This is a genomic window from Lelliottia sp. JS-SCA-14 (assembly GCF_035593345.1).
In the GTDB taxonomy this organism is placed as follows: Bacteria; Pseudomonadota; Gammaproteobacteria; order Enterobacterales; family Enterobacteriaceae; genus Enterobacter; species Enterobacter wanjuensis.
The window spans coordinates 4,195,113-4,421,284 of sequence record NZ_CP141606.1; the positions used below are offsets into that span (position 1 = coordinate 4,195,113).

Annotated in this window: 224 protein-coding genes, 4 tRNA genes, 4 rRNA genes, 1 other RNA gene and 1 pseudogene (2 of these 234 cut by a window edge); 93 read left to right on the top strand and 141 right to left on the bottom strand. The window is 54.6% G+C overall.

Annotation, left to right across the window (positions count from 1 at the left end; all coding sequences use genetic code 11):
• The 5 genes from U9O48_RS19540 to U9O48_RS19560 form a co-directional block, all read left to right on the top strand.
• On the top strand, positions 1–624 hold the 3' portion of the coding sequence (locus tag U9O48_RS19540; protein WP_324723043.1) for a helix-turn-helix transcriptional regulator. It extends 279 nt beyond the left edge of the window; only the last 624 of its 903 coding nucleotides appear in the window; its start codon lies beyond the left edge, outside the window; its stop codon occupies positions 622–624.
• A gap of 212 nt (positions 625–836) precedes the next feature.
• A complete protein-coding gene (locus U9O48_RS19545; RefSeq protein WP_095280643.1) occupies positions 837–2,990 on the top strand; it encodes a carbon starvation CstA family protein in 2,154 nt (717 codons plus the stop codon).
• 96 nt (positions 2,991–3,086) lie between these two features.
• Entirely contained in the window at positions 3,087–3,290 is a 204-nt protein-coding gene (locus U9O48_RS19550; protein WP_282493440.1) for a YbdD/YjiX family protein, read from the top strand.
• A gap of 10 nt (positions 3,291–3,300) precedes the next feature.
• Entirely contained in the window at positions 3,301–4,254 is a 954-nt protein-coding gene (gene yjiA / locus U9O48_RS19555; protein ID WP_324723045.1) for a GTPase, read from the top strand.
• 358 nt (positions 4,255–4,612) lie between these two features.
• Positions 4,613–5,158: a YfaZ family outer membrane protein gene (locus U9O48_RS19560; RefSeq protein ID WP_282493438.1), complete on the top strand. Its 546-nt coding sequence runs from the start codon at positions 4,613–4,615 to the stop codon at positions 5,156–5,158.
• Between the two features lie 131 nt (positions 5,159–5,289).
• Here U9O48_RS19560 and U9O48_RS19565 read toward each other — a convergent pair whose 3' ends face one another.
• Positions 5,290–7,851: a penicillin acylase family protein gene (locus U9O48_RS19565; protein ID WP_324723046.1), complete on the bottom strand. Its 2,562-nt coding sequence runs from the start codon at positions 7,849–7,851 to the stop codon at positions 5,290–5,292.
• Between the two features lie 218 nt (positions 7,852–8,069).
• Positions 8,070–9,440, bottom strand: a complete 1,371-nt coding sequence (locus U9O48_RS19570) for an NAD-dependent succinate-semialdehyde dehydrogenase (protein WP_285153705.1) — start codon at positions 9,438–9,440, stop codon at positions 8,070–8,072.
• A 150-nt stretch (positions 9,441–9,590) separates the two neighbouring features.
• Between U9O48_RS19570 and U9O48_RS19575 the strand changes: the two genes are divergently transcribed.
• The 5 genes from U9O48_RS19575 to U9O48_RS19595 all read left to right on the top strand — a co-directional run bounded on the left by U9O48_RS19575 (position 9,591) and on the right by U9O48_RS19595 (position 15,070).
• The gene (locus U9O48_RS19575) at positions 9,591–10,376 is read left to right on the top strand and encodes a hypothetical protein (protein ID WP_285145781.1); all 786 of its coding nucleotides are present in this window, start codon (positions 9,591–9,593) and stop codon (positions 10,374–10,376) included.
• A 344-nt stretch (positions 10,377–10,720) separates the two neighbouring features.
• Entirely contained in the window at positions 10,721–11,554 is an 834-nt protein-coding gene (gene xapA / locus U9O48_RS19580) for a xanthosine phosphorylase (protein ID WP_324723047.1), read from the top strand.
• 44 nt (positions 11,555–11,598) lie between these two features.
• On the top strand, positions 11,599–12,798 hold the full coding sequence (gene tsgA, locus U9O48_RS19585) for an MFS transporter TsgA (RefSeq protein WP_324723048.1): 1,200 nt from the start codon (positions 11,599–11,601) through the stop codon (positions 12,796–12,798).
• Between the two features lie 20 nt (positions 12,799–12,818).
• Positions 12,819–13,754, top strand: coding sequence for a LysR family transcriptional regulator (locus U9O48_RS19590; RefSeq protein WP_324723049.1), 936 nt, complete (start codon positions 12,819–12,821; stop codon positions 13,752–13,754).
• Between the two features lie 47 nt (positions 13,755–13,801).
• Positions 13,802–15,070, top strand: a complete 1,269-nt coding sequence (locus U9O48_RS19595; protein WP_324723050.1) for a DUF445 domain-containing protein — start codon at positions 13,802–13,804, stop codon at positions 15,068–15,070.
• Positions 15,071–15,426: 356 nt separating this feature from the next.
• Here the strand turns inward: U9O48_RS19595 and U9O48_RS19600 are convergent, their stop codons facing one another.
• The 7 genes from U9O48_RS19600 to U9O48_RS19630 form a co-directional block, all read right to left on the bottom strand.
• On the bottom strand, positions 15,427–16,500 hold the full coding sequence (locus tag U9O48_RS19600; RefSeq protein ID WP_324723052.1) for a glycoside hydrolase family 88/105 protein: 1,074 nt from the start codon (positions 16,498–16,500) through the stop codon (positions 15,427–15,429).
• Entirely contained in the window at positions 16,497–17,471 is a 975-nt protein-coding gene (locus U9O48_RS19605; protein ID WP_324723053.1) for a hypothetical protein, read from the bottom strand. Before U9O48_RS19605 ends, U9O48_RS19600 begins: the two co-directional genes overlap by 4 nt.
• A 226-nt stretch (positions 17,472–17,697) precedes the next feature.
• On the bottom strand, positions 17,698–19,371 hold the full coding sequence (locus U9O48_RS19610; RefSeq protein ID WP_324723055.1) for a hypothetical protein: 1,674 nt from the start codon (positions 19,369–19,371) through the stop codon (positions 17,698–17,700).
• Between the two features lie 69 nt (positions 19,372–19,440).
• Positions 19,441–20,508, bottom strand: a complete 1,068-nt coding sequence (locus U9O48_RS19615; RefSeq protein WP_285145788.1) for a DUF2955 domain-containing protein — start codon at positions 20,506–20,508, stop codon at positions 19,441–19,443.
• Entirely contained in the window at positions 20,498–21,565 is a 1,068-nt protein-coding gene (locus U9O48_RS19620; protein ID WP_324724418.1) for an HlyD family secretion protein, read from the bottom strand. Before U9O48_RS19620 ends, U9O48_RS19615 begins: the two co-directional genes overlap by 11 nt.
• Positions 21,565–22,032 carry a MarR family winged helix-turn-helix transcriptional regulator gene (locus tag U9O48_RS19625; RefSeq protein WP_282493425.1) on the bottom strand — a complete coding sequence of 156 codons (468 nt, stop codon included), beginning with the start codon at positions 22,030–22,032 and terminating at the stop codon, positions 21,565–21,567. Before U9O48_RS19625 ends, U9O48_RS19620 begins: the two co-directional genes overlap by 1 nt.
• 180 nt (positions 22,033–22,212) lie before the next feature.
• Complete coding sequence (locus tag U9O48_RS19630) at positions 22,213–23,112, bottom strand: LysR family transcriptional regulator (RefSeq protein ID WP_282491757.1); 900 nt, start codon at positions 23,110–23,112, stop codon at positions 22,213–22,215.
• 104 nt (positions 23,113–23,216) lie between these two features.
• On the opposite strand from U9O48_RS19630, the gene U9O48_RS19635 reads away from it, so the two are divergent.
• Positions 23,217–23,918: a pirin family protein gene (locus tag U9O48_RS19635; RefSeq protein WP_285145789.1), complete on the top strand. Its 702-nt coding sequence runs from the start codon at positions 23,217–23,219 to the stop codon at positions 23,916–23,918.
• Between the two features lie 77 nt (positions 23,919–23,995).
• Here the strand turns inward: U9O48_RS19635 and U9O48_RS19640 are convergent, their stop codons facing one another.
• The 14 genes from U9O48_RS19640 to U9O48_RS19705 form a co-directional block, all read right to left on the bottom strand.
• Positions 23,996–24,496, bottom strand: a complete 501-nt coding sequence (locus U9O48_RS19640; protein ID WP_285145790.1) for a TIR domain-containing protein — start codon at positions 24,494–24,496, stop codon at positions 23,996–23,998.
• The gene (locus U9O48_RS19645; protein ID WP_324723056.1) at positions 24,489–25,937 is read right to left on the bottom strand and encodes an SIR2 family protein; all 1,449 of its coding nucleotides are present in this window, start codon (positions 25,935–25,937) and stop codon (positions 24,489–24,491) included. Before U9O48_RS19645 ends, U9O48_RS19640 begins: the two co-directional genes overlap by 8 nt.
• 331 nt (positions 25,938–26,268) lie before the next feature.
• Positions 26,269–26,679 carry a Spy/CpxP family protein refolding chaperone gene (locus U9O48_RS19650; protein WP_282491765.1) on the bottom strand — a complete coding sequence of 137 codons (411 nt, stop codon included), beginning with the start codon at positions 26,677–26,679 and terminating at the stop codon, positions 26,269–26,271.
• Positions 26,680–26,831: 152 nt separating this feature from the next.
• The gene (pflB, locus tag U9O48_RS19655; RefSeq protein WP_285145792.1) at positions 26,832–29,126 is read right to left on the bottom strand and encodes a formate C-acetyltransferase; all 2,295 of its coding nucleotides are present in this window, start codon (positions 29,124–29,126) and stop codon (positions 26,832–26,834) included.
• Positions 29,127–29,141: 15 nt separating this feature from the next.
• Complete coding sequence (gene tdcD / locus U9O48_RS19660) at positions 29,142–30,350, bottom strand: propionate kinase (RefSeq protein WP_285145793.1); 1,209 nt, start codon at positions 30,348–30,350, stop codon at positions 29,142–29,144.
• 30 nt (positions 30,351–30,380) lie between these two features.
• Positions 30,381–31,712 carry a threonine/serine transporter TdcC gene (tdcC, locus tag U9O48_RS19665; protein WP_282491768.1) on the bottom strand — a complete coding sequence of 444 codons (1,332 nt, stop codon included), beginning with the start codon at positions 31,710–31,712 and terminating at the stop codon, positions 30,381–30,383.
• Between the two features lie 13 nt (positions 31,713–31,725).
• A complete protein-coding gene (tdcB, locus tag U9O48_RS19670) occupies positions 31,726–32,715 on the bottom strand; it encodes a bifunctional threonine ammonia-lyase/L-serine ammonia-lyase TdcB (RefSeq protein WP_282491769.1) in 990 nt (329 codons plus the stop codon).
• A 100-nt stretch (positions 32,716–32,815) separates the two neighbouring features.
• Entirely contained in the window at positions 32,816–33,757 is a 942-nt protein-coding gene (tdcA, locus tag U9O48_RS19675) for a transcriptional regulator TdcA (RefSeq protein WP_282491770.1), read from the bottom strand.
• A 702-nt stretch (positions 33,758–34,459) separates the two neighbouring features.
• On the bottom strand, positions 34,460–36,295 hold the full coding sequence (locus tag U9O48_RS19680; RefSeq protein ID WP_324723057.1) for a methyl-accepting chemotaxis protein: 1,836 nt from the start codon (positions 36,293–36,295) through the stop codon (positions 34,460–34,462).
• A gap of 901 nt (positions 36,296–37,196) precedes the next feature.
• Positions 37,197–37,573: RNase P RNA component class A (gene rnpB, locus U9O48_RS19685), an RNA gene on the bottom strand.
• Positions 37,574–37,605: 32 nt separating this feature from the next.
• The gene (gene garK, locus U9O48_RS19690) at positions 37,606–38,751 is read right to left on the bottom strand and encodes a glycerate 2-kinase (protein WP_324723058.1); all 1,146 of its coding nucleotides are present in this window, start codon (positions 38,749–38,751) and stop codon (positions 37,606–37,608) included.
• A 96-nt stretch (positions 38,752–38,847) separates the two neighbouring features.
• Complete coding sequence (gene garR, locus U9O48_RS19695) at positions 38,848–39,738, bottom strand: 2-hydroxy-3-oxopropionate reductase (RefSeq protein ID WP_324723059.1); 891 nt, start codon at positions 39,736–39,738, stop codon at positions 38,848–38,850.
• A gap of 24 nt (positions 39,739–39,762) precedes the next feature.
• Complete coding sequence (garL, locus tag U9O48_RS19700) at positions 39,763–40,533, bottom strand: 2-dehydro-3-deoxyglucarate aldolase (protein WP_285145797.1); 771 nt, start codon at positions 40,531–40,533, stop codon at positions 39,763–39,765.
• A 26-nt stretch (positions 40,534–40,559) separates the two neighbouring features.
• Positions 40,560–41,894 (bottom strand): MFS transporter, encoded by a 1,335-nt coding sequence (locus U9O48_RS19705; RefSeq protein WP_285148167.1) that lies wholly within the window; start codon positions 41,892–41,894, stop codon positions 40,560–40,562.
• Between the two features lie 412 nt (positions 41,895–42,306).
• Here U9O48_RS19705 and garD point away from each other — a divergent pair, with 412 nt between their 5' ends.
• Positions 42,307–43,878, top strand: a complete 1,572-nt coding sequence (garD, locus tag U9O48_RS19710) for a galactarate dehydratase (protein WP_285148166.1) — start codon at positions 42,307–42,309, stop codon at positions 43,876–43,878.
• Positions 43,879–44,005: 127 nt separating this feature from the next.
• Here garD and U9O48_RS19715 read toward each other — a convergent pair whose 3' ends face one another.
• Positions 44,006–44,815 carry a DeoR family transcriptional regulator gene (locus tag U9O48_RS19715; RefSeq protein ID WP_285148163.1) on the bottom strand — a complete coding sequence of 270 codons (810 nt, stop codon included), beginning with the start codon at positions 44,813–44,815 and terminating at the stop codon, positions 44,006–44,008.
• Positions 44,816–45,065: 250 nt separating this feature from the next.
• Between U9O48_RS19715 and kbaZ the strand changes: the two genes are divergently transcribed.
• The 10 genes from kbaZ (at position 45,066) to agaD (ending at position 53,479) form a co-directional block, all read left to right on the top strand.
• Positions 45,066–46,361 (top strand): tagatose-bisphosphate aldolase subunit KbaZ, encoded by a 1,296-nt coding sequence (gene kbaZ, locus U9O48_RS19720; protein WP_285145799.1) that lies wholly within the window; start codon positions 45,066–45,068, stop codon positions 46,359–46,361.
• A gap of 19 nt (positions 46,362–46,380) precedes the next feature.
• Positions 46,381–46,854 (top strand): PTS N-acetylgalactosamine transporter subunit IIB, encoded by a 474-nt coding sequence (gene agaV / locus U9O48_RS19725; protein WP_285145800.1) that lies wholly within the window; start codon positions 46,381–46,383, stop codon positions 46,852–46,854.
• A gap of 10 nt (positions 46,855–46,864) precedes the next feature.
• Positions 46,865–47,644, top strand: coding sequence for a PTS N-acetylgalactosamine transporter subunit IIC (gene agaW, locus U9O48_RS19730; RefSeq protein ID WP_282491780.1), 780 nt, complete (start codon positions 46,865–46,867; stop codon positions 47,642–47,644).
• Positions 47,634–48,512, top strand: coding sequence for a PTS N-acetylgalactosamine transporter subunit IID (agaE, locus tag U9O48_RS19735; RefSeq protein WP_285153857.1), 879 nt, complete (start codon positions 47,634–47,636; stop codon positions 48,510–48,512). Before agaW ends, agaE begins: the two co-directional genes overlap by 11 nt.
• Before the next feature lie 17 nt (positions 48,513–48,529).
• Positions 48,530–48,964: a PTS galactosamine/N-acetylgalactosamine transporter subunit IIA gene (agaF, locus tag U9O48_RS19740; protein WP_285145803.1), complete on the top strand. Its 435-nt coding sequence runs from the start codon at positions 48,530–48,532 to the stop codon at positions 48,962–48,964.
• Between the two features lie 326 nt (positions 48,965–49,290).
• On the top strand, positions 49,291–50,448 hold the full coding sequence (locus U9O48_RS19745) for an AgaS family sugar isomerase (protein WP_324723062.1): 1,158 nt from the start codon (positions 49,291–49,293) through the stop codon (positions 50,446–50,448).
• A complete protein-coding gene (gene kbaY / locus U9O48_RS19750) occupies positions 50,445–51,320 on the top strand; it encodes a tagatose-bisphosphate aldolase subunit KbaY (protein ID WP_282491784.1) in 876 nt (291 codons plus the stop codon). The genes U9O48_RS19745 and kbaY overlap by 4 nt, the downstream gene beginning before the upstream one ends.
• 45 nt (positions 51,321–51,365) lie before the next feature.
• On the top strand, positions 51,366–51,842 hold the full coding sequence (gene agaB / locus U9O48_RS19755) for a PTS galactosamine transporter subunit IIB (RefSeq protein WP_285145805.1): 477 nt from the start codon (positions 51,366–51,368) through the stop codon (positions 51,840–51,842).
• A gap of 52 nt (positions 51,843–51,894) precedes the next feature.
• Complete coding sequence (gene agaC / locus U9O48_RS19760; RefSeq protein WP_282491786.1) at positions 51,895–52,698, top strand: PTS galactosamine transporter subunit IIC; 804 nt, start codon at positions 51,895–51,897, stop codon at positions 52,696–52,698.
• On the top strand, positions 52,688–53,479 hold the full coding sequence (agaD, locus tag U9O48_RS19765; RefSeq protein WP_282491787.1) for a PTS galactosamine transporter subunit IID: 792 nt from the start codon (positions 52,688–52,690) through the stop codon (positions 53,477–53,479). The genes agaC and agaD overlap by 11 nt, the downstream gene beginning before the upstream one ends.
• A 36-nt stretch (positions 53,480–53,515) precedes the next feature.
• On the opposite strand, the gene U9O48_RS19770 is transcribed toward agaD, so the two are convergent.
• Complete coding sequence (locus tag U9O48_RS19770; protein ID WP_285148158.1) at positions 53,516–54,526, bottom strand: Fic family protein; 1,011 nt, start codon at positions 54,524–54,526, stop codon at positions 53,516–53,518.
• A 3-nt stretch (positions 54,527–54,529) separates the two neighbouring features.
• A complete protein-coding gene (gene rsmI, locus U9O48_RS19775) occupies positions 54,530–55,393 on the bottom strand; it encodes a 16S rRNA (cytidine(1402)-2'-O)-methyltransferase (RefSeq protein WP_103947034.1) in 864 nt (287 codons plus the stop codon).
• Between the two features lie 62 nt (positions 55,394–55,455).
• Here rsmI and U9O48_RS19780 point away from each other — a divergent pair, with 62 nt between their 5' ends.
• The 4 genes from U9O48_RS19780 to dolP are packed head-to-tail and all read left to right on the top strand — an operon-like array spanning position 55,456 to position 59,169.
• Positions 55,456–57,618, top strand: a complete 2,163-nt coding sequence (locus U9O48_RS19780) for a penicillin-binding protein activator (RefSeq protein ID WP_324723063.1) — start codon at positions 55,456–55,458, stop codon at positions 57,616–57,618.
• Positions 57,576–57,971: a YraN family protein gene (locus U9O48_RS19785; RefSeq protein WP_282491789.1), complete on the top strand. Its 396-nt coding sequence runs from the start codon at positions 57,576–57,578 to the stop codon at positions 57,969–57,971. Before U9O48_RS19780 ends, U9O48_RS19785 begins: the two co-directional genes overlap by 43 nt.
• Positions 57,972–57,993: 22 nt before the next feature.
• Positions 57,994–58,584 (top strand): DnaA initiator-associating protein DiaA, encoded by a 591-nt coding sequence (gene diaA, locus U9O48_RS19790; protein WP_003861754.1) that lies wholly within the window; start codon positions 57,994–57,996, stop codon positions 58,582–58,584.
• A 9-nt stretch (positions 58,585–58,593) separates the two neighbouring features.
• Positions 58,594–59,169 carry a division/outer membrane stress-associated lipid-binding lipoprotein gene (gene dolP, locus U9O48_RS19795; protein WP_100778770.1) on the top strand — a complete coding sequence of 192 codons (576 nt, stop codon included), beginning with the start codon at positions 58,594–58,596 and terminating at the stop codon, positions 59,167–59,169.
• Positions 59,170–59,204: 35 nt separating this feature from the next.
• Here the strand turns inward: dolP and U9O48_RS19800 are convergent, their stop codons facing one another.
• Together U9O48_RS19800 and U9O48_RS19805 are read right to left on the bottom strand one after the other, a co-directional pair.
• On the bottom strand, positions 59,205–60,242 hold the full coding sequence (locus U9O48_RS19800) for a permease (protein ID WP_324723064.1): 1,038 nt from the start codon (positions 60,240–60,242) through the stop codon (positions 59,205–59,207).
• Positions 60,243–60,281: 39 nt separating this feature from the next.
• Positions 60,282–60,926, bottom strand: coding sequence for an NAD(P)H-binding protein (locus tag U9O48_RS19805; protein ID WP_285148150.1), 645 nt, complete (start codon positions 60,924–60,926; stop codon positions 60,282–60,284).
• A gap of 128 nt (positions 60,927–61,054) precedes the next feature.
• On the opposite strand from U9O48_RS19805, the gene U9O48_RS19810 reads away from it, so the two are divergent.
• Entirely contained in the window at positions 61,055–61,573 is a 519-nt protein-coding gene (locus tag U9O48_RS19810) for a type 1 glutamine amidotransferase domain-containing protein (protein ID WP_324723067.1), read from the top strand.
• Here the strand turns inward: U9O48_RS19810 and U9O48_RS19815 are convergent.
• Complete coding sequence (locus U9O48_RS19815) at positions 61,553–61,987, bottom strand: YhbP family protein (protein WP_324723068.1); 435 nt, start codon at positions 61,985–61,987, stop codon at positions 61,553–61,555. The two genes, U9O48_RS19810 and U9O48_RS19815, sit on opposite strands and share 21 nt — an antisense overlap.
• Before the next feature lie 56 nt (positions 61,988–62,043).
• On the opposite strand from U9O48_RS19815, the gene U9O48_RS19820 reads away from it, so the two are divergent.
• Complete coding sequence (locus tag U9O48_RS19820) at positions 62,044–62,343, top strand: GIY-YIG nuclease family protein (protein WP_285145811.1); 300 nt, start codon at positions 62,044–62,046, stop codon at positions 62,341–62,343.
• On the opposite strand, the gene U9O48_RS19825 is transcribed toward U9O48_RS19820, so the two are convergent.
• Entirely contained in the window at positions 62,330–62,833 is a 504-nt protein-coding gene (locus tag U9O48_RS19825) for a GNAT family N-acetyltransferase (RefSeq protein ID WP_282491795.1), read from the bottom strand. The genes U9O48_RS19820 and U9O48_RS19825 overlap by 14 nt on opposite strands.
• Complete coding sequence (gene ubiT, locus U9O48_RS19830) at positions 62,827–63,351, bottom strand: ubiquinone anaerobic biosynthesis accessory factor UbiT (RefSeq protein ID WP_282491797.1); 525 nt, start codon at positions 63,349–63,351, stop codon at positions 62,827–62,829. The genes U9O48_RS19825 and ubiT overlap by 7 nt, the downstream gene beginning before the upstream one ends.
• 220 nt (positions 63,352–63,571) lie before the next feature.
• Here ubiT and ubiU point away from each other — a divergent pair, with 220 nt between their 5' ends.
• From ubiU to U9O48_RS19845, 3 genes are all read left to right on the top strand, one after another.
• On the top strand, positions 63,572–64,567 hold the full coding sequence (gene ubiU, locus U9O48_RS19835; RefSeq protein WP_282491798.1) for a ubiquinone anaerobic biosynthesis protein UbiU: 996 nt from the start codon (positions 63,572–63,574) through the stop codon (positions 64,565–64,567).
• A gap of 8 nt (positions 64,568–64,575) precedes the next feature.
• Positions 64,576–65,454 (top strand): U32 family peptidase, encoded by an 879-nt coding sequence (locus U9O48_RS19840; protein WP_324723069.1) that lies wholly within the window; start codon positions 64,576–64,578, stop codon positions 65,452–65,454.
• A gap of 79 nt (positions 65,455–65,533) precedes the next feature.
• A complete protein-coding gene (locus U9O48_RS19845) occupies positions 65,534–66,541 on the top strand; it encodes a luciferase-like monooxygenase (protein ID WP_324723070.1) in 1,008 nt (335 codons plus the stop codon).
• Positions 66,542–66,609: 68 nt separating this feature from the next.
• Here the strand turns inward: U9O48_RS19845 and mtr are convergent, their stop codons facing one another.
• From mtr to U9O48_RS19905, 12 genes are all read right to left on the bottom strand, one after another.
• Positions 66,610–67,854: a tryptophan permease gene (mtr, locus tag U9O48_RS19850; RefSeq protein WP_285148143.1), complete on the bottom strand. Its 1,245-nt coding sequence runs from the start codon at positions 67,852–67,854 to the stop codon at positions 66,610–66,612.
• 144 nt (positions 67,855–67,998) lie between these two features.
• Positions 67,999–69,930, bottom strand: a complete 1,932-nt coding sequence (locus U9O48_RS19855) for a DEAD/DEAH family ATP-dependent RNA helicase (RefSeq protein ID WP_285145815.1) — start codon at positions 69,928–69,930, stop codon at positions 67,999–68,001.
• Positions 69,923–70,003: a protein YrbN gene (gene yrbN, locus U9O48_RS19860; protein WP_097919743.1), complete on the bottom strand. Its 81-nt coding sequence runs from the start codon at positions 70,001–70,003 to the stop codon at positions 69,923–69,925. The genes U9O48_RS19855 and yrbN overlap by 8 nt, the downstream gene beginning before the upstream one ends.
• A gap of 109 nt (positions 70,004–70,112) precedes the next feature.
• Positions 70,113–70,997: a lipoprotein NlpI gene (gene nlpI / locus U9O48_RS19865; RefSeq protein ID WP_282491803.1), complete on the bottom strand. Its 885-nt coding sequence runs from the start codon at positions 70,995–70,997 to the stop codon at positions 70,113–70,115.
• A 108-nt stretch (positions 70,998–71,105) separates the two neighbouring features.
• Positions 71,106–73,241 carry a polyribonucleotide nucleotidyltransferase gene (pnp, locus tag U9O48_RS19870; RefSeq protein ID WP_095283551.1) on the bottom strand — a complete coding sequence of 712 codons (2,136 nt, stop codon included), beginning with the start codon at positions 73,239–73,241 and terminating at the stop codon, positions 71,106–71,108.
• Between the two features lie 241 nt (positions 73,242–73,482).
• Positions 73,483–73,752, bottom strand: coding sequence for a 30S ribosomal protein S15 (rpsO, locus tag U9O48_RS19875; protein ID WP_003861789.1), 270 nt, complete (start codon positions 73,750–73,752; stop codon positions 73,483–73,485).
• Between the two features lie 150 nt (positions 73,753–73,902).
• Positions 73,903–74,847, bottom strand: a complete 945-nt coding sequence (gene truB / locus U9O48_RS19880) for a tRNA pseudouridine(55) synthase TruB (RefSeq protein WP_285145816.1) — start codon at positions 74,845–74,847, stop codon at positions 73,903–73,905.
• Positions 74,847–75,248, bottom strand: coding sequence for a 30S ribosome-binding factor RbfA (gene rbfA / locus U9O48_RS19885; RefSeq protein ID WP_100778756.1), 402 nt, complete (start codon positions 75,246–75,248; stop codon positions 74,847–74,849). The genes truB and rbfA overlap by 1 nt, the downstream gene beginning before the upstream one ends.
• Positions 75,249–75,352: 104 nt before the next feature.
• Positions 75,353–78,046: a translation initiation factor IF-2 gene (infB, locus tag U9O48_RS19890; RefSeq protein WP_282491806.1), complete on the bottom strand. Its 2,694-nt coding sequence runs from the start codon at positions 78,044–78,046 to the stop codon at positions 75,353–75,355.
• Between the two features lie 24 nt (positions 78,047–78,070).
• The gene (nusA, locus tag U9O48_RS19895) at positions 78,071–79,558 is read right to left on the bottom strand and encodes a transcription termination factor NusA (protein ID WP_100778754.1); all 1,488 of its coding nucleotides are present in this window, start codon (positions 79,556–79,558) and stop codon (positions 78,071–78,073) included.
• A gap of 28 nt (positions 79,559–79,586) precedes the next feature.
• Positions 79,587–80,039 (bottom strand): ribosome maturation factor RimP, encoded by a 453-nt coding sequence (gene rimP, locus U9O48_RS19900; protein WP_282491807.1) that lies wholly within the window; start codon positions 80,037–80,039, stop codon positions 79,587–79,589.
• 207 nt (positions 80,040–80,246) lie between these two features.
• Positions 80,247–80,323, bottom strand: a tRNA-Met gene (locus tag U9O48_RS19905).
• Between the two features lie 341 nt (positions 80,324–80,664).
• Between U9O48_RS19905 and argG the strand changes: the two genes are divergently transcribed.
• Positions 80,665–82,011, top strand: coding sequence for an argininosuccinate synthase (gene argG / locus U9O48_RS19910; protein ID WP_324723075.1), 1,347 nt, complete (start codon positions 80,665–80,667; stop codon positions 82,009–82,011).
• Positions 82,012–82,213: 202 nt separating this feature from the next.
• Here the strand turns inward: argG and U9O48_RS19915 are convergent.
• The 6 genes from U9O48_RS19915 to rlmE form a co-directional block, all read right to left on the bottom strand.
• Positions 82,214–82,300 (bottom strand) — tRNA-Leu (locus tag U9O48_RS19915).
• A gap of 12 nt (positions 82,301–82,312) precedes the next feature.
• Positions 82,313–82,645, bottom strand: a complete 333-nt coding sequence (gene secG, locus U9O48_RS19920) for a preprotein translocase subunit SecG (RefSeq protein WP_100778751.1) — start codon at positions 82,643–82,645, stop codon at positions 82,313–82,315.
• Between the two features lie 224 nt (positions 82,646–82,869).
• Positions 82,870–84,207 carry a phosphoglucosamine mutase gene (gene glmM / locus U9O48_RS19925; RefSeq protein WP_285145817.1) on the bottom strand — a complete coding sequence of 446 codons (1,338 nt, stop codon included), beginning with the start codon at positions 84,205–84,207 and terminating at the stop codon, positions 82,870–82,872.
• The gene (folP, locus tag U9O48_RS19930) at positions 84,200–85,048 is read right to left on the bottom strand and encodes a dihydropteroate synthase (RefSeq protein ID WP_324723076.1); all 849 of its coding nucleotides are present in this window, start codon (positions 85,046–85,048) and stop codon (positions 84,200–84,202) included. The genes glmM and folP overlap by 8 nt, the downstream gene beginning before the upstream one ends.
• A gap of 96 nt (positions 85,049–85,144) precedes the next feature.
• A complete protein-coding gene (gene ftsH, locus U9O48_RS19935; RefSeq protein WP_100778748.1) occupies positions 85,145–87,079 on the bottom strand; it encodes an ATP-dependent zinc metalloprotease FtsH in 1,935 nt (644 codons plus the stop codon).
• A gap of 102 nt (positions 87,080–87,181) precedes the next feature.
• Entirely contained in the window at positions 87,182–87,808 is a 627-nt protein-coding gene (gene rlmE, locus U9O48_RS19940; RefSeq protein WP_095283562.1) for a 23S rRNA (uridine(2552)-2'-O)-methyltransferase RlmE, read from the bottom strand.
• Between the two features lie 126 nt (positions 87,809–87,934).
• Between rlmE and yhbY the strand changes: the two genes are divergently transcribed.
• Positions 87,935–88,228 (top strand): ribosome assembly RNA-binding protein YhbY, encoded by a 294-nt coding sequence (yhbY, locus tag U9O48_RS19945; RefSeq protein ID WP_282491811.1) that lies wholly within the window; start codon positions 87,935–87,937, stop codon positions 88,226–88,228.
• Positions 88,229–88,379: 151 nt separating this feature from the next.
• On the opposite strand, the gene greA is transcribed toward yhbY, so the two are convergent.
• Positions 88,380–88,856 carry a transcription elongation factor GreA gene (gene greA / locus U9O48_RS19950; protein WP_282491812.1) on the bottom strand — a complete coding sequence of 159 codons (477 nt, stop codon included), beginning with the start codon at positions 88,854–88,856 and terminating at the stop codon, positions 88,380–88,382.
• A 247-nt stretch (positions 88,857–89,103) separates the two neighbouring features.
• Between greA and dacB the strand changes: the two genes are divergently transcribed.
• The 3 genes from dacB to pmrB are packed head-to-tail and all read left to right on the top strand — an operon-like array spanning position 89,104 to position 92,242.
• Positions 89,104–90,537, top strand: a complete 1,434-nt coding sequence (gene dacB / locus U9O48_RS19955; RefSeq protein WP_324723077.1) for a serine-type D-Ala-D-Ala carboxypeptidase — start codon at positions 89,104–89,106, stop codon at positions 90,535–90,537.
• Positions 90,538–90,539: 2 nt separating this feature from the next.
• A complete protein-coding gene (gene pmrA / locus U9O48_RS19960; RefSeq protein WP_285148140.1) occupies positions 90,540–91,202 on the top strand; it encodes a two-component system response regulator PmrA in 663 nt (220 codons plus the stop codon).
• Positions 91,199–92,242: a two-component system sensor histidine kinase PmrB gene (pmrB, locus tag U9O48_RS19965; RefSeq protein ID WP_324723078.1), complete on the top strand. Its 1,044-nt coding sequence runs from the start codon at positions 91,199–91,201 to the stop codon at positions 92,240–92,242. Before pmrA ends, pmrB begins: the two co-directional genes overlap by 4 nt.
• 33 nt (positions 92,243–92,275) lie before the next feature.
• Here pmrB and cgtA read toward each other — a convergent pair whose 3' ends face one another.
• The 4 genes from cgtA to rplU form a co-directional block, all read right to left on the bottom strand.
• Positions 92,276–93,454 carry an Obg family GTPase CgtA gene (gene cgtA / locus U9O48_RS19970; RefSeq protein ID WP_285148136.1) on the bottom strand — a complete coding sequence of 393 codons (1,179 nt, stop codon included), beginning with the start codon at positions 93,452–93,454 and terminating at the stop codon, positions 92,276–92,278.
• A 15-nt stretch (positions 93,455–93,469) separates the two neighbouring features.
• Complete coding sequence (locus U9O48_RS19975; RefSeq protein ID WP_285145822.1) at positions 93,470–94,435, bottom strand: DMT family transporter; 966 nt, start codon at positions 94,433–94,435, stop codon at positions 93,470–93,472.
• Between the two features lie 95 nt (positions 94,436–94,530).
• Complete coding sequence (rpmA, locus tag U9O48_RS19980) at positions 94,531–94,788, bottom strand: 50S ribosomal protein L27 (protein ID WP_004385076.1); 258 nt, start codon at positions 94,786–94,788, stop codon at positions 94,531–94,533.
• Positions 94,789–94,807: 19 nt separating this feature from the next.
• Positions 94,808–95,119 (bottom strand): 50S ribosomal protein L21, encoded by a 312-nt coding sequence (rplU, locus tag U9O48_RS19985; RefSeq protein ID WP_095284390.1) that lies wholly within the window; start codon positions 95,117–95,119, stop codon positions 94,808–94,810.
• A 257-nt stretch (positions 95,120–95,376) separates the two neighbouring features.
• On the opposite strand from rplU, the gene ispB reads away from it, so the two are divergent.
• Together ispB and sfsB are read left to right on the top strand one after the other, a co-directional pair.
• Entirely contained in the window at positions 95,377–96,348 is a 972-nt protein-coding gene (gene ispB, locus U9O48_RS19990; protein ID WP_282491818.1) for an octaprenyl diphosphate synthase, read from the top strand.
• A 229-nt stretch (positions 96,349–96,577) separates the two neighbouring features.
• On the top strand, positions 96,578–96,865 hold the full coding sequence (gene sfsB, locus U9O48_RS19995) for a DNA-binding transcriptional regulator SfsB (RefSeq protein ID WP_282491819.1): 288 nt from the start codon (positions 96,578–96,580) through the stop codon (positions 96,863–96,865).
• A 61-nt stretch (positions 96,866–96,926) separates the two neighbouring features.
• On the opposite strand, the gene murA is transcribed toward sfsB, so the two are convergent.
• From murA to mlaF, 7 genes are all read right to left on the bottom strand, one after another.
• A complete protein-coding gene (murA, locus tag U9O48_RS20000) occupies positions 96,927–98,186 on the bottom strand; it encodes a UDP-N-acetylglucosamine 1-carboxyvinyltransferase (protein ID WP_282491820.1) in 1,260 nt (419 codons plus the stop codon).
• A gap of 51 nt (positions 98,187–98,237) precedes the next feature.
• The gene (ibaG, locus tag U9O48_RS20005) at positions 98,238–98,492 is read right to left on the bottom strand and encodes a BolA family iron metabolism protein IbaG (protein WP_282491821.1); all 255 of its coding nucleotides are present in this window, start codon (positions 98,490–98,492) and stop codon (positions 98,238–98,240) included.
• Positions 98,493–98,617: 125 nt separating this feature from the next.
• A complete protein-coding gene (mlaB, locus tag U9O48_RS20010; RefSeq protein WP_324723079.1) occupies positions 98,618–98,911 on the bottom strand; it encodes a lipid asymmetry maintenance protein MlaB in 294 nt (97 codons plus the stop codon).
• Positions 98,911–99,546 carry a phospholipid-binding protein MlaC gene (mlaC, locus tag U9O48_RS20015; protein ID WP_282491823.1) on the bottom strand — a complete coding sequence of 212 codons (636 nt, stop codon included), beginning with the start codon at positions 99,544–99,546 and terminating at the stop codon, positions 98,911–98,913. Before mlaC ends, mlaB begins: the two co-directional genes overlap by 1 nt.
• Positions 99,547–99,549: 3 nt before the next feature.
• On the bottom strand, positions 99,550–100,113 hold the full coding sequence (mlaD, locus tag U9O48_RS20020; RefSeq protein WP_282491824.1) for an outer membrane lipid asymmetry maintenance protein MlaD: 564 nt from the start codon (positions 100,111–100,113) through the stop codon (positions 99,550–99,552).
• A gap of 4 nt (positions 100,114–100,117) precedes the next feature.
• Positions 100,118–100,900, bottom strand: a complete 783-nt coding sequence (gene mlaE, locus U9O48_RS20025) for a lipid asymmetry maintenance ABC transporter permease subunit MlaE (protein ID WP_282491825.1) — start codon at positions 100,898–100,900, stop codon at positions 100,118–100,120.
• Between the two features lie 7 nt (positions 100,901–100,907).
• Positions 100,908–101,720: a phospholipid ABC transporter ATP-binding protein MlaF gene (gene mlaF, locus U9O48_RS20030; protein WP_282491826.1), complete on the bottom strand. Its 813-nt coding sequence runs from the start codon at positions 101,718–101,720 to the stop codon at positions 100,908–100,910.
• A gap of 228 nt (positions 101,721–101,948) precedes the next feature.
• On the opposite strand from mlaF, the gene U9O48_RS20035 reads away from it, so the two are divergent.
• The 11 genes from U9O48_RS20035 (at position 101,949) to npr (ending at position 109,868) form a co-directional block, all read left to right on the top strand.
• The gene (locus tag U9O48_RS20035; RefSeq protein ID WP_282491827.1) at positions 101,949–102,926 is read left to right on the top strand and encodes a calcium/sodium antiporter; all 978 of its coding nucleotides are present in this window, start codon (positions 101,949–101,951) and stop codon (positions 102,924–102,926) included.
• A gap of 13 nt (positions 102,927–102,939) precedes the next feature.
• Entirely contained in the window at positions 102,940–103,926 is a 987-nt protein-coding gene (gene kdsD / locus U9O48_RS20040) for an arabinose-5-phosphate isomerase KdsD (protein ID WP_282491828.1), read from the top strand.
• Between the two features lie 14 nt (positions 103,927–103,940).
• Positions 103,941–104,507, top strand: coding sequence for a 3-deoxy-manno-octulosonate-8-phosphatase KdsC (kdsC, locus tag U9O48_RS20045; RefSeq protein ID WP_095283580.1), 567 nt, complete (start codon positions 103,941–103,943; stop codon positions 104,505–104,507).
• Positions 104,504–105,079, top strand: a complete 576-nt coding sequence (gene lptC / locus U9O48_RS20050; RefSeq protein ID WP_285145827.1) for an LPS export ABC transporter periplasmic protein LptC — start codon at positions 104,504–104,506, stop codon at positions 105,077–105,079. Before kdsC ends, lptC begins: the two co-directional genes overlap by 4 nt.
• Positions 105,048–105,602, top strand: coding sequence for a lipopolysaccharide ABC transporter substrate-binding protein LptA (gene lptA, locus U9O48_RS20055; protein WP_282491830.1), 555 nt, complete (start codon positions 105,048–105,050; stop codon positions 105,600–105,602). The genes lptC and lptA overlap by 32 nt, the downstream gene beginning before the upstream one ends.
• Positions 105,603–105,608: 6 nt before the next feature.
• Entirely contained in the window at positions 105,609–106,334 is a 726-nt protein-coding gene (lptB, locus tag U9O48_RS20060) for an LPS export ABC transporter ATP-binding protein (RefSeq protein ID WP_059177326.1), read from the top strand.
• Positions 106,335–106,381: 47 nt separating this feature from the next.
• Positions 106,382–107,815 (top strand): RNA polymerase factor sigma-54, encoded by a 1,434-nt coding sequence (gene rpoN, locus U9O48_RS20065; protein WP_285148132.1) that lies wholly within the window; start codon positions 106,382–106,384, stop codon positions 107,813–107,815.
• Positions 107,816–107,837: 22 nt separating this feature from the next.
• Entirely contained in the window at positions 107,838–108,125 is a 288-nt protein-coding gene (gene hpf / locus U9O48_RS20070) for a ribosome hibernation promoting factor (protein WP_095283584.1), read from the top strand.
• Between the two features lie 82 nt (positions 108,126–108,207).
• Positions 108,208–108,699 (top strand): PTS IIA-like nitrogen regulatory protein PtsN, encoded by a 492-nt coding sequence (ptsN, locus tag U9O48_RS20075; protein ID WP_282491832.1) that lies wholly within the window; start codon positions 108,208–108,210, stop codon positions 108,697–108,699.
• Positions 108,700–108,744: 45 nt separating this feature from the next.
• Positions 108,745–109,599: an RNase adapter RapZ gene (gene rapZ, locus U9O48_RS20080; RefSeq protein ID WP_095283586.1), complete on the top strand. Its 855-nt coding sequence runs from the start codon at positions 108,745–108,747 to the stop codon at positions 109,597–109,599.
• Positions 109,596–109,868, top strand: a complete 273-nt coding sequence (npr, locus tag U9O48_RS20085; RefSeq protein WP_095283587.1) for a PTS phosphocarrier protein NPr — start codon at positions 109,596–109,598, stop codon at positions 109,866–109,868. Before rapZ ends, npr begins: the two co-directional genes overlap by 4 nt.
• 8 nt (positions 109,869–109,876) lie before the next feature.
• Here the strand turns inward: npr and mtgA are convergent, their stop codons facing one another.
• The 5 genes and pseudogenes from mtgA to lptF all read right to left on the bottom strand — a co-directional run bounded on the left by mtgA (position 109,877) and on the right by lptF (position 116,139).
• Entirely contained in the window at positions 109,877–110,602 is a 726-nt protein-coding gene (gene mtgA, locus U9O48_RS20090; RefSeq protein WP_324723080.1) for a monofunctional biosynthetic peptidoglycan transglycosylase, read from the bottom strand.
• Positions 110,599–111,253 (bottom strand): annotated as a pseudogene (gene elbB / locus U9O48_RS20095) (isoprenoid biosynthesis glyoxalase ElbB). The gene mtgA and the pseudogene elbB overlap by 4 nt, the downstream one beginning before the upstream one ends.
• 232 nt (positions 111,254–111,485) lie before the next feature.
• Positions 111,486–113,819 (bottom strand): aerobic respiration two-component sensor histidine kinase ArcB, encoded by a 2,334-nt coding sequence (arcB, locus tag U9O48_RS20100; protein WP_324723081.1) that lies wholly within the window; start codon positions 113,817–113,819, stop codon positions 111,486–111,488.
• Positions 113,820–113,956: 137 nt separating this feature from the next.
• Entirely contained in the window at positions 113,957–115,039 is a 1,083-nt protein-coding gene (gene lptG, locus U9O48_RS20105; protein ID WP_324723082.1) for an LPS export ABC transporter permease LptG, read from the bottom strand.
• Positions 115,039–116,139, bottom strand: a complete 1,101-nt coding sequence (gene lptF / locus U9O48_RS20110) for an LPS export ABC transporter permease LptF (protein WP_282491837.1) — start codon at positions 116,137–116,139, stop codon at positions 115,039–115,041. The genes lptG and lptF overlap by 1 nt, the downstream gene beginning before the upstream one ends.
• Before the next feature lie 266 nt (positions 116,140–116,405).
• On the opposite strand from lptF, the gene pepA reads away from it, so the two are divergent.
• The 3 genes from pepA (at position 116,406) to U9O48_RS20125 (ending at position 121,335) form a co-directional block, all read left to right on the top strand.
• Complete coding sequence (pepA, locus tag U9O48_RS20115) at positions 116,406–117,917, top strand: leucyl aminopeptidase (protein WP_282491838.1); 1,512 nt, start codon at positions 116,406–116,408, stop codon at positions 117,915–117,917.
• Positions 117,918–118,036: 119 nt separating this feature from the next.
• Positions 118,037–118,480: a DNA polymerase III subunit chi gene (holC, locus tag U9O48_RS20120; protein WP_282491839.1), complete on the top strand. Its 444-nt coding sequence runs from the start codon at positions 118,037–118,039 to the stop codon at positions 118,478–118,480.
• Positions 118,480–121,335, top strand: a complete 2,856-nt coding sequence (locus U9O48_RS20125; RefSeq protein WP_285148129.1) for a valine--tRNA ligase — start codon at positions 118,480–118,482, stop codon at positions 121,333–121,335. Before holC ends, U9O48_RS20125 begins: the two co-directional genes overlap by 1 nt.
• 41 nt (positions 121,336–121,376) lie before the next feature.
• Here U9O48_RS20125 and U9O48_RS20130 read toward each other — a convergent pair whose 3' ends face one another.
• Entirely contained in the window at positions 121,377–121,907 is a 531-nt protein-coding gene (locus U9O48_RS20130; protein WP_324723083.1) for a DUF943 family protein, read from the bottom strand.
• A gap of 329 nt (positions 121,908–122,236) precedes the next feature.
• Between U9O48_RS20130 and U9O48_RS20135 the strand changes: the two genes are divergently transcribed.
• Together U9O48_RS20135 and ahr are read left to right on the top strand one after the other, a co-directional pair.
• Positions 122,237–122,740 carry a GNAT family N-acetyltransferase gene (locus U9O48_RS20135; protein ID WP_285148125.1) on the top strand — a complete coding sequence of 168 codons (504 nt, stop codon included), beginning with the start codon at positions 122,237–122,239 and terminating at the stop codon, positions 122,738–122,740.
• 83 nt (positions 122,741–122,823) lie between these two features.
• Positions 122,824–123,843: an NADPH-dependent aldehyde reductase Ahr gene (ahr, locus tag U9O48_RS20140; RefSeq protein WP_282491844.1), complete on the top strand. Its 1,020-nt coding sequence runs from the start codon at positions 122,824–122,826 to the stop codon at positions 123,841–123,843.
• Positions 123,844–123,933: 90 nt separating this feature from the next.
• Here the strand turns inward: ahr and U9O48_RS20145 are convergent, their stop codons facing one another.
• The gene (locus U9O48_RS20145; RefSeq protein WP_324723084.1) at positions 123,934–125,571 is read right to left on the bottom strand and encodes a dihydroxyacetone kinase subunit DhaK; all 1,638 of its coding nucleotides are present in this window, start codon (positions 125,569–125,571) and stop codon (positions 123,934–123,936) included.
• Between the two features lie 137 nt (positions 125,572–125,708).
• Between U9O48_RS20145 and U9O48_RS20150 the strand changes: the two genes are divergently transcribed.
• A complete protein-coding gene (locus U9O48_RS20150; RefSeq protein ID WP_324723085.1) occupies positions 125,709–127,211 on the top strand; it encodes a DUF853 domain-containing protein in 1,503 nt (500 codons plus the stop codon).
• Here U9O48_RS20150 and U9O48_RS20155 read toward each other — a convergent pair.
• A complete protein-coding gene (locus U9O48_RS20155; protein ID WP_285148384.1) occupies positions 127,188–128,132 on the bottom strand; it encodes a TIGR01212 family radical SAM protein in 945 nt (314 codons plus the stop codon). The genes U9O48_RS20150 and U9O48_RS20155 overlap by 24 nt on opposite strands.
• Before the next feature lie 684 nt (positions 128,133–128,816).
• On the opposite strand from U9O48_RS20155, the gene gltB reads away from it, so the two are divergent.
• Positions 128,817–133,277 carry a glutamate synthase large subunit gene (gene gltB, locus U9O48_RS20160; RefSeq protein ID WP_285148118.1) on the top strand — a complete coding sequence of 1,487 codons (4,461 nt, stop codon included), beginning with the start codon at positions 128,817–128,819 and terminating at the stop codon, positions 133,275–133,277.
• Positions 133,278–133,286: 9 nt separating this feature from the next.
• Positions 133,287–134,705 (top strand): glutamate synthase small subunit, encoded by a 1,419-nt coding sequence (locus U9O48_RS20165; protein ID WP_282491848.1) that lies wholly within the window; start codon positions 133,287–133,289, stop codon positions 134,703–134,705.
• Positions 134,706–134,738: 33 nt separating this feature from the next.
• Here U9O48_RS20165 and nanQ read toward each other — a convergent pair whose 3' ends face one another.
• The 10 genes from nanQ to zapE form a co-directional block, all read right to left on the bottom strand.
• Entirely contained in the window at positions 134,739–135,200 is a 462-nt protein-coding gene (gene nanQ / locus U9O48_RS20170; protein WP_285148117.1) for an N-acetylneuraminate anomerase, read from the bottom strand.
• Complete coding sequence (nanK, locus tag U9O48_RS20175) at positions 135,197–136,072, bottom strand: N-acetylmannosamine kinase (protein ID WP_285148116.1); 876 nt, start codon at positions 136,070–136,072, stop codon at positions 135,197–135,199. Before nanK ends, nanQ begins: the two co-directional genes overlap by 4 nt.
• Positions 136,069–137,556 carry an MFS transporter gene (locus U9O48_RS20180; RefSeq protein WP_285157620.1) on the bottom strand — a complete coding sequence of 496 codons (1,488 nt, stop codon included), beginning with the start codon at positions 137,554–137,556 and terminating at the stop codon, positions 136,069–136,071. The genes nanK and U9O48_RS20180 overlap by 4 nt, the downstream gene beginning before the upstream one ends.
• 171 nt (positions 137,557–137,727) lie before the next feature.
• Positions 137,728–138,621 carry an N-acetylneuraminate lyase gene (nanA, locus tag U9O48_RS20185; RefSeq protein ID WP_324723086.1) on the bottom strand — a complete coding sequence of 298 codons (894 nt, stop codon included), beginning with the start codon at positions 138,619–138,621 and terminating at the stop codon, positions 137,728–137,730.
• A 120-nt stretch (positions 138,622–138,741) separates the two neighbouring features.
• Complete coding sequence (gene nanR, locus U9O48_RS20190; RefSeq protein ID WP_282491854.1) at positions 138,742–139,524, bottom strand: transcriptional regulator NanR; 783 nt, start codon at positions 139,522–139,524, stop codon at positions 138,742–138,744.
• A 112-nt stretch (positions 139,525–139,636) separates the two neighbouring features.
• Positions 139,637–140,134, bottom strand: coding sequence for a ClpXP protease specificity-enhancing factor (gene sspB, locus U9O48_RS20195; protein ID WP_285145641.1), 498 nt, complete (start codon positions 140,132–140,134; stop codon positions 139,637–139,639).
• Positions 140,135–140,139: 5 nt separating this feature from the next.
• Positions 140,140–140,778, bottom strand: coding sequence for a stringent starvation protein SspA (sspA, locus tag U9O48_RS20200; RefSeq protein WP_100778703.1), 639 nt, complete (start codon positions 140,776–140,778; stop codon positions 140,140–140,142).
• A 308-nt stretch (positions 140,779–141,086) separates the two neighbouring features.
• Entirely contained in the window at positions 141,087–141,479 is a 393-nt protein-coding gene (gene rpsI, locus U9O48_RS20205; protein WP_064543072.1) for a 30S ribosomal protein S9, read from the bottom strand.
• Between the two features lie 15 nt (positions 141,480–141,494).
• Positions 141,495–141,923: a 50S ribosomal protein L13 gene (gene rplM, locus U9O48_RS20210; RefSeq protein ID WP_095283609.1), complete on the bottom strand. Its 429-nt coding sequence runs from the start codon at positions 141,921–141,923 to the stop codon at positions 141,495–141,497.
• A gap of 291 nt (positions 141,924–142,214) precedes the next feature.
• Positions 142,215–143,339, bottom strand: a complete 1,125-nt coding sequence (gene zapE, locus U9O48_RS20215) for a cell division protein ZapE (RefSeq protein WP_324723087.1) — start codon at positions 143,337–143,339, stop codon at positions 142,215–142,217.
• A 189-nt stretch (positions 143,340–143,528) separates the two neighbouring features.
• On the opposite strand from zapE, the gene zapG reads away from it, so the two are divergent.
• The 3 genes from zapG to degS all read left to right on the top strand — a co-directional run bounded on the left by zapG (position 143,529) and on the right by degS (position 146,620).
• Positions 143,529–143,927 carry a Z-ring associated protein ZapG gene (gene zapG, locus U9O48_RS20220; protein ID WP_095283611.1) on the top strand — a complete coding sequence of 133 codons (399 nt, stop codon included), beginning with the start codon at positions 143,529–143,531 and terminating at the stop codon, positions 143,925–143,927.
• 169 nt (positions 143,928–144,096) lie between these two features.
• Positions 144,097–145,464: a serine endoprotease DegQ gene (gene degQ, locus U9O48_RS20225; RefSeq protein WP_285145643.1), complete on the top strand. Its 1,368-nt coding sequence runs from the start codon at positions 144,097–144,099 to the stop codon at positions 145,462–145,464.
• An 88-nt stretch (positions 145,465–145,552) separates the two neighbouring features.
• Entirely contained in the window at positions 145,553–146,620 is a 1,068-nt protein-coding gene (gene degS, locus U9O48_RS20230; RefSeq protein WP_285145660.1) for an outer membrane-stress sensor serine endopeptidase DegS, read from the top strand.
• A 57-nt stretch (positions 146,621–146,677) separates the two neighbouring features.
• Here degS and mdh read toward each other — a convergent pair whose 3' ends face one another.
• Positions 146,678–147,616, bottom strand: a complete 939-nt coding sequence (mdh, locus tag U9O48_RS20235) for a malate dehydrogenase (protein WP_095283614.1) — start codon at positions 147,614–147,616, stop codon at positions 146,678–146,680.
• A gap of 405 nt (positions 147,617–148,021) precedes the next feature.
• On the opposite strand from mdh, the gene argR reads away from it, so the two are divergent.
• The 3 genes from argR to yhcN (U9O48_RS20250) all read left to right on the top strand — a co-directional run bounded on the left by argR (position 148,022) and on the right by yhcN (U9O48_RS20250) (position 149,503).
• Positions 148,022–148,492 carry a transcriptional regulator ArgR gene (argR, locus tag U9O48_RS20240; RefSeq protein ID WP_100778698.1) on the top strand — a complete coding sequence of 157 codons (471 nt, stop codon included), beginning with the start codon at positions 148,022–148,024 and terminating at the stop codon, positions 148,490–148,492.
• Positions 148,493–148,866: 374 nt separating this feature from the next.
• Positions 148,867–149,130, top strand: a complete 264-nt coding sequence (yhcN, locus tag U9O48_RS20245; RefSeq protein ID WP_282491868.1) for a peroxide/acid stress response protein YhcN — start codon at positions 148,867–148,869, stop codon at positions 149,128–149,130.
• 106 nt (positions 149,131–149,236) lie between these two features.
• Entirely contained in the window at positions 149,237–149,503 is a 267-nt protein-coding gene (yhcN, locus tag U9O48_RS20250) for a peroxide/acid stress response protein YhcN (RefSeq protein ID WP_102105510.1), read from the top strand.
• A gap of 68 nt (positions 149,504–149,571) precedes the next feature.
• On the opposite strand, the gene U9O48_RS20255 is transcribed toward yhcN (U9O48_RS20250), so the two are convergent.
• The 5 genes from U9O48_RS20255 to aaeX form a co-directional block, all read right to left on the bottom strand.
• Complete coding sequence (locus tag U9O48_RS20255) at positions 149,572–149,844, bottom strand: barstar family protein (protein WP_282491872.1); 273 nt, start codon at positions 149,842–149,844, stop codon at positions 149,572–149,574.
• Positions 149,845–149,892: 48 nt separating this feature from the next.
• Positions 149,893–151,347 (bottom strand): NAD-dependent succinate-semialdehyde dehydrogenase, encoded by a 1,455-nt coding sequence (locus tag U9O48_RS20260; protein ID WP_324723088.1) that lies wholly within the window; start codon positions 151,345–151,347, stop codon positions 149,893–149,895.
• Between the two features lie 137 nt (positions 151,348–151,484).
• The gene (gene aaeB, locus U9O48_RS20265) at positions 151,485–153,452 is read right to left on the bottom strand and encodes a p-hydroxybenzoic acid efflux pump subunit AaeB (protein WP_324723089.1); all 1,968 of its coding nucleotides are present in this window, start codon (positions 153,450–153,452) and stop codon (positions 151,485–151,487) included.
• A gap of 5 nt (positions 153,453–153,457) precedes the next feature.
• Positions 153,458–154,390 (bottom strand): p-hydroxybenzoic acid efflux pump subunit AaeA, encoded by a 933-nt coding sequence (aaeA, locus tag U9O48_RS20270; RefSeq protein WP_285148106.1) that lies wholly within the window; start codon positions 154,388–154,390, stop codon positions 153,458–153,460.
• Between the two features lie 7 nt (positions 154,391–154,397).
• A complete protein-coding gene (gene aaeX / locus U9O48_RS20275) occupies positions 154,398–154,601 on the bottom strand; it encodes a p-hydroxybenzoic acid efflux pump operon protein AaeX (RefSeq protein ID WP_003860416.1) in 204 nt (67 codons plus the stop codon).
• A 181-nt stretch (positions 154,602–154,782) separates the two neighbouring features.
• Between aaeX and aaeR the strand changes: the two genes are divergently transcribed.
• Together aaeR and U9O48_RS20285 are read left to right on the top strand one after the other, a co-directional pair.
• The gene (gene aaeR, locus U9O48_RS20280) at positions 154,783–155,709 is read left to right on the top strand and encodes an HTH-type transcriptional activator AaeR (RefSeq protein ID WP_324723090.1); all 927 of its coding nucleotides are present in this window, start codon (positions 154,783–154,785) and stop codon (positions 155,707–155,709) included.
• Between the two features lie 183 nt (positions 155,710–155,892).
• On the top strand, positions 155,893–156,507 hold the full coding sequence (locus U9O48_RS20285; protein WP_324723091.1) for a YagU family protein: 615 nt from the start codon (positions 155,893–155,895) through the stop codon (positions 156,505–156,507).
• Positions 156,508–156,568: 61 nt separating this feature from the next.
• Here the strand turns inward: U9O48_RS20285 and tldD are convergent, their stop codons facing one another.
• From tldD to csrD, 8 genes are all read right to left on the bottom strand, one after another.
• Positions 156,569–158,014 (bottom strand): metalloprotease TldD, encoded by a 1,446-nt coding sequence (gene tldD, locus U9O48_RS20290; RefSeq protein WP_282491878.1) that lies wholly within the window; start codon positions 158,012–158,014, stop codon positions 156,569–156,571.
• Between the two features lie 87 nt (positions 158,015–158,101).
• On the bottom strand, positions 158,102–161,899 hold the full coding sequence (gene yhdP, locus U9O48_RS20295; protein WP_324723092.1) for an AsmA2 domain-containing protein YhdP: 3,798 nt from the start codon (positions 161,897–161,899) through the stop codon (positions 158,102–158,104).
• A gap of 43 nt (positions 161,900–161,942) precedes the next feature.
• The gene (gene rng / locus U9O48_RS20300; RefSeq protein WP_282491880.1) at positions 161,943–163,412 is read right to left on the bottom strand and encodes a ribonuclease G; all 1,470 of its coding nucleotides are present in this window, start codon (positions 163,410–163,412) and stop codon (positions 161,943–161,945) included.
• The gene (locus tag U9O48_RS20305) at positions 163,402–163,995 is read right to left on the bottom strand and encodes a Maf family protein (protein ID WP_282491881.1); all 594 of its coding nucleotides are present in this window, start codon (positions 163,993–163,995) and stop codon (positions 163,402–163,404) included. Before U9O48_RS20305 ends, rng begins: the two co-directional genes overlap by 11 nt.
• Before the next feature lie 11 nt (positions 163,996–164,006).
• Entirely contained in the window at positions 164,007–164,495 is a 489-nt protein-coding gene (mreD, locus tag U9O48_RS20310; protein ID WP_282491882.1) for a rod shape-determining protein MreD, read from the bottom strand.
• Positions 164,495–165,511: a rod shape-determining protein MreC gene (mreC, locus tag U9O48_RS20315; protein ID WP_282491883.1), complete on the bottom strand. Its 1,017-nt coding sequence runs from the start codon at positions 165,509–165,511 to the stop codon at positions 164,495–164,497. Before mreC ends, mreD begins: the two co-directional genes overlap by 1 nt.
• Before the next feature lie 60 nt (positions 165,512–165,571).
• Positions 165,572–166,615 (bottom strand): rod shape-determining protein MreB, encoded by a 1,044-nt coding sequence (gene mreB / locus U9O48_RS20320; protein ID WP_000913396.1) that lies wholly within the window; start codon positions 166,613–166,615, stop codon positions 165,572–165,574.
• 283 nt (positions 166,616–166,898) lie between these two features.
• Positions 166,899–168,839, bottom strand: a complete 1,941-nt coding sequence (csrD, locus tag U9O48_RS20325; protein WP_324723093.1) for an RNase E specificity factor CsrD — start codon at positions 168,837–168,839, stop codon at positions 166,899–166,901.
• Between the two features lie 194 nt (positions 168,840–169,033).
• Here csrD and U9O48_RS20330 point away from each other — a divergent pair, with 194 nt between their 5' ends.
• The 14 genes from U9O48_RS20330 (at position 169,034) to U9O48_RS20395 (ending at position 181,986) form a co-directional block, all read left to right on the top strand.
• On the top strand, positions 169,034–170,008 hold the full coding sequence (locus U9O48_RS20330) for an MDR family oxidoreductase (protein ID WP_285148097.1): 975 nt from the start codon (positions 169,034–169,036) through the stop codon (positions 170,006–170,008).
• A 77-nt stretch (positions 170,009–170,085) separates the two neighbouring features.
• On the top strand, positions 170,086–171,087 hold the full coding sequence (gene msrP, locus U9O48_RS20335) for a protein-methionine-sulfoxide reductase catalytic subunit MsrP (RefSeq protein WP_324723094.1): 1,002 nt from the start codon (positions 170,086–170,088) through the stop codon (positions 171,085–171,087).
• A complete protein-coding gene (gene msrQ, locus U9O48_RS20340) occupies positions 171,087–171,686 on the top strand; it encodes a protein-methionine-sulfoxide reductase heme-binding subunit MsrQ (RefSeq protein ID WP_282491889.1) in 600 nt (199 codons plus the stop codon). The genes msrP and msrQ overlap by 1 nt, the downstream gene beginning before the upstream one ends.
• Before the next feature lie 234 nt (positions 171,687–171,920).
• Positions 171,921–172,373, top strand: a complete 453-nt coding sequence (gene aroQ / locus U9O48_RS20345; protein ID WP_282491891.1) for a type II 3-dehydroquinate dehydratase — start codon at positions 171,921–171,923, stop codon at positions 172,371–172,373.
• A 21-nt stretch (positions 172,374–172,394) separates the two neighbouring features.
• Entirely contained in the window at positions 172,395–172,862 is a 468-nt protein-coding gene (gene accB / locus U9O48_RS20350) for an acetyl-CoA carboxylase biotin carboxyl carrier protein (protein ID WP_095283635.1), read from the top strand.
• A 10-nt stretch (positions 172,863–172,872) separates the two neighbouring features.
• Entirely contained in the window at positions 172,873–174,222 is a 1,350-nt protein-coding gene (accC, locus tag U9O48_RS20355; protein ID WP_095283636.1) for an acetyl-CoA carboxylase biotin carboxylase subunit, read from the top strand.
• A gap of 108 nt (positions 174,223–174,330) precedes the next feature.
• Entirely contained in the window at positions 174,331–174,573 is a 243-nt protein-coding gene (locus U9O48_RS20360) for a YhdT family protein (RefSeq protein WP_282491893.1), read from the top strand.
• Complete coding sequence (gene panF / locus U9O48_RS20365; RefSeq protein ID WP_324723095.1) at positions 174,563–176,014, top strand: sodium/pantothenate symporter; 1,452 nt, start codon at positions 174,563–174,565, stop codon at positions 176,012–176,014. The genes U9O48_RS20360 and panF overlap by 11 nt, the downstream gene beginning before the upstream one ends.
• Before the next feature lie 11 nt (positions 176,015–176,025).
• Entirely contained in the window at positions 176,026–176,907 is an 882-nt protein-coding gene (gene prmA / locus U9O48_RS20370) for a 50S ribosomal protein L11 methyltransferase (protein WP_324723096.1), read from the top strand.
• Between the two features lie 144 nt (positions 176,908–177,051).
• Positions 177,052–177,792 (top strand): carbonic anhydrase, encoded by a 741-nt coding sequence (locus tag U9O48_RS20375; protein ID WP_282491896.1) that lies wholly within the window; start codon positions 177,052–177,054, stop codon positions 177,790–177,792.
• A 330-nt stretch (positions 177,793–178,122) separates the two neighbouring features.
• Positions 178,123–179,088: a tRNA dihydrouridine synthase DusB gene (gene dusB, locus U9O48_RS20380; RefSeq protein ID WP_282491897.1), complete on the top strand. Its 966-nt coding sequence runs from the start codon at positions 178,123–178,125 to the stop codon at positions 179,086–179,088.
• Between the two features lie 25 nt (positions 179,089–179,113).
• Positions 179,114–179,410, top strand: a complete 297-nt coding sequence (gene fis, locus U9O48_RS20385) for a DNA-binding transcriptional regulator Fis (RefSeq protein ID WP_003855228.1) — start codon at positions 179,114–179,116, stop codon at positions 179,408–179,410.
• Between the two features lie 182 nt (positions 179,411–179,592).
• Positions 179,593–179,757, top strand: a complete 165-nt coding sequence (locus tag U9O48_RS20390) for a DUF2556 family protein (protein WP_282491898.1) — start codon at positions 179,593–179,595, stop codon at positions 179,755–179,757.
• Between the two features lie 144 nt (positions 179,758–179,901).
• Positions 179,902–181,986, top strand: a complete 2,085-nt coding sequence (locus U9O48_RS20395; protein WP_324723097.1) for a putative bifunctional diguanylate cyclase/phosphodiesterase — start codon at positions 179,902–179,904, stop codon at positions 181,984–181,986.
• On the opposite strand, the gene envR is transcribed toward U9O48_RS20395, so the two are convergent.
• Positions 181,981–182,628 (bottom strand): acrEF/envCD operon transcriptional regulator, encoded by a 648-nt coding sequence (gene envR, locus U9O48_RS20400; protein ID WP_285148091.1) that lies wholly within the window; start codon positions 182,626–182,628, stop codon positions 181,981–181,983. The genes U9O48_RS20395 and envR overlap by 6 nt on opposite strands.
• Positions 182,629–183,018: 390 nt before the next feature.
• Here envR and U9O48_RS20405 point away from each other — a divergent pair, with 390 nt between their 5' ends.
• The 7 genes from U9O48_RS20405 to U9O48_RS20435 all read left to right on the top strand — a co-directional run bounded on the left by U9O48_RS20405 (position 183,019) and on the right by U9O48_RS20435 (position 192,450).
• Positions 183,019–184,158, top strand: coding sequence for an efflux RND transporter periplasmic adaptor subunit (locus tag U9O48_RS20405; RefSeq protein WP_282491901.1), 1,140 nt, complete (start codon positions 183,019–183,021; stop codon positions 184,156–184,158).
• A gap of 11 nt (positions 184,159–184,169) precedes the next feature.
• Complete coding sequence (locus U9O48_RS20410) at positions 184,170–187,280, top strand: efflux RND transporter permease subunit (RefSeq protein WP_324723098.1); 3,111 nt, start codon at positions 184,170–184,172, stop codon at positions 187,278–187,280.
• A 315-nt stretch (positions 187,281–187,595) separates the two neighbouring features.
• On the top strand, positions 187,596–187,817 hold the full coding sequence (locus U9O48_RS20415; protein WP_015960684.1) for a lipoprotein: 222 nt from the start codon (positions 187,596–187,598) through the stop codon (positions 187,815–187,817).
• A 478-nt stretch (positions 187,818–188,295) separates the two neighbouring features.
• On the top strand, positions 188,296–189,321 hold the full coding sequence (locus tag U9O48_RS20420) for an amino acid ABC transporter substrate-binding protein (RefSeq protein ID WP_282491903.1): 1,026 nt from the start codon (positions 188,296–188,298) through the stop codon (positions 189,319–189,321).
• A gap of 68 nt (positions 189,322–189,389) precedes the next feature.
• Complete coding sequence (locus U9O48_RS20425) at positions 189,390–190,571, top strand: amino acid ABC transporter permease (protein ID WP_324723099.1); 1,182 nt, start codon at positions 189,390–189,392, stop codon at positions 190,569–190,571.
• 9 nt (positions 190,572–190,580) lie between these two features.
• Positions 190,581–191,684: an amino acid ABC transporter permease gene (locus U9O48_RS20430; protein WP_282491905.1), complete on the top strand. Its 1,104-nt coding sequence runs from the start codon at positions 190,581–190,583 to the stop codon at positions 191,682–191,684.
• Positions 191,685–191,691: 7 nt separating this feature from the next.
• The gene (locus tag U9O48_RS20435) at positions 191,692–192,450 is read left to right on the top strand and encodes an amino acid ABC transporter ATP-binding protein (protein ID WP_324723100.1); all 759 of its coding nucleotides are present in this window, start codon (positions 191,692–191,694) and stop codon (positions 192,448–192,450) included.
• Positions 192,451–192,555: 105 nt separating this feature from the next.
• Here the strand turns inward: U9O48_RS20435 and rrf (U9O48_RS20440) are convergent.
• The 6 genes from rrf (U9O48_RS20440) to U9O48_RS20465 all read right to left on the bottom strand — a co-directional run bounded on the left by rrf (U9O48_RS20440) (position 192,556) and on the right by U9O48_RS20465 (position 197,842).
• Positions 192,556–192,671 (bottom strand): 5S ribosomal RNA (gene rrf / locus U9O48_RS20440).
• A 43-nt stretch (positions 192,672–192,714) separates the two neighbouring features.
• Positions 192,715–192,790: transfer RNA gene (locus U9O48_RS20445), tRNA-Thr, on the bottom strand.
• 14 nt (positions 192,791–192,804) lie between these two features.
• Positions 192,805–192,920, bottom strand: a 5S ribosomal RNA gene (rrf, locus tag U9O48_RS20450).
• 99 nt (positions 192,921–193,019) lie between these two features.
• Positions 193,020–195,925: ribosomal RNA gene (locus U9O48_RS20455) — 23S ribosomal RNA — on the bottom strand.
• Between the two features lie 216 nt (positions 195,926–196,141).
• A tRNA-Glu gene (locus U9O48_RS20460) sits at positions 196,142–196,217 on the bottom strand.
• An 85-nt stretch (positions 196,218–196,302) separates the two neighbouring features.
• Positions 196,303–197,842, bottom strand: a 16S ribosomal RNA gene (locus U9O48_RS20465).
• Together the 16S, 23S and 5S rRNA genes with 2 tRNA genes alongside form the textbook arrangement of a ribosomal RNA operon.
• 474 nt (positions 197,843–198,316) lie before the next feature.
• Between U9O48_RS20465 and U9O48_RS20470 the strand changes: the two genes are divergently transcribed.
• Entirely contained in the window at positions 198,317–198,871 is a 555-nt protein-coding gene (locus U9O48_RS20470) for a gamma carbonic anhydrase family protein (RefSeq protein WP_324723101.1), read from the top strand.
• Here U9O48_RS20470 and U9O48_RS20475 read toward each other — a convergent pair.
• Genes U9O48_RS20475 through dprA form a run of 6 tightly spaced genes read right to left on the bottom strand, consistent with a single transcriptional unit; the run spans position 198,847 to position 202,631 of the window.
• Positions 198,847–199,095 carry a DUF1488 domain-containing protein gene (locus U9O48_RS20475; protein ID WP_324723102.1) on the bottom strand — a complete coding sequence of 83 codons (249 nt, stop codon included), beginning with the start codon at positions 199,093–199,095 and terminating at the stop codon, positions 198,847–198,849. The two genes, U9O48_RS20470 and U9O48_RS20475, sit on opposite strands and share 25 nt — an antisense overlap.
• Positions 199,092–199,910 (bottom strand): shikimate dehydrogenase, encoded by an 819-nt coding sequence (gene aroE, locus U9O48_RS20480; RefSeq protein WP_324724420.1) that lies wholly within the window; start codon positions 199,908–199,910, stop codon positions 199,092–199,094. The genes U9O48_RS20475 and aroE overlap by 4 nt, the downstream gene beginning before the upstream one ends.
• A gap of 4 nt (positions 199,911–199,914) precedes the next feature.
• On the bottom strand, positions 199,915–200,460 hold the full coding sequence (gene tsaC / locus U9O48_RS20485) for an L-threonylcarbamoyladenylate synthase type 1 TsaC (RefSeq protein ID WP_285148695.1): 546 nt from the start codon (positions 200,458–200,460) through the stop codon (positions 199,915–199,917).
• 31 nt (positions 200,461–200,491) lie between these two features.
• Positions 200,492–201,034, bottom strand: coding sequence for a type I DNA topoisomerase (locus U9O48_RS20490; RefSeq protein ID WP_324723103.1), 543 nt, complete (start codon positions 201,032–201,034; stop codon positions 200,492–200,494).
• 27 nt (positions 201,035–201,061) lie between these two features.
• The gene (gene smg, locus U9O48_RS20495; protein ID WP_095283654.1) at positions 201,062–201,535 is read right to left on the bottom strand and encodes a DUF494 family protein Smg; all 474 of its coding nucleotides are present in this window, start codon (positions 201,533–201,535) and stop codon (positions 201,062–201,064) included.
• Entirely contained in the window at positions 201,507–202,631 is a 1,125-nt protein-coding gene (gene dprA / locus U9O48_RS20500; protein WP_324723104.1) for a DNA-protecting protein DprA, read from the bottom strand. Before dprA ends, smg begins: the two co-directional genes overlap by 29 nt.
• Before the next feature lie 128 nt (positions 202,632–202,759).
• On the opposite strand from dprA, the gene def reads away from it, so the two are divergent.
• The 5 genes from def (at position 202,760) to mscL (ending at position 207,539) form a co-directional block, all read left to right on the top strand.
• Positions 202,760–203,269, top strand: coding sequence for a peptide deformylase (def, locus tag U9O48_RS20505; protein ID WP_282491547.1), 510 nt, complete (start codon positions 202,760–202,762; stop codon positions 203,267–203,269).
• 24 nt (positions 203,270–203,293) lie between these two features.
• Positions 203,294–204,241 carry a methionyl-tRNA formyltransferase gene (gene fmt / locus U9O48_RS20510; protein ID WP_285148656.1) on the top strand — a complete coding sequence of 316 codons (948 nt, stop codon included), beginning with the start codon at positions 203,294–203,296 and terminating at the stop codon, positions 204,239–204,241.
• 52 nt (positions 204,242–204,293) lie between these two features.
• Positions 204,294–205,580 (top strand): 16S rRNA (cytosine(967)-C(5))-methyltransferase RsmB, encoded by a 1,287-nt coding sequence (gene rsmB, locus U9O48_RS20515; protein ID WP_324723105.1) that lies wholly within the window; start codon positions 204,294–204,296, stop codon positions 205,578–205,580.
• 22 nt (positions 205,581–205,602) lie between these two features.
• On the top strand, positions 205,603–206,979 hold the full coding sequence (gene trkA, locus U9O48_RS20520; protein WP_095283659.1) for a Trk system potassium transporter TrkA: 1,377 nt from the start codon (positions 205,603–205,605) through the stop codon (positions 206,977–206,979).
• Positions 206,980–207,125: 146 nt separating this feature from the next.
• Positions 207,126–207,539 carry a large-conductance mechanosensitive channel protein MscL gene (mscL, locus tag U9O48_RS20525; protein ID WP_282491544.1) on the top strand — a complete coding sequence of 138 codons (414 nt, stop codon included), beginning with the start codon at positions 207,126–207,128 and terminating at the stop codon, positions 207,537–207,539.
• Here the strand turns inward: mscL and arfA are convergent, their stop codons facing one another.
• From arfA to rpsJ, 31 genes are all read right to left on the bottom strand, one after another.
• Entirely contained in the window at positions 207,540–207,755 is a 216-nt protein-coding gene (arfA, locus tag U9O48_RS20530; protein ID WP_282491543.1) for an alternative ribosome-rescue factor ArfA, read from the bottom strand.
• 57 nt (positions 207,756–207,812) lie between these two features.
• Positions 207,813–208,238, bottom strand: coding sequence for a Zn(2+)-responsive transcriptional regulator (gene zntR / locus U9O48_RS20535; protein WP_282491542.1), 426 nt, complete (start codon positions 208,236–208,238; stop codon positions 207,813–207,815).
• 3 nt (positions 208,239–208,241) lie between these two features.
• Positions 208,242–208,610 (bottom strand): DUF1992 domain-containing protein, encoded by a 369-nt coding sequence (locus U9O48_RS20540; protein WP_324723106.1) that lies wholly within the window; start codon positions 208,608–208,610, stop codon positions 208,242–208,244.
• Positions 208,611–208,717: 107 nt separating this feature from the next.
• Positions 208,718–209,104 (bottom strand): 50S ribosomal protein L17, encoded by a 387-nt coding sequence (gene rplQ / locus U9O48_RS20545; protein ID WP_001216372.1) that lies wholly within the window; start codon positions 209,102–209,104, stop codon positions 208,718–208,720.
• Between the two features lie 40 nt (positions 209,105–209,144).
• Positions 209,145–210,134, bottom strand: coding sequence for a DNA-directed RNA polymerase subunit alpha (locus tag U9O48_RS20550; protein WP_002919219.1), 990 nt, complete (start codon positions 210,132–210,134; stop codon positions 209,145–209,147).
• Positions 210,135–210,159: 25 nt separating this feature from the next.
• Positions 210,160–210,780 carry a 30S ribosomal protein S4 gene (gene rpsD / locus U9O48_RS20555; RefSeq protein ID WP_100778652.1) on the bottom strand — a complete coding sequence of 207 codons (621 nt, stop codon included), beginning with the start codon at positions 210,778–210,780 and terminating at the stop codon, positions 210,160–210,162.
• Between the two features lie 34 nt (positions 210,781–210,814).
• Positions 210,815–211,204 (bottom strand): 30S ribosomal protein S11, encoded by a 390-nt coding sequence (rpsK, locus tag U9O48_RS20560; RefSeq protein ID WP_003031137.1) that lies wholly within the window; start codon positions 211,202–211,204, stop codon positions 210,815–210,817.
• A gap of 16 nt (positions 211,205–211,220) precedes the next feature.
• Positions 211,221–211,577, bottom strand: coding sequence for a 30S ribosomal protein S13 (gene rpsM / locus U9O48_RS20565; RefSeq protein WP_003031135.1), 357 nt, complete (start codon positions 211,575–211,577; stop codon positions 211,221–211,223).
• Between the two features lie 146 nt (positions 211,578–211,723).
• Entirely contained in the window at positions 211,724–211,840 is a 117-nt protein-coding gene (gene rpmJ, locus U9O48_RS20570) for a 50S ribosomal protein L36 (protein WP_000868187.1), read from the bottom strand.
• A gap of 31 nt (positions 211,841–211,871) precedes the next feature.
• The gene (gene secY / locus U9O48_RS20575) at positions 211,872–213,203 is read right to left on the bottom strand and encodes a preprotein translocase subunit SecY (RefSeq protein ID WP_095283665.1); all 1,332 of its coding nucleotides are present in this window, start codon (positions 213,201–213,203) and stop codon (positions 211,872–211,874) included.
• 7 nt (positions 213,204–213,210) lie between these two features.
• Complete coding sequence (rplO, locus tag U9O48_RS20580) at positions 213,211–213,645, bottom strand: 50S ribosomal protein L15 (protein ID WP_095283666.1); 435 nt, start codon at positions 213,643–213,645, stop codon at positions 213,211–213,213.
• Positions 213,646–213,648: 3 nt separating this feature from the next.
• Positions 213,649–213,828, bottom strand: a complete 180-nt coding sequence (rpmD, locus tag U9O48_RS20585) for a 50S ribosomal protein L30 (protein WP_003863301.1) — start codon at positions 213,826–213,828, stop codon at positions 213,649–213,651.
• Between the two features lie 6 nt (positions 213,829–213,834).
• Positions 213,835–214,335 carry a 30S ribosomal protein S5 gene (gene rpsE, locus U9O48_RS20590; RefSeq protein ID WP_002438697.1) on the bottom strand — a complete coding sequence of 167 codons (501 nt, stop codon included), beginning with the start codon at positions 214,333–214,335 and terminating at the stop codon, positions 213,835–213,837.
• 14 nt (positions 214,336–214,349) lie between these two features.
• Complete coding sequence (gene rplR, locus U9O48_RS20595) at positions 214,350–214,703, bottom strand: 50S ribosomal protein L18 (protein WP_015960708.1); 354 nt, start codon at positions 214,701–214,703, stop codon at positions 214,350–214,352.
• 9 nt (positions 214,704–214,712) lie between these two features.
• Positions 214,713–215,246, bottom strand: coding sequence for a 50S ribosomal protein L6 (gene rplF, locus U9O48_RS20600; protein WP_100778650.1), 534 nt, complete (start codon positions 215,244–215,246; stop codon positions 214,713–214,715).
• A gap of 12 nt (positions 215,247–215,258) precedes the next feature.
• Entirely contained in the window at positions 215,259–215,651 is a 393-nt protein-coding gene (gene rpsH, locus U9O48_RS20605; protein WP_006178918.1) for a 30S ribosomal protein S8, read from the bottom strand.
• A 33-nt stretch (positions 215,652–215,684) separates the two neighbouring features.
• A complete protein-coding gene (rpsN, locus tag U9O48_RS20610; RefSeq protein WP_015960709.1) occupies positions 215,685–215,990 on the bottom strand; it encodes a 30S ribosomal protein S14 in 306 nt (101 codons plus the stop codon).
• A 14-nt stretch (positions 215,991–216,004) separates the two neighbouring features.
• A complete protein-coding gene (rplE, locus tag U9O48_RS20615; RefSeq protein ID WP_015960710.1) occupies positions 216,005–216,544 on the bottom strand; it encodes a 50S ribosomal protein L5 in 540 nt (179 codons plus the stop codon).
• A gap of 14 nt (positions 216,545–216,558) precedes the next feature.
• Positions 216,559–216,873 (bottom strand): 50S ribosomal protein L24, encoded by a 315-nt coding sequence (rplX, locus tag U9O48_RS20620; protein ID WP_016538464.1) that lies wholly within the window; start codon positions 216,871–216,873, stop codon positions 216,559–216,561.
• 10 nt (positions 216,874–216,883) lie between these two features.
• Positions 216,884–217,255, bottom strand: coding sequence for a 50S ribosomal protein L14 (rplN, locus tag U9O48_RS20625; RefSeq protein WP_015960712.1), 372 nt, complete (start codon positions 217,253–217,255; stop codon positions 216,884–216,886).
• A gap of 166 nt (positions 217,256–217,421) precedes the next feature.
• Entirely contained in the window at positions 217,422–217,676 is a 255-nt protein-coding gene (gene rpsQ, locus U9O48_RS20630) for a 30S ribosomal protein S17 (RefSeq protein ID WP_006817275.1), read from the bottom strand.
• A complete protein-coding gene (gene rpmC, locus U9O48_RS20635; RefSeq protein WP_032614707.1) occupies positions 217,676–217,867 on the bottom strand; it encodes a 50S ribosomal protein L29 in 192 nt (63 codons plus the stop codon). The genes rpsQ and rpmC overlap by 1 nt, the downstream gene beginning before the upstream one ends.
• The gene (gene rplP, locus U9O48_RS20640) at positions 217,867–218,277 is read right to left on the bottom strand and encodes a 50S ribosomal protein L16 (protein WP_002919759.1); all 411 of its coding nucleotides are present in this window, start codon (positions 218,275–218,277) and stop codon (positions 217,867–217,869) included. Before rplP ends, rpmC begins: the two co-directional genes overlap by 1 nt.
• Positions 218,278–218,289: 12 nt before the next feature.
• On the bottom strand, positions 218,290–218,991 hold the full coding sequence (rpsC, locus tag U9O48_RS20645; RefSeq protein ID WP_000529945.1) for a 30S ribosomal protein S3: 702 nt from the start codon (positions 218,989–218,991) through the stop codon (positions 218,290–218,292).
• 17 nt (positions 218,992–219,008) lie between these two features.
• Positions 219,009–219,341, bottom strand: coding sequence for a 50S ribosomal protein L22 (rplV, locus tag U9O48_RS20650; protein ID WP_002919773.1), 333 nt, complete (start codon positions 219,339–219,341; stop codon positions 219,009–219,011).
• A 14-nt stretch (positions 219,342–219,355) separates the two neighbouring features.
• Complete coding sequence (gene rpsS, locus U9O48_RS20655) at positions 219,356–219,634, bottom strand: 30S ribosomal protein S19 (RefSeq protein WP_001138115.1); 279 nt, start codon at positions 219,632–219,634, stop codon at positions 219,356–219,358.
• 16 nt (positions 219,635–219,650) lie between these two features.
• Positions 219,651–220,472, bottom strand: a complete 822-nt coding sequence (gene rplB, locus U9O48_RS20660) for a 50S ribosomal protein L2 (protein ID WP_000301869.1) — start codon at positions 220,470–220,472, stop codon at positions 219,651–219,653.
• A gap of 17 nt (positions 220,473–220,489) precedes the next feature.
• Positions 220,490–220,792: a 50S ribosomal protein L23 gene (gene rplW / locus U9O48_RS20665; RefSeq protein ID WP_004868363.1), complete on the bottom strand. Its 303-nt coding sequence runs from the start codon at positions 220,790–220,792 to the stop codon at positions 220,490–220,492.
• Positions 220,789–221,394, bottom strand: coding sequence for a 50S ribosomal protein L4 (gene rplD, locus U9O48_RS20670; protein WP_003031119.1), 606 nt, complete (start codon positions 221,392–221,394; stop codon positions 220,789–220,791). The genes rplW and rplD overlap by 4 nt, the downstream gene beginning before the upstream one ends.
• A gap of 10 nt (positions 221,395–221,404) precedes the next feature.
• Entirely contained in the window at positions 221,405–222,034 is a 630-nt protein-coding gene (gene rplC, locus U9O48_RS20675) for a 50S ribosomal protein L3 (RefSeq protein WP_016538466.1), read from the bottom strand.
• Between the two features lie 32 nt (positions 222,035–222,066).
• Entirely contained in the window at positions 222,067–222,378 is a 312-nt protein-coding gene (rpsJ, locus tag U9O48_RS20680) for a 30S ribosomal protein S10 (RefSeq protein ID WP_001181005.1), read from the bottom strand.
• A gap of 386 nt (positions 222,379–222,764) precedes the next feature.
• Here rpsJ and U9O48_RS20685 point away from each other — a divergent pair, with 386 nt between their 5' ends.
• The gene (locus U9O48_RS20685) at positions 222,765–223,238 is read left to right on the top strand and encodes an A24 family peptidase (RefSeq protein WP_324723109.1); all 474 of its coding nucleotides are present in this window, start codon (positions 222,765–222,767) and stop codon (positions 223,236–223,238) included.
• Here U9O48_RS20685 and bfr read toward each other — a convergent pair.
• The 4 genes from bfr to fusA all read right to left on the bottom strand — a co-directional run.
• Positions 223,222–223,698 carry a bacterioferritin gene (gene bfr, locus U9O48_RS20690; RefSeq protein ID WP_095283671.1) on the bottom strand — a complete coding sequence of 159 codons (477 nt, stop codon included), beginning with the start codon at positions 223,696–223,698 and terminating at the stop codon, positions 223,222–223,224. The two genes, U9O48_RS20685 and bfr, sit on opposite strands and share 17 nt — an antisense overlap.
• A 72-nt stretch (positions 223,699–223,770) precedes the next feature.
• Positions 223,771–223,965 carry a bacterioferritin-associated ferredoxin gene (gene bfd, locus U9O48_RS20695; RefSeq protein ID WP_059180778.1) on the bottom strand — a complete coding sequence of 65 codons (195 nt, stop codon included), beginning with the start codon at positions 223,963–223,965 and terminating at the stop codon, positions 223,771–223,773.
• Between the two features lie 183 nt (positions 223,966–224,148).
• Positions 224,149–225,333, bottom strand: a complete 1,185-nt coding sequence (gene tuf / locus U9O48_RS20700) for an elongation factor Tu (protein ID WP_324723110.1) — start codon at positions 225,331–225,333, stop codon at positions 224,149–224,151.
• Between the two features lie 68 nt (positions 225,334–225,401).
• A protein-coding gene (fusA, locus tag U9O48_RS20705) for an elongation factor G (protein ID WP_282493482.1) crosses the window boundary here: on the bottom strand, positions 225,402–226,172 show its end. 1,344 nt of this gene lie beyond the right edge of the window; 771 of the gene's 2,115 nt are visible here — the last part of the coding sequence; its start codon lies beyond the right edge, outside the window; it ends in the stop codon at positions 225,402–225,404.

Sequence of the window (226,172 nt, forward strand, 5' to 3'; positions counted from 1 at the left end):
ACCGCGTTCTGGCAGAGTCTGGAGGCGCGCGTCGAAGAGAACCATATTCTGATCCTCAGCAACGACGCCGAACACACGGTTCAGAATGATATTCGTCGACATCTGACGGCGATTGAGAAATCGATAAAAGAGCGGCACGTCTGCCAGATGGTTTATAAAGACAAAACGCGACTGATTAATCCGTACAAATTAATTAACAAAAAAAATATATGGTATTTACAAGCTACGGAAAATGGCAGGCTGAAATCGTTTTCATTAAGTCAGATAAACTGGCTGGATATTCAAAAAGAGACCTTCACGCCGGATGCCGATACGGCAGAATTACTTGAGAAGAATCTCGACCCCTGGGTGAGCGAAGATACTTTCGAAGTGAAAATATTTACCAACAATATTATTTCGCACTACTTCACCCGCCGCGACCTGCTCCCGGACCAGGAGGTGATTGCGGAAAGCGATGACGGCGTGACGATCCGCTGCCAGGCGGCGCACGAGAATCAGATCCTGCCGCTGATTTTCTACTGGCTGCCGAATATTCAGGTGCTGGAACCACAGTGGCTGCGGGACAAACTCTTCGAGACCCTCGAAGGCTACATGACCAGCGCGCCTGCCGAGGTGCTCGAATAATCAGTGTGATCTCAATCACATAAACCAGCCCGCTGGCGGCGAGCCTGAACCACTCGCCCCAGCCTTTGACCGCTTACCCACCGCAATCAACCACTCACCCATTTACCGTCCTTTACACGCGCGACGATCTGGCAAGATCGCCACAGCATTAATCAATACCTCCTCAAAACGAACTCAGGCCCTTTTTCCAGTTAAAAAAACCAGGTCTAACTATGGATACGAAAAAACTACTTAAGCACGTACCCTGGGCGCTCCTCGGGATCCTCGGTGCTTTCTGTCTGGCGGTTGTCGCATTACGCCGGGGCGAACACGTTAGCGCCCTGTGGATCGTGGTCGCGTCGGTTTCCGTCTATCTGGTAGCGTACCGCTACTACAGTCTTTACATCGCGCAGAAGGTCATGAAACTCGACCCGACGCGTTCCACTCCGGCGGTCATCAACAATGACGGCCTGAACTACGTGCCCACCAACCGCTACGTGCTGTTTGGTCACCACTTTGCCGCGATCGCCGGTGCAGGTCCGCTGGTTGGGCCGGTGCTTGCCGCGCAGATGGGCTATCTGCCTGGCACTCTGTGGCTGCTCGCGGGCGTGGTGCTGGCGGGTGCGGTGCAGGACTTCATGGTGCTGTTCATCTCGACCCGTCGTAACGGCGCTTCTCTGGGTGAGATGATCAAAGAAGAGATGGGCCGCGTGCCGGGCACCATTGCCCTGTTCGGCTGCTTCCTGATCATGATCATCATCCTCGCGGTGCTGGCGCTGATCGTGGTGAAAGCTCTGGCCGAAAGCCCGTGGGGTGTGTTCACCGTCTGCTCGACCGTACCGATTGCGCTGTTCATGGGTATCTACATGCGCTTTATCCGTCCGGGCCGCGTCGGTGAAGTGTCGGTGATTGGTATCGTGCTGTTGGTCGCTTCCATTTACTTCGGCGGCATCATTGCCCACGACCCGTACTGGGGCCCGGCGCTGACCTTCAAAGACACCACCATTACCTTCGCCCTGATTGGCTACGCGTTTATCTCTGCGCTGCTGCCGGTGTGGCTGATTCTGGCCCCGCGTGACTACCTGGCGACGTTCCTGAAAATCGGTGTGATTGTCGGTCTGGCGATCGGCATCGTGATCATCAACCCGGAACTGAAAATGCCAGCCGTGACCCAGTACATTGACGGTACCGGTCCACTGTGGAAAGGCGCGCTGTTCCCGTTCCTGTTTATCACCATCGCCTGTGGTGCCGTCTCTGGTTTCCACGCCTTAATCGCTTCCGGCACCACGCCGAAGCTGATGGCGAACGAAACCGACGCGCGCTTTATCGGTTACGGCGCAATGCTGATGGAGTCCTTCGTGGCGATCATGGCCCTGGTGGCCGCGTCCATCATCGAGCCAGGTCTGTACTTCGCGATGAACACCCCGCCAGCGGGCCTTGGCATCACCATGCCAAACCTGCATGAGATGGGTGGCGACAACGCGGCGCTGATCATGGCCCAGCTGAAAGACGCCAGCGCTCATGCGGCGGCGACCGTCAGCTCCTGGGGCTTCGTGATCTCGCCTGAGCAGATCATGCAGACCGCGAAAGACATCGGCGAGCCGTCGATTCTGAACCGTGCGGGTGGCGCACCAACCCTGGCCGTCGGTATCGCACACGTGTTCCACAAAGTGCTGCCGTGGGCGGACATGGGCTTCTGGTACCACTTCGGTATTCTGTTCGAAGCGCTGTTCATCCTGACCGCGCTGGACGCTGGTACCCGTGCGGGCCGCTTCATGCTGCAAGATTTGCTTGGTAACTTCGTGCCGTTCCTGAAGAAAACCGACTCTCTGGTGGCGGGCGTGCTGGGCACCGCAGGCTGTGTCGGTCTGTGGGGCTACCTGCTGTATCAGGGCGTCGTCGACCCACTCGGCGGCGTGAAGAGCCTGTGGCCGCTGTTCGGTATCTCTAACCAGATGCTCGCAGCCGTGGCGCTGGTGCTCGGTACCGTGGTGCTGGTGAAGATGAAACGCACCAAATACATCTGGGTGACGGTGGTTCCTGCGCTGTGGCTGCTGCTGTGCACCACCTGGGCGCTGGGCCTGAAACTGTTCAGCACCAACCCGCAGCTGGAAGGCTTCCTGTTTATGGCTAACCAGTACAAGGCGAAAATCGCCGCGGGCGGCGGTGACCTGACCGCACAGCAGATTGCCAACATGAACCATATCGTGGTGAACAACTACACCAACGCCGGTTTGAGTATTCTGTTCCTGGTCGTGGTCTACAGCATCATCTTCTACGGCATCAAAACCTGGATGAATGTGCGTAACGCCGAAGGCCGTACGGATAAAGAAACCCCGTATGTGCCGGTCCCGGAAGGCGGCGTGAAGACTTCTTCGCACCACTAAAACCCTGGCGGGTGGCGCTACGCTAACCCGCCCTACACAGAACCTGTAGGCCCGGATCGCTGCGCGCCACCGGGCTTTTTCTATCTGGATGGCACAATGTTTGGTAACTTAGGCGAAGCAAAAAAATACCTCGGTCAGGCGGCGAAAATGCTGATTGGTATTCCGGACTATGACAACTACGTTGAACATATGCAGACCAACCATCCGGATAAACCGTACATGACCTACAAAGAATTCTTCCGCGAGCGCCAGCAAGCGCGCTACGGCGGCGATGGCAAAAGCGGCGTACGCTGTTGCTAAAGGAGAGAACATGACCCCTATTGCAGTCACCCTGTTAACCGGCTTTCTCGGCGCGGGTAAAACCACCCTGCTGCGCCACATCCTCAACGAACAGCACGGCTTTAAAATCGCCGTCATCGAAAACGAATTCGGCGAAGTCTCCGTCGACGATCAGTTGATTGGCGATCGCGCCACCCAGATTAAAACCCTGACCAACGGCTGCATCTGCTGCACCCGCTCCAGCGAGCTGGAAGATGCCCTGCTGGATCTGCTCGACAGCCGCGACCGCGGTGACATCGAATTTGACCGTCTGGTGATCGAATGCACCGGCATGGCCGACCCCGGCCCGATCATCCAGACCTTTTTCTCCCACGACATTCTCTGCCAGCGCTACCTGCTGGACGGCGTGATTGCCCTGGTCGATGCGGTCCACGCCGACGAGCAGATGAACCAGTTCACCATCGCCCAGTCGCAGATTGGCTACGCGGACCGCATTCTGCTGACCAAAACCGATGTGGCCGGGGACTGCGAAAAACTGCGTGAGCGCCTGACGCGCATCAACGCCCGCGCGCCGATCTACACGGTCATCCACGGTGATATCGATCTCGCGCAGCTGTTCAACACCAACGGCTTTATGCTGGAAGAGAACATCACCGCGAAGCCGCGCTTCCATTTCATCGGCGACAAACAAAACGACGTCACCTCGATCGTGGTCGAGCTGGATTACCCGGTGGATATCAGCGATGTCTCCCGCGTGATGGAAAACCTGCTGCTGTCGTTTGCCGACAAACTGCTGCGCTACAAAGGGATGCTGTGGATTGACGGCGAGCCGAACCGCCTGCTGTTCCAGGGCGTGCAACGCCTGTACAGCGCCGACTGGGATCGTCCGTGGGGCGAGGAAACACCGCACAGCACCATGGTCTTTATCGGGATTCAGCTCCCGGAAGAAGAGATCCGCGCGGCCTTTGCCGAACTGAAACGCTGATCCCCGCACCAAACCGCCCTTTTATCCGGGCGGTTCCTGCAAAACCTGCGTAATAACGATTCGAGAAATGTAATTTTTCGTCATTTTCAGAACTTTTTTGAAATAATGAAAATCCTTATTAATTCACTCCTCATCATTATTTTGGCGATATTCAGGCTTCGTTTAGCTGATAAACAAAACGAAGTCTAAACGTGAAATGATTAATGATTGACGCGAGGGCAAACCAACCTTCTCTCAACAACAGCCGCATCAAAAATTAACAAAACCAGCATAAAACTGCGAGTAACGTCACATTTGCAGTCGTAAACATCGCTTGTTAAGGTGTCCTCAGATTAATTTGATGACGAGGAAATACACCATGAAAAAGATTAACTTCATTCTGCTTTCTGTTCTGACCGTAACTTCTGGCTCCGCTCTGGCGATGGGCGCTTCTATTGAACAGGGTAAGAACTTCACCAATTTAAATATCGAAATGGGTAAATCCACCTCCGGTGTTTATGCCGAAAGTAACTGGCTGAAAAATACCGACGACGGCACCCAGACCGGTGGTGTTGGCGCAGGTTACAACCTGGAAGTGGGCCCGGCGATGCTGAATGCCGGTGCGAAAGCCATCTACCTCGGCCCGAAAAAAGGCGATAACGGCGTCGCATTCCCGGTCGGCGGCGGTGTGAACGTTGCCCTGACTGACAGCATCAACGTCTTCGGCGAAGGTTACGTGGCTCCTAACGGCCTGAACAACAGCGTGAAAAACTACGTTGAAGCCAACGGCGGCGTAAGCTGGACTCCAGTCAAACCGGTGACGCTGAAAGTCGGCTACCGCCACGTGAGCGTTGACGGCAAAGACGGTCGTCCAAACCACACCCTGATTGACGGCGCCTACTTCGGCGGCGGCGTGAGCTTCTAAGGTCAGCTATTGCCGGGTGGCGCTACGCTTACCCGGCCTACAATATCCAGATATATCAATGGCTTTGTCGTTGTGTAGGTCGGGTAAGCGCAGCGCCACCCGACAGCAAACGCGCTCGGGCCATATCAGCTTCACCTGACATAATGCGGGTCACTTACGGTGACCTGCAAAATCTCCTGCGATTCCTGATTCGCACTCACCTCCTGCGGCGTTAACCACAGCGGCTTCCGGCCAAAGGTTTCGTACATTTTCAGCTGATCGTCATAGTGCTTATCCGGCGTTCCGTCCGGTGCCACAAATCCGCTTTGACCGGGCGCGACCACATCCCAGGCCAGCACCGGGCTTTTACCGGATGTCGGCGAGAAGACAATCATGTCATTTTCCGTACCCCGGTTCTGATACTCGGCCTGATGCCGCGCCTCTTTCGCCGCCGCCTGCGGTACGCCGAAGAAGTTATTCGCGCGGAACGTCAGCGCCATCGCAGGCGTATTCCAGGTGTTGATATCCGTGCCGTAGCGCGTCGAGAGCGTCTGCCAGGCATCCTGCAAAGCATCAAGGACCACCGCCTGCTGCGACTGCCCGGCAAACAGATCGACTTCCTGCGGGATCGCCGATTTTTCCCCCTCCAGCGCTTCAAACAGGATCTTGGCCCCGACGCTGATATTCAGCGAGCCGGTCGGTCCGTCCTGTGTCGTTTCATATCCGCTGGCGCTGTACCAGGTGTTAAACGGCGCCGGTACGGCAGCCACCACCGTGCGTTTCAGCATGCTGGTCAGCCAGGCGTTCAGAATGGCTGACCCCGGTTGCTGGTACGTTTTCCCGTCCTCACTCATCACGTTTTGCCCGTCCCAGCTCGCCAGTGATCTCACCAGTTGCAGCCGAGGATCGCTCTCTGGCAAGCTCGCCGTCGCTTTTTGCAGGGTCGGCAGGAACAGACGCAGGTTCAGATCCTGACGGCTGGTTTTCTGGATCAGATCCCAGGCCTGCTCGTGGGTCAGCGTCGGCTGTTTGTCGATGAGCTGCGTGATCTCCGTGACGCGATCCGCCCCGCCCCATAAGAAGGCGAACAGATCCGAGGCCGGATAATCTTTCTGCGGCGAGTTGTTCCAGTTGGCGATATACCCCGACTGCGGGTTATAGACTTTCGGATTCAGGTCAAACGACAACAGCCCCTGCCAGTCCCACTTTCCGGTGCCCGGCACCGGCAGACGCGGATCGTGCCCCGGCTGGCGTTTCGGATACGCGCCCCCGTGAACGTAGCCGATGTTGCCGTCGACATCCGCGTAATACCAGTTGATCGTCAGCGCCTGCTTCGCCGCCTGCGCCGTCCAGCTCGGCCAGTCTTTGGCCTTCATCTGATGCGTCCATGCCAGCAGAGATGCGACCTCCTTCCCATCCCAGGCACGCGCTTTAGCATAGGCGGTGTGGGTGGCCGGATCGGTTTTGATCACGTTCCCGTGCAGGGTTCGCCAGACGGTAAAGGTCTCCGGCTGGCCGTCTTTCACGGCGATGGTCTCTTCGCGACTGAGCATTTTGACCCACTCGCCGTTATGCAGATACTCGCCCGGTTTTTGATCCGAGATTTGTTCGGCAAAGATATCCACATCGTCGCCGAACCCCGCCGTCGCGCCCCAGGAGATCTTCCCGTTATGACCAAACACCAGCCCCGGATAGGCGAACGGCGTGTTGCCGGTGACGTCATAGCCCGCGCCGTGCAGTCCGATGCCATAGGTATACGCCGGGGCGTACCAGCCAAACTGCGGGCCGTTGACCATGATGGCTTTCGCGTCCTGCGCCTTTTTCTTGCCAATCACCCACATGTTGCTGGTCGTCGGATACCCGGCCAGGCCGTTGGCACCGCTGCGGGCAAACTGTTCAGCGATCGCTTCCCGATTCTGCCCGGCGGTGAGTGCCAGCAGTGCGCCGTCGTTGCCTTTGGCTGGGCGATCCAGCATCGGCGCGGGGAGATCGTAGCGCGGAAGCAGCGCGGCGGTTTGGGTGTTTTTGAGATCAAAGCTCAGCGGGTAGTGACTTTCCCCGGCGGCGATCGTAGTCGGTGCCGCCGGATTCACCAGCCATTTCAGCTGGTTAAACACCCCTATCCCTTTCTGCGCGCCATATTTATCTTTCAGCGCCGTCAGCAGCGCCAGGTTGTCGATTTCGCTGGTGCTGTCAGAAAAGCGGTTTGCCATGGTACCGACAAAAACCATCGCCACATCAAAGGGCTGCCAGTGTCCGGGCTTAAAACCAAACCCGGCAAACTGCGCGGGCATTAGCTTGCCAGGGTCGGCGTTCACTTTATCGATCCAGGCGTTCATTCCGTCGGCGTAGCCCTGCAGGATCGCTTTGTCATCGGCAGACAGCGCGGCGATCTGCGCATGAATGGAGTCCGGCCAGTAGTTCTGGCGGATATCTTTATCAAAACTCACAAAGGATTTTCCGAGCACCTCGGACACCGTGCCCTGGGTGCTACGCCGCGCCATCTCCATCTGGAACAGGCGATCCTGCGCCACCACGTAACCGTAGCCGTAAAAAAGACGATACGTATCGTCGGCGTAAATATGCGGCATGCCGTAGTTATCGCGAACGATCTTGACCTCTGTCGGGGCGGTATTTGCCAGCGCCGCGATGCTCCAGCTCAGCGTCAGGGAAGCCACAACACAGTTCACGATCATACGATTTGTATTTTTCATTGTATCCTCTTGCAGGTGTATGATTTTCGATTTGATACTAGCAAGAGGCTAAATCTTATCCAGAACAGTCAGTTTGTTTCACTGCGAACTGTGAGTCTGGTAACTAATTCATGATACAAATATATCCGTTATGTGACTTAATACGAATCACAAAACTTTATCCATTGCAAAAAAAAGGGCGGCTCGAAAGCCACCCATTTTACCGCTGTTAAATCAGCTTACCGGCGAACCACCACCAGCTTCTGGTTCACGAACTCTTTGATACCGAGATCCGACAGCTCGCGACCATAGCCCGAGCGCTTCACGCCGCCGAACGGCAGTTCCGCCGCGGTGTCGGTCAGCCAGTTGATGTAGACCATCCCGGTTTCAATTCGCGACGCCATTTTCTTCGCACGATCAATATCCTGGCTGAACACCGCCCCGCCGAGGCCGTAATTTGAGTCGTTCGCCAGGCTCACCGCTTCGTCGTCGCTTTTCACAACATAGAACTGCGCCACCGGCCCGAAGAACTCTTCGAAGTAAGCCGGGTTGTCGCGGGAGATATGGGTCAGGATCGTCGGCTCGAAGAAGTTCCCTTCGCGCTCAACCGGCTTCCCGCCGAAATGCACTTTCGCACCATTTTTCACCGCCTCGTTAACCTGTTTGGTCAGGGTCTCCAGCGCGTCTTTCGACGACAGCGGCCCCAGCGTGGTTTTCTCATCCAGCGGATCGCCGATCTTCACCTCGCGGAACGCCTCGGTGAAAGCGGTCAGAAACTGATCCGCGACTTTCTCATGGACGATAAACCGCTTCGCGGCGGTACAGACCTGCCCGGCGTTGTTGAGTCGGGCATTGACGCCGATCTTGACCGCTTTCTTGAGATCCGCATCGTCGAGGACGATAAACACATCGTTACCGCCCAGTTCAAGGGTCGATTTTTTAATGTGCTTCGCCGCCTGCGCCGCCACGACGCTCCCGGCCTTTTCAGACCCAGTCAGAGCTGCGCCCTGCACGCGCGGATCGGCAATGATCTTCGCGACCTGGTCCGAAGAGATAAAGAGATTCGTCCAGGCCCCGTCCGGCGCACCGGCTTCCCGCACCAGATGGGCGAACGCTTCCGCGCAGTGCGGCACGATACTGGCATGTTTCGCCACCACCGGGTTCCCCGCCGCCAGGTTCGGTGCCAGGACGCGCATCAGCTGATAGAACGGGAAATTCCACGGCTCAACGGCCATCACCACGCCAATCGGATGGTGTTCTACCCAGGCGTCGCCGAGCTCCGACTTGTACTTCACGGGCGCAAGAAACTGCTTCGCGTTATCCGCGTAATAGCGGGCTATCTGCGCGCAGAGCTTCACCTCCCCGCGGCTTTGCTCGATGAGTTTCCCCATCTCCTGGCTCGCAATTTTCGCCAGCTCTTCGCTCCGGCTGTCGATCAGATCCGCCAGCTTATGCAGCACCGGCAGACGCTGTTCGATAGCCCCTTTCGCCCACTCGGAATGATAAAGCGCATCCGCCGTTTTCAGCGCCGCCTCGACCTCCGCATCGGTGTGGGATTTGTACTCTTTGATGAGCTTGTTGTTAGCAGGATTCACTGTCTGGTAAGCCATATAGGTCTCCTTAATTACCGCTTAGGGTATTAAGGGTAGTCAAGATGGCTGGGGGCGGAGGTAAAGTTGGGTATATGCGGATGTTTCTGATGTAAATATGATAGTGTCTGAAGGAAAGGTTGATTCACTCAAATACTCTATGAGGGTGTTATGACATCCATAAATGAAGTTATCAAACATGCACTTAATGTTATACCTGGCGTAAAATTCTACAATGACATGATAACATTTATCAGACACCCTGAAATATATGATGGCATAGAAGAGTATACTCCACTCAAAAATGCACTTGGTAATCTATTAAAATCAACACTCGCTATCAGTGTAGTAATCACGTTGATAAAATGGAGCATGTTAAACAATTCGCTAATCGCAAACTTAGAATTAATTATTAATCCGTTGGTTTTATATATATCGTTATTCTCACGCGCAATAGTAATTTCATTAATCTTTTGGTCTTCTGTTTCAATATTATCATTTGCAACAAGCAGAAAAATATCGATTCTATATTTCCTGCAAACACTCCAAGTTTGGTCCGTTTTAAATCCATTAGGTATCATACTGTTTTGGGTGGCATTAAATAGAGTCATGGAAAATGGAAAGAGCGAAGAAGCTGTAAATAATTTTGATTTTTTATTTGGTATTGGAGTATCGACCTGTAGCTTTATACTTATTTACAAATTATTATTAAGGCCTGTTTACATACACCTTAAATATGTTTTAAAAATAAAGAGCCCGCTCATCACCACATTAACAGGAATATCCATTGCCTTTACTTCAAATATATACCTACCAAATTTTTTCTCAAAAGCAATGATTAATGAAAAAAGCATGTGCAGCCTCCTTTATCAAAAGCAGAAAGAAAAACTCTTAAACCATAGTATTACTGAAGATAAATTTATGTTTGACTGTTTAAGGAGCAGTAACAGTCAATAATGAAAATTATTACCACTTTGACATTAGGATAGTCACCTATAAAATCCCCCGGTGGCGCTGCGCTTACCGGGGCTACAATCCGTGCAACGATAAGCCTTTGTAGGCCGGGCAAACGCAGTGCCGCCCGGCAAAACACCGAGGCTGCAAAACTCAAACCCCATCACACTTCCCTCATGTCATTCCCAACACAAACCACCGGGCGTTATTCCTAACCCCTTGAATATCCGTACACCCACACCCTATCCATTCACTAAAAGCTATCAATAACATCCTTTATCCAATTGGATTCCCAATCACTCCCTCCACAAAATGCAGATATACACCACAAGCATTCAGGAGTTCCCATGTCTCATTCCATCATCAATGACACCCCATACGAAGCCGTTGAAATCCTGCGTAAAGCCAAACCCGGCTTTAAACCGCGCATCGCGTTTATCCTCGGCTCCGGCCTCGGCGTGCTGGCGGATAAGCTCGACAACAAAACCGTCATCTCTTACGAAAAACTGCCGGGTTTCCCGGTCAGCACCGTGATTGGGCATGCGGGCGAAGTGGTGATGGGCTCCCTGCACGGCGTGGACCTCATCTGCATGAAGGGGCGCGGGCATTTCTACGAGGGCGTCGGGATGGGCATCATGACCCACGCGGTGCGCACCTTTAAGCTGCTCGGCTGCGAATTTATGTTCTGCACCAACGCCGCCGGTTCGCTCAACCCGAACATCCCGGCGGGCAGCCTGGTGGCGCTGAATGATCACATCAACACCATGCCGTCCACGCCGCTGGTCGGACCGAACGACGACCGTTTTGGCCCGCGCTTCTTTAGCCTTGCCAATGCCTACGACAAAGAGCTGCGCGAAAAACTGCACCACACCGCGGGCGATCTGAACATCACTCTGCACGAAGGCGTATTCGTCTCCTACCCTGGCCCGAACTTCGAAACGGCGGCGGAAATCCGCATGATGCAGAACATGGGCGGCGACGTGGTCGGCATGTCGGTGGTGCCGGAAGTGATCGTCGCGCGCCACTGCGGCCTGAAAGTGCTGGCGGTCTCGGCTATCACCAACATGGCGGAAGGCCTGAGCGACGTGGAGCTCTCCCACGAACAAACCCTGAAATGCGCGGCGATGGTCACCGACGATTTTATTCGCCTGATTAGCCAGTTCGTGAAGAACTGCCGCTAACTTCCCGTCCAGCGGCGGGCACGCGCCCGCCAGGAGAAATGCAGATGTCAGAAAACTACTCTCGCGGCAGTCTGAATGCGATTTCCTATCTGAGCTATTACTTCGTCGGCGCGCTGGTCTCGACGCTGGGGATTGTCCTCGGCCCGCTGTGCGCCGCGTTCAATAAGGATCCGAGCTTTATCGGCCAGGTGTTTACCCTGATGAACATCGGCATGTTCGTGCCGATCATGCTCGGTGGGATCCTGATGAAAAAATGGGGTCTGCAAAAGCCGCTGGTGATCGCCGCCGCGCTGACGATCCTCATCAGCGCCCTGCTGTTCGCCACCCCGACGCTGACCATGTTCAGCGTAGCGGTCGCCATCATCGGCGCCTGCGGCGGGATTTTTATGACCATCGGCAGCTACCTGGTGGTGCGTATTAATCCGGACGAAAAGAGCCGCTCATCGAGCCTGATTTTCACCGATTTCTTCTTCAGCCTGGCGGGCGCGACGCTCTCCTTCCTGCTGGCGTGGCTATTCAAAATGGGCGCGAGCTGGATTGCCATGTACGGCATCATGGGCGGGCTGGGCGTGCTGATGCTGATCCTCACATTGCGCAGCCGTTACCCATCCACCGTGGCGGCAGAGCCTGAACATCAGGAAGCTTCCAGCAACGAGCCATGGGGCCGTTCCGTATGGCTGCTGTGCGGCGCGCTGTTCCTGTTCCTGCTGGCAGAGCCGATCTTCACCATGTGGACGCCGGGCTATCTGCAGTGGCGTTTCCAGATGCTGCCAGAACAGGCGGCGCTGTACACCACCGTCTACTGGGTGGCGAAGGCGACCGGGCTGTTCCTCAACCAGTTCACCGTCAAATGGATGAAACTGCGCACCTTCCTGCTGATCTGCACCGCCGTTGGTCTGGTCGCCATCGCACTTATCAGCAACAGCGCCAACACCACGCTGATCCTGATTGCCTGCGGCGCGTTCGGCTTCTTTAACTCCGGTCTGTTCTCCGGCCTGATGAGCTACGGGTCATTGCAGGTGAGCCGCAGTTCACCGACGCTGATCTCCGCCCTGCTCACCTGCGGCACCGTCGGCACGCTGCTGTTCGCGACGGTCTCCTCGCTGGTCAATAGCCGCTACGGCCTGCACGGGGCGGTGAATGCCTCGACCTGCGCCTACGCGCTGCTGATGGTGACATTGCTGGCGGCCATCGCCTGCAGCCGAGCCGAACGCCTGCATCATGGCGAGGCGGTCGCGGTTTGACAGGCTCCAGGGAGGGTTGCATGATATCGCCACCCTCCTTTTTCTCGGTGCCCGGCATGCTCGATTCACAGGCCAACAGCCGCATTCGCTTCCGGATGCTGCGCTATTTCCAGACCCTCGCCGATGAGCTGCATTTTGGCCGCGCCGCCGCAAAACTGAATATCTCCCAGCCGCCGCTGAGCATGCAGATCAAAGAGCTGGAAGAGCTGCTAGGCGTGGAGTTGTTTGAGCGCACCAGCCGCAAAGTGGTGCTGACGCACGCCGGAAAAGTGCTGAAAGCGGAAGTGGATCGGCTGCTCAGCGCCACCGAACAGTCCCTGAACTACGTGCGTCAGATTGGCCGCAGCGAGAAACAGCACATCAACATTGGCATTATCGGCAGCGCGATGTGGGGCCCGCTGCTGACGCGCATGAAAGCCTTTCGCGAGGCCAATCCGGACGTTAACTGGACGCTGCACGAGCTCGGCCAGCAGGAGCAAACCGAGGCCCTGCGCGCCCGCACCATTGATATCGCCATCAACCGCAACGTCATTCCGCACGTCGAAGCCAAAATTCGCTGCCAGCTGATTGCCCGTGAAGCGGTGTGCGTCGCGGTACATGAGAGCGATCCCCTGTGCCGTCACGCCACGGTCTCCCTGAAAGATCTGGCCGACCGCGCCTTTATCTCCCTCTCCTTTACCCACAGCGATTTCGCCCGTCAGGTGTACGACAACTGTCTTTCCCTGGGCGTGTCACCCCTGGTGACGCACCAGGTATTTGAGCCGCAAACCGCGCTGGCGCTGGTCAGCACCGGAAATGGCGTGTCGCTGTTGCCCGAATCCTGCGCGCTGATCCACTGGCCGGGCGTGGTGTTCCTGAAACTTGCCGAAACCATCCCCGCCGATCTTTACGCTCTGTGGTACGACGAACCGCTCCCGGATCTGTTCACCCGTTTTCTGCACGCTCTGCGCGACTGATCGCTCTTTTTTGCACTCCTCCCGCGTTCCGCTCTATCCTTAACCCTATGGAAAAATTAGCTGAACTCAAACGCGCCAAGCTGTTGGCGCTGTCGCTGCTGTTGATTGCCGCAGCGATATTCGTGACCACACTGTTCCTGCCGCAGACTTTCTGGGTGCGCGGCGTGAAGGCTATTGCCGAGGCGGCGATGGTCGGCGCGCTGGCGGACTGGTTTGCCGTTGTCGCCCTGTTCCGTCGGGTGCCGATCCCGTTTATCTCGCGCCATACGGCGATTATCCCGCGCAACAAAGACCGGATCGCCGATAATCTCGGCCTGTTCGTGCAGGATAAGTTTCTTGATACCCAGTCGTTAGTGGCGCTGATCCGCCGCTACGAACCGGCGCAGATGATCGGCACCTGGTTCAGCCAGCCGGATAACGCCCAGCGCGTCGGGCAGCATCTGATTCAGGTGATGGGCGGGTTCCTGGAACTGACGGACGACGGGCGCATTCAGCGCTTACTGAAACGCGCGGTGCATAAGGCCATCGATAAAGTCGATTTCACCGAGACCAGCGCCGCGATGCTGGAGAGCATGACCAAAAACAATCGCCATCAGGTGCTGCTCGACGCGGTGATTCGTCGTCTGATCGACCTGATTCAGCGCGACACCACGCGGGAGTTTATCGCCACGCAGATCGTTCACTGGCTCAAGACCGAACATCCGCGTAAGGCGATGGTGCTGCCGACCGAATGGCTGGGCGATCAAAGCGCCGAGCTGGTGTCCGATGCGGTGAATGCGATCCTCGACGATATCAGCCACGACCGCACGCACCAGATCCGCCAGGCGTTCGATCGTGCCACGCTGAAGCTGATCGACAACCTGAAAACCGATCCGGAGATGGCGGCGAAAGCCGAAAACATCAAAGATTATCTGAAGAATGACGAGGCGTTTAACCGCTATCTCGGCGAGATGTGGGCCGACCTGCGCGCGTGGCTGAAAGCGGATATGCAGAGCGACGACTCGCGGGTGAAGCAGCGCATCGCCAGGGCGGGCCAGTGGTTCGGTGAAACCCTGGTGGCCGACGCCAGCCTGCGCGCTTCGCTGAACGAGCATCTGGAGCAGGCGGCGCACCGCGTGGCACCGGATTTCGCCGCGTTCCTGACGCGCCATATTAGCGATACGGTGAAGGGCTGGGATGCGAAAGATATGTCGCGCCAGATCGAGCTTAATATCGGCAAAGATCTGCAGTTTATCCGCGTCAACGGCACGCTGGTCGGCGGGACGATTGGGTTGATTTTGTTTTTGCTGTCGCAGATACCTGTGCTGCTGCCGTAGTCGCTTTTTGCCGGGTGGCGGCTGCGCCTTACCCGGCCTACGGGTTTGGTGCGGTCTTTTTGCCGGGTGGCGGCTTCGCCTTACCTGGCCTACGGGTTTGGTGCGGTCTTTTGCCGGGTGGCGGCTGCGCCTTACCCGGCCTACGGGATTGGTGCGGTCTTTTGCCGGGTGGCGGCTGCGCCTTACCCGGCCTACGGGGTTGGTGCGGTCTTTTTGCCGGGTGGCGGCTTCGCCTTACCCGGCCTACGGGTTGGTGCGGTCTTTTTGCCGGGTGGCGGCTGCGCCTTACCCGGCCTACGATATTTTTTCGGCTGACGGTTTTCGTAGGCCCGTGCAAGCGCAGCGCCGCCGGGCGATTACGCCTGCCAGCTCCCCTGTTCCACTTCAAGCAATAACAACATCGTCAGCGCCTGGGCGTAAGGCACCGGGGCCATCGCGATATCGCAGTAATACTGAATGTCCCAGCCCAGCATGGTGCCGCGCGAGGCTTCAAGCACAATGCCGCCCTCGTCAATCCGCGCCATCACAGCATCAAACGCCCGCAAAGCGTGAACGCTGACGGAATCATCCAGAATCCCCATTCGCACGCCGCGCAGCATGCCGTAGGCGATCCCCGCCGTGGCGGAAGATTCCTGCGGCGAGAGCGGATCGTCAAGCACCGTATGCCACATTCCGTTATCCGCCTGCAGGTCACACAGCGAACGCACCTGACGCGCCACCACCTGCGACAAATACCGGCGCATGCCTGTGTCGAGATGTTCTCCCATGAGCTCAATAAATTCCGGAATGGCCACAGTGATCCACGCGTTGCCCCGCGCCCAAAACGCCCCGGCAAAATGGTGCTTATCGACAAACGTCCAGCCGTGATACCACAGCCCGCTGACCGGATCGCTGAGATAGCGCGTGTGCAGCAGAAACTGATACCCCGCCTCGTCGATCAGATCGCGGCGCTTGAGCACGATCCCCGCCACGCCGAGGAACAGACAAGTCATAAACAGCGTGTCGTCCCAGAGCTGCCCGGTGTTGGGCTGCTCTTTCACCACGTGCTGAAACCCGCCCTCTTCGGTTTTCGGCAGATCGCGCAGCAGGGCGTCGGCCCAGTCATTCACCGTCGCCAGCAGATCCTCACGCTGATGCTCCCCCGCCACCAGCGCCAGCACGATCATCGGTGCGGTGGTGTTGATCTGCATCTCCGGCAGCCCTTTAGCGATCTGCTGTTCGTACCACGCGAGGATCGACCGTTGCAGCGCCGCATCCTGCTGATGCGCGGCATAGCGCCAGAAGCCGTACAGCCCGACGCCGATCTCCCATTCCCACTCTTCGAAGCGGATCGCAAAACCCTCCTCAACGCCCACTTCATCGAGATTTTTTAAGCGGCAGAAGCCGCGCACCACGCGATCCAGCGTGCCCATCAGGGGTTCTTTGTTCATGCCTGAGCTCCTTTAATGCGCATTGCTGCCAGCGCGTGTTGTTGATGGCCGTACCGTGAAGAGGCGATAAACCGCGCGTCGGGGAAGAGTTGTCCCGCAAGAGACTGAGCGGCATGAAAGGCGCTGGAATGATTCGAAAAATCCATCACATCGCAGCCGCGTTCGTCTGGCCCGTAGCGATACCCCAGAATGGTCGATTTGACTCTGCGCCACAGGGGTTCCGGGAAATACGTATTGCGATGGTTTTGCCAGAGCCGCAGCAGCGCGAGCAGGCAATAGACCGACCCCTCTTCGCGCGCGCTCACCCGTTTAAGCACATACAAGAGCAGCGCATCCGCCTCTGGGCCATACTCCTTCTGCGCCATTAACGTCAGCAGACGCTCGGGATCGGGCTCGGGGAGCGCGGGGATGCTTTGCTGCTGAGGCCCTTCGCAGGCAACCATCCCCAGCGGTAGTTCGTCGATGTACACCATTTTCAGGCCGCATAAGGTGTCGCGCTCGAACAGCTCGTCGAGATGGATCAGGACGCGGTTTTCCCCCTGACGCAGGGCGAGCCGGACGTCCTGAAACTGCATCGCGTTGCGGGTAAACGGCGTAAAGCAGGCCATCAGTCTCTCGGAACACCAAACTCGCACGCCGCCGCAGGTGCCCAGTCGAAACGCATATTCACCCTCGCGCGGCGCAATCAGATCCACCGTCAGCCAGCGCTGAATGTGAAACGGCAACGCGCGATGACCGGAAAAATCCAACCAGCCATGTTCATCGGCGACCGCGACCTCATCGCAGGGCAGCGCCAGCGCCGGATCGATCGCGCGCCCGGCGTGGCTGCGGCGAAACACCTGACGGCAAAAGGATTCGCGGCTCGCGGGATCGGCCCCTTCACCGGTGTAAAACTCCGCAAAACGCTCCGCTTTGGCCGCTGAAACCTGAAAACGCCCCAGCGCCTCGCCCTGCGTGAATGGTCGTGACATATCGCCCTCATTGCTTCTGTGTTCGTGGCGGCTATTTTCAGGGGATGTGGGGGTTTCAACGAGAAGCGGATCGGGCGGATTTATGGGATATGCCTGACCCCTCACAAAGCGGGCCAGAGGGAGAAGAGCGGCGTGATGAGGATCACGCCTTAGGCGAAAGTGAGAAACTGAAGGTGATGGCGATCACAGGAATACGCCCTGGAACCGCCAAAATATGTGAACTGCGTCACCCCTTCAGCGCTTTCAGCTCGTCCCCCAGACTGTCCGCCAGCGCCCGCACGCGTGAGGCGTCAAACAGGACGTGCAATCCCGGCGAGGCATCGGCGTGTTTGGTGCAATAGTCTTCCATCTCGGACGCGCTGCGATAAAGCTCCTGAATGTTGATCTGGCAGATCTCGCGCATGCTCCAGCTGTTTTCCACCTCTCGGGCAAAGCGCAGGGTGAAGAAGGCTTTTTGCGCGTGCAGGAACAGATGACAGTAGAGCGCAAAACCTTGCCACTCCTCCAGCCAGCGGTTTTTCAGCGCATACGGGAACGCAGCGGTTTCAGCAAAACGCAGCGCCTGTTCACGTAAGCTCAGGGAGGCGTCACGGGCGTCATCTTTCTCTTTGGCGATGCGGGACAGGCAGGCGGCGGAGGTCTCCACGTCGCTGGCGTTAAAGGAGATATCGCGCTCCGAGCCCGGCAGCCAGTGGTTGCGGTTGAGCTGCCCGTACAGGCTCCATACCGCCTGGCCGTAGCTTTCCGGCACCTGGCTGTGGCGATGAAACACGTGGTCGCGGACGTAAATCGCGCTGTAAAGCACCTGCCCGGCCTGCTCCAGCAGAGCGGTGAATTCTTCGAACACTGGCGGTTCGGGCCGCCAGCCGTAGCTTTCGTCGAGCCAGTAGGTCAGGAGCTGATCGCGCGACAGATGCGCCCCATCGTTCGCCAGCATCCGGCTGCACGCCACCAGGTTGCACTCGCTCAGGGTGCCCATGACCCAGTGGTTATCAACCCCTTCCCAGCTGGTTTTGCACACCGCGCCGCGGATCGCCGGATTGCTGCGACACCACAGCAGGCGGCCCTGCAGCTCGTCGATACGCGGGAACGGGAAAATGCCCCAGCCCACCTCTTCGCCCACCAGATCGATATCCGCCCACACTTCGCGCTCGCGCACCGCCAGCAGCGCCGGATTGTTGGGGAATGACGGCCAGAAACGCTCGGGCGTCATCTTGATAGAAACGCTGACGCTCTCGGGCAACGGGCGGATCGCCTCCAGCACGTTGCCGAGATCGTGATTGCCCGCCGGAAACACGCGCAGCACCAGATGTTTGTTCTCTTTCTGCATCGCGCGGGAAAGGGTGTTAAAGCAGCGGCTGTAGAGGGCAAAACTGCGCTCATCGCGCTCAGGGATCCGGGCGTTGTCGTCCGCCTGCAGCTCCCAGTTCGGGCGCGAGATGGGCAGCAGACCGTCGGTATTGGAAATTGCGATAAGCAGGCCGCTCAGCGCCGGAATGCGCTGGCAAATCAGCGACACTTTCTCGCTCAGATACGCACACCAGAAATCGACGTCAAAGCGCACGCCGTGGCCCGGCTCGAACAGATGCGGGTGCGCCAGCAGCAGATCCGTCGGGAAGTTGAACTCTTTGGCCTGGAGATAAAAACGCAGCCCTTTTTGCTGACACAATTTTCCAAGGCGATTGAGATAGACGCAGCGGGCGCGCTGCTGGCTGGAGAGGCGATCGTTGTACTGAAGGGGGGTGTAACCCTTTGGCGAAACCAGCATGTCGAACAGATCCACCTGCCCGACAATCACCGTATTAAAATCATGCGCGACGGCGTATTCCACCAGCTCGCAGGCCTTCTCCCAGTTCCAGTACGCCTGATTATTGAGCTCCAGTGCCCTCGTCTCCCACATCTCTCTGCTCCTTTTGTCGCCCCATTGACCGGCCGACAGTGATAGCACAGAACGCAGAAAAAGGGTGTGTCAGGGCTCGCGAATGACGTAGCGCGTGGGCTCAAAAAGGTTCAGGAACAGATGCACCAGGAACACCAGGGTCAGGGTGGAGACCAGCGCCACCGTCACAGAGACGATGCGATACAGATCGCTGAACACCAGGTCGCCGTCGGGATGCATATTCTGGCCAAACATGATGCCGATGGTGGTGATACTGGCAAAACCCACGCCCGCGCCGACCTTCTCCATCACGTGCAACCGCGCGCCAAACGCCAGCCCGAGGCCAATCAGCGGCATCATCAGCAGCATGTGGCTGCTGTGATCGTAGAGCACCAGCTGCATCACCAGAATGTACAGACAGCCGAGGATCACCCCGACCACGCGCCACAGGGAGCTCATCACCGCGCCGCGATAGTGCATCGGGAAGAGGATCAGCACGCCCGCCATTAGCGCCGAGAGGGAATCGCTGAGATCGCTTATCTGGAAGACGACAAAAATCATTGTCGCCACGGTGCCGGAAAGTAAGGACTCGTGGCGCACGCGGGCGGCGTTTTTCTCAATCAGCGGCGGCGGCTTGCGCGGTTCGACGTCCGGAAGCAGGTAGTTCATCAGCGCGCTTAAACAGACCGCCATAATGCTGGCCTCGACGTTCGAAAACAGCAGCGTGTGCCAGTTGGTCGTCGGGTAGCTCATAAAATTGAGCATCACGCTCTGGCACACCACGCCCATCGAGCCAAACAGGAACAGCGGCCCCTGGCTCATAAAGCGAAAACGCATCACGTAGAGGGCGAACACTACCAGCGTCATGATCAGCGGCCATTGCGAGAGATAGCCGATGATAATCACCATTTCGATGCAGTTCAGCGACGCGCTGAACACGAACTGCTTCGCCACGTGGCGGTTAAACACCGGCACCAGCGACAGGAGCATGATCGGATAGACAACGTAAAACACGCCGTAGCTGGTGTTGTAAAACGTCGAAATGCTCAGGGCAATCATCCCGGCAAAGACGATGCGCAGGGTCTGGCGAAAGTCGTTGGCCGTGTAGACGATGTTGCCGTGCGGGGTGAAGACCCGCGCAAGCGTATTAATAGACATAATGCAGCAAACTGACGAGGTGGATTTGCAGCCCGGAGAAGAAGCGCGCGAATGGCCCTTCGCTGTTATACAGCTGCACTGTGGCGCGTGCGCCGGTCGGTAAATGTTTCGGCAGATCTTCGTCCAGCGCGATGTGAATGCGCATGCGCTGCGCGTCGCGCACCCAGCGGTTTGACGTTTCAGGCGCAGAGAGCTCGCCGTTAACCGCTTCCTGTCCGGCCAAAATACCCGCATCGCTGCTGGTCACATGGGCGCGGAAAACGCGGCCCGGGAAGGCGTCAAACACCACCGCGGCGTCGGTGCCCTGATGGGTATGGCGCAGGCTTTTCTCACGAAAATCGGCGACGATATCGGTCTGGTTATTCACCAGCGCCAGCGCGGCAGAGCCCGACGAGGCGTAAAAACCGGGGCTGAGCTGGACGTTACTCACGGTGCCGTCGGCCAGGGCGTAGACCTTCGTCCAGCTCAGGTTCAGCTCCGCCTCTTCCAGCGCATTGCGGTATTTTTTCAGCGTCACGTTGCGATGTTCATCCTGCTCCCCGCGTTGGATACGCAGGTTATGGATGCTGGCGTTCAGATTCGCCACCGACTGTTCACTGCTCTGCCAGGTGGTGCGGACTTTATCCAGATCCGCCTGCGAGACATTCTGCAGGGTGCTCAGGTGCTGGTAGCGATCAAAGGTCACTTTATCGTTGCGGGCGGTGAGCTGCGCCGTTTTCAGACTGGCCTGCGCGGCGACGATCTGGGCGTCCAGCTGCTGATTAGAGAGCCGGGCCTGTTCCAGCGCGATCTGGGCGGCGTCGACTTTATTGCGAAACGGCGTCGGGTCGAGTTCAAACAGCACATCGCCCTTTTTCACCTGGCTGTTGTTGTGGACGTACACCGCCGCGACATTGCCGGAGACGCGCGCCGACACCGGCGTCACCACGCGCATCACGGTGGAGTCCGGCGTCAGCGGGATCCAGATATCCGCGACGATAAAATAGACAAACATCAGCAGGAAAGAGGCAATACTCACCCTTACCCAGCGGGCAAACTTTTGTTCAGGAGTCATTATTATTGGGTCTTGTTGTCTTCTTCGCGGATTGACCGCAAATTGCAGGCGATTTGATTTAATGTTGCGCTGAAAATCTCCAGATGTTCCGGCGCGATATTGTGCGACACGCGTTCCTGAAAATTCTCAATCACGCGGGTGAGCGTGTCCAGGATTGCGTTGCCTTCAGGGGTGAGAGTGAGCAGCCGGATGCGCTTGTCGTAAGGTGACACGGCGCGCAGCAGATAGCCCTGTTTTTCCAGCTGAGTCAGGGTGCGCATCAGCGGCGGCAGTTCGATACCCTGCACTTCCGCCAGTTCGCTGACCGAGACGTTATCCCCCAGTGATTTGAGCTGCATCATCACCGTCCAGCTCGACTGCGTCAGGCCAGTGTCAAGAATGGCGTCATCAATCACCGCGCGCCACTGACGCACGATCATCGCCATCCGCATCCCCATCGGCCTGCGGCAAAACAGATCTTCTTCGCTCACGGGAACTCCTCTCATCACACGCAAGCAAGATAATAGTTATCAGGGTAAGTATCAAGAAACGAGCGGGGAAAGAGCAGGAATTGCGAATTGGTTTACGGTGCCCGCTATTATTCTCTCCCGCAGGGAGAGGGGGAAAAATCGCCATTGTAGGCCCGGTAAGAACCACCGGGCCTACAAAAGCTACTTATTGTGTGCGAAGAGTTTTGGGATTTCGCGCAGACACCAGGATTTGGCCTCACCCATGCTGTCGCGACGCCACGCCATGATGATATCCACCTCGTTGGTGTATTCCGGGCTGACTACGCGCAGCCGCCCTTCGGCGATATCTTTTTCCACAAACGGATAAGGCATTGTCGCCACGCCCAGGCCCGCTAACAGCGCCTGACGCTTGTCTTCGAGGGAGGTCACCGTCAGTCGCGGCTGTTTATCCAGCAGCTGTACGGTGAGCACCGGGCGCTCACGGGCAGTATCCGCCACCGCCACGCCGCGATATTTCACGCGAGTCACTTCGGATAACGGCTCCGGCTCCTGATGGATCGGGTGATCCGGCGCGGCGACGTAGACGTTCATGACGCTGTACAGTTTGCGCGAGTTGATTTCGGACGAGGAGCGGAAGTGCATGTCAGGGGCGATCACGATGTCCGCCCTGCCCGTCTCAAGGCGTTCCCACGCGCCCGCCAGCACTTCAGTGATGACGGAGAGCTGGGTGTTCGCTTTCGCGGCCAGACGATCCACCAGCGGGAACAGCGCCGATGTCGGCACCAGCGCTTCGGTGACCAGCGTCAGATGAGTTTCCCAGCCGCGCGCCAGGGCTTCGGCGTCGGTGGTCAGCTTATCGGCCGCCTCCAGCAGAACGCGGCCGCGCTCCAGCAGCATGCGCCCGACATTAGTGAATTTTGTTCGGTGACCAGAACGGTCGAAAAGCACCACATCCAGCTCTTCTTCCAGTTTCTGCATGGTGTAGCTCAGGGCAGACGGAACGCGCCCCAGCTCGTCAGCCGCAGCGGCAAAGCTGCCACGCCGGTCTATCGCGTCCATGACGCGCAGCGCCTCAAGCGTCAATGCTCTCTCTTTTGCCATCTGGTTCTCATTCAGGAAATTTGAACATACCGGGCAGAATATCTGGCTAACAATGAAGCGTCCATACCTTTACCATTGTTTTAGTGTAAAGAGAGGTCAGTTTTATGATTACGACAAGAACAGCAAAACAGTGCGGACAAGCCGATTTCGGTTGGCTGCAGGCCCGCTACACCTTTTCCTTTGGACACTACTTTGACCCAAAACTGCTCGGTTACGCCTCACTGCGCGTGCTGAACCAGGAAGTGCTCGCACCGGGTGCCTCCTTCCAGCCCCGCACGTATCCGAAAGTGGATATCCTGAATCTGATACTGGAAGGTGAAGCAGAATATCGCGATAGCGAGGGCAATCATGTCCAGGCGAAGGCGGGCGAAGCGCTGCTGATTTCAACGCAGCCCGGCATTAGCTATAGCGAACATAACCTCAGCAAAGATAAGACGCTGACCCGCATGCAGCTGTGGCTGGATGCCTGCCCGGAGCGGGAAAATCCGCTGGTGCAGAAGATCAATCTGAGCGGCGATAAGCAGCAGCTGATTGCAACGCCGGATGGCAGCAACGGCAGCCTGCAGTTGCGCCAGCAGGTGTGGCTGCACCATATCGAGCTGAAAAAAGGTGAACAGGCGAGCTTCCAGCTCCACGGGCCGCGAGCCTACCTGCAATCTATCCACGGCACGGTGCATGCTCTGACGCACGCGGAAGAGAAAGAAGCGCTCACCTGCGGCGACGGCGCGTTTATCCGCGATGAAGCGAACATTACGCTGGTCGCCGATACCCCGCTGCGCGCGCTGCTGATTGATTTGCCGGTGTGATTTTTATCCGGGCCAACTACTGTCGGCCCGGATTATTGCTTAAATATAAAAAATTTTATTTATCTTGATTACTTAACTCAGTCATTATCTTTGCGAATCTTAATTGCTTCATCGATCCAGTCTTCAATATTCTCTGCAATATAATTATACACATTTGTGCTAACAGAATATGGCGGATCATATGCCTTCGCAATAGTTGATAATTTTTTTCCTGTGGAACCATGAGTAATAAAGTCCAGTGGATTCTTACCTTTAGATGATTGCTCTTCCGAAGCATTTTTCAAATTATGAATATAGATAACTAAAATACCTAACCCATTGTTCCATGATTCAATTATTTCATGATTGATCCACTTCCTATTAGCTGTGTTTTCCCCTGCGAGAATGACTGTACAGGTTCTTCCAGACATTTGATTAGAGATCCACTCTTTAATCGCCTTATCTCCTCCCCCGACAACTTCTTCCCAATCATTATCTTTCGCCGGTTTATTTCCTTCGATCGCACCAATGTTTCTGACTTGTGAAACACGCCAGTTATCAGGTTGATAATGAAAACTAAAAAAACACTTTCTAGCCATGTAAGTCACCTTTTTCAATGCAATATTTTATAATTCGCAATGTATTTGATAAAATTTCATCAGGGGATGATTTTTCATCCCCTAACTTAATAAATAAATCATAAAAGATATCATCTTTCACATTTTCCTCTTTGAAAATTGAAACCTCCTTTTCCCAAATATCTCTAGCTACGTATCCAGTAGCCCCTACAGGAATAACGATGTTATTTTTTGATTTTGATATTTCGTACTCTTCCCACATACCCTTGGACGGTAATAAGCTTTGATCACTTATTTTATTTCCAAACAAAAAAACAGAAAATCCTGCATGTGCAATCATATCGTCGCGATATTGCGTCCACAGTGCAGAAAAATTTTGTGTTTTAGACGGCTGTGGAAATGGTCTTAAAAGAAGTTGCTCCTGAATTTGTCGCCCCTGTTTCATATATACTTCTTCTAATGCTCCACATATAACAGAACTTCCAACTCCGAGCCCAAAACCAGATACAATTTTGCAGCCATTTTTTATTAAACCAGCGCTCAATTGGGCAATGAATTTATGTGACTGCTCTTCTCCCCAGGGGCCAAATTCATGCGCTGCACCAGATACAAATAGTGTTTTCTTTTTATAATTTGATTCAATGAGAAGCAGTAACTCTTCGATTTCACTAAACTCATCAACCAATATCGTTTTGATATTAAACCGGCTTAAATCTGAAATGAAAAGTTCTTGCTTTCTACAGTTATATTTAAAATCCGCCGCAGGTTCATCTTTCTTTTGTTTTATGGAGCGAATAAAACAATAATGTCTTCGCTGATTATCTTCGTATGCTACACGCACTCGACTAAGAATATAATCAAGATTCGGATCTGTAAAACTAAATCCAATAAATATAAATGTTTTAGAAATCAAATCACCTTTCAAAGCCGAAAGATATTGGTTCATTTTAATATGATATCTTTCATAATCATCTTTTGTTAATACAGCGTCATTTGGGTGTGCTTTATCGCCATGCATTTTATAAACAATAGCATTACGTCTGAATATAGTAACTGCTAATTGTTCTTTGGTGTATTTGACATCAGGTACTTTCCCTGACTTTACTAAAGTATTCTCAATCAATGAATCATAATTTGTCGTCCAATATATACTAATTGGTAATCTTGCCAACACTCTATGCGATTCAGTTTCCACAGCATCCCTGGCAAACTCCTCTATGAGTCGTTGGTTCAATTGACTTCTATTATTACCATTTGAATTACAATGGAACTGTGCCAAAGTCACAAGATCATGTTCTTTATCAACATCTAGCCCCAGTTTTTCAGCTATCGGTCTTAATAATTCAGGCCAACTTACAAAACCTCCGCCAGCAGATAGACCGGCCCCTGCGAATATTGCTAAATTTTCTTCTTGAAGTTCTTTTACCACATGTTTAATAAATGCTTCTCTATCTCTATTCACAAAAAACCTCTGAACTATCAATTTATATTTTGATAAATATCTGGAGATTAATCTCGAAAGCAAGATAGCGTACTTGCACTTCTCATTACTGTAAAGCTGATAAGTTAATGGGGAGATGTATTTTTTTAGGAAAAAGTGCTATTCACAATAATATTGGAAACATTAACACACTAAAGCATCACAATATTTCCAATTAACCCGCTATTAATTCCATTATTCAGATAACGTAATCAGCGTAAATTTAAATTGATAATATTAATAACGAAAAAACAGAGAGTTTAATATAACAATTAGACATAACAAAACGCCCGCGACAAGCGCGGGCATCGGATCACTCGCTCAGCGCATTCGCCATATCGGTTTTGATCTGCTTACGCTGCTCCGGCGTGAGCACCTGGCTGACATCGAAGTAGTATTTCACACGGTAATAACGCGCCTGCTCTTCCACTTTGCTGAAAGCCGCGAGCTGGTTTTTCACCACACTTTCGTTCCATTTTCCGGACTGGAACATATCAATCAGCGCGCCATCTTTCACGCCGGTCATCGGGATCTTGCTGACGCTGTCTTCCAGTTTCTGGTGCAGATCTTCAATTTTCTTCACCTGATCGTTGCTGAGCTTAAGATGTTGAACCAGCGGATCTTGCGAAGGGGACGGTGCAGCCTCAACGTTTGCAGCCTGAGCCGCAAAACTAAAACCCGCGAGGGTGGCGGCGAGCAGGGCAATTCGGGTCATTTTCATCATCTTACTGTCCTTAAATGGTGGTAGGGAAAAGCAGGGGCATTGTTTTTCAAGACCGGATGAAGATGTGTGATCAATTATATAAACAAATTTGTATGTTCAGCGGGCAAAAAAAAGCCCCCTTCTAAGAAGGGGGCCTGTTCACAGGTGTTGGCTTAAATCGCCTGGGTAAAGGTTCGTGAAATCACGTCCTGCTGCTGCTCGCGCGTCAGGGCGTTAAAGCGGACCGCATAGCCTGATACGCGGATCGTCAGGTTCGGATAATTCTCTGGATGTTCAATGGCATCCATCAGCATTTCCCGGTTCATGACGTTGACGTTCAGGTGCTGCCCGCCCTCGATGGCCGCCTCGTGGTGGAAGTACCCGTCCAGCAGGCCGACGAGGTTGGTTTTGCGGACCCCTTCGTCCTTGCCCAGCGCCTGCGGCACAATCGAGAAGGTGTACGAAATCCCGTCTTTGGCGTAGGTGAACGGCAATTTCGCCACCGAGGTTAACGACGCCACCGCCCCTTTGCGATCGCGCCCGTGCATCGGGTTCGCACCCGGCGCAAACGGTGTGCCACCGCGGCGGCCGTCCGGGGTATTCCCCGTTTTCTGACCGTACACCACGTTCGAGGTGATGGTCAGAATCGACTGGGTCGGCACGGCGTTGCGATAGGTTGGCAGCGCCTGAATTTTCTTCATAAAGCGCTCAACCAAATCGCAGGCGATGCTGTCCACGCGGTCGTCGTTGTTACCGTACTGCGGATACTCCCCTTCAATCACGAAGTCGACGGCCAGGCCCGTGTGGTCGCGCACCGGTTTCACCGTGGCGTACTTGATCGCCGCCAGAGAATCCGCCGCCACCGACAGGCCCGCGATACCGCAGGCCATGGTGCGATGGACGTCGCGATCGTGCAGCGCCATCAGCGACGCTTCATAGCTGTATTTGTCGTGCATGTAGTGGATCAGGTTCAGGGCGCTGATGTACTGCACCGCCAGCCAGTCCATAAAGTGATCGAGGCTCGCCATCACGGTGTCGTAATCCAGCACGTCATCCAGCAGCGGCGCGGTTTTCGGGCCGACCTGGATTTTCAGCTTCTCATCCACCCCGCCGTTGATTGCGTACAGCAGCGTTTTGGCGAGGTTGGCGCGCGCCCCGAAGAACTGCATCTGCTTGCCGATCACCATCGGGCTGACGCAGCAGGCGATGGCGTAATCATCGCTGTCGAAATCAGCGCGCATCAGATCGTCATTCTCGTACTGCAGCGAGGAGGTCGCGATCGACATCTGCGCGGCATATTTTTTGAAGGCAATCGGCAGCTGTTCCGACCAGAGGATCGTCAGGTTCGGCTCCGGCGCTGGCCCCATGGTGTTGAGCGTGTGCAGATAGCGGAACGAGGATTTGCTGACCAGCGTGCGGCCATCCAGCCCCATCCCGCCGATCACTTCCGTAGCCCAGATCGGATCGCCCGAGAACAGGGTGTCGAACTCCGGGGTACGCAGGAAGCGCACCATGCGGATCTTCATGATGAAGTGATCGATCAGCTCCTGCGCCTGCTGCTCGTTCAGGCGTCCGGCCTTCATGTCGCGTTCGATGTAAATATCGAGGAAGGTCGCCGTGCGGCCCAGGGACATCGCCCCGCCGTTCTGGGATTTCACCGCCGCCAGATAGGCAAAGTACAACCACTGCACCGCTTCCTGGGCGTTCATCGCCGGACGAGAAATATCACACCCGTATTTGGCCGCCATCTCCTGGATTTGCAGCAGCGCGCGGCGGTGCTCGGACAGCTCTTCGCGCAGGCGAATGGTCGCCTCGAGATCTTCTCCGCGCTCCATTCTCGGCTGCAGATCGGCAAACTGCAGCTCACGTTCGCGTACCAGATAACTGATGCCGTACAGTGCCACGCGGCGGTAGTCGCCGATAATGCGTCCACGTCCGTATCCGTCCGGCAGACCGGTGAGCACGCCGGATTTACGACAGCGCATCATCTCCGGAGAGTAGACGTCGAATACGCCCTGGTTGTGGGTCTTGCGCAGATGGGTGAAGAGGTATTCGAACTGCGGATCCATCTCGCGTCCATAGGCTTCAAAGGAGCTGCGGATCATGTTGATCCCGCCGTACGGATGCAGGGCGCGCTTCAGCGGGCTGTCCGTTTGCAGGCCGACAATGGTTTCCAGCTCTTTCTCAATGTAGCCCGGCCCGTGGGCAGTGATAGTGGTGGCGACGTTCGTGTCGAAATCGACCGGGGCATGGGTGGCGTTCTCCTGACGAATGCCCTCCATCACCTTCTGCCACAGCGCCGTGGTGGCAGGCGTCGCGGGCGCTAAAAAGTGCTCGTCACCCTCGTACGGCGTGTAGTTATGCTGGATAAAATCCCGCACGTTAATGCTCTCTTGCCAGTCGTTACCGCAAAAGCCGGCCCACGCGTCGCTGTAGGGAGCGACACGAATATCGATATTTACCTTCATGAGTTTCTCTCTGTGTCAGGCGATTTCCGCAGCCAGATGGACCTTTCCAAGACGGAGGGCATCCAGTGCGATCATTTTTTCTTCGTTGGTTGGGATCACGGCGCAGGGCACGCGGGACGTGTCTGCGGAGATGACGCGCTCACCGGCGCTGCCGGGCTGGGCGTTTTTCTCTTCATCAAGCTGGATGCCGAGCACCCGCAGGCGATCCGTCACCAGCTGGCGAATCAGCCGGGAGTTTTCACCGATGCCGCCCGTAAAGATCACCCCGTCCAGACGATGCAGGGACGCGGCATGACCGGCGATATGGCGGGCGATGCGGTGGACGAAGGTCTCAATGGCCAGGCGGGCGCGCTCGTGTCCGTCGTGCCAGGCTTTCTCCAGGGTGCGCAAATCAGACGAGAGGCCGGAAAGCCCGAGCAGGCCTGACTCTTTGTTGACGACACGCTCGAGATCTTCGAACGTCTGCCCAGTCTGCTGGGAAATCCACGCCATGGCGCCAAAATCGACGTCGCCGCAGCGCGTGCCCATCATCAGTCCTTCCAGCGGCGTCATGCCCATGGAGGTGTCCACGCTGTGCCCGTTGCGAACCGCGCAAATCGACGCCCCGTTGCCGAGGTGCGCAATCACCAGCCCGCTATCCGCTTCGGGAATATTCAGCACCCCATAAGCCTGCTGAGAAACATAGCGGTGAGAGGTGCCGTGGAAGCCGTAGCGGCGCACGCCGAGCTCTTCGAAGAAGCGATACGGCAGACCGTAGAGATAGGCCTGTGGCGCGAGCGTCTGGTGGAAACTGGTATCAAACACCGCGACCTGCTGCATGCCCGGGAACAACTGCTGCGCGGCTTCCACGCCGCTGAGGTTGGCGTAGTTGTGCAGCGGGGCCAGAGGCGACACCTGACGGATCTGGTCGATAACCTCATCAGTGATCAGGGTGGACTCGCTGAACAGGCTGCCACCGTGAGCGATACGGTGGCCAATTAAGGCCACGCTGCTCATCAAGTCGCGCTTGTCCAGCTCCAGGGCGATGGCAGCCAACGCCCCTTCGTAGTCCTTGCGAGCCAGTGCGACTGGCTCGCTCCCGTTCACGGATATAAAGGCATTGTCGGTGTTCACGCCGTCGGCGATGCCGGTCATCAGTGCTTCGCAGCTTGCCGCATCCAGCACCGAAAACTTCACAGAAGACGATCCACAGTTAATGACCAATACAACCGGAAATTCATTCATGTCTTTACTCCGCTCATCCTGAGCTTTGAATCAGAAAAGTTTGTAAACGATATTCAGAATGGTCAGCAGGCCAATCGCGGTCACAAAGATGTTCTCGGTTCTGCCTTTGAATTTCGCCAGCGCTGGCGTTTTGCGGATGGCGTACATCGGCAGCAGGCACAGCAGAGAGGCGATAATCGGTGCGCCCATCGCTTCAATCAGGTCCAGAATGTTCGGGTTGGCGTAGGCCACGACCCAGGTGGAGCCCATGATGAAGATCATGCTGATGGTGTTGAGTTTGCCGACAGACACTTTCTTCTTATCGCCTTTGTAGCCAAACTTCAGCACCAGGCCGTTCAGCCCTTCCAGCGTGCCCAGGTAGTGGCCGAAGAAGGATTTGAAGATGGCGACCAGAGCGATGATCGACGCGCCGTATTCCAGCACGGTGGCGAAGGTCGATTTGGTGCCCGAGAGCGACGCGAAGTGGTTAGCCAGGTAAGAGAGCACCGGAATGTTCTGCGCTTTGGCTTCGGCCATGTTCTGCGGAGAGAGCGTAAACAGGCAGCTAAAGGCGAAGAACATCACCACCGCCACCATCAGCATGCTCGCGCGGCCGATGATTTTGGAACATTTCTGCTCGGTGAACTCTTTGCCGAACTCGCCTTCGTACTCTTCACGTTTCGACACCACGAACGAGGAGACGATTGGGGAGAAGTTGAAGGAGAAGACCATGATGGAAATCCCCAGCCAGACGGTGACCAGAATGCCGTCGTGTCCGGTGAAGGAGATGTCACTCAGGTTGACCTGGTCGATCACCGCCGAGTTCCAGTAAGGGATCAGCGACAGGGAGATCAACACCAGGCTGGCGATGAACGGGAACACCAGGAAGCTCATCACTTTCACCATCAGGTCTTTACCAAACCAGATAACGAAGGCCATCAGCAGGAGCAGGAACAGGGCTACAAAGCCGCGGTTCAGCGCAGGCAGCTGGAGCTGGTTTTCCCAGAAGGTCATGAAGGTGTTAGTAATGGTGACGCCGTAAATCCACAGCAGAGGGCAAATCGCAAAGAAGTAGAGGAAGGTAATAACCACGCCGCCGGTCTTACCAAAATGCTCTTCCACCGTCTCGGTGATGTTACCGGACGGATTGCTGCCGGAGAGGCACAGACGCGCCAGCGCACGGTGGCAGTAGAAGGCGATCGGATACGCCAGCAGCAGCATCAGCAGAATCGGGATCAGCCCGCCAAAACCCGCGCGGATGGGGAAGAACAGCACGCCCGCGCCGATTGCCGTACCGAACAGCCCCAGTGTCCAGGTGGTATCTGATTTTCGCCAGGAAGACGTTTTTGTCTGACTGGCAATGATAGTTTCAGAGTTGCTCATAATTTATCCTTATTTATGCATCAACGAGGCCGGTAATTTGGGAAACGCGGGAAAGGTCGATATTGCCGCCGGAAATAATACTAACCGTTTTGCGCCCCTGAATATAATGATCCAGTTTTCCGCTTAATAATGCAGCCGTTGCCAGCGCGCCAGCCCCTTCTGTCACCACTTTATTGCGCTGGATCAGCGCGACCATGCTGTTGCGAATATCGTCTTCGCTCACCAGCACGATGTCGTCGACTAATTCACGGACAATCTCGAAGGTTAAATTACCTGGACGAGAAACATCGCAACCGTCGGCTAATGTCCCGGTGGTGCGGTGATTCATAATTTCCCCGGCGTAGTACGACGCCGCCATACCGTGAACGTTTTCGGACTGCACGCCGATAATATTAATGGTTGGGTTAATGGATTTAATCGCCGTAGCAATACCGGCAATTAATCCGCCGCCGCCGATCGGGACAATGACGTTATCGACATCATATAAGTCTTCGAGAATTTCCAGACCAATGGTGCCCTGCCCGGCAATCACTTTCACGTCGTCATACGGTGGAATAAAGATGCGGCCTTCCAGCTCGACGATTTCGCTGACTTTGGCGATGGTGTCGTTAAAGTTTTCGCCGTGGAGTATCACTTCCGCGGAGTAATCGCGGGTGGCGGCCACTTTCGATTTCGGCGCGCCCATCGGCATCACCACTTTGCCGTCGATGCCGAGCATCGCGCAGGAGAGCGACACGCCCTGCGCGTGGTTACCCGCCGAGCACGCCACCACGCCTTTGCGGCGTTCGGCTTCGGTTAACGAGCTTAATTTGTTGAAGGCACCGCGAATTTTAAACGAGCCGGTGCGCTGCATATTTTCAAACTTCAGGAAAATTTCACCTTTGCAGCGCTCGCTCAGATAATTCGAACGCGGCATACCGGTTTTATAAATTTTACCCGCCAGACGTTTGCGAGCATCTTGTATTTCTTCAATCGTTACCGGAAGATCGTAAGTAATGTGCATATAATCCTCTTTATAATAATTCATTTTCTGTAAACAAAATCTGGGTGTCAGCGAGGAATATTCCTCACCGGGTGTTTTAAAATGGATGCTGCTAAAAATATTATTCAGTTAATGTCAGCTGTTTTCGCCTTTCGCTGTTTTGCGCGGAATATTGCTTCGCCAACTCCACTAATACCGAAGCGGATTTTTTAATACGATAATTTTTTGACCAGACGGCGGCATAGCGTGCCACGGGTAATTCATCTTCCACCGGCAGCACCACAAACTGGTCTGAACCGAATGGCGTAATCATATCTCTCGGGATCACCGTGAGATAATCGGCATTGAGAACCAGGTTATAGATGGTGACGACGGAATCGGTCTGGACGATGTTTTCGATGCTGATGTGGTTATTCTGAAGGGTGGTTAATAATTCTTTGTAGTAGCCCATATCGGTTTGCGGCATCACCCACTGCTCATGCGTGAGCGATGCCAGTGTCGTCGTTGTGGTGCACGTTCGTGTTTTACTCGCCACCAGCACAAACTCGGACTCAAACAGCGGCTCGACGTGCAGGTCCTGCAGCAGCATCTCATCGCTCAGGGTGCCGATGGCGAAATCCAGCCGACCGTCGCGGATGGCCGGGAGGAACGAAGAGAGCTGCGCTTCAAACATGGAGACACGCGCTTTCGGGAACACTTCCTTGAACTTTTTGATCATGCTGGAGAGGAACGTAAAGCCAATCAGCGACGGGTAGCCGAACGAAACGTCGATGACGGTGCTGAAGCTCAGGCTGTTCATCTCACTGACCATGTTCTTCATTTCACGGGTGATGGATTCGGAGTACGCGAGAAGCGTTTGCCCCGCGCTGGTCAGCTTCACGCCGGTGTTTTTGCGCACAATCAGCTCAACGCCAAAGTAGGATTCGATATCGTTGATGATTTTGCTGACGGCCGGCTGAGTCAGGCCAAGTTGTCGGGCGGCAGAACCGATAGATCCACTTTTAATGACTTCCTGAAATACAACCAGATGTTGCGTTTTCGGTAGAATAATAGTGTTCGTCATATTCTGCTCTTATTTCCTTATGCCGTGGCAGAATTCTACTCATTATTGATGACGAGGGTATGTGCTGTTACTCACAGATTACTTTTTCATATTACATGGAGACTCATCAAACACCCAATTAATAGCTATAAATCATGCACTTACCATTAACACAATCAATGAAACGCCTGATATTGATCAACAAAAGTCACGCAGATAAATTAAATTTATGGCGATAACCATGATCTATTTATGGCGATAAACCAGAATGAATAAAGGTGATATTTCAGGCAATTAAAGGTGAATAAATAGACGTTATTTGCCTTAAACATTTTTGTATATTATCAAATAAGTTAATAAATACGTGTCAGCATCGGGAAAAGCGTCGAGGGCATCACACATTCACAAGGCAAATGTATTGAACGGAAAGATTTCGTTAATCTATGAGCCATAAATGAGTTACAAACCGACAGCATTCATAACATCCATTCAACACTGAAAAATGGCGGGTTTTCAGCGCGTAATTTTGTGAATGGGATCGCGTGGATTGGTAAAAAATCACCATTGCGACCATAAACAGTGAAATGTGCTATTAGTCGCAAAAATGAGAATTGGTTTGATTTGGCGAGTCAGGTTTCGCGGGCACTCAGTCTCTTTTCCCACATCTTAGGATCTTACGTCAGGCAGTTTGCTGCCTGACGTGAGGAAGTGACATGGCCAGATTCAGAACTGAACCCAGTCGTTTTGTGGCTGCGCGGCTTCTTTAACCAGCACAGGCTTGACTGTCCGCTCTTCGCTCGCCCGCTGGGTAGCTGCAGCAGAGACTTTGAACACGGAGACCACTTTTTCCAGCTGGACGGCCTGCCCTTCCAGCGAACTGGCGGCGGCAGAGGACTCCTCCACCAGCGCCGCATTTTGCTGAGTGGTGGTGTCCATCTCGGCCATCGCCTGGGCAATTTGTGAAATACCGCGGCTTTGTTCGTCCGTAGCGGAAGCAATCTCGCTCATGATGTTGCGCACCTGTGCCACGGAACTCTCAATACGCGTCATCGCTTCCCCCGCCCCTTCGACAAGGTTAAAGCCAGTGTCGACAAACACCGCCGATTCGTTGATCAGGTTTTCAATTTCTTTCGCCGACTGGGCGCTGCGTTGAGCAAGGCTGCGCACTTCCGCCGCGACCACTGCAAATCCTTTCCCCTGATCGCCCGCGCGTGCAGCCTCAACGGCGGCATTCAGCGCCAGGATATTCGTCTGGAAGGCGATGCTGTTAATGACCGTGGTGATCTCTGAAATGCGGCGCGAGCTGATACGCACATTCTTCATGGTGTCGATCACTTTCTGCGAGATTTGGCTCCCTTCGCTGGCATTTACTGAGGCTTCCTGGGCCAGTACGCGGGCGTGATTGGCATTTTCTGCGTTCAGGGCCACGGTGGAGGTTAGCTCTTCCATACTGGCTGCCGTTTGAACCACGGCGGCAGACTGCTGCTCGGTACGCGACGACAGATCTAAATTGCCAGCGGCAATTTCCGACGCTGAACGCGCCACGCTGTCCACCCCTTCCCGCACATCACGAATGATGCTTTTCAGGCTTTCATTCATGGTGGCAACCGCCTGCATCAGGAGACCTAATTCATCCTGGCGGGTATGGGTGAGGTTTCCAGTGAGATCGCCTTTGGCAATCTGTTCGGCCACCCGTAAGGTTTCATTGAGCGGGCGGGTGATCGACCGGGTGATCGCCATCGCCAGCAGTACGGCTAGCACGATACCCGCGGCGGCTACGGTAGCCATTTGCCATTGCACGCTAATGACGGCATCAACCATTTTTTGCTGCTGCAGATTAGAGAGCGCCTGGATGTCCTCCGTCAGGATCTCCGCTTTATCAGTTAAATTATCGGAAAGTGAAGTTTGCACGCCCCAGACGTTACGGTAATTTCTCAGCTCCTGACTAATGCGATTGATGCTGTCGATGTTGGTCTGCATCATCGCCCGTCGCGCGTCGGGCAGCATCGTTAAAAGCTGTTCAGAGATGGTTTTACCGTTCTGCAGGAACGTCGTGACGACTTTCTGTTGCTCCAGCGTCGGATGCTGTTTATAGAGCGTCAATTGTGAATCAATGTCACTCATCGTGAAGGCCGCTTGGGCGCTCAGTAATGCTTCTGCAGGCGAGAGCGACGGGTCCCGGCTCTGCTGGATAATGAGAGCGGCATTGCTGGAAAGTATCTGAGAAGAGAGCTGTTCTTCACTCTGCTTTTTTTCCGCAATGGCTTTGTTAAAGGGGGTCAGCGCGGCAATGTAGTCATTCACGGCATCAGTGGTCGTGTTCAGTGCGGCTTTACCATCCACCGACCAGCTAAAGCGGTGCAGCAGGTTAAGGGTCTCCAGTAACTCTCCCGTCCCATCGTTAATGTTATCCAGATATTTTTGATCCATGGTGTACTGGAAATTCGTACGCGCAACACGAATTGACGAAAGGGATTTGTAGAGATTCGTGGCTAAATTGCTTTTGGTCGCTTTATCCTGAATCGCGTTAAGTCCCAGTAAACCCGATGAAAGTATCATGAGGGTAACCAGCAGGATCACCGAAAACCCCAAGAATAGTTTTCGGCTAACTTTTAAATTCATAAAGTGATTTGTTAAGCTCATATATGCTCCTACAATATCGGCTCTTGCCGATGAGAAATACTCTTATTATCTTCCATCATTGATGGAATGGATATTCCCAGACATTAGCTATCAAAATGAAAAAACCTTCACCGAGAGGATCTTCGTTAACACATTGATAATTAACCCCGTAACGGTAATGTTTGAGGTTGTCATTAAAGCCAGTAAATATAGTTATTATTAATAATATATAAAATATTTATAATTATAAGAGCATTAGATAAATAGCTGAAAAATCAAATCTTTAAACAATGATAAGAAACACTGCATAAAGAGATCGGGAAATATCCAGAGAAAATTTAATTTAAATGCTTTTTTTGTGCGCCACATATTTTTAATACTATTAACGATGCGGATTGTATGGCTGCCATGTAATACAGTCAAGTATTCCGCGAGCCTTCCAAATCGTTTATTCGAACATCTAAAATGATTAAAGCTAAATTAAATCACTCATTAAAAAGGCTGCCACACTAATACCATAGTGGTATCTCCAGTTAAAAAAACCTGTATTTTCAATTAATATTTAGGTCAATTTTTCATACCACACCCTCGGTCATCGAGCGGTAAGTTTTCAGGATTTGAACGCGTGAGTGCAAAAAAAAATAGTGTGGAAACGGGTTAAGCTGAAGAAAGGCAGCTTTCTCGCCCCCAGAAAGCAAAAACCCCGCCGAAGCGGGGTTTTCTTAATGGTTGAAGCTGACCGATAAGCCGCGTTCTTTTGAGAATAGTGTCGTGGACAGTCATTCATCTTTCACGCCGTCCAGAAGCAAAAACCCCGCCGAAGCGGGGTTTTCTTAATGGTTGAAGCTGACCGATAAGCCGGGTTCTGTCGTGGACAGTCATTCATCTAGGCCAGCAATCGCTCACTGGCTCAAGCAGCCTACCCGGGTTCAGTACGGGCCGTACCTAGTGAACCCCTATTTGGCCTTGCTCCGGGTGGAGTTTACCGTGCCACGGACTGTTGCCAGCCGCGCGGTGCGCTCTTACCGCACCCTTTCACCCTTACCTGATCCCGCTTGCGCGGGCCATCGGCGGTTTGCTCTCTGTTGCACTGGTCGTGGGTTTCCCCCCCAGGCGTTACCTGGCACCCTGCCCTATGGAGCCCGGACTTTCCTCCCCTCCGCCCGTCTCCCCCGAGAGGGACGACGACGAAGCGGCGACTGTCTGGTCAGCTTCGGCGCGAAGTATAGAGGGTTTGAGGGCCGCTGTCACCCTTGCGTGCGCATCCCCACCTGCAAAGTCGCCGCGATGTTGCGTGACGAGCGATAAATGTTGTCAAACGCACCGCGGAAAGCCTCTTCCAGCGTGCCAATACTGTTGAGCACGCTGAAGACCGCGTCGATGCCGTACTGATGCACCACACCGACGTCGCTGGTCAAACTGCCGGCAATGCCGATCACCGGTTTGTGATACTTTTTAGCAACGTTCGCCACGCCCACCGGCACTTTGCCGTGAATACTCTGGCTGTCGATTCGCCCTTCACCGGTGAGTACCAGGGTGCAGTCGTGGATATGCTCCTCGAGGTTTAGCGCCTGAGTGACAATCTCAATCCCGCTGCGCAGCTCTGCGCCGAGAAACGCCATCAGCGCCGCGCCCATGCCGCCCGCCGCACCGGAACCCGGTACATTTTTCACGTCGATCGACAGGGATTTTTTAATCACGTCCGCGAAGTGGCTGAGATTGCGATCGAGCTCGACGATCTTCGCCTCGTCGGCCCCTTTCTGCGGCCCAAAAATGCGCGACGCCCCTTTCTCGCCGATCAGCGGATTGGTGACATCGCAGGCCACGCGAATGGTGCAGCCTTTCAGTCGCGGGTCCAGCCCGGAAATATCGATGTGGTTCAGCGCCATCAGGCTGCCGCCGCCGTCGCCAATCTCCGTGCCGTTGGCGTCGCACAGCTTCGCGCCGAGCGCCTGCACCATCCCGGCCCCGCCGTCATTGGTGGCGCTGCCGCCAATGCCGATAATAATGTTGCGCGCGCCGTTATCCAGCGCCTGCAGAATCAGTTCGCCTGTGCCACGAGAAGTGGTGATCAGCGGATTACGCTTTGCCGACGGCACCAGCGCCAGTCCGCTGGCGGCGGCCATTTCGATAATCGCGGTTGTGCCATCGCCGGACATTCCCCAGCAGGCCTTCACTTTTTCGCCCAGTGGGCCGGTGACCACGGCGTGGTGCTCAGTTCCCTGGGTGGCGGCAATCATCGCGTCGACCGTGCCTTCTCCGCCATCGGCGACAGGCACAGAGACATACTGAGCATCAGGAAAGATTTCCCGAAATCCTTTTTCTATCGCCTGTGCCACCTCTAAGGCGGACAGGCTTTCTTTATAAGAGTCAGGGGCGATTACGATTTTCATAGTGGTAGCCTGTTACTGCACAACGCCGGATGACGTTTCACTTATCCGGCCTACAGGGTAGGCCCGGTAAGCGCAGCGCCACCGGGCAGAACGTCATTAGCGAGTGACTTCCACTTTCGCCAGTTTTTCGTAGTAGCACGCGATGGCACTGTGATCCGCATTTCCCAGACCATCGGCACGCAGGGCCTGCATCATCTCCATCACCGCAGCGGTCAGCGGCAGCTGTGCGCCTACGCCGTGCGAGGTATCCAGCGCGTTCGCCAGATCTTTGATGTGTAGATCGATACGGAAGCCCGGTTTGAAGTTACGATCCATCACCATCGGCGCTTTGGCGTCCAGCACGGTACTGCCCGCCAGTCCGCCGCGAATCGCCTGATACACCAGATCCGGGTTCACGCCCGCTTTGGTCGCCAGGGTCAGGGCTTCAGACATCGCGGCAATGTTCAGCGCCACAATCACCTGGTTCGCCAGCTTGGTGACGTTGCCCGCCCCGATTTCACCGGTGTGCACCACAGAACCGGCCATCGCTTTCAGCAGATCGTAATATTTATCGAAAATCGCTTTGTCGCCGCCGACCATCACCGACAGGGTTCCGTCGATGGCTTTTGGTTCGCCGCCGCTGACCGGCGCATCCAGCATCTGCACGCCTTTCGCTTTCAGCGCTTCGTTGATTTCGCGGCTCGCCAGCGGGGCGATAGAGCTCATGTCGATCAGCACCAGGCCCGGCTTCGCGCCTTCGATCAGGCCGTTTTCACCCAGCGCCACTTCCTGCACGTGCGGGGAGTTGGGCAGCATGGTGATGACCACGTCGCACTGCTCGGCAATCGCTTTGGCCGTGAGGGCCGTTTCGGCCCCGGCGGCAATCAGCTCGGCGATCACTTCCGGATTACGGTCGGACACCACCAGTGAGTAACCTGCTTTAATCAGGTTTTTACTCATTGGTTTACCCATGATCCCCAGGCCAATAAAACCAACTTTCATCGTCATAACGTTCTCTCTTCTCAGTGGTGATTATTTTTTAAAGGAATCGGCTAATTTCTGCGTGGCAGAACGGAAGACGCCGAGATCGCTGCCAACGGCCACAAAGGTCGCGCCCCACTCCAGGTAACGGCGGGCGTCAGCGTCGACCGGTGCCAGGATGCCGCACGGTTTCCCGAAGGCTTTGGCACGGGCGAAAATGTGCTGAATAGCGCGCTGCACGTCCGGATGGTTGGCGTTGCCGAGGTGACCCAATGCCGCCGCCAGATCGCTTGGACCGACGAAGATCCCGTCCACACCGTCGGTGGCGGCGATGGCATCGACGTTGTCCACGCCCTGCTGGCTCTCAATCTGAACCAGAATGGTGATGTTCTTGTTGGACTGGGCAAAGTAGTCCGGCACGGTGCCAAACATGTTGGCGCGATGGGAAACCGATACCCCGCGAATGCCTTCCGGCGGATAGCGAGTCGAGGCCACGGCCTGCACCGCCTCTTCTACCGTCTCCACAAAGGGGATCAGGAAGTTATAGAAGCCGATATCCAGCAGGCGTTTGATAATCACCGGCTCGTTGGTCGGGACACGCACCACCGGCGCGCTGTGGCTGCCTTTCAGCGCCATCAGCTGCGGAATAAAGGTGCTGATATCGTTTGGCGCGTGTTCACCGTCGAGCACCAGCCAGTCAAAACCGGCCAGCCCCAGAACTTCGGTGCTGATCGGGCTTGCCAGCGCAGACCAGCAGCCAATCTGAATCTCTTTTGCCGCCAGGGCCGCTTTAAACTTGTTCGGGAAAATATCGTTACTCATCGCTTTTACCTTCAATGAATCGTGATTTATTTCTGCAATTCCATACGCTTGATATCGCCGACTACGAACAGGTAGCAGAACATCGCCCCTAGCGCAGAACAGCCAACGAAGACCAGCGCCGCATTGAATGAATGCAGTTCACTCACCAGATAACCAATCACCAGCGGGGTGACAATCGACGCCACGTTACCGAAAACGTTAAACACGCCACCGCACAGGCCCACAATCTCTTTTGGCGCGGTGTCGGAAATGACCGGCCAGCCCAGGGCACCAAAACCTTTACCGAAGAACGCCAGCGCCATCAGGGCGACAACCAGCGCCGTGTTGTTGGTGTAGTTGCACAGAATAATGGAGGACGCCAACAGCATGCCGAGCACAATCGGCAGCTTACGCGCCAGAGTGATCGACTTACCGGATTTAATCAGATGGTCCGAGAACACCCCGCCCAGCACGCCACCGGCAAAACCGCACAGCGCCGGGATGGACGCCACCATGCCGACTTTCAGAATCGACATGCCCTTCTCCTGAACCAGGTAAATCGGGAACCAGGTGAGGAAGAACCAGGTGATAGTGTTGATAAAGTATTGACCAAAAAATACGCCCAGCATCATGCGGTTGGTCAATAACTGTTTGATGTAATGCAGCTTTGGACCGCTCGCCGCTTTGTCGCCCGGCTTCTTATGATCCATGTCGACCACCGCGCCGCCGTCAGAGATAAACTTTAGCTCTTCGGCAGACATTCGTGGGTGATCGGTCGGGTTATGGATGAACTTCACCCACATCGCAGTGAGGATGAAGCCAATCACCCCCATCACGGTGAAGACATGTTCCCAGCCCCACGCGAAGGTCAGCCAGCCGAGGAGCGGCGAGAAGAGTGCCAGCGAAAAATATTGCGCGGAGTTAAAAATCGCCGAGGCGGTACCGCGCTCTTTGGTCGGGAACCAGGCCGCCACAATACGGGCGTTGGCCGGGAATGACGGCGCCTCCGAGAAACCGAGCATAAAACGCATACAGAACATGGAGATACCGGCCCATGCCAGCGGGAAGAAATCGACAAAGCCCTGCAGGAAGGTAAACAGCGACCAGAAGAACAGGCTGTAGGTATAGACCTTTTTCGAACCAAATTTATCGAGCAGCCAGCCGCCGGGGATCTGCATCAGCAGGTAAGCCCAGCCAAATGCGGAGAAGATATAGCCCATCGATACGGCGCTGAGCTGCAGCTCTTTCGCCACTTCTGTCCCGGCAATCGACAGCGTCGCGCGGTCAGCGTAGTTTACCGCCGTGACGATAAAAATAATCAGTAATATTAAATGACGGGTATGAATACCCTTTTTCGTTTCTACAGCTGTTTCCAGTGACATGTTTATTTCCTCAGGCACATCGATCCAGGTATTTTTATTATTCTTGGAAAAGTCTTTACTGATTATTTATCGATAGCAGGCAATATCCGTTAATTAACCAGATGCATTGAAACCGTGATTCAGTATAAACATCGCCCCGTCCCTGCACATTGTCGCATCGCTCAATTTTAAACGTCCGTATCAACGTTATTTTGAGCATATGCACAAGAGCATGGGCGCTGATGCACAGATTTACGCATTGCCTGCCAGGCGGCGCGGATGCAGGCTTAGCGGAGTGACCTTCGTCACATTTTTATCTTTCGACTCCTGACATTCTTTATTCAAGAAGGCAGCGTTTTTATTTCTGACAATAAGAAAATAAATACTCTCATACCGCATTAATATCGAAAGATTTACTGGAGAATAATGAGCAATGGCCGACATCGAAATTCGACAACAGTCGCCGACGGCGTTTTATATAAAGGTACACGACACGGATAACGTGGCGATTATTGTTAACGACAATGGTCTGAAAGCAGGAACACGTTTCCCCGATGGCCTGACGCTTATCGAGCATATTCCCCAGGGCCATAAAGTCGCGCTGGTTGATATTCCTGCCCAGGGTGAAATCGTCCGTTACGGAGAGGTCATCGGCTACGCCGTGCGGGCGATCCCGCAGGGGAGCTGGATTGACGAGTCACTGGTTGAGCTGCCGAAAGCGCCGCCGCTGAACACCCTGCCGCTGGCGACCCGCGTGCCAGAACCACTGCCGCCGCTGGAAGGCTATACCTTCGAGGGCTATCGCAATAAAGATGGCAGCGTCGGCACCAAAAATCTGCTCGGCATCACCACCAGCGTGCACTGCGTGGCGGGCGTGGTGGATTACGTGGTGAAAATCATCGAACGCGATCTGCTGCCGAAATACCCGAACGTCGACGGCGTGGTGGGTCTGAACCACCTCTACGGCTGCGGCGTGGCGATCAACGCCCCCGCTGCCGTGGTGCCGATTCGTACCATTCACAACATTTCGCTCAACCCGAATTTCGGCGGGGAAGTGATGGTGATTGGCCTGGGCTGTGAAAAACTCCAGCCGGAGCGCCTGCTGCAGGGCACCGACGATGTGCAGGCGATCGCGGTGGATGACGCCAGCATTGTGCGTCTGCAGGACGAGCATCACGTCGGCTTCAAATCGATGGTGGACGATATTCTGCAGGTTGCCGTGCGCCACCTGGAAAAACTGAACAAACGCCGGCGCGAAACCTGCCCGGCCTCTGAGCTGGTCGTGGGTACACAGTGCGGCGGCAGCGATGCGTTCTCCGGCGTCACCGCTAACCCGGCTGTCGGCTATGCCTCCGACCTGTTTGTGCGCTGCGGTGCGACGGTGATGTTCTCGGAAGTGACCGAAGTGCGCGATGCGATCCACCTCCTGACTCCGCGCGCCATCAACGAAGAGGTGGGCAAGCGCCTGCTGGAAGAGATGGCCTGGTATGACAATTATCTCGACATGGGGCAAACCGACCGCAGCGCGAACCCGTCTCCGGGCAACAAAAAAGGCGGGCTGGCGAACGTGGTGGAAAAAGCGCTTGGCTCGATTGCCAAATCCGGCCAGAGCGCGATCTCGGAAGTGCTTTCGCCGGGCCAGCGCCCGACCAAACGCGGCCTGATTTATGCCGCGACACCGGCCAGCGATTTTGTCTGCGGCACGCAGCAGGTGGCGTCAGGCATTACGGTGCAGGTGTTTACCACCGGGCGCGGCACGCCGTACGGGCTGATGGCGGTTCCGGTGATTAAGATGGCGACACGCACTGAGCTTGCAAACCGCTGGTATGACTTAATGGATATCAACGCGGGGACGATTGCGACGGGTGAAGAGACCATTGAGGACGTGGGCTGGAAGCTGTTCCACTTTATTCTGGATGTCGCGAGCGGGCGCAAGAAAACCTTCTCGGATCAATGGGGGTTGCATAACCAGCTGGCGGTGTTTAATCCGGCTCCGGTGACGTGATGCCTTTTGCTGCCTGAAGCCCTCACCCCGACCCTCTCCCGCAGGGAGAGGGAGAACACACCAAAACGGCAACCCAAGGGTTGCCGTTTGCTTTTACCTTGCAGCCGCCACCCGGCTCTGTTGACACTTACTGTTTCACCCGCACCACTTCAATCCCCGACCGCTGAAGCTCCTGTAAGCTCTCCGCCGGAATGCCTTCGTCGGTGATGACCATATCGATACGCGGGGTATCGATGATTTTATGCAGGCTTGAGCGATTGAACTTGCTGGAGTCGGTGACCACGATAATGCGCTCCGCCACTTCACACATCTTCCGATTCAGCCGGGCTTCATCCTCATTATGCGTACTGACGCCACGGTCCGTATCGATGGCATCCACACCCAAAAACAGCAGATCGAAATGATAGTTTTGCAGCGACTGCTCGGCCTGGTCGCCGTAAAACGACTGGGACTGACGACGCAGGTGCCCGCCGGTCATCAGCAGCTCAACCCCTTCCGCCTCCAGCAGTGCATTCGCCACGTTCATGCCGTTGGTCATGGCGATGACGTCCGTGTGCTGGCGCAGCATGCGCGCTATTTCGTAGGTGGTGGTACCGGAGTCAAGAATGATGCGGTGGCCCGGTTTAATCAGGTCCGCTGCCGCCTGCGCAATACTGCGTTTCACCGCCGTATTCAGGGAGCTTTTGTCTTCGACGGAAGGCTCAAGGCCCGGCGTGTTACCGTCGCAGATCAGCGCGCCACCGTAGGCGCGAACGGCGATGCCCTGTTTTTCGAGGAACGCCAGATCGTTACGGATCGTCACCGTAGACACGCCATATAGCGCTGAAAGATCGTTCACCTGGACGCTTCCCTGCTGTCGCAACCGCTGGATAATTTGTTCACGCCTTTCGCTGGTGCCGGTCACGCGTTTCTCCGCGGAGGATTCGGTGCTGCTCATGCAAGCTCCTTTAAGAAAATCTTTCGTTTCATTTCGTTTGGCCTATTAACGCCTTTCCTTTAGTGGAATGCAAGCCCCATCCGCCTTCCGACACCCTGCTATCCCCTTGCTGAAACCTTTCATTATGTTTCTTTTGTGAAACAGATCGGAAAACTATTATCTTTCGTTTTATTTTTATAAGACCATCACGCAGTATAAAGTGAAATAAAACGAAAGATTAGCACTCAAACCATCCAACGTGGAGAGGAAAGTGAAACATCTTATTGAAATGGTGGAATTGCATAAAGCAGGCGCAGGCAACGGTATCTACGCCGTCTGCTCCGCACATCCGCTGGTCCTTGAAGCCGCCATTCGCTTCGCTCGCGATCATCACACCGCCCTGCTGGTTGAGGCGACGTCCAACCAGGTGGATCAGTTCGGCGGCTATACGGGTATGACACCCGCCGATTTTCACGGCTTTGTTAGCCAGCTTGCCAACAAACTGGATTTCCCGCTCTCGCAGCTGATTTTAGGCGGCGATCATCTCGGCCCGAATCGCTGGCAAAACCTCACCGCCAGTGAAGCAATGGCCAACGCCGAAGATCTGATCAAAAGCTACGTGGCCGCCGGTTTTCAAAAGATCCACCTCGACTGCAGCATGTCCTGCGAGGACGATCCGGTTCCACTGACGGATGAGATCGTCGCCGAACGCGCCGCGCGGCTGGCGAAGATTGCCGAACAGACCAGCCGCGAGCACTTTGGTGAGCCGGATCTGGTGTACGTGATTGGCACAGAAGTGCCGGTTCCCGGCGGGGCTCACGAAGCGCTGACCGAGCTGGAAGTCACCACGCCGGAAGCGGCACGCGCCACGCTGGAAGCCCATCGCCTCGCCTTCGAAAAACAGGGGCTGGCAGATATCTGGCCGCGCATCATCGGGCTGGTAGTGCAGCCTGGCGTCGAATTCGATCACACCCATGTGATTGACTATCGCCCGGAGAAAGCCGTTGCCCTGAGTGAAATGGTGCAAGGCTATGATTCGCTGGTCTTTGAGGCGCACTCCACCGACTACCAGACGCCGCAGGCCCTGCGCCAGCTGGTGAAAGATCACTTCGCGATTTTGAAAGTCGGCCCGGCGCTGACCTTCGCCCTGCGCGAAGCCCTGTTCTCACTGGCCGCCATTGAAGAAGAACTGCTGCCTGCCAAAGCCAGTTCTGGCCTGCGCCAGGTGCTGGAGAGCGTGATGCTCGACCGTCCGGAATACTGGCAAAGCCACTACCACGGTGACGGCCACGCCCGTCGACTGGCGCGCGGCTACAGCTATTCGGACCGCGTTCGCTACTACTGGCCGGACAGCCAAATCGACGACGCCTTCGAGCGGCTGGTGCGCAACCTGGCCGATGAGCCGATTCCGCTCCCACTCGTCAGCCAGTACTTACCGCTGCAGTATCGAAAAGTTCGCGAGGAGGCTCTCAAGGCTGCGCCGCGGGAACTCATCATCGACCACATTCAGGACATACTGCGCCAGTATCACGCAGCCTGTCAGGGCGCGTCGTCCCATAACGCATAACAACGAAGAGGATAATGCTATGCCAAACATTGTCTTATGCCGCATCGATGAACGTCTGATCCACGGCCAGGTCGGCGTTCAGTGGGTCGGATTCGCTGGCGCGAATCTGGTGCTGGTTGCCAACGATGAGGTCGCTGAGGATTCGGTCCAGCAAAACCTGATGGAAATGGTGCTGGCAGAGGGAATTGCCGTTCGCTTCTGGTCCCTGCAAAAGGTGATCGACAACATTCACCGTGCCGCCGACCGGCAGAAAATCCTGCTGGTCTGCAAGTCGCCCGCCGATTTCCTGACCCTCGTCGAGGGCGGCGTGCCGGTGACACGTATCAATGTCGGAAATATGCACTACGCCAATGGCAAACAACAAATTGCCAAAACGGTCTCTGTCGATGCCGGTGATATCGCGGCATTTAGCGGTTTGAAAGCCGCCGGGGTGGAATGCTTTGTTCAGGGCGTTCCGACAGAACCCGCTTTGGATCTCTTTAAACTACTCTGAGGGATTCACAATGGAAATCAGTCTGTTGCAGGCATTTGCGTTGGGCATTCTCGCCTTTATCGCGGGCCTGGATATGTTCAACGGGTTAACGCACATGCACCGCCCGGTGGTGCTTGGGCCACTGGTGGGCCTGATTCTTGGCGATCTGCATACGGGGATTTTGACCGGCGGGACGCTGGAGCTGGTATGGATGGGGCTGGCACCGCTAGCCGGTGCGCAGCCGCCAAACGTCATTATCGGCACCATCGTCGGGACGACATTCGCCATTACCACGGGCGTGAAACCCGAGGTGGCCGTCGGCGTAGCGGTTCCGTTCGCCGTGGCGGTGCAGATGGGGATCACCTTCCTGTTCTCGGTGATGTCCGGCGTGATGGCGCGCTGCGACAAAATGGCGGCGAACGCCGATACCAACGGAATCGAGCGGGTGAACTATCTGGCGCTGTTGGCACTGGGGATCTTCTATTTTCTCTGCGCTTTCCTGCCGATTTACTTTGGCGCCGAACATGCCAAAACCGCCATCGACGTGCTGCCTGCCCGTTTGATTGACGGTCTGGGCGTAGCGGGCGGCATCATGCCAGCGATCGGCTTTGCCGTGCTGCTGAAAATCATGATGAAAAATGTCTACATCCCCTATTTCATTCTCGGGTTTGTCGCTGCCGCCTGGCTGAAACTGCCGGTGCTGGCAATTGCCGCCGCGGCGCTGGCGATGGCCCTGATCGATTTTGTGCGCAAAGCTCCAGAACCCGCGGCTCCCGCAGCTCAGAAAGAGGAATTCGAAGATGGCATCTAATCACACCACCCTGCCGGCCGTCTCCGATACCGACGAGACGCTTCTGTCCGGCGTGAACGAAAATATCTATGAAGATCAGACGATCGGCGCGGAGCTGACGAAAAAGGACATCAACCGCGTGGCCTGGCGTTCGATGCTCCTGCAGGCGTCGTTCAACTACGAACGTATGCAGGCCTCGGGCTGGCTGTACGGCCTGCTGCCAGCGCTGAAAAAAATCCACACCAACAAACGCGATCTGGCCCGCGCCATGAAAGGTCACATGGGCTTCTTCAACACTCACCCGTTCCTGGTGACCTTTGTGATCGGCATTATTCTGGCGATGGAGCGTTCCAAGCAGGACGTGAACAGCATTCAGAGCACCAAGATTGCGGTGGGTGCGCCCCTCGGCGGGATTGGCGATGCCATGTTCTGGCTGACGCTGTTGCCGATCTGCGGCGGTATCGGTGCCAGTCTGGCGCTGCAAGGCTCAATTCTTGGCGCAGTCGTGTTTATTGTGATGTTCAACGTGGTACATCTGGGGCTGCGTTTTGGCCTCGCGCACTATGCTTATCGGATGGGCGTCGCCGCCATTCCGCTGATTAAGGCCAACACCAAAAAAGTGGGCCACGCGGCCTCTATCGTCGGGATGACGGTGATCGGCGCGCTGGTCGCCACCTATGTGCGGCTGAATACCACGCTTGAGATCACCGCGGGCGATGCGGTGGTGAAACTGCAAACCGATGTGATCGACAAGCTGATGCCCGCGTTTCTGCCGCTGGTCTACACCCTGACCATGTTCTGGCTGGTACGCCGTGGCTGGAGCCCGTTACGCCTGATCGGCATTACGGTGGTGCTTGGCGTGGTTGGTAAATTCTGTCACTTCCTGTGAATACAAAGAGGTCTTAGATGTTAAGCATTATTTTGACGGGCCACGGTGGGTTTGCCAGCGGGCTGGAAAAAGCGATGAAGCAGATCCTCGGTGAACAGGAGCAATTTGTGGCCATCGACTTTCCCGAAACCTCCACTACCGCGCTACTGACGTCGCAGCTGGAGCAGGCGATTGTCGAACTGGGTGACGCGGAAGATATCGTCTTTCTGACCGATCTGCTGGGCGGCACACCGTTTCGCGTGGCCTCGACCATGGCGATGGAAAAGCCGGGCTGGGAAGTGATCACCGGCACCAACCTCCAGCTGCTGCTGGAGATGGTGATGGAGCGCGACGGGCTGAGCAGCGAAGCATTTCGTTTGCAGGCGCTGGAGTGCGGGCATCGCGGGCTGACGAGTCTGGTGGATGAGCTGGGGCGCTGCCGGGAAGAAAAGCCCGTTGAGGAAGGCATTTAACCACTGATTTCATTCCGGGCAGGCTCTCCCCCTTAGCCCTTTCATTGTGCATCACCTTGGCCTTCGGGAAATCCCGCAGGCCTTTCTTTTCCTTTCTTAATCCAGACACCTTTACCAGCCTGATTTTAAAAAAAGATTATTTATCAAGTGAATAGATAAACCGCTGTGTTTCATCGATCACAATTTTCGTTTTATTTCTTTTTGCATGTTGATCTTTCGTTTTCCTTTCGATAGATTTTAATCAATCGAACAAGTGAAACGAAACGAAAGACAAAGGTCACTTAGCCGAAGTCTGACGTGGGATTCACCTTACTAAGGACTGCGTTATGCCAGAAACCCAAACTGCCACCGGCACCTGGACGGAAAAAGAGATCCGTCAGCAACCCGACTGCTGGAGCCGTTCCCTCAAAAATATCGACAATATTCGACAGACGCTCGATCGCTTTCTCTCGCCGCTGCTGCAAAAAGACGATCTGCGGATCGTTCTGACGGGCGCCGGAACCTCGGCATTTATCGGCGACATTATCGCCCCGTGGCTTGCGCGCCACACCGGGAAAAACTTTGCGGCGATTCCGACCACCGATCTGGTGACGAATCCCATGGACTATCTGAACCCGGCGCATCCCCTGCTGCTGGTCTCTTTCGCCCGATCCGGCAACAGCCCGGAAAGCGTGGCCGCCGTTGAGCTGGCAAACCAGTTCGTTCCTGAGTGTTATCACCTGTCGATCACCTGCAACGAGGCCGGTAGCCTCTACAAAAACGCCGTCGACAGTGACAACGCCTTTGCCCTGCTGATGCCTGCCGAAACCCACGATCGCGGGTTCGCGATGACCAGCAGCATCACCACCATGATGGCGAGCTGTCTGGCGGTGTTCGCGCCGGACAGGATCAACAGCAACACCTTCCAGGATGTGGCGGATCGCTGCCAGTCGATCCTCGCCTCGCTCGGCGATTTCAGCCGCGGCGTGTTCGGTGATAAACCCTGGAAGCGGATCGTCTATCTCGGCAGCGGGGGTTTGCAGGCGGCGGCCCGAGAATCGGCGCTCAAAGTGCTGGAGCTGACCGCCGGGAAAGTGGTTGCGTTTTATGACTCACCAACCGGGTTCCGTCACGGCCCTAAGTCTCTGGTGGATAGCGAAACGCTGGTGGTGGTATTTGTCTCCAGCCATCCCTATACGCGTCAGTACGATCTCGACCTGCTGGCGGAGCTGCGCCGCGACGGGCAGGCGATGGAAGTGATCGCGATTACCGCTGAGCGCGATCCGGTGACTGATGCGGGCCCTCATATTCTGCTGCCTGCTTCGCGTGAATTCGTCGACGTGGAACTGGCCTTCTGCTTCCTGATCTACGCTCAGGTCTTTGCCCTGACCCAGTCGTTAAGCGTCGGAAATACCCCGGACACCCCTTCCGCCAGCGGCACCGTGAACCGCGTGGTGCAGGGCGTCATCATTCACCCATGGCAGACATCAGGGAGCGCATCATGAGCATTATCTCCACCAAATATCTTCTGCAGGATGCGCAGGCAAAAGGGTACGCCGTGCCTGCGTTTAACATCCATAACGCCGAGACGATCCAGGCGATCCTTGAAGTGTGCAGCGAAATGCGATCGCCGGTGATCCTCGCCGGAACGCCGGGCACCTTTAAGCATATCGCGCTGGAAGAGATCTACGCCCTGTGCAGCGCCTACTCCCTCACCTACGACATGCCGCTGGCGCTGCACCTCGATCACCATGAATCGCTGGACGACATTCGTCGCAAGGTCAACGCGGGCGTACGCAGCGCGATGATCGACGGCAGCCATTTCCCGTTTGAGCAGAACGTGAAGCTGGTGAAATCGGTGGTGGATTTCTGCCATCTCCATGATTGCAGCGTCGAGGCGGAGCTGGGTCGGCTGGGCGGCGTGGAGGACGACATGAGCGTGGACGCCGAGAGCGCCTTCCTGACCGATCCGCAGGAGGCGAAACGCTTTGTCGAACTGACGGGCGTCGACAGTCTGGCGGTAGCCATCGGCACGGCGCATGGGCTGTACACCAAAACGCCGAAAATTGATTTCAAGCGTCTGGGAGAGATCCGCGATGTGGTGGATATCCCGCTGGTGCTGCACGGCGCGAGTGATGTGCCCGATGAGTACGTGCGTCGCACCATCGAACTGGGCGTGTGCAAAGTGAACGTCGCGACCGAGCTGAAAATCGCGTTTTCCGATGCGGTTAAAGCGTGGTTCCGCGAAAACCCGCAGGGTAACGACCCGCGTTACTACATGCGAGTGGGTATGGACGCCATGAAAGAGGTGGTTAAAAACAAAATTAACGTCTGCGGATCGGCCAACAAACTGGTGCTCGATTCAGCAACCGTTTGATAAAACAACAACACTCACAACCCAACATCGGCAGGAATGAAGACTATGAGTAGCCCCAATATCTTATTGACCCGTATCGATAATCGTCTGGTGCATGGCCAGGTGGGTGTGACATGGACGTCGACCATTGGTGCCAATCTGCTGATCGTCGTTGACGACGAGGTCGCCAAAGACGAGATCCAGCAAAAGCTGATGGGGATCACCGCGGACACTTACGGATTTGGTATCCGCTTTTTCTCCATCGAAAAGACCATCGCCATTATCGAGAAGGCCGCGCCGCACCAGAAAATTTTCCTGATTTGTCGCACGCCGGACATCGTCAGGAAACTGATTGAGGGCGGCGTGCCGCTGAAGGACGTCAACGTCGGGAATATGCACTTCTCGGAAGGCAAAAAACAGATCAGCAGCAAGGTATACGTGGACGAGAGCGATCTCGACGATCTGCGTTTCATCAAGCGCAGCGGCGTGAATCTCTTTATCCAGGATGTTCCGGGGGACGCAAAAGAAGGTATCCCCGATTAGTGGCAGTGTCTCGACATTCAAATAGCTGAAGTCATCATTACGAGGCAAAAAAATGCACGAAATAACATTGATTCAGGGAATATCCCTGGCGGCTTTAGTTTTCTTTCTAGGGATAGATTTCTGGCTGGAAGCGCTGTTTCTGTTTCGTCCTATTATCGTCTGTACCCTCACCGGGGCGATTCTGGGCGATATCCATATTGGCCTCATCACCGGCGGTTTAACGGAGCTGGCTTTCGCCGGTTTAACGCCTGCCGGGGGCGTGCAGCCGCCGAACCCGATCATGGCCGGGGTGATGACCACCGTCATTGCCTTTTCGACCGGCGTCGACGCCAAAACCGCCATCGGCCTCGGGCTGCCATTTAGCCTGCTGATGCAGTACGTAATTCTGTTCTTCTATTCGGCATTCTCTCTGTTTATGTCGAAGGCCGATAAGTATGCGAAAGAGACCAACACCGCCGCTTTCGCGCGCCTTAACTGGACGACGACGCTGATCGTCGCCTGCACCTACGCGATTATCACTTTCCTTTGCACCTACCTCGCACAGGGAGCGATGCAGGCACTGGTCAAAGCGATGCCCGCCTGGCTGACCCACGGCTTCGAAGTGGCGGGCGGTATTCTGCCTGCGGTAGGTTTTGGCCTGCTGCTGCGTGTGATGTTCAAGGCGCAGTACATCCCTTACCTCATCGCTGGGTTCTTGTTTGTCTGTTACATCCAGGTGAGCAACCTGCTGCCGGTGGCCGTGTTAGGCGCCGGATTTGCGGTGTATGAGTTCTTTAACGCCAAAGCCAAAAACGCCGCCCAGCCAGCCGCAGCGGCTGCGAAAAAAGATGAAGAGGATTACAGCAATGGGATCTGAAATCAGTAAAAAAGACATTACGCGCCTGGGGTTCCGATCCTCTCTGTTGCAGGCGAGCTTTAACTACGAACGCATGCAGGCGGGCGGTTTTACCTGGGCGATGTTGCCGATCCTGAAAAAGATCTACAAAGGCGACAAAGAAGGGTTAAGCGCGGCGATGAAGGATCATCTGGAATTTATCAACACCCACCCAAACCTGGTCGGGTTCCTGATGGGGTTGCTGATCTCCATGGAGGAGAAAGGCGAAAACCGCAGCACCATCAAGGGGCTGAAGGTGGCGCTGTTTGGCCCAATAGCAGGGATTGGCGACGCGATTTTCTGGTTTACGCTGCTGCCGATCATGGCCGGTATTTGCTCCTCCTTTGCCAGCCAGGGCAACCTGCTGGGGCCGATTTTGTTCTTCGGCGTTTATCTGGCGATCTTCTTCCTGCGCGTGGGCTGGACGCATGTAGGGTACACGGTGGGGATCAAGGCGATCGATAAGGTGCGAGAGAACTCGCAGATGATCGCCCGCTCGGCAACGATTCTTGGGATCACGGTGATCGGCGGGCTGATTGCCTCATACGTGCATATCAACGTCGTCACCAGCTTCGCCATCGACGCCACTCACAGCGTGGCGCTGCAAAAGGACTTCTTCGATAAGGTGTTCCCGAACATTTTGCCGATGGGCTATACCTTGCTGATGTACTACCTGCTGCGGGTGAAGAAAGCCCATCCGGTGCTGCTGATTGCCGTCACTTTTGTGCTGGCGATTGTCGGGTCGGCATTGGGGATTTTGTAACGAAGGGCGTGCCGGGCGGCGCTGCGCTTGCCCGGCCTACAACGACTGCTTCACGCGCCAAAAGCCGCCTTTTTTCGGGCCGATACGCTGCAGCAGGGATTTGTCCTGTAGCTGTTTGAGGTAGCGTTCAATTGTGCGCGATGTGGTTCCGGTTTGTTCCGCCAACGCTGCTGCCGACAACTTCGGGTTATCCTGCAGAATCTGAAGAATGTCGCGTTCTGCTGCGGTCAGATAGGCCGCACTTTCTTCCGACATTTTATCCGACATTTCTTCCGACATGGAAAGGGATTGGGATATGCCTTCCCGAAGTGCATCGGCCATATTTTTTAGCATAAACTCGATGAACGCTGTGCAGTCGCTGACTTTATCGCACTGACCCAGTATCTTGTAATAATGAGCCTGTTGATAGTGGATCAGGGTCTCAACCGGCAGCCACGCCAGCTCATTTCGCCAGTGACTCAAAATCAGCGTTTGCCATAAACGGCCCATGCGGCCATTTCCGTCGGCAAACGGATGAATAAATTCAAATTCGTAATGAAAGACCGAGCTGGCAATCAGGGGATGAAGGTCCGTCTTTTTGAGCCAGTCCAGCAGGTCATCAACAAGGCGCGGCATCTGCGATGCGGGTGGTGCCATATGCACCAGCGTATTGCCGCGGTAAATGCCGACATCGCCAGTCCGTAGTTTCCCCGGATTATCGACGAGCCCAGTCATGAGTAAACGGTGTGCGCTCAGAAGATCGCTGAGATTCGAGGCTTTCCAGTCAGGCATTTTCTCATATGCGAGAATGGCATTTCGCACCTCCTGAATATCCTTTTCAGGCGCCAGCACTCTCTTGCCTTCCATGATCGCCGTTACCTGGCCTGTCGTCAGCGAGTTATGCTCTATCGCCAGGGACGCCTGAATGGTACGAATTCGGTTTTCTTTGCGAAGCAGCGGTGAAGCGCGCCCTGACTGAGCCGCCCAATGCCCCAGCAGTTCGCCAATCTCCACAACCTGATTGAGGATGGATGGCGTGATGGTGAAAGGTGGCTGGTAGCGGCTCACGGATTATTCCCCCTGCTGCTCCAGCGCATGCTTGTACAGCGCATTCTTTTTCACGCCGTGGATTTCGGCGGCAAGCGCGGCGGCTTTTTTCAGCGGCAGTTCAGCTTGCAGGAGTGCCAGGGTGCGCAGCGCTTCGGCGGGCAGTGCGTCTTCCTGCGCTTTATGGCCTTCAACAATCAGGACCATCTCACCCTTACGGCGGTTTTCGTCCTCTTTCACCCACGCCAGCAGTTCACCGACCGGCGCGCCGTGGATGTTTTCCCAGGTTTTGGTCAGCTCGCGGGCCAGCACCACGTAACGGGATTCGCCCCAGACGGCGACCATGTCTTCTAAACTGTCCAGCAGACGGTGGGTTGATTCGTAGAAAATCAGGGTGCGCGGCTCGGCTTCGAGATCTTTCAGTACGTCACGACGGCCTTTGGATTTAGCCGGTAAGAAACCTTCGTAGCAGAAACGGTCGGATGGCAAACCCGCGGCGCTCAGGGCGGCAATCGCGGCGCACGGACCCGGCAGCGGCACCACGCGGATACCGGCTTCGCGGCAGGTACGCACCAGGTGATAGCCGGGGTCGTTAATCAGCGGTGTCCCGGCATCGGACACCAGCGCGATGTTCGTCCCTTCTTTCAGTTTCGCCACCAGCGATTCAGCTTTTTGTTGCTCATTGTGATCGTGCAAGGCGAACATTTTGGCGCTAATGGCGAAATGTTGCAGCAGCAGGCCGGTGTGGCGAGTGTCTTCGGCGGCAATTAAATCAACAGCTTGTAAAACGGTGAGCGCACGTTGGGTAATATCAGACAAATTCCCGATAGGAGTAGGTACAATATAAAGCTGGCCTTGAGAATTATCTGCCGTTTCGTGTTGTTTCATTGTTTAGTCCGTATTGCCGATTTAATATTGAGCATTGCCTAAAAAATATCACTGGATACAGTATGGTACCCTTAACGTTTCTTCGAACAAAAGCTTCGCGCAGCCTGCCCATTGTGCTGGCAGCCTTGATTTTCGCAGGCTGTGGCACTCAGGCGCCCGATCAGACTGCTGCCCATATGGAGGGTACTGCGCAGGCTGATTCCGGCTATTATCTGCAACAGATGTCGCAAAGCTCAGATGATACCAAGACCAACTGGCAATTACTTGCCATTCGTTCACTGCTGAAAGAGGGCAAAACCCAGCAGGCGGTCGATCTGTACAACCAGCTGCCGCAGGAATTGAACGATACCCAGCGTCGCGAACAGACTCTGCTGTCGGCGGAAGTGAAAACCGCACAGAAAGATTTCGCGTCCGCGAAAAAAATCCTCGCCGACATCGACGTGAAAGCGCTGGATAACAACCAGCAGGCGCGCTACTGGCAGGCAACCATTGCCGCCGAACAGGGCCGCCCTTCCCTGCCCCTGCTTCGCGCTCTGATTGCGCAGGAGCCGCTGCTGAGCGGCGATGCTAAGCAGAAGAATATCGACGCCACCTGGCAAGCGCTGTCGGCCATGACGCCAGAGCAGGCGCAAACGCTGGTGATCAACGCCGACGAAAACGTGCTGCAGGGCTGGCTGGATCTGCAGCAGATGTGGTTCACCAACCGCAGCGATCCGAAGATGCTGAAAGCCGGGATCACCGACTGGCAGACCCGCTATCCGCAAAACCCAGGCGCGAAAATGCTGCCCACGCAGCTGGTGAACGTGCAGAACTTCAAACCCGCATCGGTGAATAAAATCGCCCTGTTACTTCCCCTGAACGGTCAGGCGGCGGTGTTTGGTCGCACCATTCAGCAGGGCTTTGAAGCGGCGAAAAATGGCACCACCGCGGTGGCGGGCAGTGCGGTTCCGGCACAGGCGGCGCAGGCCGCGAACGTCAATGACGTCATCAGCCCATCGGCGGCGGAAACTACGGATTTAACCACCACGCAGGCACCTGCTCAGGGCACCATGCAAAACCCGGTTACTGCGCCAACGACGCCTCCGGCAACGGCTCCGGCGCAACAAACCCCAGCTCCGGCGGCACAGCCAGCGCCAGCTGAAACGCCAGCCGCGCCGACAACGGATGCTGCCGCCACTCAGCCGCAAACCGCAGCCCCAGAACAACAGCCCGCCGCACAGCCGCAGGCCGTTGTTGCCGCCACCGCAAACCCAGGCGCTGAGCTGAAGATTTACGACACCAGCTCGCAGCCGCTCGATCAGGTTCTGGCGCAGGTTCAGCAGGACGGGGCCAGCATCGTCGTCGGCCCGCTGCTGAAAAACAACGTTGAAGAGCTGATGAAGAGCAACACTACCCTGAACGTGCTGGCGCTTAACCAGCCTGAACAGGTACAGAATCGCGCGAACATCTGCTACTTCGCCCTTTCTCCGGAAGATGAGGCCCGCGACGCGGCGCGTCATATCCACGAGCAGGGAAAACAGGCTCCACTGCTGCTGACGCCGCGTAGCGCACTCGGCGATCGCGTGGCGAATGCCTTTGCTCAGGAGTGGCAACAGCTGGGCGGCGGCGTTGTACTGCAGCAGAAATTTGGCTCAACTTCAGAACTGCGTGCGGGCGTTAACAGCGGCTCGGGTATCTCGCTCACCGGCAGCCCGGTGACCGCCAGCCTGCCTCAGCAGCAGGGTGTCACCATCGGCGGCCTGACCATTCCGGCTCCACCGACTGACGCGCAAATCAGCGGCGGCGGTAAAGTGGACGCGGCCTATATCGTCGCTACGCCAGAAGAGATCGCCTTTATCAAGCCGATGATCGCCATGCGTAACGGCAGCCAGAGCGGTGCAACCTTGTACGCCAGCTCGCGCAGCGCGCAAGGCACCGCGGGCCCGGATTTCCGTCTGGAGATGGATGGCCTGCAATACAGCGAAATCCCGATGCTGGCTGGCAGCAACCCGGCGCTGATGCAGCAGGCGCTGAGCAGCGTGCGTAACGACTACTCCCTCGCCCGTCTTTACGCCATGGGCGTGGATGCGTGGGCGCTGGCGAATCACTTTACCCAGATGCGCCAGGTGCCGGGCTTTGAGCTTAACGGCAACACCGGCGATCTGACCGCCACTCAGGATTGCGTGATTAACAGGAAGTTATCATGGCTCAAATACCAGCAGGGGCAGATCGTCCCGGCCAGTTAAGCCGCAAACAGACCGGCGACGCGTGGGAACTCAAAGCGCGTCGCTGGCTGGAAGGCAAAGGATTGCGTTTTATCGCCGCCAACGTTCGTGAACGGGGCGGCGAAATTGATCTGATCATGAAAGAGGGTCAGGTCACCGTGTTTATTGAGGTCCGTTTCCGACAGTCGTCCCGCTTTGGGGGCGCTGCCGCCAGCGTGACGCTCGCCAAACAACGAAAATTATTACAGACTGCGCTCTTGTGGCTCGCCCGCCATAATGGGAGTTTTGATACTGTGGATTGCCGGTTCGATGTGGTAGCCTTCACCGGAAACGACGTAGAATGGCTGAAAAACGCCTTTGGCGAAGACGTCTAAAACAAAGTTTTAAAGGGATAACGTGCTCGAAAGAATTAAGGTTTGTTTCACAGAAAGCATTCAAACTCAGATTGCAGCGGCGGAAGCCCTCCCGGATGCTATTTCTCGTGCCGCGATGACGCTGGTACAGTCCCTGCTGAATGGCAACAAAATCCTCTGTTGTGGCAATGGCACATCGGCCGCCAACGCACAGCATTTTGCTGCCAGCATGATCAATCGTTTTGAAACAGAACGCCCAAGTTTACCCGCCATTGCACTTAATACCGATAATGTGGTCTTAACGGCGATCGCCAACGATCGTCTGCATGACGAAATATACGCAAAACAGGTGCGCGCCCTTGGGCATGCCGGGGATGTTCTGCTGGCGATTTCCACGCGCGGTAACAGCCGCGATATCGTCAAAGCCGTGGAAGCGGCCGTGACGCGCGATATGACTATCGTCGCGCTGACGGGCTACGACGGCGGCGAACTGGCGGGTCTGTTAGGGCCGCAGGATGTGGAAATCCGCATTCCTTCTCATCGCAGCGCGCGCATTCAGGAAATGCACATGCTGACGGTGAACTGCTTATGCGATCTGATCGATAACACGCTTTTCCCTCACCAGGATGATTAAGGAGTACTAATGAAGGCATTAACGCCCCTCGCAGTCCTTATTTCTGCGCTGCTGCTTCAGGGATGCATCGCGGCGGCCGTCGTCGGTACGGCGGCTGTTGGCACCAAAGCCGCAACCGACCCGCGCTCTGTGGGAACCCAGGTGGACGACGGTACGCTGGAACTTCGCGTGAACAGCGCCCTGTCGAAAGACGAACAAATTAAGAAAGAAGCGCGCATTAACGTGACCGCTTATCAGGGCAAAGTGCTGCTGGCAGGCCAGGCGCCGAATCTGGATCTCGCCTCCCGCGCGAAACAGATCGCCATGGGCGTCGAAGGGACCACCGAGGTGTTTAACGAAGTGCGTCAGGGCCAGCCGATTGGCCTGGGTACCGCGTCGTCTGACACCTGGATTACCACCAAGGTGCGCTCCCAGCTGTTGGGCAGCGATCAGGTGAAATCCTCTAACGTGAAAGTCACCACCGAGAATGGCGAAGTGTTCCTGCTCGGCCTGGTCACCGACCGGGAAGGCAAAGCGGCAGCGGATATTGCCAGCCGCGTGAGCGGCGTAAAGAAAGTCACCACCGCCTTTACCTTCATCAAATAAGAAAATCCCCGGCACTGGCCGGGGATTTTTTTGTCCTACAGTAGCGCAATACTGCCGGTTATCACCCCACTCAGTGCCACCAGCCCGCCCGTCAGCCACAGGGCTTTTGCCGGGAATGACTTACGCAGCATGATCAGCGACGGCAAACTGACCGCAGGCAGCGTCATCAGCAGCGCCAGCGCTGGTGCCGCGCCCATTCCGGCGAGCATCATGGTTTGCACGATCGGGATCTCCGCCGCCGTCGGAATGACGAACAGACACCCGGCGACCGCCATCGCAATCACCCACAGCAGGGAATTATCGATTGCCCCGTCCGCGTGCGGGAACAACCAGACCCGCGCCGCGCCCAGAACCAGCACCGCCAGAATATAGACCGGGATGGTGCTCCAGAAGAGTTGCCATAGCGCTTTGCCCCAGCGGGAGAAAAACGCGCCCTGGGGTTCAGACATATCAACCTCAACTGACGCGGGCTGGACGTTCTGATCTTTCACCAGACGCTGCACCAGCGAAGCCACCACCAGCACCATGATTAGCCCCGCCACCAGCCGGATCAGCGCAAAATGCCAGCCGAGCACAAAGCCCATAAATACCAGCGTGGCCGGATTAAGGACCGGATTGCCCATCCAGAATGCCAGCGCGCCGCCCATGGATACATTCTGACGTCGCATGCCTGCCGTGACGGGCGCGGCGCAGCAGGAGCACATCATCCCCGGCAGCGAGAAGATCGTGCCGAGCAGCGTTCCCTGAAAGCGCGGTTGCCCGAGGGTTCGCAGTAACCACTGGCGCGGAATGAGAACCTGAATCAGCGACCCCAGCAGCACGCCCAGCACGGCGGCTTTCCAGACGGCGAGGAAGTAGACCATGGCGTAATCCCACGCCGCCTGGAGCGGGCTGGCGTCGGCCTGGGCGAGGATCGATTTGCCGATGGTATGGGTTTCAGCTGCGGTGAAGGCTTTGCCGTAATAGGGCTGCCACTTCACATACCAGAGACCGATAATAACAACGAGAAAAAAGAGTGCGGGCTTCCACCACTGAAATGGCGTTGCCGCCTGAGATGAAGACTGACCAGTCATAGCATTCCCCGGGAGTGAGATTCATTTAGCCCGGGGAGTTTACGCCTCGCCTTTTGCGATTTCACGCAGTTTAGCCGACGGGATGATATTGACGCCCTCCTTTGAGGGGGAGCGAGCTTCGTGGAGCATGGCGCTGGCCACATCACGCGCCTGAATGGATTTCCAGTTGCCGGGAAAAAGCTGGAACAGCGGCGCAAAAATCGACTCATTAAAACGCTGCTTTTCACGATCGCCCAGCAGCATCGACGGGCGCACAATCGTGAGCCGCTCCCAGTTCTGCGCGATCAGGGCGTCTTCCATTTTGCCTTTCACTTTGTTGTAGAAAAACGGCGAATTCGCGTTCGCGCCCATCGAGCTGACCACTAAGAAGTGCTTCGCCCCCAGCCGCTTCGCAGTGAGCGCCGTGTCCACCACCAGCGTGTAGTCGGCGTGGATAAAGGCCTCTTTGCTGCCGGCTTCACGGCGGGTAGTCCCCAGACAGCAAAAGGCGATATCAATTGGATCCTGCACCTGGGCGAGGGCATCCGTCAGCTGCGGATCGTGAGGATTGTATACGCCCGAGATGTCCGCTAACGGGCGTCGGGTGGGCGCGGCGATGTAATTGATCCTCGGCTCACGGATCAGCATTCTCAGAAGGTGATCGCCCACCAGCCCGGTGGATCCTGTGATTAATACCTGGCTCATTTTCTCTCCTTTGCAGATTAGTCCGTTTGCGATTTCAGCCTGCTTAGCCACACTTAAAAGTCTGTTACGGGTAAGTATTTACCACAAACGGAAAAAAATCTGTCTGAAGCCAAAACAACGGAGGAAACATGGGCAAGAAAATAGCCGTCTTGATCACCGACGAGTTTGAAGATTCAGAGTTCACCTCACCCGCCGAGGCATTTCGCAAAGCCGGGCACGAGGTGGTAACGATCGATAAGCAGGCTGGAAAAACGGTAAAAGGCCATAAGGGCGAGGCCAGTGCGACCATCGACAAAGCCATTGATGAAGTGCGCCCGGCAGACTTTGACGCCCTGCTGTTACCTGGCGGCCACTCCCCGGATACGCTGCGCGGCGACGAGCGCTTTGTGACGTTCACACGTGATTTCGTCTCCAGCGGCAAACCTGTTTTCGCCATCTGCCACGGGCCGCAGCTGTTGATCAGCGCCGAGGTGGTGCGGGGGCGCAAACTGACCGCGGTTAAACCGATCGTTATCGATCTGAAAAATGCGGGAGCGGATTTCTACGATCAGGAAGTGGTCGTCGATAACAATCAGCTGGTCACGAGCCGGACGCCGGACGATCTGCCGGCCTTTAACCGCGAAGCATTACGCCTGCTCGGATCGTAGCCAGTGAAGCTTCTTACCGAAGCCCAGCGTGTTGTCGGTAAATTTCAGCTCATCGAGGCGAATTTCCCAGACCGGCGCTGACATGGCAAGAGCCATCGGGAAGCGGCGCGTGTAGCGCTTGCGCATTGCGTCGCTCTCCTCCCCTTCCAGACGACGAATCTCACCTTTAAACTGCACGCCGCGGATCAGCGCGACATTTTTCGGCTGACCGTTGATCGTCCCTGCGACCGGCGCGATGGGCCCGGACATCTTCGCATGACGGGTTTTGTCTTCGCTCAGGACGTAAAACGCCACGTGCTCGGGATCGTAATAATAAAACGCATTCGCGCACCACAGGTCGCCCTCACGGTGGACACACCAGGTGACGACGTGCTGCTTTGCCAGCCAGCGGCTGATGGCGGCCAGAGTTTCCATTATTGTTCCCTCTCATGCTATGGTGCGTTCACCTTAACATACTGAATCTATGAACCGTGTGCTGGTTTCTTTATCTTGTCCGAACGGCCAACAATGCGCTCTACACCGGGATTACCACGGATGTGCCGCGGCGCTTCCTTGAACATCAAACGGGAAAAGGCGCCAAAGCGCTGCGGGGGAAAGGTGAGCTGACGCTGGCCTTTTCGGCGCACGTGGGTGAGCGCTCGCTGGCGCTGAAGATGGAGTACCGCATTAAACAGCTGACGAAGCGCCAGAAAGAGCGCCTCGTCGCCGGAGATGGGTCGTTTGAGGCCCTACGCGAGAGCCTGCAAACGGCGCCGGTTAAAAGCGATTGAAGTGATCGTGATACTCAACCAGACCGCTGACGCCGTTGAGGGCGTCATCCGCCAGGCGATGCACCTGGAAGGCGGTTTCGGTGCCCGGCCAGCGACAGTGCAGATCGTAAGGCGCGGCAGGCTCAAACCCTAAGCGACCGTAGAACGCCGGATCGCCGAGCGTCACCACCGCGGCGTAGCCAAATTCATTCAGCGAATCGAGCCCTTCATACACCAGCTGGCGCGCCAGCCCCTGACCGCGATAGTTTTCATCCACGGCCAGCGGGGCCATTCCGACCCACTGCAGATCTTCACCCTGAACGGCGACCGGGCTGAACGCCACATAACCCACGACCTGTCCTTCGTCGTCTGTCGCGACCAGACCGAGCGTCACCAGCCCGTCTTCGCGCAGATCGTGGACCAGTCGGGCCTCGCCGTCTTCCGGGAACGACCGACGTAATAATGCATCAATACCTGGGGCATCAATCCCAATTTCAACTCGAATCAGCATGGCTCACCTACTGAAGTGTGTTTACTTTCAGGCGGGTTTTTCAGACCAGCCTCAACGAAATCGGCCATTTGCATCAGCACCGTGCGCAGCGCCTTCGGCATCTGATCCAGTTCAATGGCATCCATTAAATTTTTGACGTACAGGCCAAGCTCGGTATCGCCTTCAATCACCAGACGACGCTGGAAGAAGAGGGTATCCGGGTCCTGCTTACGGGCGGCAATCATCAGCAGATCGCTGGCGTTCGCACTGAAACTGACATCCGCTGGGGCGGAATCACTGACCAGCAGCTTGCCGTTCTCAACGGAGGTAAACCAGCGCAGTCCAATGTCACGCACCTCGATACTCAGCCAGCGGCCCTCCAGAAACTCCAGCTCGCCCTCTTCCAGCGCCTGGCGGAACTGCCAGCTTAGCACCTGTTGAAGCACCTGACGCTTAAGGGCGAACGGTGTCAGTTTGACCGGCACGCTCAGCATTGATGGACCAAATTGTACGAGGCGTGAACGCAGTTTTTCCAGCACGAGCTTTACTCCCTGATGTCGATAATCCCGTTATTTTGCCATATCCGGCAGCCATCGTAGCGGCGTAAATCAACAAACCGTATTGCGACGTCATTGATTATTGGTGTCATCAATACGCCATTAACTGCCTTAAATCAAAAATTGTCGCGTGGAGGTTAATTAAACTCCCCGTTCGTTAACAATTTTGTGCCCTCTGGGGCAGCGAACGTCAGGATAAATTATGGAGCTGCTCTGTCCAGCCGGAAACCTTCCGGCACTTAAGGCGGCCATCGAAAATGGCGCCGACGCGGTCTATATCGGTCTGAAAGATGACACCAACGCCCGCCATTTTGCTGGTCTGAACTTCACGGAGAAAAAGCTTCAGGAAGCGGTTAACTTCGTCCATCAGCACCGCCGCAAATTACATATCGCCATCAACACCTTCGCCCATCCCGATGGCTATGCGCGCTGGCAGCGCGCGGTGGATATGGCAGCCCAGCTTGGGGCAGACGCCTTGATTCTGGCCGACCTCGCTATGCTGGAGTATGCCGCAGAACGCTATCCGCATATTGAGCGCCATGTCTCTGTTCAGGCTTCGGCCACCAATGAAGAGGCCGTGCGTTTCTATCACCGCCACTTCGACGTCGCCCGCGTGGTGTTGCCGCGCGTGCTCTCTATTCATCAGGTTAAGCAACTGGCGCGGGTCTCGCCAGTTCCCCTGGAAGTTTTTGCGTTTGGCAGTCTATGCATCATGGCGGAAGGCCGCTGCTATCTGTCGTCCTATCTGACAGGCGAATCGCCGAATACCGTCGGGGCCTGCTCCCCTGCCCGCTTTGTGCGCTGGCAGCAGACGCCGCAAGGGCTGGAGTCGCGCCTGAACGACGTGCTGATCGATCGCTATCAGGACGGGGAAAATGCCGGTTATCCGACGCTGTGCAAAGGCCGCTATCTGGTCGACGGTGAGCGGTATCACGCTCTCGAAGAGCCGACCAGCCTGAACACCCTGGAGCTGCTGCCAGAACTGCTGGCGGCGAATATCGCCTCGGTGAAAATCGAAGGCCGCCAGCGCAGCCCGGCGTACGTCAGCCAGGTCGCCAAAGTGTGGCGTCAGGCGATTGACCGCTGCATGGCCGATCCGCAGAACTATGCGCCACAACCGGCCTGGATGGACACTCTGGGCGCAATGTCCGAAGGCACGCAAACCACGCTTGGCGCATATCACCGTAAATGGCAGTGAGATAACTCATGAAATATTCATTAGGACCGGTGCTCTACTACTGGTCAAAAGAGACGCTGGAAGATTTTTACCAGCAGGCGGCGGGCAGCAGCGCCGATACGATTTATCTCGGCGAATCCGTGTGCAGCAAGCGTCGTGCAACCAAAGTGGGCGACTGGCTGGATATGGCGAAAACCCTTGCGGGCAGCGGCAAGCAGGTGGTGCTGTCGACGCTGGCGCTGGTGCAGGCGTCGTCTGAGCTGGGCGAGATTAAGCGCTACGTCGATAACGGCGATTTTCTGCTGGAAGCGAGCGATCTTGGCGTGGTGAATATGTGCGCCGAACGTAAGCTGCCGTTTGTCGCCGGGCACGCGCTCAACTGCTACAACGCCGTGACGCTGCGCCTGCTGTTGAAACAGGGGATGACGCGCTGGTGTATGCCGGTGGAACTGTCCCGCGACTGGCTGGTCAATCTGCTGAATCAGTGCCAAGAGCTGGGCATCCGCGACCAGTTTGAAGTAGAAGTCCTGAGCTACGGGCATCTGCCGCTGGCCTACTCCGCGCGCTGCTTTACCGCCCGCTCGGAAGATCGCCCGAAAGACGAGTGCGAAACCTGCTGCATCAAGTATCCCAACGGCCGCAATATGCTGTCGCAGGAGAACCAACAGGTGTTTGTGCTGAACGGCATTCAGACCATGAGCGGATATGTTTACAACCTCGGCAACGAGCTGACGTCGATGCAGGGCGTGGTGGATATGGTGCGTCTGTCGCCATTAGACACTGACGTCTTTGCGATGCTGGATGCGTTTCGCGCCAACGAAAATGGCACCGCGCCATTGCCGCTGAAGGCCAACAGTGACTGCAACGGTTACTGGAGACGCGTGGCAGGGCTGGAGCTGCAGGCCTAAAAAAAGCTCACTTTGTTAACAACAAGGGTTAATTTTTAATGCACTATTAAAAGATATGCCGTCGACAAAGTGAGCTGTTATGACTGATAAATCCATTCTCTTTTCGGTGCTCGATCTGGCGCCGATCCCAGAAGGCTCCTCTGCGCGAGAAGCCTTTTCTCACTCTCTGGATCTCGCCCGTCTCGCGGAACAGCGCGGATATCATCGCTACTGGCTGGCGGAGCATCACAACATGGTTGGCATCGCCAGCGCCGCGACCTCGGTTCTGATTGGCTATCTGGCCGCGAATACTACCACCCTTCATCTCGGCTCGGGCGGCGTGATGCTGCCGAACCACTCCCCGCTGGTGATTGCCGAGCAGTTTGGCACGCTGAATACCCTTTATCCGGGGCGTATTGATTTAGGGCTTGGCCGTGCGCCGGGCAGCGATCAGCCGACCATGCGCGCGCTGCGTCGCCATATGAGCGGCGATATTGATAACTTCCCACGCGATGTGGCGGAGCTGGTGGACTGGTTCGATGCGCGCGATCCAAATCCACAGGTGCGTCCGGTTCCTGGCTATGGTGAGAAGATACCGGTGTGGCTGTTAGGTTCAAGCCTCTACAGCGCACAGCTGGCGGCGCAGCTCGGCCTGCCGTTTGCGTTCGCCTCCCACTTCGCCCCGGATATGTTGCATCAGGCGCTGCATCTTTATCGCACTAACTTCAAGCCGTCAGAGCGGCTGGAGAAACCGCACGCGATGGTGTGCATCAATATCATTGCCGCCGACAGCAACCGCGATGCGGAATTCCTGTTCACCTCGATGCAGCAGGCCTTCGCCAAACTGCGTCGGGGCGAAAGCGGGCAGTTGCCGCCACCGGTGGAGAATATGCATCAGCTGTGGTCAGCGTCGGAACAGTACGGCGTTCAGCAGGCGCTGAGCATGTCTCTGGTGGGCGATAAAGCGAAAGTGCGTCACGGTCTGGAGGCAGTGCTGCGTGAAACGCAGGCCGATGAGATTATGGTTAACGGGCAGATTTTCGATCACCAGGCGCGTTTGCATTCGTTTGATCTGGCGATGCAGGTGAAAGAGGAGTTGTTAGGGTAATTTTGTGCCCGGTGGCGCTGCGCTCACCGGGCCTACAAATTTATGCTGCCGCCATCCGGCAAAGCGTTTTACTGATACACCGGCAACAAATCAAAGCTCGACAGAATATGCACCAGCGCGTTGCCCACGCCGAACACCAGAATCAGCGCAATCATCGGCTTGCCGCCCCAGACGCGGAATTTTGGGCTGCCGAAGCGTTTACGTGATTTGCGCGCCAGCAGCGCCGGAACAATCGCCGCCCAGATGGTCGCCGCCAGACCCGCATACCCGATGGCATACAGGAAACCGTTAGGCCACAGCAGGCCACCAATAATCGGCGGCAGGAAGGTCAGCAGCGCGGTTTTCAGACGGCCCATCGCGGAATCATCAAAGCCAAACAGATCCGCCAGGTAGTCGAACAGGCCCAACGTCACGCCGAGGAACGAACTCGCCACCGCAAAATTTGAGAACACCACCAGGAGCAGATCCAGACTGCGGCTGTTCAGCACGCCACTCAGCGCCTGCACCAGCACATCAATGTTTCCGCCCTTCTGAGCAATGCCGATAAATTCCGGACGCGGGATGTTGCCCATCGTCCCCAGCAGCCAAATCACATACAGGCCCAGCGCCAGCAGCGTACCGTAAACCAGGCAGCGAATGATGGTGCGCGGATCTTTGCCGTAATACTTCATCAGGCTCGGGACGTTGCCGTGATAGCCAAACGACGCCAGACAGAATGGCAGCGTCATCAGGAGATATGGCGAGTACGACGCGTGAGTTTCCGTAACGTTAAACAGGGTCGCGGGCGTGACGTGCCCCAGCAGGCTGCCGAAAGTGAGGAAGAAAGTAATCACCTTTGCGCCGAGCACGATAGCCGTCATGCGACTCACCGCTTTGGTGCTCATCCAGACGATAAAGGCTACTGCCAGGGCGAAGACTAAACCGGCCATCCGTGCCGGAACGTTTAGCGACATTTCGGCAAACGTATGGTGCAGGATCGAACCGCTCGCCGAAATGTAGGCGTAGGTCAGGATGTAGAGCACGAAGGCAATCGAGATGCCATTCACCACGTTCCAGCCTTTACCCAGCAGATCTTTGGTGATGGTGTCGAAGCTCGACCCGATACGGTAGTTCAGGTTGGCTTCGAGGATCATCAGCCCGGAGTGCAGCATGCAGAACCAGGTAAAGACCAGCGCCGCCAGCGACCAGAAGAACCACGCACCGGACATCACCACCGGCAGGGAAAACATCCCTGCGCCAATTATCGTCCCGCCGATGATCACCACGCCGCCGAGCAGCGACGGTGAAGTTTGTGTGGTGGTTAGTGTCGCCATACAGCCCTTTCTCCAGTTAAACATTTTGCTACTGCATTTTAATGTGTCGCACTGTACCAGTACGATAGTACAAATGGAATAAAAAAAGCCCCGATAAAAAATATCGGGGCTGTAATGATTACTTTACGCTATCAGGCGTGGCTATTACGCGTCGCGACGACGGGTAGTGCCTTCTTCGCGACGTGGGCCGCGATTTTCGCGACGCTCACCGCTGAAGCGGCCTGCACCGGCTGGTGCTGCGCCATCACGACGAGGGCCACGACCGCCTTCACGACGCTCACCGCCACCGAAACGACGCTCGCCCGCAGGACGATCGCCTTCACGACGAGGACCACGGTCCGGACGCGGCTGGGCATCGCCCATCAGCTGCATGTTCATCGGCTTGTTCAGGATGCGAGTGCGAGTAAAGTGCTGCAGAACTTCGCCCGGCATGCCTTTTGGCAGTTCGATAGTAGAGTGAGTACCGAACAGCTTGATGTTACCGATGTAACGGCTGCTGATGTCGCCTTCGTTAGCGATAGCGCCAACGATATGACGAACTTCAACACCGTCATCACGGCCAACTTCAATGCGGTACAGTTCCATATCGCCTGCGTCACGACGCTCACGACGTGGACGGTCTTCACCGCTACGCTCTGGACGGTCGCCACGTGGGCCACGGTCATTGCGGTCGCCGCGTGGAGCACGATCGTTGCGATCGAAACGATCGTCACGGTCGCGGAATTCACGCTTAGGACGCATCGGTGCATCAGGTGGCACGATCAGAGCACGTTCGCCCTGGGCCATTTTCAGCAGCGCTGCAGCCAGAGTTTCGATGTCCAGCGCTTCGCCTTCCACGGTCGGCTGGATTTGCGCCAGCAGAGCACGGTACTGATCCAGATCGCTGCTTTCCAGCTGCTGCTGAACTTTCGCGGCGAATTTTTCCAGACGGCGTTTGCCCAGCAGGTCTGCGTTTGGCAGGTCTGCTTCTGGAATGGTCAGCTTCATGGTGCGTTCAATGTTACGCAGCAGACGACGCTCACGGTTCTCAACGAACAGCAGAGCACGGCCAGCACGACCCGCACGACCGGTACGACCGATACGGTGAACGTAAGACTCGGAATCCATAGGGATATCGTAGTTCACAACCAGGCTGATACGTTCCACGTCCAGACCACGTGCTGCCACGTCGGTTGCAATCAGGATGTCCAGACGACCGTCTTTCAGACGCTCCAGAGTCTGCTCACGCAGGGACTGGTTCATGTCGCCGTTCAGCGCTGCGCTGTTGTAGCCGCTACGTTCCAGAGCTTCAGCCACTTCCAGGGTCGCGTTTTTGGTACGTACGAAGATAATCGCCGCATCAAAATCTTCTGCTTCCAGGAAACGCACCAGCGCTTCGTTTTTACGCATTCCATGTACAGACCAGAATGTCTGGCTGATGTCCGGGCGAGTGGTCACGCTGGACTGGATGCGCACTTCCTGCGGATCCTTCATGAAACGACGGGTGATACGACGGATCGCTTCTGGCATGGTTGCAGAGAACAGAGCGGTCTGATGACCTTCTGGGATCTGAGCCATGATGGTTTCTACGTCTTCGATGAAGCCCATGCGCAGCATTTCGTCAGCTTCATCCAGAACCAGACCGCTCAGTTTAGAGAGATCCAGAGTACCGCGTTTCAGGTGATCCAGCAGACGGCCAGGTGTACCGACAACAATCTGTGGACCCTGACGCAGGGCGCGTAACTGCACGTCATAACGCTGGCCGCCGTAAAGGGCTACCACGTTCACGCCGCGCATATGTTTAGAGAATTCAGTCATCGCTTCCGCAACCTGAACAGCCAGTTCACGGGTCGGAGCGAGCACGAGGATCTGCGGAGCACGCAGTTCCGGATCAATGTTGTGCAGCAGTGGCAGCGAGAACGCTGCGGTCTTACCGCTACCAGTCTGGGCCATGCCCAGCACGTCACGACCAGAGAGCAGATGCGGGATGCATTCAGCCTGGATCGGAGATGGTTTTTCGTAACCCAGATCGTTAAGGGCTTCAAGGATAGTGGCCTTCAGGCCCAGATCTGCAAAAGTGGTTTCGAATTCAGCCATGTAGTACAAGTGCCTCGATATTAATGGCGGCCAGTCTACATAACTCGTCGTGAAAATGATTAGCAATTTTCATTGAAAAGTGTGAACCGGCTCAAAGTAGGTGTATTGACGAACAACAACGCCCTCACCAGTTAAGGTGATGGCAATCAAAAAATGATTACGGGCTGAAGTGGTGACGTCAGCTATTGCTGGTCCGATTCTGCCAGGTCGTCTTGCTCCTGGCCCAAGAGCGATAATTCCAACAATGCATAACGGTGCTCAACGAAGTTGTGGACGTTGTTAGCAACCGCTAATTTGAACAGTGCCGTGGCGCTGTCCTTATCCCCCAGACTTAGGTAGTACTTACCTAAATAGAAGTTGGTTTCACTGAGATGCTCAGCGAGCGAGGTGTTATCCGTTGCGTCCGCCTTGAGCCTATCCATCAGCGTTGCTTCGCTAATGTTGCCCAGGTAGAACTCGACAATGTTCCATCCCCATTGTTCCTTGTCCGATTTCTCGAAACGTTGCTTTAACGTCTCTTTCGCCTGCTTCTCATCGAGCTTCTGCTCAACGATGTAAAGCCACAGGACGCGGAAAGGATCATTAGGATCGTCTTGATAAAACGCCAGCAGATCATCTTGCGCTAACTTGTCACGACCGCCGTAATACAGGGCGATACCGCGATTCAAGTGCGCGTAGTTGTAAGTTGGATCAAGCTCAAGTACAGAATCAAACGCTTCATAGGCAGCATCAAAATTGCCTGCCTGCGTTAAATATATGCCTAAGTAATTGAATACTTCAGGCATATCAGGTCGGATTGCCAGCGCTTGTGAAAAATCATTTCGCGCTAGTGCCCTCAGACCGAGACTATCATACAACACTCCGCGCTCATATAAAAGCTGTGCGCGTTCATCATCGGTTAAAGCCCGACTGGCAAGAATTTGTTCCATGCGTGCCAGAATCACTTCCTGCTGCAAAGTCGGTTGCAATGGCACTGCGAGGACTTCGCTCTTACGCCAGGCAGAGTTGCTGCATCCTGCCAGCGTTAAAGCTGTCGCAACGAAACACCAGCGCAAAAAAGGCTTCATTTCCCACTCCCGAAGACAACTATTGGATGAACGTCCTGTCCCCCGGCTGCTAACAAGGCGTCCTGCCTGATAATACGCCCTCCGCCAAAGCGGAGGGCAAATGCAACCTTACTCGCCTTGTTCTGCGGCCGGGGCTTCCGGCGCGGCAGCAGGCTGAGACTGCTCGGTTGCTTCTTTAATGCTCAGACGGATACGGCCCTGGCGGTCAACTTCCAGAACTTTAACCGGTACTTCCTGGTTCATCTGCAGGTAATCGGTCACTTTCTCAACGCGCTTGTCAGCGATCTGAGAGATGTGAACCAGACCTTCTTTACCGCCACCGATGGCAACGAACGCGCCAAAGTCAACGATACGGGTCACTTTACCATTGTAGATGCGACCCACTTCGATTTCTGCAGTGATCTCTTCGATACGACGAATCGCGAATTTCGCTTTTTCGCCGTCGGTCGCTGCGATCTTCACGGTACCGTCATCTTCGATTTCGATGGTGGTGCCGGTCTCTTCAGTCAGAGCACGGATCACAGAACCGCCTTTACCGATCACGTCTTTGATCTTGTCTGGGCTGATCTTGATCGTGTGGATACGCGGTGCGAACTGAGAGATGTCGCCGCGCGGCGCGTTGATCGCCTGTTCCATCACGCCCAGGATGTGCAGACGCGCACCTTTAGCCTGGTTCAGAGCAACCTGCATGATCTCTTTGGTGATACCTTCAATTTTGATATCCATCTGCAGCGCAGAGATACCTTCGCGGGAACCCGCTACTTTGAAGTCCATATCGCCCAGGTGATCTTCGTCGCCCAGAATGTCAGACAGAACAACAAAGTTGTCGCCTTCTTTCACCAGGCCCATTGCGATACCCGCAACAGCGGCTTTGATTGGCACGCCTGCATCCATCAGAGCCAGGGAAGCGCCACACACGGAAGCCATGGAAGAAGAACCGTTAGATTCGGTGATTTCAGAAACCACACGAACGGTGTACGGGAATTTGTCAGCTTCCGGCATAACCGCCAGCACGCCGCGCTTCGCCAGACGACCGTGACCAATTTCACGACGCTTAGGCGAGCCAACCATACCGGTTTCGCCTACGGAGTACGGAGGGAAGTTGTAGTGGAACAGGAAGCTGTCAGTGCGCTCGCCCATCAGTTCGTCAATGTTCTGCGCGTCACGTGCGGTACCCAGAGTGGCTGTTACCAGCGCCTGAGTTTCGCCACGGGTGAACAGTGCGGAACCGTGAGTACGTGGCAGAACGCCGGTACGCACATCCAGACCACGGATCATGTCTTTTTCGCGGCCATCGATACGCGGTTCGCCAGCCAGAACGCGGCTACGTACAGCATTTTTCTCGATAGCGTGCAGGATTTCGCTCAGCTCGTTCGCGTCCAGAGATTCATCTTCAGCAACCAGCGTAGCGATGGTTTCGGATTTGATGACGTCAATCTGAGCGTAACGCTCTTGTTTGTCAGTGATGCGGTATGCATCACTCAGACGAGCTTCTGCCAGTGCAGCAACGCGCGCGTTCAGCGCTTCGTTCACGGCTTCTGGCTGCCAGTCCCAACGTGGTTTACCGGCTTCTTTCACCAGATCGTTGATGTTCTGGATAACAATCTGCTGCTGCTCGTGGCCAAACACCACCGCGCCCAGCATCTGGTCTTCGCTCAGCAGTTCTGCTTCGGATTCAACCATCAGTACCGCAGCTTCGGTACCGGCAACAACCAGGTCCAGCTTACTTTCTTTCAGCTCATCCTGAGTCGGGTTCAGTACGTACTGGTCGTTGATGTAACCGACGCGAGCAGAACCGATAGGACCGTTGAATGGAATACCTGACAGGGACAGTGCAGCGGATGCACCGATCATCGCTACGATGTCCGGGTTAACCTGTGGGTTAACGGAAACAACGGTCGCAATAACCTGAACTTCGTTAACGAAGCCTTCCGGGAACAGCGGACGAACAGGGCGGTCAATCAGACGCGCAATCAGGGTTTCGCCTTCGCTTGGACGGCCTTCACGACGGAAGAAGCCACCCGGGATTTTACCAGCAGCGTAAGTACGCTCCTGATAGTTAACGGTCAGCGGGAAAAAGTCCTGACCTGGTTTAGCTTTTTTCTGGCCAACAACGGTCACGAATACCGCAGTGTCATCCATGCTTACCATAACGGCAGCAGTAGCCTGACGTGCCATCATGCCGGTTTCCAGAGTGACGGTATGCTGACCATACTGGAATTTACGAACGATCGGATTCAGCAAAATTCTGTCCTTTCTTAATGAATGACAGCACACCTTCGGTGTGCTGTCGATTTAACCCGACCTTCTTCGCATCCTCGCGACTAATGACAACCGACACCCCCATGGGTGAAGCCTCTCATTAGCCGCGCGAACCTCTGCAATGAAGATCATTTATAGCAACAATACAATAGTTTCCAGTGAATTGCTGCCGTCTGGTTGAAAAAAGGGGCCATTAGGCCCCTTTTTCTGAAACTCGCAAGACTTAGCGACGCAGACCCAGACGCTCGATCAGCGCGGTGTAGCGTGCAACATCTTTACGTTTCAGGTAGTCGAGCAGTTTACGACGCTGAGAAACCATACGCAGCAGACCACGACGGCTGTGGTGATCTTTTTTGTGCTCTGCAAAGTGACCCTGCAGGTGGTTAATCTGTGCAGTCAGCAGGGCTACCTGAACTTCGGTAGAACCGCTGTCGTTAGTACCACGACCGAACTCGGAAACGATTTTAGCTTTAGCTTCAACGCTTAGAGACATGATGAACTCCAAAAAATAAAGAATGAAAGGGTGCCGATCTCTAATTCAGCAACCCCAGTTTACGCCCCGCAGATTGTTAAACAATTTACCAGGCGTTAAGCGGCGATATTCTACCCGTCTCCCCTGCTTATCGCAAGGCAAGTAAATATCTTAAAGGGGATATTCAACCACCAGGCGACGCGGTGCGACACGGCCTTCGTCGTCGATTTCACCCATTCCGATGAACTTGTTTTCTTCGCCTTCCGTCACGCGAACCAGCCCGGTATGCGGGGTATCTGTCGTGCGAACCGGATTGCCGTTTTTAAAGTAAACGGATGACGTTAATGGCAAATTCACGATCGGGAAATCAGCGGCCGGGCTGTCCATTGGCATCAGCAGCGGATCGAGCAGATCGGCCGGGGAGATCCCCTGCTCTTCTGCCTGTTTGACCAACGCACGCAGTTGCTCAAGCGTCACCATGCGTTCGACCGGATATTTGCTGACAGCCAGACGACGCAAGTAGATGACATGCGCGCCACAACCCAGCTTTTCACCCAGATCGTCAATGATGGTACGAATATAGGTCCCTTTCGAACAGTGAACTTCCAGCTCCAGTTCATCGCCTTCGTGACGAATGAACAGCAGCTCATAGACCGTGATCGGGCGCGCTTCACGCGGGACATCAATACCCTGACGCGCGTACTCGTAGAGCTTTTTACCCTGATACTTCAGCGCCGAATACATGGACGGCACCTGTAAGGTATCGCCACGGAAGCTTTCAAGCGCCGCCTGAAGCTGTTCGTCACTGAAGGTCACCGGACGCTCTTCGACAACCTGACCATCCGCATCGGAGGTATCCGTGCGCTGACCCAGTTTTGCGATCACGCGATAACGCTTATCGGAATCGAGCAGGTACTGGGAAAACTTGGTTGCTTCGCCCAGACACACCGGCAGCATGCCGGTCGCCAGCGGATCCAGCGCGCCGGTATGTCCGGCGCGGTTGGCGTTATAAAGACGCTTCACTTTTTGCAGCACGTCGTTACTGGATGCACCCTGAGGTTTATCCAGCAACAGCACGCCGTGCACGTCGCGACCGCGACGACGAGGACGACTCATCAGTCCTCCTTGCTGTCGTCCGGGTTCACACGACGTTCATCGTCATGTTTAACCACGCTGGTCACCAGGTTGGACATGCGCATACCTTCTACCAGGGAGTTATCGTAGAAGAAGGTCAGCTCAGGCACGATACGCAGGCGCATCGCTTTGCCGAGCAGAGAGCGGATAAAACCAGAGGCTTCCTGCAGGGCTTTAATGCCGTTTTTAACAGCTGCTTCGTCTTTGTCGTTCAGGAAGGTGACGAACACTTTGGCATACGCCAGGTCACGGGACATTTCAACGCCCGAAACGGTGGTCATCATTCCCACGCGTGGGTCTTTGATTTCGCGCTGCAGGATGAGAGCGATCTCTTTCTGCATCTCCTGAGCAACGCGCTGTGGGCGACCAAATTCTTTCGCCATAATAAATTCTCCAGACAAAAAAGGGGCCATAAGCCCCTTTTGATATTTCATGCCGGATGGCGCTTCGCTTACCCGGCTTACAATTTTCTTAACCCTTTCAGGGATTAAGCGATGCTACGCTGGATTTCGATGATTTCGAACACTTCGATCATATCGCCAACGCGAACGTCGTTGTAGTTCTTAACGCCGATACCACATTCCATGCCGTTACGGACTTCGTTAACGTCATCTTTGAAGCGGCGCAGGGATTCCAGCTCGCCTTCGTAGATAACCACGTTGTCACGCAGAACGCGGATTGGGTTGTGACGTTTGATGGTACCTTCGGTAACCATACAACCCGCAATCGCACCGAATTTCGGTGATTTGAACACGTCACGAACTTCAGCCAGACCGATGATCTGCTGTTTCAGTTCCGGAGACAGCATGCCGCTCATCGCTGCTTTCACTTCGTCGATCAGATGGTAGATGACGGAGTAGTAGCGCAGATCCAGGCTTTCTGAATCGATAACTTTACGCGCAGAAGCATCAGCACGAACGTTGAAGCCAACCAGAATCGCGTTGGACGCCGCAGCCAGGGTTGCGTCGGTTTCGGTGATACCACCGACACCAGAACCGATGATCTTCACTTTCACTTCGTCGGTAGACAGTTTCAGTAAAGAGTCGGAGATCGCTTCCACAGACCCCTGAACGTCCGCTTTCAGTACGACGTTCACTTCGTGAACTTCGCCTTCGGTCATGTTAGCGAACATGTTCTCGAGCTTAGATTTCTGCTGACGAGCCAGTTTAACTTCGCGGAATTTGCCCTGACGGTACAGCGCAACTTCACGCGCTTTCTTCTCGTCACGAACAACGGTCACTTCATCACCGGCAGCCGGAACACCGGACAGACCCAGGATTTCCACAGGAATGGATGGACCTGCTTCCAGAACTTCCTGACCCAGTTCGTTACGCATCGCACGAACACGACCGTATTCGAAGCCGCACAGCACGATGTCGCCTTTGTTCAGGGTACCTTCACGGACCAGAACAGTGGCTACCGGACCACGACCTTTATCGAGGAAGGATTCGATAACTGCACCGCTTGCCATGCCTTTACGAACGGCTTTCAGTTCCAGAACTTCAGCCTGCAGCAGGATGGCGTTCAGCAGGTCATCAATACCGGTACCTGCTTTCGCAGAAACTGGGATGAACTGAGACTCACCGCCCCACTCTTCCGGCATAACACCGTACTGGGACAGTTCGTTTTTAACGCGATCCATATCCGCTTCTGGCTTATCGATCTTGTTCACAGCAACAACCACTGGCACCTGCGCCGCTTTCGCGTGCTGGATAGCTTCGATTGTCTGTGGCATCACGCCATCGTCTGCTGCAACAACCAGAACAACGATATCCGTTGCCTGAGCACCACGAGCACGCATGGAGGTAAACGCGGCGTGACCCGGGGTATCCAGGAAGGTGATCATACCGTTGTCCGTTTCAACGTGGTATGCACCGATATGCTGGGTGATGCCGCCCGCTTCGCCAGAGGCCACTTTCGTTGAACGAATGTAGTCCAGCAGAGAGGTTTTACCGTGGTCAACGTGACCCATGATGGTCACAACCGGTGCGCGGGATTCTGCCGCAGCGCCAGTGTCACGGTCGCTCATTACCGCTTCTTCCAGCTCGTTTTCACGACGCAGGATAACTTTGTGGCCCATCTCTTCAGCAACCAGCTGTGCGGTTTCCTGATCGATAACCTGGTTAATGGTTGCCATTGCGCCCAGTTTCATCATCGCTTTGATGACCTGAGAGCCTTTCACAGCCATTTTGTTTGCCAGGTCGCCCACGGTGATGGTTTCGCCGATCACAACGTCGCGGTTAACGGCCTGAGCAGGTTTCTGGAAGCCCTGCTGTAAAGAGGAACCTTTACGCTTGCCACCTTTACCACCACGAACAGCGGCGCGCGCTTCTTCACGGTCAGCTTTAGATTCAGAGTGCTTGTTGCCTTTCTTCTGAGGACGTGCCGCTTTGGTCGTACGAGTACGGCCACGGCCGCCTTCGACTTCACGATCGTTCTCATCTTCGGCCTGGCGAGCATGCTGAGACGTGGTGACGTGATAATCGCTCTTATCCTCTTCACCTTTCTCTTTCTCTTGCTCAGCCCAAACACCCGCATTTTCTTCCGCCATACGACGTGCTTCTTCAGCGACGCGACGCGCATCTTCTTCGAGCTTGCGACGCGCTTCTTCTTCCGCTTTACGCTTCAGATCGGCTGCTTCATTTTCACGACGGGCTTTTTCTGCCTGGGCGGTTTTGGTCATATCGTCAGTCTGTTGATTGCTCACTTTGTCTTTTTCCGCAGCTTCACGCTTTGCTTTTTCACTGGCATCGCGTTTCGCTTTTTCAGCGGCCTCACGTTCAGCTTTTAATACTGCCTCACGCTTGGCTGTTTCTTCTGCCTCACGATGGGCTTGCTCTTCCGCTTCACGCTGCGCCTGCTCTTCCGCTGCAAGGCGCTCGGCCTCTTGCGGATCACGTTTTACAAAGGTGCGTGTCTTGCGGACTTCGATTTGTACCGATTTACTTTTCCCACCGGTACCGGGAACGTTTAACGTGCTACGCGTTTTGCGCTGCAGCGTCAGTTTGTCAGGCGTAGAACCGTGTTCACGGTTCAGGTGCGCTAACAATGTTTGTTTTTCTTGCGCAGTCACTGAGTCATCAGCCGCCTTTGGGATCCCTGCATCAGCAAATTGCTGTACCAGGCGGTCCACAGGGGTTTGAATCTCAGCAGCCAGCGATTTTACAGTTACATCAGTCATGCTGTTCCTTCCTGCTACAGTTTATTACGCTTCGTCGCCGAACCAGCAAATATTACGTGCGGCCATGATGAGCTCGCCGGCTTTCTCGTCGGTTAAACCTTCGATATCAGCCAGGTCATCAACGCCTTGCTCAGCGAGATCTTCCAGCGTACAAACACCACGGGCAGCCAGCTTGAACGCAATCGCACGATCAAGACCTTCCAGATTCAGCAGGTCATCAGCCGGCTTGTTATCGCCAAGGCTTTCTTCCTGAGCCAGCGCCAGGGTGGTCAGTGCGTTTTTAGCGCGTTCACGCAGGGCTTCAACGGTTGCTTCATCCAGGCCGTCAATTTCCAGCAGTTCTTTAATTGGCACATAGGCCAGTTCTTCAAGCGAAGAGAAACCTTCTTCAACCAGGACGGTGGCGAAATCTTCGTCGATGTCCAGGTACTTCGTAAAGTTATCGATCGCTGCATGGGCTTCAGCCTGATGCTTAGCCTGCAGGTCATCAACCGTCATGACGTTCAGATCCCAGCCGCTCAGCTGAGAAGCCAGACGTACGTTCTGACCGTTACGACCGATAGCCTGTGCCAGGTTACCTGCTTCAACGGCGATATCCATGGTGTGCTTGTCTTCGTCGACAACGATAGAAGACACGTCAGCCGGAGCCATCGCGTTAATCACGAATTGTGCCGGGTTGTCGTCCCACAGAACGATATCAATGCGCTCGCCACCCAGTTCAGTAGAGACTGCCTGGACACGTGCGCCACGCATACCGACGCAAGCACCGACCGGGTCGATACGCTTGTCGTTGGTTTTTACCGCGATCTTAGCGCGAGAACCCGGATCGCGGGCCGCTGCTTTGATCTCGATAACTTCTTCACCGATTTCTGGCACCTCAATGCGGAACAGTTCGATCAGCATTTCTGGCTTAGAGCGCGTGACGAAGAGCTGCGCACCACGTGCTTCTGGACGCACTGCGTACAGAACACCGCGGATACGGTCACCTGGACGGAAGTTCTCGCGCGGCAACATGTCTTCACGCAGGATCACGGCTTCAGCGTTGCTGCCCAGATCCAGAGAGATGTTGTCACGGTTCACTTTCTTCACCACACCGGTGATGATTTCACCTTCGTGTTCGCGGAACTGATCAACCACCATCGCGCGCTCAGCTTCACGTACTTTCTGTACGATAACCTGCTTAGCGGTCTGGGTGGTGATACGGTCGAAGGTGACAGATTCGATCTGATCTTCAACATATTCGCCAACGTTGAAGCTTTCGTCTTCGTAACGAGCCGCTTCAAGCGTGATTTCTTTGGTTGGTTGGGTCACTTCTTCAACGATCACCCAACGGCGGAAGGTATCGAAGTCACCACTTTTACGATCGATTTCTACGCGAACATCGATCTCTTGTTCGTATTTTTTCTTGGTTGCTGTAGCCAGGGCACTTTCCAGCGCTTCGAAAATCTTCTCACGCGGCAGTGATTTCTCGTTAGAGACGGCTTCAACAACAGCCAAAATTTCTTTGTTCATCGCGGGCTTTTCACCTCAATCCAGACTGTTAAAAGTGGGGAACCAGGTTCGCCTTCTGGATATTACTCAGCGCGAACACTTCATCTTTGCCTTCGACTGTTACCGTGATCATCTCACCATCAACGGCCTTAATAATGCCCTGCCATTTACGGCGGTTCTGCACAGCCATACGCAGGACAACAGTCACTTCTTCACCGAGATACTTCGTGTAATGCTCAGCGGTGAACATTGGACGATGGAGACCAGGCGAGGAAACTTCCAGGTTGTAGGCAACAGTAATAGGATCTTCAACGTCAAGAACCGCACTGACCTGGTGGCTGACATCAGCACAATCATCAACATTGATGCCATCTTCACTATCAATATAGATGCGCAGCGTGGATGTGCGGCTGCGAATAAATTCGATGCCGACCAGTTCGTAGCCCAGTGCTTCGACTGGTGCCTTAATCATCTCTGTTAATTTTTGCTCTAATGTGGACAAGCCCACCCCCAAGACATAAAAAAAGGGCCTAAAGCCCAGTTATTCTGTAGTCAGATAACAAAAAACCCCGATAAATCGGGGCTTTAGATAACTGAACCCTATAGCCGCAACTGCGGCCTGGAGCACTTTCTGAAAGAATTTTTTCAAATCCAGCTACGAAGGCTCTGAGTCTTCACAGTATATTTGAAAAAGAACTTTATAGGAAAGTGGTTGCGGGGGCCGGATTTGAACCGACGACCTTCGGGTTATGAGCCCGACGAGCTACCAGGCTGCTCCACCCCGCGCCTGAAACGTGGCAAATTTTACTCGTTTTGGGTAAAAAATGCAAATAATGCTGGGATTTGGTACCGAGGACGGGACGTAAAATCTGCATGCATTATATTGGTTAGAGCATTCGGCTGTCAACTCTGGTTTCCATGCGCTACGCTGAATAGCGTTAAATGTTTGTGTGTGTTTGTCGAATCATCCCGCAACGGGCAGCACCAAAGGAATTTTTACAAAAAACGCACGAATCTCTTCCGGTCATCGACAAAAGATGATTAAATGAAAACTCACTTATTTTGCATAAACATGCAATAAGAGCGAAAGCGGTCTCTTATCAGTCAATCAAGCAGGGTTTTATTTTATGACGACGATTCTCAAGCATCTTCCGGTAGGACAACGTATTGGCATCGCTTTTTCTGGCGGCCTGGATACCAGCGCTGCACTGCTGTGGATGCGCCAAAAGGGAGCGGTTCCGTATGCTTATACTGCGAACCTGGGTCAGCCGGATGAGGAAGATTATGATGCGATCCCTCGCCGTGCCATGGAATATGGCGCAGAGAACGCACGTCTGATTGACTGCCGTAAGCAGCTGGTTGCGGAAGGTATCGCAGCAATTCAGTGCGGCGCATTCCATAATACCACGGGCGGTCTGACCTATTTCAACACCACGCCGCTGGGCCGTGCGGTCACCGGCACCATGCTGGTCGCGGCCATGAAAGACGACGGCGTGAACATCTGGGGCGATGGCAGTACCTATAAAGGCAACGACATTGAGCGTTTCTATCGCTATGGCCTGCTGACCAACGCCGAGCTGCAGATCTACAAACCCTGGCTGGACACCGACTTTATCGACGAGCTCGGCGGTCGTCATGAAATGTCCGAGTTTATGATTGCCTGCGGCTTCGACTACAAGATGTCAGTTGAGAAAGCCTACTCCACCGACTCCAACATGCTGGGTGCGACGCACGAAGCGAAAGACCTGGAATTCCTGAACTCCAGCGTGAAGATCGTTAACCCGATCATGGGCGTGAAGTTCTGGGACGAAAACGTCAAAATCCAGGCCGAAGAGGTGACTGTACGCTTTGAGCGCGGCCATCCGGTTGCCCTAAACGGCCAGAAGTTCGCTGATGACGTCGAGCTGATGCTCGAAGCCAACCGCATCGGCGGTCGTCACGGTTTAGGCATGAGCGATCAGATTGAAAACCGTATCATCGAAGCGAAGAGCCGCGGCATCTATGAAGCGCCGGGTATGGCCCTGCTGCACATCGCTTACGAGCGTCTGCTGACCGGTATTCACAACGAAGACACCATCGAGCAGTATCATTCCCATGGCCGTCAACTGGGTAAACTGCTGTATCAGGGTCGCTGGTTTGATCCGCAGGCGCTGATGCTGCGTGACGCGCTGCAGCGTTGGGTGGCGAGCGCCATCACCGGTGAAGTGACGCTGGAACTGCGTCGTGGTAACGACTATTTAATCCTGAACACCGTGTCTGACAACCTGACCTATAAAGCAGAGCGTCTGACCATGGAGAAAGGTGATTCGGTCTTCTCTCCGGACGATCGTATCGGTCAGTTGACCATGCGTAACCTGGATATCACCGACACCCGTGAGAAACTGTTCAACTACATCGAAACCGGTCTGCTCTCTGCCTCTTCCGGCAATGGTCTGCCGCAGGTTGAGAATCTGGAACACAACGATAAGAAGTAATCGTTCAGATGAAATGCAAAAGGCGCCTGATGGCGCCTTTTTTGTTGTCGGTTGCGGTGTTCGTAGGGCGGGTAAGCGCAGCGCCACCCGCCAGTTTTGCCCGGTGGCGCTGCGCTTACCGGGCCTACGAAAACTACAAAAGACAAAGCAAAAGATACAGACGAAAAAAAAGACGTCTTTCGACGTCTTTCTTCTGGAATATTGGTACCGAGGATGGGACTCGAACCCACAAGCCCGTTAGGGCACTACCACCTCAAGGTAGCGTGTCTACCAATTCCACCACCTCGGTACTGAATACTGCTTAGTGCGGGATATCGCTGGTCGGCTTAGCCGGTTCAGCTGGCTGAGTCTGCTCAGTTTTAGACGGAGCACTCAGATTGTCCCACTCGCTTCCTTTCGTGGTCTTGTTGCTGTTGATATTGCCAAGCGCCAGACTGATGATGAAGAACAGCGTAGCCAGAATCGCCGTCGTGCGGGTCATGAAGTTCGCAGAACCACTTGAACCGAACAGCGTACCGGAAGCGCCTGCTCCGAAGGAGGCTCCCATATCAGCGCCTTTACCTTGCTGCAGCATGATCAGCGCTACAAGAGCGATGGCTACAATAAGGAAAACAACTAAAAGAGCTTCGTACATAATCAACCTGTTCCTTGCGGATTTGCCGCATACCAATGCTTCGACCAATTTAGCGGGAATTATGTTTCCCACTGAAGCGGGTGTGAATACTAACCAAAGCGAATGACCTTCGCAAGGGCAATTTCAGCGCATTGTATCAACTGCGGAAAAAAACAGCAAAAGCGCTTTTATCGGATAAGTTTAAGGCGGCAAACGCCGCCTTTTTAAACACTTACTGCGAGAATTTATGCAGCTTTCACTGCATCAGCAATTCGGTGAGCAAACTCTGTCACCTGTTTCTCGTCTTCACCTTCCACCATCACGCGGATTAACGGCTCAGTGCCGGATTTGCGCAGCAGCACACGGCCACGATTGCCGAGGGCAGCTTCGACTTCAGCCATCACCGTTTTCACGTTCTCATTTTCCAGCGGATCGCCTTTGCCTGCGGTAAAGCGCACGTTAACCAGAATCTGCGGGAACATTTTCATGCCGGTGCAGAGATCGTGCAGGCTCATATGGTTACGCACCATCGCCGCCACAACCTGCAGACTGGCCACGATGCCGTCACCCGTGGTGGTTTTGTCGAGCAGGATCACGTGACCGGAGTTTTCAGCCCCGATGCGCCAGCCTTTTTCCTGCAGTTTCTCCAGCACGTAGCGGTCGCCCACTTTCGCACGGACAAACGGAATACCCAGTTGTTTCAGCGCCAGCTCAAGACCCATATTGCTCATCAGCGTGCCAACCGCACCGCCGCGCAACTGCCCCTGACGCAGCCCTTCACGAGCGATGATATACAGGATCTGATCGCCATCGACCTTGTTGCCTTCGTGATCGACCATGATCACGCGATCGCCATCGCCGTCGTACGCGATACCCAGATCGGCTTTTTCTGCCAGCACGCGCGCCTGCAGCGCACGCACATCAGTCGCACCCACTTCTTCGTTGATATTGACGCCGTCCGGCTCACAGCCGATGGCAATGACTTTAGCACCCAGCTCGCGGAAGACATTCGGCGCGATGTGGTAGGTGGCACCATTGGCACAATCGACCACGATTTTCAGGTGGCTCAGGCTCAGTTCGTTCGGGAAGGTGCCTTTGCAGAATTCGATGTAACGGCCCGCGGCATCCACGATACGGCTGGCTTTACCCAGCTCTGAAGAGTCAACGCAGGTCAGCTCTTTTTCCATTTCCGCTTCGATCGCTTCTTCCACTTCGTCCGGCAGTTTGGTGCCATCGATGGAGAAGAATTTGATGCCGTTATCGTAGAACGGGTTATGGGAAGCCGAAATCACGATACCCGCTTCCGCGCGGAAAGTACGCGTGAGGTACGCGACCGCAGGCGTTGGCATTGGGCCCGTAAAGGAAGCGGAAAGCCCGGCGGCGGAAAGACCCGCTTCTAACGCGGACTCCAGCATATAGCCAGAAATACGGGTGTCTTTACCGATGATGATTTTACGCGAGCCATGACGAGCCAGCACCTTACCTGCCGCCCAACCCAGTTTGAGCACAAATTCAGGAGTAATAGGTGCATCACCCACGCGCCCACGGATACCATCGGTGCCAAAATATTTACGATTACTCATAGCGTTTGTTTTCCTTCGCTGACAATGTGGCTTCAACCACACGCATAGCTTCTACAGTCTCTTTGACGTCATGGACGCGAATAATGTGAGCCCCTTGCATGGCCGCGATCACCGCGCAGGCAAGACTGCCGCTCAGACGTTCGCTCGGGCCAACATTCAGCAATTGCCCGACCATCGTTTTTCGCGACATCCCGACCAGCAACGGCAGGCCAAAATGGTGAAACTCAGATAAGCGCGCCAGCAGCTCATAGTTATGTGACAGATTTTTACCGAAACCGAATCCCGGGTCGAGCAGCAATTTCTCTTTTGCGATACCGGCACGCTCACAGCGCGCGATTTGCTCAATAAAGTAGCGATTCACATCCGCGTAGACATCAGAATACTTTGGCGCTTCCTGCATCGTCTTCGGCTGGCCCTGCATGTGCATCAGACAAACGGGCAGACCCGTTTCGGCTGCCGCTTCCAGCGCACCCGATTCAGACAGCGAACGAATATCATTGATAATGTGAGCGCCCACTCGCGCCGCCTCACGAATCACTTCCGGCTTGGAGGTGTCGACAGAGATCCACACTTCAAAACGTTGAGCAATCGCCTCAACAACCGGGATTACGCGGGATAACTCTTCTTCCACACTCACATCCGCCGCACCGGGGCGCGTCGATTCGCCGCCGATATCCACAATCGTTGCGCCTGCATTGATCATCAGATTGGCATGCTTCACCGCGTCAATCAGCGTGTTATGCGTGCCACCGTCGGAGAAGGAGTCAGGGGTAACGTTCAGGATACCCATCACATGAGGATGTGAGAGATCGAGAGTCGTGTCCTGGGCGAAAAGTTTCATGGCTAAATCCCTGGTATTTTGAGTTATGCAGATAAGAAAAACCCCGGAGCAAGCTCCAGGGTTTCAAGTGAAGATAATCACATCTCCAGCGGTGACTTATTTGTCGCCAAGCTGTTCTGACATGGTATTGCCCGGATTCGGCGTACGCGGTTCATCGACCGGACGCGGTGCACGCGGGGTGCCATTGTTGTCAGAGTTGTTGGAAGCGCCTGGATCTTCCCAGCCTGCTGGCGGACGCACTTCGCGGCGGGCCATCAGGTCGTCAATCTGCGGAGCATCGATGGTCTCATATTTCATGAGTGCATCTTTCATCGAGTGCAGAATGTCCAGGTTGTCATTCAGAATTTCACGCGCACGGCCATAGTTACGTTCAACCAGCGCTTTCACTTCCTGATCGATGATACGAGCCGTTTCATCGGACATGTGTTTCGCTTTCGCCACGGAGCGGCCCAGGAACACTTCGCCTTCCTCTTCCGCGTACAGCAGCGGACCGAGTTTGTCGGAGAAGCCCCACTGAGTGACCATGTTACGCGCCAGGTTCGTCGCGACTTTGATGTCGTTCGACGCACCGGTAGAAACATGTTCCACACCGTAGATGATCTCTTCAGCCAGACGGCCGCCGTACAGGGTCGAAATCTGACTTTCCAGCTTCTGACGGCTGGCGCTAATCGCATCGCCTTCCGGCAGGAAGAAGGTCACACCCAGTGCACGGCCGCGTGGAATAATGGTCACTTTATGGACCGGATCGTGTTCCGGTACCAGACGACCAATAATCGCATGGCCTGCTTCGTGGTATGCCGTGGACTCTTTCTGCGCTTCGGTCATCACCATGGAGCGACGTTCCGCACCCATCATGATTTTGTCTTTCGCTTTCTCGAATTCCACCATCGACACAACGCGTTTGTTACCGCGAGCAGCAAACAGCGCCGCTTCGTTCACCAGGTTCGCCAGGTCAGCACCGGAGAAGCCAGGTGTACCACGTGCGATGATTGCCGCATCGATGTCCGGAGACAGCGGTACGCGACGCATGTGGACTTTAAGGATCTGTTCACGACCACGCACATCCGGCAGACCGACCACAACCTGACGGTCGAAACGGCCTGGACGCAGCAGCGCAGGGTCAAGTACGTCTGGACGGTTAGTTGCCGCGATAACGATGATACCTTCGTTACCTTCGAAGCCATCCATCTCAACCAGCATCTGGTTCAGAGTCTGTTCACGTTCATCGTGACCGCCGCCCAGACCCGCGCCACGCTGGCGGCCTACGGCATCGATTTCATCGATGAAGATAATGCACGGTGCTGCCTTCTTGGCCTGTTCGAACATGTCACGCACACGAGATGCACCGACACCCACGAACATTTCAACGAAGTCAGAACCTGAAATGGTAAAGAACGGGACTTTCGCTTCACCCGCGATGGCTTTCGCCAGCAGGGTTTTACCGGTACCCGGAGGACCTACCATCAGAACGCCTTTCGGGATCTTACCGCCCAGTTTCTGGAAACGGCTCGGCTCACGCAGGTATTCAACCAGTTCAGCCACTTCTTCTTTTGCTTCGTCACAACCTGCGACGTCGGCAAACGTGGTCTTGATCTGATCTTCCGTCAGCATGCGCGCTTTGCTCTTACCGAACGACATGGCGCCTTTGCCACCGCCGCCCTGCATTTGGCGCATGAAGAAGATCCAGACACCGATAAGCAGCAGCATCGGGAACCAGGAGATGAAGATAGAAGCCAGCAGGCTCGGCTCTTCTGGCGGCTCACCTACCACCTTGACGTTTTTAGTCAGAAGGTTATCAAGCAGCTTAGGATCGTTCACCGGGATGTAAGTCGTGTAACGGTTACTATCTTTCTTGGTAACGTTGATCTCACGTCCGTTGATACGCGCTTCGCGAACCTGGTCCTGATTGACCTCTTGCAGGAAGGTAGAGTAATCCACCTTACGGCCATTCGACTCGCTGGGCCCAAAGCTCTGGAACACTGACATCAGCACAACGGCAATGACCAGCCAGAGTATTAGGTTTTTCGCCATGTCACTCAAGGGATTAACCTCATATTACAACTGTGTTAAAAACAGCGTCAGGAGACTCTCTATCCAGTGTCTTTCGAACGTTCGTCCGAAGTCAGCCGGTTATCATTTCCGCCCGGTCGCTACAATATACACTTCACGTGAACGAGCACGGGAAGAGTCCGGCTTACGAACTTTCACCTTCGCAAACAGGGAGCGAATTTCCTTAAGATACTCCTCGAAACCTTCGCCCTGGAACACCTTCACTACAAAACTACCACCAGGCGCTAGAACATCACGACACATTTCTAACGCAAGTTCAACCAGATACATGGAACGGGGAATATCCACCGCCGGTGTTCCGCACATATTTGGCGCCATATCGGACATGACAACCTGAACTTTACTGTCACCTACACGTTCGAGTAATGCTTTCAGAACTAATTCATCACGAAAATCGCCCTGAAGGAAGTCCACACCGACTATCGGATCCATTGGCAAAAGATCAAGTGCGATGATTCGCCCCTGTCCGCCAATTTGCGTAACAGCATACTGGGACCATCCGCCAGGTGCAGCACCGAGATCAACAATCGTCATTCCCGGCTTAAAGAGTTTGTCACTTTGCTGTATTTCATCAAGTTTAAACCAGGCACGGGAACGTAACCCCTTTTTCTGTGCCTGAAGAACATATTTATCGCTAAAGTGTTCCTGGAGCCAGCGGCTGGAGCTGGCAGAACGCTTTTTACCTGTCATTTAACTTTCCGTCCTGGTTCATCGTAACCTGCCTTTGACGTAAATTTCTACGCAGCTATTTGGCGATATAAGGGAGATGGCGGTAGAATGAACCGTTTTCAATCCCAACGTAAGCAAAAATATACGATGAATCTGAGTACTAAACAAAAACAGCACCTTAAAGGTCTGGCACATCCACTCAAGCCTGTAGTCATGCTTGGCAATAATGGTTTGACCGAAGGGGTGCTTGCCGAGATCGAACAAGCGCTGGAGCACCACGAGCTGATTAAGGTAAAAATTGCCTCTGAAGACAGAGACACCAAAACCCTGATCGTGGAAGCTATCGTGCGCAATACCGGTGCCTGTAATGTACAGGTTATCGGTAAAACGCTGGTGCTCTACCGCCCGACTAAAGAGCGCAAAATCTCGCTGCCACGCTAAGAATATCCCGAATCGAACACTTTTTCAGTGTAAAACGAGGGATTTCCACAAGCAGGTGAGCAAAATGCCACGCTCCTTGAGTTGATAAAAGGCCGCTATGCGGCCTTTTTCCTATCTTTACAATGTATCAACAACTGCGGGGAGATGCGAATTACAGGTACTCGACCTTAATCACTTCGTATTCCACTTCGCCGCCTGGCGTGCGGATCACCACTACATCGTCCTGCTCTTTGCCGATCAGACCACGCGCAATCGGTGAGTTCACGGAGATGAGGTTCTGTTTAAAGTCTGCCTCGTCATCGCCCACAATGCGGTAAGTCTGCTCTTCGTCATTATCCAGGTTCAGCACCGTCACGGTAGAACCAAAAATCACGCGGCCATTGTTCGGGATTTTGCTGATATCGATAACCTGTGCATTCGACAGTTTCGCTTCAATATCTTTGATACGACCTTCGCAGAAGCCTTGCTGTTCGCGCGCGGCGTGATACTCCGCGTTCTCTTTCAGGTCGCCATGCTCACGCGCATCCGCGATAGCGGCGATGATTTCAGGACGGCGAACAGATTTCAGGAAATCCAGTTCTTCGCGCAGTTTTTCGGCACCACGTAAGGTCATCGGAATAGCTTGCATTTGTTATACCTCTTAAACATTCCTGTTGGGAGCGACGGACTCACTCCGACTTCCGGCCTCGCAGGCGTCACAGCCTGTCACAGGTCGGGAGCAAAAGAAAACTGACCCGGAAGCAAAGTTCCAGGTCAGCAGCAATTTTTCAATTTGATGCGTATTTTACCGCGAAGTTCACTATGGGTCATCGTTTACTTTACAGGGCGTTGCACCGTAGTATGACGGTTTGTTTACGGGTTGTTAGCGCGAGATTATGCGATTTTCCAGATTTATCATCGGATTGACTACCAGTGTGGCGTTCACTGTCCAGGCAGCGAATGTTGATGAGTATATTAATCAACTCCCTGCTGGCGCTAACCTTGCGCTGATGGTGCAAAAAGTGGGTGCCCAGGCGCCGGAGATTGATTATCACAGCCAGCAGATGGCACTCCCCGCCAGTACACAGAAAGTGATAACGGCTCTGGCTGCGCTATTGCAGCTGGGACCAGACTTCCGCTTCACCACGACGCTGGAGAGTAAAGGCAGCGTGGATGGTGGCGTCCTGAAAGGGGATTTAATCGCCCGTTTTGGCGGCGATCCAACCTTTAAGCGCCAGGATATCCGCAACATGGTCGCGGTGCTGAAAAAATCCGGCGTGCAGAGAATCGACGGCAACGTGCTGATCGATACCTCCATTTTTGCCAGCCACGATAAAGCGCCAGGCTGGCCGTGGAACGACATGACCCAGTGCTTCAGCGCCCCGCCCGCTGCCGCGATTGTCGACCGCAACTGCTTCTCTGTCTCGCTCTACAGCGCGCCGAAGGCCGATGATTTAGCCTTTATCCGCGTGGCGTCCTATTACCCGGTGACGATGTTCAGCCAGGTCCGCACGCTGGCGAAAGGTTCGCCCGATGCGCAATATTGTGAGCTGGACGTGGTGCCAGGCGATCTGAACCACTTCACCCTGACCGGATGTCTGACCCAGCGCGCCGATCCGCTGCCGCTGGCGTTTGCCATCCAGGACGGGGCAAGCTACGCCGGTGCCATCCTGAAAGATGAGTTAAAACAAGCCAATATCAGCTATTCTGGTACGCTGCTGCGCCAGACGCAGGCCAATGAGCCCGGAACGGTGATTGCCAGCAAACAGTCTGCGCCCCTGCACGATCTGCTTAAGATTATGCTGAAAAAGTCCGACAACATGATTGCCGATACGGTGTTCCGCATGATTGGTCATGCCCGTTTTGGTGTGCCTGGTACCTGGCGCGCTGGCTCTGATGCCGTCCGCCAGATCCTGCGCCAGCAGGCGGGGATCGACCTTGGTAACACTATTGCGGTCGATGGTTCCGGCCTTTCGCGCCATAATTTGATCTCGCCTGCAACAATGATGCAGGTTCTTCAGTACATTGCGCAGCACGACACTGAGCTAAACTTCATCTCAATGCTCCCGCTGGCGGGTTACGATGGCTCTCTGCAGTATCGCGCTGGCCTTCACGCCGCGGGCGTAGACGGCAAGGTTTCCGCCAAAACAGGTTCACTGCAGGGCGTATACAACCTTGCGGGCTTTATTACGACGGCCAGCGGTCAACGCATGGCATTTGTGCAGTATCTCTCCGGCTATGCCGTCGAACCGAGCGACCAGCGCAATCGCCGTATCCCTCTGGTGCGTTTCGAAAGCAGGCTCTACAAGGACATCTACCAGAATAACTAGCGATGAAATTACTCATTGTGGAAGACGACCTGTTATTACAGGAAGGGCTGGCGCTGGCGCTAGCCAACGAAGGATACGCGCTAGATTGTGCCGCCACCGCGGCAGAGGCTGACTCGCTGATTCAAAGCGGCGAGTACAGTCTGGTGATCCTGGATTTAGGGCTGCCCGATAAAGACGGCGCGACCCTGCTCACCCAGTGGCGCCGCCGTGGCGTCGAGAACCCGGTGCTGATCCTGACGGCGCGAGACGCTCTGGAAGACAGAATTAATGGTCTGGACTCCGGTGCCGATGACTATCTGGTCAAACCCTTTGCCCTGGCGGAGCTCCAGGCTCGCGTTCGTGCGTTGATTCGCCGCTATCAGGGCCACAGCGACAATCTGGTCACGGATGGCGATCTGACGCTGAATCTGCAAACGCAGCAGGTGTTGCGAAATGCCGAGCCCGTGGAAGTCACGCCGAAAGAGTTTGCCCTGCTGACGCGCCTGATTATGCGTACCGGGCAGACGGTTCACCGCGAAACACTCCAGCAGGATATCTACTCCTGGCAGGATGATCCGGGCTCAAACACCCTTGAAGTACATATTCACAATCTGCGGCGCAAGCTTGGCAAAGACCGTATCAAAACCGTTCGCGGCGTAGGCTATCGCCTGGAGAGTCAAAAATGAACAGCATGCGTCGGCGATTAATGGTTTTGCTGGCGGTCATTCTGTTATTTTTCCAGCTGATTAGCGTGGTCTGGCTGTGGCATGAAAGCCGCGAGCAGATCGGCTTTCTGGTGAGCGAGACGTTATCCGCCAAAGCGCGTAACCAGCACGTAGAGAAAGAGATCCGCGAAGCTATCGCCTCGCTGCTGGTGCCTTCCCTGGTGATGGTCGGTTTTACCCTGCTCTTCTCCTTCTGGGCCATCACCTGGATTACACGCCCGCTCAACAAACTTCGCGACAGCCTTGCCAATCGCTCGGCGGATAATCTCACCCCTCTGCCTGTTTATTCCGATATGGAAGAGATCGGCGCGGTCACGACCTCTCTGAACCAGCTTCTTGCCCGTCTGGACCACACCATCCAGCAGGAGCGATTATTCACCGCTGACGCGGCCCATGAGCTGCGTACACCGCTGGCCGGTATTCGACTCCATCTGGAACTGATGGTCCAGTCAGGCTCACCGCAGGCTGCGACGTTGATTAATCGTATCGATCAGCTGATGCACACGGTTGAACAGCTGCTGATGCTGGCGCGAGCGGGCCAGGCACTGGCGAGCGGCCATTATGATACGGTCAACTGGACAGATCATATTATCGCGCCGCTGGCACTGGAGCATGAGGCGAAAGATCACCGCATCATCTGGCCCGAGCATAGCTCGCTGACCGTTCAGGGAGACTCGGTTCTGTTGCGTCTGATGCTGCGTAATTTACTGGAGAATGCGGCGCGCTATAGCCCGGCAGGAACGACCATCGAAGTGGCGTTAACCGAGCACGAAGAAGGAAGCCAGGTCAGTGTCATCGATCAGGGACCGGGCATTGATGAAGCGCATCGGCATTCGATTACCGAGCCGTTCCGTCGTCTCGACCAGCGCTATGGCGGGAGTGGTTTAGGGCTGAGTATCGTTCAGCGCATCGTGCAACTGCATCGTGGCAACCTGACGCTGGATAATGCGCCTGAGGGCGGGTTAATCGCCAGCTGTTGGCTGCCGTCAAAATTGAGTTAAAAAAAAGCCCCCTATCGGGGGCTTCTAAGCGGATTAGTGCTTGTAGATGAATTCGACACCTTCTTCGTCGTCTTCGTCCCAGTCATCATCCCAGTCTTCGTCATCTTCGACGTCAACTTCTTGTTCTTCGAGCTGCTGGCGATGATAGTCATCCCACATGAACTCAACTTTCTCAGGCCCTTTCACTTCTTCTGCCTGAGCAATTGGGTTCTCAATGATAAACGTCATCACATCCCAGCAGAGATCTTTCACGCCCATCTGGCTTGCCGCAGAGATCAGGTAGTATTTCTCTTCCCAACCCATCGCTTCAGCAATGGCTTTCGCCCTGGCTTCTGCTTCGGCTTTGTCCATCAGGTCGATCTTGTTGAAGACCAGCCAGCGTGGCTTAGCGGCCAGCTTATCGCTGTATTTTTCCAGCTCGCCGATGATGACGCGCGCATTCTCAACCGGATCAGAGCCGTCGATCGGATCGATGTCGATGAGATGCAGCAGGACGCGGCAGCGCTCGAGGTGTTTCAGGAAGCGAATACCCAGACCCGCACCTTCAGCTGCACCCGCAATCAGACCCGGGATGTCAGCGACCACAAAGCTCTTTTCGTTATCCATACGGACAACGCCGAGGCTTGGCACCAGCGTGGTGAACGGATAATCCGCCACTTTTGGTTTCGCCGCAGAAACGGCACGGATGAAGGTAGATTTACCGGCGTTTGGCATACCCAGCATACCCACGTCCGCCAGCAGCATCAGTTCCAGCTGCAGATCGCGTTTATCGCCCGGCGTACCCATCGTTTTCTGACGCGGAGTGCGGTTCACGGAAGATTTGAAACGGCTGTTACCCAGACCGTGCCAACCGCCTTTAGCCACCATCAGACGCTGACCGTGTTTGGTCATGTCACCCATGGTTTCGCCCGTACCCTGATCGATAACGCGCGTACCGACTGGCACTTTAATCGTGACATCTTTACCGCGTTTACCGGTACAGTCGCGGCTCTGACCATTCTGACCACGCTCAGCGCGGAAAGATTTTTCGAAACGGTAGTCGATCAGCGTGTTGAGGTTTTCATCCGCCTCTAACCACACGTCACCACCATCTCCACCGTCGCCGCCGTCTGGGCCGCCACGAGGAATGTATTTTTCACGGCGGAAGCTCACGCAACCATTACCGCCATCACCTGCAACAACCAGGATCGTTGCTTCATCAACAAACTTCATCTTACTCTCCGTAAATCATTCGCCTGAGCGGGGGACAACTACAACCGCTTCACTTTTGCGCCAACGTCCCCAAAGACGATGACCAATGGCGGAATACATCGCGCCCGCAACCACGACAAACGCACCGAGATAACCCAACAGGTTTAACATCGGTTTGACGAAGAAATCGGGCCAGGCCATTGATAACAAATCTGAAAATAACAGCGTAAACAGCGGCGTAAGCGTAATCAATGCGCTCACTTGTGCTGCCTGCCAACGCGCCATCGCTTCGGCCAGCGCGCCATAACCGACCAGCGTGTTAAGCCCACAAAAAATGAGGCACGCCAGTTGCCAGTCGCTCAGTTGGGTGATCACACCCGGTTTCGCTAACGGCAGTAGTGCTATCGTACACAAAGTGTACAGCAAAAAGAGGATCTGCTGTGAGGCAAGTCTGCGCAATAACACCTTTTGCGCGACGCCGTAGCTCACCCAGACCGTTGCTGCCCCGACGCCAAAAATCACACCCCAGGTGTAATCCGTCAGTCGGGTAAAGATCTCAATCAGGCTGGTGTTAAAGAACATCACCAGACCACACAGCAACATGATTGCCCCGATGACCTGCGTGCCCCGCATCTTTTCCTTAAGGATAAAGACGCTGGCCACCATCATGCCAACCGGTGAAAGCTGGCCAATCACCTGGGACGCGGTAGGACTCAAATATTGCAAGGAAGAGCTGAACAGAATGAAGTTACCGAACAGACCGCCCGTCGCAATAGCCAGAAGCACCAGCCATCGTGGCTTACGGAAAATCCGCAGCGGCGGCAGTTTGCCTTTTATCGCCAGAATCGCGCCAAGGCCGATACTGGCCATCAGAAAGCGATAAAACACCACCGTAGGCGGTTCCATCACTTCCAGGACCTGCTTCATTGCAATTGGCAACGCCCCCCAGCACACCGCTGTCGTGAGTGCCAAAAGAATGCCGATGCCAGCCTGCTGTTTCATGCCCGTTTTCCCTGCAGAAAATTTTCCGGGTTTTCAATGTAAAAAGCCCCGCAACACGTTGCGGGGCTTTAATCCGTTACCGGACCACGAAAAACTTACTCAGCAACGATGCTGATGTATTTACGGTTGTTCGGGCCTTTAACTTCAAATTTCACTTTACCGTCTGCTTTAGCAAACAGAGTGTGGTCACGACCGCAACCTACGTTGTTGCCAGCGTGGAATTTGGTACCACGTTGACGAACGATGATGCTACCCGCCAGAACAGATTCGCCACCGAAACGCTTAACGCCAAGACGTTTAGCTTCTGAGTCGCGACCGTTACGAGTTGAGCCGCCAGCCTTTTTATGTGCCATTTAAATCTCTCCTCAGGTCTTAGGCGCTGATGCCAGTAATTTTCACATCAGTGAACCACTGACGGTGGCCCTGCTGCTTACGGTAGTGTTTACGACGACGAAACTTAACGATTTTAACTTTCTCGCCACGACCATGAGCAACAACTTCAGCTTTAATCACGCCGCCATCAACGAAAGGAACGCCGATTTTGACTTCTTCACCGTTTGCGATCATCAGAACTTCAGCGAACTCAACAGCTTCGCCAGTTGCGATGTCCAGCTTTTCCAGGCGAATGGTCTGACCTTCGCTTACTCGGTGTTGTTTACCACCACTTTGGAAAACCGCGTACATATAGAACTCCGCTTCCGCGCACATCCTCGTGTGATTCAGAGTGCGCTATAAATATTCACAATAGGGCGCGAATATTACGCAAAACGCGAGCCTTTGACAAGTGCTACCATCAATACATGAAGAAAAAAAACACAACGCGTACGCTAACGTTTATCTGAGCCGTTTTTTCAGTACAATCAGCAATACTATTGATAAACCGAAACCTTCATTAGCCCAGTTGTCATGCGCTAAACAGAATAAGAAGCCCGGCTTTTGCGATGAATTTAGAAAAAATCAACGAGTTAACCGCGCAAGATATGGCGGGTGTGAATGCAGCAATCCTGGAGCAACTCAACTCTGATGTTCAACTCATCAATCAGTTGGGTTATTACATTGTCAGTGGCGGCGGGAAACGCATCCGCCCGATGATCGCCATCCTGGCGGCGAGAGCCGTTGGCTATCAGGGAAATGATCACGTCAATATTGCGGCCCTGATTGAGTTTATCCACACAGCCACGCTGCTTCATGACGACGTGGTGGATGAATCCGATATGCGTCGCGGTAAAGCCACCGCGAACGCGGCCTTTGGCAACGCGGCAAGCGTCCTGGTGGGCGATTTTATCTATACCCGCGCCTTCCAGATGATGACTCGCCTCGGCTCGCTCAAAGTGCTGGAAGTGATGTCAGAGGCGGTCAACGTGATTGCTGAAGGCGAAGTCCTGCAGTTGATGAACGTCAACGACCCGGACATCACTGAAGAAAACTACATGCGTGTCATCTACAGCAAGACCGCGCGCCTGTTTGAAGCCGCGGCTCAGTGCTCCGGAATTCTCGCGGGCTGTACTGAGGCGCAAGAGCGTGGTCTGCAGGATTATGGCCGCTACCTTGGCACTGCGTTCCAGCTGATCGACGATCTGCTCGACTACAGCGCCGATGGCGAAACGCTGGGCAAAAACGTCGGTGACGACCTGAACGAAGGCAAACCGACCCTGCCGCTGCTGCACGCAATGCGTAACGGCACACCGGACCAGGCGAAGCTGATCCGCGAAGCCATCGAACAAGGAAACGGTCGACACCTTCTGGAACCCGTACTGGAAACAATGGCAATCTGTGGATCCCTCGACTGGACGCGTCAGCGTGCGGAAGAAGAAGCGGATAAAGCGATTGCCGCCATTCAGGTTATCCCAGACAGCCCATGGCGTGACGCGCTTATCGGGCTCGCCCACATCGCCGTTCAGCGCGATCGTTAAGCCTCACACGCTCTCCCCGTGGCCTCACGGGGAGATTCCAAAAAGCTCCAATAAAGCATCTATTCCTGTTAGATAATCGGCTTACAGGCCGCGTGAATAAAGCCCTGTTATATTCTGAATATTGCATCCTGTTATTCGAACTTTTTAGAACCGATGTTCGAAGAAGGTATAATCGCCACCGTCAGTTCCGCCGACATGACGTGGACGCATTTAAACCAAAGGACAGCATATGGATAAGCAGTTTATCGACTGGCATTCGGCCGACATTATTGCGGCATTGCGTAAAAGAGGGACATCGCTGGCAGCCGAATCACGGCGCAGTGGATTAAGTTCATCAACGCTGGCAAACGCGTTAACCCGCCCCTGGCCGAAAGGTGAATTAATCATCGCCAACGCGCTGGAAACACAGCCCTGGATAATCTGGCCCTCGCGTTACCACGATCCCATTACGCACGAATTTATCGACAGAACGCGCATGATGCGCCAGAAAGTGCAGGAAAAAGAGCGCCAGAACTGACGCTTTTTACAGACAGGAACAGCAACCCCCCGGTCAAACTGGCAGGGGGCTGCCGGAACGATTACTCGCCCTTCACGCGCTCGATATTGGCACCCAGCGCACGCAGTTTGTCTTCAATACGTTCGTAGCCACGATCGATGTGGTAGATACGATCCACAATCGTTGTGCCTTCCGCGATACAACCCGCCAGCACCAGGCTCGCAGACGCACGCAGATCCGTCGCCATCACCTGCGCACCAGACAGTGTTTCCACGCCGTGGCAAATGACCGTGTTGCTTTCGATTTCCGCATGCGCGCCCATACGGATCAGTTCCGGGACGTGCATAAAGCGGTTTTCGAAGATGGTTTCAGTGATAAAGCCTGTCCCTTCCGCTACCAGGTTCAGCAGCGTGAATTGCGCCTGCATATCCGTCGGGAAAGCCGGGTGTGGTGCGGTACGCACGTTCACCGCTTTCGGACGCTTACCGTGCATATCGAGGCTAATCCAGTCTTCACCGACTTCGATGTCGGCACCTGCATCACGCAGTTTCGCCAGAACCGCATCCAGCGTATCCGGCTGGGCGTTACGGCACATGATTTTGCCGCCAGAAATAGCTGCCGCCACCAGGAAAGTACCGGTTTCGATACGGTCTGGCAGAACGCGGTAGACACCGCCACCCAGGCGCTCAACGCCTTCGATGGTAATACGATCGGTGCCCTGGCCGGTGATTTTCGCACCCAGCGCAACGAGGAAGTTCGCGGTATCGACGATTTCCGGCTCACGCGCGGCGTTTTCGATAACGGTGGTGCCTTCTGCCAGCGTTGCCGCTGACATGATGGTCACGGTCGCGCCTACGCTCACTTTGTCCATCACAATGTGCGCGCCTTTCAGGCGGCCATTGACGGAGGCTTTCACGTAACCTTCTTCCAGCTTAATGTCCGCGCCCAGCTTTTCGAGGCCGAAGATGTGCAGGTCAACCGGACGCGCACCGATGGCGCAGCCACCCGGCAGAGAAACCTGACCCTGACCAAAACGCGCCACCAGCGGGCCAAGCGCCCAGATGGAGGCACGCATGGTTTTCACCAGGTCATAGGGTGCGGAGAAGTTGTTTACCTTGCTGGCATCGATCCATACGGAACCGTTACGTTCCACTTTGGTGCCCAGTTGAGTGAGCAACTTCATGGTGGTGTCGATATCTTTCAGTTTCGGTACGTTCTGGATTTCTACCGGCTCTTCCGCCAGCAGTGCGGCGAAGAGGATCGGCAGCGCGGCGTTTTTCGCGCCGGAAATTGTGACTTCGCCCTGGAGACGCGTAGGCCCCTGTACACGAAATTTGTCCATGAATATGCTCTCTTATGAATTCAACCGTGCTGCGGGCTAAACACCCTCAGCTCAAAAACCGTTTAACTTGCGATCGCGTTCCCACTCTTGCGGGGTATAGGCTTTGATCGACAGAGCATGGATGCGGTTATCCGCAATGTATTCCATCAGCGGCGCGTAGACAGCCTGCTGTTTCTTCACACGGCTCATGCCGTCGAAAAATTCACCCACAGCAATAACCTGAAAGTGACTGCCATCGCCAGTGACGTGGACTTCCTGAAGGGAGAGTGCGTTCATCAGCACTGTCTGGATTTCATGATTTTCCATGGGTTCTACATCATCGGGTAGTGAAACAAGCCCAACATCTTAGAGCAAAGTGGCGCAGGCTTAAACAGGCAAAAAGCCCCGACGTTGAAACAGTCGAGGCTTTCAGAAGTAACGCACTGAAAATATTAGCGAGGCAATACGTCTTCAGGCAGATTATAGAGCTGCACCAGCGTAAGCACCTTTTCGCTGACGCCGCTTAGCGCGACCGCAGCTCCCTGCTTTTTGCCTTCCGCCACCAGATGAACCAGCAGGGCCACGCCTGCCGTATCCACTCGCGTGACGTTGCTTAAATCGATCAGCGCCACGCCCTGCATAGCTTCATGACGCGCATCCCAGAGCGGATTCAGCAGATCCTGGTCGAGCTCACCTGACAACATTAGCTTGTCGCCTTCACGCGCCCAGTTGAATTGCTGTGTCATTACTTTTTCTCGTCCAGAGAAATTTTCTGGCTGGAGATCGATTTCAGCTGTGCGGTCAGGCCATCAATGCCTTTGGTGCGCAGCAGGTCGCTCCACTCGTTCTGCTTGGTGGTGATCATGCTCACCCCTTCGGCGATCATGTCATACGCCTGCCAGTGGCCGGTCTGGGTGTTTTTACGCCACTGGAAATCCAGACGAACCGGAGGACGGCCGTTCGGATCGAGAATCGTCACGCGGATTGGCACGATAGTCGCGTCGCCCAGCGGCTGTTCCGGGGCAATCTGATAGGTCTGGCCGTGGTACATCGCCAGCGCCTGGCCGTAAGCCTGTTTCAGGTATTCACGGAAAGCGGCGAAGTAAGCATCACGCTGCGCAGGAGTCGCGTCTTTGTAGTAACGACCCAGCACCAGTGCACCCGCGTATTTCACCTGCACATACGGCAGCAGTTCCTGATCGACCACGTCACGCAGGTAATCCGGATTGGCACGAATTTTAGGCTGCTCATTTTTCAGGCGGTCAAAAGTCTTCTGCGCCGCTTCGTCCATCAGTTTGTAGGGGTTGCTCTGATCCGCAGCGACAGCTGAGGTCAACGGGGCAATCACCAGCATGGCAACCATTAACAGTCGTTTAATCATGAATTACTTCTCCTGAGATGAATTCGTCGCACCAGGGGCCGGTGCGGCGTCAGTTGGGCCTTCACTCTGTGCAGAGGACTCGTCAGATTTCTTGTCATCCCCTTTACCGCTGTAAAGGAACTGACCAATCATATCTTCCAGCACCATGGCTGACTTCGTATCCTGAATCACGCCGCCGTCTTTAAGAATAGACGTTCCCAGTTCCGGGTCTTCAAAGCCGACGTTCAGCGCCAGATATTGCTCACCCAGCAGACCTGAGGTGCGGATAGACAGCGAACTGGTGTCCGGGATGTGGTTGTAACGCTCTTCGATATCCATCTCCACGCGCGGCAGATAGGTTTTTTCATCGAGTGTAATGTCCGAGACGCGGCCAATCACCACGCCGCCGATGCGCACCGGAGAACGCGCCTTCAGACCACCGATATTATCGAAGGTCGCATAGAGACGATAAGTGGGTTCAGTCCGAATGGAGGTGATATCCGCCGCCCGGAGGCAGATAAACAGCGCCGCCAGCAGCGCCAGCAACAGGAACACACCTACCCAAATTTCACTTTTTCTTGTTTGCATGAACTCAATTCCCAAACATCAGTGCGGTGAGCACAAAATCCAGGCCAAGGACGGCCAGCGACGAATGAACCACAGTGCGCGTAGTCGCGCGACTGATGCCCTCAGAAGTCGGTATCGCGTCATACCCATTGAACAACGCAATCCAGGTCACAGTGATAGCAAATGCCACGCTCTTAATCAGGCAGTTCACCAGGTCCATTCGCAGATCGACAGCATCCTGCATCGCGGACCAGAAGAAACCTCCATCAATGCCCTTCCACTGAACGCCCACCAACGAACCGCCCCAGATGCCTACCGCCACAAAGAGGATGGTCAGCAGCGGCAGAGAGATAACTCCCGCCCAGAAGCGCGGCGCGATAACGCGACGCAGCGGATCGACGGCCATCATCTCCATACTGGAGAGCTGCTCCGTCGCGCGCATCAGGCCAATTTCGGCGGTCAACGCAGATCCCGCGCGCCCGGCAAACAGCAACGCCGCCACCACCGGACCCAGCTCGCGCAACAGCGAAAGCGCCACCAGCATTCCGAGACTGGTCTCCGCACTGTAGGTGGTCAGTACAAGATAGCCCTGCAGACCCAGCACCATGCCGATAAACAGACCCGACACGATGATAATCAGCATCGACAACACGCCGACATTATAGAGCTGACGTACCAGCAGCGGGGAGTGCTTGCGAAATTCCGGCTTACCCACCAGCGCATTGAATAACATCAACCCGGCACGCCCGAACGTCCTGATGGTTTTTATGCCACGGTGTCCAAGGGCGGCCAACGCATTTAACAGCATCAGCGGCTTAACTCCCTATTCCCAGTAAATCGTGATGATAGTCACCCGCCGGATAGCGGAACGGTACAGGACCATCCGCAATACCGTCGAGGAACTGGCGAACGCGCGGGTCGCTGTTGTTCTGCAACGCCTGTGCACCACCGTGGGCGACGATTTTTTTGTCCGCCACAATGTAGGCGTAATCCGCGATACTCAGTACTTCCGGCACATCGTGGGAGACCACAATACATGTGACACCCAGCGTGCTGTTCAGTTCTGAAATGAGCTTCACCAGCACGCCCATAGTAATAGGATCCTGGCCGACGAAGGGTTCGTCGAACATGATTAAGTCCGGTTCCAGAGCAATGGCGCGCGCCAGCGCAGCACGACGCGCCATGCCGCCGGAAAGTTCTGACGGCATCAGTTTGGCGGCACCGCGCAGGCCCACCGCTTCGAGCTTCATCATCACCGTCGTTTTCAGGAGTTCCGGGGGTAAACGGGTATGCTCGCGCAGCGGATAAGCCACGTTGTCAAAGACATTCATGTCGGTGAATAACGCGCCCGACTGAAACAGCATGCTCATGCGTTTGCGAACGGTATACAGGCGTGAGCGCGACATCTCCGGCACGTTTTCACCGTCGAAGAGAATCTCGCCGCGGTCCGGCGGGATCTGTCCGCCGATCAGACGCAACAGCGTGGTTTTGCCGATGCCGGAGGGCCCCATGATCGCCGTGATCTTGCCCCGCGGCACCGTCAATGTGATGTCTTCAAATATCAATCGGTTTCCGCGCGAGAAGCTGACGTCGCGGACATCGACTAAATTCGCCGTCGTTTGGCTCATTGAACGTTCCTTTCTTTCCCCATCAAGGTTAAGCATGGCGCTTAATTCAGCCTTAAACCCGACATTTTTACAGATAATTATCCGCGCAGGTTAGCGAAAGCTGGCATTTGTTTTACTTTTCCGGCGCATAAAGTCAAAATTAGGAATTCGTTACGTCTACAGACTGCATGCGGCGCCAGAGATTCTTTCTCAGTGGACCGGCGAGTATACCTGAATAAAGGATTTTTGATGCTTTTAGCAACGGCACTGTTAATAATTGGTTTACTGTTGGTGGTCTACAGTGCTGACCGTTTGGTTTTTGCCGCATCCATCCTTTGCAGACTCTTCGGCATACCACCGCTGATTATTGGCATGACGGTCGTCAGCGTCGGGACATCGCTCCCGGAAATTATTGTCTCTGTGTCCGCATCGCTCCATGGTCAGGTTGATCTCGCCATCGGCACGGCGATCGGCTCGAATATCGTCAACATTTTATTGATCCTCGGCCTTGCCGCGCTGCTGCATCCATTTCGCGTGGATTCTGATGTTCTGCGCCGCGAATTGCCGCTAATGTTAATTGTCAGCCTGCTGGCGGGCTATGTGCTTTATGATGGTCAGCTCACCTTCGACGACGGTATTTTACTGCTGGCGCTGGCGATCATCTGGCTGCTCTATATTGTTAAAATCGCCCGACTGGCGGAAAAACAGGGTAACGACAGCCTGACGCGGGAACAGGTGGCCGAACTGCCGCGCGAAGGCACCCTGCCCGTTGCGCTACTGTGGCTCGGGGTGGCGCTGATTATTATGCCGATGGCCACCCGAATGGTGGTCGATAACGCCACGGTGCTGGCCAACTACTTCGCCATCAGTGAACTGACCATTGGCCTGACCGTGATTGCGATAGGCACCAGTTTGCCAGAACTGGCGACGGCGATTGCGGGCGCACGTAAAGGCGAAGGTGATATTGCGATTGGCAATATCATTGGCTCGAATATCTTCAACATCGCTATCGTCATGGGTTTACCCGCACTGATTGCGCCAGGGGCATTTAATCCGCTGGCCTTCTCCCGCGATTACGGAGTGATGCTGTTAGTCAGCGTGATTTTCGCCCTGCTCTGCTGGCGGCGAAAACAGCAGATAGGCAAAGGGGCTGGCGCCTTGCTGACGGGTGGTTTTATCGTATGGATGGCGATGCTGTACTGGCTGTCGCCTCTTCTCTCTGGGTAAACGGAAACGCATTATGTCGCACATAGAATTGCAGCCGGGTTTTGACTTTCAGAAAGCAGGCAAACAAGTTCTGGAGATAGAACGTGAAGGTCTGGCGCAGTTAGATCAATATATTAATCAGGATTTTACCCATGCGTGCGAGAGAATAGCCTCCTGCGCCGGTAAAGTCGTGGTGATGGGGATGGGCAAATCGGGCCACATTGGCCGTAAAATGGCCGCGACCTTCGCCAGCACCGGAACATCGTCATTCTTCGTGCATCCGGGTGAAGCCGCCCACGGTGACCTCGGGATGGTCACACCGCAGGACGTGGTTATTGCCCTGTCCAACTCCGGTGAATCGAACGAAATTCTGGCACTGATCCCGGTGTTGAAGCGTCTGCACGTTCCCCTGATTTGCATGACCAGCCGCCCGGAGAGCAGCATGGCGCGCGCGGCGGACATTCACCTGTGCGTGAAAGTCCCGAAAGAGGCCTGCCCACTCGGCCTGGCGCCCACCTCCAGCACCACTGCGGCGCTGGTGATGGGCGATGCCCTCGCCGTCGCACTGCTCGAAGCGCGCGGGTTTACCCCGGAAGATTTCGCCCTCTCTCACCCGGGCGGCGCGCTGGGACGTAAACTTCTGCTGCGCGTGAATGATATTATGCACACGGGCGATGAAATTCCCCACGTCAGTAAAGATGCCTCGCTGCGCGATGCGCTGCTGGAAATCACCCGGAAAAATCTTGGCATGACCGTCATCTGTGATGACCTGATGAAGATCGAAGGGATCTTCACCGACGGGGATTTACGTCGCGTGTTTGATATGGGCGTCGACGTACGCACGCTGGGCATCAAAGATGTGATGACACCGGGCGGAATTCGGGTGCGTCCGGGTACGCTGGCGGTCGAAGTGTTGAACCTGATGCAGTCCCGTCATATTACCTCAGCCATGGTTGCCGATGGCGACCAACTGCTGGGTGTGGTACATATGCATGATCTTCTGCGCGCAGGCGTAGTGTAATGAAGGATAAGACAATGAGTAATGCGGGTGCATCCCTTGCAACCTGTTATGGCCCGGTCAGTACCCAAATGATGGCGCAGGCGGAGAAAATCCGTCTGCTGATTCTGGACGTCGATGGCGTGCTGTCCGATGGCTTGATTTTTATGGGCAATAACGGCGAAGAGCTGAAGGCCTTTAACGTCCGCGACGGCTATGGAATTCGCTGCGCGATCACATCCGGCATCGAAGTTGCTATCATCACCGGACGTAAGGCTAAACTGGTAGAAGATCGCTGCGAAACATTAGGCATTACCCATTTGTATCAGGGACAATCCGACAAGATGGTCGCGTTCCGGGATTTGCTGGCGAAACTGGCCATTGCCCCTGAAAACGTCGCCTATGTGGGAGATGATCTGATCGACTGGCCGGTGATGGCGGAAGTGGGATTGAGTATCGCCGTGGCGGATGCGCATCCTCTGCTAATCCCGCGCGCGGATTATGTCACCCGGATCAACGGCGGCCGTGGTGCCGTTCGTGAAGTCTGCGATCTGTTATTGCTGGCACAGGGCAAGCTTGATGAGGCCAAAGGGCAATCGATATGAGTAAAACCAGACGTTGGGTTATCATTCTGCTTTCACTGGCCGTGCTGGTTCTGATTGGCGTGAATCTCGCTGATAAAGACGATACGCCGAATGAAGTGGTCAATACCAGCGAACCAACCTACAAAAGCGATCACAGCGACACGGTGGTTTATAGCCCTGAAGGGGCGCTCAACTATCGCCTGATTGCGCAGCATGTAGAGTATTTTTCCGATGATGGCATCTCGTGGTTTACCCAACCGGTGATGACCACATTTGATACCAACAAAATTCCGACGTGGTCGATTAAATCTGACAGAGCAAAATTGACGAATGACCGTATGCTTTATCTGTATGGTCATGTTGAAGTCAACGCCCTGACGCCAGATTCTCAACTGCGCAAAATTACTACGGATAATGCCCAGATCAACCTGGTCACCCAGGATGTCACGTCGCAGGATCTGGTGACGTTATACGGCACAACATTTAATTCCAGCGGTCTGAGAATGCGCGGGAACTTACGCAGCAAAAACGCCGAGCTGATTGAAAAGGTTAGAACCTCCTATGAAATTCAAAACAAACAAACTCAGCCTTAAAGTTATCATTGCCAGCGCGCTGCTGGCCGCCAGCCTCCCCGCGCTTGCTGTAACGGGCGACACCGAGCAGCCGATTCATATCGAATCTGACACTCAGTCGCTTGATATGCAGGGTAACGTCGTGACCTTCACCGGCAACGTGGTCATGACCCAGGGCACGATCAAAATCAACGCCGATAAAGTGGTTGTCACCCGTCCGGGCGGCGAACAGGGCAAAGAGATTATTGATGGCTACGGCAATCCGGCCACCTTCTACCAGATGCAGGATAACGGCAAGCCGGTAAAAGGCCGCGCGTCTCATATGCATTATGAGCTGGCGAAAGATCTCGTCATCCTGACCGGCAATGCCTATCTGGAACAGCTGGATAGCAACATCACCGGCGATAAGATCACTTACCTCGTGAAAGAGCAGAAAATGCAAGCTTTCAGCGAAAAAGGTAAGCGCGTCACCACCGTTCTGGTTCCTTCTCAGCTGCAGGACAAGAACAAAGCTCAGGCCCCGGCACAGAAAAAGAGTAACTAATTCGTTATGGCAACATTAACTGCAAAGAACCTCGCCAAAGCCTATAAAGGCCGCCGCGTCGTGGAAGATGTCAGTCTGACCGTGAACTCCGGTGAAATCGTGGGCCTGCTCGGCCCAAACGGTGCGGGCAAAACCACCACTTTTTACATGGTCGTCGGCATTGTTCCGCGCGATGCGGGCAACATCATCATTGATGATGAAGACATCAGCCTGCTGCCGCTGCATGCCCGCGCGCGCCGTGGGATTGGCTATCTGCCGCAGGAAGCGTCGATTTTCCGCCGCCTGAGCGTCTTCGACAACCTGATGGCGGTCCTGCAAATCCGTGATGATTTGACCTCCGAACAGCGTCAGGATCGCGCCAACGAGCTGATGGAAGAGTTCCACATCGAACATCTGCGCGACAGTCTGGGTCAGGCCCTCTCCGGTGGTGAACGCCGCCGCGTGGAAATCGCCCGCGCCCTTGCAGCGAATCCGAAATTTATCCTGCTGGATGAACCTTTTGCGGGCGTTGACCCGATCTCCGTCATCGACATCAAGCGAATTATCGAACATCTGCGCGACAGCGGCCTCGGTGTGCTCATTACTGACCACAACGTACGTGAAACGCTGGCGGTTTGTGAACGCGCTTATATCGTCAGCCAGGGCCATTTAATCGCCCACGGCACGCCACTTGAGATCCTCGAAGACGAGCATGTGAAGCGCGTGTACCTTGGGGAAGACTTCAGACTCTGATAGGGTAGAGGTTAAGTCACGCCAAAGCGGGGAAAAACGCTCTGAACATGAAGCAAGGTTTGCAATTAAGGCTCAGCCAGCAACTGGCGATGACGCCACAGCTACAACAGGCGATCCGTCTGTTGCAGCTGTCCACGTTAGAACTTCAGCAGGAACTCCAGCAAGCGCTGGATAGCAATCCACTGCTGGAGCAAACCGATCTTCATGACGAGGTAGATACCCAGGAAAAGCAGGACACCGAATCCCTTGATACGGCAGACGCACTCGAACAAAAAGAGATGCCCGACGAGCTCCCGCTCGATGCCAGTTGGGATGAGATCTACACCGCCGGAACGCCTTCCGGCACGCGTGCAGACTACCAGGACGACGAGTTACCCGTCTATCAGGGTGAAACCACCCAGTCGCTGCAGGATTATCTGATGTGGCAGGTGGAGCTCACGCCGTTCACCGAAACCGATCGCGCGATTGCCACCTCCATTGTCGATGCCGTGGATGACACCGGCTATTTGACCGTCTCGCTGGAAGATATTCTGGAGAGCGTCGGCAACGGCGATATCGATCTCGATGAGATCGAAGCGGTGCTCAAGCGCATCCAGCGCTTTGATCCGGTCGGTGTCGCAGCGAAAGATCTGCGCGATTGTCTGTTGATCCAGCTCTCCCAGTTCGCCAAAGAGACGCCGTGGATCGACGAAGCGCGGCTGATCATCAGCGAGCATTTAGATCTGCTGGCGAATCACGACTTCCGCTCCCTGATGCGCATCACGCGTCTGAAAGAAGATGTGCTGAAAGAGGCGGTGAATCTGATTCAGTCCCTCGATCCGCGCCCCGGACAGTCGATCCAGACCGGCGAACCCGAGTATGTGATCCCTGACGTGCTGGTGCGCAAACACAATGGCCGCTGGACCGTTGAACTCAATTCCGACAGCATTCCTCGCCTGCAGATCAACCAGCAATACGCCTCCATGTGCACCAGCGTGCGCAACGATTCCGACAATCAATACATCCGCAGCAATCTTCAGGAAGCGCGATGGCTGATCAAAAGCCTCGAGAGCCGAAATGATACCTTGCTCCGGGTCAGTCGCTGTATTGTCGAGCAGCAGCAGGCGTTTTTCGATCAGGGCGAAGAGTTTATGAAACCGATGGTGCTGGCGGATATCGCCCAGGCCGTCGAGATGCACGAATCGACCATTTCGCGCGTGACTACGCAGAAGTATCTGCACAGCCCGCGCGGTATTTTTGAGCTTAAGTATTTCTTCTCCAGCCATGTGAATACCGAGGGCGGCGGCGAAGCCTCGTCGACGGCCATTCGTGCTCTGGTGAAGAAGTTGATCGCCGCGGAAAACCCCGCGAAGCCACTGAGTGACAGTAAGTTAACCACCATGCTGTCCGATCAGGGTATTATGGTGGCACGTCGTACTGTTGCGAAGTATCGAGAGTCTTTATCCATTCCGCCGTCTAACCAGCGTAAACAACTGGTTTGACACAACCGATAAGGAAGACACTATGCAGCTCAACATCACAGGACACAACGTCGAGATCACTGAAGCCCTGCGCGATTTTGTGAATACCAAATTCGCCAAGCTGGAGCAGTATTTCGAGAGGATCAACCAGGTCTACATTGTGTTAAAAGTGGAGAAAGTGACTCATATCTCGGACGCAACCCTGCATATCAACGGGGGCGAAATCCATGCCAGTGCGGAAGGGCAAGACATGTATGCGGCTATCGACGGCTTGATTGACAAGCTGGCACGACAGCTTAATAAACATAAAGATAAACTGAAACAACACTAATTGTCCGGGCAGTTAACGGGTGCAGGGCGGCCTGTTGTGAAACACAACAGGCCATTTGTACAGTTAGCGCTTAGGTGAAATTATGATGAACAACGATTCCTCGCTTCAATTGAGTCATGTCCTTAACCAGGAATGTACCCGCAGTGGCGTTCACTGCCAGAGCAAAAAACGCGCTCTGGAAATCATCAGTGAACTGGCCGCTAAACAGTTAAGCCTGCCACCTCAGGTGGTGTTCGAGGCCATTCTGACCCGTGAAAAAATGGGCAGTACCGGCATCGGCAATGGCATTGCCATTCCACATGGCAAACTGGAAGAAGACACACTACGCGCCGTCGGCGTTTTTGTGCAGCTTGAAACGCCGATCGCTTTTGATGCGATTGATAACCAGCCGGTGGATTTGCTTTTCGCTCTCCTGGTGCCCGCTGACCAGACGAAAACCCATCTGCATACGCTTTCGCTGGTGGCAAAACGTCTGGCGGATAAAACCATTTGCCGCCGTCTGCGCGCAGCCCAAAGTGATGAAGAGCTGTACCAAATTATCACCGAAGCGGAAGGCAATCAGGATGATGCGTAACCAGGAGATGGCCTTCACATCTGCAGTCGTGAGGAGAAACGGAACATGGTGCTGATGATCGTCAGCGGTCGTTCAGGCTCGGGGAAATCCGTGGCCTTGCGCGCCCTTGAAGATATGGGATTTTACTGCGTCGACAACCTTCCGGTGGTGCTGCTGCCTGACCTGGCGCGGACACTCGCGGACCGGCAAATCTCTGCCGCCGTCAGTATCGACGTGCGTAACATGCCGGAATCCCCGGAAATCTTCGAGCAGGCAATGAACAGCCTGCCGGAGAACTTCACACCTCAGCTGCTGTTCCTGGACGCTGACCGTAACACGCTGATCCGTCGCTACAGCGACACCCGCCGTCTGCACCCGCTGTCCAGCAAGAATCTGTCGCTTGAGAGCGCCATCGACGAAGAGAGCGATCTGCTGGAGCCTCTGCGTTCCCGCGCGGATCTGATCGTCGATACCTCCGAGATGTCCGTTCACGAACTGGCAGAGATGCTGCGTACCCGTCTGCTGGGCAAACGCGAGCGTGAGCTGACGATGGTGTTCGAGTCCTTTGGTTTCAAACACGGCATTCCCATCGATGCGGATTATGTCTTCGACGTGCGCTTCCTGCCGAACCCGCACTGGGATCCGAAACTGCGTCCAATGACCGGTCTGGACAAGCCGGTGGCGGCGTTCCTTGACCGGCACACAGAAGTTCACAATTTTATCTACCAGACGCGAAGCTACCTTGAGCTATGGTTACCTATGCTGGAAACCAACAACCGCAGCTACCTGACGGTCGCAATTGGTTGTACCGGCGGTAAACATCGTTCGGTGTATATTGCCGAACAGCTGGCCGATTATTTCCGCTCACGCGGTAAAAACGTTCAGTCTCGTCATCGCACGCTGGAAAAACGTAAAACATGACCGTAAAACATACTGTTGAAATCACCAACAAGCTGGGCATGCACGCCCGCCCGGCTATGAAGCTGTTTGAACTGATGCAAGGGTTTGATGCCGAAGTGCTGCTGCGTAACGACGAAGGCACAGAGGCAGAAGCCAACAGCGTGATTGCGCTGCTGATGCTGGATTCAGCAAAAGGACGTCAGATCGAAGTGGAAGCGACCGGCCCGCAGGAAGTGGAAGCCCTGGCTGCGGTCGTGGCGCTGTTCAACGCTGGATTTGATGAGGACTAAGTCCTCATCTAGTACAATTTATTCCCGGTCATAAACCCTTCCCCGCCCAGCTGTCGCATCTGGCGCATAATCCATGCCTGACGATTGCGGACGTACCCTGACGGGGCATCCGCCCTGTAGCGGATCGGGTTCGGCAGTACGGCGGCCAGCAGCGCGGCCTCAGCGATCGTCAGGCGGCTGGCAGGTTTGTGGAAATAGCGCTGAGCTGCCGCTTCGACACCAAACACCCCATCACCAAATTCGGCGATATTCAGATAGACCGTCAGAATACGTTTTTTGCTCCAGACGGTTTCCATGCCTAACGTCAAACCGGCCTCCAGCCCTTTTCGCACCCAGCTTCTGCCATCCCATAAAAACAGATTTTTAGCCGTCTGCTGAGAAAGCGTCGAAGCCCCACGCACGCGGTTTTCGTTGCGCTCATTGTGGGCCAGCGCTTTTTCAATCGCCGAAACGTCAAAGCCCCAGTGATCCGGGAATTTCTGATCTTCCGCCGCAATCACCGCCAGCCCCATCCAGGGGGAGATCTCATCCATGCTCACCCAGTCAGAGTGGGCCACATAGCTGAAATCCCCCGTCAGCCATGCGCCGAGCTGACGCTCGACCATCACCGCAGAAAACGGCACCGGCAGAATGCTGAAGAGCGCAATACCGCCGCCCCAGAACACCGCCAGCGCCAGCACCACGCGCAGCAAAATGCGTTTCGCCCACGCGACAGGAGACCGTTTTTTACTCACCGGGAGAGCACCAGAACACGTTCCACCAGCTTCTCAATGCCGGTTGCCGCTTCGGCGATGTTTTGCGCCAGCATATAGGCAGGGGTAGTGACGATTTTGTTGTCCTCATCGACAACGATATCTTCCACCGGACACGGGACGTGCTCGCCGCCCATCTCTTCGATCACTTCAGCGGTATCGATGTCCGTCCCAATGGTGAGACGCAGCGGAAAATCAAAAATCTTAGGCAGCATTGCCGGGGCGATGCACATAAAGCCCAGCGGTTTACCCGCGGCGTGCATCTGCTGCGCCAGGTTTTTCAGCGCGTCGTCCACCCGGCATTCACTGCCCTGGCTTGCGAAATTACTCAAATTTTTCGCCGCACCAAAACCACCCGCCACGATCAGGGCGTCCAGTTCATCGGCATTGGCCTGCGCCAGGGGCTGGATATTGCCCCGGGCAATGCGCGCGGCTTCAATCAGCACATTGCGGGTTTCAGGCATCGATTCACCGGACAAATGATTGATAATCATCTGCCTGATTTTTATCCGGCGCAAAACAGACGGCCTCAGCCCCCTGTTTTGCCAGCGCAAGCAGCGTCAGAACGGACTCGTGAATCTCTGCGCCGTCGTAAACGCCGCATCCGCTCAGGACTACACCCACCTTTTTCATTTCGCTGTTCCTTCTCTCCAACTGTCTGAAGCACATTAATAATTTTGATTAAAACGCTATGCTTCACACATTTCACTGATTCCTGTAACAAATCATTTAAGATTTGCTATCTTATCTGCGTGCGGCCTAAATTTTCAGGCAGCGTCAATGTAGTCACAATACTAAAAAAACAGGCGCGGCCAAGATTTCCCTGGTGTTGGCGCAGTATTCGCGCACCCCGGTTTAGCCGGGGTCATTTTTTTCTGGATTCCACCCAGGCTTTCAGCACGTCGACGTCGTTCTGCCACTCTTGTTTCATCTCCTCAACCCATTCACCCACGTTATCCCACCACGCCGGTAAATCCGGTGACTGGATCTGCTGACCCAGCTGCTGCAAATGACGTAATCCGACTGAACCGGCCGCGCCTTTAATTTTGTGCCCTTCTTCGACGATACCTTTCTGATCGCGCGCCGTCAGGTTGGATTCCAGCACGTTCAAATAGCCCGGCATCATTTTCTCGAACACGGCCAGGCCATCGGTAATCAGCTTCGGCCCGACCAAATCGATGTACTGCTCAAGCATCGCGATATCCAGAAGTGATTGTGCTTTTTCGCTCTCTACAGGCGTCATCGTGCTCTCCTCTTCGTCATTGGTATCCCAGAACTTCTTGATCATGGCAGTCAGGGCAGGCACCGCCAGCGGTTTGCTGAGCACGTCGTCCATACCGGCATCGAGGTACTCTTTTTTGTCCTTCAGCACGTTCGCGGTCAGGGCCACCAGCGGCGGCAGCTCATCGCGGGCAAAACGACGCGTCAGCTCGCGGGAGATATCCAGCCCGGTCATGTCCGGCAGCTGAATATCCAGCAGCACGAGGTCATACTCGCCCGGCGTGAACATCTCCAGCGCGGCCGTTCCGGTCATCGCCACATCCACGCTGTTCCCCAGTTTCTCCAGGACGGAGCGGGCAACAATCACGTTCAGCTCAATATCTTCCACCAGCAGGACGTGCAGGGCCGGCAGCGGCAGTTCGTCGTTCTCGAAGGTATCTTCCACCTCTTCGGCGACCGCAGGCGCATGCACCGTCAGGGTAAAGATGGAGCCTTTGCCCTGCTGGCTGGAAACGGTGATATCTCCGCCCATGCTCTTCGCCAGGCGGCGCGATACGGCCAGGCCAATCCCGGTGCCCGTTGCCGGTTTGCCGCCATTGCTGTCTTTCACCTGATAATACATGGCGAAGATCTTGTCCTGCTCCTCCTGCGGAATACCGATCCCGGAATCTTCCACCTCGAAGTGCAGCATATCGCCCGCATCGAAGCGGATCCGCACCACCACTTCCCCCTTCTGGGTGAACTTGACGGCGTTACTGATGAGATTCCACAGGATCTGGCGCAGACGCGTGCCGTCTGTCACCACTTTATGCGGCAGCGGCAGGGACGGCTCAAGCACAAAGCGCAGCCCTTTTTGCTGGGCCTGCAGGCCGGAGAGGTTTTCGAGATCCGCCAGGAACCCGGTGAAGTCGACAGGCTGATTATCCAGCTGGACTTTTCGGCGCTCCATTTTATCCATATCGATAATATCGTTGAAGATATTGCCCAGCGTCACCGCAGAAACGTGGATGGTCTTGAGGTATTTTTCCTGCTCGCCGGTCAGGTCGGTATCCAGCAGAATGCGGCTCAGGCCGACGATGCCGTTCAGCGGCGTACGCAACTCGTGGCTGATGGTCGAAATGAAGGTCGTCTTGTCGCGGCTGGCGCGCTCCAGGGCATCCTGGTAGCGCTTACGTTCGGTAATATCGCGCCCAAAGCCCATCAGGCCGTGGCGTTTACCCACGCGATCGTAGTAAGGCACTTTACGGATTTCGAAACAGGCTTTGCGCCCGTCGGGATAATCGAGCCACTGTTCATAAGTCAGGGAGACGTTGTGGCGGAACACCTTCTCGTCGGTTTCGATAACCTTGGCTGCCGCCTCTTCGGAGTAGACATCCTGCGGCTTGAGGTGAATCAGCTGTTTTTCACTTTTACCTGTCAGCAGTTCCATCGCCCGGTTGCAGCCGGAGAACTCTTTATCTTCATTGCGATAGAAAACCAGATCCGGGGAAGCGTCGAGGAAGGAGCGCAGGAAGGAGGATTGCTGCTCAAGCTGGATCTGCGTGACTTCACGCTCTTTCATCTCCACCTTTAGCTGTTCCAGCGTCGCCTGACGTTCGGCTTCCGCTTTCTCACGATCCGAAATCTCCTGATTCAGCTGCGCAATGTTATCTTTCAGCTGGACGTTAAGTTTGAGATCGCGCTCGCGCATCTCTTCAAGCTTTTGCACCAGGCGGGAAAGACGCTGGCGCGACTCTTCCAGCTGTTCCACCACCACCGACAGGAAATAGACCGCCCAGGGAGTGATCAGCAGGCCAAAGAAGATCGAGCGGATAACGTCGATGCTTTCAACCTGGCCGTGGAGCACCATAGTGACGGCCATCTGCACGACTATCGCCAGCACCACCAGCGCCAGAGCCAACAGCAGTGAGAAACGTACCAGGCCGAGCTTCATCATCAGGTCGACGTAGTACTGTGCAAGCATACGAATTTGCTTCATAGGGGATCCCTTCACGACTTCATCGCTCAATAATACTCAAATTCCGGGCAAGGCGTTGAAGGTTGTGTGAAAAAGTGCGGCGTCAATCAGGAGATTAGCCTCACTCCCGGCGATGCGGGAGTGAGGAGGTGTGGCGATCAGGAGCGTCTGAGAAGCAGCCAGAAGCTTATCAGAAGGAACGAGGCGCTCGGGAGCAGCGCGCCAATCAGCGGAGGAATTCCGTAGACCAGCGTCAGCGGGCCAAATATCTGGTCCAGCACGTAGAAGACAAAGCCGAAGCTGATACCGGTCACCACGCGCACGCCCATCGGCACGCTACGCAGCGGCCCGAAGATAAACGACAGGGCCATCAGCATCATCACCGCCACGGACATCGGCTGGAAGATTTTGCTCCACATGTTGAGCTGATAACGTCCGGCGTCCTGGCCGCTCGACTTCAGGTACTTCACGTAATTGTGCAAACCGCTGATCGACAGCGCATCCGGATCCAGCGCCACCACGCCCAGTTTGTCAGGCGTCAGGTTGGTTTTCCAGGTGCCGGACACGGTTTGCGACCCGGTGATTTGCTTAGGATCGGTCAGATTGGATTCGTCCACCTGCGACAAACGCCAGAGCTTTTGCGCCGGATCGAATTTCGCCGTGGCGGCATAACGCACGGACTGCAAACGACGACTATCGTTGAAGGCGTAAATACTCACGCCGCCCAGCTCGTCATCGCCTTTCACTCGTTCAATGTAAACAAAGTTGTGACCGTCTTTCGCCCACAGCCCTTGCTGGGTCGAAAGCAGCGAGCCGCCGTACATGGCTTGCGCACGGTAATTACGCGCCATCTGCTCGCCCTGCGGCGCAACCCATTCGCCGATGGCCATCGTCAGGAGAACCAGCGGGATCGCGGTTTTCATCACCGACATCGCCACCTGCATACGGGTAAAGCCGGAAGCCTGCATCACCACCAGCTCACTGCGCTGGGCCAGCATCCCCAGACCCAGCAGTGCGCCTAACAGCGCGGCCATCGGGAAGAAGATCTGCACATCTTTTGGAATGCTGAGAAGGGTATACATCCCGGCACCCAGGGCGTCATAGCTCCCCTGCCCGGCCTTTTTCAGCTGGTCGACAAACTTGATGATGCCCGAAAGCGACACCAGCATGAACAAGGTCATCATGATGGTGGTAAAAATGGTTTTACCGATATAGCGGTCAAGAACGCGAAAAGCCTGCATTACACCGCTCCTTTACGCACAAAACGGGCACGCATGCGGCGCATCGGCACGCTGTCCCACAGGTTTAATACCACTGCCAGCAACAGGTAAAGACCGTTGACCACCCACATCCAAATCATCGGGTCGAGCTTACCTTTGCCGCCGTTAGACTTGATCGACGTTTGCAACAGGAAGAACACCAGATAGAGCAGCATGGCTGGCAACATCGAAAGCACACGGCCCTGGCGCGGGTTGACCACGCTCAGCGGCACGACCATCAGTGCCATCATAAACACCGTGAATACTAGCGTCAGGCGCCAGTGCAGCTCAGCTCGAGCGCGGTTGGTATCGGTATTCATCAGGGTCCGCATGTCCATCTGCTCGGTATCCGTCGGATCGAGCGCCACGTTCTGATGGCCAATAATCGCCTGATAGTTCTGGAAATCGGTGATACGGAAGTCACGAAGCAGCGCAGTGCCTTCAAAGCGGGTGCCCTGGTTCAGCGTCACCACCTGAGAACCGTCTTTACGCTGGGAGAGCTGGCCGGAATCTGCAACCACCACGGAAGGGCGGGCATTGCCTTTGGTACGGATTTGCGCGAGGAAAACGTCGTTGAAACGACTGCCACTGACGCTTTCAATAAAGAGGACTGAACTGCCGTCGGTGGCCTGCTGGAACTGGCCCTGCGCAAGCGCCGCCATACCGGGGTTGGCTTTGGCTTCGGCCAGCACTTCATCCTGATGTCGGGAAGACCAGGGACCGGCCCACATGACGTTCACCGCCGCCACGATACCCGTGAACAACGCCAGCACCATCGCGGCTTTCACCAGCACGGCTTTACTCAAGCCGCAGGCGTGCATCACCGTGATTTCACTTTCGGTATAGAGTTTCCCCAGCGTCATCAGCAGGCCAAGGAAAAGGCTAAGCGGCAGAATAAGCTGCGCCATTTCGGGCACGCCTAATCCGAGCAGAGAAAGCACCAGATTTGTTGGGATTTCACCGTCAACGGCCGCGCCGAGGATCCTGACTAACTTCTGACAGAAAAAGATCAGAAGTAAGATGAAAAGGATCGCCAGCTGGCTTTTGAGCGTCTCCCGCACCAGATATCTTATGATTATCACTTTAAATACGCCCGTAAAAACCCGTCTCTTTGCTGGAAAATTGCTTGTTTCATGGCTTAAACGTCATTTATTCTCTTGAGTCGTCGAAAACATCGCTAAAATTTAAAAACACGGCGGTGTCGCGCTTCAGGATATTTTTTGACGTGCCGAAACTGTAGTAACGTAAGATTAACACGAAGTCACCACAACAGCGGACATGAGTTACGAAAGGTTTCAATTCTATCCGTAGCAGCCGTCGTTGTCTTTAAGATTCAGGAGCGTAGTGCATGGAGTTCAGTGTAAAAAGCGGTAGCCCGGAGAAACAGCGGAGTGCCTGCATCGTTGTGGGCGTCTTTGAACCACGCCGACTCTCCCCGATCGCCGAGCAACTCGATAAAATCAGTGACGGCTACATCAGCGCCCTGCTGCGCCGTGGCGAACTGGAAGGCAAACCTGGGCAGACGCTGTTGCTGCACCATGTTCCCAACGTGCTGTCCGAACGCATTCTGCTGATTGGCTGTGGCAAAGAGCGCGAGCTGGATGAGCGCCAGTATAAGCAGGTCATTCAGAAAACGATTAATACCCTGAATGATACCGGCTCAATGGAAGCCGTCTGCTTCCTGACCGAACTGCACGTGAAAGGTCGCAACACCTACTGGAAAGTGCGTCAGGCCGTTGAGACCGCGAAAGAGAGCCTCTACAGTTTTGATCAACTGAAGACCAACAAAAGCGAACCGCGTCGTCCGCTGCGTAAAATGGTCTTTAACGTCCCAACCCGTCGCGAGCTGACCAGCGGCGAGCGCGCCATTCAGCACGGTCTGGCGATTGCCGCCGGTATCAAAGCGGCGAAAGATCTCGGCAACATGCCGCCAAACATCTGCAACGCCGGTTACCTGGCATCGCAGGCGCGTCAGTTGGCCGATTCCTATAGCAAAAATGTCGTCACCCGCGTCATCGGCGAACAGCAGATGAAAGAGTTGGGGATGCACTCGTACCTCGCGGTCGGCAACGGTTCGCAAAACGAATCGCTGATGTCGGTCATTGAGTACAAAGGCAATCCGTCCGAAGACGCGCGTCCTATCGTGCTGGTCGGCAAAGGGCTCACCTTTGACTCCGGCGGTATCTCCATCAAGCCAGCCGAAGGCATGGATGAGATGAAGTACGACATGTGCGGTGCGGCGGCAGTGTACGGCGTGATGCGTATGGTCGCGGAGCTTCAGCTGCCGATTAACGTCATCGGCGTGCTGGCGGGCTGTGAAAACATGCCTGGCGGTCGCGCGTATCGCCCAGGCGATGTCCTGACCACCATGTCCGGCCAGACCGTTGAAGTACTGAACACCGACGCCGAAGGCCGTCTGGTGCTGTGCGACGTGCTGACCTACGTTGAGCGCTTTGATCCTGAAGCGGTGATCGACGTGGCGACGCTGACCGGTGCCTGTGTGATTGCCCTCGGCCATCACATCACCGGCCTGCTGTCGAACCACAATCCGCTGGCCCACGAGCTGATCGGCGCGTCCGAGCAAGCGGGTGACCGCGCGTGGCGTCTGCCGCTGGGCGATGAGTATCAGGAGCAGCTGGAGTCTAACTTCGCGGACATGGCCAACATCGGCGGCCGTCCTGGCGGTGCCATCACCGCAGGCTGCTTCCTGGCGCGCTTTACCCGCAAGTACAACTGGGCGCACCTCGACATCGCGGGCACCGCATGGCGCTCCGGTAAAGCCAAAGGCGCTACCGGTCGTCCGGTCGCCCTGCTGTCGCAGTTCCTGCTCAACCGCGCGGGTTTTAACGGCGAAGAGTGATGTTAAATGCCGGGTGGCGGCTTCGCCTTACCCGGCCTACAACGTCACGATACCGTAGGCCGGGTAAGCGTAGCGCCACCCGGCTTAAGCATTTAAAGTGACCACAAGAAGCCCCATATATGAAGAATGCAACGTTCTACCTTCTGGACAACGACAACACCGCCGATGGCTTAAGCGCCGTCGAACAGCTGGTGTGTGAAATTGCCGCAGAACGTTGGCGCAGCGGTAAACGCGTCCTGATTGCCTGCGAAGATGAAGCGCAGGCGATTCGTCTCGACGAAGCGCTGTGGGCAAGGCCGCCCGAAAGTTTTGTTCCGCATAATTTGTCGGGAGAAGGTCCGCGCGGCGGCGCACCGGTGGAAATCGCCTGGCCGCAAAAGCGTAACAGCAGCGCGCGCGATATTCTGATCAGCCTGCGTATCGGCTTTGCAGATTTTGCCACCGCTTTCACAGAAGTGGTAGACTTTGTCCCTCACGAAGATTCTCTGAAACAACTGGCGCGCGAACGCTACAAGGCGTACCGCCTGGCTGGTTTTAACCTGAATACGGCAACCTGGAAATAATGGAAAAGACATACAACCCACGAGATATCGAACAGCCGCTTTACGAGCACTGGGAAGAGCAGGGCTATTTCAAGCCTAATGGCGATGAAAGCAAAGAGTCCTTCTGCATCATGATCCCGCCGCCGAACGTCACCGGCAGTTTGCATATGGGTCATGCTTTCCAGCAAACCATCATGGATACCATGATCCGCTACCAGCGCATGCAGGGCAAAAACACCCTGTGGCAGGCTGGTACTGACCACGCGGGTATTGCAACCCAAATGGTGGTGGAGCGTAAGATTGCCGCTGAAGAAGGTAAAACCCGCCACGACTACGGTCGCGACGCGTTCATCGACAAAATCTGGCAGTGGAAAGCGGAATCAGGCGGCACCATTACCCGTCAGATGCGCCGTCTCGGCAACTCCGTGGACTGGGAGCGCGAGCGCTTCACCATGGATGAAGGCCTTTCCAACGCCGTTAAAGAAGTCTTCGTCCGCCTGTACAAAGAAGACCTGATTTACCGTGGCAAACGCCTGGTCAACTGGGACCCGAAACTGCGCACCGCGATCTCCGATCTGGAAGTGGAAAACCGCGAGTCTAAAGGCTCCATGTGGCACATCCGCTATCCGCTGGCCGATGGCGCAAAAACCGCAGACGGTAAAGATTATCTGGTGGTGGCGACCACCCGTCCGGAAACCCTGCTGGGCGATACCGGCGTGGCCGTTAACCCGGAAGATCCGCGCTACAAAGATCTGATTGGCAAATTCGTGGTTCTGCCGCTGGTAAACCGCCGCATTCCGATCCTGGGCGACGAACACGCCGATATGGAAAAAGGCACCGGCTGCGTGAAAATCACCCCGGCGCACGATTTCAACGACTATGAAGTGGGCCGTCGTCACGCCCTGCCGATGATCAACATTCTGACCTTTGACGGTGATATCCGTGAAAGCGCGGAAGTGTATGACACCAAAGGCGAAGAGTCAGACGTTTACTCCGCTGAGATCCCGGCTGAATTCCAGAAACTGGAACGTTTCGCCGCGCGTAAAGCCGTTGTAGCTGCCATCGACGCGCTCGGCCTGCTGGAAGAGATCAAACCTCACGATCTGACCGTTCCTTACGGCGACCGTGGCGGCGTGGTGATCGAGCCGATGCTGACCGACCAGTGGTACGTCCGCGCCGACGTGCTGGCGAAACCGGCGGTTGAAGCCGTTGAAAACGGCGACATCCAGTTCGTTCCTAAGCAGTATGAAAACATGTACTTCTCCTGGATGCGCGATATTCAGGACTGGTGTATCTCTCGTCAGCTGTGGTGGGGTCACCGTATCCCGGCCTGGTATGACAACGACGGCAACGTGTACGTTGGCCGCACCGAAGAAGAAGTGCGTCAGGAAAACAACCTGGGCGCTGACGTCGCCCTGCGCCAGGACGACGACGTTCTGGACACCTGGTTCTCCTCCGCCCTGTGGACCTTCTCCACCCTCGGCTGGCCGGAAAACACCGACGCCCTGCGTCAGTTCCACCCAACCAGCGTGATGGTCTCTGGCTTCGACATCATCTTCTTCTGGATTGCCCGCATGATCATGATGACCATGCACTTCATCAAAGATGAAAACGGCAAGCCGCAGGTTCCGTTCCATACCGTCTACATGACCGGCCTAATTCGTGACGACGAAGGTCAGAAGATGTCCAAATCCAAGGGCAACGTGATTGACCCGCTGGATATGGTGGACGGCATTTCTCTGGCAGACCTGCTGGAGAAACGTACCGGCAACATGATGCAGCCGCAGCTGGCGGAAAAAATTCGCAAGCGCACCGAGAAGCAATTCCCGGACGGCATCGAGCCGCACGGCACCGACGCCCTGCGTTTCACCCTGGCGGCGCTGGCCTCTACCGGTCGCGACATCAACTGGGACATGAAACGTCTGGAAGGTTACCGCAACTTCTGTAACAAGCTGTGGAACGCCAGCCGCTTCGTGCTGATGAACACCGAAGATCAGGATTGCGGCTTCAACGGCGGCGAAATGACTCTGTCTCTGGCGGATCGCTGGATCCTGGCTGAATTCAACCAGACCATCAAAGCGTACCGTGAAGCGCTGGATACTTATCGCTTCGACATCGCGGCAGGCATTCTGTATGAGTTCACCTGGAACCAGTTCTGCGACTGGTATCTGGAGCTGACCAAGCCGGTCATGAACGGCGGTAACGAAGCGGAACTGCGCGGCACGCGTAACACGCTGATTACCGTTCTGGAAGGTTTGCTGCGCCTCGCGCACCCAATCATCCCGTTCATCACCGAGACCATCTGGCAGCGTGTGAAAGTCATCAAAGGCATCACTGCCGACACCATCATGCTGCAGCCGTTCCCGGAGTTCGATGCAGCGCAGGTGGATGAAGCCGCAGCGTCCGATACCGAATGGCTGAAACAGGCGATTGTGGCGATCCGTAACATTCGCGCCGAGATGAACCTCTCTCCAGGCAAACCGCTGGAACTGCTGCTGCGCGGTTGCAGTGAAGCGGCAGTGCGTCGCGTGACCGAGAACAGCAGCTTCCTGCAGAACATGGCGCGTCTGGAAAGCATCACCGTGCTGCCTGCTGATGACAAAGGTCCGGTCTCCGTGACTAAAATCATCGAAGGAGCCGAGCTGCTGATCCCAATGGCAGGGCTTATCGACAAAGAAACCGAACTGGCTCGTCTGGCAAAAGAAGTCGCCAAAGTCGAACTGGAAATCGGGAAAATCGAGAGCAAACTGTCTAACGAAGGTTTCGTTGCCCGTGCCCCTGAAGCCGTTATCGCCAAAGAGCGTGAACGTCTGGTCGCCTTCGCTGACGCGAAAGCGAAGCTGATTGAGCAGCAGGCGGTTATTGCTGCGCTGTGATTAGCGCTGTGATTGAAAAGCCGGAGAAATCTCCGGCTTTTTTATTGGGTCTTATAAAATAATCCAAGGCGTCCATTCGGCATAATAAACCAATAATTATCGCAGCCATGAAAATGAAATTCTTCCCATCTGCCTTTGTCAAAATCCACGGAGAGTAATACCTCTTTCTCAAGGCAATTCTCGTTTGAATTATCTACTTTGTTAAAACAGGCTAAATCACCGTCGCCAGATTTATCACCGTCAATAAACCCGTCACCGATATCCCAAAAGGTAATATGGTAAGAGGAGGAAGCCGGGATATTGTATTTATTTTTAAGTTCAGCCTTATGATCAAGATACCAGTGGATTCGCCCCCATTCGGTTAAGGGCATGTGATCAACTACGATGTCATAAGCCTCATTATCACTAAACCCCATTTCACTTCCTTTATAAAGCCCCTGTTTGAAGCGAGGGTCATACTCAAATCGATCTCCAGCACGAATAATATTTACAGGGCGCTGTGCCCATAAGAGATAACTGCCTGTAAGAATTAGCACCGCACCTAAGAATATTTTACGCTTCGAACATGTCATTAATAGACTCCATAGCAAACATGAATATGGGCGTTAGACTTGATGAGATGCGCGTAATTTACATATGCGAACCGGATTGATAAACACATATCAAGGTTCATAATTCATCATCCCTATGAATAGAAACACCACCACACATAAATATTGTTTATTTCAAATTAAACACCTTCGCAAATATAAATTCAATCTACCAAACAATAATTCTCAGATAAACCATCAGCTAAGTATTCGGATAAAAATTCCCACATATGAATTATCCTCGCTTGCACTCCCCTTTCTGCGGTGCTATTAACTGCAGTTGTGTGTCAATTTTTGTCATGAGTAATGCTATGAGCGTGATTACCCCCGTCGCAGCCGCTATGCGTCGGATCACAGAGCAAGATAACGCCGGTATCGCCGCGGTGATCCGCGAAGTGTCTGCGGAGTACGGTCTGACGGCCGATAAAGGCTATACGGTTGCGGACCCGAATCTCGACGAACTGTTCCAGCTCTACAGCCAGCCGGGCCATGCCTACTGGGTGATTGAACAAAACGGCAGCGTCGTCGGCGGAGGCGGAGTCGCACCGCTGAGCTGCAGCGAGTCGGATATCTGCGAGCTGCAAAAGATGTACTTCCTGCCGACCGTACGTGGACAAGGGCTGGCGAAAAAGCTGGCGCTTCTGGCGATGGATCACGCTCGCGCACAGGGCTTCAAACGCTGTTACCTCGAAACCACCGCCTTCCTTAAAGAAGCTATCGGCCTGTACGAACACCTGGGCTTTGAACATATCGACGCGCCGCTGGGCTGCACTGGTCATGTCGATTGCGAAGTCAGGATGCTGAAAACTCTGTAAATCTCTTTCCTGCCCTCTTCTGTTAAGCGGCTGTAAACTGAATGCTCTACACTCTCAGTTCACACCAAAACGGGGGAAAGACGATGTCGAAGATAAAAAGCTATGCCGCGCCGCAGGCAGGTGCAGAACTTGAACTGTACGAATACGATGCGGGCGAGCTGAAAGCAGAAGACGTCGAAGTGCAGGTCGACTATTGCGGGATTTGCCACTCAGACCTGTCGATGATCGACAACGAATGGGGCTTCTCGAGCTATCCGCTGGTCGCCGGGCACGAAGTGATTGGCCGCGTGGTAGCGCTGGGTACGGCGGCTCAGGACAAAGGGCTGAAGATCGGCCAGCGCGTGGGCATTGGCTGGACCGCGCGCAGCTGCGGCCATTGCGACGCCTGTATCAGCGGCAACCAGATCAACTGTCTGGAAGGCGCAGTGCCGACCATCCTCAATAAAGGCGGTTTCGCCGACAAACTGCGCGCCGACTGGCAGTGGGTCATTCCGCTCCCGGACAGCATTGATATTGAATCCGCAGGCCCACTGCTGTGCGGCGGTATCACCGTCTTCAAACCGCTTCTGATGCATCATGTCACCGCCACCAGCCGCGTCGGCGTCATTGGGATTGGCGGTTTAGGCCATATCGCCATTAAACTGCTGCACGCCATGGGCTGCGAAGTCACTGCGTTCAGCTCCAATCCGGCGAAAGAGAAAGAAGTGCTGGCGATGGGGGCCGATAAGGTGGTCAACAGCCGCGACCCTGAACTGCTGAAAGCGCTGGCCGGTCAGTTTGATTTGATCATCAACACCGTGAACGTCGATCTCGACTGGCAGCCGTACTTCGAAGCGCTGGCCTACGGCGGGAATTTCCATACCGTCGGCGCAGTGCTGAAGCCTCTTCCGGTTCCGGCCTTCACCCTGATCGGTGGCGATCGCAGCATTTCCGGTTCCGCTACCGGCACGCCGTTTGAACTGCGCAAACTGATGAAGTTCGCAGGCCGAACCAAAGTGGCACCGACCACCGAACTGTATCCGATGTCAAAAATCAACGAAGCCATCCAGCACGTACGCGACGGTAAAGCCCGTTACCGCGTGGTGTTGAAAGCAGACTTCTAAGGCTGAATTGCCGGGTGGCGGCTGCGCCTTACCCGGCCTACGGTTAGGTTTTGTAGGCCCGGTAAGCGTAGCGCCACCGGGCATTTTTACCTATCGCGCCAACGTCGCAAACACCTCTGCTACCGCCACCGCTCCCGGATCGGTCACCCCATCCAGATTTTCTTTATTCACATACGACGAACGCCCCGCTCCGGCTTTTTGCATGCTGGCGGTTGCGTCTGCCCCCTGCTTCGCCGCCTGCGCAGCAGCCTGAATATCGCCTTTTTGCAACGCTTCCAGCGCCGGTTGCAGCGCATCGATCAATGTACGATCGCCGAGATCCGCCCCTCCGTATTGCTTCATTTGCGCAAGCCCACTCAGCAAAGCCTCCGCCAACGGTTTACCGTCCTGTAGCTGCTGCCCGGCCGCGGTAAAGAAGATCGACATCAGCACGCCGCTCGATCCCCCCATCACCGTCGCCAGCCGTTCGCCGATTAACAGCAGCAGTTTCGGCACGTCATTCAGCGGCAGTTGCTTCTCCTGCAACAGCTGCGCAATGTCCCGCGCGCCTTGCGCAAAGGTCGACCCGGTATCGCCGTCGCCCACTTTGGCATCCAGCGCATTCAGGCGATTTTCCAGATCGACCAGCGTTTGCGTCGCGCCCGCAACAAGTGCAGCTACCTGCGCATTTTCTGACGGCGTAGAGTCCACGCGATCCTGAATAGCCGTATGCGCCAAGGTACGCAGCGGCGCAAACGCAACCGGTGTTTGCCAGCCGATGGTTTCGACAGGCTCATTCAGCGCCTGCTCGAAGGTCTCATTCAGCCGGAGCAGCGACAGAGAAAAGCCCTTCATATCCAGCGAACTCACCAGCGGTGCAGGACCAATCAGATACGCGATCTGATCCTTAAGCGCCGAATGGGCCAGCTCCTTGGTCAGCAGCGCCATCTCCAGCGCCGACACGCCGCCGAGATTGTTGATCAGCACCGCAAAACGCCCGTCGCCTGCTTTCTCTTTGAGCGGCGCCACCAGCGTGTCGATTATCGCTTTGCTGTTTTGCGTATCGACTACCGATGCCCCCGGCTCGCCGTGAATGCCCAGGCCAAGCTCGACGTGCCCCTGCTTGATGCGCCCCTCTTCGTCGTCACTGCCCGGCAGATTACAGGTCTGCATCGCCACGCCGAGGCTCCAGAGGTTATCGCAGGCCTGCTGCGCGATATCCCGAACGTCGCTCAGGGACTTGCCTTTCTCCGCCGCATAACCCGCGATTTTGTGGACCAGCGCCGTGCCCGCAATCCCGCGCGGCTGTTTGTTGTCCGGCAGCGCGATGTCATCGGCCACAATGATCATCTCGACTTTCAGCCCGTAGCGTTTGGCTTTTTCCGCTGCAAGACCGAAGTTCAGACGATCGCCGGTGTAGTTTTTGACGATCAGCAGGCACCCACGATCGCCCGTCACCGCCACGATGGCGTTCAGCACCGCATCCACGCTCGGAGAGGCAAACAGATCGCCGCACACCGCTGCGGTTAGCATCCCTTTGCCGACAAACCCTGCGTGCGCCGGTTCGTGACCGGAACCCCCGCCGGAAATGACCGCCACACGGCTTTTATCCCAGTCACTGCGGGCCACCACGCGAATGGCGGGATCGATATCGAGTTTGACCAAATTGCCATGCGGCGCGGAGATCAGTATGCCTTCAATGGCGTCGTTGACCAGCTGTTTGCGGTCATTAAAAAAGAATCTGGACATAGCTTTCCAACTTTTTGTGAATCGTATGCAAAAGCATAGTCCGCGCTGGATATTGCGCCGCAAAGTCAGGAATTTACTGAGTCAAATTGCCGTCAGGTTGCCTATACTCGACGCAGGACAAAGAGAGGATGCGCACCATGAGTACACCACTGCTGATTGCCCGGACGCTGGATAAAGAGCTGTTCTTGCTGCCAGGCATGGCGAACCGCCACGGGCTGATTACCGGCGCCACCGGGACGGGGAAAACCGTGACCCTGCAAAAGCTGGCGGAGTCATTTTCAAGTATCGGCGTGCCGGTTTTCATGGCCGACGTCAAAGGCGATTTAACCGGCGTCGCCCAGGAAGGCACAGCGTCAGAGAAACTGCTTGAGCGGCTGAAAAATATCGGCGTGACCGACTGGCAACCGCAGGCCAATCCGGTGGTGGTGTGGGATATTTTCGGTGAGAAAGGCCATCCGGTGCGCGCGACCGTCTCGGATCTCGGCCCGCTGCTGCTGGCGCGGTTGTTAACCCTTAACGAGGTCCAGTCTGGCGTGTTGAACATTATTTTCCGCATCGCCGACGATCAGGGTCTGCTGCTGCTCGATTTCAAAGATCTGCGCGCCATTACCCAGTACATCGGCGATAACGCCAAATCCTTCCAGAATCAGTACGGGAATATCAGCCCCGCCTCGGTCGGAGCCATCCAGCGCGGATTACTCACCCTCGAACAGCAGGGCGCGGAGCATTTCTTCGGCGAGCCAATGCTGGATATCAAAGACTGGATGCGTACCGACAGTAACGGCAAAGGCATCATTAACATTCTGAGCGCTGAAAAGCTTTACCAGATGCCGAAGCTCTATGCCGCCAGCCTGCTGTGGATGCTCTCGGAACTCTATGAACAGCTGCCGGAAGCGGGCGATCTGGATAAGCCTAAAATTGTCTTCTTCTTTGACGAGGCCCATCTCCTGTTCAGCGATGCCCCGCAGGTGCTGCTGGATAAAATCGAACAGGTGATTCGCCTGATCCGCTCCAAAGGCGTGGGCGTCTATTTTGTCTCGCAGAACCCGTCCGACATCCCGGATAATGTGCTGGGCCAGCTTGGGAATCGCGTGCAGCACGCGCTGCGTGCCTTTACGCCGAAAGATCAGAAAGCGGTGAAAGCGGCAGCGCAAACCATGCGCGCCAATCCGGCGTTTGATACGGAAGAGGCGATTCAGGCGCTGGGAACCGGCGAAGCGCTGATTTCATTCCTCGACGCCAAAGGCAGCCCGTCCATCGTTGAACGTGCGATGGTGATTGCCCCATTCTCGCGGATGGGGCCGGTGACGGACGACGAACGTAACGCCTTGATTAACCACTCGCCGGTCTACGGCAAATATGAGGATGAGGTGGATCGGGAATCCGCGTTCGAAATGCTGCAGAAAGGCGTCCAGGCGAACACAGAACAACAGCAGTCCCCTGCGGCCAAAGGCGGCAATGTCGCCGTGGACGACGGTATTCTCGGCGGTCTGAAAGACATTCTGTTTGGCAGCACCGGGCCACGTGGGGGTAAACGCGATGGCGTGGTGCAAACCATGGCCAAAAGCGCCGCGCGGCAGGTGACCAATCAGATTGTACGCGGCATGCTGGGGAGTTTACTGGGCGGTCGTCGCCGGTAGCGGGGAGACCCACGGCGTGCCGAGCGCTGAGCCTTGTACGCCGTGCTGATTCAAATAGCGATCCAGCTCGACCATCCCCGTCCAGCGGTTTTCGCACCACAGCGGGGCGAGGAGCGTTGGGCGGCGGGCGCTGGCGGAGATGCGGTGGTAAATCACCTCCGGCGGCGTATGGCGAATCATCTCTCCCGCCGTCACGGTGTACTCGTCCAGATCGATGCCATTTAATCGCCCGGCCTCCCAGGCTTTCGCCATAGTGCTGCCGGTAACGATATGCAGCGGATGGAGCTTAATGCCGTCGACACCCGTCTCAACGACCCTTTCCAGAGTTTCCAGCCCCTGCTGCTGGCCTTCGCCCGGCAGCCCGACAATCAGATGTGAGCAGACTTTTAAACCGCGCTCGCGGGCCAGTCTTGTTGTTTTCTGATAGCAGGCAAAATCATGACCACGATTGATTCGGCGCAGCGTTTTGTCGTGCGCGGTCTGCAAGCCCAGTTCAAGCCAGATTTCATAGCCCAGATCTTTATATTCGCTCAGCAGATCCAGCACCGCTTCCGGGACGCAGTCCGGACGCGTACCGACACACAAACCGACGATATTGGCCTGGCTCACGGCCTGCTGATACATGGAGCGCAACACCTGCACTTCCGCAAAGGTGCTGGTGTAGGCCTGGAAATAGGCCAGATACTGCTTCGCGCGATTGACCAGGCTCGCCTGATGGGAAAGCTGGTCGGCAATAGAGTTGTGCTGCTGCGCTTCGTCGGCAAAAGAGGCCACATTACAGAAAGTACAGCCGCCACGCCCGATGGTGCCATCGCGATTTGGGCAGCTAAAACCGCCGTGCAGCGTCAGCTTGTGGACCTTCTGGCCGTAGCGGCGTGAAAGATCCCCACCAAACATATTGACTAATTTCTGTAACTGCATAATCTGATAGACCGTCCCGGAGAAAGGGGACAAGCCTGCCATTTTTAGCCTCTGTCGGCGATGACCTGGATCAATCGCCCTGGACGGCTATTATTCATTTGAATAAAAACTCATTATTACTGCAATTTCATTCATCATTCGGGCAATGACTTTTCCTTATGTTGCAGCGGATTTTTTCACTTATCGCCCCACAGCTGTAAAACAGTGTGATGATGCGTCGCCACTGCCAGTACCAGATTATTATCCTGTAAAAAATCCGCTATTAAGCATGGCTGAGGGATAATACCGCTTTCATATAGTGAGTCAGATCACACTCCCCTGCGCCTTACCCCTGCCTTTCGCCGATGCAAAACGCGTTAAATCTCTTTTATATTCAATGCATTAACCTTCCTTTAGCACATTTTTGCATACATAAGATTGCCATTTGACCTGTGTATCAATTCCCGATAAGTTGGAAATCCGCTGGAAGCTTTCTGGATAAGCAGCCTGCTTATCATATTTATGCAGTAATTGAGATTCCCTCTGAAGCAAGTCCTCAAACTTGTTTGACCTGTGCGAAAAGGAAATGAAGAGGGCGAATGCGAGGTGCGCGTATGAAACGCAAACCCCGTCGCCGCGCTCTTTCTGTGCCTGTGCGCCACGGTTCAGATGGGAATCCCGAAGAGCCTGGGGAGGTTCACTGATATGTTGTACGATAAATCCCTTGAGAAGGATAACTGTGGTTTCGGCCTGATCGCCCACATAGAAGGCGAACCTAGCCACAAGGTAGTGCGTACCGCTATACACGCACTGGCCCGTATGCAGCACCGTGGTGCAATCCTCGCTGATGGTAAAACCGGCGATGGTTGTGGCTTGCTGCTACAAAAACCGGATCGTTTCTTCCGCATCGTAGCGGAAGAGCGCGGCTGGCGTTTAGCCAAAAACTACGCTGTCGGCATGCTGTTCCTGAATCAGGATCCTGAAAAAGCCGCCGCTTCACGCCGCATCGTCGAAGAAGAACTTCAACGCGAAACCCTGTCAATTGTCGGCTGGCGCAATGTGCCCACCAACGAAGGGGTGCTCGGTGAAATCGCCCTCTCCTCGCTGCCACGAATTGAACAGATTTTTGTGAATGCGCCTGCGGGCTGGCGTCCGCGCGATATGGAACGCCGCCTGTTCATTGCCCGTCGCCGCATTGAAAAACGTTTGCAGGAAGATAAAGAGTTCTACGTCTGTAGCCTCTCCAACCTGGTAAACATCTATAAAGGTCTGTGTATGCCGGCTGACCTGCCGCGCTTCTACCTGGACCTCGCGGACCTGCGTCTGGAATCGGCCATTTGCCTGTTCCACCAGCGCTTCTCCACCAACACCGTCCCTCGCTGGCCGCTGGCTCAGCCGTTCCGCTATCTGGCGCACAACGGCGAGATCAACACCATCACCGGCAACCGCCAGTGGGCGCGTGCGCGTACCTATAAGTTCCAGACTCCGCTGATCCCGGATCTGCATGACGCCGCTCCATTCGTCAACGAAACAGGCTCCGACTCAAGTTCCATGGATAATATGCTGGAACTGCTGCTGGCTGGCGGGATGGATATCGTCCGTGCGATGCGTCTGCTTGTTCCGCCAGCCTGGCAGAACAACCCGGATATGGACCCGGACCTGCGCGCATTCTTCGACTTTAACTCCATGCACATGGAGCCGTGGGATGGCCCGGCAGGTATCGTGATGTCCGATGGACGCTACGCCGCCTGTAACCTCGACCGTAACGGTCTGCGCCCGGCGCGCTACGTCATCACCAAAGATAAGCTGATCACCTGCGCCTCCGAAGTCGGGATCTGGGATTACCAGCCTGACGAAGTGGTCGAGAAAGGTCGCGTCGGCCCAGGCGAACTGATGGTTATCGATACCCGCAGCGGGCGCATCCTGCATTCGGCGGAAACCGATGACGATCTGAAAAGCCGCCATCCGTACAAAGAGTGGATGGAGACCAACGTCCGCCGTCTGGTGCCGTTCGAAGACCTGTCGAACGAGGAAGTGGGCAGCCGCGAACTGGACGACGATACCCTCGCCAGCTACCAGAAACAGTTTAACTACAGCGCCGAAGAGCTGGATTCCGTGATCCGCGTGCTCGGCGAGAATGGCCAGGAAGCGGTCGGTTCAATGGGTGACGATACCCCGTTTGCCGTGCTCTCCAGCCAGCCGCGCATCATTTACGACTACTTCCGCCAGCAGTTTGCGCAGGTAACTAACCCGCCAATCGATCCGCTGCGTGAAGCGCACGTGATGTCGCTGGCCACCAGCATCGGTCGCGAGATGAACGTCTTCTGCGAAGCCGAAGGCCAGGCGCACCGCCTGAGCTTTAAGTCGCCGATTCTGCTGTACTCCGATTTCAAACAGCTCACCACCATGACCGAAGATCACTATCGCGCCGACACGCTCGATATTACCTTCGACGTGACCGAAACGAGCCTCGAAGAGACGGTGAAAGCCCTGTGCGATCAGGCCGAGCAGATGGTGCGTAACGGCACCGTTCTGCTGGTGCTGTCCGACCGCAACATCGCCAAAAACCGTCTGCCAGTTCCGGCACCGATGGCGGTGGGCGCGATTCAGACTCGCCTGGTCGATAAGAGCCTGCGCTGCGATGCCAACATCATCGTAGAAACTGCCAGCGCCCGCGACCCGCACCACTTTGCCGTGCTGTTGGGCTTTGGCGCGACGGCCATTTATCCGTACCTGGCGTACGAAACGCTGGCGAAACTGGTCGACACTCACGCGATCGAAAAAGATTACCGCGCGGTGATGCTGAACTACCGTAACGGCATCAACAAAGGCCTGTACAAGATCATGTCCAAAATGGGCATCTCGACCATCGCCTCTTACCGCTGCTCGAAACTCTTCGAAGCCGTCGGTCTGCACGATGACGTCGCGGATCTCTGCTTCCAGGGCGTGATCAGCCGCATCGGCGGGGCGGGTTTCTCTGACTTCCAGCAGGACCTGATGAACCTGTCGAAGCGCGCATGGCTGGCGCGCAAACCGCTGGATCAGGGCGGCTTGCTGAAATACGTTCACGGTGGCGAATACCACGCCTATAACCCGGACGTGGTGAAAACCCTGCAAGAGGCGGTTCAGAGCGGCGAATACAGCGATTATCAGCAATATTCGAAACTGGTTAACGAGCGCCCGGCGGCAACGCTGCGCGATCTGCTGGCGGTGAATCCGAACGGCGAAACCGTCAGTATCAATGACGTTGAACCGGCGAGCGAACTGTATAAACGCTTTGATACGGCAGCGATGTCCATCGGCGCACTCAGCCCGGAAGCACACGAAGCGCTGGCCGAAGCGATGAACAGCATCGGTGGGAACTCGAACTCCGGCGAAGGCGGCGAAGATCCTGCGCGCTATGGCACCAACAAAGTGTCGCGCATCAAGCAGGTGGCCTCCGGTCGCTTTGGCGTGACGCCAGCGTACCTGGTCAACGCCGACGTGATTCAGATTAAAGTCGCTCAGGGTGCAAAACCGGGCGAAGGCGGTCAGTTACCGGGTGACAAAGTCACACCGTACATCGCCAAACTGCGCTACTCGGTGCCGGGCGTGACGCTGATCTCCCCGCCGCCGCACCACGATATCTACTCTATCGAGGATTTGGCGCAGCTGATTTTCGACCTGAAACAGGTCAACCCGAAAGCGATGATCTCCGTGAAGCTGGTTTCCGAACCAGGCGTTGGCACCATCGCCACCGGTGTGGCAAAAGCCTACGCGGATCTGATCACCATCGCGGGCTATGACGGCGGGACAGGCGCAAGCCCACTCTCCTCCGTGAAATACGCGGGTTGTCCGTGGGAGCTGGGCCTGGTGGAAACCCAGCAGGCGCTGGTCGCTAACGGTCTGCGCCACAAGATCCGTCTGCAGGTGGATGGCGGCCTGAAAACCGGTCTCGACATCATCAAAGCCGCGATTCTCGGCGCTGAAAGCTTCGGCTTCGGTACCGGGCCAATGGTGGCGCTGGGCTGTAAATACCTGCGTATTTGTCACCTGAACAACTGCGCAACGGGCGTGGCAACTCAGGACGAAAAACTGCGTAAGAACCACTACCACGGTCTGCCGTTCAAAGTGACCAACTACTTTGAATTCATCGCCCGCGAAACCCGCGAGCTGATGGCGCAGCTGGGCGTGAAGCGTCTGGTAGATCTGATTGGCCGTACCGACCTGCTGAAAGAGCTGGAAGGGTTTACCGCCAAGCAGCAGAAACTGGAGCTGTCCCGTCTGCTGGAAACCGCCGAGCCGCACGCTGGCAAAGCCGTTTACTGCACCGAGAACAACCCACCGTTCGACAACGGCGTGCTGAACGCGCAGCTGTTGCAGCAGGCGAAATCCTACGTTGATGACAAACAGAGCAAAACGTTCTGGTTTGATATCCGCAACACCGACCGCTCTGTGGGGGCAACGCTTTCTGGCTACATCGCGCAAACCCATGGCGATCAGGGGCTGGCAGCCGATCCGATTGTCGCGCACTTCAGCGGGACTGCGGGTCAGAGCTTCGGCGTCTGGAATGCGGGCGGCGTTGAGCTGTACCTGACCGGCGATGCCAACGACTACGTCGGTAAAGGCATGGCGGGCGGTCTGCTGGCGGTGCGTCCTCCGGTCGGTTCTGCGTTCCGCAGCCACGAAGCAAGCATCATCGGTAACACCTGTCTGTACGGCGCGACCGGCGGACGTCTGTTTGCCGCGGGCCGTGCGGGCGAGCGTTTTGCGGTACGTAACTCCGGTGCTATCACCGTTGTGGAAGGTATCGGCGATAACGGCTGTGAATACATGACCGGCGGGATTGTCTGCGTAATGGGCAAAACCGGCGTCAACTTCGGCGCAGGCATGACGGGCGGTTTCGCCTACGTCCTGGACGAAGACGGTGAGTTCCGTAAACGCGTTAACCCGGAACTGGTAGAAGTGCTGGACGTTGAAACACTGGCGATCCACGAAGAGCATCTGCGCGGTCTGATTACCGAGCACGTGCAGCATACCGGTTCTTCCCGCGGGGAAGAGATCCTGGCGAACTGGCCTGCGTTCTCAGCGAAATTCGCGTTGGTTAAACCGAAGTCCAGCGATGTTAAAGCACTGTTGGGTCACCGTAGTCGTAGCGCAGCAGAGCTGCGTGTGCAGGCGCAGTAAGGGGTAGCAATGAGTCAGAACGTATACCAGTTTATCGACCTGCAGCGCGTTGATCCGCCAAAGAAACCGCTGAAGATCCGTAAAATTGAATTTGTTGAAATTTACGAGCCGTTTTCAGAAGGCCAGGCCAAAGCACAGGCAGACCGCTGCCTGTCCTGCGGTAACCCGTACTGCGAATGGAAATGCCCGGTTCACAACTACATTCCGAACTGGCTGAAGCTGGCCAACGAAGGACGCATTTTCGAAGCGGCGGAACTGTCGCACCAGACCAACACCCTGCCAGAAGTCTGTGGCCGCGTGTGTCCGCAGGACCGTCTGTGCGAAGGTTCCTGTACGCTGAACGACGAGTTTGGCGCGGTGACCATCGGCAACATCGAGCGCTATATCAACGATAAAGCGTTCGAAATGGGCTGGCGTCCGGACATGACCGGCGTGCGTCAGACGGACAAACGCGTGGCGATCATCGGCGCAGGTCCGGCAGGTCTGGCGTGTGCCGACGTGCTGACCCGCAACGGCGTCAAAGCGGTGGTGTTCGATCGTCATCCTGAGATCGGCGGCCTGCTGACCTTCGGCATCCCAGCCTTCAAGCTGGAAAAAGAGGTGATGACCCGCCGTCGCGAAATCTTCACTGACATGGGCATCGAGTTCAAACTGAACATCGAAGTGGGCCGTGACATTCAGATCGACGATCTGCTGAAAGATTACGATGCCGTGTTCCTCGGCGTCGGGACCTATCAGTCGATGCGCGGTGGGCTGGAAAACGAAGACGCACCGGGCGTGTTTGACGCCCTGCCGTTCCTGATTGCCAACACCAAGCAGATGATGGGCTTCGGTGAAACCACCGCTGAGCCGTACGTCACCATGGAAGGCAAACGCGTGGTAGTGCTGGGTGGCGGTGATACCGCGATGGACTGCGTACGCACCTCGATCCGTCAGGACGCAACGCACGTTATCTGCGCCTATCGTCGTGACGAAGAGAACATGCCGGGCTCCAAACGCGAAGTGAAAAACGCGCGTGAAGAGGGTGTGGAGTTCCAGTTCAACGTTCAGCCATTGGGCATCGAAGTGAATGCGAACGGCAAAGTCAGCGGCGTGAAAATGGCGCGTACCGAAATGGGCGCACCGGACGCCAAAGGCCGTCGTCGCGCAGAGATCGTGGCAGGTTCCGAGCACGTGGTTCCGGCTGATGCGGTGGTGATGGCGTTTGGTTTCCGTCCGCACAGCATGGAGTGGCTGGCGAAACACAGCGTCGAGCTGGATTCCCAGGGCCGCGTGATTGCGCCAGAAGGCAACGAGAACGCCTTCCAGACCAGCAACCCGAAAATCTTCGCCGGTGGCGATATCGTTCGCGGTTCAGATCTGGTGGTGACGGCGATTGCCGAAGGCCGCAAAGCGGCTGATGGGATCATGAATTACCTGGAAGTGTAAAAGCGAACCGGATGGCGATGCCATCCGGTTTTTTTATGCGTCGAGCAAACTGGCACGCACCTTAACGACCACCTTCTTTATCTCTTCTGATTCCTTCAGTACGCCGCCAGGTTTATGCGGCTCTCCAGGCATAAAGACCGCGTACATGCCGGGTTTCAAATCTAGCCGCTGCATCCCTTCGATAGCGCTACATAACTGGTAATCGTCCTCGACATGTCGCTCCTCACACTGACGCGCTGAGCCTGCCACGCCGTACAGAATACGCTCCTCTCCCGCCAGCAACAGCTGGATATCGATGTATTGCTCATGCAACTCAGCTTTTTTCTGCTCAGGCGGCTGCGTGGCAAACGACATCACGTTCATAAAGATATCGTCGCCCTGCAGCTCGTAGCGCCCCGGCGCTTTGTCCTGCGGCCAGGCCGAAATGGCCTGCGTCAGTGCCTCTGCCAGCACGGGGTGTAATCCCGACAGCACACTGGCTTTTCCCATCATCATTGTTGTGCTCCTTGAGACAAAAGTGCCGCGCCCAATAAACCCGCATCGTTGCGATAAAAGGCCGGGCGAAGATTGACGTGATAAACCGGTGGCTCTTGCGCCAGAAACTCAGCCACCTGCGATAAATACCCTTCCGCCAACCCGACGCTGCCGCCCACAACGACGGTCTGACAATCCGTCACCGCTTTGACATCGGCGATGAGACGCGCCAGGGTCCGGGCGGAATGTGCCACCAGCTCACGGGCATGCGGATGCCCGCGCAGCGCATGGGTGAAGATGGCTTTGGCATCAAGCCCCGCCAGCTCCCCCTGCGCCCGGGCGGCGATGCCCCGGCCCGAGGCAATCGCTTCCACGCATCCCCGGCGACCACAGCCGCAAACCGGACCGTGCGGATCGGCAAGCGTATGACCCAGATGTCCGGCGAGCCCTCCTTCACCCGTCTGCAACTCGCCCTTCAGTACCACGCCACCGCCGACACCCGTGGAGACGGTGATGAACACCATATCCTGCGTATCTATCCCCGGCGCGTGATATTCCGCCCACGCCGCAGCCTGCGCGTCATTCACCGCCATTGCGGGCAGGCCCGTGATTGACGCCAGCGTCTGCACCAGCGGGAAGTGCAACAGCCCGCCCAGGTTATGGGGATTGATCGACACCAGCGTGCCTTCGCGGATAATCCCCGTTGAGGCGATGGCTACCTGATGCGCCGATGCCATCACCGGTTCCACCAGCGCTTTTAGGGCAGCGCGCAGCGCGTCGGGGGTTTTGCTGGCAGGCGTAGGCATTTCGCGCCGCTCACGGATCTGTAAATCGTCGTCGATCAGTGCAGCGGCCAGTTTGGTCCCGCCAATATCAATAGCCAGGGTGGTCATTTCACCGCCTCGCGCTCGCTTTTGATGCTGCCAAAAGGTACGGCACCGCTGAACGGTTTACCGTCGATGGCATCGTGCGTGCGCAGCGCTTCCGGGCGGATCCAGCGCTGGACGCGGGACGGCATATCCAGACCGATCAAAAGGATCACCACGAACGTCAGACCAAACGACAGAGATCCCAGCGCGGTACCCAGTTCAAGGCGCTGCGCCAGCAGTGCGCCGATAATCGGGGCGAGTGCGCCGCCCAGTGCGCCGACGTTATAGGTAAAGCCAAGGCCCGCCGCGCGCTGATCCGTATCGAAGTAGCCGCCAATCAGTTTCGGTAAAATCCCGGAGATCCCCTGCCCCAGCATCTGCTGGAAGAAGAGCAGCAGGCCAAGCACCCAGATATTGGACCCGCCGATCGCGAACACCGGAATGATCAGCAGCTGCGAGGCCAGCAGGCTGCAGACGTACGCCTTGCGGGTACCCAGCCAGTCGCCGAGGAAACCGCCGACACAGCAGCCCACTGCCGCGCCAAAACCGCTGAAGAACAGCACGTGTGCGACCGTCATCGGATCGTAGGCGAGATCCGTTTTCAGATACGTGGGCAGCAGCGCCTGAATCGGCCATGAATAGAGGAATGCGAAGAGCACAACGACCATCAATGTGACGCCCGTCGGCCAGCGTTTGCCGCTGCTTTGCACCATAAAGCTGATGAACACGCAGGCGCACAGCAGCCCCAGAATCACCACCAGCCCGGCGTTGTTCAGCTCCCCGGCGAAACAGAGCCACAGCGCGGTTCCGGCAAAAAGCGTCATCACGATATTGATGAGACGATACTTGCCGCGATAGAGAATATCGACCATCGTGCGCACCGGCGCTTTACCTTCGTGCTTCGCTTTCCAGTCTTCCGCTTCGGGAATGTTTTTTCGCAGCCACAGGGCAAAAATGATCGGCAGGATGCCGATGAAGAACAGCGCACGCCAGCCCCACACGGGAACGACCAGGCTGTAGATCTGCGCCGCGACCACTGCACCGATGGAAAAACCGGAGATTAAAAAGCCGCTGGCTTTATTGCGCAGATGTTTCGGCCAGCTTTCGATGACATAGGTCGCGCTGGAGCCGTATTCGCCTGCCATGCCCATGCCGATCACCATCCGGGCGATAAACATGGTGACGTAGCCCGGCGCAAACCCGCACGCCAGCGTACCGCAGGAGAAGAGGACGATACTGGTGATCATCGCCAGCTTGCGGCCGTAGCGATCGCCCATCGCGCCCAGTAGCAGGCCGCCAAACCAGCGCGAGATAAAGGCGGCAGAAATCAGGCTGGCTGCTTCCACCGTCGTTAAACCAAATTCACTTTTGACTTCTGTTAACACCAGCGCGATCAAAACAAAATCAAAGCCATCAAGCAGATATCCCAGCCAGGCGGCGGAGAATGCGCGCCACTGTGGGCGGGAAAGATGGCGGTACCACGGGATGCTTTGGGTAGAAATACTCATAACACTCTCCCGACGAATTCTGTGTTGTATTGCCGGACGATGGGTTCACATCATCCGGCGTACATGTGTGTTTGCTTTTGCCGGATGACGGCTTCGCCTTATCCGGCCTACGTATATGCGAATCGATCATGTTTTGTAGGCCGGATAAGCGAAGCGCCATCCGGCAAGAAATCAGCGCTTATCAGCCAGCAGTTGCTCTGCGAGGGCTTTCAGCTCCGGCAGGTACTGCTCCGCGACCGGGGCAAAAGGCTTACGGCACAGCGGAACGGCGACCACGTCCATATAGTGCAGAACGGTTTTCAGGCCACGGAACACGCCGACTTTGATCAGCAGGTCGATAACCTTGTTGCACTCGCTTTGCAGACGCTGCGCGGTGGCGTTGTCCCCTTCACGGATCGCGCTGGCGATAGCCTGATAGCGTGCGCCCATGATGTTGTACGTGCTGCCGATCCCGCCGTCCGCGCCCGCCAGCAGACCAGAGGCGAAGATCTCGTCGTAGCCGTTATAAAGCACCAGATCCGGATGCGCGCGGCGGATCTGCTCCATCTGGAAGAGATCGCCGGAGGTCTGTTTCAGGGCGCTAACGCCCGGCAGCGTCACCAGCGTATTAATTTGATCGAGGGATAACTTCACGCCGCTCAGCGCCGGAATGTTGTACACCACCATCGGCAAACCATCCGACGAATCAATGATTGCACGGTAGTGGTCGCAGTGTTCTTCAAAGCTGAAGGGATAGTAGAAGGGTGTGACCGCCGACACAGCGTCGAAGCCGTTACGGCTGGCCGCGGCCGCGAGCTGCTGGCTTTCCGCCGTGCTGACGCAGCCGACATGGGCGATCAGCGTCACTTTGCCCTTCGCCTCTTCTGCCACGATCTCCAGCACCTGCTCGCGCTCGGCGAGGCTCTGCACAAAGGCTTCGCCCGTTGAGCCGCCCACGTACAGGCCGTCGATACCCTGCTGAATGTTGAACTGCACCAGGCGGCGCAGGCTCTCTTTATCCAGCGCCTGCTGTGAATTGAACGGGGTCAGGAGTGCGGCCATCACGCCACGTAATTGCTTTGCCATAGATACCTCAAGTGATGTTTGGTCTGTTTATCGATATACCTTTATACCTGTTATACCAGATCAAATAATCAGCACCCCATACAGAACGCTTATATTGCGATCTGCTTCACTAAAGGATCGTTATTTTTTCTTTTTGGATCCCTGGCCGATGGCGTGCCAGGTGGCGGAAACGCTGTTGAGATGGGTTTGCAGCGCGCGGTCGGCTTCATCGGGGTCGCGGCGGCGGATGGCGTCAACAATGGCGATATGCTGCTGATAGCTCACGTCGTTGTGCTGATACAGCTCGGCGTCGGAGACTTTCGGACGGGCGGCGATCAGCCAGTCGAGCAGCGCGACGTGGATCGCCATAAAGATTGGGTTGCCGGGGATCTCCGCCAGTACGCGGTGGAAATCGACGTCAGAGCGGATAAACAGCGCGTTATCGTTGAGTGACTGGCTGTTAATTTCCAGCGCTTTCGACAGGCGTTCCACCTGTTCGTCCGTGGCGTATTCCGCCGCGTAACGCACCAGGCTCGACTCAAAAAAGAGCCGCAGCTGTTCGAAATGGGTAATACCGCCCGGCTGGGTGAGGAAATCCTTCGCCATGCCGGAGAGTTCGCTGATGATGGTGTCGGCTGAAGGCATTGAGACGCGGGCGCGTTCGCCGTTGTTGATTTGCACCAGCCCTTTGCGCTTGAGAGCGGCCAGCGCTTCGCGGACCGATGGGCGGCCGACGTTGAAAAACTCCATCAGTTCACGTTCAGAAGGGAGTTGTTCACCCTGGGCAAACTCCTGACGGCGGATCATCTGCTCCAGCTCTTCTTCCACCATATCGGAGAGTTTTTTACGCGCCAGCGGGCGACGACGCAAACTGCGACCAAGGGTTTCGGTTGAATTTTCCGCCTGAAGATCAAATGGTTTCATAAAGACTCGGGTCAGAAGAGTGACAATCAGTGACAACGATTCATCATAACACAGGATTTTTGGCTGGGCGAAAAGCCCTGAATAGCAAAACAGGCCCATCGGGCCTGTTCAGTTATTTCACAACGCGTAACGCTGGACGGCCACCGCGCGGCGGCGGATCGTCATCAGGGTCATTGTCGTTATCGTGATCCGGCTTGTCGCCATCGATGATCGACATCACCGTTTCGCTTTCGCTGTCGGGTGAACCGTCTTCATCGTTAAGGCTGGTGACATCTTCGTCATAAGCCGCTTCCGGTTCAAACATCGTGCCCGCACCGTTTTCACGCGCGTAGACTGCCAAAACAGCAGCCAGCGGCACAGAAACCTGACGCGGAACACCGCCGAAACGCGCGTTGAAGCGCACTTCGTCGTTAGCCAGTTCCAGATTACCCACCGCGCGTGGCGCGATGTTCAGAACGATCTGCCCATCACGTGCGTATTCCATCGGAACGCTCACGCCCGGTAACGTCACATCCACTACCAGGTGCGGCGTAAGCTGGTTGTCCAGCAGCCATTCATAGAAGGCACGCAGCAGATACGGACGGCGTGGAGACAGCTGTGACATTTCCACAATCGTTAACCTCGACCAAGACGCATTTCGCGTTCCGGTTCTGTCAGAGAAGCCAGGAAAGAGTCGCGCTCAAACACGCGAGTCATGTAGCCTTTCAGCTCTTTCGCGCCAGGACCGCTGAACTCTACGCCCAGTGCCTGCAGGCGCCACAGCAGCGGAGCCAGGTAGCAATCGACAAGGCTGAACTCGTCGCTCAAGAAGAATGGCTTCTGACCAAACACCGGAGCAATCGCCAGCAGCTCTTCACGCAGTTGCTTACGCGCCGCGTCTGCTTCAGAGGATGAACCGTTCACGATCACGTTCATCAGGGTGTACCAGTCTTTCTCGATACGCTGCATGTACAGGCGGCTTTCACCACGCGCAACCGGATAAACCGGCATCAGCGGCGGATGAGGGAATCGCTCATCCAGATATTCCATAATGATGCGGGATTCCCACAGGGTCAGCTCGCGATCCACCAGCGTTGGTACGCTCTGGTTCGGGTTGAGATCGATCAGATCCTGAGGTGGGTTATCCTTTTCCACATGCTCGATCTCAAAACTGACACCTTTCTCGGCCAGCACGATACGAACCTGATGGCTATAAATGTCAGTAGGACCAGAAAACAGCGTCATTACCGAACGTTTGTTGGCAGCGACAGCCATGAAAACCTCCAGGTATATTCAGAATATTACTGCTACCGGCCCGGGGGCCAGCCAGATGATTTGTTACCCATCCCAGGAACAAACTCTATCGCTCAAAAATCGAACAAAAGTGGTGTATTCACTGACATTTGGGCAGAAAATTGGATGATAGTTTACCAGATTTTGCAGGCTTTGTGGTGAGGGGATTCTGGAAATACGGAAAAAGAGCTGAGAATCAAATAAATACTGTGGATAACCGTCGGATTATCCATAAAAAAAACCCGCCGAAGCGGGTTTTTCGCCAATCTCTCTGCCGAAGCAGAAAAAAATTAACGCTTGGAGAACTGTGGACGACGACGTGCTTTACGCAGGCCGACTTTCTTACGTTCAACTTCACGAGCATCACGAGTAACGAAGCCAGCTTTACGCAGTTCGCCACGCAGGGACTCGTCGTACTCCATCAGAGCGCGGGTGATACCGTGACGGATCGCACCAGCCTGACCAGAAGTACCACCACCTTTAACGGTGATGTACAGATCGAATTTCTCAACCATATCAACCAGTTCCAGCGGCTGACGAACTACCATGCGGGCAGTTTCACGACCGAAGTACTGTTCCAGAGAACGTTGGTTGATAACGATTTTACCACTGCCCGGTTTGATGAACACGCGAGCGGCGGAGCTTTTGCGGCGACCAGTGCCGTAGTATTGATTTTCAGCCATTGCCTATAATCCCGATTAGATGTCAAGAACTTGCGGTTGCTGTGCCGCGTGGTTGTGCTCGTTGCCTGCGTAAACTTTCAGTTTACGGTACATAGCACGACCCAGCGGGCCTTTTGGCAGCATGCCTTTAACCGCGATTTCAATCACACGCTCAGGACGGCGGGCAATCATCTCTTCAAAGGTCGCTTGTTTAATACCGCCGATGTGGCCGGTGTGGTGGTAGTACACCTTGTCTTCACGCTTGTTGCCGGTTACAGCAACTTTTTCTGCGTTCAGAACGATGATGTAATCACCGGTATCTACGTGCGGGGTGTATTCCGCTTTGTGCTTACCGCGCAGGCGACGAGCCAGTTCGGAAGCCAGACGACCCAGAGTTTTACCGGTCGCGTCAACAACATACCAGTCGCGCTGTACGGTTTCTGGTTTAGCTGTAAAAGTTTTCATTAAAAGCTTACCCAAATAAATAAGTTACACGTTGGTGAACACCCAAACGTTTTAAAAGTTGAGGCTCACACGACAAAGTCCGGCAAACCTACCCCTTCGAATAGCCTATGCCAGCACATAGAAAGTTTTGGGAAAAAAACCTTCTCGTAACGTGGGGTCGCAAGATTATAGAGAAGTCGAGGTCAAAGATCGACCCTTAAATGTGATTAGTCGCAAGGTTTTCGAGCATAGCCTCTATGCGGCCTGATGCCCTCACCCCCAGCCCCTCTCCCACAGGGAGAGGGTAGCGTACTAAGGCATATGCGCGCGCTTCAAATACTCCTCGCTCTGCATTTCCTGCAGGCGCGACAGGCAGCGCTGGAACTCAAACTTCAGCCGCTCGCCCTGATACACCTCATACAGGGGTACAGCGGCGCTTACCACCAGCTTCACATGACGCTCGTAAAACTCATCCACCAGCGCGATAAAGCGGCGGGCTTCGCTTTCCATCAGCGGCGTCATCACCGGGACATCAAACAGCATCACCGTATGGAACAGGCGCGACAGCGCGATGTAATCATGCTGGCTGCGGGCATCGACACATAGCGTCGCGAAAGAGACGGCCAGGGTCTGGTTTTCAACGCCCAGGGTTTGCAGCGGGCGGTGGTTAATTTCCAGCTCCGGCGTTTTGTCACGCTTAGCACCGGCTAGCGCCAGCCAGAGTTTGTCCATCTGGCTTTGCGTCTCATCATTTAACGGTGACAGCCAGAGGTGCGCCTGGGTTAGCGTGCGCAGACGATAGTCCACGCCCGCATCGACGTTCATGATGTCGCAATGTTCCTTGATAGCATCAATAGCGGGCAGGAAACGCGCGCGCTGCAGACCGTTGCGATAGAGATCGTCCGGCGGAATGTTGGAGGTTGCCACCAGCGTAATACCGCGCGCAAACAGGGCCTTCATCAGGCCGCCGAGCAGCATGGCGTCGGTGATATCCGAGACGAAAAACTCGTCGAAACACAAAACGTCGGTTTCGGCTTTAAAGCGCTCAGCGATGATATCCAGCGGATCGGTGTGGCCCTGCAGAGCGTTCAGCTCTTCATGGACGCGCAGCATAAAACGGTGAAAGTGCAGACGCTGTTTACGGGTGCCCGGCAGGCTCTGATAAAACATGTCCATCAGCCAGGTTTTCCCCCGGCCTACCCCGCCCCACATATATAAGCCGCGAACAGGCGCGGCACTCTGCGGCTCTTTTTTTCCGAGCAATCGACCAAACGCCGCTTTCAGACCGCCGCTCTGCGCGGGGGCGGGCGTTTGTTGAGTCAATTCCTGATAGATAACATCGAGGCGATGAACGGCTTCACGCTGAACGTCATCGGGCTGGTGAGTGCCCTCGTTCAGGGCTTGTTGGTAACGCGATGTGGGGGACAGGCTTTGCATGATCTTGTTGTTATTCCTTCAATTAAACCTCGCCAGCGAGCGTGACTGGCGAAAAAAAGGCCGTTCTACAGTACGCGATGATGCGTCAGGATTCCACTTCTGAAGAAATAGCGGTTATAGTGGCATAATCAGGCACAGGCAGGAGCCGAGCCACTACCCTACGGAACAACAAGACAACGGGAGAAGTTCATGACCTGGGAATATGCGCTAATTGGTTTAGTCGTCGGTATCGCCATCGGTGCCGTGGCCATGCGTTTTGGTAATCGCAAACTGCGTCAGCAACAGTCGCTGCAGTATGAACTGGAAAAGAACAAAGCTGAGCTGGAAGAGTATCGTGAAGAGCTGGTCAGCCACTTTGCCCGTAGCGCCGAACTGCTGGATAACATGGCGACAGATTATCGTCAGCTGTATCAGCACATGGCGAAAAGCTCCAGCAGCCTGCTGCCGGAACTGAGCGGTGACACCAACCCGTTCCGCAATCGTCTGGCCGAGTCTGAAGCCAGCAACGATCAGGCGCCGGTACAGATGCCACGTGATTACTCCGACGGTGCATCCGGCCTGCTGCGCGGTGGCGCAAAACGCGATTAATCGCACATCTACGAACTATTTCACGGGCGCCGTCATCGCGCCCGTCCTTTCTTTCCCTTCCCAGCTATTATTTAGTCAATTGACGCATTGTTCAGTGGTTTAAAATTCAATAACATCAAACTGTTTTTGGGCCGTTTTTCCTTACTCCAGGCAACGAGAGCCAGCATCAATGAAGAAAAAAAACCAGCTGTTAAGCGCGATAGCGTTAAGTGTCGGGTTATCTTTGACGACGTCCTGGCCTGCGGCCGCGGCGCTTCCTTCGCAAGTGCCTGGCGCAGCGGCGATCCCAAGCCTGGCGCCGATGCTTGAAAAAGTATTGCCTGCGGTCGTGAGTGTGAAAGTGGAAGGCACAGCGGCACAAAGCCAGCGCGTGCCGGAAGAGCTGAAAAAATACTTCGGTGAAGACGGTCCGGATCAGCAGGCTCAACCCTTTGAAGGGCTCGGCTCCGGCGTGGTCATCGACGCGGCAAAAGGTTACGTGCTGACCAACAACCACGTCATCAGCCAGGCCGATAAAATCAGCGTGCAGATGAATGACGGTCGCGAGTTTGACGCCAAACTGATCGGCGGCGACGACCAGAGCGACATCGCGCTGCTGCAAATTCAAAACCCCAGCAACCTGACGCAAATTGTTATCGCGGATTCCGACAAACTGCGCGTCGGTGATTTCGCCGTGGCCGTCGGCAACCCGTTTGGTTTAGGCCAGACCGCCACCTCCGGGATTGTCTCAGCGCTCGGTCGCAGCGGCCTGAATCTGGAAGGGCTGGAGAACTTTATCCAGACCGACGCCTCCATTAACCGCGGGAACTCCGGCGGCGCCCTGCTGAACCTCAACGGCGAGCTGATCGGGATTAACACCGCGATCCTCGCGCCGGGCGGCGGCAGCATCGGTATCGGCTTTGCTATTCCGAGCAATATGGCCAAAACCCTGGCGCAGCAGCTGATTGAATCCGGCGAAGTGAAACGCGGGCTGCTGGGCATCAAAGGCATGGAGATGAGCGCCGATATTGCCAAAGCCTTTAATCTCAACGTGCAGCGCGGGGCCTTTGTTAGCGAAGTGCTGGCCAACTCTGGCTCGGCGAAAGCGGGCGTGAAATCGGGCGATGTGATTGTCAGCCTGAACGGTAAGCCGCTCAGCAGCTTCGCCGAACTGCGCTCGCGCATCGCCACTACCGAGCCGGGCACGAAAGTGAAACTCGGCCTGCTGCGCGACGGCAAACCGCTCGACGTGGAAGTGACGCTGGATAAAAGCACCTCGGCATCGGCCAGCGCTGAGCTGATCGCCCCTGCCCTGCAAGGTGCGGCCCTGAGCGACGGACAGCTGAAAGACGGTACCAAAGGCATCTCCATTGAGAGCGTCGAGAAGAGCAGCCCGGCCGCACAGGCGGGTCTGCATCAGGACGACGTGATCATCGGGGTGAATCGCAACCGCGTGCAGTCAATCGCGGAAATGCGCAAAGTGCTGGAGAGCAAACCGACGGTGATTGCCCTGCAAATCGTCCGCGGCAACGATACGCTCTACATCTTATTACGCTAAGCACTGACGCCGGACATCACCGCTGCGTGTGATGTCCGGATAAGTCATGTTATGCTGCAACCGTTCCTTAATTAACGACGCCCGCATCATGGTTCTTAAGCTCTTTCGTTCGGTCGCCATCGGTTTGGTTGTTGGCGGTTTATTACTGGTTGCAATGCCCTCTTTACGTCAGTTCAACAAACTGGCGGCGCCTCAATTCGACAGTACGGATGAAACCCCGGTGAGTTACAACCAGGCGGTTCGCCGTGCGGCACCTGCCGTGGTTAACGTCTATAACCGCGGTCTCAACAGTTCCGCCAATAATCAGCTGGAGATCCGCACGCTCGGGTCCGGCGTGATCATGGATGAGCGCGGGTACATCATTACCAACAAGCACGTCATCAACGACGCCGATCAGATTATCGTGGCGTTGCAGGATGGCCGCGTCTTTGAAGCCCTGCTGGTTGGGTCAGATAGTCTGACGGACCTCGCCGTGCTGAAAATCACAGCGACGGGCGGGCTACCGGTGATCCCGATTAACCGTAAACGCACGCCACATATCGGAGACGTGGTGATGGCGATCGGTAACCCCTATAACCTGGGCCAGACCATTACCCAGGGGATTATCAGCGCCACCGGGCGTATCGGCCTGAACCCGTCAGGACGGCAGAACTTCCTGCAGACGGATGCCTCTATCAACCACGGGAACTCCGGCGGCGCGCTGGTGAACTCGCTGGGCGAACTGATGGGTATCAATACCCTGTCGTTTGATAAGAGCAACGACGGCGAGACGCCGGAAGGGATTGGCTTTGCGATCCCCTTCCAGTTGGCGACCAAAATTATGGATAAGCTGATCCGCGACGGTCGTGTGATCCGCGGCTACATTGGGATTGGCGGGCGTGAAATCGCGCCGATGCATAGTCAGGGCGGCGGGATCGATCAGATTCAGGGTATCGTGGTAAACGAAGTCACTCCGGGCGGCCCGGCGGCCGCAGCAGGACTGCAGGTCAACGACGTGATTGTGTCGGTGAACGGGACGCCGGCGGTGTCAGCGCTGGAGACCATGGACCAGGTGGCGGAGATTCGCCCGGGTTCCATCATTCCGGTGGAAGTCATGCGTAATGATAAGAAGCTGACCATTCAGGTCACCATCCAGGAATACCCGGCCACCAACTGAGTGGCATAAAAAAACCGGAGTCATTATGGCTCCGGTTTTTTATCGCCTGGCATTCGCTTACTTGTTAACGAACTCTTCGCCCAGGGTGATATCTTTCTTCAGCGTATCGAGCATGCCTTCCATCGCTTGTTGTTCAAACGCGCTCAGCTTGCCGATTGACTGACGTTCTTCAACGCCGTTTTTGCCCAGCAGCAGCGGCTGTGAGAAGAACCGGGCGTGTTCGCCGTCACCTTCCACGTAAGCACATTCCACCACGCCTTTCTCGCCTTGCAGGGCGCGAACCAGAGACAGACCAAAACGTGCAGCCGCCTGGCCCATAGACAGGGTTGCAGAGCCGCCACCCGCCTTCGCTTCCACCACTTCGGTGCCCGCGTTCTGGATACGTTTGGTCAGGTCAGCCACTTCCTGCTCGGAGAAGCTCACGCCTGGGATCTGAGACAGCAGTGGCAGGATAGTCACGCCAGAGTGACCACCGATCACCGGCACTTCGATGTCAGAAGGCAGTTTGCCTTTCAGTTCCGCCACGAAGGTGTTGGAGCGGATGATGTCCAGCGTGGTCACGCCAAACAGTTTGTTCTTATCGTACACACCCGCTTTCTTCAGCACTTCTGCAGCGATAGCCACAGTGGTGTTGACCGGGTTAGTGATGATACCGATACAGGCTTTCGGGCAGGTTTCTGCGATCTGCTGCACCAGGTTCTTCACGATACCGGCGTTGACGTTGAACAGATCGGAACGGTCCATGCCAGGCTTACGGGCAACGCCCGCGGAGATCAGCACCACGTCTGCGCCTTCGAGCGCCGGGCGTGCGTTTTCACCAGAGAAGCCTTTGATTTTCACAGCTGTTGGGATGTGGCTCAGGTCAACAGCGACACCAGGGGTGACCGGAGCAATATCATACAGGGAGAGTTCTGAGCCTGAAGGCAGTTGGGTTTTCAGTAGTAGGGCAAGCGCCTGGCCGATACCACCAGCAGCGCCGAGGACTGCAACTTTCATCCTAAACTCCTTATTATGGTTAACTTTAATATCTGTTACTCCGTTGCGGCGACATTAATTCAGCAGGTAAATAATTACAATTTTCGTAGCTAAAGAATTTGAGGTCACGCGCCTTTCATCTTTGCCGGTATGCACTCAGCAAGCTGTGGCAACGAAGTAGCCAATCAAGACGGTGGTTACAATACACCCTCACTCGCCAGCAAAACAACATCATTTTGATAACATTTAATTTACTTTTAAGGTTATTTGCGCGCCGTGATGCAGGCATGTTTTCTGATAACGAAATTTGATAAAATCACTCCCTTTCATAACATTATTTCAGCCTGGCTTCGGGCAGATAATTTGCATAAAAATTCATTTACATGCATAATAATGAAGTTTCTTTCGTCATATTCCGGGTGACTTATGCGTAGCTCGTCAAAACAAGAAGAATTAGTGAAGGCGTTCAAAGCGCTGCTCAAAGAAGAGAAATTCAGTTCTCAGGGAGAGATTGTTCTGGCTTTACAGGAACAAGGTTTCGAGAACATTAATCAGTCGAAAGTCTCCCGTATGTTAACCAAGTTTGGCGCCGTGCGTACCCGCAACGCCAAAATGGAAATGGTCTACTGCCTGCCAGCCGAGCTGGGCGTGCCGACCACCTCCAGCCCGCTGAAGAATCTGGTGCTGGATATTGATTATAACGATGCGGTGGTGGTGATCCACACCAGTCCTGGTGCGGCGCAGCTGATTGCCCGCCTGCTGGATTCACTGGGTAAAGCAGAAGGGATTCTCGGCACCATCGCGGGTGATGACACCATCTTTACCACGCCGGCGAACGGTTTCTCCGTTAAAGATCTCTACGAAGCGATCCTGATGTTGTTCGAACAAGAGCTGTAATCTTCTTCCCTGCTGCCCTCGCAGCGGGGAATCTTCTGCCCCCGTCTCGTTAACCTCCCCATTCTGTTGCCGTTACTTTTGCAAATAGTGCTTTTACCTGCCTGTTTTTATTCATCCAGTGAATCGTAAATCAACAAATCGCACAAAAAATCAAAGTTTCATATCCCTATGATTTACTTATGTATCCATTCTCAATGTGACGAAAAAACGATCATTTCTATGCAATTTGGTTATAAAAACGTGACTGGTTAACACGTAATTACCTACGGGATAATTAGCGTGGTATTAATTTTTACAGTGACTAGTGTATACTTGATTTTGTGATGAGGGTCACGAAACGAAAGACCCCAATAAATTCGACGAGGTAAAGAATCATGAAAATCAAAACGACTGTAGCGGCTCTGAGCGTCCTGTCTGTCCTGTCATTCGGTGCATTTGCTGCCGACTCTATCAACGCTGATCAGGCGCAGTCCCGTCAGGCCATCGGCACCGTTTCTGTGGGTGCTGTCAGCTCTTCTCCGATGGATATGCACGAGATGCTGAACAAGAAAGCGGCTGAACAAGGTGCGTCTTCTTACCGCATCATCGAAGCGCGTTCTGGCGACCATTGGCACGCAACGGCTGAGCTGTACAAATAAGTTTCATCAATAGAAGTAACGACATTATCAACTCAACGGCACCAGGCATAAAAATAGCGGTACAACCCTTCTCGCCGTTGGGATAACACATTTCAGGAGTACGACTATGAACACCAAATTAATCATCGCAACCCTTGGCTTAGCTTCTGTTCTCTCTTTCGGTGCCAGCGCCGCTGTGCATCAGGTGAATTCAGAGCAAGCACAAAACCTGCAATCAATGGGTAGCGTATCCGTCTCTTCAGTCGCGGGCTCTCCGATGGATATCCGTCAGGAATTAGCCGCTAAAGCTGAAAAAGCAGGCGCCAGCAGCTATCGCGTCACCGAACTGAATCAGGGTGACCATTGGCACGCAACGGCTGAACTGTATAAATAAACCCTCGTCGTATCTCATCATACGACTTGCCCCTGACACGTTGTCAGGGGCTTTTTTATGTCTGTAAATCAATGACGAACGTTGAAACGTAGCTGCCCTTCCAGCTCCTCTTCCGCCTCATCAAACAGCAGAACCAGCGCGCCAAAGCGTCGGCGGAGCTTATCCGGCAGGTGGATAAACTCGATCTCCAGCGGCACAGGCAACACATCGCCAACGACCACATCCCACAGGGAATCCAGATCCGTGACCTTTTCCCGTTCTAATCCAAAAGCGCGACAAAATTCGCGGTAAAAGTCTTCCTGACTGTCGATTTCATCAAAATCAAAAGTAGTGATATTCATTGCCTGCCACCCCGTCCAGACAGGCGGCCTGCGCCGCCCTGACGATAATTATAATCCCCCGATATGCAGGGTTTTGACTTCCAGAAACTCCTCCAGCCCCAGTACCGATCCCTCTCGTCCCAGCCCCGACTCTTTCACCCCGCCGAACGGACCGAGTTCCGTCGAGACTGCACATTCGTTAATGCCGATCATGCCGCTCTCAATCGCCTGCGAGACGCGGAAGACGCGCGACAGATTTTGCGTATAGAAGTAGGCGGCAAGGCCAAACGGCGTGTTGTTCGCGCGCTGGATCACCTCCTCTTCGGAGGTAAAGCGGAAGCAGGCCGCGACAGGACCAAAGGTCTCTTCTTCGGCCAGTTTCATTCCTTCGTGGCAATCGCCCAGCACCGTCGGCAGCCAGAAATTACCGCCGAGGGAGTGCGGTTTCCCACCCGCCAGTACCGTAGCGCCTTTCGCCACCGCATCCTCGACGTGCTCACGCACTTTGTCGACGGCAGCGGATTCAATCAGCGGACCCACGACGACGCCCTCTTCCAGACCGTTACCCACTTTCAGGGCGTTCACCGCATCGGTGAGTTTGCTCACAAAGGTGTCGTAGACGGCTTCCTGGATATAGAAGCGGTTCACGCTGACGCACACTTGCCCCGCGTTGCGGAATTTATTGGCAATCGCCCCTTTCACGGCGGCATCGATGTCCGCATCGTCGAAAACGATATAAGGCGCGTTACCGCCCAGCTCCATGGAGACTTTTTTCATGGTCTCTGCGGCGTTACGCACCAGGGTTTTACCCACGGCGGTCGAACCGGTAAAGGATATTTTGCGCACCTCGTGGCTGGCCATGATGGCGTCGCTGATCTCGTGGGTATTCCCGGCAACAGCGTTGAGCACGCCATCGGGTACGCCCGCTTTTTTCGCCAGCGTCAGCAGCGCAAATGCACTGAGCGGTGTGTTGTTGGCGGGTTTGATCACGCCGGTGCAGCCTGCGGCCAGCGCCGGGCCGAGTTTGCGGGTCAGCATCGCCATCGGGAAGTTCCACGGCGTGATGGCCGCCACTACGCCGATCGGTTCGCGGGTAGCCAGAATGCGCGAGCCGGGTTTAATCGGGGGAATGATTTCGCCGTTGGCGCGTTTCGCCTGCTCGGCAAACCACTGGATAAAGCTGGCTGCGTACTCGACCTCGCCTTCCGCCTCTTTTAGCGGCTTGCCCTGCTCGGTGGTCATCAGTCGGCCAAGCCAGCTTTTATTCTCGATAATCAGTTCGTACCAGCGATAGAGAATGGTCGAGCGCTCTTTCGCGGTTTTCGCACGCCACGCGGGAAAAGCACGGCTTGCCGCAGCGATGGCCTCTTCGGTCTCTTTTTTACCGGCTTTTGCAACTTTCGCGACGACCTCTCCCGTGGCCGGGTTGAGCACGTCAAAGGTGGTATCCAGCGTTTTCCATATGCCGTCTACCAGATATCCGGCTTGAAAAAGCGCATTGTCCTGGAGTGCCTGGGTGGTCATGTGTCCTCCTGATCTGGGTTTAAGAGCCTGCCAGATAAGTATAGCCACAAAAAAACCGACGCTTTTGGCGTCGGTTTTGTCAGTCGGTTTCGCCGGGTGGCACTGCGCTTACCCGGCCTACAAGTTCTTCTCAACCTTTAACTGTCGGTGAGCGCATTCTGGTAGCGATGCAGCACATCCGTCAGACGCTGTACCGGCTCCGTGACCTGCCGCGGCGCTTCCCAGACCTGCAGCTTCTCCTGGTAGATGTTCAGCTCTTCCAGCAGTTGGGCGAAGTAGCGGCGTCGCTTATCGTCCGTAGAGGCTGAAATCACATGATCCGCCGTGCGGCGCAGCTGACGGTGGAACGCCGAGAGGTCGTCGTTGATCGGAATCGGCGCATTGCGCAGACGCTGGTGAGCGATGATCATCGTCAGCGCCAGGCGAAACTTCGCGATATCGCCAGGGAATTTGGTCAGGAGTAAAAACAGCTGCTGGTACAGCGCTGGCAGATGGTTCTCTTTGCGCCGAGCGGTATTGGTGGTCATCGCAGAAACCGCCGCCGAAACGAACTGGTTCAGCAGGACGCGTCCGGTCCGCGCCTGGGAGTTATCGCGCACCAGCAGAATGACCATCATCGCCAGGAAGCAGCCCACCAGCTGACCTAAGGCGCTGTCGAGAAACTGGCTAAAGTGGAAGGTCATCGGGTTATCCAGCACCAGAATGTTAATGGTACTGGCGAGCGCGCCGAGGGAACCCAGACGCCGTTTCTGCACTTCGATACCGATAAAGAACGCCAGCACCGCCAGGCTGATGCACAGCAGCAGCATGCTCTGCTGCGTGGACGGGAGCACCACCAGGAAATAGAACGCCCCGATGGGGAGCGCCGCTATCGCGCCATACAGAAAGTCGATCGCCACCATCCGCGGGTTCGGCAGGCGCATGGCGAGTGAGGTGACAACGGCAATCATCACCATCGCTCCGGTGCCGGACGTCCAGCCCGTCCAGAGCCAGAACAACGCTCCGAGCATACAGGCGAGCGTGGTGCGCCAGAAGTTCACCATCGCATGGTGGCGTTCGGCCGACTCGGCTTTCACCACCACTTCGCTGCGCAGAACCTCTTCTTCGGTGGTGCTGATTTTGGTATTGCTGATGACTCCGCGTTTCAGCAGCAGGTAGCGCGTCGCCGCACCCACCCAGCTGTAGATCGTCACAGGCGTGTCGCGCTCGCCGGTCCAGGCCATCACCCGGCGCATTCGCTTCAGCTGTTTGCGTACATCCTGCTCCGTTTCAACGGGTTCTTCGAACAGCTCGCGGAAGGTATCGGTGATCGCTTCCGGACGGGTATTTTGAATAAGGTAGGTTTCGCACGCCTGGGTGATCAGCGTCAGGGAGACGGTGTTGAGCGCCTTCAGACGTCGGTTGGCGCGCGACCAGCGGGAGGATTCCATATTCAGGTTGCTGCGCATCCCTTCCAGCGCAGTGCTGCGACGCACCAGGTCGCCCCAGGCTTTATCCACCTCTTCACTGTCGCCGTGTTTAATACAGAGCTGCATCAGCTGATACTGAGCGACAATCAGCGAATCCAGCTCGCGGTCGACTTCCTGTTTGATCGAGCGCGGAGAGAAAAGCAGGTCGGCGACGATGGCGCAGACGATCCCGATGACGATCTCGCTGCAGCGCTCCAGCGCAAACTGCGGTGCCAGCAGGGGATTGCTCTGAATGGTGATCACGATGATCAGCGCGGTATAGCCGGACAGGCCCCAGGCGTAGGAGTTCTCCACTTTGACCAGGGAAGAGACCCAGGTACAGAAGCCTGCCCAGATACAGCACACCATCAGCATCATCAGCGGGGAGCGGATCATGGTGATAATGATGGTCAGCGCCGCGACGCAGCCGATAAAGGTCCCGACGATACGCAGCATCCCGCGATAGCGGATGGCTCCTGAATAGGGTTCGCCGCCCGCCGCGAAGGCCGGGCCTGCCGCGACAATCGCCGCCGTCAGCACCGCCCAGCGCGGCGTTTCCAGCTGGAAGTGGAAACCGACAAACAGCGCCAGCACGATAGCGCACGCCAGTTTAATGGCGAAGCGAACGTGCTGGGTGGCGATGGAGAAAATGCCCATCACAATCAACCAATCTCACGCAGGCGATGCGCGATTTTGCGGAACAGGGAGTCGTTATTGGCGTCGCGGTCTTTTTCACCAGTGATCACCACCGTCGCCGTGGTGCCTGCTGGCCACAGATTGCCCTGCTCTTCGTCGAGGCGAATACGCACCGGCACGCGCTGCGCCAGACGGACCCACTCGAGATTAGAATCGACGGTTGCCATCCCTTTGCTATCGCGGGTGGCGCTGGAGTTGGTGACGCCCGCGGCAACGCTATCCACCGTGCCTTTCAGCACGCGGTTGCTGCCGAGCGGGGTAATTTCGGCGCGGTAGCCCGGACGCACGCCTTCCAGTTTGGTCTCTTCCATATAGGCGAGAATGTAGAATGAGTGCTGTTTCACCAGCGCCACGGCGGTCGAGCCGCGGGTGATGAATTCCCCGGTGTAGACGTTGAGGTTGGTCACCCAGCCGTCAGAGGGCGCGCGGATCACCGTGCGTTCCAGATCCAGTTTCGCCAGGTCACGCGTGGCTTCCGCTTTGGCCTGCTGATGCAGGACGGTTTGCAGTACGTTATTAGACTGGTCGATCTCTTCGCGGGACATCGCCTGCACGCCGAGCTGGTTACGACGCCCGGCTTCGCGGCGTTTTTCTGTCGCCAGCGCCTGATAATAGGCAACGTCGGCTTCGGCCTGTTCAAGGGCTTTCTGGTAGCGTGGCTGATCGATGGTGAACAGCACCTGATCTTTTTTCACCAGCTGGTTATCGCGCACGTTCACCGCGGTGATAAGCCCGGCGACGTCCGGGGCAATCGCCACCACGTCGGCGCTGAAACGCGCATCGCGCGTCCACGGCGATTCGGTGTAAAACACCCAGGCGCGGAAAATAGCGATGAACGCCAGGACCACCAGCGCCACGGTAATGGCGGTACGGGAGATATTTCTTGTTAGTGTTTTCACATCTACCTCAGACAAACATGCGCGATATTAAGTAGAACAGGCAGCAATACAGCGCGGTATTAAACAGTGCAGGGTGCCAGACAAAGTCGTAGATACCGGTCGGAACCAGCACCTTGCGCACCAGCCAGAAAATCGCCAGTGATAAAAGAAGTTCGAAGAAAATCGGTGGGAACGATAAACCGAACACCACGATAACGGGAAACAGACTCATGTTAACCTTGATTTGAGAGCGAGCAGGCGACAGTTTGTTGTTTAGCTCACACCGTCGCTGAAGGGCAAGAAGAGCCAGGCGGGAAGGGTGAAGCTGTTATGTCAGTAATAATATATTAACGTAACTGTTATGCTGTTATCTATAATATGTGATCTAAATCACTTTTAAGCCAGAGTGAACAATGGAACGTTTAAAACGCATGTCTGTGTTTGCCAAAGTCGTCGAATTTGGCTCCTTTACCGCCGCGGCCCGACAGCTGCAGATGAGTGTTTCATCCATCAGCCAGACGGTGTCAAAACTGGAAGATGAGCTGCAGGTCAAGCTGCTGAACCGCAGCACCCGCAGCATTGGGCTGACGGAAGCGGGCAAAATTTATTATCAGGGCTGTCGGCGGATGCTGCACGAAGTTCAGGATGTGCACGAGCAACTTTACGCCTTCAACAACACCCCTATCGGCACGCTGCGGATCGGCTGTTCTTCAACTATGGCACAAAATGTCCTCGCCAGTATGACGGCGGAAATGCTCAAAGAGTATCCAGGACTGGCGGTCAATTTAGTCACCGGTATCCCTGCCCCCGACCTGATCGCCGACGGGCTGGACGTGGTGATCCGCGTCGGCGCGTTGCAGGATTCTAGCCTGTTCTCGCGCCGCCTCGGCAGCATGCCGATGGTGGTCTGCGCGTCCAAAAACTATCTGGCGCAGTTTGGCGTACCGGAAAAACCCACCGATCTGACTAACCACTCCTGGCTGGAGTACAGCGTGCGGCCGGATAACGAATTTGAGCTGATTGCTCCGGAAGGACTGTCGACAAAACTGCTGCCACAGGGGCGATTCGTGACCAACGATCCGATGACCATTTCCCGCTGGCTGGTTGCTGGTGCCGGGATTGCCTACGTGCCGCTGATGTGGGTGATCAATGAGATCAACAGCGGCGAGCTGGAGATCCTGTTCCCGCGCTATCAGTCTGACCCGCGCCCGGTATATGCCCTGTATACGGAAAAGGACAAACTGCCGCTCAAGGTGCAGGTGTGTATTAACTATCTGACCGATTATTTTGTCGAAGTGGCGGAGCTGTATCAGGGTATGCGCGGCGAAAGGAAGGAATAATCAGCCTCTGTCCCAGCAGCTATTATTCAGATATTTCATTCAATTCTATTAATAATGGCGAATTGACACCTTCGCCATTTGGCTATTATCGTATCCTTGTCAGAAAAGGCCGTTATTTATTTGTTAAAAATATACATCATAAAAATAGCGTTTCTCAGGAATCTTTTTAAACAAGGAATACAAATGAATCTTTTTGAACAAACACCGCCTTCACGCCGGCGCTACGGACTTGCCGCGTTCATTGGGCTTATCGCCGGGATTGTCTCCGCCTTTGTCAAATGGGGCGCAGAGGTTCCGCTGCCTCCACGCAATCCAACGGATTTATTCACCAGCGCATGCGGACCCGAGCAATTAATCAGAGCCGCCAGCCAAATCGATTGCTCGCGTAATTTCCTCAACCCACCCTATGTATTTCTGCGCGACTGGCTGGGTGTCGTCGATCCTAACGCCGCCGTTTATACGTTTGCCGGACATATATTTAACTGGGTCGGCGTAACACATATTATTTTCTCTATCGTGTTCGCTGTAGGCTATTGCGTTGTGGCAGAAGTCTTCCCGAAAATAAAACTCTGGCAGGGTTTGTTCGCAGGGGCGTTAGCGCAACTGTTCGTCCACATGATTTCATTCCCGCTGATGGGGCTGACTCCGCCGCTGTTTGATCTCCCGTGGTACGAACACGTCTCCGAGATCGTGGGGCACCTGATCTGGTTCTGGTCGATCGAAATTATTCGTCGTGATTTACGCAACCGCATCACTCACGAGCCGGATCCTGAAATTCCGCTGAACAGCGCGCGATAAGCGTCGCATAAAAAAATGGCGCGCCTTAAGGGCACGCCATTTTTTTTAATGCGGAGTCAGATCAGGCAGTACCGCCGACGGTCAGATTGTCGACCTTCAGCGTTGGCTGGCCAACACCCACCGGCAGGCTCTGGCCCTCTTTACCGCAGACACCCACACCTTTATCCAGTTTCAGATCGTTGCCGACCATCGAAATCTGCTGCATCGCTTCGATCCCGGAGCCAATCAGCGTGGCTCCTTTCACCGCTTTGGTGACTTTGCCTTTCTCAATCAGATAGGCTTCTGACGTCGAGAAGACAAACTTGCCGGAGGTGATATCCACCTGCCCGCCGCCGAAGTTTGGCGCGAAGATACCGTAATCTACCGATTCGATAATCTCCTGCGGCGTGGATTTACCCGCCAGCATATAGGTGTTGGTCATGCGCGGCATCGGCAGGTGCGCGTAGGATTCGCGACGGCCGTTACCGGTTGGCGCAACGCCCATCAGGCGCGCGTTGAGTTTGTCCTGCATGTAGCCTTTCAGGATGCCGTTTTCGATCAGCACGTTGTACTGTCCCGGCGTCCCTTCATCGTCGATGGAGATCGAGCCACGACGATCGGTCATGGTGCCGTCATCGACAACGGTACAGAGTTCAGAGGCCACCAGTTCGCCCATCTGGCCGCTGAATACGGAGGTGCCGCGACGGTTGAAATCGCCTTCCAGACCGTGACCGACCGCTTCGTGCAGCAGCACGCCAGGCCAGCCTGCGCCCAATACCACCGGCAGCGTACCGGCTGGTGCCGCGACCGCATTGAGATTCACCAGCGCCATACGTACAGCTTCTTTCGCCCAGGCATCTGCGCGAACTTCGCCGTCTTCGTCGGCCAGGAACCAGTCATAGCCAAAACGACCGCCGCCGCCGCTGGAGCCGCGCTCACGCTTACCGTCGTCTTCCACCTGCACGCTCACCGACAGACGCACCAGCGGACGGACATCTGCCGCCAGCGTCCCGTCGGTCGCCGCGACCAGGATGAGTTCATACACACCGCTGAGGCTGGCAGACACTTCGTGCACGCGTTTATCCGCAGCGCGCGCCACTTTGTCCACGCGACGCAGGATGTCCAGCTTCTCTTCGCGGCTCATGCTTTGCAGCGGATCGATGCTGGTATAGAGCGCCGTGTGCTGTACTTCGCCCAGCGTTTTTACGCGGCCATCGCCCGTTTCACGCACGATGGTACGCGCTGCCTGGGCGCTTTGCTCCAGGGCAGTGAGGCTGATTTGATCGGCATAGGCAAAACCGGTTTTCTCACCGCTCACGGCGCGCACGCCAACGCCCTGGTCGATGTTGTAAGAGCCATCTTTAATGATGCTGTCTTCTAAAACCCAGGATTCGTGGTAGCTCGACTGGAAATAGAGATCGCCGTAATCGAGGCGACGCTCGGTGAGTTGGGCGAGAATGGAAAACAGGTCCTGATGACTCAGGCCGTTCGCTGCGAGCAAATGTTCACTTACCAGGTTCAGACTCATCGTTTTGCTACTCGTTCGTTGCCACCCAGCGGGCGGTAAAAAAAATCATTATTATTGAGAGTGAGGCAATTAATTGCCCGCGTCAAATCATTGCTGTGCATCTTTGCGCGCCTGACGGAGCACCTCATTAATCTGTGGCTTATCGACCGGGCCCGTAATGCGGTAGCGCAGGATCGAGACCTTGCTCCACAGCGGCCCGAGCACCTTACTGGCGGCAAACACCGCGGCGCCGACAATCGGGTTCACCACGAAGGCCGCCGCAACACCCACGGTCGCCGAGATTTCAGGTGCAACGACCGCTTCCATATCCAGCTCGCGACGCACCAGATTCACCGAGCCTTTCATGGCGATATCGGCCTCGAGGCCATCCACCAGCGTGTCGTCCGTGTGCAGGACACCGTCTTTGATCCACGCCGTGCTGCGGATGGAATCGTAATAGAACCCTTCGCTAAAGGTGTCGCTAAAATCAAAGCGCAGTTTACGCAGCAGCGCGTCGAAGCTCAGCAAACGTAATAGCTGCCCGGCGTGGCCGGTACTGACGTCGGCGATTTCACCTTTGCCGAGATTGGTTTTCAGAATCCCGTTCAGCGAGGCGACGTCCGGTTTCCACGGCTGGGCGCGCCAGTGCATATCGTAATTGATATCGAAGGACGAGCCGCGCAGCGGCGTGCTGACGCCAAAGAAATTCGTCGCCGCATCCAGTTTGTTGCCCTTGATTGTGCCTTTGAGCGAGGTGCGCTGTTCGCCTGAGCCATTCACCCATTCCCCGTCAGCCGTCAGACGGCCGAAACCGGTATCAATCAGGCCGCCCGCGAGGCTCAGGGTGTTCCCCTTAATAGCAAAATTACCGTCGATGCGGCCATATTTCTGGCCCCACAGCCAGCACTCGGCGCAGCGCAGCTGTAGATCTGGCCAGCCGCTGAAATCCACTTTAGACACTTCGGCTAATGGTGAATCCGTTGCCGTTTGCCCTTTCGCTGCCATCGTCGGGTTGTAGTAGAGATAACGAATCGCCGCCTGCCACGGTGCGTTGTCACGCATCGTCAGCGTGCCGTTAATTTCACGCCCCTGGGCTTCCACCGTTGAACCGTTGATCGTCGGTTCGGAGACAATACTGAGGTTGTTCCACTGCTGCCCGCCAAGGGTCAGAGCTGGCGTACGGACGGTGATACGCTCCGGGAACTGCGCCGCCTGATCAACATTTTGCCCGACGCCCTTGTTGAACATCGCCAGCCACTCTGCGCCGTCCATCGCGGGCAGGTTCAGTTCGATGCCCGACTGCTCAGGCAGCGGCGGAATGGTGCGGCTGTCCGTGGTCCAGATGGCGCGATCGAGCGTCAGTTTACGACTGAGCAACCAGCGGCTGTTGAAGTGGTTTTTACCGCTGGCATTGCCAGTCAGTTCGAATCTGTTGAGATCGCCCTTAACGTTGATGTTCATCGGCAGCGGCTGCCCGGATTTTTTATCCAGTGGCGCAGGTAAGTGACTGCTTACATTTTTCAGATCGCCGGTCACGTCGACCTGGTAGCGCGCGCTTCCGCGATAAGGCAGGTCGATGGCCACTTTACCGTTCCAGGCCACCGAGCCGTCGATGGATTCCGCCACCGGTTTCGGCAGAACATCCATCCGCGCAGGCTGCCAGTTGGCGTCCATGTTTACCGCGACCTGGTAGGCTTTGTCGCCTTCGGTGGTGCTGAAATCGACGTTAAGCGGCTGATTAAACCAGGTGGCTTTCAGCGGTTCACTCTTCAGGTTGCCATTCACAAAGCTGAATTTACCGTTCAGATTTTTGAGCGTGCTGTCGAGCGGTTTGATGAACAGGCTGTTGTTATTCAGTACCACGTCGCCTTCGGCGGTGGTCATTTCGCCGTCCAGCGGAATATCCAGATGTAAGCGCGCATTCACATCGCCGTCGATCTGCAGCTCTTTCAGCGCGGCGGCCAGCGAGTCATCGAGCGGGGTCTCTTCGAAATACGGTCCCACGGCTTTACCCGGCCCGTTGATATCCGCGTCGATCAGCAGTTTTTCTTTGGAATAGTCCGGGATCACGGCGGTCAGATTGCGGGCGGTGACGCCACCCAGCGCCACGCTGTCGGATTTCATCCACAGACCGTCGTTGAGGAAGTTCAGCTCAATGTTGAGGTTTTTCAGCGCCGGCCAGTCGGGCTGGAAGGCAAAGGTCGCGTTGCGCAGCGGCACCAGGACCTGGAACTGACCTTCGTTATGTTTATACGGGAACAGATGCGGATTGCCGCCGTAGACCAGCGTGGCATTATCAGCCTGGCCGCCCTGAATCGCACCGCTCAGATAGTCCACCAGCTCTTTGCCCATCAGGTTTTCCGGGAAGTAGCGCCAGGCCTGACCGCCATCGTCGGTGCTGATACCTGCCAGGATGCCCAGCCAGGGTTCATCCCCTTCGGGCTGCAGATAGCGGAAGTTACCGCTCGCATGCACGCCGGTGGCTTTCACGTCGATATCACGACCATCGAGCTGGAACCCTTTGTCGTTTTTCAGCCAGTTGAGGATCGCCGTGCCTTTTTCGATCTCCAGCGGAGCGCGGAAAACCGTTTCGTACGGCATTTTGGCGTCGGTCATTTCTGCCGTCAGCCTGCCGTCTTCAACGCTTCCTTCAAGCTTGCCGCCAAAGTGCTCGGCACCCGGCAGGAGCTTCCACTGCTTCCAGGAGAGCGCTTTCCATGAGGCCTGAAAACGGGTTTTTTCCGTGGCCTGCAGGGGGATATCCAGCGCCAGCGAGTCGATCTGTCCACTCGGCTGCGTGGCTTGCCAGACTTCACCCAGCGAAGCGGACATGCGGGTAGCGATAGGACGCAAACCGTCGAGACTCGCCAGATCGAGATTGCTGGCTCGGATGCGTAGCTCATCGCTGCGTTTGCTGTTTACGCCGCCGACTTCCTGCTCTGGCACCCATGCCATCGTCAGCGCACCGCGTGGCCAGGCTTTGCCGTCCATCGTAATGCGGGTATCGGGAATGGAGAATTGCCAGCTGTCGCCCTGACGCGTGACGTGTGCCGTCAGATTATCGACCGACATATCATGGGTTTGGGTTTCGCCTTTCCACGCCGCACCGCCCTGCTTCAGCCACACGTCACCGGCGGCAATGTCCCCGTCAGTCAGCGTCAGCCAGCCTTCGAGGCTAAACCGCGCCCTTTGCAGGGCCACGTTGTCCTGCATCCATTTGCCGAGCCAGGGTTTCACATCGACATCATCGGCCTGCAGCCAGACTTTGCCTTTGTTCAGCAGACCATTGTCGTCGCGCAAATCCATCCGCACCTGCATGATGCCGTGCTGGCCGTTGAGACTGGAGAGGTTGACCTGCCCTTCGGCGCGATGGCGATCTTTGCCGTTGAGCCAGGTGAGCTGCGGGATCGCCAGTTCGGCCCGTTGGCCGGAGAGGGTAATGAAACTGATTTCGCTGTCGCGCAGATCGAAATGATCGAACTGGCGCAGGAAAAGATCGCTGATGCGGTTGGTCTCAATGCCTTTGCTGTTCTCACCCTGCGTCAGGGAAGTATTGGTCAAAAACTGAAGCTGCCAGAAGGTGAGATCGCGAAACTGCCAGCGCATGTGCAGCAAACTTTGCCAGACATCCAGCGCCAGCGTTACGCGTTTGATTTTGAGATAGCCGCCATCTTTCAGGGTGGCGTTGATGTCGCGCACATCCAGCGTCGGGCCGAAGTTTTGCCAGCTGGCGCTCAGCTGGCTGACATCAACGGGAACGCCGGTGGCGCTTTCGATCTTTGCCAGCACCTGCGGGCGCCAGCTGTCGAGATGCGGTAACACGAGGCGCAGTCCGCTCACGAGCAACGCGACAATGACGACAAGCGTTGCCCCTGTAAGCAGTAAAATTCCTGGCAATCGCCTCACGCATCTCTCCTTGTCAGCCGTTCTCTAGCAGCATTGCTGCGTCTTACATCATCACCACGTCAAACTGCTGCTGATTGTAGAGTGGTTCGATTTGTACTTTTACCTGTTTGCCGACAAAGATTTCCACTTCCGCCAGCGCGTGCGACTCTTCGCCTTTCAGTGCTTCTGCCACCGCAGGGGAAGCATAGACCAGAAAACGGTCGGAGTCGTAGGCGTGATGGACGCGGACAATTTCACGCATGATTTCGTAGCAGACCGTCTCCACGGACTTAACCGTGCCGCGTCCGTGGCAGGTTGGGCATTCGTTGCACAGCACGTGCTCAACGCTTTCGCGCGTGCGCTTGCGGGTCATCTCCACCAGGCCGAGCTGGGAGAAACCGTTGATGCTGGTTTTCACCCGATCTTTGCTCAGCGCCTGCTCCAGGGAGTGCAGCACGCGACGGCGGTGATCTTCATTATTCATATCGATAAAGTCGATGATGATGATCCCGCCGAGATTGCGCAGGCGAAGCTGGCGCGCGATGGCCTGCGTCGCTTCGATGTTGGTGTTGAAGATGGTGTCGTCGAGATTACGATGACCAACGAATGCGCCGGTGTTGATATCGACGGTAGTCATGGCTTCGGTCTGATCGATGATCAGATACCCGCCGGATTTGAGCTCTACTTTACGCTCCAGCGCGCGCTGGATTTCGTTCTCGACGTCGTAAAGATCGAAGATCGGCTGGCGGCCCGTGTAGTGCTCCAGCAGACCCGGCATCTCGGGGATGTATTCGGCGGTAAATTCCAGCAAGGCGTCGTAGGTCAGACGCGAATCCACACGGATGCGGTCGAGCTGCGCGTCGGCGAAATCGCGCAAGACGCGCTGGGCCAGCGCCAGTTCGCCGTACATTTGATAGCGCGTCTGGTTGCGTTTTTTACGCTCCATCACTTTGGTCCAGACGCGTTTCAGGTACGCCGCATCGGAAGCCAGATCTTCTTCGCTGATCCCTTCTGCTGCGGTACGGATAATGAACCCGCCCTGCTCATCGCAGTAAGCGCCGACCACCTTTTTCAGGCGTTCGCGCTCGCTTTCACTTTCGATACGCTGAGAGACGCCGACGTGCGACGCGCCCGGCATAAAGACCAGGTAACGGGAAGGTAAGGTGATGTCGGTGGTCAGGCGGGCGCCTTTGGTGCCGAGGGGATCTTTCACCACCTGGACCATGAGATCCTGCCCCTGACGGACCAGCTCGGAGATGTCGCGGACGGTAAACTGCTTTTGCTCTTCGCCCGCCACGCATTCGGTATGGGGCATGATGTCCGAGGCATGTAAAAATGCCGCTTTATCAAGGCCAATATCTACAAATGCCGCCTGCATACCCGGTAGTACACGACTGACACGACCTTTGTAGATATTGCCTACTATTCCGCGTCGCGCTTCGCGCTCAATATGAATTTCCTGAAGAATGCCGCCATCAATATAGGCCACTCGGGTTTCCGATGGCGTTACGTTTACCAACAATTCAGCCGTCATAATTATCCCTTCCCTCACGCAGTGAGTTAAAATTGCTCAGCAACTCATACGTTTCCACCAGCGGTAAGCCGACTACGGCGTGATAGCTGCCATTAATCTTCCTGACAAAACAGCCACCCAGCCCCTGAATACCGTATGCACCTGCTTTATCCATAGGTTCACCGCTGGCGATGTAACCGGCGATCTCCTCATCGGTAAGCACTCTGAACGTGACGTCCGTGACCACCAGACAATCCAGCACCTGCTGGCTGTCGGCCAGTGCAACCGCCGTCATCACCTGATGTGTTTGCCCGGATAACTTGCGCAGCATACGCGCCGCATGTTCGCTGTCGCGCGGTTTCTCGAGCACTTCACCGTTGAGGATCACGATGGTATCCGCCCCCAGCACCGGCAAATCGCGCGGCGTTAGCGCCACGCCAGCCTGCGCTTTTTCCCGTGCCAGACGAGACACATACTGCTGCGCGCTTTCGCCATCGGCCCGTTGTTCTTCAATACCGGGGACGATACGTTCAAAAGAGACACCCAGTTGAGTGAGCAACTCCTGACGGCGCGGGGAACCAGAGGCAAGAAATATAGACGTCATAGAAACCTTAGTTATTGCACGGCAAACTGCTGGCGAATCTTACGCATCAGCAGGAACAGCCACGGCCAGAGCACACCGTTTACTACACTACTCCAGAACACTTCCGGTCGGAAAGAGACGTTGATCACTAAAAACTCAGCCCAGAAAACAATGATATCCGCGGCGAGGGACAACAACATCACCACCAACGCCTGTTGCCAGAGCGCGAGGTTACGGAAAAGCTGGAATTTCAGTGCGACAAGATACGCAATAATACTCATCGACAGGGCGCGCACGCCAAGCGTAGAGCCACTAATGAGATCCAGTATGGCACCCATCACAAAACCTGTGCCCACATTTACGCGGTGCGGCAGAGCAAGGGTCCAGTAGAGTAAAATGAGCAGCACCCAGTTTGGCCGGAAGACGAGAATGTCGTCCGGCCAGGGCATGACTTGCAGCAGTAACGCGACGAAAAACGAGAGCCAGATAACCCAGCGTCCCTGGCTACGGTAGCTGGCCACTACTGCCCTCCTGAGGAGATGTGTGGCGGCAGCGGCGCATCCGGAGGTGGCTGCGTTAAACCGGTCGCAGGAGCCGGAACCGGCGCAGGTGGCCCCATTGAATCCGGCGCAGGCAGTACCTGCGGCATCATCTGCATTAAGCGTTCGTTAGCTACGCGGTGAACATCTTCCGGCGTCATCGGGTTAACGCCGTTACGATCGGCACCCCACAGCAGCAGCAAATAGCGCAGACGCTGTAAGCCCGCGGTCGGACGAGCCTGAATCACGGTATACGCACGCTGCGTATCGAGCTTCACGGAAGAGACCACGGCAACCGGATAACCTTCCGGGAAACGACCACCGAGACCTGAAGTCACCAGAACATCACCCACACGAATGTCGGTGTTGGCTGGCAGATGCTCCAGCTGCAGATCGTCCGTACAGCCGTTACCGGCCGCAATAATGCGGATGTCGTTACGCAGTACCTGAATCGGCAAGGCATGGGTCGCATCGCAAATCAGCAACACGCGGCTGGTCAGCTTGGCTACGGCAACCACCTGGCCGACGACGCCTTTATCGCTGATGACCGGCTGGCCTTCGTACACACCATTCACGCTGCCTTTGTCGATCACCACCTGATCGCTGTACGGATCGTTAACGGTGGAGATCACCTGAGTCACCATTTTTTGCTCGTCCTGACGCAGCGGCGACCCCAGCAGTTCACGCAGACGGGCGTTTTCCTGGCGATATTGACCCAGCATCAGCAGCTCGCTGTTTTTCAGCAGCAGTTCCTGGCGCAGTGCACGGTTTTCGAGTTCGAGTTGGTCACGTGACGACAAAGTCTGAGAAACGCTGTCGAGTAATTCACGGGGACCGTTTGATACAAAATAGAAAGGACTGACGGCGGTATCCATGTATGTTCGAATCTGGCTGAACATACCGAGGCGGCTATCGGCGATGATGACTCCAAGCGCTACCAGCACCCCCAGGATCAGGCGAAACTGCAGCGACGGGCCACGGCTAAAAATTGGCTTCATAGGCTATGCGTATTCTCGTGTCAGAGAGAAAGGGTAGCCTTCGCTACCCTCTCACTTCGACTACTCTTCGCTGAACAAGTCGCCGCCGTGCATGTCGATCATTTCCAGCGCCTTGCCGCCACCACGGGCTACGCAAGTCAGTGGATCTTCTGCAACTACGACAGGAATCCCTGTCTCTTCCATTAACAGGCGGTCGAGGTTACGCAGCAGCGCACCACCACCGGTCAGAACCATACCGCGTTCTGAGATGTCGGAAGCCAGTTCTGGCGGGCACTGTTCCAGCGCAACCATCACCGCGCTGACGATACCGGTCAGCGGCTCTTGCAGCGCTTCGAGGATTTCGTTGGAGTTCAGGGTAAAGCCACGCGGAACGCCTTCTGCCAGGTTACGGCCACGAACTTCGATTTCGCGGACTTCGTCACCAGGGTAAGCAGAACCGATCTCGTGCTTAATACGCTCTGCGGTGGCTTCACCGATCAGAGAGCCGTAGTTACGGCGCACATAATTAATGATGGCTTCGTCGAAGCGGTCACCACCGATACGCACGGAGGAGGAGTAAACCACGCCGTTCAGGGAGATAACGGCTACTTCAGTGGTACCACCACCGATATCCACCACCATCGAACCTGTTGCTTCAGAAACCGGCAGGCCTGCACCAATTGCAGCAGCCATCGGCTCTTCAATCAGGAAGACTTCACGCGCGCCTGCACCCTGAGCGGATTCACGGATCGCACGACGTTCAACCTGAGTTGCACCAACCGGCACACACACCAGCACGCGCGGACTTGGGCGCATGAAGCTGTTGCTGTGAACCTGCTTGATGAAGTGCTGAAGCATTTTTTCAGTCACGAAGAAGTCAGCGATAACGCCGTCTTTCATTGGGCGGATCGCGGCGATGTTGCCTGGGGTACGACCCAGCATCTGCTTCGCATCGTGTCCTACGGCTGCCACGCTTTTCGGGGAGCCGGCACGATCCTGACGAATGGCCACAACGGAAGGCTCATTCAATACGATGCCTTGTCCTTTTACATAAATCAGGGTATTCGCGGTACCCAGGTCAATGGACAGGTCATTGGAAAACATGCCACGAAATTTTTTCAACATACTAAGGGATAATCCTGAAAGCTGGGGCGGAAAAATTAAAATCCGCTTACTTTACCAACCACACGTAGCAGCGACAAGGCGCAAAAATCATCTGCTACGGTGAAAATTAGTGCAGTACGTTTCCGTATGTTACAAATTTAATTCCTGACTCCATCAGGGCTGAGTTAACAGCTGCGTCACTCGCTTTCATTTGTAACCGGTCCGGGTCAACGACTGGCGTTTTGCTCGTCATACTCAAAGCTACAGGCGCGATATTCTACGTGAAAACAAATTAAACGGCAGGTCAAACAGAGTATCTTTGCAAATATTTTTTCACATTGCTGTCAAGCGGCTGAGAGGAGGCAATAAAATCCCCCTGACCACCCGCCACACCGCGCTCCGTCAACATCTGCCATTCGCTCCGTGAACGTATGCCTGTGGCGAATACTTGCGTTTGCGTTCCCTTGCACGCTTCCACCAGGCTCTGAACCAGAAGCTGGTTTTCCGTGCGCTTTTCAATATTCCTGACCAGCCCCGGATGCAGCTTCAACAGTTCCACATCCAGCTCCTTGATCCAACTGGTACTGACCAGCGTTAAACCCGCCTGTGTTACCGCGACGCGAGCGCCGAGAGCATTCATCAAACGGACGACCGGCTGTAAACGGCTGATATGTTGACAGACATCTGCCTCTGCAAGTTCAAAAATAATCCGTTTCCGCTGCGATTTTTCACATTGCATCAGAACATCACGCAGCCAGCGCTGGAAACGCGGGCGAATCAGCGACTCTACCGTTACCTGTAATGCCAGATTTTCCTCAGGCCAGAAAGATAAAAATGGAATAAGACGCGTAATTTGCTGGCGGTCGTACTCTTCTGACAGACCAAACTGCAGCACCATCGGCAGATATTCGGCGGAGACCACCTCTTCCGTACCGTCAAAGATACGGCACAGTAATTCGCGATGATGCACTACGCCGTTGCGCAGCACGGCCGGTTTTTGATAGATACGCGGCCCGCCGCGACTGAGCATCTGCTCGATGAGTGTCCGCCAGCGCACGTTGCCGCGCCCTTTCTCCGGCAGAGAATCATCGTAAACCGCCCAGCCGTTGGCCCCCTGCAGCACCGCGTTTCGCGTGGCGGCTTCGGCATGCTCCATCACCTGCTGCGTATGTTGCCCGCCGCGCCAGGCGCAAATCCCGATGTGGACCATGTCGTCCCGATCGAGCATTTTGGTTGGCGGCAGGGCATCGACCGCTTTCAGCAGCTGGCTGGCAATACTTTCAGACTCTTTCAACGTCCGGTGCGGCAGCAGCACCGCAAAATCGCTGCGGTGATAGCGCGCCAGCAGCGCGCCCGGGTATCGCATGATAAAGGTCGAGAGCAAATTGATAAGCGTAAAGAGATGATCTTCCGCCACCGAGCGGCCCCAGGTATCGCGCAGCAGATCGAAATCCGGCAGGCGGATAATCATGACCACGCCGTGCGCGCCGACTTTTTCCGTGTCATCCAGCAGCGTAGCCAGCTGATTATCAAAGAAGAGACGGTTGTTCAGCCCGGTTTTATTGTCCTGGGCTGCATAGGAGCGAATCAGCGTATCCATCCGGCTGCGCTGATCGCTGGCGAACTGAATCTCCGAGAGCAAGACGTCGAGCGCACTGCTGGTCCGCGTCGGCCATTCGTAGACGGAGCCCCGTACCTTAGCACCCCGTTCGCCGTTTAAAATACGTACAGATCGCGATTCCAGCAGTTCTTGTCCGGAAAGTTGGCGTCGCAGCCAGCGAACCGCCAGAAAGAGCAGCAACACGATAAAACCCACCGCCACGGTCAGCGGCGCGGTGGTCATCAGGGAGCGGAAGTAGTTCGCCATCGGGTCCTGATAGACCAGCCTGATGGTGACACCGGGGCTTTTTAAGGAGTGAATAATCATCTCGCGGTACTGAGCTAAATTCCCGGCGGGACGATAGCTGCTCTGACGCGCATGGCTCAGAACGACTTTGCTACCCTGTAAGATGTCGATGTGCACAATGTCGACCGGCACCATCATCTCATCCAGCTGCTGAGCGAGCGCTGGGAGCGAGGAAGTCACCAGTCGTGAATCAATCACCGAGGCGACGGACTGTAAACGGTTGTCGAGCTTGTCCTGAATCGCGTTATAAAAACTCAGCGAGCACCCCATCAGGGTGACGAAAATGGTCAGCCCCGTCAGCAGCGTAATAAAAGCTGAAAATTTCGTCGTTAATCGCATCCTTGAGATCACTCCGTTGGTTGATGGGGAAACAGTTTAATAGCAAGTAAGTGCTAACTTGCGTTTAGCAGGGGCATACTACCAAACCTGGTCGATCTGGCAATTTATTGCGTTAAATCGGCATAGCGTTTCAATGAGCGAGTATAGTCTCCAGAAATAATTTTCCAATCACCATGCTTAGTGAGGACATTTGTATGCAGGCTTTGATCTTAGAACAGCAGGACGGTAACACGCTGGCGTCGATTCAATCCGTTGAAGAAAGCCGTCTTCCTGAAGGCAATGTCACTATTGATATCGACTGGTCCAGCCTGAACTACAAGGATGCCCTCGCGATCACCGGCACGGGTAAAATCATCCGCAACTTTCCGATGATTCCGGGAATTGATTTCGCCGGGCGCGTCCATTCCAGTGAAGATCCCCGTTTTCACGCCGGGCAGCAGGTGCTGCTGACGGGCTGGGGCGTGGGTGAGAACCACTGGGGCGGCCTGGCGACGCAGGCGCGCGTCAACGGCGACTGGCTGGTGCCGATGCCGAAAGGGCTGGACGGTCGTAAAGCGATGATTATCGGCACAGCTGGTTTTACCGCCATGCTGTGCGTGATGGCGCTGGAAGAGGCGGGCGTTCGCCCGGACTCCGGCGAAGTGGTAGTGACCGGTGCCAGCGGTGGCGTCGGCAGTACGGCCGTCACCCTGCTGCATAAACTGGGTTATCAGGTCGCTGCGGTGACCGGGCGCGAAAGCACCCATGAATACCTGCGTTCTCTCGGTGCAAACCGCATTCTCGGTCGCGAAGAGTTCAGCGAAACGCGTCCCCTGGAGAAACAGGTTTGGGCCGGTGCGGTCGATACCGTGGGCGATAAAGTGCTGGCAAAACTGCTGGCGCAGATGAACTACGGTGGTTGTGTGGCAGCCTGCGGTCTGGCGGGCGGTTTCGCACTGCCAACGACCGTCATGCCATTTATTCTGCGTAATGTGCGTCTGCAGGGCGTGGATTCGGTGATGACGCCAGCCGCGCGCCGCGCGCAGGCCTGGGAGCGTCTGGTGCGCGATCTGCCGGAATCCTTCTTCAGCCAGAGCGCCACCGAGATCACCCTCGAGCAGGCTCCGGAATACGCCGGTAAAATCATGAGCAATCAGTTCCACGGTCGTGCGCTGGTGAAAATTGCCTAATCTTCAAATTTTCGTGACATATTCGCGCTAAACCGACTCCTCCGTCATGCTTAGAAAAATGCATGATGGAGGATGCCATGAAAACCAAAAAACTGACGGAAGCCGATGTCACGTCCGAATCTGTCTTTATGCTGCAGCGCCGCCAGATCCTGAAGATGCTCGGCATCAGCGCCACCGCCCTTTCCCTCTCACCCGCCGCCCATGCCGACCTGCTCGACTGGTTCAAGGGTAACGATCGTCCAAAAGCCCCCTCGGGCCAGCCGCTGACTTTTACCAAACCCGCCCAGTGGCAGAACACGCTTGCGCTGACGCCGAAAGATAAAGTCACGGGCTATAACAACTTCTACGAGTTTGGCCTCGATAAAGCCGATCCTGCCGCCAATGCCGGAAGCATGAAAACCGATCCCTGGACCTTAAAAATTGAGGGCGAGGTCGCCAAACCGCTCACCTTTGACCATCACGATCTCACCACCCGTTTCCCGCTCGAGGAGCGTATTTACCGGATGCGCTGCGTCGAGGCCTGGTCGATGGTGGTGCCGTGGATCGGTTTCCCGCTGCACAAACTGCTGGCGATGGCCGAGCCCACCAGCGATGCCAAATATGTCTCTTTCCAGACGCTCTACTCGCCTGAGCAGATGCCAGGCCAGAAAGATCGGTTTATCGGCGGCGGGCTGGAATATCCATATGTAGAAGGGCTGCGCCTCGACGAGGCGATGCATCCCCTGACGCTTCTGACCGTCGGGGTTTACGGCAAAGCCCTGCCGCCGCAGAACGGCGCCCCCATCCGCTTAACCGTGCCGTGGAAATATGGTTTCAAAGGCATCAAATCGATCGTCAGCATTAAGCTGACCAAAGAGCGCCCACCGACCACCTGGAATCTCGCCGCGCCCAATGAATATGGTTTCTTTGCAAACGTGAACCCGCATGTGGATCATCCGCGCTGGTCGCAGGCCACCGAGCGCTTTATCGGCTCCGGCGGCGCGCTGGATGTGAAACGCCAGCCAACGCTGCTGTTTAACGGCTACGCCGATGAAGTCGCCTCGCTCTATCGCGGGCTCAATTTGCGGGAGAATTTTTAGTGCGCTTAACCGCTAAACAGGTCACCTGGCTCAAGGTGCTACTGCACCTTGCCGGTTTGCTTCCTTTTATATGGCTATTCTGGGCGGCCAGTCAGGGCTATTTCAGCGCCGATCCGGCCAAAGATATTCAACACTTTACGGGTAGGATGGCTCTGAAATTTTTGCTGGCGACCTTGCTGGTCTCGCCCCTGGCGCGCTACGCTAAACAGCCATTATTGATACGAACCCGGCGTCTTTTAGGGTTATGGTGCTTTGCCTGGGCGACGATACATCTCACGAGCTATACGTTGCTGGAGCTGGGGATTAACAATCTGGCGCTACTTGGCAGCGAACTGGTGTCACGTCCGTATCTGACGCTCGGGATCGTCAGTTGGGTGATTTTACTGGCCCTGACGCTGACATCGACCCAATACGCACAGCGAAAACTGGGCCGACGCTGGCAACTTTTGCATAACTTCGTCTATCTGGTGGCGATCCTGGCGCCGATACATTATCTGTGGTCAGTGAAGATTTTATCCCCTCAGCCCATCATCTACGCCCTGCTGGCTGTGGCCCTTTTGGTATGGCGTTACAAGAAGTTCCGCCAGTGGTGGCGATAGTTCGCGAAACTGTGCGTATTCCCGCAGATTACTTATCAACCGCGAATCTTTTTCCAATTGCGGTTGATAATCTTCCCTGATAAGACCAGTATTTAGCTGCTAAATGCTACGAACTCGTTATAATGTGCGACCTTGGTTTTCCTGAAGGGGTTTTTCCTCCCCTGAAAGGGTGACAATTGCGCATCGAAGGTATATTTTGTTTTTTACCCGAGAATCGCAGGAGATAGCGGCACAATGACTGGAAAGTTGCACATCTTAGTTTTGAACGGACCGAACCTGAACATGCTCGGCACCCGTGAACCCGAGAAGTACGGCACGCTGACGTTAAGCGAAATTGTTAACCGTCTGGGTACGGAAGCAGCGGCGCTTGGCGTGAGTCTTGATCATTTTCAGTCAAATGCGGAGTACGCACTCATCGACCGTATTCATCAGGCTAAAGACACTGTGGACTATATCCTGATTAATCCGGCCGCGTTTACGCACACCAGTGTTGCTATCCGCGACGCACTGCTTGCGGTGAGCATCCCGTTTATCGAGATCCACCTGAGCAATGTGCATGCACGAGAGCCGTTCCGCCACCATTCGTATCTGTCAGATATCGCTGCTGGCGTTATCTGCGGACTGGGTGCAGACGGTTATTCATACGCTTTACAGACAGCGGTAAAACGCCTGTCACAATCACACTAAACAAGAGTACGGAACCCACTCATGGATATTCGTAAGATTAAAAAACTGATCGAGCTGGTTGAAGAATCAGGCATCTCCGAACTGGAAATTTCTGAAGGCGAAGAGTCTGTACGCATCAGCCGTGCAGCGCCAGCCGCTAGCTTCCCGGTCATGCAGCAGGCTTATGCTGCACCTGTGATGCAGCAGCAGCCTGCTCTGTCTAACGCAGTTGCACCGGCCGCTGAAGCGCCGGCAGCCGCAGCAGCAGAAATCAGTGGTCACATCGTACGTTCCCCGATGGTTGGTACTTTCTACCGCACACCAAGCCCGGACGCTAAAGCGTTCTGCGAAGTAGGTCAGAAAGTCAACGCAGGCGATACCCTGTGTATCGTTGAAGCGATGAAAATGATGAACCAGATCGAAGCTGACAAGTCAGGCATTGTTAAAGCGATTCTGGTCGAAAGTGGTCAGCCGGTAGAATTTGACGAGCCGCTGGTCGTCATCGAGTAACGAGGCGAACATGCTGGATAAAATTGTCATCGCCAACCGTGGCGAGATTGCACTGCGTATCCTTCGTGCCTGTAAAGAACTGGGCATCAAGACCGTGGCTGTGCACTCAAGCGCGGATCGCGATTTAAAACACGTATTACTGGCGGATGAGACGGTCTGTATTGGCCCGGCTCCGTCCGTAAAAAGTTATCTGAATATCCCGGCTATCATCAGCGCCGCTGAAATCACCGGCGCGGTGGCAATCCATCCGGGTTATGGCTTCCTCTCTGAGAACGCCAATTTTGCTGAACAGGTTGAGCGCTCTGGCTTTATCTTCATCGGCCCGAAAGCTGACACCATCCGCCTGATGGGCGACAAAGTGTCTGCGATCACCGCGATGAAGAAAGCGGGCGTTCCAACGGTACCAGGCTCCGACGGTCCTCTGGGCGACGATATGGATGCAAACCGTGCTCATGCTAAACGCATTGGCTATCCGGTGATCATCAAAGCGTCCGGCGGCGGCGGCGGTCGTGGTATGCGCGTTGTTCGCAGCGATGCAGACCTGGCGCAATCCATCTCCATGACCAAAGCTGAAGCGAAAGCCGCTTTCAGCAATGACATGGTGTACATGGAAAAATACCTGGAAAACCCACGCCACATCGAAATTCAGGTGCTGGCTGACGGTCAGGGTAATGCTATCTATCTGGCAGAGCGCGACTGCTCCATGCAGCGTCGTCACCAGAAAGTGGTCGAAGAAGCACCAGCACCGGGTATTACCCCGGAACTGCGTCGCTACATCGGCGAGCGTTGCTCCAAGGCGTGCGTCGATATCGGCTATCGCGGTGCAGGTACGTTCGAATTCCTGTTCGAAAACGGCGAGTTCTATTTCATCGAAATGAACACCCGTATTCAGGTTGAACACCCGGTGACAGAAATGATTACCGGCGTTGACCTGATCAAAGAGCAGCTGCGTATCGCAGCGGGTCAACCGCTGTCCATCAAGCAGGAAGAAGTGGTGGTCAAAGGCCATGCGGTCGAGTGCCGTATTAACGCCGAAGACCCGAACACCTTCCTGCCGAGCCCGGGTAAAATCACGCGTTTCCACGCGCCGGGTGGCTTTGGTGTACGTTGGGAATCTCATATCTACGCTGGCTACACCGTGCCACCGTACTATGACTCAATGATCGGTAAGCTTATCTGCTACGGCGAGAACCGTGATGTGGCGATTGCCCGCATGAAGAACGCCCTGCAGGAGCTGATCATCGATGGCATCAAAACCAACGTTGATCTGCAGGTTCGTATCATGAATGACGAGAACTTCCAGAATGGTGGGACTAACATCCACTATCTGGAGAAAAAACTCGGCCTTCACGAAAAGTAAGACCGCATTAGCGTTAAAAGGCCGGATAATCCGGCCTTTTTTATTTCTGGGGACGCTTAGCCCCCATCATGTACAATCCCCGCTTTCTTCATCCACAAGGGACTTAAAATGGACAAGCGTTTTGTTCAAGCCCATAAAGAAGCGCGCTGGGCGCTGTGGCTGACCCTTCTCTATCTTCTTGCGTGGTTAGTGACTGCTTACTTACCTGATTCGGCCCCCGGATTCACCGGCCTGCCGCACTGGTTTGAAATGGCCTGTCTGCTGATGCCTTTGGTCTTTACGCTGCTGTGCTGGCTGATGGTGCGTTTTATCTTCCGCGATATCTCTCTGGAGGATAGCGATGCAAACTGAAATCATCGCCGTTCTGGTTATCTATCTCTTTATTGTGTTTGGCCTCTCGGCTTACGCCATGCGTAAGCGCAGTACCGGCTCGTTCCTCAGCGAATATTTCCTCGGAAGCCGCTCAATGGGCGGGTTTGTGCTGGCGATGACCCTGACCGCAACCTACGTCAGCGCCAGCTCGTTCATCGGCGGACCGGGTGCGGCGTATAAGTACGGGCTCGGCTGGGTGCTGCTGGCGATGATTCAGGTCCCAACGATCTGGCTGTCGCTCGGCATTCTGGGCAAAAAATTTGCCATTCTCGCCCGACGCTATAACGCGATTACGCTTAACGACATGCTGCAGGCGCGCTATCAAAACCGCGCGGTGGTGTGGATTGCCAGCGTCAGCCTACTGGTGGCTTTCGTCGGTGCGATTGCCGTGCAGTTCATCGGCGGCGCACGTCTGCTTGAGACCGCCGCAGGGATTAAATACGAAAATGGCCTCCTAATCTTCGGGATCACCATCGCGCTCTACACCGCGTTCGGCGGCTTCCGTGCCAGCGTCCTGAACGACACGATGCAGGGCATGGTGATGCTGATTGGCACCCTGGTGCTGCTGGTTGGCGTGATCTACGCCGCGGGCGGCCTGCATAATGCAGTGCAAACCCTGGAGCAGATTGACCCGAAACTGGTCAGCCCACACGGTGCCGACGATATTTTGACACCGGCGTTCATGACCTCATTCTGGGTGCTGGTCTGCTTTGGTGTCATCGGCCTGCCGCACACGGCGGTGCGTTGTATCTCCTATAAAGACAGCAAAGCGGTACATCGCGGGATTATCATCGGCACGATCGTGGTGTCACTTCTGATGCTGGGCATGCATCTGGCGGGTGCGTTAGGCCGCGCCATTCTTCCGCATCTGACCGTGCCGGATCAGGTGATCCCGACCTTAATGGTGCAGGTGTTACCGCCGTGGGCAGCGGGGCTATTCCTGGCCGCGCCAATGGCGGCGATCATGTCCAACGTCAATGCGCACCTGTTGCAGGCCTCGGCGACCATCATTAAAGATCTGTGGCTCAGCGCGACGCCGACTAAAATGCGTAATGAGCATCGCCTGAAGCGCATTTCGACCTGGACAACGCTGGTGCTCGGTATTCTGATGATGCTGGCCGCGTGGCGTCCGCCGGAGATGATCATCTGGCTCAACCTGCTGGCGTTCGGCGGGCTGGAAGCGGTATTCCTGTGGCCGCTGGTGCTGGGGCTGTATTGGGAGCGTGCGAACGCCGCGGGCGCGCTCAGCGGGATGATTGTCGGTGGCGTACTTTATGCGGTACTCGCCACCTTTAAAATTCAGTACCTGGGCTTCCATCCGATCGTGCCTTCGTTACTGTTAAGTTTGCTGGCGTTTGTGGTGGGGAACCGTTTCGGTCAACCCGTCCCACAGGCCGCCGTCATTTCTACTGATAAATAAAGAGTTTTGCCATGCCGTGGATCCAACTAAAACTGAATACAACCGGTGCCAATGCCGAAGAACTGAGTGACGCGTTAATGGAAGCGGGTTCAGTTTCCATTACTTTCCAGGACACGCATGACACGCCGGTGTTTGAGCCGCTGCCAGGCGAAACTCGCCTCTGGGGCGATACCGACGTCATTGGCCTGTTCGATGCCGAAACCGATATGAAAGAAGTGGTGGCGATCCTTGAGAATCACCCGCTGCTGGGCACCGGTTTCGTGCACAAAATCGAGCAACTGGAAGATAAAGACTGGGAACGCGAGTGGATGGATAACTTCCACCCGATGCAGTTCGGTAAGCGTCTGTGGATCTGTCCAAGCTGGCGCGATGTGCCGGATGCCAACGCCGTGAACGTGATGCTGGATCCGGGCCTGGCGTTCGGTACCGGAACGCATCCGACCACCTCTCTGTGCCTGCAATGGCTGGACGGACTGGATCTGGAAGGCAAAACCGTGATCGACTTCGGGTGTGGTTCCGGGATCCTGGCGATCGCCGCGCTGAAACTGGGTGCAGCCAAAGCCATCGGGATCGACATCGATCCGCAGGCGATTCAGGCCAGCCGCGATAACGCACAGCGCAACGGCGTTTCCGATCGCCTTGAACTCTATCTGCCGGATAGCCAGCCAGAGGTCATGAAAGCCGATGTGGTGGTCGCAAACATCCTGGCGGGCCCATTACGCGAACTGGCCCCGTTAATCAGCGTCCTGCCCGTTGAGGGCGGCCTGCTGGGTCTGTCGGGGATCCTTGCCAGCCAGGCTGACAGCGTATGCGAAGCTTACGCCGATCTCTTTGCCCTCGATCCGGTGGTCGAGAAAGAAGAGTGGTGTCGCATCACCGGTCATAAAAAGTAATTTCCTCTCTCCGGCGTGGGTTCCTCCCCACGCCTTTTTTAGACTCAATTCCCCTCCTTTTTATTGTGGTTATCCAGTAAAATTCCCACGGCAAATCATCTCACAATCAATGATTTGAATATAAAAATTCACTGGAAGAATACTATGGCACATTTTATTGGCAAGGCAGCACTGCTGGCGCTCAGCATGATCTCGGTTTCAGCATATGCATCTCACTGGAGCTACGAAGGCGAAGGTTCACCGGAACACTGGGGCGAACTGGATGATGCTTACAAGGCCTGCCAGAGCGGGAAGAATCAGTCTCCGATTAATATCGACGCCACTGCCAAAGCGCATATTTCGCCGCTGGTGACGCGCTACATTGATGGCCCGGTGACGCTGACGAACAATGGCCACACCATTCAGGCCGCTGAAGATGCGCAGACGCGCGATTCCATCACCCTCGACAACCAGACCTGGACACTGCAGCAGTTCCATTTCCACTCTCCGGCTGAGAACGCGATTCATGGCAAAAAGTCCGCCATGGAGATGCACCTCGTGCATAAAAATGCGAACGGCGCACTGGTGGTGGTAGCGGTGATGTTTGATAAGGGAGCGGCGAACGCCGAGCTGGATAAACTGTGGGGCGTCATGCCTGGGCAGGCAGAGCAATCGGCGAAACTGGATACACATCTGGACCTGAACAAGCTTTTGCCGAAGGACAAAACCTACTGGCGCTTTAGCGGTTCCCTGACTACGCCACCGTGCTCAGAGGGTGTTACCTGGATCGTGCTTAAGCACCCGATGACGCTTTCCGACGCACAGCTGGAAAAGTTTACCCACACTATGCATCACGATAATAACCGTCCGGTACAGTCCCTGAATGGTCGCGTTGTTGTGGAATAATGCTCGCACTGCGCGCTGAGATCATGTTCTAAAATGCGACTCAGATCGCAAAGAAGGGCGATAATCTGCTGCTTAAAACAGCAGATTATCCCGATTAAGTGAGTCATTTATGCAGAAATGATGAGAACTTACGGGAATTTGTAAGCGCCTATAAAACAACCACAATCATATAACACAATGATTTACATGATTAATAATCTCTCGCGCAAACGCTGAGCAGCAATTCCTTGATCTGTAACAGCGGATTGTTCAAAGTTTGGCCTTTCATCTCGTGCAAAAAATGCGTAATATACGCCGCCTTGCAGTCACAGTATGGTCATTTCTTAACTCATGCGCATCGGACACTATCAGCTCAGAAATCGCCTGATCGCAGCGCCCATGGCAGGTATCACTGACCGGCCGTTTCGGACGTTGTGCTACGAGATGGGAGCAGGATTGACTGTTTCCGAGATGATGTCGTCTAACCCCCAGGTTTGGGAAAGCGATAAGTCCCGTCTTCGGATGGTGCATATTGATGAGCCAGGTATTCGCACCGTGCAAATTGCCGGAAGCGATCCTGAAGAAATGGCGGAAGCCGCGCGTATTAACGTTGAAAGTGGCGCCCAAATTATTGATATCAATATGGGTTGCCCTGCAAAAAAGGTGAATCGCAAGTTGGCAGGTTCCGCCCTTCTGCAATACCCCGACCAGGTGAAGCTGATCTTGTCGGGGGTGGTTAACGCAGTGGACGTTCCCGTTACGCTGAAGATTCGCACTGGTTGGGCGCCGGAACACCGTAACTGTGTAGAAATTGCCCAACTGGCCGAAGACTGTGGTATCCAGGCCCTGACCATTCATGGACGCACTCGCGCCTGTTTGTTCAACGGCAATGCGGAATACGACAGCATTCGGGCAGTTAAGCAGAAAGTTTCCATTCCGATTATCGCGAATGGCGACATAACTGACCCGCTAAAAGCCAGGGCTGTGCTCGACTATACAGGGGCAGATGCTCTGATGATAGGACGTGCGGCTCAGGGAAGACCCTGGATCTTTCGGGAAATCCAGCATTATCTGGACACTGGAGAGTTGCTTGCGCCACTGCCTCTGGCAGAGGTTAAGCGCTTGCTTTGTTCGCATATTCGGGAACTGCATGACTTTTATGGTCAGGCAAAAGGGTACCGAATTGCGCGTAAACACGTTTCCTGGTATCTCCAGGAGCACGCTCCAAATGACCAGTTTCGGCGCACATTCAACGCCATAGAGGATGCCAGCGTACAGCTGGAGGCGTTGGAGGCATACTTCGAAAATTTTGCGTAAACAGAAATAAAGAGCTGACAGAACTATGTTCGAACAACGCGTAAATTCTGACGTACTGACCGTTTCTACCGTTAACTCTCAGGATCAGGTAACTCAAAAACCCCTCCGTGACTCGGTAAAACAGGCACTGAAGAACTATTTTGCTCAACTGAACGGTCAAGATGTTAGTGACCTGTATGAGCTGGTATTGGCTGAAGTTGAACAGCCACTGTTGGACATGGTGATGCAATACACCCGCGGTAACCAAACCCGCGCAGCCCTGATGATGGGTATCAACCGTGGTACTCTTCGTAAGAAGCTGAAAAAGTACGGCATGAACTAATTTCGATTAGCTAAATGCTTGTTTAAAAAGGCGCTACTCGGCATGGGGATGCGCCTTTTTTATTGCCTTTTTTCCTAACGTCAAGGGTTTGTAAACCTTGCCTTTTCCCGCTTTTCAACGCCTGCTTTTCGTGTATATTTCCACCACCTTACAGGGCCTCTTCTTCAACACGGAACGACACAATGATTCGTAAATACGGGTGGTTAGTGGTATTTGCTGTCACGGTTTTCATCTTCGATGCGCTGCTGATCCAGTGGATTGAGTTGCTGAGTACCGAAACCGATAAATGTCGCAATATGAATTCCGTGAATCCTCTCAAACTGGTGAACTGCTCAGAGCTCGATTAAGCGGCGAACACCCGTAAAAACGGCCTTAACACCCAGTAAAAACGGGGATTTAAATCCCTTTTCGCCATTCCGTTACGATGGTAATGTCACTGCCCTTTTCAGGCGCATTGCATAACCTCTCACTGAGAATGAGTTAAACCCACCATGCTGGTTAGCCAATACAACCAAATCCTCGTTGTCGTCTCCTTTGTTGTTGCCATCCTTGCTGCCTACACCGCGCTGAATATGGCCGCGCGCGTCGCGGGGAGTCAGGGTATTGCTGCGCGCATCTGGCTGGCGGGCGGCGGCGTGGCGATGGGGATCGGCGTATGGGCGATGCATTTTATCGGCATGCTGGCGATGGATATCTCCATGAGCATGAGCTACAGCCCGGCGATAACCGTGCTGTCGATGGCGATTGCGATTGGCTCGTCGATGTTTGCGCTTTGGCTGGTGAGCGGAGAGCAATTGCGTTTACGCCGCCTTTTACCTGGCGCATTAGTGATGGGCATCGGAATTGTCGCCATGCATTACACGGGGATGGCGGCGCTGGAAGTGACGCCGGGGATCATCTGGGACAAAACCTGGATCGCCCTCTCTGTGGTCATCGCGCTGGCAGCCTCCCTGGCCGCCCTGTGGCTCACCTTCCGATTGCGCCATGAGGCGGCCCAGGTGGCATTGATGCGTTTAGGTGCCGCCGTGACGATGGGCATTGCCATCGCGGGCATGCATTATGCGGGCATGAAAGCGGCGCAGTTCCCGGCATCGACGGAAATGCATCATGACGGGATTAATGGCAGCTGGCTGGCAGTGCTGGTCAGCGTCGTTGCCCTCTCTATTCTCGGCATCACCTTACTGGTTTCCATGCTCGATGCGCGCCTCCAGGCCCGCACTTCGCTGCTGGCCTCTTCGCTTGCCGAAGCCAACCGTGAGCTGGCTCAGCTGGCACTGCACGATACCCTGACCCGCTTGCCCAATCGCATACTGCTGGAAGACCGTCTCGACCAGGCGATCAGCAAGGCCGATCGCGAAGGGACCCACTTTGCGCTGATGTTTATGGATCTTGATGGCTTCAAAGGGGTGAACGATGCCTACGGCCATGATACGGGCGATAAACTTCTGGTGGCGGTCACCGAGCGGCTCCTGTTGCCGTTGAAAGGTCAGTACACCCTCGCCCGCATTGGCGGCGACGAGTTTGTTCTGCTGGCGGAAGTCGGCGGCCCGGATGATGCGGCTTCGCTGGCCAGTGCGCTGGTTCGCACCATCGACAGCCCGTTCAACGTCGAGCCGTACGAGCTGGTCGTGACTGTCAGTATTGGCATTGCGCTCTATCCGCACGACGGAAGATCCGATCGTGAACTGATGTTTAATGCCGACGCGGCGATGTATCACACCAAACGTATGGGCCGTAACGGGTATCACTTTTTCCAGCCGTCGATGAACACGCTGGCGCAAACCCATTTACAGCTGATGAACGATCTGTGGCTGGCGATCGATCGCGATGAACTGCGCCTGCACTATCAACCGAAATTCCACGCTCCGGCCGGCCCGATACTCGGCTTTGAAGCCTTGCTGCGCTGGGAGCATCCAAAACAGGGGCTCCTGACGCCAGATGTCTTCCTGCAGCTGGCAGAAAAAACCGGGCTGATTATCCCGATAGGGAACTGGGTGATTAACGAGGCCTGCCGCCAGCTGCGCGAGTGGCACAAGCAGGGCCACAGCGCGTGGTCGATGGCGGTGAACCTATCGACGCTTCAGTTTGAACAACCCACGCTGGTTCAAACGGTCCTCGACTGCCTGGCACGGCATAACCTTCCAGCGGAGTCGTTGATCCTCGAAGTGACAGAAACCACTGCGATGCACAATCCGGAGGAGAGCGTCAGGATCTTAACGGAGCTGACAAATGCAGGTGTAAAAGCGTCGATTGATGATTTCGGGACGGGCTATTCCAGCCTGCTCTATCTGAAGCAATTGCCGGCCTGCGAGCTGAAAATCGATCGCGCGTTCGTGAAGGATTTGAGCGGGAAAAGCGATGACGCCACGATTGTCTCGGCGATTGTCGCGCTGGCGAAAACGCTGAATCTTAAAGTGGTCGCAGAAGGGGTGGAGACCGAAGCCCAGCAGCAGTTCCTGACCGAACTTGGCTGCAATACGCTTCAGGGGTATCTGCTAGGCCGTCCCGTCACCGCGCAGACCGTTGAAGAGCTGTGCAATAATCTGGAAGCGATGAAGAACCCTCTGCCATCATGAAGCAACAGGATAGATCGCTGGCGGCACGCGGGTGATATTTAACGTCGCCAGGATATTGTCCACCAGCGCGGGGGCTTGTTGATAGAGATTAAAATTCTCACTATTCATTAACCAGTTTTTAATTAATCCGCTAAAAAAACCATGAAAAACAATCAACGTCATATCAATATTTAACGGCGGAGAGATGATTCCTTTCGACAACCCCTTCTCCAGCAATGCGCGAACGTTCTGGTAATTAAAGCCAATTCTGTTTCTAATTTCACACTCTGATGTCATTTCATTATTAAATTCACATTTATGATACAGAATCTGTAACAGCGACCGCTGGCGAAGATCGCGAGAAATATATTGCAACGCAACAATAAAGCGCTCGCGAAGAACGCATAAAGGATCGTCATTGAGCGTCAGTGAAAGCTGGTCGTGAATTAAATCGCACAGGGGCAGTTGCTGCTCCCATATGGCATTAAAGATTTCCGACTTGCTGGTAAAGTGCCAGTAAATTGCCCCGCGCGTGACACCTGCAGCATCAGCGATATCGGTCAAGGTAGTGCTGGCCACGCCCCGCGTGGAGAACTGCGCTATGGCGGCTTCGATCAGCTGTTGTCTTGTTTTGAGTGCATCTTCTTTCGTTTTACGCGCCATAGACTCTCATCCATTACCTGAATACTTTTCCACGTAACCCTGAGCACGTAGTCGTGAAAGTATTCCCTAAAAGGAATTGTTATTCTGAACAAAAAAAGGCAATGACCTTAATTAATAATTCACGCAAATGAATCACAATCATTAGATTCATAAAATATATGAATAACCTTAAGTGTATTTGGCAAACGCCCGTTGTTGTTCTTCACTATATCCTTGATTAGTCGTATCAGGCCCTGGTTTTTATCCTAATAATCGATGTGCCGCACTTATAAATTAAACAACATCACTGTGCCCCATTATGATGTGCGTTGACTTTCTGACTCTTTGCCCCCGCAACCCTTTTCATCACTTCACGGCAAATATCAGTTTATTGTTTTTAAAGGAACAGTAATGAAGAAACACTTCAGGCTTTTACCCTTATCCGGTTTAATTATCTGCTCCGCGCTGCTTGCTGGCTGTGATGGTTCTGATAATTCAAAACCAAGCGCACAGGCACCTCAGGTAACTGTATATGTCGTGAAAAGTGCTCCGCTGGCGGTGACCACTGAACTACCAGGGCGGACGGATGCCTTTCGCGTCGCTGAAGTTCGTCCCCAGGTAAGCGGCATTGTTTTACGTCGTAATTTTACCGAGGGCAGTGATATCAAAGCGGGCGATTCTTTGTATCAGATCGATCCTGCGACCTATCAGGCCGCGTATGACAGTGCGAAAGGCGATCTGCAGAAAGCCGAAGCCGCCGCAAACATCGCTCATTTGACCGTGAAACGTTATGTCCCTCTGGTCGGCACGCAATACGTCAGTCGACAAGAGTATGACCAGGCGGTGGCCAACGCCAGACAGGCCGATGCCAGCGTTACCGCCGCTCAGGCGGGTGTCGAAACGGCACGCATCAATCTTGCTTACACCAAAGTGTCATCGCCAATTAACGGACGAATTGGTAAATCCAGCGTCACTGAAGGCGCGCTGGTCACTAATGGGCAGACTTCAGCACTGGCAACCGTGCAACAGCTTGATCCGATCTATGTGGATGTCACACAGTCGAGCAATGACTTCATGCAGCTGAAGCAGGCGAGTCTGCAAAAGGGCAACGACACCAGCACCGTCCAGCTGCTGATGGAAAACGGTCAGCCGTACCCGGAAAAAGGCACGCTGCAGTTCTCCGACGTCACCGTTGACGAGAGCACCGGTTCCATCACTCTTCGCGCCGTCTTCCCAAATCCTCAGCATATGCTGTTACCCGGCATGTTTGTGCGTGCCCGTATTGATGAAGGCGTGCAGCCGAATGCCATTCTGGTTCCGCAGCAGGGACTCACTCGCACACCGCGCGGTGACGCTACGGTTCTGGTGGTGAATGCCAAAGAGCAGGTTGAGATGCGAACCGTTGTTGCGCCACAGGCCATTGGCGATCGCTGGCTGGTCACCGAAGGGTTGAAGGAAGGCGATCGCGTGATCGTCAGCGGCCTGCAAAAAGTCCATCCTGGCGCCACTGTGGTCGCCACGCCGGATTCCGCCGCGCCTAAAGCCAGTTAAGGGATTAATCAATGGCTAACTTCTTTATTCAAAGGCCGATTTTCGCCTGGGTACTCGCCATCATATTGATGATTGCGGGCGGGCTGGCGATTCTCAAACTGCCGGTGGCGCAGTATCCCACCATCGCGCCACCAGCCGTAGCCGTTACGGCTGTTTATCCTGGCGCTGATGCGCAGACGGTGCAGGACACCGTGACCCAGGTTATCGAACAAAACATGAATGGTATCGATAACCTGATGTACATGTCCTCCACCAGCGATTCAGCCGGTAACGTAACCATCACCCTGACCTTCCAGTCTGGTACGGATCCGGATATCGCGCAGGTACAGGTTCAGAACAAACTCCAGCTGGCGATGCCGCTACTGCCGCAAGAAGTGCAGCAGCAAGGGATCGGCGTGGAGAAATCCAGTAGCAGCTTCCTTCTGGTCGCCGGTTTTGTCTCTGATAATAAAAGCCTGACGCAGGATGATATCTCAGACTACGTCGCCTCCAACGTCAAAGACTCCATCAGCCGGACCTCCGGTGTGGGCGACGTTCAGCTGTTTGGCGCGCAGTACGCTATGCGCATCTGGCTCGACAGCAACGCGCTGAATAAGTATCAGCTGACGCCGCTGGATGTCATTAATCAGCTTAAAACCCAGAACAACCAGATCGCGGCCGGGCAACTGGGGGGAACGCCTGCAGTACCTGGGCAGCAGTTGAACGCCTCGATCATCGCGCAAACGCGCCTGAAAACACCGGAAGAGTTTGGCAAAATTACGCTGAAAGTGAATCAGGATGGCTCAATGGTGCATCTGAAAGATGTGGCCCGCATTGAGCTTGGCGGTGAAAACTACAACATGGTGACGAAGATCAACGGCCAGGCGGCCACCGGTCTCGGCATCAAGTTAGCGACCGGCGCGAACGCGCTGGATACCGCCGCGGCCATTAAATCAAAACTGGCAGAGCTGCAGGCCTTCTTCCCGCAAGGGCTGAAAGTCGTTTATCCGTACGACACGACACCTTTCGTGAAAATCTCCATTCATGAAGTGGTCAAAACCCTCTTCGAGGCGATCATTCTGGTCTTCCTCGTCATGTATCTGTTCCTGCAAAACCTGCGAGCCACTCTGATCCCCACCATTGCGGTGCCCGTCGTATTGCTGGGGACTTTTGCCGTGCTGGGCGCTTTCGGATTTTCCATCAATACCCTGACGATGTTTGGGATGGTGCTGGCGATAGGCTTGTTGGTCGATGATGCCATCGTGGTCGTGGAGAACGTCGAACGCGTCATGGTGGAAGACAAGCTTCCGCCAAAAGAGGCGACGCAAAAATCCATGGAGCAAATCCAGGGGGCGCTGGTTGGTATCGCGATGGTGCTTTCGGCGGTGTTTGTTCCGATGGCCTTTTTTGGTGGATCTACCGGTGCCATTTATCGTCAGTTCTCCCTGACCATCGTTTCTGCCATGGCCCTTTCCGTGCTGGTTGCGTTAATTCTGACACCCGCCCTTTGTGCCACGCTGCTTAAACCCGCTTCCGCCGAGCACCATGCAAAAGGCGGTTTCTTTGGCTGGTTCAACAACCTCTTTGATAAGAGCGTGGAGCATTACAGCAATAGCGTGGGCGGTATCTTACGCAGAACCGGGCGCTATCTGGTGGTGTATGTGCTGATTGTCGCGGGAATGGCGGTACTGTTTTTACGTCTCCCGACCTCCTTCCTGCCTGAGGAAGATCAGGGTGTGTTTATGACCATGGTCCAGCTTCCTGCTGGTGCCACGCAAACCCGCACACAGCAGATCCTGGATCAGGTCCAGCAGTACTATCAAACTAAAGAAAAGGCTAACGTCGAATCGGTCTTTACGGTTAACGGCTTTAGCTTCAGTGGCCAGGGGCAAAACTCCGGTATCGCGTTCATCAGTCTTAAGCCATGGGATCAACGTCCAGGCGCTGAGAATAGTGTAGGAGCGATCGTTGGCCGTGCGACCAAAGCCTTTAGCCAGATCAAGGATGGGCTGGTGTTCCCGTTCAACCTGCCAGCGATTATCGAACTGGGTACCGCGACCGGCTTTGACTTTGAGCTGATTGACCAGGCAAACCTTGGACATACCGAGCTGACCAAAGCACGTAATCAGCTGCTGGGCATGGTTAAAGAACATCCTGAGATGCTGGAGCGTGTGCGTCCAAACGGGCTGGAAGATACGCCGCAGTTCAAGCTGGATGTGGATCAGGAGAAGGCGCAGGCGCTGGGTGTGAGCGTGTCGGATATCAACCAGACCATTTCAACCGCCCTCGGCGGGACCTACGTAAACGACTTTATCGATCACGGTCGCGTGAAAAAAGTGTACGCGCAGGCAGATGCGCCGTTCCGTATGTTGCCGGGAGATATCAACAATCTGTATGTGCGCAGTGCCAACGGTGAGATGGTTCCCTTCTCTGCGTTTAGTACCTCGCGCTGGATTTCAGGCTCCCCGCGCCTTGAGCGCTACAACGGTATGCCATCCATGGAAATTCTTGGTGAAGCGGCGCCAGGCAAAAGTACCGGTGAAGCAATGGTCCTGATGGAGTCACTTGCGCAGAAACTGCCTTCCGGGATTGGCTACGACTGGACGGGAATGTCCTATCAGGAACGACTCTCTGGCAATCAGGCTCCTGCGCTGTATGCCATTTCTCTCATCGTGGTGTTCCTGTGTCTGGCGGCGCTTTACGAGAGTTGGTCGATTCCCTTCTCCGTTATGCTTGTCGTGCCGCTGGGCGTTATTGGTGCCCTGCTCGGCGCGTCGTTGCGCGGTCTGAACAACGATGTCTATTTCCAGGTGGGACTCCTCACCACCATCGGGTTATCAGCCAAGAACGCCATTCTTATTGTGGAGTTTGCGAAAGACCTGATGGAGAAAGAAGGTAAAGGCGTTATCGAAGCCACGCTTGAGGCATCACGCATGCGTCTTCGCCCGATACTGATGACCTCCCTGGCGTTTATCCTCGGTGTACTGCCTCTGGTTATCAGCCGTGGTGCGGGCAGCGGTGCGCAAAACGCCGTAGGGACAGGGGTGATGGGAGGGATGCTGTCCGCAACGCTGCTGGCTATCTTCTTCGTTCCTGTCTTCTTCGTGGTCGTCAGAAGACGATTTAACCGCAACGATAAGTAAAATAAACAGAAAAGGCGTCGCTCGGCGCCTTTTCTGTTTCCTTCAAAGAGAACATTAGCGCACAAACTATCATTGTATTATGATGCGTCTGCGAATAATGAGAAACGCTAACAACCCTGGTTATTCATTTATTACATCCACACTTCCTTCATAAATTCATGCCTTTCCTAAATCTTCTCCACGATTTTTACAAACCACATAATTTGAGATTATTCATACTGACTCTGCAGAGGAATGTAGTGGTAAAATGTTCTCCAGCTCGATAAATACCCTTTCGGTTTTATAGCGAGTAAGTTTTAATTCTGAGGTAACATCATGAAAAGATTCATTTGCGTTGCAACACTCGCTGCGCTTCTTGCCGGTTGCGCACACGACTCTCCGTGTGTTCCGGTTTATGACGATCAAGGCCGACTGGTTCATACCAATACCTGTATGAAAGGTACCACCCAGGATAACTGGGAAACCGCAGGAGCCATCGCAGGTGGTGCCGCTGCCGTTGCTGGCCTGACGCTAGGTATCGTCGCGTTAACTAAATAATCTTTCCCTGGCAAAAGCGCGTCTGGTCCGCGCTTTTGCTTCAAATCAGTGCAGCCTTTTTACGATTCGTTAAAAAAACTCCCCTCTTTATTCTGCCTCGCTTATTAATACCTGATTCTTCTCACATCTTTTTTGCGGTGTATTTTTTATTTCATTTTCCCGCGTGATACTTTTCACAAATTAACGAGATTAACTATCCTGCCAATATTCACGTCAGAAACTATCTTCCTGAATTCACTGACGGACTCGCAACTTTTGCTCTGATTTGTGGCGTAGGTTGTGATTTCGCACCATTCCGGGGCGCTCGATTTATTTATCCCTGTCTACACTCTGCATTATGCGTTCAATTATCCCAATTTCTGCCGAACGCAAAAACTGGCATTACGTTTGCTTTATAAACGTCGGCCAACGCCACAGACAGGTAAAGCGTTTTAAAACGACTTTCTATAACGATAAATTTCGCCACACAGGATGCAATATGAAAAAGACGATGATAGCCAGCCTTGCCGCTGCGGGCATGCTGTTTGCTGTAGCGGGTCAGGCTCATGCGGGTACCACGCTGGATGCCGTTAAAAAGAAAGGCTTTGTGCAATGCGGTATTAGTGATGGGTTACCGGGCTTCTCTTACGCCGATGCGGACGGAAAGTTCACTGGCATTGATGTCGATGTTTGCCGTGGCGTTGCAGCCGCTCTCTTCGGGGATGATACCAAAGTAAAATACACCCCGCTGACGGCGAAAGAACGTTTCACCGCTTTGCAATCCGGCGAAGTAGACATGCTTTCTCGTAATACCACCTGGACGTCATCCCGTGATGCCGGGATGGGGATGTCGTTCACCGGCGTGACCTATTATGACGGCATCGGCTTCCTGACCCATAACAAAGCGGGGTTGAAGAGCGCGAAAGAGCTGGATGGCGCCACCGTATGTATTCAGGCAGGCACCGATACCGAGCTGAACGTCGCCGACTATTTCAAAGCCAATAACATGAAATACACCCCTGTGACCTTCGATCGCTCTGACGAATCCGCTAAAGCGCTGGAATCAGGCCGTTGCGATACGCTGGCCTCTGACCAGTCACAGCTGTATGCCCTGCGCATCAAGCTGAGCAACCCGGCGGAGTGGATTGTTCTGCCGGAAGTAATCTCGAAAGAACCTCTCGGCCCAGTGGTTCGTCGCGGTGATGAAGACTGGTTCTCGATCGTTCGCTGGACGCTGTTCGCCATGTTGAATGCCGAAGAGATGGGTATCAACTCGAAAAATGTCGACGAGAAAGCGGCAAATCCATCAACACCGGATATGGCACATCTTCTGGGTAAAGAGGGTGACTTCGGCAAAGATCTGAAACTCGACAATAAGTGGGCTTATAACATCATCAAACACGTCGGTAACTATTCAGAGATCTTCGAGCGCAATGTGGGATCGGAAAGTGCGCTGAAGATCAAACGTGGCCAGAACAACCTCTGGAACAACGGCGGTATTCAGTACGCTCCGCCAGTACGTTAAGCATTCGGCTGTAACGGGCACGGCATCTGCGGTGCCCCATCCAGAGTCATGGTTACCGAGGTTTCTTTATGTCCCATCGCCGCTTAGCCGTAAAAGGAAAGCTTTCCTTTTCTCATCCCGCGGTTCGCGCCTGGCTATTCCAGATAATCGCCGTCGTTGCCGTCGTGGTTGTTGCGGTTTATTTGATTCATAACACTGTGGCCAACCTGAGCAATCGCGGTATTACCTCAGGCTTTGCATTCCTGGATCGCAGTGCTGGTTTTGGTATTGTGCAGCATCTGATTGATTATCAAGAGGGTGATACCTACGGAAGGGTGTTTCTGGTCGGTTTGCTTAATACACTGCTGGTCTCCGGACTCTGCATTGTATTTGCTTCATTCCTGGGTTTTTTCCTCGGTCTTGCACGCCTTTCTGATAACTGGCTGTTACGCAAACTGTCGACGATTTATATCGAGACGTTTCGCAATATTCCGCCGCTGCTGCAGATCTTTTTCTGGTATTTCGCCGTACTGCGTAATCTGCCCGGCCCACGTCAGGCCGTTGATGCCTGGGACCTTTTTTACCTGAGTAACCGGGGTCTCTATATTCCCTCACCTCTGGCGGGCGAGGGTTTGTATGCGTTTCTCGCGGCCATTGTTATTGCGATTGCGATTACCGTGGGGCTGTTTCGCTATAACCAGACGTTGCAGATTAAAACCGGGCAACTTCGCCGGACATGGCCAATCGGCGCCGCATTGATCATAGGATTGCCGTTACTGGCGCAATGGGTTTTCGGAGCCGCTTTGCACTGGGATATTCCGCAGCTCCGGGGCTTTAACTTCCGCGGTGGAATGGTCCTCATTCCTGAACTGGCGGCCCTGACGCTGGCGCTGTCGATTTATACCTCCGCGTTTATTGCCGAAATCATTCGCTCCGGTATTCAGGCGGTTCCCTATGGGCAGCACGAGGCCGCGCGTTCTCTCGGCTTACCTAACCCGGTCACGCTGCGCCAGGTGATCATCCCGCAAGCCTTACGCGTGATCATCCCACCGCTGACCAGTCAGTACCTCAATATCGCTAAAAACTCCTCGCTGGCTGCCGCGATTGGTTATCCCGACATGGTTTCGCTGTTCGCCGGAACCGTACTGAACCAGACCGGACAAGCTATCGAGACGATCGCTATCACTATGTCCGTCTATCTGATTATCAGCCTGACGATCTCATTGCTGATGAATATCTATAACCGCCGTATCGCCCTGGTTGAGCGCTAAGGAACCATGATGACAAAAGCCGTATTGTCACACCCCTCGCGTCCGTCCAGCACCGGAAGCTGGCGTTTCATCGCCTGGGCACGCAAAAATCTGTTCTCCTCCTGGAGCAACAGTCTCCTGACGATTGTCAGCTTATGGCTGATGTGGGAGTTGATCCCTCCGCTTCTGAACTGGGCTTTCCTGCAGGCAAACTGGGTGGGCTCAACGCGGGCAGACTGTACCAAAGCAGGCGCCTGCTGGGTGTTTATTCACGAACGTTTTGGCCAGTTTATGTATGGGCTGTATCCACACGATCAGCGCTGGCGCATCAATCTGGCGCTGGTTGTCGGGTTGCTGTCGATTGTGCCGATGTTCTGGAAAAACCTGCCGCGCCGTGGACGTTACATTGCCTGCTGGGCGGTAGTGTATCCACTGATTGTCTGGCTGCTGCTGTATGGGGGAATTCTGGGGCTGGAGCGAGTCGAGACGCGCCAGTGGGGCGGATTGACGTTGACGCTAATCATCGCGTCTGTGGGGATCGCCGGAGCGCTGCCGTTAGGCATTCTGCTGGCACTTGGCCGTCGCTCCACCATGCCGGTGGTGCGTATTCTGTCGGTGATTTTCATTGAGTTCTGGCGCGGTGTGCCGCTAATCACCGTCCTGTTTATGTCTTCCGTGATGTTGCCGCTATTTATGGCGGAAGGCACCACGATCGACAAGCTGATCCGCGCCCTGGTGGGTGTTGTTTTATTCCAGTCGGCTTATGTCGCAGAGGTGGTTCGGGGAGGTCTGCAGGCGCTGCCGAAAGGTCAATATGAAGCCGCTGAATCGCTAGCGCTCGGTTACTGGAAAACGCAGGGGCTCGTGATCTTACCTCAGGCCCTCAAGATGGTTATCCCTGGTCTGGTGAACACCATCATCGCACTCTTTAAAGATACCAGCCTGGTGATCATCATCGGGTTGTTCGATCTCTTCAGCAGCGTTCAGCAGGCAACGGTCGACCCGGCGTGGCTCGGGATGTCGACCGAAGGCTATGTTTTCGCTGCACTTGTTTACTGGATCTTCTGTTTCAGCATGTCGCGCTACAGCCAACATCTGGAAAAGCGCTTTAACACCGGGCGTACACCGCACTGAGGAATTTATGAGCAAAATAACGATGGCCCCTGCCGACGCGATGATTACGCTGGAAAACGTCAATAAATGGTACGGCCAGTTTCATGTCCTGAAAGATATTAACCTGAAGGTTAAACAGGGCGAACGTATCGTCCTGTGCGGCCCATCAGGCTCAGGAAAGTCTACGACTATTCGCTGTATTAACCATCTTGAGGAACATCAACAAGGCCGGATTGTTGTTGACGGGATTGAGCTGGATGAAGACATTCGCAATATCGAACGGGTCCGCCAGGAAGTGGGAATGGTATTTCAGCATTTCAATTTATTCCCGCATTTGACCGTGTTGCAGAACTGCACGCTGGCACCTATTTGGGTCCAGAAGATGCCCAGGAAGGAGGCCGAAGCGCTGGCGATGCATTACCTGGAACGCGTGCGTATAGCCGAGCACGCGAACAAGTTCCCCGGACAGATCTCTGGTGGGCAGCAGCAGCGTGTAGCGATCGCCCGCTCTCTGTGCATGAAACCTAAAATTATGCTGTTTGATGAACCGACTTCAGCGCTGGATCCGGAGATGGTGAAAGAGGTGTTGGATACGATGATTGGTCTGGCGCAATCGGGAATGACTATGCTCTGTGTGACGCATGAAATGGGCTTTGCCAGGACGGTGGCGGACAGAGTGATCTTTATGGATCGTGGGGAAATCGTGGAACAGGCTCCTCCGGAAGAGTTTTTCGCGCATCCTAAATCTGAACGTACGCGCGCATTCCTGTCTCAGGTGATTCATTAATGGTTTTCGTCGCCCGGTGGCGTTTTGCTGCCGGGTAGTCATTGTATTTTTGAGACTTAAACGCAAAAAGGCCATCCTTGCGGATGGCCTTTTCACTTATTTGATGTCTGGCAGTTCCCTACTCTCACATGGGGAGACCCCACACTACCATCGGCGCTACGGCGTTTCACTTCTGAGTTCGGCATGGGGTCAGGTGGGACCACCGCGCTAAAGCCGCCAGACAAATTCTTTTTACTATTGCCGAACTTCAACCACGTAATAAAGTGGTGCTGATACCCAGAGTCGAACTGGGGACCTCACCCTTACCAAGGGTGCGCTCTACCAACTGAGCCATATCAGCACGCTAAATTTGATGCCTGGCAGTTCCCTACTCTCACATGGGGAGACCCCACACTACCATCGGCGCTACGGCGTTTCACTTCTGAGTTCGGCATGGGGTCAGGTGGGACCACCGCGCTAAAGCCGCCAGGCAAATTCTGTTTATCAACACGCATCTCTGCATGTCGATTAATCTGTTATCAGGCTGAAAATCTTCGTCTCTGCTTTCGCCAAAACATCTTCGGCGTTGTAAGGTTAAGCCTCACGGTTCATTAGTACTGGTTAGCTCAATACATCGCTGCACTTACACACCCAGCCTATCAACGTCGTAGTCTTCAACGTTCCTTCAGGACTCTCAAGGAGTCAGGGAGAACTCATCTCGGGGCAAGTTTCGTGCTTAGATGCTTTCAGCACTTATCTTTTCCGCATTTAGCTACCGGGCAATGCCATTGGCATGACAACCCGAACACCAGTGATGCGTCCACTCCGGTCCTCTCGTACTAGGAGCAGCCCCCCTCAATTCTCCAGCGCCCACGGCAGATAGGGACCGAACTGTCTCACGACGTTCTAAACCCAGCTCGCGTACCACTTTAAACGGCGAACAGCCGTACCCTTGGGACCTACTTCAGCCCCAGGATGTGATGAGCCGACATCGAGGTGCCAAACACCGCCGTCGATATGAACTCTTGGGCGGTATCAGCCTGTTATCCCCGGAGTACCTTTTATCCGTTGAGCGATGGCCCTTCCATTCAGAACCACCGGATCACTATGACCTGCTTTCGCACCTGCTCGAGCCGTCACTCTCGCAGTCAAGCTAGCTTATGCCATTGCACTAACCTCCTGATGTCCGACCAGGATTAGCTAACCTTCGTGCTCCTCCGTTACTCTTTAGGAGGAGACCGCCCCAGTCAAACTACCCACCAGACACTGTCCGCAACCCGGATTACGGGTCTACGTTAGAACACCAGCCATTAAAGGGTGGTATTTCAAGGTTGGCTCCACGCAGACTGGCGTCCACGCTTCAAAGCCTCCCACCTATCCTACACATCAAGGACCAGTGTTCAGTGTCAAGCTATAGTAAAGGTTCACGGGGTCTTTCCGTCTTGCCGCGGGTACACTGCATCTTCACAGCGAGTTCAATTTCACTGAGTCTCGGGTGGAGACAGCCTGGCCATCATTACGCCATTCGTGCAGGTCGGAACTTACCCGACAAGGAATTTCGCTACCTTAGGACCGTTATAGTTACGGCCGCCGTTTACCGGGGCTTCGATCAAGAGCTTCGCGTTGCCGCTAACCCCATCAATTAACCTTCCGGCACCGGGCAGGCGTCACACCGTATACGTCCACTTTCGTGTTTGCACAGTGCTGTGTTTTTAATAAACAGTTGCAGCCAGCTGGTATCTTCGACTGGTTTCAGCTCCGTCCGCAGGGACTTCACCTACACACCAGCGTGCCTTCTCCCGAAGTTACGGCACCATTTTGCCTAGTTCCTTCACCCGAGTTCTCTCAAGCGCCTTGGTATTCTCTACCTGACCACCTGTGTCGGTTTGGGGTACGATTTGATGTTACCTGATGCTTAGAGGCTTTTCCTGGAAGCAGGGCATTTGTTACTTCAGCACCGTAGTGCCTCGTCATCACACCTCAGCGTTAGTAAGCGTCCGGATTTACCTAAACGCTCCGCCTACATGCTTAAACCGGGACAACCGTCGCCCGGCTAACATAGCCTTCTCCGTCCCCCCTTCGCAGTAACACCGAGTACAGGAATATTAACCTGTTTCCCATCGACTACGCCTTTCGGCCTCGCCTTAGGGGTCGACTCACCCTGCCCCGATTAACGTTGGACAGGAACCCTTGGTCTTCCGGCGAGCGGGCTTTTCACCCGCTTTATCGTTACTTATGTCAGCATTCGCACTTCTGATACCTCCAGCACCCCTCACAGGACACCTTCAACGGCTTACAGAACGCTCCCCTACCCAACAACGCCTAAGCGTCGCTGCCGCAGCTTCGGTGCATGGTTTAGCCCCGTTACATCTTCCGCGCAGGCCGACTCGACCAGTGAGCTATTACGCTTTCTTTAAATGATGGCTGCTTCTAAGCCAACATCCTGGCTGTCTGTGCCTTCCCACATCGTTTCCCACTTAACCATGACTTTGGGACCTTAGCTGGCGGTCTGGGTTGTTTCCCTCTTCACGACGGACGTTAGCACCCGCCGTGTGTCTCCCGTGATAACATTCTTCGGTATTCGTAGTTTGCATCGGGTTGGTAAGCCGGGATGGCCCCCTAGCCGAAACAGTGCTCTACCCCCGAAGATGAGTTCACGAGGCGCTACCTAAATAGCTTTCGGGGAGAACCAGCTATCTCCCGGTTTGATTGGCCTTTCACCCCCAGCCACAAGTCATCCGCTAATTTTTCAACATTAGTCGGTTCGGTCCTCCAGTTAGTGTTACCCAACCTTCAACCTGCCCATGGCTAGATCACCGGGTTTCGGGTCTATACCCTGCAACTTAACGCCCAGTTAAGACTCGGTTTCCCTTCGGCTCCCCTATACGGTTAACCTTGCTACAGAATATAAGTCGCTGACCCATTATACAAAAGGTACGCAGTCACCCCATAAAGAGGCTCCCACTGCTTGTACGTACACGGTTTCAGGTTCTTTTTCACTCCCCTCGCCGGGGTTCTTTTCGCCTTTCCCTCACGGTACTGGTTCACTATCGGTCAGTCAGGAGTATTTAGCCTTGGAGGATGGTCCCCCCATATTCAGACAGGATACCACGTGTCCCGCCCTACTCTTCGAGTTCACAACGTGTGCATTTTTGTGTACGGGACTATCACCCTGTACCGTCGGACTTTCCAGACCGTTCCACTAACACACGCGCTGATTCAGACTCTGGGCTCCTCCCCGTTCGCTCGCCGCTACTGGGGGAATCTCGGTTGATTTCTTTTCCTCGGGGTACTTAGATGTTTCAGTTCCCCCGGTTCGCCTCATGCCACTATGTATTCATGACATGATAGTGTGTCGAAACACACTGGGTTTCCCCATTCGGGTATCGCCGGGTCAAAGGTTCATATCACCTCGCCGACGCTTATCGCAGATTAGCACGCCCTTCATCGCCTCTGACTGCCAGGGCATCCACCGTGTACGCTTAGTCGCTTAACCTCACAACCCGAAGATGTTTCGTAAAACATCTCGTGTTGCGAAAATTTGAGAGACTCGAACACACCGTCATTCTGTTCTTATTACGGAGAACAGACGCAGCGTGTCGTTTCAATTTTCAGCTTGATCCAGATTTTTAAAGAGCAAATATCTCAAACATGACTCGGAAGTCAGTTTTGAGATATTAAGGCAGGTGACTTTCACTCACAAACCAGCAAGTGGCGTCCCCTAGGGGATTCGAACCCCTGTTACCGCCGTGAAAGGGCGGTGTCCTGGGCCTCTAGACGAAGGGGACGTGTAAGTCTCAATCGCAAGACGCCTTGCTATTTACTTTTCATCAGACAATCTGTGTGAGCACTACAAAGGCAGGTTCTTTCAGGTAAGGAGGTGATCCAACCGCAGGTTCCCCTACGGTTACCTTGTTACGACTTCACCCCAGTCATGAATCACAAAGTGGTAAGCGCCCTCCCGAAGGTTAAGCTACCTACTTCTTTTGCAACCCACTCCCATGGTGTGACGGGCGGTGTGTACAAGGCCCGGGAACGTATTCACCGTAGCATTCTGATCTACGATTACTAGCGATTCCGACTTCATGGAGTCGAGTTGCAGACTCCAATCCGGACTACGACGCACTTTATGAGGTCCGCTTGCTCTCGCGAGGTCGCTTCTCTTTGTATGCGCCATTGTAGCACGTGTGTAGCCCTACTCGTAAGGGCCATGATGACTTGACGTCATCCCCACCTTCCTCCAGTTTATCACTGGCAGTCTCCTTTGAGTTCCCGGCCGAACCGCTGGCAACAAAGGATAAGGGTTGCGCTCGTTGCGGGACTTAACCCAACATTTCACAACACGAGCTGACGACAGCCATGCAGCACCTGTCTCAGAGTTCCCGAAGGCACCAAAGCATCTCTGCTAAGTTCTCTGGATGTCAAGAGTAGGTAAGGTTCTTCGCGTTGCATCGAATTAAACCACATGCTCCACCGCTTGTGCGGGCCCCCGTCAATTCATTTGAGTTTTAACCTTGCGGCCGTACTCCCCAGGCGGTCGACTTAACGCGTTAGCTCCGGAAGCCACTCCTCAAGGGAACAACCTCCAAGTCGACATCGTTTACGGCGTGGACTACCAGGGTATCTAATCCTGTTTGCTCCCCACGCTTTCGCACCTGAGCGTCAGTCTTTGTCCAGGGGGCCGCCTTCGCCACCGGTATTCCTCCAGATCTCTACGCATTTCACCGCTACACCTGGAATTCTACCCCCCTCTACAAGACTCTAGCCTGCCAGTTTCGAATGCAGTTCCCAGGTTGAGCCCGGGGATTTCACATCCGACTTGACAGACCGCCTGCGTGCGCTTTACGCCCAGTAATTCCGATTAACGCTTGCACCCTCCGTATTACCGCGGCTGCTGGCACGGAGTTAGCCGGTGCTTCTTCTGCGAGTAACGTCAATCACTGTGGTTATTAACCACAATGCCTTCCTCCTCGCTGAAAGTACTTTACAACCCGAAGGCCTTCTTCATACACGCGGCATGGCTGCATCAGGCTTGCGCCCATTGTGCAATATTCCCCACTGCTGCCTCCCGTAGGAGTCTGGACCGTGTCTCAGTTCCAGTGTGGCTGGTCATCCTCTCAGACCAGCTAGGGATCGTCGCCTAGGTGAGCCATTACCCCACCTACTAGCTAATCCCATCTGGGCACATCTGATGGCAAGAGGCCCGAAGGTCCCCCTCTTTGGTCTTGCGACGTTATGCGGTATTAGCTACCGTTTCCAGTAGTTATCCCCCTCCATCAGGCAGTTTCCCAGACATTACTCACCCGTCCGCCGCTCGTCACCCGAGAGCAAGCTCTCTGTGCTACCGCTCGACTTGCATGTGTTAGGCCTGCCGCCAGCGTTCAATCTGAGCCATGATCAAACTCTTCAATTTAAGTTTGATGCTCGTGAATTAAACTTCGTAATGAATTACGTATGTTCACTCAGAGACTTTGGTATTCATTTAGCGTCTTGCGACGTTTAGAATCCATGTCACTTTGAGTGCCCACACAGATTGTCTGATAAATTGTTAAAGAGCAGTGCAACGCGGCTTTCGCTCACCGTTGCGAGGTGGCGTATATTACGCTTTCCTCTTTCAGAGTCAACCCTGAATGTCAGGATTTTTTCTCTTCAACCGACCCGGTGGTTAGTGTGAAGTGATTCACATCTGCCGTGTCGATGGAGGCGCATTATAGGGATCCCAGTTTTTAGCACAAGCGTTTTTTAGATCTTTTTTCCTGACTGCTGCTTTTCCACTCTTATCGACGAGATCCTGCCCGATCTGCTTAAAAATTGACGCATTTAACCCCTGCTGGTGCGGCATAATAGGATCTATGTCTTCTGTATAAGCTCACCAGTCGAGGTTGATATGTCCGCAGTACTCCGTCCTTATAAAGATCTGTTCCCGAAAATCGGGGCTCGCGTCATGATCGATGCCAGCAGCGTGGTCATTGGTGATGTCAGAATGGGTGATGATGTCAGTATCTGGCCGCTGGTCGCGATCCGAGGTGATGTGAATTACGTGGCAATCGGTGCACGCACCAATATTCAGGATGGAAGCGTTCTACATGTGACCCATAAATCGAGTTACAACCCTGAAGGCAATCCCCTTATTATTGGAGAAGATGTCACCGTCGGCCATAAAGTGATGTTACACGGCTGCACGATTGGCAACCGCGTCCTTGTGGGGATGGGTTCTATTCTACTGGACGGGGTAATAGTAGAAGACGACGTGATGATCGGCGCAGGTAGCCTGGTCCCGCAAAACAAACGTCTGGAAAGTGGCTTTCTCTATTTAGGTAGTCCGGTAAAACAGATCCGCCCTTTGAAAGAGGCGGAGATCGAAGGACTGAAATACTCCGCAAATAATTACGTCAAATGGAAAGACGACTATCTGGCTCAGGAAAACCACACCCAGCCTTGATCGTCTTCCTGTTCATTACGGATCATATCGCTGGCTTCTTCTTCCAGATCCCAGCGATGATCCCTGAACACATCCAGAGGGATCGTCCCGCCAAACCGTTTAAGTAATAACTCGCCCGTAATAGCACAGGTCAATTGCGCGCCGTTAACTAATACCGGAAAACAGACCGCCTGTTTGCCCTCATCCCACACTTCCCTGTCGGGAAACTGAATCGCCTGATTCATGCCAGCAATTCCTGTTTCAGCTTTTCAATCACCAGTTCGACTTCAGGTAATACGCCATGCCAGAGCAAGACCGCATGTGCTGCCTGCCCCACCAGCATTCCTAGACCGTCAGCCAGATGTTTTGCGCCACGATCTTCACACCAGTTCAGAAAAGGGGTTTTCCCCTTTTGATAGAACATGTCGTAGGCATAAATGTGCGGACTCACTATAGAAGAAGGGATCGCGGGCACTTCACCACCGATACCGCTGGAGGTGGCATTAATAATAAGATCGAACTCATGTCCGTCCAGATCATCCATTGCTACAGCACTCACGCTGCCCGTATGGGCAAATAGCCTGGCCAGATCTTGTGCGCGGGAAAACGTGCGATTCGTGATCGTGACGGCACAATCCAGAGAGAGGAGCGGCAACAACACACCGCGAGAGGCCCCACCCGCGCCTATCAGCAAAATACGAAATCCCTTCTTAATAAAAGAGAGCCTTTCGAGATCGCTTAACAAGCCAATGCCATCGGTGTTGTCACCCAGCAAGCGCCCGTCTTCCAGACGTTTGAGCGTGTTCACCGCCCCCGCAAGAGATGCTCGCTCAGTGAGTTCATCCGCTCGGGCAAAGGCTTCTTCTTTAAAGGGGACGGTGACATTTGCCCCTCTCCCGCCGCCGTTAAAAAAGGCATCCAGCGTCGGAAGAAAGTCATCGACTGGCGCCAGAACGCGGCCATAAGGGTGATCAATTTGCAGCTGCTGCGCAAATTGCTGATGTATGAACGGCGACTTACTGTGAGCAATTGGGTTACCGAATACGGCGAACTTATCCATCATATTACCCCTGGCGAAAGCGCTCGCCGGTCAATGCATCACGGATTTCAGACGGATTCAGACGGCCACCGGTTTCACCGATCACCACCGGGAAATCATCACCAAACTGGGCCAGCACCTCTTGCGATGTACGGCAAGGTGGCAGTCCAGTCAGATTAGCACTGGTCGAAACCAGCGGTTTACCGAAAGTCTGGCAGAGTTCAACCACCAGCGGATGATCGGTAACACGCACAGCAAGAGAATCAAAGCGCCCCGTCAGCCAACTCGGTGTCGTAGGCTGCGCCGGGAAAACAAAGGTGACCGGACCTGGCCATGCCGCGGAAATGGTCTCGCGCTGCGCCTGATTCAGCATCGAATCATCAATATACGGCTTGAGCTGCTCGAAGCTGGCAGCAATTAAAATCAGTCCTTTCTCGACCGGTCTTTGCTTTAATTCTAATAAACGAGTGACGGCCGTTTCGCTGTCAGGATCGCATCCAACCCCAAACACAGCTTCCGTTGGATAGGCGATGACTTCTTCGTTTCTCAGGACTTCCAGTGCACGGGCCATGGAGTCCGATGTTAATTTATTCTTCACAGGTTTAATCCGCCGAGACCGGCTTTCCACATTGTTTACTGGCACAGAAGAGTTTAACGCCCTGTGCCGTTTTCTTCTCGATGAGCAGGGGATAATCGCAGTGAGGGCAAATCCCCGCCACCGGCTTGAGATTGATAACGAACTGGCATTCAGGATAGCGATCGCAGGAATGGAAGGTTTTACCGAAGCGGGAACGACGCTGGACCAGCTGTCCTTGTTGACACTGAGGGCAAGCAATCGCGGTTTCGTCGGGTTTATCAATCTGCTCTGTATGGCTGCATTCAGGATAGTGGCTACAGCCGATGAACATGCCAAAGCGCCCCTGTCGTAGAGCCAAAGCAGCGCCACAGACCGGGCACATTTGTCCCTCCAGAATTTTAACGATATGTCCGTCCGCCTGACTCTTCAGGGGACGGACATAATCACATTCTGGATAGTGTGAACAACCGAGAAACGGACCGTGTTTCCCGGACCGGATGACAAGCTTAGCCCCACACTGTGGGCAGGGCTCGTTATTAGACACCGTAAACAGTGCTGATTTGGCCATAACAACTCTTGGAGCTACATTGATGGATTAATGCAGCATACCTTCATTCACTTCAAAGAGTAATTCTTCCATTTGCTGATAGGCATTTTCGCAGCCTGGAATATTAAACAGAACCATCAGGATCACCCACTTGAGGTCTTCCAGTTCAAATTCTGCCGTATCCAGCGCCATGACGCGCTCTATCACCATTTCTCGGGTATCGAGGTTTAGCACCTGAATCTGTTCCAGGAATAAAATAAATCCCCGGCAACTGGCATCCAGCCTTTCACACTCTTCAGCCGTAAAAATACGCACAGACAGAGGATCGGAAGCGAGCTGCATGGGTTCGACAAGGCCTTCCTGATAATCAGCCAGCTTTTCTAACCACATTAACGCGTTATAGATATCTTCCCGTTCAAATCCTGCATCGGTAAGATCTCGCGTCAGTCGGTCCTGATCCACGCGCATTTCAGCTTCGTTATGGATGTAAGTCTCAAACAAATACATCAGTACGTCGAACATGGCTTGCCCTCCTCAATCGGACATAGCCGCCGGGTACAGCTGCGATCCATCCTGCTAACTCCAGTTCGAGTAGCTGTGCTACCGTCACAGGCACAGATTGGCCGGCACGTTCAGCGACAACGTCAACAGGTGTTACCTCATCTCCTACGTTAGCCAGGAGCTCAGGAAATGGCAATGCCACCTCCTCCTGATCTGATGAATAAAGTGATTTTTCAGGCTCATCTGGTAACCAATGCAGCCCATATCGCAAATTTTCCAGGATCTCCTCCGGGCTGGTCACTGGCGTTGCTCCTTGCTTAATGAGCCAGTGCGGCCCTTCACAACCCGGGTTGCCAATGGGGCCGGGCAAAGCGAAGACTTCTCGACCTTGTTCCATCGCGCATCGGGCCGTAACGAGCGATCCGCTACGTAATGCCGCTTCGACAACCAGTACGCCCAGGCTCAGTCCGCTGATAATACGGTTGCGTCGCGGGAAATTAGCGGGAAAGGGTGAAGTGGCGAGGGAAAACTCAGAAACGACAGCTCCCCCGGCGTCAATAATGCTCGCAGCCAGAGCGGCGTGGCGGCGGGGATAAATGCTAAACAGGCCATTGCCAAGAACGGCAATGCTTTTCCCCACAGCCGTGAGCGCTGCGCGATGAGCCACGCCATCAATTCCGCACGCCAGTCCGCTGGTGATGGTGAATCCCGATTTGGCGAGATGCTCACAAAAAATCCTGCCCCACCGCTCTCCGTACCATGAGGGAGCCCGGCTTCCAACTACCGCCAGTTGAACGCTGTCGAGAACCTCGATATTGCCCTTCACGAATAGCGCGCCAGGATAATCAGGCAGAGTTCGTAATTGTGGCGGGTAGCGTGGATTATCCGCAGATAGGAGGTAGTGCCCTGGCTGCTCAAGCCATTCCAGAGAACGTTCGAGTTCCGCCGCCTTAAAGTTCATGAATTTGGCAGCCCGTTTGGGTGTCAGGCCAACCTCTGCCAGAGCAGCGGCATCAATTTCTGCGCTTTGCAATAAACGCTGTGCAGCCATCAACATGGCATCGCCACACAAATCCCCGATGTTAATCAGCCGTAACCATATCTCTGTGGAAGTCATCCTTTTCCCCTGCCATAAGCAGCCTCAGCAATCTTTGCGATTGGTCAGCGATGCTGTCAATCAGAGGGGGATTTGTCTAGAATAGAGGTAATGATCTTTTCAACTCCTGAACACGGCTCTGGAAATTTATGGCAGTTTTGCAAGTGTTACATATCCCGGACGAGCGCCTTCGCATTGTTGCTGAACCGGTAAAAGAAGTGAATGCAGAAATTCAACGTATCGTTGATGATATGTTCGATACGATGTACGCCGAAGAAGGCATTGGCCTTGCGGCGACGCAGGTGAATATCCATAAACGCATTATCGTGATCGATGTTTCTGAGAATCGCGAAGAGCGCCTGGTACTGATTAACCCGGAACTGCTCGAGAAGAGCGGCGAGACCGGCATCGAAGAAGGTTGTCTGTCCATTCCTGAACAGCGCGCCTTAGTGCCGCGTGCAGAAAAAGTGAAAATCCGCGCGCTCGATCGCGAGGGTAAACCGTTTGAACTGGAAGCAGACGATCTGCTGGCGATCTGCATTCAGCACGAGATGGATCATCTGGTCGGTAAACTGTTTATCGATTATCTCTCTCCGCTGAAACAGCAGCGTATTCGTCAGAAAGTAGAGAAACTGGATCGTATGCGCACCCGCGCATAACATCCCCCGGATACAAGGAATAACGTGTCTAAAAATCTACGTATTATCTTCGCGGGAACTCCTGACTTCGCAGCGCGTCATCTTGACGCGCTGTTATCATCTGGCCACCAGGTTGTTGGGGTGTTCACTCAGCCCGACCGCCCTGCTGGCCGCGGCAAGAAACTCATGCCGAGCCCGGTCAAAGTCCTGGCGGAAGAGCATGGTTTGCCCGTTTTCCAGCCCGTCTCTTTACGCCCTCAGGAAAATCAGCAGCTGGTCGCAGACCTGAATGCCGATGTGATGGTGGTCGTGGCATATGGTTTGATTCTGCCAAAAGCGGTTCTCGATATGCCTCGCCTAGGCTGCATCAACGTGCATGGTTCTCTTCTTCCACGCTGGCGCGGCGCGGCGCCTATTCAGCGTTCGCTCTGGGCGGGTGACAGCGAAACCGGCGTCACCATCATGCAGATGGACGTCGGGCTGGATACGGGAGATATGCTGTATAAGCTGGCATGCCCGATCGCTGCGGAAGATACCAGCGCCACGCTCTACGACAAACTGGCAGACCTGGGCCCGCAGGGGCTCATTGAGACTTTGCAGCAGCTTGCCGATGGCAAAACTCAGCCTGAAGTGCAGGATGAAAGCCTCGTGACTTATGCTGAAAAGCTCAGTAAAGAAGAGGCGCAAATCGACTGGTCACTTTCCGCTGCCCAGCTAGAGCGCTGCATTCGCGCCTTTAATCCCTGGCCGATGAGCTGGATGACTATTGACGATCAGCCGGTGAAAATCTGGAAAGCGTCGGTGATTGATGGCAAATCTCACGCAGAGCCGGGCACCATCATTGACGCGAATAAACAGGGAATTCAGGTAGCTACGACTGATGGCATTCTGAATCTGGAGTCGCTACAGCCTGCCGGTAAGAAGGCAATGAGCGCGCAGGACCTGCTGAATTCCCGTCGCGAATGGTTTACGCCGGGCAAGCATCTCGGCTGAGTGCATTTAATCCTAAGGCCCGGAGTTTCCGGGCATTTTTATTTTAGCGGTTATGAAAAAACAAAATCTTCGCAGCATGGCTGCACAGGCCATTGAGAAAGTGGTCGAACAGGGTCAATCCCTGAGCAATATCCTTCCACCGCTTCAGCAGAAAGTTTCTGATAAAGACAAAGCCCTGCTTCAGGAGTTGTGCTTTGGCGTGCTGCGTACGCTCTCGCAGCAAGAGTGGCTGATCAACAAGCTGATGTCCCGCCCAATGACGGGCAAGCAGCGCACCATCCATTATTTGATCATGGTCGGCTTCTACCAGCTGCTCCATACGCGCATTCCGCCTCATGCCGCGCTGGCTGAAACCGTTGAAGGTGCGGTCGCAATCAAACGTCCGCAGTTGAAAGGCTTGATCAATGGCGTATTGCGTCAGTTCCAGCGTCAGCAGGAAGAACTGGTTGCCGAGTTCAGCCAGTCCGAGCAGCGTTTTCTCCATCCTGAATGGCTGCTTAAGCGCCTGAAAAAAGCCTATCCGCAGCAGTGGGAATCCATTGTTGAAGCCAATAATCAGCGTCCACCAATGTGGCTGCGTGTTAACCGTATCCACCATACCCGAGATGAATGGCTGGCACTGCTGGAACAGGCAGACATGAATGGTTTTACTCATGACGCCTATCCCGACGCGGTACGTCTGGCTTCCCCTGCCCCGGTGCAGGCGTTACCTGGCTTTGACCAGGGCTGGGTGACCGTTCAGGACGCTTCAGCGCAGGGATGTATCACTTATCTGGCGCCACAAAATGGCGAGCGCATCCTGGATCTTTGTGCCGCTCCTGGTGGTAAAACCACGCATATCCTTGAAGCTGCGCCGCAGGCCAGCGTTCTGGCTGTCGATGTGGACGAGCAACGACTCTCCCGCGTTTACGACAACCTGAAACGCTTGGGTCTTAAAGCTCAGGTTAAACAGGGTGATGGGCGTACGCCTTCAGAGTGGTGCGGCGACGAGAAATTTGATCGCATACTGTTGGATGCACCTTGCTCCGCAACGGGTGTGATTCGTCGTCATCCGGATATCAAATGGCTGCGTCGGGATCGTGATATCAACGAGCTGGCCCAACTGCAGAGTGAGATTCTTGATGCCGTCTGGCCGCATCTGAAATCTGGCGGAACCCTGGTCTACGCAACGTGCTCCGTTCTTCCGGAAGAGAATTCCCAGCAGATTGCGGCATTCCTGAAACGAACTTCTGACGCCGCGTTACACACGACAGGCACAGCCGATAATCCTGGCATCCAAAACCTGCCGGGAGCGGAAGAAGGTGATGGCTTCTTTTACGCTAAGCTAATCAAAGCGTGATGTTGAAAACGGGTCGCAAGCTATGAAGATAATCATTCTGGGTGCAGGACAGGTCGGCGGAACGCTGGCCGAAAACCTGGTGGGCGAAAACAACGACATCACGATCGTTGATACCAATGGCGATCGTCTGCGCGGTTTGCAGGATAAGTTCGATCTGCGTGTGGTTCAGGGTCACGGCTCGCATCCGCGCGTCCTTCGTGAGGCGGGAGCCGACGATGCTGACATGCTGGTTGCCGTAACCAGTTCAGATGAAACAAATATGGTGGCCTGCCAGGTCGCCTATTCGTTATTCAACACCCCAAACCGCATTGCGCGTATTCGCTCGCCGGATTACGTGCGTGATGCAGAAAAGCTCTTCAATTCCGAAGCGGTGCCCATTGATCATCTCATCGCCCCGGAACAGCTGGTGATCGACAGTATTTATCGTCTGATTGAGTACCCTGGCGCACTGCAGGTGGTGAATTTTGCCGAAGGGAAAGTCAGCCTCGCCGTGGTGAAAGCCTATTATGGCGGCCCGTTGATTGGTAATGCGTTATCCACTATGCGCGAGCACATGCCACATATCGATACCCGCGTGGCAGCGATATTCCGCCATGACCGTCCTATTCGTCCGCAGGGCTCGACCATTGTTGAGGCAGGCGATGAGGTGTTCTTTATTGCCGCGTCACAGCATATTCGTGCGGTCATGAGCGAACTTCAGCGCCTGGAAAAACCCTATAAGCGCATTATGCTGGTTGGCGGCGGGAATATCGGCGCTGGCCTGGCGCATCGTCTGGAAAAAGATTACAGCGTGAAGTTGATCGAACGCGATCAGCAGCGCGCCGCAGAGCTGGCAGAAAAATTACAGAATACGATCGTATTCTACGGCGATGCCTCGGATCAGGAATTGCTGGCAGAAGAACATATCGATCAAGTTGATCTGTTTATTGCCGTCACCAACGACGATGAAGCGAATATCATGTCGGCCATGCTGGCAAAACGCATGGGCGCTAAAAAAGTCATGGTACTTATTCAGCGCAAGGCCTACGTCGATCTTGTGCAAGGTAGCGTGATTGATATTGCGATTTCACCGCAGCAGGCCACTATTTCAGCGCTGCTTAGCCATGTCCGTAAAGCTGATATTGTGGGTGTATCCTCTCTGCGCCGTGGTGTTGCTGAGGCAATTGAAGCCGTAGCGCATGGGGATGAAACGACCTCACGCGTGGTGGGCCGCTCAATTGATGAAATAAAACTTCCTCCGGGTACAATTATCGGCGCCGTGGTGCGCGGGAATGATGTCATGATCGCCAATGATAATTTGCGCATCGAACAGGGTGACCACGTCATTATGTTCCTGACAGATAAAAAGTTTATTACCGACGTCGAACGTTTGTTCCAGCCAAGTCCTTTCTTCCTGTAATGGCTAAAGGTGCTCAATTGGGCACCTTTTTCTATTAACCCTCTATTTTATAATGCTTAGGTTTTCATAACGATTATTTATCCTCAATGGAAATTAGCTAATGATTTGTTAAACTTAGGATCGTTAGCTGGCTCAAGGAGAATAAAATGAGTGTTATTAAAGAATTTCGCGAATTTGCAATGCGCGGGAATGTAGTGGATTTGGCAGTGGGTGTCATTATCGGTGCGGCATTCGGTAAGATTGTTTCGTCTTTGGTTGCCGATATCATTATGCCACCGCTAGGACTGTTAATTGGGGGAGTCGATTTCAAACAATTTGCCGTCACTCTCAGGGATGCTCAGGGCGATATCCCTGCTGTTGTGATGCACTATGGCGTATTTATTCAGAACATTTTTGACTTTTTGATCGTGGCCTTCGCTATCTTTATGGCGATTAAACTCATCAACAAACTCAACCGTAAAAAAGAAGAGCCTGCGGCTGCGCCACCGGCACCGACCAAAGAAGAAGTACTGCTGACTGAAATTCGCGACCTGTTAAAAGAGCAGAACAGTCGCCCTTAATCAGGCCCATAAAGCCAGAAGGCCAGTGGTAAAAAAGTGAATCACTTTCTTGCCACTGGCCTCCCAGTTACCCCGCTTGCCGTGTTTCCCTTTGCGAAGATAACTTCCTTTCCCTTTTTTATTCTTTTCGACGCGCTGCCGAAACAGTGGATCGTGTAACAACGCCTCAATCGCATTGTCATTAATTTGCCCCTTCGTATGCTGATAGCGGCTCATAAATCCTCCAGATTGTGAGTAAAATCGGCGCGAGTGTAGATCCACGCGTACTAAAAATCAACAGCCGCGCTGTATTCCGCTGGCCCCCTGCTCGAGAGTCTCAAGGATCGAACAGTAAATGCTACTGTGGGCGGTACCGCAACAGGCGTCATTCAGGCGTTGCAGCGAGCGCTGCATGGTTTGCAGCTCTTCTATACGCGCTTCCACCTCAGTCAGCCTGGCCTGAACAATGCTTTTCGACTCCTGGCAGGTGTGATGCTCGGGATCAATACGGATCGAAAGCAATTCCCGGATCGACTCGAGCGTAAAACCAAGTTGCCGTGCATAGCGAATAAACTTAAGTCGCTGAAGGTCCTTTTCCGTATAGAGACGAAAACCACCCTCTGTGCGCACTTCATGCTCCATCATCTGCTGCTTTTCATAATAGCGGATGGTGTCTGGCGTAACGTCTGCAAGCTTTGCGAGTTCCCCGATGCGATACATGAGCTAGTCCTCTTTGGGTGCCCTGAACAAACGATCCGAATAATCACCATGTAGAAAATCTGTATTGACCCCGGCTTGCTGCAATTTTAGCTCGACCAGCGTCAACCGACGACGTATTTCCTGTGCTTCGGGAGCATCAGGTTTAATGCTGTTAAGCAAATCGGCCAGAGCGAGTGCATCCTTACGATTTTCCAGCTCCGGTGGAAGGCAACCTGCATTTTTTAACAACCGGTAGGCCGAACGTAATTCCGCAGGGACAAAAGTATCGTCATCAAGCGTCAGCGGTTGGCCGGTACCTGGAAGATCGCTAAATTCGCCATTGCGCTGGGCATCCAGGATATGACGTTCTGCCCATTGATCAAGCAGCCACATCGTAAAACCCCGAAGATATGAAGAGTGGATTCAGACAGTGTAGAGAAGGGATGATTCAGTGGATATAAAAAAACCCGCCGAAGCGGGTTCTTTTACGTTACTACAGATTACTCTGCAGCAGCTTCTGCTTTCGATTCAGAACGATCAACCAGCTCGATGTAAGCCATCGGAGCGTTATCGCCTGCACGGAAGCCACACTTCAGAATACGAGTGTAACCACCTGCACGGCTCGCGAAACGCGGGCCCAGTTCGTTAAACAGTTTTGCCACGATCTCGTTATCACGAGTACGGGCGAATGCCAGACGACGATTAGCAACGCTGTCAGTCTTGGCAAGAGTAATCAGCGGCTCAACTACGCGACGCAGCTCTTTCGCTTTAGGCAGGGTCGTCTTGATGATCTCATGACGAACCAGTGAACCTGCCATGTTGCGGAACATAGCCTGGCGATGGCTGCTGTTACGGTTCAGTTGACGACCACTCTTACGATGGCGCATGACCTTATCCTTCTCAGTAAAACCTTAACCTGTGATCCGGTTACTCGTCAGCAATGCTTGCCGGTGGCCAGTTTTCCAGGCGCATGCCCAGAGACAGACCACGTGAAGCCAGCACGTCTTTAATCTCAGTAAGAGATTTTTTACCCAGGTTAGGCGTTTTCAGCAACTCAACCTCGGTACGCTGTACCAGATCACCGATATAGTGGATAGCTTCTGCCTTGAGGCAGTTAGCAGAGCGGACAGTCAATTCCAGATCGTCAACAGGGCGCAGCAGGATCGGATCGAATTCTGGTTTCTCTTCTTTCACTTCCGGCTGACGAACATCACGTAAGTCAACGAAAGCTTCAAGTTGTTCTGCCAGGATGGTCGCCGCACGACGAATCGCCTCTTCAGGATCGATTGTGCCGTTGGTTTCCATTTCGATGACCAGCTTGTCCAGGTCGGTACGCTGTTCTACACGCGCTGCTTCAACATTGTAGGCAATACGCTCTACAGGGCTGTAGCATGCGTCGACCAGCAGACGGCCGATTGGGCGCTCATCTTCTTCCGAATGAATTCGGGCAGAAGCCGGCACATAACCACGACCGCGCTGAACTTTGATACGCATGCTGATAGCTGCGTTCTCATCGGTCAGGTGGCAGATCACGTGCTGCGGCTTGACGATTTCGACATCACCATCATGGGTAATGTCGGCTGCAGTCACAGGGCCAATGCCAGATTTATTCAGAGTAAGAATAACTTCATCTTTACCCTGAACTCTCACCGCCAGCCCTTTCAGGTTGAGCAGGATTTCAAGGATATCTTCCTGAACGCCTTCTTTGGTGCTGTACTCATGAAGTACACCATCAATCTCAACTTCGGTCACCGCGCAACCCGGCATCGATGAGAGCAGAATACGGCGCAGTGCGTTACCCAGAGTATGGCCAAAGCCACGCTCTAAAGGCTCAAGGGTCACCTTGGCGTGCGTCGAACTCACTTGCTCGATATCTACCAGGCGCGGTTTTAGAAACTCTGTCACAGAACCCTGCATTGTGTCCTCTCTTTGGTACTAAGCTTTACTTGGAGTAAAGCTCGACGATCAGGTGTTCGTTAATGTCCGCAGACAGATCAGAACGTTCTGGCTGACGCTTGAACGTGCCTTCCATCTTGCCAGCATCAACTTCCAGCCAGGTTGGCTTTTCACGCTGCTCAGCCAGCTCCAGAGCGGCTTTCACGCGAGATTGCGTTTTCGCTTTCTCACGAATGCTAACAACGTCGTTCGCTTTAACCTGATAAGAAGCGATGTTAACAACACGACCGTTTACCATGATTGCTTTATGGCTAACCAGTTGGCGTGATTCAGCACGAGTAGCGCCGAAGCCCATACGGTAAACAACGTTGTCCAGACGGCCTTCCAGCAGAGCTAACAGGTTTTCACCGGTGTTGCCTTTCAGACGTGCTGCTTCTTTATAGTAGTTACGGAACTGACGCTCCAGCACACCGTAGGTACGGCGAACTTTTTGCTTTTCACGCAACTGCACACCATAGTCAGACAGACGCGGTTTACGCGCACCGTGCTGGCCAGGAGCTTGTTCAATTTTACACTTGGTATCGATCGCGCGAACGCCAGACTTAAGGAATAAGTCGGTGCCCTCACGACGGCTCAGCTTGAGCTTAGGACCCAAATATCTTGCCATTTTCTATCTCCAACAATCCTAGAAAACGTAAGCGTTATACGCGACGTTTTTTCGGCGGACGACAACCGTTATGAGGGATCGGAGTCACATCAGTAATATTAGTGATGCGGAAACCAGCGGCGTTCAGAGCACGAACAGTTGATTCGCGACCCGGACCCGGACCTTTAACCATAACTTCCAGATTCTTGATGCCGTATTCTTTTACGGCTTCTGCACAACGCTCTGCTGCAACCTGGGCTGCGAACGGAGTCGATTTGCGAGAACCACGGAAACCGGAACCACCGGCTGTTGCCCAACCCAATGCGTTACCCTGACGATCAGTAATAGTAACGATGGTGTTGTTAAAAGAAGCATGGATATGAGCCACGCCGTCAGAGACTTGTTTTCTTACACGTTTACGTGCACGAATTGGTGCCTTTGCCATTATTCAATCACCCCGATTATTTCTTGATCGGTTTGCGCGGACCCTTACGGGTACGTGCGTTGGTCTTGGTACGCTGACCGCGAACCGGGAGACCACGACGATGACGCAAACCGCGATAGCAACCAAGGTCCATAAGGCGCTTGATGCTCATGCTAACTTCACGGCGCAGATCACCTTCAACGACAAATTTGGCAACTTCGTCACGCAGCGTGTCGATTTGTTCTTCAGACAGCTCACTGATCTTAACATCTTCAGCGATACCCGCTGCAGCCAGAATGGCTTTGGAACGGGTCTTGCCGACGCCATAGATCGAAGTTAATGCGATCACAGCATGTTTCTGATCAGGAATGTTAATGCCTGCTATACGGGCCACTATGCACTCCTACTATTTAATATGTACGCACCATGCTGAAAAGCCCGTTTTCAGGATACTCAAATGGAAACGTACAGACATACAAAAGATTGGCTGGCTAATCTAGCCAGCTCAACCCAACTTTGCAAGAAAAAAATGCGAAATAATCAGCCTTGACGCTGTTTATGTTTCGGCTCGGCACTGCAAATCACGCGGATGACGCCATCACGCTTAACGATTTTGCAGTTACGGCATAATTTCTTGACGGAAGCACGAACTTTCATTTTTACTCTCCGTAACTTCTCGGGCGACCAATTAACGGCCGTAGCCTTTCAGGTTCGCCTTCTTCAAGGCAGACTCATACTGACTGGACATCATCAGAGTTTGCACTTGAGCCATAAAGTCCATAATCACGACGACAACGATAAGCAGTGAGGTCCCACCGAAGTAGAACGGTACTTTCATTGCATCACGCATGAACTCCGGGATCAGGCAGATAAAAGTAATGTACAACGCACCAATCAAAGTCAGACGAGTCATTACTTTATCGATATACTTCGCCGTTTGCTCTCCCGGACGAATTCCTGGTACAAATGCACCGGACTTCTTCAGGTTATCTGCTGTTTCACGCGGGTTGAAAACCAACGCCGTGTAGAAGAAACAGAAGAATATGATTGCAGACGCATAGAGTAACACATAAAGCGGTTGCCCAGGCTGCAAATACAGCGAAATTGTTGTCAGCCAGTTCCAACCGGTTCCGCCCCCGAACCATGACGCGATGGTTGCTGGGAACAGAATGATACTGGAAGCGAAGATTGCTGGGATAACCCCGGCCATATTCACTTTCAGCGGTAAATGTGTGCTCTGTGCAGCATAGACACGACGACCTTGCTGACGTTTCGCGTAGTTCACCACAATGCGGCGTTGACCACGTTCAACAAAGACAACAAAGAAGGTCACGGCAAATACTAATACTGCAACCAATAGCAACAGGAGGAAGTGCAGGTCGCCTTGACGCGCTTGCTCGATCGTATGGGCAATGGCTGGCGGGAGTCCCGCAACGATACCGGCGAAGATAATGATTGAGATACCGTTGCCGATACCTCGCTCAGTAATCTGTTCGCCGAGCCACATCAGGAACATAGTCCCTGTGACCAGACTTACAACAGCGGTGAAATAGAATGCAAAGCCCGGGTTAATAACCAGGCCCTGCATACCAGGCATATTCGGTAAACCGGTAGCAATACCGATTGACTGGAATATTGCCAGCACCAGAGTGCCGTAACGGGTGTACTGGCTGATCTTACGACGACCAGACTCCCCTTCTTTCTTCAACTCTGCCAGGGCCGGATGAACGACCGTCAGCAGCTGGATAATAATCGATGCCGAAATGTACGGCATGATACCCAGTGCAAAGATAGAAGCACGGCTGAGAGCACCACCAGAGAACATGTTAAACATCTCAATGATGGTGCCTCGCTGTTGCTCAAGCAGTTTGGCAAGTACAGCGGCATCGATACCAGGGATCGGAATAAAAGAGCCAATACGGAAAACGATCAGCGCACCAACAACAAACAAAAGTCTGCGTTTCAGTTCGCCAAATCCACCCTTGGCACTTTGAAAATCTAATCCCGGTTGCTTAGCCATCTGCTACTTATTCCTCAATTTTACCGCCAGCAGCTTCGATAGCAGCACGAGCGCCTTTAGAAACACGCAGGCCACGAACAGTTACCGGAGTAGAAACTTCACCAGCCAGGATCACTTTCGCGAACTCGATCTGGATACCGATAATGTTTGCTGCTTTCAGCGTGTTCAGGTCTACAACGCCGCCTTCAACTTTCGCCAGGTCAGACAGACGGATTTCCGCTGTAATCGCTGATTTGCGAGAGGTGAAACCGAATTTCGGCAGACGACGGTACAGTGGCATCTGGCCACCCTCGAAACCGCGGCGTACGCCACCGCCAGAACGAGAGTTCTGACCTTTGTGACCACGACCACCGGTTTTACCGAGGCCAGAACCGATACCACGACCAAGGCGTTTACCCGCCTTTTTAGAGCCTTCGGCTGGAGACAGAGTATTTAAACGCATCTCTTACTCCTCAACTTTAACCATGAAGTAAACCGCGTTGACCATACCACGTACAGCGGGAGTATCCTCACGCTCAACGGTATGACCAATACGACGCAGACCCAGGCCAAGCAGCGTTGCCTTGTGTTTCGGCAGACGACCGATTGCACTGCGGGTTTGAGTGATTTTAATAGTCTTTGCCATGGTCAATTACCCCAGAATTTCTTCAACGGATTTACCACGCTTGGCAGCGACCATTTCTGGAGAATTCATATTTTCCAGGCCATCAATAGTTGCACGAACCACGTTAATCGGGTTGGTGGAACCATATGCTTTAGCCAGAACGTTATGAACTCCAGCAACTTCGAGAACGGCGCGCATTGCACCACCGGCAATGATACCGGTACCTTCTGAAGCTGGCTGCATGAAGACACGAGAACCCGTGTGAACACCTTTAACAGGGTGTTGCAGGGTGCCGTGGTTCAGCGCGACGTTAATCATATTGCGACGGGCTTTTTCCATCGCTTTCTGGATCGCTGCTGGAACTTCACGCGCTTTACCGTAACCAAAACCAACGCGACCGTTACCATCGCCAACAACAGTCAGAGCTGTGAAGGAGAAAATACGACCACCTTTAACGGTTTTAGATACGCGGTTAACCGCGATCAGCTTTTCCTGCAGTTCGCCAGCTTGTTTTTCGATGTGAGCCATCTTACACCTCTACCTTAGAACTGAAGGCCAGCTTCACGGGCAGCATCTGCCAGTGCCTGGACACGACCATGATATTGGAACCCGGAACGGTCAAAGGACACAACTTTGATGCCTTTTTCCAGAGCGCGTTCAGCAACAGCTTTACCTACAGCTGCAGCAGCGTCTTTGTTACCGGTGTACTTCAATTGTTCTGTAATAGCTTTTTCTACAGTAGAAGCAGCTACCAGAACTTCAGAACCGTTTGGTGCAATGACCTGTGCGTAAATATGACGCGGGGTACGATGTACCACCAGGCGAGTTGCACCCAGCTCTTTGAGCTTGCGGCGTGCGCGGGTCGCACGACGGATACGAGCAGATTTCTTATCCATAGTGTTACCTTACTTCTTCTTAGCCTCTTTGGTACGCACGACTTCGTCGGCGTAACGGACACCCTTGCCTTTGTAAGGCTCAGGACGACGGTAGGCGCGCAGGTCTGCTGCAACCTGACCGATCAGCTGTTTATCCGCGCCTTTCAGCACGATTTCAGTCTGAGACGGACATTCTGCAGTGATACCGGCAGGCAGCTGATGCTCAACGGGGTGAGAGAAGCCCAGAGACAGGCCTACTGCATTCCCTTTGATAGCTGCACGATAACCTACACCAACCAGCTGAAGCTTTTTAGTGAAGCCTTCGGTAACACCAACAACCATTGAGTTCAGCAGGGCACGCGCGGTACCAGCCTGAGCCCATCCATCCACGAAACCATCACGCGGACCGAAGGTCAGAGCATTATCTGCATGTTTAACTTCAACAGCATTGTTGAGGGTACGAGTCAGCTCGCCGTTTTTACCTTTGATCGTAATAACCTGACCGTCGATTTTTACATCAACGCCGGCAGGAATGACGACCGGTGCTTTAGCAACACGAGACATTCTTTCCTCCGATTAGGCTACGTAGCAGATAATTTCGCCACCAAGACCAGCTTGGCGCGCTGCACGATCAGTCATAACACCTTTAGAGGTAGAAACAACTGCGATACCCAGACCAGCCATAACTTTAGGCAGCTCATCTTTTTTCTTATAGATGCGCAGGCCTGGGCGGCTGACACGCTGAATGCTTTCTACAACAGCTTTACCCTGGAAATACTTAAGAGTAAGTTCCAGTTCCGGCTTGGTGTCGCCTTCAACTTTAAAATCTTCGATAAAACCTTCTTCCTTCAGCACATTGGCAATTGCCACTTTCAGCTTGGCGGAAGGCATGGTGACCGCAACTTTGTTCGCGGCCTGACCGTTACGGATACGGGTCAGCATATCCGCGATCGGATCTTGCATGCTCATCTGTCTTTACTCCCGTGATTCAATTGGTGACAATTACCAGCTAGCCTTTTTCAGACCCGGGATTTCACCGCGCATGGCGGCTTCACGGACCTTAATACGGCTCAACCCGAACTTCCGCAGGAAAGCGTGCGGACGACCAGTTTGACGACAGCGGTTACGCTGACGAGACGGGCTGGAATCACGCGGCAGAGACTGCAGCTTCAGAACTGCGTTCCAACGATCTTCGTCGGAAGCGTTCACATCAGAAATGATCGCTTTCAGTTCAGCGCGTTTAGCGAAGAATTTATCAGCTAAAGCTACGCGCTTTACTTCGCGTGCTTTCATTGATTGCTTAGCCATTCAGTAACCCTACCTTACTTGCGGAACGGGAAGTCAAAGGCAGCCAGCAGAGCACGGCCTTCTTCGTCAGAGTTCGCAGTAGTGGTAATGGTAATATCCAAACCACGCACGCGGTCGACTTTATCGTAGTCGATCTCTGGGAAGATGATCTGCTCACGGACACCCATGCTGTAGTTACCACGACCATCGAATGACTTAGCGGACAAGCCACGGAAGTCACGGATACGTGGAACAGCAATAGAGATCAGGCGCTCAAGGAACTCCCACATGCGTTCGCCACGCAGAGTTACTTTACAGCCGATCGGATAGCCCTGACGGATTTTGAAGCCTGCAACAGATTTGCGTGCTTTGGTGATCAACGGCTTTTGACCGGAGATTGCTGTCAGATCAGCTGCTGCGTTATCCAGCAGTTTCTTGTCAGCGATCGCTTCACCAACACCCATGTTCAGGGTGATCTTCTCGACCCGAGGGACTTGCATGACAGAATTGTAGTTAAACTCAGTCATGAGTTTGCTAACTACTTCGTCTTTGTAGTAATCATGCAGTTTCGCCATCGTACTACTCCAAATTACTTGATAGTTTCGCTGTTAGACTTGAAGAAACGGACTTTTTTGCCGTCTTCGAATCTAAAGCCTACACGGTCAGCCTTACCGGTTGCCGCGTTGAAGAGTGCAACGTTAGAAACCTGAATTGCAGCTTCTTTTTCAACGATGCCACCTGGTTGGTTCAGGGCCGGAACCGGCTTCTGATGTTTCTTAACCAGGTTGATACCTTCAACAATGATCTTGCCGGAAGACAGAACATTTTTTACTTTACCGCGTTTACCTTTATCTTTACCGGTTAACACGATAACTTCGTCATCACGACGGATTTTCGCTGCCATGATTCGCTCCTTAGAGTACTTCTGGTGCCAGAGAGATAATTTTCATGAACTTTTCAGTACGAAGTTCACGAGTTACCGGCCCAAAGATACGCGTGCCGATAGGCTGCTCGCTGTTATTGTTTAAAATAACGCATGCATTACCATCGAAGCGAATGACAGAACCGTCAGGGCGACGAACACCCTTCCTGGTGCGCACCACTACCGCTTTCAGCACATCACCTTTCTTGACCTTACCACGTGGAATTGCTTCCTTGATGGTGATCTTGATGATGTCGCCTACGCCTGCGTAGCGACGGTGCGAGCCACCCAGAACCTTGATACACATTACGCGACGTGCACCGGAGTTGTCGGCGACGGTCAGCATAGTCTGTTCTTGGATCATTTTAGTGCTCCGCTAATGTCAACTACTACCTGAGACCCTAAAATCAGAGTCGTCGAAAAGCCCCATATCGAGGGCGCGGCATTATAACACCGGTTCTACAATATGGGTAGAAAAAATACACGGCCCATTACTGAGCCGTGTATTCGTATTGAGAGGCCTTACTGTATTACAGAACGGCTTTCTCTACAACGCGAACCAGCGTCCAGGACTTAGTCTTGGACAGCGGACGGCATTCGCGGATTTCAACCACGTCACCGATACCGCATTCGTTGTTCTCGTCATGTACGTGCAGTTTGGTCGTACGCTTGATGAATTTACCGTAGATCGGGTGTTTCACAATACGTTCGATAGCAACAACAATGGATTTCTCCATTTTGTCGCTAACAACACGACCTTGCAGAGTACGGATTTTATCGGTCATTACGCACCCGCCTTCTGAGTCAGTAAAGTCTTAACGCGTGCAACATCACGACGCACTTGCTTCAGCAGGTGAGTCTGTTGCAGCTGGCCACTTGCCGCCTGCATGCGCAGGTTAAACTGCTCACGCAGCAGGTTCAGCAGCTCAGCGTTCAGCTCTTCAACGCTTTTTTCACGCAGCTCATTTGCTTTCATTACATCACCGTCTTAGTTACAAAGGTGGTTTTAATCGGCAGTTTCGCTGCTGCCAGGCCGAATGCTTCACGGGCTAGCTCTTCCGGTACGCCGTCCATTTCATAAAGGACTTTACCCGGCTGAATCAAGGCAACCCAATACTCCACGTTACCTTTACCTTTACCCATACGAACTTCCAGCGGCTTCTCGGTAATTGGTTTGTCCGGGAATACACGGATCCAGATTTTACCTTGACGCTTAACTGCACGGGTCATTGCACGACGTGCTGCTTCGATCTGACGTGCAGTCAGACGACCACGGCCAACAGCTTTCAGACCGAAAGTGCCGAAGCTAACATCCGTACCCTGCGCCAGACCACGGTTGCGGCCTTTGTGCACTTTACGGAATTTTGTACGCTTTGGTTGTAACATCAGCGACGCTCCTTATTTACGGCCTTTACGCTGCTGCTTTTTAGGTTGCGCAGCCGGTTTTTCCGGTTGTTCAACAGCAGCCATACCACCCAGGATCTCACCTTTGAAGATCCATACCTTAACGCCGATTACACCGTAAGTGGTGTGCGCTTCAGAGGTGTTGTAGTCGATGTCAGCACGCAGTGTGTGCAACGGTACGCGACCTTCGCGGTACCATTCGGTACGTGCGATTTCCGCGCCGCCGAGACGGCCGCTAACTTCAACTTTGATACCTTTAGCGCCCAGACGCATTGCGTTCTGTACAGCACGCTTCATAGCACGACGGAACATAACGCGACGTTCCAGCTGTGAAGTGATGCTATCAGCAACCAATTTAGCGTCCAGTTCAGGCTTACGAACTTCAGCGATATTGATCTGTGCAGGAACGCCAGCGATATCCGCTACGACCTTGCGCAGTTTTTCTACGTCTTCGCCTTTCTTACCGATAACGATACCCGGGCGAGCGGTGTGAATAGTCACACGAATGCTCTTAGCCGGACGCTCGATAACGATACGAGATACAGACGCTTTAGCCAGTTCCTTAGTCAGGTACTGACGTACTTTAAAATCGCTGTCCAGGTTGTCAGCGAATTCTTTGGTGTTCGCAAACCAGGTTGAATTCCATGGTTTTACAATACCCAGGCGAATACCATTAGGATGTACTTTCTGACCCATTGCTAGTCTCCAGAGTCTCAGCGATCGGACACAACCACAGTAATGTGGCTGGTGCGCTTCAGGATGCGATCTGCACGACCTTTCGCACGCGGCATAATGCGCTTCATGCTTGGGCCTTCGTCTACGAAGATTTTCGCAACTTTCAGATCGTCAATGTCAGCGCCATCGTTGTGTTCAGCGTTAGCAATGGCAGATTCCAGTACTTTCTTGACCAATACCGCAGCTTTCTTGTTGGTATAGGTCAGGATGTCCAGGGCCTGCGACACTTTCTTACCGCGAATCAGGTCAGCAACAAGGCGAACCTTCTGAGCAGAAGAACGAGCATGGCGATGTTGAGCTAAAGTTTCCATCTCTTCCTCCTACCTTATTTCTTCTTCGCTTTTTTATCAGCAGCGTGGCCGCGATAAGTACGAGTCGGTGCGAATTCACCCAGTTTATGACCGACCATTTCGTCGGAAACAAAGACTGGAACGTGCTGACGACCATTATGGACAGCGATGGTCAAACCGATCATGTTAGGAAAGATCGTTGAACGACGGGACCAAGTGCGCAGGGGCTTCTTGTCTCCGCTTTCCACCGCTTTCTCTACCTTCTTCAGCAAGTGCAGGTCAATAAAAGGACCTTTCTTGAGAGAACGTGGCATGGCTTATCCTCTAAAATTATTTGCTACGGCGACGTACGATAAATTTATCAGTACGCTTGTTGCTGCGGGTCTTCTTACCTTTGGTCTGAACGCCCCATGGTGTTACAGGGTGCTTACCAAAGTTACGACCTTCACCACCACCATGTGGGTGGTCGACTGGGTTCATCGCAGTACCGCGAACGGTAGGACGAACACCACGCCAGCGTGCAGCACCTGCTTTACCCAGAACGCGCAGCATATGCTCAGCATTGCCAACTTCGCCCAGAGTTGCACGGCAGTCTGCTTCGACTTTACGCATTTCACCAGAACGCAGACGCAGGGTGACATAAGCACCATCGCGAGCAACGATCTGAACGTAAGTACCAGCGGAACGTGCCAGCTGACCGCCTTTACCTGGTTTCATTTCTACGTTATGAACGGTAGAACCAACCGGGATATTGCGCATCGGCAGGGTGTTACCTGCTTTGATTGCAGCATCAACGCCAGACTGAATCTGGTCGCCAGCTTTCAGGCCTTTAGGGGCCAGGATGTAACGGCGTTCGCCATCTTTGTACAGAACCAGCGCGATGTTCGCGGAACGGTTCGGATCGTACTCAAGACGCTCAACAACTGCCGGGATACCGTCTTTGTTGCGTTTGAAGTCAACAATACGGTAAGCCTGCTTGTGACCACCACCGATGTGACGAGTGGTGATACGGCCATTGTTGTTACGACCACCGGATTTGCTGTTTTTTTCAACCAGCGGAGCAAAAGGTTTGCCCTTGTGCAGCTCTGGGTTGACCACTTTAACGACGTGGCGACGACCCGGAGATGTCGGTTTACATTTAACAACTGCCATTGTATTACTCCTCCGACTTACTCAGCGCCGCCGACGAAGTCCAGATTCTGGCCTTCCTTCAGGGTGACGTAAGCTTTTTTCCAGTCGCTACGACGACCGATACGCTGTCCGTGACGTTTAACTTTCCCTTTAACTACCAGGGTGTTAACGACTTCGACTTCGACTTCAAACAGTTTCTGCACAGCAGCTTTGATTTCTGCTTTGGTCGCGTCTTTAGCAACTTTGAGAACGATGGTATTTGTTTTTTCCATCGCAGCAGACGCTTTTTCAGAAACGTGCGGTGCGCGAAGCACCTTCAGCAGACGTTCTTCACGAATCATGCCAGCATCTCCTCAACTTGCTTAACAGCATCAGCAGTCATTACGACTTTGTCGAAGGCGATCAGGCTAACCGGGTCGATACCAGTTGCATCGCGTACGTCAACCTTGTGCAGGTTGCGCGCAGCCAGGAACAGGTTCTCGTCCAGCTCACCGGTGATGATCAGCACATCTTCCAGAGCCATGTCTTTCAGTTTCTGTGCCAGCAGCTTAGTTTTAGGCGCTTCAACAGAGAATGATTCGACAACGATCAGACGATCCTGACGTACCAGTTCGGACAGGATGCTTTTCAGCGCGCCGCGGTACATCTTTTTGTTTACTTTTTGACTGTGGTCCTGCGGGCGAGCAGCGAAGGTCACGCCACCGGAACGCCAGATCGGGCTCTTGATAGAACCTGAACGCGCACGGCCGGTACCTTTCTGGCGCCACGGCTTTTTGCCGGAACCAGTTACTTCAGCACGAGTCTTCTGAGCACGAGTACCCTGACGAGCACCAGCTGCATAAGCAACAACAACCTGGTGAACCAGCGCTTCGTTGAAATCACGACCGAAGGTAGTTTCGGAAACAGTCAGCGCGCTCTGCGCGTCTTTCAATACTAATTCCATTGCTATCCCCTTACGCCTTCACAGCTGGTTTAACGATCAGGTCGCTACCGGTTGCACCGGGAACAGCACCTTTAACCAGCAGCAGGTTGCGCTCAGCGTCAACACGTACTACGTCCAGGCTCTGAACAGTTACACGTTCGTTACCCAGCTGACCTGCCATTTTCTTGCCTTTGAACACTTTGCCCGGAGTCTGGTTCTGACCGATAGAACCCGGTACGCGGTGAGACAAGGAGTTACCGTGGGTAGCGTCCTGGGTACGGAAGTTCCAGCGCTTAACGGTACCAGCAAAACCTTTACCTTTAGAGGTACCGGTTACGTCAACTTTTTTAACTTCAGCAAACAGCTCAACGCTAATGTCCTGACCTACGGTGAACTCTTCGCCTTCAGCAAGACGGAATTCCCACAGACCACGGCCAGCTTCAACGCCAGCTTTAGCGAAGTGACCAGCTTCCGGCTTGGTTACACGGTTAGCTTTTTTAGCACCGGTAGTAACCTGAACAGCACGGTAGCCATCGTTAGCCAGGTCTTTAACCTGAGTAACGCGGTTTGCTTCAACTTCGATTACGGTTACTGGGATAGAAACGCCATCTTCAGTGAAGATGCGGGTCATACCCACTTTTTTACCGACTAAACCAATCATTGTTTCAACCTCTCAATCGCTCGATGACCTGATCAACCCAGGCTGATCTGCACGTCTACACCGGCAGCCAGATCCAGACGCATCAGAGCATCAACGGTTTTCTCAGTTGGCTCAACGATGTCAACCAGACGCTTGTGAGTGCGGATCTCGTACTGATCACGCGCGTCTTTGTTAACGTGTGGAGAGATCAGAACGGTAAAGCGCTCTTTGCGGGTCGGCAGCGGGATCGGACCACGGACTTGCGCACCAGTGCGCTTAGCAGTCTCGACGATTTCCGCGGTTGATTGATCGATAAGACGATGATCAAACGCTTTCAGGCGGATACGGATTCTTTGGTTCTGCATGAGACCAGAGCTCCAATTATTTTATAAACGAAAATGATTACTACTCAAACCCATTACGATTGATGGGAGAGTGTAACCGTTCTTACGTAGCCCCCCAATTGGGAGCATTGTTGAGTAACGAAAAACAGTGTTACTCAGGTTCAGATTGAACCAGCTGTCAATTACGACAAGCCCGCGCATTATACGTAAATCTGAACACAACGCAAGTGCCGTTTATAAAACAGACTCCAGGGGCGGGTTTTGCGTAGCGCCTCGACAGTTTGCTGCAAACAATCACCAGTAAAGCTGATTCACTGGAATGCGCTACGCAGAGGTCAAATTTGCGCCTTGTCCGGATGAAACTCAGAGAAGAGGATGTCGCAGCGATAACTTTAGAGGCTTACACCATGCTAGCGGCACTCCCCTTTCTGATGATCTACACCCTGTTGACCTGTCTTCTGATCCGCGCGGATATTCGTTCCGGGCTGTTGCCGGACAAATATCTCTGCCCGCTTCTTTGGACGGGTCTGCTGTTCCATCTCGTCAACCATCCGGATTTCCTCGCCAGTGCTGTTGTGGGTGCAGTGGCGGGATACCTTGGCTTTGCCTGCGTTTACTGGGGATTTCGGACGGTGTTCAAAAAGGAAGGGCTTGGATATGGGGATGTGAAATACCTTGCTGCCCTGGGTGCCTGGCACGGCTGGTGCGTACTTCCTGCGATGGTACTCGCAGCGGCACTGTTAGCCACGAGCTATGTGCTCATTCAGGTGCTGCGCAATCCTGGTAAACAGATACATAAAAACCCGCTACCGTTTGGCCCTTTTATGGCGGCAGCAGGTTTATTGGCGGGCTGGCAGAGTTTAATCAGTCTGCCACTTTGATCTGAGACTGCAGGTAGTTTTGCAATCCAATTTTACCGATGAGGTCCAGCTCGGTTTCCAGCCAGTCGATATGGCCCTCTTCATCTGCCAGAATCGTGATCATCATATCGCGACTGACATAATCATGAACGCTGTCGGCGTAAGCGATGGCTTCTCGAAGATCTTTCGCACCTTCAAGCTCAAGCCTGAGGTCGGACTGCAGCATCTCTTCGACATCTTCACCAATGCCGAGCTTGCCGAGATCCTGCAAATTCGGAATGCCTTCAAGAAATAAAATACGCTCGATGTATTTATCGGCATGTTTCATCTCATCGATGGATTCATGGTATTCGACATCGTTGAGGCGTGTCAGGCCCCAATTTTTGAACATTCTCGCATGGAGAAAATACTGATTGATTGCGACAAGCTCATTTCCCAATAATTTATTGAGATAACTTATGATTTTAACATCACCTTTCATTATATAGTCCCTCCGCTTCCACTTATTGAAGCGTAGATGGGGCTACAGGGATGTCAAAAAAAAGATAGCCTGTCAGGCGATCTCTTTGTATTCCGGGATCTGCATCAATTCGTCCTGCATTATCTCTCGCGCTGCGCGTACGCACTTACCGCATTGATTTCCTACCGGAACAAACTTACGAAGCTGTTGGAAAGACTGAGGGTGAAACTGGCGAACGGCCTGACGTATTTTTTTGTCACTCACACCATTACACAAACAAACGTACATAAAAACTCCCGCTCAATTTATGATCAAAGTGTAAGTGAGAATAATTATGATTACAATAGCACATGCGTGGAGAGACGGGCCGGGAGCGAACAAAAAATGCGAATAATTGTGACAGCCAATAAACACAAAAAGCAAAAAGGGCGCCGAAGCGCCCTTTTTTATTCAAAACTAATTAACGAGTAATTAGCTCAGAACTTTAGCAACAACGCCCGCACCAACAGTACGGCCGCCTTCACGGATTGCGAAACGCAGACCGTCATCCATCGCGATTGGGTGGATCAGGGTAACAACCATTTTGATGTTGTCGCCTGGCATTACCATCTCAACGCCTTCTGGCAGTTCGATGGTACCGGTCACGTCAGTTGTACGGAAGTAGAACTGTGGACGGTAGCCTTTGAAGAACGGAGTATGACGGCCGCCTTCATCTTTGGACAGGATGTAAACTTCAGATTCGAATTTGGTGTGCGGCTTGATAGAGCCTGGCTTAGCCAGTACCTGACCACGTTCGATTTCTTCACGTTTGATACCACGCAGCAGAACACCAACGTTCTCACCAGCACGGCCTTCGTCCAGCAGTTTGCGGAACATTTCAACGCCAGTACAGGTAGACTTAGCAGTCTCTTTGATACCAACGATTTCAACTTCTTCGCCAACTTTAACGATACCGCGCTCTACACGACCGGTTACAACAGTACCACGGCCGGAGATGGAGAATACGTCTTCGATAGGCAGCAGGAACGGCTTGTCAATCGCACGCTCTGGTTCTGGGATGTAAGAATCCAGGAAGCCAGCCAGCTCAACGATTTTAGCTTCCCACTCTGCTTCGCCTTCCAGCGCTTTCAGAGCAGAACCACGGATGATTGGAGTATCATCACCTGGGAAGTCGTACTGGGACAGAAGTTCACGAACTTCCATTTCTACCAGTTCCAGCAGCTCTTCGTCATCAACCATGTCGCATTTGTTCAGGAACACGATGATGAAAGGAACGCCAACCTGACGACCCAGCAGGATGTGCTCACGAGTCTGAGGCATAGGGCCGTCAGTCGCAGCAACAACCAGGATTGCGCCATCCATCTGAGCAGCACCGGTGATCATGTTTTTAACATAGTCGGCGTGGCCCGGGCAGTCTACGTGTGCGTAGTGGCGAGTCGGGGTGTCATATTCAACGTGGGAAGTGTTGATGGTGATACCACGAGCTTTTTCTTCTGGTGCGTTATCGATCTGGTCGAATGCACGAGCAGAACCACCGTAGGTTTTAGCCAGAACGGTAGTGATTGCAGCAGTCAGGGTAGTTTTACCGTGGTCAACGTGGCCGATAGTACCAACGTTGACGTGCGGTTTTGTACGTTCAAATTTTTCTTTAGACACGGCTATATTCCTTACTATAGTGCCCCCTCACCGAGGGGACACGGGATTTTGGTTTTTAACCCCGGGGCTTATTTGCCGCGGGCTTCGATTACGGCCTGAGCAACGTTGTTAGGCGCATCATCATACTTCAGGAATTCCATGGAGTAAGACGCACGACCTTTGGTCAGAGAACGCAGCTGAGTTGCGTATCCGAACATTTCAGACAACGGAACTTCAGCATGAATCTGAACGCCAGTAGCGTTAGATTCCTGACCTTTCAGCTGACCACGACGACGGCTAAGGTCACCGATGACATCACCAGTGTTCTCTTCCGGAGTCTCAACTTCAACCTTCATAATAGGCTCAAGCAGAACTGGTTTCGCTTTCTTAAAGCCATCTTTGAAGGCGATAGAAGCGGCCAGTTTAAACGCCAGTTCAGAGGAGTCAACGTCATGGTAAGAACCGAAGTGCAGACGCACACCCAGATCTACTACCGGATAACCAGCCAGTGGACCAGACTTCAGCTGCTCCTGGATGCCTTTATCAACGGCAGGGATGTATTCGCCAGGAATTACACCACCTTTGATGTCGTTGATGAACTCGTAACCTTTCGGATTTGAGCCCGGCTCCAGTGGGTACATGTCGATAACAACATGACCGTACTGACCACGACCACCAGACTGCTTAGCGTGTTTACCTTCAACATCGGTAACTTTCGCACGAATCGCTTCGCGGTAAGCAACCTGAGGTTTACCCACGTTAGCTTCAACGTTGAATTCACGCTTCATACGGTCAACGATGATGTCGAGGTGCAGTTCACCCATACCAGCGATGATGGTCTGGTTAGATTCTTCATCAGT

What these genes read in the sequence shown, in the direction of transcription:
- mreC (WP_282491883.1), bottom strand. Translation starts at nt 165,511, where the DNA reads ATGAAGCCAATTTTTAGCCGTGGCCCGTCGCTGCAGTTTCGCCTGATC.
- rsmB (WP_324723105.1), top strand. Translation starts at nt 204,294, where the DNA reads ATGAAAAAACAAAATCTTCGCAGCATGGCTGCACAGGCCATTGAGAAA.
- U9O48_RS19840 (WP_324723069.1), top strand. Translation starts at nt 64,576, where the DNA reads ATGAAATATTCATTAGGACCGGTGCTCTACTACTGGTCAAAAGAGACG.
- aaeB (WP_324723089.1), bottom strand. Translation starts at nt 153,452, where the DNA reads ATGGGCATTTTCTCCATCGCCACCCAGCACGTTCGCTTCGCCATTAAA.
- rplB (WP_000301869.1), bottom strand. Translation starts at nt 220,472, where the DNA reads ATGGCAGTTGTTAAATGTAAACCGACATCTCCGGGTCGTCGCCACGTC.
- rpsD (WP_100778652.1), bottom strand. Translation starts at nt 210,780, where the DNA reads ATGGCAAGATATTTGGGTCCTAAGCTCAAGCTGAGCCGTCGTGAGGGC.
- tdcC (WP_282491768.1), bottom strand. Translation starts at nt 31,712, where the DNA reads ATGAGCAACTCTGAAACTATCATTGCCAGTCAGACAAAAACGTCTTCC.
- tsgA (WP_324723048.1), top strand. Translation starts at nt 11,599, where the DNA reads ATGTCAGAAAACTACTCTCGCGGCAGTCTGAATGCGATTTCCTATCTG.
- rng (WP_282491880.1), bottom strand. Translation starts at nt 163,412, where the DNA reads ATGACGGCTGAATTGTTGGTAAACGTAACGCCATCGGAAACCCGAGTG.
- aroQ (WP_282491891.1), top strand. Translation starts at nt 171,921, where the DNA reads ATGACTGGAAAGTTGCACATCTTAGTTTTGAACGGACCGAACCTGAAC.
- U9O48_RS20410 (WP_324723098.1), top strand. Translation starts at nt 184,170, where the DNA reads ATGGCTAACTTCTTTATTCAAAGGCCGATTTTCGCCTGGGTACTCGCC.
- rplV (WP_002919773.1), bottom strand. Translation starts at nt 219,341, where the DNA reads ATGGAAACTTTAGCTCAACATCGCCATGCTCGTTCTTCTGCTCAGAAG.
- ftsH (WP_100778748.1), bottom strand. Translation starts at nt 87,079, where the DNA reads ATGGCGAAAAACCTAATACTCTGGCTGGTCATTGCCGTTGTGCTGATG.
- murA (WP_282491820.1), bottom strand. Translation starts at nt 98,186, where the DNA reads ATGGACAAATTTCGTGTACAGGGGCCTACGCGTCTCCAGGGCGAAGTC.
- kbaY (WP_282491784.1), top strand. Translation starts at nt 50,445, where the DNA reads ATGAGCATTATCTCCACCAAATATCTTCTGCAGGATGCGCAGGCAAAA.
- agaC (WP_282491786.1), top strand. Translation starts at nt 51,895, where the DNA reads ATGCACGAAATAACATTGATTCAGGGAATATCCCTGGCGGCTTTAGTT.
- U9O48_RS19825 (WP_282491795.1), bottom strand. Translation starts at nt 62,833, where the DNA reads ATGCTGATTCGAGTTGAAATTGGGATTGATGCCCCAGGTATTGATGCA.
- tsaC (WP_285148695.1), bottom strand. Translation starts at nt 200,460, where the DNA reads ATGGCCCGTGCACTGGAAGTCCTGAGAAACGAAGAAGTCATCGCCTAT.
- rpsJ (WP_001181005.1), bottom strand. Translation starts at nt 222,378, where the DNA reads ATGCAGAACCAAAGAATCCGTATCCGCCTGAAAGCGTTTGATCATCGT.
- folP (WP_324723076.1), bottom strand. Translation starts at nt 85,048, where the DNA reads ATGAAACTTTTCGCCCAGGACACGACTCTCGATCTCTCACATCCTCAT.
- rlmE (WP_095283562.1), bottom strand. Translation starts at nt 87,808, where the DNA reads ATGACAGGTAAAAAGCGTTCTGCCAGCTCCAGCCGCTGGCTCCAGGAA.
- U9O48_RS20155 (WP_285148384.1), bottom strand. Translation starts at nt 128,132, where the DNA reads ATGCAGTTACAGAAATTAGTCAATATGTTTGGTGGGGATCTTTCACGC.
- U9O48_RS20395 (WP_324723097.1), top strand. Translation starts at nt 179,902, where the DNA reads ATGCTGGTTAGCCAATACAACCAAATCCTCGTTGTCGTCTCCTTTGTT.
- U9O48_RS19630 (WP_282491757.1), bottom strand. Translation starts at nt 23,112, where the DNA reads ATGGCAAAAGAGAGAGCATTGACGCTTGAGGCGCTGCGCGTCATGGAC.
- zapE (WP_324723087.1), bottom strand. Translation starts at nt 143,339, where the DNA reads ATGCAAAGCCTGTCCCCCACATCGCGTTACCAACAAGCCCTGAACGAG.
- U9O48_RS19595 (WP_324723050.1), top strand. Translation starts at nt 13,802, where the DNA reads ATGGAAAAATTAGCTGAACTCAAACGCGCCAAGCTGTTGGCGCTGTCG.
- U9O48_RS20685 (WP_324723109.1), top strand. Translation starts at nt 222,765, where the DNA reads ATGCTAGCGGCACTCCCCTTTCTGATGATCTACACCCTGTTGACCTGT.
- U9O48_RS20475 (WP_324723102.1), bottom strand. Translation starts at nt 199,095, where the DNA reads ATGAATCAGGCGATTCAGTTTCCCGACAGGGAAGTGTGGGATGAGGGC.
- rplE (WP_015960710.1), bottom strand. Translation starts at nt 216,544, where the DNA reads ATGGCGAAACTGCATGATTACTACAAAGACGAAGTAGTTAGCAAACTC.
- U9O48_RS19805 (WP_285148150.1), bottom strand. Translation starts at nt 60,926, where the DNA reads ATGAGCCAGGTATTAATCACAGGATCCACCGGGCTGGTGGGCGATCAC.
- U9O48_RS20125 (WP_285148129.1), top strand. Translation starts at nt 118,480, where the DNA reads ATGGAAAAGACATACAACCCACGAGATATCGAACAGCCGCTTTACGAG.
- rsmI (WP_103947034.1), bottom strand. Translation starts at nt 55,393, where the DNA reads ATGAAACAACACGAAACGGCAGATAATTCTCAAGGCCAGCTTTATATT.
- rbfA (WP_100778756.1), bottom strand. Translation starts at nt 75,248, where the DNA reads ATGGCGAAAGAATTTGGTCGCCCACAGCGCGTTGCTCAGGAGATGCAG.
- agaW (WP_282491780.1), top strand. Translation starts at nt 46,865, where the DNA reads ATGGAAATCAGTCTGTTGCAGGCATTTGCGTTGGGCATTCTCGCCTTT.
- U9O48_RS20360 (WP_282491893.1), top strand. Translation starts at nt 174,331, where the DNA reads ATGGACAAGCGTTTTGTTCAAGCCCATAAAGAAGCGCGCTGGGCGCTG.
- ubiU (WP_282491798.1), top strand. Translation starts at nt 63,572, where the DNA reads ATGGAGCTGCTCTGTCCAGCCGGAAACCTTCCGGCACTTAAGGCGGCC.
- rplD (WP_003031119.1), bottom strand. Translation starts at nt 221,394, where the DNA reads ATGGAATTAGTATTGAAAGACGCGCAGAGCGCGCTGACTGTTTCCGAA.
- holC (WP_282491839.1), top strand. Translation starts at nt 118,037, where the DNA reads ATGAAGAATGCAACGTTCTACCTTCTGGACAACGACAACACCGCCGAT.
- U9O48_RS20330 (WP_285148097.1), top strand. Translation starts at nt 169,034, where the DNA reads ATGCAGGCTTTGATCTTAGAACAGCAGGACGGTAACACGCTGGCGTCG.
- lptB (WP_059177326.1), top strand. Translation starts at nt 105,609, where the DNA reads ATGGCAACATTAACTGCAAAGAACCTCGCCAAAGCCTATAAAGGCCGC.
- rplF (WP_100778650.1), bottom strand. Translation starts at nt 215,246, where the DNA reads ATGTCTCGTGTTGCTAAAGCACCGGTCGTCATTCCTGCCGGCGTTGAT.
- mlaF (WP_282491826.1), bottom strand. Translation starts at nt 101,720, where the DNA reads ATGAGCCAAACGACGGCGAATTTAGTCGATGTCCGCGACGTCAGCTTC.
- rplQ (WP_001216372.1), bottom strand. Translation starts at nt 209,104, where the DNA reads ATGCGCCATCGTAAGAGTGGTCGTCAACTGAACCGTAACAGCAGCCAT.
- degS (WP_285145660.1), top strand. Translation starts at nt 145,553, where the DNA reads ATGGTTCTTAAGCTCTTTCGTTCGGTCGCCATCGGTTTGGTTGTTGGC.
- tldD (WP_282491878.1), bottom strand. Translation starts at nt 158,014, where the DNA reads ATGAGTCTGAACCTGGTAAGTGAACATTTGCTCGCAGCGAACGGCCTG.
- U9O48_RS20390 (WP_282491898.1), top strand. Translation starts at nt 179,593, where the DNA reads ATGATTCGTAAATACGGGTGGTTAGTGGTATTTGCTGTCACGGTTTTC.
- nanK (WP_285148116.1), bottom strand. Translation starts at nt 136,072, where the DNA reads ATGACCACCCTGGCTATTGATATTGGCGGGACCAAACTGGCCGCTGCA.
- U9O48_RS20415 (WP_015960684.1), top strand. Translation starts at nt 187,596, where the DNA reads ATGAAAAGATTCATTTGCGTTGCAACACTCGCTGCGCTTCTTGCCGGT.
- secG (WP_100778751.1), bottom strand. Translation starts at nt 82,645, where the DNA reads ATGTACGAAGCTCTTTTAGTTGTTTTCCTTATTGTAGCCATCGCTCTT.
- rpsQ (WP_006817275.1), bottom strand. Translation starts at nt 217,676, where the DNA reads ATGACCGATAAAATCCGTACTCTGCAAGGTCGTGTTGTTAGCGACAAA.
- U9O48_RS19570 (WP_285153705.1), bottom strand. Translation starts at nt 9,440, where the DNA reads ATGGCTTACCAGACAGTGAATCCTGCTAACAACAAGCTCATCAAAGAG.
- U9O48_RS19715 (WP_285148163.1), bottom strand. Translation starts at nt 44,815, where the DNA reads ATGAGCAGCACCGAATCCTCCGCGGAGAAACGCGTGACCGGCACCAGC.
- U9O48_RS19550 (WP_282493440.1), top strand. Translation starts at nt 3,087, where the DNA reads ATGTTTGGTAACTTAGGCGAAGCAAAAAAATACCTCGGTCAGGCGGCG.
- U9O48_RS20180 (WP_285157620.1), bottom strand. Translation starts at nt 137,556, where the DNA reads ATGAGTATTTCTACCCAAAGCATCCCGTGGTACCGCCATCTTTCCCGC.
- nanR (WP_282491854.1), bottom strand. Translation starts at nt 139,524, where the DNA reads ATGAAACCATTTGATCTTCAGGCGGAAAATTCAACCGAAACCCTTGGT.
- kdsD (WP_282491828.1), top strand. Translation starts at nt 102,940, where the DNA reads ATGTCGCACATAGAATTGCAGCCGGGTTTTGACTTTCAGAAAGCAGGC.
- rpsN (WP_015960709.1), bottom strand. Translation starts at nt 215,990, where the DNA reads ATGGCTAAGCAATCAATGAAAGCACGCGAAGTAAAGCGCGTAGCTTTA.
- bfd (WP_059180778.1), bottom strand. Translation starts at nt 223,965, where the DNA reads ATGTACGTTTGTTTGTGTAATGGTGTGAGTGACAAAAAAATACGTCAG.
- U9O48_RS20255 (WP_282491872.1), bottom strand. Translation starts at nt 149,844, where the DNA reads ATGAATATCACTACTTTTGATTTTGATGAAATCGACAGTCAGGAAGAC.
- rpmA (WP_004385076.1), bottom strand. Translation starts at nt 94,788, where the DNA reads ATGGCACATAAAAAGGCTGGCGGCTCAACTCGTAACGGTCGCGACTCA.
- rpmD (WP_003863301.1), bottom strand. Translation starts at nt 213,828, where the DNA reads ATGGCAAAGACTATTAAAATCACTCAAACCCGCAGTGCAATCGGTCGT.
- rplW (WP_004868363.1), bottom strand. Translation starts at nt 220,792, where the DNA reads ATGATTCGTGAAGAACGTCTGCTGAAGGTGCTTCGCGCACCGCACGTT.
- cgtA (WP_285148136.1), bottom strand. Translation starts at nt 93,454, where the DNA reads ATGAAGTTTGTTGATGAAGCAACGATCCTGGTTGTTGCAGGTGATGGC.
- lptG (WP_324723082.1), bottom strand. Translation starts at nt 115,039, where the DNA reads ATGCAGGCTTTTCGCGTTCTTGACCGCTATATCGGTAAAACCATTTTT.
- rpsO (WP_003861789.1), bottom strand. Translation starts at nt 73,752, where the DNA reads ATGTCTCTAAGCGTTGAAGCTAAAGCTAAAATCGTTTCCGAGTTCGGT.
- U9O48_RS19590 (WP_324723049.1), top strand. Translation starts at nt 12,819, where the DNA reads ATGATATCGCCACCCTCCTTTTTCTCGGTGCCCGGCATGCTCGATTCA.
- rpsC (WP_000529945.1), bottom strand. Translation starts at nt 218,991, where the DNA reads ATGGGTCAGAAAGTACATCCTAATGGTATTCGCCTGGGTATTGTAAAA.
- accC (WP_095283636.1), top strand. Translation starts at nt 172,873, where the DNA reads ATGCTGGATAAAATTGTCATCGCCAACCGTGGCGAGATTGCACTGCGT.
- mdh (WP_095283614.1), bottom strand. Translation starts at nt 147,616, where the DNA reads ATGAAAGTTGCAGTCCTCGGCGCTGCTGGTGGTATCGGCCAGGCGCTT.
- U9O48_RS19560 (WP_282493438.1), top strand. Translation starts at nt 4,613, where the DNA reads ATGAAAAAGATTAACTTCATTCTGCTTTCTGTTCTGACCGTAACTTCT.
- arcB (WP_324723081.1), bottom strand. Translation starts at nt 113,819, where the DNA reads ATGAAGCAAATTCGTATGCTTGCACAGTACTACGTCGACCTGATGATG.
- U9O48_RS19705 (WP_285148167.1), bottom strand. Translation starts at nt 41,894, where the DNA reads ATGTCACTGGAAACAGCTGTAGAAACGAAAAAGGGTATTCATACCCGT.
- U9O48_RS19810 (WP_324723067.1), top strand. Translation starts at nt 61,055, where the DNA reads ATGGGCAAGAAAATAGCCGTCTTGATCACCGACGAGTTTGAAGATTCA.
- U9O48_RS19640 (WP_285145790.1), bottom strand. Translation starts at nt 24,496, where the DNA reads ATGGCTAGAAAGTGTTTTTTTAGTTTTCATTATCAACCTGATAACTGG.
- rplC (WP_016538466.1), bottom strand. Translation starts at nt 222,034, where the DNA reads ATGATTGGTTTAGTCGGTAAAAAAGTGGGTATGACCCGCATCTTCACT.
- yhbY (WP_282491811.1), top strand. Translation starts at nt 87,935, where the DNA reads ATGAATCTGAGTACTAAACAAAAACAGCACCTTAAAGGTCTGGCACAT.
- pflB (WP_285145792.1), bottom strand. Translation starts at nt 29,126, where the DNA reads ATGAAGGTAAATATCGATATTCGTGTCGCTCCCTACAGCGACGCGTGG.
- msrP (WP_324723094.1), top strand. Translation starts at nt 170,086, where the DNA reads ATGAAAACCAAAAAACTGACGGAAGCCGATGTCACGTCCGAATCTGTC.
- U9O48_RS20135 (WP_285148125.1), top strand. Translation starts at nt 122,237, where the DNA reads ATGAGCGTGATTACCCCCGTCGCAGCCGCTATGCGTCGGATCACAGAG.
- yhcN (WP_102105510.1), top strand. Translation starts at nt 149,237, where the DNA reads ATGAACACCAAATTAATCATCGCAACCCTTGGCTTAGCTTCTGTTCTC.
- U9O48_RS20145 (WP_324723084.1), bottom strand. Translation starts at nt 125,571, where the DNA reads ATGTCCAGATTCTTTTTTAATGACCGCAAACAGCTGGTCAACGACGCC.
- argG (WP_324723075.1), top strand. Translation starts at nt 80,665, where the DNA reads ATGACGACGATTCTCAAGCATCTTCCGGTAGGACAACGTATTGGCATC.
- arfA (WP_282491543.1), bottom strand. Translation starts at nt 207,755, where the DNA reads ATGAGCCGCTATCAGCATACGAAGGGGCAAATTAATGACAATGCGATT.
- xapA (WP_324723047.1), top strand. Translation starts at nt 10,721, where the DNA reads ATGTCTCATTCCATCATCAATGACACCCCATACGAAGCCGTTGAAATC.
- U9O48_RS19545 (WP_095280643.1), top strand. Translation starts at nt 837, where the DNA reads ATGGATACGAAAAAACTACTTAAGCACGTACCCTGGGCGCTCCTCGGG.
- trkA (WP_095283659.1), top strand. Translation starts at nt 205,603, where the DNA reads ATGAAGATAATCATTCTGGGTGCAGGACAGGTCGGCGGAACGCTGGCC.
- smg (WP_095283654.1), bottom strand. Translation starts at nt 201,535, where the DNA reads ATGTTCGACGTACTGATGTATTTGTTTGAGACTTACATCCATAACGAA.
- U9O48_RS19800 (WP_324723064.1), bottom strand. Translation starts at nt 60,242, where the DNA reads ATGACTGGTCAGTCTTCATCTCAGGCGGCAACGCCATTTCAGTGGTGG.
- csrD (WP_324723093.1), bottom strand. Translation starts at nt 168,839, where the DNA reads ATGCGATTAACGACGAAATTTTCAGCTTTTATTACGCTGCTGACGGGG.
- U9O48_RS20260 (WP_324723088.1), bottom strand. Translation starts at nt 151,347, where the DNA reads ATGACCACCCAGGCACTCCAGGACAATGCGCTTTTTCAAGCCGGATAT.
- tdcB (WP_282491769.1), bottom strand. Translation starts at nt 32,715, where the DNA reads ATGCACATTACTTACGATCTTCCGGTAACGATTGAAGAAATACAAGAT.
- garD (WP_285148166.1), top strand. Translation starts at nt 42,307, where the DNA reads ATGGCCGACATCGAAATTCGACAACAGTCGCCGACGGCGTTTTATATA.
- agaB (WP_285145805.1), top strand. Translation starts at nt 51,366, where the DNA reads ATGAGTAGCCCCAATATCTTATTGACCCGTATCGATAATCGTCTGGTG.
- gltB (WP_285148118.1), top strand. Translation starts at nt 128,817, where the DNA reads ATGTTGTACGATAAATCCCTTGAGAAGGATAACTGTGGTTTCGGCCTG.
- agaE (WP_285153857.1), top strand. Translation starts at nt 47,634, where the DNA reads ATGGCATCTAATCACACCACCCTGCCGGCCGTCTCCGATACCGACGAG.
- U9O48_RS20035 (WP_282491827.1), top strand. Translation starts at nt 101,949, where the DNA reads ATGCTTTTAGCAACGGCACTGTTAATAATTGGTTTACTGTTGGTGGTC.
- sfsB (WP_282491819.1), top strand. Translation starts at nt 96,578, where the DNA reads ATGGATAAGCAGTTTATCGACTGGCATTCGGCCGACATTATTGCGGCA.
- agaF (WP_285145803.1), top strand. Translation starts at nt 48,530, where the DNA reads ATGTTAAGCATTATTTTGACGGGCCACGGTGGGTTTGCCAGCGGGCTG.
- pmrA (WP_285148140.1), top strand. Translation starts at nt 90,540, where the DNA reads ATGAAATTACTCATTGTGGAAGACGACCTGTTATTACAGGAAGGGCTG.
- U9O48_RS19780 (WP_324723063.1), top strand. Translation starts at nt 55,456, where the DNA reads ATGGTACCCTTAACGTTTCTTCGAACAAAAGCTTCGCGCAGCCTGCCC.
- envR (WP_285148091.1), bottom strand. Translation starts at nt 182,628, where the DNA reads ATGGCGCGTAAAACGAAAGAAGATGCACTCAAAACAAGACAACAGCTG.
- agaV (WP_285145800.1), top strand. Translation starts at nt 46,381, where the DNA reads ATGCCAAACATTGTCTTATGCCGCATCGATGAACGTCTGATCCACGGC.
- rplM (WP_095283609.1), bottom strand. Translation starts at nt 141,923, where the DNA reads ATGAAAACTTTTACAGCTAAACCAGAAACCGTACAGCGCGACTGGTAT.
- prmA (WP_324723096.1), top strand. Translation starts at nt 176,026, where the DNA reads ATGCCGTGGATCCAACTAAAACTGAATACAACCGGTGCCAATGCCGAA.
- U9O48_RS19565 (WP_324723046.1), bottom strand. Translation starts at nt 7,851, where the DNA reads ATGAAAAATACAAATCGTATGATCGTGAACTGTGTTGTGGCTTCCCTG.
- aaeR (WP_324723090.1), top strand. Translation starts at nt 154,783, where the DNA reads ATGGAACGTTTAAAACGCATGTCTGTGTTTGCCAAAGTCGTCGAATTT.
- lptA (WP_282491830.1), top strand. Translation starts at nt 105,048, where the DNA reads ATGAAATTCAAAACAAACAAACTCAGCCTTAAAGTTATCATTGCCAGC.
- degQ (WP_285145643.1), top strand. Translation starts at nt 144,097, where the DNA reads ATGAAGAAAAAAAACCAGCTGTTAAGCGCGATAGCGTTAAGTGTCGGG.
- greA (WP_282491812.1), bottom strand. Translation starts at nt 88,856, where the DNA reads ATGCAAGCTATTCCGATGACCTTACGTGGTGCCGAAAAACTGCGCGAA.
- rplU (WP_095284390.1), bottom strand. Translation starts at nt 95,119, where the DNA reads ATGTACGCGGTTTTCCAAAGTGGTGGTAAACAACACCGAGTAAGCGAA.
- dprA (WP_324723104.1), bottom strand. Translation starts at nt 202,631, where the DNA reads ATGACTTCCACAGAGATATGGTTACGGCTGATTAACATCGGGGATTTG.
- garL (WP_285145797.1), bottom strand. Translation starts at nt 40,533, where the DNA reads ATGAGTAACGATATTTTCCCGAACAAGTTTAAAGCGGCCCTGGCGGCA.
- rplR (WP_015960708.1), bottom strand. Translation starts at nt 214,703, where the DNA reads ATGGATAAGAAATCTGCTCGTATCCGTCGTGCGACCCGCGCACGCCGC.
- mtr (WP_285148143.1), bottom strand. Translation starts at nt 67,854, where the DNA reads ATGGCGACACTAACCACCACACAAACTTCACCGTCGCTGCTCGGCGGC.
- nanA (WP_324723086.1), bottom strand. Translation starts at nt 138,621, where the DNA reads ATGGCAAAGCAATTACGTGGCGTGATGGCCGCACTCCTGACCCCGTTC.
- secY (WP_095283665.1), bottom strand. Translation starts at nt 213,203, where the DNA reads ATGGCTAAGCAACCGGGATTAGATTTTCAAAGTGCCAAGGGTGGATTT.
- dusB (WP_282491897.1), top strand. Translation starts at nt 178,123, where the DNA reads ATGCGCATCGGACACTATCAGCTCAGAAATCGCCTGATCGCAGCGCCC.
- zapG (WP_095283611.1), top strand. Translation starts at nt 143,529, where the DNA reads ATGACCTGGGAATATGCGCTAATTGGTTTAGTCGTCGGTATCGCCATC.
- U9O48_RS19680 (WP_324723057.1), bottom strand. Translation starts at nt 36,295, where the DNA reads ATGATACTTTCATCGGGTTTACTGGGACTTAACGCGATTCAGGATAAA.
- yrbN (WP_097919743.1), bottom strand. Translation starts at nt 70,003, where the DNA reads ATGAAAATTGCTAATCATTTTCACGACGAGTTATGTAGACTGGCCGCC.
- pepA (WP_282491838.1), top strand. Translation starts at nt 116,406, where the DNA reads ATGGAGTTCAGTGTAAAAAGCGGTAGCCCGGAGAAACAGCGGAGTGCC.
- npr (WP_095283587.1), top strand. Translation starts at nt 109,596, where the DNA reads ATGACCGTAAAACATACTGTTGAAATCACCAACAAGCTGGGCATGCAC.
- U9O48_RS20285 (WP_324723091.1), top strand. Translation starts at nt 155,893, where the DNA reads ATGAATCTTTTTGAACAAACACCGCCTTCACGCCGGCGCTACGGACTT.
- U9O48_RS20130 (WP_324723083.1), bottom strand. Translation starts at nt 121,907, where the DNA reads ATGACATGTTCGAAGCGTAAAATATTCTTAGGTGCGGTGCTAATTCTT.
- U9O48_RS19635 (WP_285145789.1), top strand. Translation starts at nt 23,217, where the DNA reads ATGATTACGACAAGAACAGCAAAACAGTGCGGACAAGCCGATTTCGGT.
- nanQ (WP_285148117.1), bottom strand. Translation starts at nt 135,200, where the DNA reads ATGATGATGGGAAAAGCCAGTGTGCTGTCGGGATTACACCCCGTGCTG.
- U9O48_RS20375 (WP_282491896.1), top strand. Translation starts at nt 177,052, where the DNA reads ATGGCACATTTTATTGGCAAGGCAGCACTGCTGGCGCTCAGCATGATC.
- truB (WP_285145816.1), bottom strand. Translation starts at nt 74,847, where the DNA reads ATGAGTCGTCCTCGTCGTCGCGGTCGCGACGTGCACGGCGTGCTGTTG.
- U9O48_RS19785 (WP_282491789.1), top strand. Translation starts at nt 57,576, where the DNA reads ATGGCTCAAATACCAGCAGGGGCAGATCGTCCCGGCCAGTTAAGCCGC.
- U9O48_RS20540 (WP_324723106.1), bottom strand. Translation starts at nt 208,610, where the DNA reads ATGTGGCTGCTTGATCAATGGGCAGAACGTCATATCCTGGATGCCCAG.
- hpf (WP_095283584.1), top strand. Translation starts at nt 107,838, where the DNA reads ATGCAGCTCAACATCACAGGACACAACGTCGAGATCACTGAAGCCCTG.
- rplP (WP_002919759.1), bottom strand. Translation starts at nt 218,277, where the DNA reads ATGTTACAACCAAAGCGTACAAAATTCCGTAAAGTGCACAAAGGCCGC.
- rpoN (WP_285148132.1), top strand. Translation starts at nt 106,382, where the DNA reads ATGAAGCAAGGTTTGCAATTAAGGCTCAGCCAGCAACTGGCGATGACG.
- U9O48_RS20550 (WP_002919219.1), bottom strand. Translation starts at nt 210,134, where the DNA reads ATGCAGGGTTCTGTGACAGAGTTTCTAAAACCGCGCCTGGTAGATATC.
- rplO (WP_095283666.1), bottom strand. Translation starts at nt 213,645, where the DNA reads ATGCGTTTAAATACTCTGTCTCCAGCCGAAGGCTCTAAAAAGGCGGGT.
- U9O48_RS20150 (WP_324723085.1), top strand. Translation starts at nt 125,709, where the DNA reads ATGAGTACACCACTGCTGATTGCCCGGACGCTGGATAAAGAGCTGTTC.
- bfr (WP_095283671.1), bottom strand. Translation starts at nt 223,698, where the DNA reads ATGAAAGGTGATGTTAAAATCATAAGTTATCTCAATAAATTATTGGGA.
- U9O48_RS19605 (WP_324723053.1), bottom strand. Translation starts at nt 17,471, where the DNA reads ATGTCACGACCATTCACGCAGGGCGAGGCGCTGGGGCGTTTTCAGGTT.
- tdcD (WP_285145793.1), bottom strand. Translation starts at nt 30,350, where the DNA reads ATGAATGAATTTCCGGTTGTATTGGTCATTAACTGTGGATCGTCTTCT.
- U9O48_RS20420 (WP_282491903.1), top strand. Translation starts at nt 188,296, where the DNA reads ATGAAAAAGACGATGATAGCCAGCCTTGCCGCTGCGGGCATGCTGTTT.
- U9O48_RS19650 (WP_282491765.1), bottom strand. Translation starts at nt 26,679, where the DNA reads ATGATGAAAATGACCCGAATTGCCCTGCTCGCCGCCACCCTCGCGGGT.
- ahr (WP_282491844.1), top strand. Translation starts at nt 122,824, where the DNA reads ATGTCGAAGATAAAAAGCTATGCCGCGCCGCAGGCAGGTGCAGAACTT.
- dacB (WP_324723077.1), top strand. Translation starts at nt 89,104, where the DNA reads ATGCGATTTTCCAGATTTATCATCGGATTGACTACCAGTGTGGCGTTC.
- U9O48_RS20490 (WP_324723103.1), bottom strand. Translation starts at nt 201,034, where the DNA reads ATGGCCAAATCAGCACTGTTTACGGTGTCTAATAACGAGCCCTGCCCA.
- dolP (WP_100778770.1), top strand. Translation starts at nt 58,594, where the DNA reads ATGAAGGCATTAACGCCCCTCGCAGTCCTTATTTCTGCGCTGCTGCTT.
- rplX (WP_016538464.1), bottom strand. Translation starts at nt 216,873, where the DNA reads ATGGCAGCGAAAATCCGTCGTGATGACGAAGTTATCGTGTTAACCGGT.
- U9O48_RS19855 (WP_285145815.1), bottom strand. Translation starts at nt 69,930, where the DNA reads ATGGCTGAATTCGAAACCACTTTTGCAGATCTGGGCCTGAAGGCCACT.
- U9O48_RS20435 (WP_324723100.1), top strand. Translation starts at nt 191,692, where the DNA reads ATGAGCAAAATAACGATGGCCCCTGCCGACGCGATGATTACGCTGGAA.
- yhcN (WP_282491868.1), top strand. Translation starts at nt 148,867, where the DNA reads ATGAAAATCAAAACGACTGTAGCGGCTCTGAGCGTCCTGTCTGTCCTG.
- garR (WP_324723059.1), bottom strand. Translation starts at nt 39,738, where the DNA reads ATGACGATGAAAGTTGGTTTTATTGGCCTGGGGATCATGGGTAAACCA.
- mlaD (WP_282491824.1), bottom strand. Translation starts at nt 100,113, where the DNA reads ATGCAAACAAGAAAAAGTGAAATTTGGGTAGGTGTGTTCCTGTTGCTG.
- U9O48_RS20430 (WP_282491905.1), top strand. Translation starts at nt 190,581, where the DNA reads ATGACAAAAGCCGTATTGTCACACCCCTCGCGTCCGTCCAGCACCGGA.
- aroE (WP_324724420.1), bottom strand. Translation starts at nt 199,910, where the DNA reads ATGGATAAGTTCGCCGTATTCGGTAACCCAATTGCTCACAGTAAGTCG.
- yjiA (WP_324723045.1), top strand. Translation starts at nt 3,301, where the DNA reads ATGACCCCTATTGCAGTCACCCTGTTAACCGGCTTTCTCGGCGCGGGT.
- argR (WP_100778698.1), top strand. Translation starts at nt 148,022, where the DNA reads ATGCGTAGCTCGTCAAAACAAGAAGAATTAGTGAAGGCGTTCAAAGCG.
- U9O48_RS20470 (WP_324723101.1), top strand. Translation starts at nt 198,317, where the DNA reads ATGTCCGCAGTACTCCGTCCTTATAAAGATCTGTTCCCGAAAATCGGG.
- U9O48_RS20425 (WP_324723099.1), top strand. Translation starts at nt 189,390, where the DNA reads ATGTCCCATCGCCGCTTAGCCGTAAAAGGAAAGCTTTCCTTTTCTCAT.
- infB (WP_282491806.1), bottom strand. Translation starts at nt 78,046, where the DNA reads ATGACTGATGTAACTGTAAAATCGCTGGCTGCTGAGATTCAAACCCCT.
- rpsI (WP_064543072.1), bottom strand. Translation starts at nt 141,479, where the DNA reads ATGGCTGAAAATCAATACTACGGCACTGGTCGCCGCAAAAGCTCCGCC.
- rpsE (WP_002438697.1), bottom strand. Translation starts at nt 214,335, where the DNA reads ATGGCTCACATCGAAAAACAAGCTGGCGAACTGCAGGAAAAGCTGATC.
- def (WP_282491547.1), top strand. Translation starts at nt 202,760, where the DNA reads ATGGCAGTTTTGCAAGTGTTACATATCCCGGACGAGCGCCTTCGCATT.
- U9O48_RS19845 (WP_324723070.1), top strand. Translation starts at nt 65,534, where the DNA reads ATGACTGATAAATCCATTCTCTTTTCGGTGCTCGATCTGGCGCCGATC.
- fis (WP_003855228.1), top strand. Translation starts at nt 179,114, where the DNA reads ATGTTCGAACAACGCGTAAATTCTGACGTACTGACCGTTTCTACCGTT.
- mlaB (WP_324723079.1), bottom strand. Translation starts at nt 98,911, where the DNA reads ATGACACAGCAATTCAACTGGGCGCGTGAAGGCGACAAGCTAATGTTG.
- U9O48_RS19600 (WP_324723052.1), bottom strand. Translation starts at nt 16,500, where the DNA reads ATGAACAAAGAACCCCTGATGGGCACGCTGGATCGCGTGGTGCGCGGC.
- mreB (WP_000913396.1), bottom strand. Translation starts at nt 166,615, where the DNA reads ATGTTGAAAAAATTTCGTGGCATGTTTTCCAATGACCTGTCCATTGAC.
- U9O48_RS20165 (WP_282491848.1), top strand. Translation starts at nt 133,287, where the DNA reads ATGAGTCAGAACGTATACCAGTTTATCGACCTGCAGCGCGTTGATCCG.
- U9O48_RS20405 (WP_282491901.1), top strand. Translation starts at nt 183,019, where the DNA reads ATGAAGAAACACTTCAGGCTTTTACCCTTATCCGGTTTAATTATCTGC.
- rapZ (WP_095283586.1), top strand. Translation starts at nt 108,745, where the DNA reads ATGGTGCTGATGATCGTCAGCGGTCGTTCAGGCTCGGGGAAATCCGTG.
- U9O48_RS20305 (WP_282491881.1), bottom strand. Translation starts at nt 163,995, where the DNA reads ATGACGTCTATATTTCTTGCCTCTGGTTCCCCGCGCCGTCAGGAGTTG.
- U9O48_RS19610 (WP_324723055.1), bottom strand. Translation starts at nt 19,371, where the DNA reads ATGTGGGAGACGAGGGCACTGGAGCTCAATAATCAGGCGTACTGGAAC.
- agaD (WP_282491787.1), top strand. Translation starts at nt 52,688, where the DNA reads ATGGGATCTGAAATCAGTAAAAAAGACATTACGCGCCTGGGGTTCCGA.
- aaeX (WP_003860416.1), bottom strand. Translation starts at nt 154,601, where the DNA reads ATGAGTCTGTTTCCCGTTATCGTGGTGTTCGGTTTATCGTTCCCACCG.
- glmM (WP_285145817.1), bottom strand. Translation starts at nt 84,207, where the DNA reads ATGAGTAATCGTAAATATTTTGGCACCGATGGTATCCGTGGGCGCGTG.
- rpmC (WP_032614707.1), bottom strand. Translation starts at nt 217,867, where the DNA reads ATGAAAGCAAATGAGCTGCGTGAAAAAAGCGTTGAAGAGCTGAACGCT.
- rpsK (WP_003031137.1), bottom strand. Translation starts at nt 211,204, where the DNA reads ATGGCAAAGGCACCAATTCGTGCACGTAAACGTGTAAGAAAACAAGTC.
- garK (WP_324723058.1), bottom strand. Translation starts at nt 38,751, where the DNA reads ATGAAAATCGTAATCGCCCCTGACTCTTATAAAGAAAGCCTGTCCGCC.
- panF (WP_324723095.1), top strand. Translation starts at nt 174,563, where the DNA reads ATGCAAACTGAAATCATCGCCGTTCTGGTTATCTATCTCTTTATTGTG.
- kdsC (WP_095283580.1), top strand. Translation starts at nt 103,941, where the DNA reads ATGAGTAATGCGGGTGCATCCCTTGCAACCTGTTATGGCCCGGTCAGT.
- mscL (WP_282491544.1), top strand. Translation starts at nt 207,126, where the DNA reads ATGAGTGTTATTAAAGAATTTCGCGAATTTGCAATGCGCGGGAATGTA.
- lptC (WP_285145827.1), top strand. Translation starts at nt 104,504, where the DNA reads ATGAGTAAAACCAGACGTTGGGTTATCATTCTGCTTTCACTGGCCGTG.
- nusA (WP_100778754.1), bottom strand. Translation starts at nt 79,558, where the DNA reads ATGAACAAAGAAATTTTGGCTGTTGTTGAAGCCGTCTCTAACGAGAAA.
- rpsH (WP_006178918.1), bottom strand. Translation starts at nt 215,651, where the DNA reads ATGAGCATGCAAGATCCGATCGCGGATATGCTGACCCGTATCCGTAAC.
- U9O48_RS19745 (WP_324723062.1), top strand. Translation starts at nt 49,291, where the DNA reads ATGCCAGAAACCCAAACTGCCACCGGCACCTGGACGGAAAAAGAGATC.
- nlpI (WP_282491803.1), bottom strand. Translation starts at nt 70,997, where the DNA reads ATGAAGCCTTTTTTGCGCTGGTGTTTCGTTGCGACAGCTTTAACGCTG.
- U9O48_RS19575 (WP_285145781.1), top strand. Translation starts at nt 9,591, where the DNA reads ATGACATCCATAAATGAAGTTATCAAACATGCACTTAATGTTATACCT.
- ibaG (WP_282491821.1), bottom strand. Translation starts at nt 98,492, where the DNA reads ATGGAAAATCATGAAATCCAGACAGTGCTGATGAACGCACTCTCCCTT.
- U9O48_RS19975 (WP_285145822.1), bottom strand. Translation starts at nt 94,435, where the DNA reads ATGAAACAGCAGGCTGGCATCGGCATTCTTTTGGCACTCACGACAGCG.
- accB (WP_095283635.1), top strand. Translation starts at nt 172,395, where the DNA reads ATGGATATTCGTAAGATTAAAAAACTGATCGAGCTGGTTGAAGAATCA.
- zntR (WP_282491542.1), bottom strand. Translation starts at nt 208,238, where the DNA reads ATGTATCGCATCGGGGAACTCGCAAAGCTTGCAGACGTTACGCCAGAC.
- mlaC (WP_282491823.1), bottom strand. Translation starts at nt 99,546, where the DNA reads ATGATTAAACGACTGTTAATGGTTGCCATGCTGGTGATTGCCCCGTTG.
- sspA (WP_100778703.1), bottom strand. Translation starts at nt 140,778, where the DNA reads ATGGCTGTCGCTGCCAACAAACGTTCGGTAATGACGCTGTTTTCTGGT.
- mlaE (WP_282491825.1), bottom strand. Translation starts at nt 100,900, where the DNA reads ATGCTGTTAAATGCGTTGGCCGCCCTTGGACACCGTGGCATAAAAACC.
- pmrB (WP_324723078.1), top strand. Translation starts at nt 91,199, where the DNA reads ATGAACAGCATGCGTCGGCGATTAATGGTTTTGCTGGCGGTCATTCTG.
- U9O48_RS19815 (WP_324723068.1), bottom strand. Translation starts at nt 61,987, where the DNA reads ATGGAAACTCTGGCCGCCATCAGCCGCTGGCTGGCAAAGCAGCACGTC.
- rpmJ (WP_000868187.1), bottom strand. Translation starts at nt 211,840, where the DNA reads ATGAAAGTTCGTGCTTCCGTCAAGAAATTATGCCGTAACTGCAAAATC.
- rpsS (WP_001138115.1), bottom strand. Translation starts at nt 219,634, where the DNA reads ATGCCACGTTCTCTCAAGAAAGGTCCTTTTATTGACCTGCACTTGCTG.
- tdcA (WP_282491770.1), bottom strand. Translation starts at nt 33,757, where the DNA reads ATGACGAACACTATTATTCTACCGAAAACGCAACATCTGGTTGTATTT.
- rplN (WP_015960712.1), bottom strand. Translation starts at nt 217,255, where the DNA reads ATGATCCAAGAACAGACTATGCTGACCGTCGCCGACAACTCCGGTGCA.
- ptsN (WP_282491832.1), top strand. Translation starts at nt 108,208, where the DNA reads ATGATGAACAACGATTCCTCGCTTCAATTGAGTCATGTCCTTAACCAG.
- ispB (WP_282491818.1), top strand. Translation starts at nt 95,377, where the DNA reads ATGAATTTAGAAAAAATCAACGAGTTAACCGCGCAAGATATGGCGGGT.
- U9O48_RS19615 (WP_285145788.1), bottom strand. Translation starts at nt 20,508, where the DNA reads ATGTCTATTAATACGCTTGCGCGGGTCTTCACCCCGCACGGCAACATC.